Annotated in this window: 179 protein-coding genes and 1 riboswitch (1 of these 180 running past the window's edge); of the genes, 78 read left to right on the forward strand and 101 right to left on the reverse strand. The window is 72.3% G+C overall.

Annotated features, from left to right (window positions below):
• The first annotated feature begins 1 nt into the window (after window position 1).
• From ABT053_RS00485 to ABT053_RS00515, 7 genes are all read left to right on the forward strand, one after another.
• On the forward strand, window positions 2-1,441 hold the full coding sequence (locus ABT053_RS00485) for a beta-L-arabinofuranosidase domain-containing protein (protein ID WP_350966644.1): 1,440 nt from the start codon (window positions 2-4) through the stop codon (window positions 1,439-1,441).
• Window positions 1,438-2,730, forward strand: a complete 1,293-nt coding sequence (locus ABT053_RS00490) for an RICIN domain-containing protein (RefSeq protein WP_350966645.1) — start codon at window positions 1,438-1,440, stop codon at window positions 2,728-2,730. The genes ABT053_RS00485 and ABT053_RS00490 overlap by 4 nt, the downstream gene beginning before the upstream one ends.
• Entirely contained in the window at window positions 2,727-4,769 is a 2,043-nt protein-coding gene (locus tag ABT053_RS00495) for a family 43 glycosylhydrolase (RefSeq protein ID WP_350966646.1), read from the forward strand. Before ABT053_RS00490 ends, ABT053_RS00495 begins: the two co-directional genes overlap by 4 nt.
• 97 nt (window positions 4,770-4,866) lie before the next feature.
• Window positions 4,867-6,300, forward strand: a complete 1,434-nt coding sequence (locus ABT053_RS00500) for a glycoside hydrolase family 10 protein (protein ID WP_350966647.1) — start codon at window positions 4,867-4,869, stop codon at window positions 6,298-6,300.
• Between the two features lie 94 nt (window positions 6,301-6,394).
• Window positions 6,395-7,828, forward strand: coding sequence for a non-reducing end alpha-L-arabinofuranosidase family hydrolase (locus ABT053_RS00505; protein ID WP_350967093.1), 1,434 nt, complete (start codon window positions 6,395-6,397; stop codon window positions 7,826-7,828).
• A gap of 241 nt (window positions 7,829-8,069) precedes the next feature.
• Window positions 8,070-8,213 carry a hypothetical protein gene (locus ABT053_RS00510; protein ID WP_350966648.1) on the forward strand — a complete coding sequence of 48 codons (144 nt, stop codon included), beginning with the start codon at window positions 8,070-8,072 and terminating at the stop codon, window positions 8,211-8,213.
• Between the two features lie 54 nt (window positions 8,214-8,267).
• Complete coding sequence (locus ABT053_RS00515) at window positions 8,268-9,890, forward strand: glycoside hydrolase family 27 protein (protein ID WP_350966649.1); 1,623 nt, start codon at window positions 8,268-8,270, stop codon at window positions 9,888-9,890.
• Window positions 9,891-10,011: 121 nt separating this feature from the next.
• Here the strand turns inward: ABT053_RS00515 and ABT053_RS00520 are convergent, their stop codons facing one another.
• Window positions 10,012-10,518 (reverse strand): DUF6223 family protein, encoded by a 507-nt coding sequence (locus ABT053_RS00520; RefSeq protein WP_350966650.1) that lies wholly within the window; start codon window positions 10,516-10,518, stop codon window positions 10,012-10,014.
• A gap of 249 nt (window positions 10,519-10,767) precedes the next feature.
• On the opposite strand from ABT053_RS00520, the gene ABT053_RS00525 reads away from it, so the two are divergent.
• Complete coding sequence (locus ABT053_RS00525) at window positions 10,768-11,883, forward strand: sensor histidine kinase (protein ID WP_350966651.1); 1,116 nt, start codon at window positions 10,768-10,770, stop codon at window positions 11,881-11,883.
• Window positions 11,880-12,542: a response regulator gene (locus ABT053_RS00530; RefSeq protein ID WP_350966652.1), complete on the forward strand. Its 663-nt coding sequence runs from the start codon at window positions 11,880-11,882 to the stop codon at window positions 12,540-12,542. The genes ABT053_RS00525 and ABT053_RS00530 overlap by 4 nt, the downstream gene beginning before the upstream one ends.
• 172 nt (window positions 12,543-12,714) lie before the next feature.
• On the opposite strand, the gene ABT053_RS00535 is transcribed toward ABT053_RS00530, so the two are convergent.
• Window positions 12,715-13,095: a DoxX family protein gene (locus ABT053_RS00535; protein ID WP_350966653.1), complete on the reverse strand. Its 381-nt coding sequence runs from the start codon at window positions 13,093-13,095 to the stop codon at window positions 12,715-12,717.
• Between the two features lie 234 nt (window positions 13,096-13,329).
• The gene (locus tag ABT053_RS00540) at window positions 13,330-13,821 is read right to left on the reverse strand and encodes an Lrp/AsnC family transcriptional regulator (RefSeq protein WP_350966654.1); all 492 of its coding nucleotides are present in this window, start codon (window positions 13,819-13,821) and stop codon (window positions 13,330-13,332) included.
• A gap of 113 nt (window positions 13,822-13,934) precedes the next feature.
• On the opposite strand from ABT053_RS00540, the gene ABT053_RS00545 reads away from it, so the two are divergent.
• Complete coding sequence (locus ABT053_RS00545; RefSeq protein WP_350966655.1) at window positions 13,935-14,414, forward strand: DUF2000 domain-containing protein; 480 nt, start codon at window positions 13,935-13,937, stop codon at window positions 14,412-14,414.
• Between the two features lie 33 nt (window positions 14,415-14,447).
• Here the strand turns inward: ABT053_RS00545 and ABT053_RS00550 are convergent, their stop codons facing one another.
• From ABT053_RS00550 to ABT053_RS00580, 7 genes are all read right to left on the reverse strand, one after another.
• Window positions 14,448-15,395, reverse strand: a complete 948-nt coding sequence (locus ABT053_RS00550; RefSeq protein WP_350966656.1) for an ABC transporter ATP-binding protein — start codon at window positions 15,393-15,395, stop codon at window positions 14,448-14,450.
• Window positions 15,380-16,192: an ATP-binding cassette domain-containing protein gene (locus ABT053_RS00555; protein WP_350966657.1), complete on the reverse strand. Its 813-nt coding sequence runs from the start codon at window positions 16,190-16,192 to the stop codon at window positions 15,380-15,382. Before ABT053_RS00555 ends, ABT053_RS00550 begins: the two co-directional genes overlap by 16 nt.
• Window positions 16,189-17,070, reverse strand: coding sequence for an ABC transporter permease (locus ABT053_RS00560; protein ID WP_350966658.1), 882 nt, complete (start codon window positions 17,068-17,070; stop codon window positions 16,189-16,191). The genes ABT053_RS00555 and ABT053_RS00560 overlap by 4 nt, the downstream gene beginning before the upstream one ends.
• 8 nt (window positions 17,071-17,078) lie before the next feature.
• A complete protein-coding gene (locus tag ABT053_RS00565) occupies window positions 17,079-18,044 on the reverse strand; it encodes an ABC transporter permease (protein ID WP_350966659.1) in 966 nt (321 codons plus the stop codon).
• 328 nt (window positions 18,045-18,372) lie between these two features.
• Complete coding sequence (locus ABT053_RS00570; RefSeq protein WP_350966660.1) at window positions 18,373-19,929, reverse strand: ABC transporter substrate-binding protein; 1,557 nt, start codon at window positions 19,927-19,929, stop codon at window positions 18,373-18,375.
• A 290-nt stretch (window positions 19,930-20,219) separates the two neighbouring features.
• Window positions 20,220-20,924 carry a phosphonatase-like hydrolase gene (locus ABT053_RS00575; protein WP_350966661.1) on the reverse strand — a complete coding sequence of 235 codons (705 nt, stop codon included), beginning with the start codon at window positions 20,922-20,924 and terminating at the stop codon, window positions 20,220-20,222.
• A complete protein-coding gene (locus tag ABT053_RS00580; protein ID WP_350966662.1) occupies window positions 20,921-21,688 on the reverse strand; it encodes a GntR family transcriptional regulator in 768 nt (255 codons plus the stop codon). Before ABT053_RS00580 ends, ABT053_RS00575 begins: the two co-directional genes overlap by 4 nt.
• Window positions 21,689-21,831: 143 nt before the next feature.
• Here ABT053_RS00580 and ABT053_RS00585 point away from each other — a divergent pair, with 143 nt between their 5' ends.
• Window positions 21,832-23,070, forward strand: a complete 1,239-nt coding sequence (locus tag ABT053_RS00585) for a TIGR03364 family FAD-dependent oxidoreductase (RefSeq protein ID WP_350966663.1) — start codon at window positions 21,832-21,834, stop codon at window positions 23,068-23,070.
• 192 nt (window positions 23,071-23,262) lie between these two features.
• Here the strand turns inward: ABT053_RS00585 and ABT053_RS00590 are convergent, their stop codons facing one another.
• Window positions 23,263-23,715: an Lrp/AsnC family transcriptional regulator gene (locus tag ABT053_RS00590; protein ID WP_350966664.1), complete on the reverse strand. Its 453-nt coding sequence runs from the start codon at window positions 23,713-23,715 to the stop codon at window positions 23,263-23,265.
• Between the two features lie 110 nt (window positions 23,716-23,825).
• Here ABT053_RS00590 and ABT053_RS00595 point away from each other — a divergent pair, with 110 nt between their 5' ends.
• The gene (locus tag ABT053_RS00595) at window positions 23,826-27,404 is read left to right on the forward strand and encodes an indolepyruvate ferredoxin oxidoreductase family protein (RefSeq protein ID WP_350966665.1); all 3,579 of its coding nucleotides are present in this window, start codon (window positions 23,826-23,828) and stop codon (window positions 27,402-27,404) included.
• Window positions 27,405-27,659: 255 nt separating this feature from the next.
• Here ABT053_RS00595 and ABT053_RS00600 read toward each other — a convergent pair whose 3' ends face one another.
• The 3 genes from ABT053_RS00600 to ABT053_RS00610 all read right to left on the reverse strand — a co-directional run bounded on the left by ABT053_RS00600 (window position 27,660) and on the right by ABT053_RS00610 (window position 31,113).
• Complete coding sequence (locus ABT053_RS00600) at window positions 27,660-28,571, reverse strand: aminoglycoside phosphotransferase family protein (protein ID WP_350966666.1); 912 nt, start codon at window positions 28,569-28,571, stop codon at window positions 27,660-27,662.
• A 148-nt stretch (window positions 28,572-28,719) separates the two neighbouring features.
• Window positions 28,720-29,961, reverse strand: coding sequence for a carbohydrate kinase family protein (locus ABT053_RS00605; protein WP_350966667.1), 1,242 nt, complete (start codon window positions 29,959-29,961; stop codon window positions 28,720-28,722).
• Window positions 29,962-30,048: 87 nt separating this feature from the next.
• On the reverse strand, window positions 30,049-31,113 hold the full coding sequence (locus ABT053_RS00610; protein ID WP_350966668.1) for a LacI family DNA-binding transcriptional regulator: 1,065 nt from the start codon (window positions 31,111-31,113) through the stop codon (window positions 30,049-30,051).
• Between the two features lie 325 nt (window positions 31,114-31,438).
• Here ABT053_RS00610 and ABT053_RS00615 point away from each other — a divergent pair, with 325 nt between their 5' ends.
• Entirely contained in the window at window positions 31,439-32,728 is a 1,290-nt protein-coding gene (locus ABT053_RS00615) for an ABC transporter ATP-binding protein (protein WP_350966669.1), read from the forward strand.
• A 76-nt stretch (window positions 32,729-32,804) separates the two neighbouring features.
• Here ABT053_RS00615 and ABT053_RS00620 read toward each other — a convergent pair whose 3' ends face one another.
• The 13 genes from ABT053_RS00620 to ABT053_RS00680 form a co-directional block, all read right to left on the reverse strand.
• Window positions 32,805-33,587: a hypothetical protein gene (locus tag ABT053_RS00620; RefSeq protein ID WP_350966670.1), complete on the reverse strand. Its 783-nt coding sequence runs from the start codon at window positions 33,585-33,587 to the stop codon at window positions 32,805-32,807.
• Window positions 33,588-33,831: 244 nt separating this feature from the next.
• The gene (locus tag ABT053_RS00625) at window positions 33,832-34,470 is read right to left on the reverse strand and encodes an ACT domain-containing protein (RefSeq protein WP_350966671.1); all 639 of its coding nucleotides are present in this window, start codon (window positions 34,468-34,470) and stop codon (window positions 33,832-33,834) included.
• A gap of 94 nt (window positions 34,471-34,564) precedes the next feature.
• Window positions 34,565-35,839, reverse strand: a complete 1,275-nt coding sequence (locus ABT053_RS00630) for a right-handed parallel beta-helix repeat-containing protein (RefSeq protein WP_350966672.1) — start codon at window positions 35,837-35,839, stop codon at window positions 34,565-34,567.
• 157 nt (window positions 35,840-35,996) lie between these two features.
• Window positions 35,997-37,028, reverse strand: a complete 1,032-nt coding sequence (locus tag ABT053_RS00635) for a methyltransferase (RefSeq protein ID WP_350966673.1) — start codon at window positions 37,026-37,028, stop codon at window positions 35,997-35,999.
• A 173-nt stretch (window positions 37,029-37,201) separates the two neighbouring features.
• Window positions 37,202-38,518, reverse strand: a complete 1,317-nt coding sequence (locus tag ABT053_RS00640) for an MFS transporter (protein WP_350966674.1) — start codon at window positions 38,516-38,518, stop codon at window positions 37,202-37,204.
• Window positions 38,515-43,743, reverse strand: coding sequence for a non-ribosomal peptide synthetase (locus ABT053_RS00645; RefSeq protein ID WP_350966675.1), 5,229 nt, complete (start codon window positions 43,741-43,743; stop codon window positions 38,515-38,517). Before ABT053_RS00645 ends, ABT053_RS00640 begins: the two co-directional genes overlap by 4 nt.
• Window positions 43,740-44,411 carry a DUF6875 domain-containing protein gene (locus tag ABT053_RS00650; protein ID WP_350966676.1) on the reverse strand — a complete coding sequence of 224 codons (672 nt, stop codon included), beginning with the start codon at window positions 44,409-44,411 and terminating at the stop codon, window positions 43,740-43,742. The genes ABT053_RS00645 and ABT053_RS00650 overlap by 4 nt, the downstream gene beginning before the upstream one ends.
• Window positions 44,408-45,877: an FAD-dependent oxidoreductase gene (locus ABT053_RS00655; protein ID WP_350966677.1), complete on the reverse strand. Its 1,470-nt coding sequence runs from the start codon at window positions 45,875-45,877 to the stop codon at window positions 44,408-44,410. Before ABT053_RS00655 ends, ABT053_RS00650 begins: the two co-directional genes overlap by 4 nt.
• A 751-nt stretch (window positions 45,878-46,628) precedes the next feature.
• Complete coding sequence (locus ABT053_RS00660; protein WP_350966678.1) at window positions 46,629-47,702, reverse strand: LacI family DNA-binding transcriptional regulator; 1,074 nt, start codon at window positions 47,700-47,702, stop codon at window positions 46,629-46,631.
• Window positions 47,692-49,320 carry a glycoside hydrolase family 13 protein gene (locus ABT053_RS00665; protein ID WP_350966679.1) on the reverse strand — a complete coding sequence of 543 codons (1,629 nt, stop codon included), beginning with the start codon at window positions 49,318-49,320 and terminating at the stop codon, window positions 47,692-47,694. The genes ABT053_RS00660 and ABT053_RS00665 overlap by 11 nt, the downstream gene beginning before the upstream one ends.
• A 50-nt stretch (window positions 49,321-49,370) precedes the next feature.
• On the reverse strand, window positions 49,371-50,237 hold the full coding sequence (locus ABT053_RS00670; RefSeq protein WP_350966680.1) for a sugar ABC transporter permease: 867 nt from the start codon (window positions 50,235-50,237) through the stop codon (window positions 49,371-49,373).
• A complete protein-coding gene (locus tag ABT053_RS00675) occupies window positions 50,234-51,244 on the reverse strand; it encodes a carbohydrate ABC transporter permease (RefSeq protein WP_350966681.1) in 1,011 nt (336 codons plus the stop codon). The genes ABT053_RS00670 and ABT053_RS00675 overlap by 4 nt, the downstream gene beginning before the upstream one ends.
• A 3-nt stretch (window positions 51,245-51,247) precedes the next feature.
• Entirely contained in the window at window positions 51,248-52,540 is a 1,293-nt protein-coding gene (locus ABT053_RS00680; RefSeq protein WP_350966682.1) for an extracellular solute-binding protein, read from the reverse strand.
• A 366-nt stretch (window positions 52,541-52,906) separates the two neighbouring features.
• Between ABT053_RS00680 and pulA the strand changes: the two genes are divergently transcribed.
• The 5 genes from pulA (at window position 52,907) to ABT053_RS00705 (ending at window position 62,781) form a co-directional block, all read left to right on the forward strand.
• Complete coding sequence (pulA, locus tag ABT053_RS00685; protein ID WP_350966683.1) at window positions 52,907-58,759, forward strand: pullulanase-type alpha-1,6-glucosidase; 5,853 nt, start codon at window positions 52,907-52,909, stop codon at window positions 58,757-58,759.
• 183 nt (window positions 58,760-58,942) lie between these two features.
• Window positions 58,943-60,673 carry a carbohydrate-binding module family 20 domain-containing protein gene (locus ABT053_RS00690; RefSeq protein ID WP_350966684.1) on the forward strand — a complete coding sequence of 577 codons (1,731 nt, stop codon included), beginning with the start codon at window positions 58,943-58,945 and terminating at the stop codon, window positions 60,671-60,673.
• A gap of 250 nt (window positions 60,674-60,923) precedes the next feature.
• Window positions 60,924-61,778, forward strand: coding sequence for a helix-turn-helix transcriptional regulator (locus tag ABT053_RS00695; RefSeq protein ID WP_350966685.1), 855 nt, complete (start codon window positions 60,924-60,926; stop codon window positions 61,776-61,778).
• A complete protein-coding gene (locus tag ABT053_RS00700) occupies window positions 61,775-62,248 on the forward strand; it encodes an Atu4866 domain-containing protein (protein WP_350966686.1) in 474 nt (157 codons plus the stop codon). The genes ABT053_RS00695 and ABT053_RS00700 overlap by 4 nt, the downstream gene beginning before the upstream one ends.
• Entirely contained in the window at window positions 62,248-62,781 is a 534-nt protein-coding gene (locus ABT053_RS00705; protein WP_350966687.1) for a nuclear transport factor 2 family protein, read from the forward strand. The genes ABT053_RS00700 and ABT053_RS00705 overlap by 1 nt, the downstream gene beginning before the upstream one ends.
• 202 nt (window positions 62,782-62,983) lie before the next feature.
• Here ABT053_RS00705 and ABT053_RS00710 read toward each other — a convergent pair whose 3' ends face one another.
• The 3 genes from ABT053_RS00710 to ABT053_RS00720 all read right to left on the reverse strand — a co-directional run bounded on the left by ABT053_RS00710 (window position 62,984) and on the right by ABT053_RS00720 (window position 67,309).
• Window positions 62,984-63,484 (reverse strand): TetR/AcrR family transcriptional regulator C-terminal domain-containing protein, encoded by a 501-nt coding sequence (locus tag ABT053_RS00710; RefSeq protein ID WP_350967094.1) that lies wholly within the window; start codon window positions 63,482-63,484, stop codon window positions 62,984-62,986.
• A gap of 61 nt (window positions 63,485-63,545) precedes the next feature.
• A complete protein-coding gene (locus tag ABT053_RS00715; RefSeq protein ID WP_350966688.1) occupies window positions 63,546-65,942 on the reverse strand; it encodes a WD40 repeat domain-containing serine/threonine protein kinase in 2,397 nt (798 codons plus the stop codon).
• A 965-nt stretch (window positions 65,943-66,907) separates the two neighbouring features.
• Window positions 66,908-67,309, reverse strand: a complete 402-nt coding sequence (locus tag ABT053_RS00720; protein WP_350966689.1) for a winged helix-turn-helix transcriptional regulator — start codon at window positions 67,307-67,309, stop codon at window positions 66,908-66,910.
• A 129-nt stretch (window positions 67,310-67,438) separates the two neighbouring features.
• On the opposite strand from ABT053_RS00720, the gene ABT053_RS00725 reads away from it, so the two are divergent.
• On the forward strand, window positions 67,439-68,092 hold the full coding sequence (locus tag ABT053_RS00725) for an NAD(P)-dependent oxidoreductase (protein WP_350966690.1): 654 nt from the start codon (window positions 67,439-67,441) through the stop codon (window positions 68,090-68,092).
• Between the two features lie 127 nt (window positions 68,093-68,219).
• Here the strand turns inward: ABT053_RS00725 and ABT053_RS00730 are convergent, their stop codons facing one another.
• The 4 genes from ABT053_RS00730 to ABT053_RS00745 form a co-directional block, all read right to left on the reverse strand.
• Window positions 68,220-69,431, reverse strand: coding sequence for an MFS transporter (locus ABT053_RS00730; protein ID WP_350966691.1), 1,212 nt, complete (start codon window positions 69,429-69,431; stop codon window positions 68,220-68,222).
• Window positions 69,432-69,930: 499 nt separating this feature from the next.
• Entirely contained in the window at window positions 69,931-70,647 is a 717-nt protein-coding gene (locus ABT053_RS00735) for an MgtC/SapB family protein (RefSeq protein ID WP_350966692.1), read from the reverse strand.
• A gap of 174 nt (window positions 70,648-70,821) precedes the next feature.
• A complete protein-coding gene (locus ABT053_RS00740) occupies window positions 70,822-71,118 on the reverse strand; it encodes a hypothetical protein (protein WP_350966693.1) in 297 nt (98 codons plus the stop codon).
• Window positions 71,119-71,418: 300 nt separating this feature from the next.
• A complete protein-coding gene (locus ABT053_RS00745; protein ID WP_350966694.1) occupies window positions 71,419-74,937 on the reverse strand; it encodes an NIDO-like domain-containing protein in 3,519 nt (1,172 codons plus the stop codon).
• Window positions 74,938-75,222: 285 nt separating this feature from the next.
• Between ABT053_RS00745 and ABT053_RS00750 the strand changes: the two genes are divergently transcribed.
• The 4 genes from ABT053_RS00750 (at window position 75,223) to ABT053_RS00765 (ending at window position 80,985) form a co-directional block, all read left to right on the forward strand.
• On the forward strand, window positions 75,223-76,185 hold the full coding sequence (locus tag ABT053_RS00750; protein ID WP_350966695.1) for an alpha/beta hydrolase: 963 nt from the start codon (window positions 75,223-75,225) through the stop codon (window positions 76,183-76,185).
• A 459-nt stretch (window positions 76,186-76,644) separates the two neighbouring features.
• Window positions 76,645-78,702 carry an N-acetylneuraminate synthase family protein gene (locus ABT053_RS00755; RefSeq protein WP_350966696.1) on the forward strand — a complete coding sequence of 686 codons (2,058 nt, stop codon included), beginning with the start codon at window positions 76,645-76,647 and terminating at the stop codon, window positions 78,700-78,702.
• 70 nt (window positions 78,703-78,772) lie between these two features.
• On the forward strand, window positions 78,773-79,699 hold the full coding sequence (locus ABT053_RS00760; protein WP_350966697.1) for a glycosyltransferase family 2 protein: 927 nt from the start codon (window positions 78,773-78,775) through the stop codon (window positions 79,697-79,699).
• Entirely contained in the window at window positions 79,699-80,985 is a 1,287-nt protein-coding gene (locus ABT053_RS00765; RefSeq protein WP_350966698.1) for an alpha-2,8-polysialyltransferase family protein, read from the forward strand. Before ABT053_RS00760 ends, ABT053_RS00765 begins: the two co-directional genes overlap by 1 nt.
• 171 nt (window positions 80,986-81,156) lie before the next feature.
• Here the strand turns inward: ABT053_RS00765 and ABT053_RS00770 are convergent, their stop codons facing one another.
• Window positions 81,157-82,359 (reverse strand): DUF6716 putative glycosyltransferase, encoded by a 1,203-nt coding sequence (locus tag ABT053_RS00770; RefSeq protein WP_350966699.1) that lies wholly within the window; start codon window positions 82,357-82,359, stop codon window positions 81,157-81,159.
• Between the two features lie 106 nt (window positions 82,360-82,465).
• Complete coding sequence (locus ABT053_RS00775; RefSeq protein ID WP_350966700.1) at window positions 82,466-83,434, reverse strand: hypothetical protein; 969 nt, start codon at window positions 83,432-83,434, stop codon at window positions 82,466-82,468.
• 810 nt (window positions 83,435-84,244) lie between these two features.
• A riboswitch (cyclic di-AMP (ydaO/yuaA leader) is annotated at window positions 84,245-84,382 on the forward strand.
• Between the two features lie 18 nt (window positions 84,383-84,400).
• Here ABT053_RS00775 and ABT053_RS00780 point away from each other — a divergent pair.
• From ABT053_RS00780 to ABT053_RS00810, 7 genes are all read left to right on the forward strand, one after another.
• Window positions 84,401-85,093 carry a CHAP domain-containing protein gene (locus ABT053_RS00780; protein WP_350966701.1) on the forward strand — a complete coding sequence of 231 codons (693 nt, stop codon included), beginning with the start codon at window positions 84,401-84,403 and terminating at the stop codon, window positions 85,091-85,093.
• Between the two features lie 615 nt (window positions 85,094-85,708).
• Window positions 85,709-87,058, forward strand: coding sequence for an ABC transporter substrate-binding protein (locus ABT053_RS00785; protein ID WP_350966702.1), 1,350 nt, complete (start codon window positions 85,709-85,711; stop codon window positions 87,056-87,058).
• A gap of 82 nt (window positions 87,059-87,140) precedes the next feature.
• Window positions 87,141-88,118: a carbohydrate ABC transporter permease gene (locus tag ABT053_RS00790; RefSeq protein ID WP_350966703.1), complete on the forward strand. Its 978-nt coding sequence runs from the start codon at window positions 87,141-87,143 to the stop codon at window positions 88,116-88,118.
• A 92-nt stretch (window positions 88,119-88,210) separates the two neighbouring features.
• A complete protein-coding gene (locus tag ABT053_RS00795) occupies window positions 88,211-89,017 on the forward strand; it encodes a carbohydrate ABC transporter permease (RefSeq protein ID WP_350966704.1) in 807 nt (268 codons plus the stop codon).
• 35 nt (window positions 89,018-89,052) lie between these two features.
• Window positions 89,053-90,438 carry a GH1 family beta-glucosidase gene (locus ABT053_RS00800; RefSeq protein ID WP_350966705.1) on the forward strand — a complete coding sequence of 462 codons (1,386 nt, stop codon included), beginning with the start codon at window positions 89,053-89,055 and terminating at the stop codon, window positions 90,436-90,438.
• 34 nt (window positions 90,439-90,472) lie between these two features.
• Window positions 90,473-91,480, forward strand: coding sequence for a LacI family DNA-binding transcriptional regulator (locus ABT053_RS00805; RefSeq protein ID WP_350966706.1), 1,008 nt, complete (start codon window positions 90,473-90,475; stop codon window positions 91,478-91,480).
• Between the two features lie 86 nt (window positions 91,481-91,566).
• Complete coding sequence (locus ABT053_RS00810) at window positions 91,567-92,556, forward strand: phosphotransferase family protein (RefSeq protein WP_350966707.1); 990 nt, start codon at window positions 91,567-91,569, stop codon at window positions 92,554-92,556.
• A gap of 169 nt (window positions 92,557-92,725) precedes the next feature.
• On the opposite strand, the gene ABT053_RS00815 is transcribed toward ABT053_RS00810, so the two are convergent.
• The 4 genes from ABT053_RS00815 to sigK all read right to left on the reverse strand — a co-directional run bounded on the left by ABT053_RS00815 (window position 92,726) and on the right by sigK (window position 94,943).
• On the reverse strand, window positions 92,726-93,130 hold the full coding sequence (locus ABT053_RS00815) for a YkvA family protein (RefSeq protein WP_350966708.1): 405 nt from the start codon (window positions 93,128-93,130) through the stop codon (window positions 92,726-92,728).
• Window positions 93,131-93,135: 5 nt separating this feature from the next.
• The gene (locus ABT053_RS00820) at window positions 93,136-93,273 is read right to left on the reverse strand and encodes a hypothetical protein (protein WP_350966709.1); all 138 of its coding nucleotides are present in this window, start codon (window positions 93,271-93,273) and stop codon (window positions 93,136-93,138) included.
• Window positions 93,274-93,549: 276 nt separating this feature from the next.
• Window positions 93,550-94,356, reverse strand: coding sequence for an anti-sigma factor (locus ABT053_RS00825; protein WP_350966710.1), 807 nt, complete (start codon window positions 94,354-94,356; stop codon window positions 93,550-93,552).
• Window positions 94,353-94,943, reverse strand: a complete 591-nt coding sequence (sigK, locus tag ABT053_RS00830; protein WP_350966711.1) for an ECF RNA polymerase sigma factor SigK — start codon at window positions 94,941-94,943, stop codon at window positions 94,353-94,355. Before sigK ends, ABT053_RS00825 begins: the two co-directional genes overlap by 4 nt.
• A 94-nt stretch (window positions 94,944-95,037) precedes the next feature.
• On the opposite strand from sigK, the gene ABT053_RS00835 reads away from it, so the two are divergent.
• The gene (locus ABT053_RS00835) at window positions 95,038-96,255 is read left to right on the forward strand and encodes an FAD-dependent oxidoreductase (protein ID WP_350966712.1); all 1,218 of its coding nucleotides are present in this window, start codon (window positions 95,038-95,040) and stop codon (window positions 96,253-96,255) included.
• 65 nt (window positions 96,256-96,320) lie between these two features.
• Window positions 96,321-97,652, forward strand: a complete 1,332-nt coding sequence (locus ABT053_RS00840) for a class II 3-deoxy-7-phosphoheptulonate synthase (RefSeq protein WP_350966713.1) — start codon at window positions 96,321-96,323, stop codon at window positions 97,650-97,652.
• Window positions 97,653-97,898: 246 nt separating this feature from the next.
• On the opposite strand, the gene trxA is transcribed toward ABT053_RS00840, so the two are convergent.
• The gene (gene trxA, locus ABT053_RS00845; RefSeq protein WP_329083319.1) at window positions 97,899-98,270 is read right to left on the reverse strand and encodes a thioredoxin; all 372 of its coding nucleotides are present in this window, start codon (window positions 98,268-98,270) and stop codon (window positions 97,899-97,901) included.
• A gap of 429 nt (window positions 98,271-98,699) precedes the next feature.
• Here trxA and ABT053_RS00850 point away from each other — a divergent pair, with 429 nt between their 5' ends.
• Entirely contained in the window at window positions 98,700-100,907 is a 2,208-nt protein-coding gene (locus ABT053_RS00850; RefSeq protein ID WP_350966714.1) for a fibronectin type III domain-containing protein, read from the forward strand.
• Between the two features lie 239 nt (window positions 100,908-101,146).
• Here ABT053_RS00850 and ABT053_RS00855 read toward each other — a convergent pair whose 3' ends face one another.
• Entirely contained in the window at window positions 101,147-101,581 is a 435-nt protein-coding gene (locus ABT053_RS00855) for a MerR family transcriptional regulator (RefSeq protein WP_350966715.1), read from the reverse strand.
• 50 nt (window positions 101,582-101,631) lie between these two features.
• On the opposite strand from ABT053_RS00855, the gene ABT053_RS00860 reads away from it, so the two are divergent.
• Together ABT053_RS00860 and ABT053_RS00865 are read left to right on the forward strand one after the other, a co-directional pair.
• Window positions 101,632-102,429: an MBL fold metallo-hydrolase gene (locus ABT053_RS00860; RefSeq protein ID WP_350966716.1), complete on the forward strand. Its 798-nt coding sequence runs from the start codon at window positions 101,632-101,634 to the stop codon at window positions 102,427-102,429.
• Between the two features lie 285 nt (window positions 102,430-102,714).
• Window positions 102,715-103,776, forward strand: a complete 1,062-nt coding sequence (locus ABT053_RS00865; RefSeq protein ID WP_350966717.1) for a pentapeptide repeat-containing protein — start codon at window positions 102,715-102,717, stop codon at window positions 103,774-103,776.
• Between the two features lie 14 nt (window positions 103,777-103,790).
• Here ABT053_RS00865 and ABT053_RS00870 read toward each other — a convergent pair whose 3' ends face one another.
• Entirely contained in the window at window positions 103,791-104,636 is an 846-nt protein-coding gene (locus ABT053_RS00870; RefSeq protein ID WP_350966718.1) for an alpha/beta fold hydrolase, read from the reverse strand.
• A gap of 166 nt (window positions 104,637-104,802) precedes the next feature.
• On the opposite strand from ABT053_RS00870, the gene ABT053_RS00875 reads away from it, so the two are divergent.
• On the forward strand, window positions 104,803-105,495 hold the full coding sequence (locus ABT053_RS00875) for a permease prefix domain 1-containing protein (RefSeq protein ID WP_350966719.1): 693 nt from the start codon (window positions 104,803-104,805) through the stop codon (window positions 105,493-105,495).
• Window positions 105,496-105,648: 153 nt separating this feature from the next.
• Here the strand turns inward: ABT053_RS00875 and ABT053_RS00880 are convergent, their stop codons facing one another.
• Window positions 105,649-105,978: a PadR family transcriptional regulator gene (locus ABT053_RS00880; protein ID WP_350966720.1), complete on the reverse strand. Its 330-nt coding sequence runs from the start codon at window positions 105,976-105,978 to the stop codon at window positions 105,649-105,651.
• Window positions 105,979-106,144: 166 nt separating this feature from the next.
• Here ABT053_RS00880 and ABT053_RS00885 point away from each other — a divergent pair, with 166 nt between their 5' ends.
• From ABT053_RS00885 to cydC, 4 genes are all read left to right on the forward strand, one after another.
• Window positions 106,145-107,329 (forward strand): cytochrome ubiquinol oxidase subunit I, encoded by a 1,185-nt coding sequence (locus tag ABT053_RS00885; protein ID WP_350966721.1) that lies wholly within the window; start codon window positions 106,145-106,147, stop codon window positions 107,327-107,329.
• An 8-nt stretch (window positions 107,330-107,337) separates the two neighbouring features.
• Window positions 107,338-108,108 carry a cytochrome d ubiquinol oxidase subunit II gene (locus tag ABT053_RS00890; RefSeq protein WP_350966722.1) on the forward strand — a complete coding sequence of 257 codons (771 nt, stop codon included), beginning with the start codon at window positions 107,338-107,340 and terminating at the stop codon, window positions 108,106-108,108.
• Between the two features lie 16 nt (window positions 108,109-108,124).
• Window positions 108,125-109,921 carry a thiol reductant ABC exporter subunit CydD gene (cydD, locus tag ABT053_RS00895; protein ID WP_350966723.1) on the forward strand — a complete coding sequence of 599 codons (1,797 nt, stop codon included), beginning with the start codon at window positions 108,125-108,127 and terminating at the stop codon, window positions 109,919-109,921.
• A 107-nt stretch (window positions 109,922-110,028) separates the two neighbouring features.
• A complete protein-coding gene (cydC, locus tag ABT053_RS00900) occupies window positions 110,029-111,756 on the forward strand; it encodes a thiol reductant ABC exporter subunit CydC (RefSeq protein ID WP_350966724.1) in 1,728 nt (575 codons plus the stop codon).
• Between the two features lie 277 nt (window positions 111,757-112,033).
• Here cydC and ABT053_RS00905 read toward each other — a convergent pair whose 3' ends face one another.
• The 3 genes from ABT053_RS00905 to ABT053_RS00915 all read right to left on the reverse strand — a co-directional run bounded on the left by ABT053_RS00905 (window position 112,034) and on the right by ABT053_RS00915 (window position 115,861).
• Window positions 112,034-112,855, reverse strand: a complete 822-nt coding sequence (locus tag ABT053_RS00905; protein ID WP_350966725.1) for an APH(3'') family aminoglycoside O-phosphotransferase — start codon at window positions 112,853-112,855, stop codon at window positions 112,034-112,036.
• 313 nt (window positions 112,856-113,168) lie between these two features.
• On the reverse strand, window positions 113,169-114,566 hold the full coding sequence (locus ABT053_RS00910) for a S1C family serine protease (RefSeq protein WP_350966726.1): 1,398 nt from the start codon (window positions 114,564-114,566) through the stop codon (window positions 113,169-113,171).
• Between the two features lie 185 nt (window positions 114,567-114,751).
• Entirely contained in the window at window positions 114,752-115,861 is a 1,110-nt protein-coding gene (locus ABT053_RS00915; RefSeq protein WP_350966727.1) for an NAD(P)/FAD-dependent oxidoreductase, read from the reverse strand.
• Window positions 115,862-116,103: 242 nt separating this feature from the next.
• Between ABT053_RS00915 and ABT053_RS00920 the strand changes: the two genes are divergently transcribed.
• Window positions 116,104-116,568: a MarR family winged helix-turn-helix transcriptional regulator gene (locus ABT053_RS00920; RefSeq protein ID WP_350966728.1), complete on the forward strand. Its 465-nt coding sequence runs from the start codon at window positions 116,104-116,106 to the stop codon at window positions 116,566-116,568.
• A 66-nt stretch (window positions 116,569-116,634) separates the two neighbouring features.
• Here ABT053_RS00920 and ABT053_RS00925 read toward each other — a convergent pair whose 3' ends face one another.
• The 7 genes from ABT053_RS00925 to ABT053_RS00955 all read right to left on the reverse strand — a co-directional run bounded on the left by ABT053_RS00925 (window position 116,635) and on the right by ABT053_RS00955 (window position 125,679).
• Entirely contained in the window at window positions 116,635-118,176 is a 1,542-nt protein-coding gene (locus ABT053_RS00925) for an acyl-CoA synthetase (RefSeq protein WP_350966729.1), read from the reverse strand.
• Between the two features lie 343 nt (window positions 118,177-118,519).
• Complete coding sequence (locus tag ABT053_RS00930) at window positions 118,520-119,125, reverse strand: hypothetical protein (protein ID WP_350966730.1); 606 nt, start codon at window positions 119,123-119,125, stop codon at window positions 118,520-118,522.
• A gap of 169 nt (window positions 119,126-119,294) precedes the next feature.
• On the reverse strand, window positions 119,295-119,951 hold the full coding sequence (locus tag ABT053_RS00935) for a methionine ABC transporter permease (protein ID WP_350966731.1): 657 nt from the start codon (window positions 119,949-119,951) through the stop codon (window positions 119,295-119,297).
• The gene (locus ABT053_RS00940) at window positions 119,948-120,910 is read right to left on the reverse strand and encodes a methionine ABC transporter ATP-binding protein (RefSeq protein WP_350966732.1); all 963 of its coding nucleotides are present in this window, start codon (window positions 120,908-120,910) and stop codon (window positions 119,948-119,950) included. The genes ABT053_RS00935 and ABT053_RS00940 overlap by 4 nt, the downstream gene beginning before the upstream one ends.
• Window positions 120,911-121,000: 90 nt before the next feature.
• Entirely contained in the window at window positions 121,001-122,137 is a 1,137-nt protein-coding gene (locus tag ABT053_RS00945) for a Fic family protein (protein ID WP_350966733.1), read from the reverse strand.
• 132 nt (window positions 122,138-122,269) lie between these two features.
• The gene (gene lon / locus ABT053_RS00950) at window positions 122,270-124,639 is read right to left on the reverse strand and encodes an endopeptidase La (protein ID WP_350966734.1); all 2,370 of its coding nucleotides are present in this window, start codon (window positions 124,637-124,639) and stop codon (window positions 122,270-122,272) included.
• Window positions 124,640-124,869: 230 nt separating this feature from the next.
• Window positions 124,870-125,679: a cellulose binding domain-containing protein gene (locus ABT053_RS00955; RefSeq protein WP_350966735.1), complete on the reverse strand. Its 810-nt coding sequence runs from the start codon at window positions 125,677-125,679 to the stop codon at window positions 124,870-124,872.
• Window positions 125,680-126,129: 450 nt separating this feature from the next.
• On the opposite strand from ABT053_RS00955, the gene ABT053_RS00960 reads away from it, so the two are divergent.
• Together ABT053_RS00960 and ABT053_RS00965 are read left to right on the forward strand one after the other, a co-directional pair.
• Window positions 126,130-127,452 carry a sensor histidine kinase gene (locus tag ABT053_RS00960; RefSeq protein ID WP_350966736.1) on the forward strand — a complete coding sequence of 441 codons (1,323 nt, stop codon included), beginning with the start codon at window positions 126,130-126,132 and terminating at the stop codon, window positions 127,450-127,452.
• A gap of 19 nt (window positions 127,453-127,471) precedes the next feature.
• The gene (locus tag ABT053_RS00965) at window positions 127,472-128,128 is read left to right on the forward strand and encodes a response regulator (protein WP_350966737.1); all 657 of its coding nucleotides are present in this window, start codon (window positions 127,472-127,474) and stop codon (window positions 128,126-128,128) included.
• Between the two features lie 13 nt (window positions 128,129-128,141).
• Here the strand turns inward: ABT053_RS00965 and ABT053_RS00970 are convergent, their stop codons facing one another.
• Window positions 128,142-128,669, reverse strand: a complete 528-nt coding sequence (locus ABT053_RS00970) for a GNAT family N-acetyltransferase (protein WP_350966738.1) — start codon at window positions 128,667-128,669, stop codon at window positions 128,142-128,144.
• A 283-nt stretch (window positions 128,670-128,952) separates the two neighbouring features.
• Here ABT053_RS00970 and ABT053_RS00975 point away from each other — a divergent pair, with 283 nt between their 5' ends.
• From ABT053_RS00975 to ABT053_RS00985, 3 genes are read left to right on the forward strand one after another with little or no spacing between them, the layout of a single operon-like run.
• A complete protein-coding gene (locus tag ABT053_RS00975; RefSeq protein ID WP_350966739.1) occupies window positions 128,953-129,693 on the forward strand; it encodes an alpha/beta hydrolase in 741 nt (246 codons plus the stop codon).
• Window positions 129,686-130,999 (forward strand): acyltransferase family protein, encoded by a 1,314-nt coding sequence (locus tag ABT053_RS00980; RefSeq protein WP_350966740.1) that lies wholly within the window; start codon window positions 129,686-129,688, stop codon window positions 130,997-130,999. The genes ABT053_RS00975 and ABT053_RS00980 overlap by 8 nt, the downstream gene beginning before the upstream one ends.
• A 60-nt stretch (window positions 131,000-131,059) precedes the next feature.
• Window positions 131,060-131,713: a biliverdin-producing heme oxygenase gene (locus ABT053_RS00985; RefSeq protein ID WP_350966741.1), complete on the forward strand. Its 654-nt coding sequence runs from the start codon at window positions 131,060-131,062 to the stop codon at window positions 131,711-131,713.
• A 238-nt stretch (window positions 131,714-131,951) separates the two neighbouring features.
• Here the strand turns inward: ABT053_RS00985 and ABT053_RS00990 are convergent, their stop codons facing one another.
• On the reverse strand, window positions 131,952-132,323 hold the full coding sequence (locus ABT053_RS00990) for a DoxX family protein (RefSeq protein WP_350966742.1): 372 nt from the start codon (window positions 132,321-132,323) through the stop codon (window positions 131,952-131,954).
• Between the two features lie 94 nt (window positions 132,324-132,417).
• On the opposite strand from ABT053_RS00990, the gene ABT053_RS00995 reads away from it, so the two are divergent.
• The 3 genes from ABT053_RS00995 (at window position 132,418) to ABT053_RS01005 (ending at window position 134,997) form a co-directional block, all read left to right on the forward strand.
• Entirely contained in the window at window positions 132,418-133,074 is a 657-nt protein-coding gene (locus tag ABT053_RS00995) for a TetR/AcrR family transcriptional regulator (protein WP_350966743.1), read from the forward strand.
• 209 nt (window positions 133,075-133,283) lie between these two features.
• Complete coding sequence (locus tag ABT053_RS01000) at window positions 133,284-133,898, forward strand: TetR/AcrR family transcriptional regulator (RefSeq protein ID WP_350966744.1); 615 nt, start codon at window positions 133,284-133,286, stop codon at window positions 133,896-133,898.
• 166 nt (window positions 133,899-134,064) lie between these two features.
• Complete coding sequence (locus ABT053_RS01005) at window positions 134,065-134,997, forward strand: class I SAM-dependent methyltransferase (RefSeq protein ID WP_350966745.1); 933 nt, start codon at window positions 134,065-134,067, stop codon at window positions 134,995-134,997.
• Between the two features lie 242 nt (window positions 134,998-135,239).
• Here the strand turns inward: ABT053_RS01005 and ABT053_RS01010 are convergent, their stop codons facing one another.
• Complete coding sequence (locus ABT053_RS01010) at window positions 135,240-135,968, reverse strand: hypothetical protein (RefSeq protein WP_350966746.1); 729 nt, start codon at window positions 135,966-135,968, stop codon at window positions 135,240-135,242.
• A gap of 41 nt (window positions 135,969-136,009) precedes the next feature.
• On the opposite strand from ABT053_RS01010, the gene ABT053_RS01015 reads away from it, so the two are divergent.
• Window positions 136,010-136,636 carry a TetR/AcrR family transcriptional regulator gene (locus ABT053_RS01015; RefSeq protein WP_350966747.1) on the forward strand — a complete coding sequence of 209 codons (627 nt, stop codon included), beginning with the start codon at window positions 136,010-136,012 and terminating at the stop codon, window positions 136,634-136,636.
• 118 nt (window positions 136,637-136,754) lie between these two features.
• Here the strand turns inward: ABT053_RS01015 and ABT053_RS01020 are convergent, their stop codons facing one another.
• From ABT053_RS01020 to ABT053_RS01040, 5 genes are all read right to left on the reverse strand, one after another.
• Complete coding sequence (locus tag ABT053_RS01020; RefSeq protein WP_350967095.1) at window positions 136,755-137,657, reverse strand: STM4011 family radical SAM protein; 903 nt, start codon at window positions 137,655-137,657, stop codon at window positions 136,755-136,757.
• Between the two features lie 176 nt (window positions 137,658-137,833).
• Window positions 137,834-139,405: an STM4012 family radical SAM protein gene (locus tag ABT053_RS01025; RefSeq protein ID WP_350966748.1), complete on the reverse strand. Its 1,572-nt coding sequence runs from the start codon at window positions 139,403-139,405 to the stop codon at window positions 137,834-137,836.
• Window positions 139,396-140,202, reverse strand: coding sequence for an STM4013/SEN3800 family hydrolase (locus tag ABT053_RS01030; RefSeq protein ID WP_350967096.1), 807 nt, complete (start codon window positions 140,200-140,202; stop codon window positions 139,396-139,398). Before ABT053_RS01030 ends, ABT053_RS01025 begins: the two co-directional genes overlap by 10 nt.
• Before the next feature lies 1 nt (window position 140,203).
• On the reverse strand, window positions 140,204-141,475 hold the full coding sequence (locus ABT053_RS01035; RefSeq protein ID WP_350966749.1) for an STM4014 family protein: 1,272 nt from the start codon (window positions 141,473-141,475) through the stop codon (window positions 140,204-140,206).
• On the reverse strand, window positions 141,472-142,428 hold the full coding sequence (locus ABT053_RS01040; RefSeq protein WP_350966750.1) for an STM4015 family protein: 957 nt from the start codon (window positions 142,426-142,428) through the stop codon (window positions 141,472-141,474). Before ABT053_RS01040 ends, ABT053_RS01035 begins: the two co-directional genes overlap by 4 nt.
• Before the next feature lie 443 nt (window positions 142,429-142,871).
• Here ABT053_RS01040 and ABT053_RS01045 point away from each other — a divergent pair, with 443 nt between their 5' ends.
• Window positions 142,872-144,299, forward strand: a complete 1,428-nt coding sequence (locus ABT053_RS01045; RefSeq protein WP_350966751.1) for an MFS transporter — start codon at window positions 142,872-142,874, stop codon at window positions 144,297-144,299.
• Window positions 144,300-144,329: 30 nt separating this feature from the next.
• Here ABT053_RS01045 and ABT053_RS01050 read toward each other — a convergent pair whose 3' ends face one another.
• Entirely contained in the window at window positions 144,330-145,559 is a 1,230-nt protein-coding gene (locus ABT053_RS01050) for a cytochrome P450 (RefSeq protein WP_350966752.1), read from the reverse strand.
• 95 nt (window positions 145,560-145,654) lie between these two features.
• On the opposite strand from ABT053_RS01050, the gene ABT053_RS01055 reads away from it, so the two are divergent.
• Together ABT053_RS01055 and ABT053_RS01060 are read left to right on the forward strand one after the other, a co-directional pair.
• A complete protein-coding gene (locus ABT053_RS01055) occupies window positions 145,655-147,106 on the forward strand; it encodes an FG-GAP repeat protein (protein ID WP_350966753.1) in 1,452 nt (483 codons plus the stop codon).
• Between the two features lie 288 nt (window positions 147,107-147,394).
• Window positions 147,395-148,609: an ROK family transcriptional regulator gene (locus tag ABT053_RS01060; protein WP_350966754.1), complete on the forward strand. Its 1,215-nt coding sequence runs from the start codon at window positions 147,395-147,397 to the stop codon at window positions 148,607-148,609.
• Between the two features lie 147 nt (window positions 148,610-148,756).
• Here the strand turns inward: ABT053_RS01060 and ABT053_RS01065 are convergent, their stop codons facing one another.
• The 3 genes from ABT053_RS01065 to ABT053_RS01075 all read right to left on the reverse strand — a co-directional run bounded on the left by ABT053_RS01065 (window position 148,757) and on the right by ABT053_RS01075 (window position 152,258).
• Window positions 148,757-149,284: a hypothetical protein gene (locus ABT053_RS01065; RefSeq protein WP_350966755.1), complete on the reverse strand. Its 528-nt coding sequence runs from the start codon at window positions 149,282-149,284 to the stop codon at window positions 148,757-148,759.
• Window positions 149,285-149,529: 245 nt separating this feature from the next.
• On the reverse strand, window positions 149,530-151,068 hold the full coding sequence (locus tag ABT053_RS01070) for an alkaline phosphatase D family protein (protein ID WP_350966756.1): 1,539 nt from the start codon (window positions 151,066-151,068) through the stop codon (window positions 149,530-149,532).
• A gap of 356 nt (window positions 151,069-151,424) precedes the next feature.
• A complete protein-coding gene (locus ABT053_RS01075) occupies window positions 151,425-152,258 on the reverse strand; it encodes a hypothetical protein (RefSeq protein ID WP_350966757.1) in 834 nt (277 codons plus the stop codon).
• Window positions 152,259-152,518: 260 nt separating this feature from the next.
• Between ABT053_RS01075 and arfB the strand changes: the two genes are divergently transcribed.
• Window positions 152,519-152,941 (forward strand): alternative ribosome rescue aminoacyl-tRNA hydrolase ArfB, encoded by a 423-nt coding sequence (gene arfB / locus ABT053_RS01080; protein ID WP_350966758.1) that lies wholly within the window; start codon window positions 152,519-152,521, stop codon window positions 152,939-152,941.
• Window positions 152,942-153,151: 210 nt separating this feature from the next.
• Window positions 153,152-153,595, forward strand: a complete 444-nt coding sequence (locus ABT053_RS01085; protein WP_350966759.1) for an NUDIX hydrolase — start codon at window positions 153,152-153,154, stop codon at window positions 153,593-153,595.
• Between the two features lie 27 nt (window positions 153,596-153,622).
• Here the strand turns inward: ABT053_RS01085 and ABT053_RS01090 are convergent, their stop codons facing one another.
• From ABT053_RS01090 to ABT053_RS01100, 3 genes are all read right to left on the reverse strand, one after another.
• Entirely contained in the window at window positions 153,623-155,071 is a 1,449-nt protein-coding gene (locus tag ABT053_RS01090) for a glycosyltransferase family 39 protein (protein WP_350966760.1), read from the reverse strand.
• 58 nt (window positions 155,072-155,129) lie between these two features.
• Window positions 155,130-157,547, reverse strand: a complete 2,418-nt coding sequence (locus ABT053_RS01095; protein ID WP_350966761.1) for an FtsX-like permease family protein — start codon at window positions 157,545-157,547, stop codon at window positions 155,130-155,132.
• A 67-nt stretch (window positions 157,548-157,614) separates the two neighbouring features.
• Entirely contained in the window at window positions 157,615-158,376 is a 762-nt protein-coding gene (locus ABT053_RS01100) for an ABC transporter ATP-binding protein (RefSeq protein ID WP_350966763.1), read from the reverse strand.
• A 107-nt stretch (window positions 158,377-158,483) separates the two neighbouring features.
• On the opposite strand from ABT053_RS01100, the gene ABT053_RS01105 reads away from it, so the two are divergent.
• On the forward strand, window positions 158,484-159,686 hold the full coding sequence (locus tag ABT053_RS01105; RefSeq protein WP_350966764.1) for a sensor histidine kinase: 1,203 nt from the start codon (window positions 158,484-158,486) through the stop codon (window positions 159,684-159,686).
• The gene (locus tag ABT053_RS01110; protein ID WP_350966765.1) at window positions 159,677-160,318 is read left to right on the forward strand and encodes a response regulator; all 642 of its coding nucleotides are present in this window, start codon (window positions 159,677-159,679) and stop codon (window positions 160,316-160,318) included. Before ABT053_RS01105 ends, ABT053_RS01110 begins: the two co-directional genes overlap by 10 nt.
• A 158-nt stretch (window positions 160,319-160,476) precedes the next feature.
• Here ABT053_RS01110 and ABT053_RS01115 read toward each other — a convergent pair whose 3' ends face one another.
• From ABT053_RS01115 to ABT053_RS01125, 3 genes are all read right to left on the reverse strand, one after another.
• The gene (locus ABT053_RS01115; protein ID WP_350966766.1) at window positions 160,477-161,109 is read right to left on the reverse strand and encodes a hypothetical protein; all 633 of its coding nucleotides are present in this window, start codon (window positions 161,107-161,109) and stop codon (window positions 160,477-160,479) included.
• A 347-nt stretch (window positions 161,110-161,456) separates the two neighbouring features.
• Window positions 161,457-162,239, reverse strand: a complete 783-nt coding sequence (locus ABT053_RS01120) for an HAD-IIA family hydrolase (protein ID WP_350966767.1) — start codon at window positions 162,237-162,239, stop codon at window positions 161,457-161,459.
• A 449-nt stretch (window positions 162,240-162,688) separates the two neighbouring features.
• Entirely contained in the window at window positions 162,689-163,588 is a 900-nt protein-coding gene (locus tag ABT053_RS01125; RefSeq protein ID WP_350966768.1) for a TIGR03619 family F420-dependent LLM class oxidoreductase, read from the reverse strand.
• A gap of 57 nt (window positions 163,589-163,645) precedes the next feature.
• Here ABT053_RS01125 and ABT053_RS01130 point away from each other — a divergent pair, with 57 nt between their 5' ends.
• Both ABT053_RS01130 and ABT053_RS01135 read left to right on the forward strand, forming a co-directional pair.
• The gene (locus ABT053_RS01130; protein WP_350966769.1) at window positions 163,646-164,752 is read left to right on the forward strand and encodes a phosphotransferase family protein; all 1,107 of its coding nucleotides are present in this window, start codon (window positions 163,646-163,648) and stop codon (window positions 164,750-164,752) included.
• Between the two features lie 45 nt (window positions 164,753-164,797).
• The gene (locus ABT053_RS01135; protein WP_344745178.1) at window positions 164,798-165,085 is read left to right on the forward strand and encodes a TFIIB-type zinc ribbon-containing protein; all 288 of its coding nucleotides are present in this window, start codon (window positions 164,798-164,800) and stop codon (window positions 165,083-165,085) included.
• A 472-nt stretch (window positions 165,086-165,557) separates the two neighbouring features.
• On the opposite strand, the gene ABT053_RS01140 is transcribed toward ABT053_RS01135, so the two are convergent.
• The 15 genes from ABT053_RS01140 to ABT053_RS01210 all read right to left on the reverse strand — a co-directional run bounded on the left by ABT053_RS01140 (window position 165,558) and on the right by ABT053_RS01210 (window position 187,520).
• Window positions 165,558-166,535, reverse strand: a complete 978-nt coding sequence (locus ABT053_RS01140) for a hypothetical protein (RefSeq protein WP_350966771.1) — start codon at window positions 166,533-166,535, stop codon at window positions 165,558-165,560.
• Between the two features lie 92 nt (window positions 166,536-166,627).
• The gene (locus ABT053_RS01145) at window positions 166,628-168,079 is read right to left on the reverse strand and encodes a bifunctional phosphatase PAP2/diacylglycerol kinase family protein (protein WP_350966772.1); all 1,452 of its coding nucleotides are present in this window, start codon (window positions 168,077-168,079) and stop codon (window positions 166,628-166,630) included.
• 343 nt (window positions 168,080-168,422) lie between these two features.
• Complete coding sequence (locus tag ABT053_RS01150) at window positions 168,423-169,208, reverse strand: polyphosphate kinase 2 family protein (RefSeq protein WP_350966773.1); 786 nt, start codon at window positions 169,206-169,208, stop codon at window positions 168,423-168,425.
• A gap of 256 nt (window positions 169,209-169,464) precedes the next feature.
• Complete coding sequence (locus tag ABT053_RS01155; RefSeq protein WP_350966774.1) at window positions 169,465-171,483, reverse strand: CehA/McbA family metallohydrolase; 2,019 nt, start codon at window positions 171,481-171,483, stop codon at window positions 169,465-169,467.
• A 344-nt stretch (window positions 171,484-171,827) separates the two neighbouring features.
• Window positions 171,828-172,469: a GTP-binding protein gene (locus ABT053_RS01160; RefSeq protein ID WP_350966775.1), complete on the reverse strand. Its 642-nt coding sequence runs from the start codon at window positions 172,467-172,469 to the stop codon at window positions 171,828-171,830.
• Entirely contained in the window at window positions 172,450-172,836 is a 387-nt protein-coding gene (locus ABT053_RS01165) for a DUF742 domain-containing protein (protein WP_350966776.1), read from the reverse strand. Before ABT053_RS01165 ends, ABT053_RS01160 begins: the two co-directional genes overlap by 20 nt.
• On the reverse strand, window positions 172,833-173,336 hold the full coding sequence (locus ABT053_RS01170; RefSeq protein WP_350966777.1) for a roadblock/LC7 domain-containing protein: 504 nt from the start codon (window positions 173,334-173,336) through the stop codon (window positions 172,833-172,835). The genes ABT053_RS01165 and ABT053_RS01170 overlap by 4 nt, the downstream gene beginning before the upstream one ends.
• A 103-nt stretch (window positions 173,337-173,439) precedes the next feature.
• Window positions 173,440-176,166 carry a sensor histidine kinase gene (locus ABT053_RS01175; RefSeq protein ID WP_350966778.1) on the reverse strand — a complete coding sequence of 909 codons (2,727 nt, stop codon included), beginning with the start codon at window positions 176,164-176,166 and terminating at the stop codon, window positions 173,440-173,442.
• 212 nt (window positions 176,167-176,378) lie between these two features.
• The gene (locus tag ABT053_RS01180) at window positions 176,379-178,028 is read right to left on the reverse strand and encodes a prenyltransferase/squalene oxidase repeat-containing protein (protein WP_350966779.1); all 1,650 of its coding nucleotides are present in this window, start codon (window positions 178,026-178,028) and stop codon (window positions 176,379-176,381) included.
• On the reverse strand, window positions 178,025-178,912 hold the full coding sequence (locus tag ABT053_RS01185) for a terpene synthase family protein (RefSeq protein ID WP_350966780.1): 888 nt from the start codon (window positions 178,910-178,912) through the stop codon (window positions 178,025-178,027). The genes ABT053_RS01180 and ABT053_RS01185 overlap by 4 nt, the downstream gene beginning before the upstream one ends.
• The gene (locus tag ABT053_RS01190; protein ID WP_350966781.1) at window positions 178,909-180,249 is read right to left on the reverse strand and encodes a cytochrome P450; all 1,341 of its coding nucleotides are present in this window, start codon (window positions 180,247-180,249) and stop codon (window positions 178,909-178,911) included. Before ABT053_RS01190 ends, ABT053_RS01185 begins: the two co-directional genes overlap by 4 nt.
• 580 nt (window positions 180,250-180,829) lie before the next feature.
• Window positions 180,830-181,816, reverse strand: a complete 987-nt coding sequence (meaB, locus tag ABT053_RS01195) for a methylmalonyl Co-A mutase-associated GTPase MeaB (RefSeq protein WP_350966782.1) — start codon at window positions 181,814-181,816, stop codon at window positions 180,830-180,832.
• Window positions 181,800-184,334, reverse strand: a complete 2,535-nt coding sequence (scpA, locus tag ABT053_RS01200; protein ID WP_350966783.1) for a methylmalonyl-CoA mutase — start codon at window positions 184,332-184,334, stop codon at window positions 181,800-181,802. Before scpA ends, meaB begins: the two co-directional genes overlap by 17 nt.
• A complete protein-coding gene (locus ABT053_RS01205; RefSeq protein WP_350966784.1) occupies window positions 184,331-186,442 on the reverse strand; it encodes a methylmalonyl-CoA mutase family protein in 2,112 nt (703 codons plus the stop codon). The genes scpA and ABT053_RS01205 overlap by 4 nt, the downstream gene beginning before the upstream one ends.
• Before the next feature lie 310 nt (window positions 186,443-186,752).
• Window positions 186,753-187,520 (reverse strand): peptidoglycan recognition protein family protein, encoded by a 768-nt coding sequence (locus ABT053_RS01210; protein ID WP_350966786.1) that lies wholly within the window; start codon window positions 187,518-187,520, stop codon window positions 186,753-186,755.
• Window positions 187,521-187,743: 223 nt separating this feature from the next.
• Here ABT053_RS01210 and ABT053_RS01215 point away from each other — a divergent pair, with 223 nt between their 5' ends.
• The gene (locus ABT053_RS01215; RefSeq protein ID WP_350966787.1) at window positions 187,744-189,240 is read left to right on the forward strand and encodes a serine/threonine-protein kinase; all 1,497 of its coding nucleotides are present in this window, start codon (window positions 187,744-187,746) and stop codon (window positions 189,238-189,240) included.
• Here the strand turns inward: ABT053_RS01215 and ABT053_RS01220 are convergent.
• Window positions 189,206-190,183 (reverse strand): DMT family transporter, encoded by a 978-nt coding sequence (locus ABT053_RS01220; protein ID WP_350966788.1) that lies wholly within the window; start codon window positions 190,181-190,183, stop codon window positions 189,206-189,208. The two genes, ABT053_RS01215 and ABT053_RS01220, sit on opposite strands and share 35 nt — an antisense overlap.
• A 70-nt stretch (window positions 190,184-190,253) precedes the next feature.
• Between ABT053_RS01220 and ABT053_RS01225 the strand changes: the two genes are divergently transcribed.
• The 4 genes from ABT053_RS01225 (at window position 190,254) to ABT053_RS01240 (ending at window position 193,445) form a co-directional block, all read left to right on the forward strand.
• Window positions 190,254-191,165, forward strand: a complete 912-nt coding sequence (locus ABT053_RS01225; RefSeq protein ID WP_350966789.1) for a LysR family transcriptional regulator — start codon at window positions 190,254-190,256, stop codon at window positions 191,163-191,165.
• A 264-nt stretch (window positions 191,166-191,429) separates the two neighbouring features.
• A complete protein-coding gene (locus tag ABT053_RS01230; protein WP_350966790.1) occupies window positions 191,430-192,563 on the forward strand; it encodes a DUF5925 domain-containing protein in 1,134 nt (377 codons plus the stop codon).
• Between the two features lie 77 nt (window positions 192,564-192,640).
• Window positions 192,641-193,141 (forward strand): DUF1622 domain-containing protein, encoded by a 501-nt coding sequence (locus ABT053_RS01235; protein ID WP_350966791.1) that lies wholly within the window; start codon window positions 192,641-192,643, stop codon window positions 193,139-193,141.
• The gene (locus ABT053_RS01240) at window positions 193,134-193,445 is read left to right on the forward strand and encodes a hypothetical protein (RefSeq protein ID WP_350966792.1); all 312 of its coding nucleotides are present in this window, start codon (window positions 193,134-193,136) and stop codon (window positions 193,443-193,445) included. The genes ABT053_RS01235 and ABT053_RS01240 overlap by 8 nt, the downstream gene beginning before the upstream one ends.
• Here ABT053_RS01240 and ABT053_RS01245 read toward each other — a convergent pair.
• Both ABT053_RS01245 and ABT053_RS01250 read right to left on the reverse strand, forming a co-directional pair.
• Window positions 193,427-196,465: a DUF7824 domain-containing protein gene (locus ABT053_RS01245; protein WP_350966793.1), complete on the reverse strand. Its 3,039-nt coding sequence runs from the start codon at window positions 196,463-196,465 to the stop codon at window positions 193,427-193,429. The two genes, ABT053_RS01240 and ABT053_RS01245, sit on opposite strands and share 19 nt — an antisense overlap.
• Window positions 196,462-197,838, reverse strand: a complete 1,377-nt coding sequence (locus ABT053_RS01250; RefSeq protein WP_350966794.1) for an SWIM zinc finger family protein — start codon at window positions 197,836-197,838, stop codon at window positions 196,462-196,464. The genes ABT053_RS01245 and ABT053_RS01250 overlap by 4 nt, the downstream gene beginning before the upstream one ends.
• A 1,338-nt stretch (window positions 197,839-199,176) precedes the next feature.
• On the opposite strand from ABT053_RS01250, the gene ABT053_RS01255 reads away from it, so the two are divergent.
• From ABT053_RS01255 to ABT053_RS01285, 7 genes are all read left to right on the forward strand, one after another.
• Complete coding sequence (locus tag ABT053_RS01255) at window positions 199,177-199,557, forward strand: histone-like nucleoid-structuring protein Lsr2 (RefSeq protein ID WP_350966795.1); 381 nt, start codon at window positions 199,177-199,179, stop codon at window positions 199,555-199,557.
• A 180-nt stretch (window positions 199,558-199,737) separates the two neighbouring features.
• On the forward strand, window positions 199,738-201,042 hold the full coding sequence (locus tag ABT053_RS01260; RefSeq protein ID WP_350966796.1) for a M20/M25/M40 family metallo-hydrolase: 1,305 nt from the start codon (window positions 199,738-199,740) through the stop codon (window positions 201,040-201,042).
• A 629-nt stretch (window positions 201,043-201,671) separates the two neighbouring features.
• The gene (locus ABT053_RS01265; protein WP_350966797.1) at window positions 201,672-203,039 is read left to right on the forward strand and encodes a lipopolysaccharide biosynthesis protein; all 1,368 of its coding nucleotides are present in this window, start codon (window positions 201,672-201,674) and stop codon (window positions 203,037-203,039) included.
• A 75-nt stretch (window positions 203,040-203,114) separates the two neighbouring features.
• On the forward strand, window positions 203,115-204,269 hold the full coding sequence (locus tag ABT053_RS01270; protein ID WP_350966798.1) for a DegT/DnrJ/EryC1/StrS family aminotransferase: 1,155 nt from the start codon (window positions 203,115-203,117) through the stop codon (window positions 204,267-204,269).
• A gap of 370 nt (window positions 204,270-204,639) precedes the next feature.
• Window positions 204,640-205,668, forward strand: a complete 1,029-nt coding sequence (locus tag ABT053_RS01275) for a GNAT family N-acetyltransferase (RefSeq protein WP_350966799.1) — start codon at window positions 204,640-204,642, stop codon at window positions 205,666-205,668.
• Window positions 205,669-205,688: 20 nt separating this feature from the next.
• On the forward strand, window positions 205,689-207,077 hold the full coding sequence (locus ABT053_RS01280) for a DegT/DnrJ/EryC1/StrS family aminotransferase (RefSeq protein WP_350966800.1): 1,389 nt from the start codon (window positions 205,689-205,691) through the stop codon (window positions 207,075-207,077).
• A gap of 56 nt (window positions 207,078-207,133) precedes the next feature.
• Window positions 207,134-210,658: an AfsR/SARP family transcriptional regulator gene (locus ABT053_RS01285; RefSeq protein ID WP_350966802.1), complete on the forward strand. Its 3,525-nt coding sequence runs from the start codon at window positions 207,134-207,136 to the stop codon at window positions 210,656-210,658.
• Between the two features lie 244 nt (window positions 210,659-210,902).
• Here ABT053_RS01285 and ABT053_RS01290 read toward each other — a convergent pair whose 3' ends face one another.
• A complete protein-coding gene (locus ABT053_RS01290; protein WP_350966803.1) occupies window positions 210,903-211,712 on the reverse strand; it encodes an ABC transporter permease in 810 nt (269 codons plus the stop codon).
• On the reverse strand, window positions 211,709-212,659 hold the full coding sequence (locus tag ABT053_RS01295) for an ATP-binding cassette domain-containing protein (protein ID WP_350966804.1): 951 nt from the start codon (window positions 212,657-212,659) through the stop codon (window positions 211,709-211,711). Before ABT053_RS01295 ends, ABT053_RS01290 begins: the two co-directional genes overlap by 4 nt.
• Before the next feature lie 421 nt (window positions 212,660-213,080).
• Between ABT053_RS01295 and ABT053_RS01300 the strand changes: the two genes are divergently transcribed.
• Window positions 213,081-214,421, forward strand: coding sequence for a phytase (locus ABT053_RS01300; RefSeq protein ID WP_350966805.1), 1,341 nt, complete (start codon window positions 213,081-213,083; stop codon window positions 214,419-214,421).
• 229 nt (window positions 214,422-214,650) lie between these two features.
• On the opposite strand, the gene ABT053_RS01305 is transcribed toward ABT053_RS01300, so the two are convergent.
• From ABT053_RS01305 to ABT053_RS01320, 4 genes are all read right to left on the reverse strand, one after another.
• A complete protein-coding gene (locus ABT053_RS01305; protein ID WP_350966806.1) occupies window positions 214,651-215,091 on the reverse strand; it encodes an ATP-binding protein in 441 nt (146 codons plus the stop codon).
• 165 nt (window positions 215,092-215,256) lie between these two features.
• A complete protein-coding gene (locus ABT053_RS01310; RefSeq protein ID WP_350966807.1) occupies window positions 215,257-216,075 on the reverse strand; it encodes a DUF1206 domain-containing protein in 819 nt (272 codons plus the stop codon).
• Between the two features lie 37 nt (window positions 216,076-216,112).
• Window positions 216,113-217,045: a Ppx/GppA phosphatase family protein gene (locus ABT053_RS01315; RefSeq protein ID WP_350966808.1), complete on the reverse strand. Its 933-nt coding sequence runs from the start codon at window positions 217,043-217,045 to the stop codon at window positions 216,113-216,115.
• Window positions 217,046-217,075: 30 nt separating this feature from the next.
• Window positions 217,076-217,777, reverse strand: a complete 702-nt coding sequence (locus ABT053_RS01320; RefSeq protein ID WP_350966809.1) for a class I SAM-dependent methyltransferase — start codon at window positions 217,775-217,777, stop codon at window positions 217,076-217,078.
• A 198-nt stretch (window positions 217,778-217,975) separates the two neighbouring features.
• Between ABT053_RS01320 and ABT053_RS01325 the strand changes: the two genes are divergently transcribed.
• The gene (locus ABT053_RS01325; RefSeq protein ID WP_350967097.1) at window positions 217,976-218,929 is read left to right on the forward strand and encodes an NADP-dependent oxidoreductase; all 954 of its coding nucleotides are present in this window, start codon (window positions 217,976-217,978) and stop codon (window positions 218,927-218,929) included.
• Window positions 218,930-219,337: 408 nt separating this feature from the next.
• The gene (locus tag ABT053_RS01330; protein WP_350966810.1) at window positions 219,338-221,206 is read left to right on the forward strand and encodes a tetratricopeptide repeat protein; all 1,869 of its coding nucleotides are present in this window, start codon (window positions 219,338-219,340) and stop codon (window positions 221,204-221,206) included.
• Between the two features lie 382 nt (window positions 221,207-221,588).
• Here the strand turns inward: ABT053_RS01330 and ABT053_RS01335 are convergent, their stop codons facing one another.
• The gene (locus ABT053_RS01335) at window positions 221,589-222,590 is read right to left on the reverse strand and encodes a phosphotransferase enzyme family protein (RefSeq protein ID WP_350966811.1); all 1,002 of its coding nucleotides are present in this window, start codon (window positions 222,588-222,590) and stop codon (window positions 221,589-221,591) included.
• A gap of 294 nt (window positions 222,591-222,884) precedes the next feature.
• Window positions 222,885-223,814, reverse strand: coding sequence for a class I SAM-dependent DNA methyltransferase (locus ABT053_RS01340; RefSeq protein WP_350966812.1), 930 nt, complete (start codon window positions 223,812-223,814; stop codon window positions 222,885-222,887).
• A 280-nt stretch (window positions 223,815-224,094) separates the two neighbouring features.
• On the opposite strand from ABT053_RS01340, the gene ABT053_RS01345 reads away from it, so the two are divergent.
• Both ABT053_RS01345 and ABT053_RS01350 read left to right on the forward strand, forming a co-directional pair.
• Entirely contained in the window at window positions 224,095-224,538 is a 444-nt protein-coding gene (locus tag ABT053_RS01345) for a GlcG/HbpS family heme-binding protein (protein ID WP_350966813.1), read from the forward strand.
• Between the two features lie 144 nt (window positions 224,539-224,682).
• The gene (locus tag ABT053_RS01350) at window positions 224,683-224,826 is read left to right on the forward strand and encodes a hypothetical protein (RefSeq protein ID WP_329083413.1); all 144 of its coding nucleotides are present in this window, start codon (window positions 224,683-224,685) and stop codon (window positions 224,824-224,826) included.
• Between the two features lie 201 nt (window positions 224,827-225,027).
• Here ABT053_RS01350 and ABT053_RS01355 read toward each other — a convergent pair whose 3' ends face one another.
• The 3 genes from ABT053_RS01355 to ABT053_RS01365 form a co-directional block, all read right to left on the reverse strand.
• Window positions 225,028-225,960, reverse strand: a complete 933-nt coding sequence (locus ABT053_RS01355; protein WP_350966814.1) for a ribokinase — start codon at window positions 225,958-225,960, stop codon at window positions 225,028-225,030.
• A 115-nt stretch (window positions 225,961-226,075) separates the two neighbouring features.
• Window positions 226,076-226,723, reverse strand: a complete 648-nt coding sequence (locus ABT053_RS01360) for a response regulator transcription factor (RefSeq protein ID WP_350966815.1) — start codon at window positions 226,721-226,723, stop codon at window positions 226,076-226,078.
• Entirely contained in the window at window positions 226,714-227,964 is a 1,251-nt protein-coding gene (locus ABT053_RS01365) for a sensor histidine kinase (protein ID WP_350966816.1), read from the reverse strand. Before ABT053_RS01365 ends, ABT053_RS01360 begins: the two co-directional genes overlap by 10 nt.
• A 445-nt stretch (window positions 227,965-228,409) precedes the next feature.
• Here ABT053_RS01365 and ABT053_RS01370 point away from each other — a divergent pair, with 445 nt between their 5' ends.
• Together ABT053_RS01370 and ABT053_RS01375 are read left to right on the forward strand one after the other, a co-directional pair.
• Window positions 228,410-229,900: an acyltransferase family protein gene (locus tag ABT053_RS01370; protein ID WP_350967098.1), complete on the forward strand. Its 1,491-nt coding sequence runs from the start codon at window positions 228,410-228,412 to the stop codon at window positions 229,898-229,900.
• A gap of 96 nt (window positions 229,901-229,996) precedes the next feature.
• Window positions 229,997-230,686, forward strand: the 5' portion of a protein-coding gene (locus ABT053_RS01375) for an SDR family oxidoreductase (RefSeq protein ID WP_350966817.1). It continues 51 nt past the right edge of the window; 690 of the gene's 741 nt are visible here — the first part of the coding sequence; the start codon lies at window positions 229,997-229,999; its stop codon lies off the right edge, out of view.

Consider the following 230,686-nt stretch of genomic DNA (forward strand, 5'->3'; position numbering starts at 1 on the left):
CATGCCTCTGAGCCGTCGCCAGCTCTTCCGGGCCGCGGGCGCGACCGCCGCGCTCTCGGCCGTCGGCCAGGCGGTGGGCACGTCCCCCGCCCTGGCCGCGCTCCCCTGGGCCAGATCCGAGATCGGCGTCTCGGCCTACGAGTTCGACCTCGGCCAGGTCCGGCTGACCTCCGGCCGCTGGCTGGACAACCAGAACCGCACTCTCGGCTACCTGCGCTTCGTCGACGTCGACCGGCTGCTGTACGTCTTCCGCGCCAACCACCGCCTGTCCACCAACGGCGCGGCGGCCAACGGCGGCTGGGACGCCCCGAGCTTCCCGTTCCGGTCCCACATGCAGGGCCACTTCCTGACGGCCTGGGCGCAGGCCTACGCCGTGCTCGGGGACACCACCTGCCGGGACAAGGCCAACCAGATGGTCGCCGAGCTGGCCAGATGCCAGGCCAACAACGGCGCGGCCGGGTTCACCGCCGGCTACCTGTCGGGCTTCCCCGAGTCCGACATCACCGCGGTCGAGAACCGCACGCTGAGCAACGGCAACGTGCCGTACTACTGCGTCCACAAGACCCTCGCCGGGCTGCTGGACGTGTGGCGGCACATCGGCAACACCCAGGCCAGGACCGTGCTCCTGGCCCTCGCCGGCTGGGTGGACACCCGGACCGGCCGCCTGTCCCCCAGCCAGACGCAGGCCATGCTGGGCACCGAGTTCGGCGGCATGAACGCCGTGCTCACCGACCTGTACCAGATGACCGGGGACTCCCGCTGGCTGACGGTCGCGCAGCGCTTCGACCACGCCGCCGTGTTCGACCCGCTCGCCGCCAACCAGGACCGGCTCAACGGCCTGCACGCCAACACGCAGGTGCCCAAGTGGATCGGCGCCGCGCGGGAGTACAAGGCGACCGGGACCACCCGCTACCGCGACATCGCCGCCAACGCCTGGGCCTTCACGGTCAACGCCCACACCTACGTCAACGGCTCCAACAGCCAGGCCGAGCACTTCCGCGCCCCCGGCGCCATCGCCGCGTACCTGACCAGGGACACCGGCGAGGCCTGCAACACCTACAACATGCTCAAGCTCACCCGGGAGCTGTGGACGCTGTCGCCGGACCGGGCCGACTACTTCGACTACTACGAGAACGCCCTGATCAACCACCTGATCGGCCAGCAGAACCCGGCCGACGGCCGGGGCCACGTCACCTACTTCACCCCGCTCAACCCCGGTGGAAGGAGAGGCGTCGGCCCGGCCTGGGGCGGCGGCACGTGGAGTACCGACTACAACTCGATGTGGTGCTGCCAGGGCACCGGCATCGAGACCAACACCAAGCTGATGGACTCGATCTACTTCCACAACGGCACCACGCTGTTCGTGAACCTGTTCGCGCCCTCCACGCTCGACTGGTCGCAGCGCGGCTCACGGTCACCCAGACGACGTCGTACCCGGTGAGCGACACCACGTCGTTGCAGGTCACCGGTAACGTGAGCGGGTCGTGGACGATGCGGGTCCGCATCCCGGCCTGGACCCAGGGCGCGACGATCGGCGTCAACGGCGTCCGGCAGGACGTCGTCACCACCCCGGGTACCTACGCCTCGATCACCCGGTCGTGGACGTCGGGCGACACGGTGACCGTACGGCTCCCGATGCGGGTGGTCCTGAAGGCCGCCAACGACGACCCGAACCTGCGGGCCGTCACCTACGGCCCGGTCGTGCTGTCGGGCGACTACGGCAACACGGCCCTGTCGTCGGCGCCGGCGCTGATCCCCTCGACGATCACCCGGGCCAGCACCTCGGCGCTGGCGTTCACGGCCACGGCCAACGGGGCGCCGGTGAACCTGGGCCCGTTCCACGACGCCGCCAACCACAACTACGTCGTCTACTGGAACACCTCGGGGCAGGGCGGCGGGGGCGGCGGGGCGAGCTTCCGGCTGATCAACGCGGCCAGCGGGCTGGCGCTCGGCATCCAGAACATGTCGACCGCCGACGGCGGCCTGGCGCTGCAGTGGACCGACAACGGCACCGCCGACCACGACTGGGTGCCGGTCGTGGACGGCAACGCCCTGCGGTTCCGCAACGTCAACAGCGGCAAGGTGCTGGGCGTCGAGAACATGTCGACGGCCGACAACGCCCGGATCCTGCAGTGGGGCGACACCGGCACCGCCGACCACCGGTGGACGGTCGCCGACGCCGGCGACGGCTCGGTCAGGATCCGCAACGCCAACAGCTCGAAGGTGCTGGGCATCCTGAACGGCTCGACCGCCAACGGCGCCCAGGCGGTCCAGGACCCCGACAACGGCTCGGCCGACAACCGGTGGCGGTTCGTGCCCAACGGCGCGCGCCGCGTCCAGAACGTGGCGACCGGCATGGTGCTCGGGGTCACCGGCATGTCCACCGCCGACGGCGCGCTCGTCGTCCAGTGGGGCGACACCGGCACCGCCGACCACCTCTGGACGGCCGTCGTCGACACCGGCGGTTACCTGCGCCTGCGCAACTCCCACAGCCAGAAGGTGCTGGGGGTGGAGAACGCCGCCACCGCGGCGGGTTCCCGGGTCCTGCAGTGGGCCGACAACGGCACCGCCGACCACCGCTGGCGGCTGCGCTACGGGAGCGACGCCGCCTTCCGCGTCCAGTGCGCCAACGGCGGCCGGGTCCTCGGTCTGGCCGGGATCGCGCAGGGCGCGCAGATCGTGCTCGCCGACGACAACGGTTCGAACGACAACCTCTGGAGGTTCCTGTGAGACGTGTGCTCGCGGTTCTCTCAGCCCTGCTCCTGGTGGGCGTGTATCTCACGGCCCAGTCCGCGAACGCGGCGACCGTCGACACCAACGCCTGGTACGTCCTGGTCAACCGCACCAGCGGCAAGGCCCTGGACGTCTACAACCTCTCCACGGCCGACGGCGGCCGGATCACCCAGTGGACGCGTAACAACGGCAACCAGCAGCAGTGGCAGTTCGTCGATTCGGGCGGCGGCTACTACCGCGTCAAGTCCCGCCACTCGGGCAAGGTGCTGGACGTCAGCGGCTTCTCCACCGCCAACGGCGGCGCCGTCGTCCAATGGGCCGACCTCAACGGCACCAACCAGCAGTGGCGCCTGGCCGACTCGTCGGACGGCCACGTGCGCCTGATCAACCGCAACAGCAACAAGGCCCTCGAAGTACAGAACGCCTCCACCGCAGACGGCGCCAACATCGTCCAGTACGACGACTGGGGCGGCGCCAACCAGCAGTGGCAGTTCGTCCAGGTCGGCGGAACGAACCCGACGCCGACCCCGACGCCCGGTGGCGACTACACCAACCCGGTGGTCTGGCAGGACTTCGCCGACGGCGACATCATCCGGGTCGGCGACGCCTACTACTACTCGGCCTCGACGATGCACTACTCCCCCGGCGCGCCGATCCTGCGCTCCTACAACCTGGTCGACTGGGAGTACGCGGGCCACTCGGTGCCCCGGCTCGACTTCGGCTCGGGCGCCTACGACCTCAACGGCGGCCGGGCCTACGTGAAGGGCATCTGGGCCTCGACGCTGAACCACCGGGCGAGCAACAACACGTTCTACTGGATGGGCTGCGTCGAGTTCAACCGCACCTACGTCTACACCGCCTCCGCCGTGGACGGGAGCTGGACCAAGCGCTCCCAGATCAACAACTGCTACTACGACGCCGGCCTGCTCGTCGACGACAACGACACCATGTACGTCGCGTACGGCAACGGCACCATCAGCGTCGCCCAGCTCTCGGCCGACGGGCTCAGCCAGGTGCGGGCCCAGCAGGTGTTCCAGACGCCCTCCAGCGTCGGCACCCTTGAGGGCGCCCGCTTCTACAAGCGCGACGGCTACTACTACATCTGGCTCACCCGCCCGGCCAACGGCCAGTACGTCCTGCGCTCCACCAGCCCGTTCGGCCCGTACGAGATGCGCCAGGTCCTGCTGAACATGCCCGGGCCGATCTCCGGCGGCGGCGTGCCGCACCAGGGCGGCCTGGTCCGGACGCAGAACGGCGCCTGGTACTACATGTCGTTCGTCGACGCCTACCCCGGCGGCCGGGTCCCGGCGCTGGCGCCGATCAACTGGAGCGCCGACGGCTGGCCGACCGTCCAGACGGTCAACGGCGGCTGGGGCGTCAACTACCCGAAGCCGAACATCCAGACCTCCAGGACCGTCGCGTCGATGATCGGCCCGGACACGTTCACCTCGAGCGCCCTCGGCCACCGGTGGGAGTGGAACCACAACCCCGACACCAGCCGCTTCTCCACCGGCAACGGCCTGCGCCTGCAGACCGCGACCGTCACCGGCGACCTCTACAACGCCCGCAACACCCTGACCCACCGCATCCAGGGCCCGTCGTCGACCGCGACGATCGAGCTCGACTACTCGGCGATGGCCAACGGCGACCGGTCCGGGCTGGCGATGCTCCGAGATCAGTCGGCGTGGATCGGCGTCAAACGCGACAACGGCGTCAACCGGGTCGTGATGACCAACGGCCTGACCATGAACAGCGGCTGGGCCACCACGGGCACCGGCACCGAGGCGGCGAGCGCGAACATCTCGGGCGGCAAGGTCTGGTTGCGGGCGAACGCCGACATCCGGCCGGGTTCCGGCAGGCAGGCCCGGTTCTCCTACAGCACCGACGGCGTGAACTTCACCACGCTCGGACCGGCCTTCACGTTGAACAACGCCTGGCAGTTCTTCATGGGCTACCGCTTCGGCATCTTCAACTACGCCTCCCAGTCACTGGGCGGAGCGGTGACCGTGAACCGGTTCGACCTCACCACACCGTAAAACCGAAGGGTATTGCCTGATGAACCCCCCAAATCACTCATCTCGGTCTTCCGGCCGCACCCGGCTACGGAGATTCCTGTCCATCCTGAGCGCCGGTGTGGTCGCCGTCGGCGTGTCGGCGGCGATCTCCGCTCCGGCGGACGCCGCCGCCACGCTGGGCGCGTCGGCGGCCGAGAGAGGCGGCCGCTACTTCGGCGCCGCCGTCGCCGCCGGCCGGCTCGGCGACTCCACCTACGTCGGCATCCTGAACCGCGAGTTCAACTCGGTCACCGCCGAGAACGAGATGAAGTGGAGCTCCACCGAGCCCCAGCGGGGCAGCTTCGACTACACCGGCGCCAACCGGATCGTGAACCACGCCCTGGGACAGGGCATGAAGGTCCGCGGCCACACCCTGCTCTGGCACGGCCAGCAGCCCGGCTGGGCCCAGGGCCTGTCCGGTTCCGACCTGCGCAACGCCGCGATCAACCACGTCACCCAGGTCGCCACCTACTTCCGCGGCAAGATCCACTCCTGGGACGTCGTGAACGAGGCGTTCGCCGACGGCGGCTCCGGCGGCCGGCGCGACTCCAACCTCCAGCGGACCGGCAACGACTGGATCGAGGTCGCCTTCCGCACCGCGCGGGCCGCCGACCCGGGCGCCAAGCTCTGCTACAACGACTACAACACCGACGGGATCAACGCCAAGAGCACCGGCATTTACAACATGGTGCGCGACTTCAAGTCGCGCGGCGTGCCGATCGACTGCGTGGGCTTCCAGTCCCATCTGGGCGGCTCCGTCTCCGGCGACTACCAGGCCAACCTCCAGCGCTTCGCCGACCTCGGCGTCGACGTGCAGATCACCGAGCTCGACGTGGCCCAGGGGTCCAACCAGGCCAACGTCTACGCCACCGTGACCCGGGCGTGCCTGGCGGTGTCCCGGTGCACCGGCATCACCGTCTGGGGCATCCGCGACAGCGACTCCTGGCGCACCGGGGAGAACCCGCTGCTGTTCGACTCCTCCGGCAACAAGAAGGCCGCCTACACCAGCACGCTCAACGCCCTCAACGGCGGTTCCACCAACCCGACCCCGACCCCGACGCCGACCTCCGGCGGGCAGGTCGACACCAACGCCTGGTACGTCCTGGTCAACCGCACCAGCGGCAAGGCCCTGGACGTCTACAACCTCTCCACGGCCGACGGCGGCCGCATCACCCAGTGGGCCCGCAACAACGGCACCAACCAGCAGTGGCAGTTCGTCGACTCCGGCGGCGGCCACTACCGCGTCAAGTCCCGCCTGTCCGGCAAGGTCCTGGACGTCAGCGGCTTCTCCACCGCCAACGGCGGCGCCGTCGTCCAATGGGCCGACCTCAACGGCACCAACCAGCAGTGGCGCCTGGCGAACTCCGACGGCGGTTACCTCCGCCTGATCAACCGCAACAGCAACAAGGCCCTGGAGGTGCAGGGCGCCTCCACCGCCGACGGCGCCAACATCGTCCAGTACGACGACTGGGGCGGCGCCAACCAGCAGTGGCAGCTCTCCCGTGTCGGCTGACCGGTTCTCGAACAAGGAGCACATCTTGGAAATCACGCACACCCGGCGCCCGCGCCGGAACACGGTGGCGATCATCGCGGCCGTGACCACGCTCATGGCCGGTCTCCTGGTCGCGCTGGGCTCGACGAACACCGCGAACGCGGCGACCGTCGACACCAACGCCTGGTACGTCCTGGTCAACCGCACCAGCGGCAAGGCCCTGGACGTCTACAACCTGGCCACCAACGACGGCGCCCGCATCACCCAGTGGGCCCGCAACAACGGCAACCAGCAGCAGTGGCAGTTCGTCGACTCCGGCGGCGGCTACTACCGCGTCAAGTCCCGTCTGTCCGGCAAGGTCCTGGACGTCAGCGGCTTCTCCACCGCCAACGGCGGCGCCGTCGTCCAGTGGAGCGACCTCAACGGCACCAACCAGCAGTGGCGCCTGGCCGACTCCGACAGCGGCTACGTCCGCCTGATCAACCGCAACAGCAACAAGGCCCTCGAAGTGCAGGGCGCCTCCACCGCAGACGGCGCCAACATCGTCCAGTACGACGACTGGGGCGGCGCCAACCAGCAGTGGCAGTTCGTCCAGGTCGGCGGCACGAACCCGACGCCGACCCCGACGCCGACCGGTACGTGCAACCTTCCCTCGACCTACCGCTGGAGCTCGACCGGCGTGCTGGCCAACCCCAGGTCGGGATGGGTCTCGCTCAAGGACTTCACCGTCGCCCCCTACAACGGCAGGCAACTCGTCTACGCCACCACCCACGACTACGGCACCAGCTGGGGCTCGATGAACTTCAGCCTGTTCACCAACTGGTCGGAGATGGCCTCGGCCGGCCAGAACGCCATGTCCTCCGGCACGGTGGCACCTTCGCTGTTCTACTTCGCCCCGAGGAACATCTGGGTGCTCGCCTACCAGTGGGGCGGGCCCGCCTTCTCCTACCGCACCTCCAGCGACCCCACCAACCCCAACGGCTGGTCATCCCCCCAGACCCTCTTCTCCGGCAGCATCTCCGGATCGGGAACCGGACCCATCGACCAGGCCGTCATCGGCGACAGCTCGAACATGTACCTGTTCTTCGCCGGTGACAACGGCAAGATCTACCGGGCCGGCATGCCCATCGGCAACTTCCCCGGCAGCTTCGGCTCCACCTCGACGGTGGTCATGAGCGACACGACGAACAACCTCTTCGAAGCGGTCCAGGTCTACAAGCTGGCAAACCAGAACCGCTACCTCATGATCGTCGAAGCCATCGGCTCCCAGGGCCGCTACTTCCGCTCCTTCACCGCCACCAACCTCAACGGTTCGTGGACCCCGAACGCCACCACCGAGAGCAACCCCTTCGCCGGCAAGGCCAACAGCGGCGCCACCTGGACCAACGACATCAGCCACGGCGAGCTGCTGCGCACCAACGCCGACCAGACCATGACCGTCGACCCCTGCAACCTCCAGCTCCTCTACCAAGGACGCAACCCCAACTCCAACGGCGTCGACTACGGCCTCCTGCCCTACCGCCCCGGCCTGCTGACACTGCAGCGCTGACGGAGTGAGAGCCGGCCCGGCCCGGCTCCCCCCGCTGATCACCCCCTGAACCGGCCCCGGACGTGGCGAGCACTTCGGCCCGCCACCTCCGGGGCCGCCGGCACCCCCCGCCGATCATCCACCTGAGGGAGACGACAGGTGAGACCCGTACCTCGCACGGCCAGGAGGGGAACCCGCCACCCCGCGGGCGCCGACGGCCTCCACATCGACGACGCCTCCTTCCGGTGACAGGAGTCGCGCCGTGCCGGGACACCGATCACCACTGACCGCGACCACGATCGCCGCCTCCGGCACCGCGGCCACGACGGCCGGACGCGGCAGGACGCGGCAGGACGATTCCGGCCCGCTCTCCGGCCGGGTGACCACCGGTCCCGCGGTGCGGTGATCCCGCGGGCCCGATCCCCATCCCCCGATCCCCGTCCACCGAGGAGCGATGTCCATGAGAAGGAACCGAACGCGCGCGCTGATGGCCGCCGCGGTGCTGGCCATGGTGGCGGTCACCCCCGCCACCCAGGCGCAGGCACTGGAGAACGGCGTGGGCCGCACCCCGCCGATGGGGTGGAACACCTGGAACACCTTCGGCTGCAACATCAACGAGACCCTGATCAAGCAGACGGCCGACGCCATGGTCGGCAACGGCATGCGCGACCTGGGATACCAGTACGTCGTCGTCGACGACTGCTGGATGAACCCCACCCGCGACTCCGCCGGGAACCTCCAGCCCAACCTGTCGCGGTTCCCGAGCGGCATGAAGGCGCTCGGCGACTACCTGCACGCCAGAGGGCTGAAGTTCGGCATCTACCAGGCCCCCCTGGACAAGACCTGCGCCCAGTACTTCGGCTCCTACCCCGGCGCGACCGGCAGCCTCAACCACGAGGTCCAGGACGCCCGGCAGTTCGCCGCCTGGGGCGTCGACTACCTGAAGCACGACTGGTGCTCCCCCACCGGCACCATCGACGACCAGGTGCGCGTCTTCGCCAAGATGCGCGACGCCCTGGCGGCCACCGGGCGGCCGATCCTCTACAGCATCAACCCCAACAGCATCCACGAGAAGACCGGCCCGCAACGCGACTGGGGTGACGTCGCCAACATCTGGCGTACGACCGAGGACATCACCAACGCCTGGAACACCGGCCAGACCAACGGCTACCCGATGGGCATCCAGAACATCGTCGACGTCACCGTGCCGCTGGCGGGCTACGCCAGGCCGGGGGCGTTCAACGACCCGGACATGATGGAGGTCGGCCGGGGCGGCATGAACGACACCGAGATGCGCAGCCACTTCGCCCTCTGGGCGATGATGGCCTCCCCTCTCATCGCCGGCAACGACGTGCGGAACATGGACGCGGCGACGCAGACGATCATGAAGAACCAGAACCTGATCGCCATCAACCAGGACACGCTCGGCCTCCAGGCCACCCAGGTCGGCAACGACGGCACCCGCCGCGTCCTGGCCAAGCGGCTGAGCAACGGCGACGTCGCGGTCGCCCTGTTCAACCAGGGCGGCGCCACCACCACGATCGGCACCACCGCGTCCGCCATCGGCCTGTCCGGCGGCTCCTTCGGCCTGCGCGAGGCCTGGAGCAACGCCGTCACCTCGACCACCGGAAACATCTCGGCGAGCGTGCCGGCGCACGGCACCGTCGTGTACCGGGTCAGCGGCGGCACCCCCAACCCGGCGACCGCGATCCGGGGCGCGGGGTCGAACCGGTGCCTGGACGTGACCGGCGCCTCCCAGACCAACGGCACCCCGGTGGTGCTCTGGGACTGCAACGGCCAGAACAACCAGCGGTGGACCTCCACGGCCGCCGGTGAGCTGCGGGTCTACGGCGGCAAGTGCCTGGACGTCAACGACAACGGCACCGCCGACGGCACCGGCGTCATCATCTGGGACTGCAACGGCCAGAACAACCAGAAGTGGCGCCTCAACACCGACGGCACCATCACCGCCCTCGGCGCGAACAAATGCCTGGACGCCGCCGGCAACGCCACGGCCAACAACACCAGAATCCAGATCTGGACCTGCACCGGCGGCGCCAACCAGCGCTGGAACCGCGCCTGACCACGACGCGCCCACGATCTGGTTCCTCGTCCCGCGTGAACCGCCGGAGCCCGCTCACCGCCGACAAGCCGGTAATCGGCCCCGGGACACGGCGGTGGGCACCGGCGGTTCGCGTGGCCTCTCAACCGGCGCGGCGGGAGCGGGCCAGGGCCAGCCCGCCGAGGGCCGTGCCCGCCACCCCCACCACCAGGGCCGCGAAGCCTCCGACTATCCCGTAACCGGTGCCGGGGCCACCGTCGGCGGCGGCCACGACCAGCCCGCCGATGACCACGCCGACCAGCCCCGCCACCAGGGCCACGACGGCCCCCCTCCTCCCGGAGCCGAAGACGGAGCCGGAGCCAGGGCCGGAGCCGGAGCCAGCGCCAGGGCCAGAGCCAGCGCCAGCGCCAGGGCCGGGGCCGGGGCCGGGGCCGATCCGGCCGGTGGAGCGGGCCAGGGCCAGCCCGCCGGCGACCACGCCGACCAGCCCCGCCAGCACGGCCACCATGGACCAGACACGCCCGGCGGTCAGGGTGTAGGAACCGACGGGGGCCAGCTGGAGCGAGACGTGCGCGGCCGCCGGCACGGCGAGCCGGAAGGCTCCGCTCAGGGCGGCTCCGGCCACGGCGGACACATATCGGACTGACATGAGGAGCTCCTTTTCCTACGACCGGCTGCCACGACTTCTCCCGCGGTTCCCGCGATCGGACGTCGCCTGATCATGTCCGCCGGAACCGCCGCCGGTCGTCCACCGGGCGCGGACACCTCGCGCTGCCACCGATGCCGCAATCGGCTGCCGCGGGCGCCGCAGGAACCGCGGAGGTACCGCGTACGCGGTAGCCGGACGGTCATCCGCGCGCAGGAGTCGCCCGCGCGGGCATCCGGCTAGGGTGCGCGCATGGGTACAGGACGGGCCGATGTCCGGGACTGGGCGATCGCCGCCGGCGTCGCGGCGACGCTGCTGGTCACCGCGTCGTCCGGGCGGCACTCCGCCGCGGACCTCGCCCCGCTCGGCTACGCGCTGCTGGCGGCCGGCGGCCTGGCGCTGGCCGCGCGCCGCCGGGCCCCGGTCCTCGTCCTGGCCGTCACCGGGCTGTGCGCGGTGGGTTACCAGGCCGCCGGTTTCGACGTGCCCGCCGTCGCGTACCTGTTCGCCGTGTACGCGGCCGTACGGGCGGGACACCGCGCCGTCACGGTGGCGGCGAGCGTGGGCATGCTGGCCGCTCTCCCCCTCGCGGCCCTGGTCTCGGGCCCGCACGGCCTGGGCGAGGCGCTCGCGCAGGCCCGGGGCGCCCTCGAACTGGCCTGGCTGGTCGCGGCCGGTGCCGCGGGCGAGGCGCTGCGGCAGGCCGAGCGACGGGCGGAGGAGGCCGAGCGCACCCGGGAGGAGACCGCGCGGCACCGCGCCGACGAGGAGCGGCTGCACATCGCGCGGGAGCTGCACGATTCGCTCACCCACCAGATCTCGATCATCAAGGTGCAGGCCGAGGTCGCCGTCCACGTGGCCCGCAGGCGTGGCGAACGGGTGCCGGAGGCCCTGCTCGCGATCCAGGCGGCCGGACGTGAAGCGACCCGGGAGCTGCGCGCCACCCTGCAGGCGTTGCGCGACGACGACACGACCCCGCCGCGCGGGCTCGATCACATCCCGGAACTGCTGGAACGGGCCCGCGCCATCGGCCTGGACGCGACGCTGACGGTCGAAGGGCAGCGGCACGACGTGCCGGCCGCGGTGAGCCGGACCGTCTACCGGATCGTCCAGGAGTCGCTCACCAACATCTCCAGGCACGCCGCCGCCGCCACCGCGTCGGTCCGGATCGGCTACCGTCCGGACGGCCTCGAGATACGCGTCGACGACGACGGCGAGGCCACACCGGACGCCGCGCCGGTGCCCGGCGTCGGCCTTCTCGGGATGCGCGAACGGGTCACCGCCCTCGGTGGCCGCCTGCGCGCCGAGCCGCGCCGCGAGGGAGGCTTCACCGTGCGGGCCGAACTCCCCGTGGACCGGACGTCGTGATCCGTGTCCTGCTGGTCGACGACCAGCCGCTCCTGCGCAGCGGATTCCGCGCGCTCCTCGACCTCGAGGACGACATCGAGGTGGTGGCCGAGGCCGGCGACGGGATGGAGGGCCTCGCCCTGGTCAGGGAACACCTGCCCGACGTCGCCCTCGTCGACGTCCAGATGCCGGTCGTCGACGGCATCGAGACGACCCGGCGCATCGCCGCGGACCCGGCCCTGGCCGGGGTGCACGTCGTCATCCTGACCAACTACGGCCTCGACGAGTACGTCTTCGACGCCCTGCGCGCGGGCGCGGCCGGATTCCTCGTCAAGGACATCGTGCCCGAGGACTTCCTGCACGCCGTACGCGTCGCCGCGCGTGGCGACGCCCTGCTCGCCCCGTCGATCACCCGCAGGCTCATCGGCAGGTACGTCGCCCAGCCACTCGGCACCGGAACCGGCACCGGGCTGAAGGAACTGACCAACCGCGAACGCGAGGCCGTCACCCTGGTCGCCCAGGGCCTGTCCAACGACCAGATCGCCGACCGCATGGTGATCAGCCCCCTGACCGCGAAAACCCACATCAACCGGGCCATGACCAAGCTCCACGCCCGCGACCGCGCCCAGCTCGTGATCCTCGCCTACGAATCCGGCCTGGTGGTCCCGCGCACCTCCTGACGTCTCCCCTCGCCCCCCTCGCTCCCCTCACCACCCCGCGCCGCACCCGGCGAGCCCGAGGCGTCGAACCGGAGTAGCGCCAGGTGGTCCCGGGCGGTCCCGGAAGTCCGAAAACCCGAGGGGCCGGGGGCCAGGGGGCTGGGGGGCCGGGGTGGCCGGACGACGTGTCCGGTCAGACGAAGGACTCGGGGCCGAAGCGGCCCCACGCCACGAAACCGGCGAGGGCGAGGTAGAGCAGGTTCCCCGCGATCGCCGTGAGCTCGTTACGGCGGAAGTGCGTGACCATCGCGCCGATCATCAGCGCCACCAGGCCCACCGCGGCCAGCGGCACCAGGACCGGCGCGACGCCGAGCGCGGCGGGCAGGATCAGGCCCGCCGCGGCCAGGACCTCGAGAACCCCGATGGCCTTGACGGCGCCGGAGCCGACGTCCTGGGCCCACCCCTGGCCGGGGAGGGCGGCGAGCCTCTCCTTGGACAGGATCAGCTTGGCGGCACCGGAGGCCAGGAAGACGAGGGCCAGCAGTCCGGCGATGATCCACAGGGTGAGGTTCATAGGGTTTCTCCTCGCAGAGATGGGGGTGGCTCGGATTCGAGGACGAAGCGGCGACCGGGTCCCGCGCGAGAACGGGCGGGCCCGTCGGCCGGATGGTGTTCGTCTCAGCGGTCCGACGACACAGCCCCCCGGAATGTGAGGCGGCGCGTCGGCCCCGTGGTCCGGCGCGCTGTCTCGTCCATCCGGCGAGGGCGGATGGACGACGTTCCGGCGACGAGGGGCGCGGGCCCGTTCTCAGCGGCGGCGGGTCCGGGGCGGGCTCGGCCGCTCGGGGGGCAGCACCTCGACGGAGGTCTTGCGGATGTGGTCGTAGACCAGCGAGGTCCGTACGTCGGCGATGTTGCGGTGCCGGGAGACGTGGTCGAGGACGAAGTCGCGCAGGTGTCCGGTGTCGCGCACGGCCACCTGGACGATGAAGTCGTCGCCGCCGGACACCACGAAGATCGCGAGGGTCTCGGGGAGCGCGGCGACGTGGTCGCGGAAGCCCTCGACCACGTCCCTGATCTTCGGGTGCAGCCGGACGTGGATGAGCGCCTGGACCGGGCGGCCGATGGCGGCGAGGTTGACCTCGGCGTGGAAGCCCTCGATCACCTCCCTGCCCCGCAGGGACCGGACCCGCTCCAGGCAGGTCGAGGGCGCGATGCCGAGCCGCTCGGCCAGCTCGCGGTTGGTCTGGCGGCCGTCGCGCTGGAGCTCGGCGAGGATGGCCGTATCAAGTTCGTCCACGCACACATTCTCCCAGAGATCCCCGAACTTTCTTCGGAACGACCAGGATTGAGTTGTGATTCCTGCATTCCGGATGCGAATGTCCTCTCAGAAATTCGGAGAGAGGAACGCCGATGACCATGACGGCCGACTGGATCGACACCCTGGACCGCCGGACCGACCTGCCCACCCGGCGGCTTCCGGTGAAATGGGTGATCGTGATCGACCACGACCTGCCCCGGGGCCTGCAGGCCAACGCCGCCGCCTGCCTGGCCGCGTCCGTGGGCAACGCCGTGCCCGCGATCCTGGGCTCGGCGGGCACCGACGCCTCGGGCCACACCCACGCCGGGCTGCCCTGGACCGGGTGCACGGTGCTGGCCGCGCCCGCCGACGTCGTCCGCCGGATCAGGAACGAGGCCGCGGAGGAGGCGGCGGCGACGGGGCTGGTCGTCGCCGACATGGCGGCCATCGCGCAGCGGACCAACGTCTACGACGAGTATCTGGCCGGGCTGGCCCGCGCGGGTGACGAGGAGCTCTCCTACTACGCGGTGAGCCTGCTGGGCCCGCGCCGGACCGTGGAGCGCCTCACGGCCAAGCTCCCACTGCTGCGCTAACGCGGCGGGAAAGCGGGGGAAGCGGGGAAGCGGTCAGGTGACGGGGAGCCTCGGCATGCTGTCGATCAGGCGCCGGGTGTAGGGGTGGGCCGGGGAACCGAGCACGGTGGCGGTGTCGCCCTGCTCCACGATCCGGCCGCGTTCGAGGACCGCCGTGTGGTCGCAGAGCATCGCGACCACGGCGAGGTCGTGGGAGACCATCACGACGGTCAGCCCGTGGCTCTCGCGCAGCTCGGCCAGCAGGTCGATGACCCGTACGCGCGTGGAGACGTCCAGGGCGCTGACGGGTTCGTCGGCGAGCAGGACCCGGGGCTCGCACACGATGGCCCGCGCGATGGCGATCCGCTGGCGCTGCCCGCCGGAGAACTCGTGCGGGTAGCGGCGCGCGGCGTCGGCCGGCAGCCCGACGGCCTCGAGCGCGGCGGCGACGCGCAGGTCGGCGGCCGAGGAGTTCCACCGCGCCGCCGGTACCAGGCCGAGCGAGCGGAGCGGCTCGGCGACGATCCTGCTCACCCGCTGCCGTGGGTCGAGCGAGGAGTACGGGTCCTGGAACACGGTCTGCACGCCGCGGCGGAACGCGCGCATCCGCCCGCGGTCGCGCGGCGAGAGCGGCGTCCCGTCGAAGAGGATCCTTCCGGCGGTGGGCACGGCCAGGCCGAGCAGCAGGCGCAGCAGCGTCGTCTTGCCCGCCCCCGACTCCCCGACCAGGGCCGTGCTGCGCCCTGGCAGTACCTGGAAGGAGACGTCGGAGAGCACCGGGGCCGACGCGCCGCGGTAGGTGAAACCCACCTCGCGCGCCTCCAGGATGGGCTGGTCCGAGGTGGACTGGTTCGGGGTGGGCCGGTCCGGGGTGGGCCGGTCCGAGGTGGACCGGGCCGGGGCGGGCTGGTCCGAGGTGGGCCCGTCCTGGGTGGACTGGTCCGGGGTGGGCTGGTCCGAGGTGGACTGGTCCGGGGTGGGCCGGGTCAACGGTTCGTCCAATCCAGTGCGCTGTCGAGGTGCCGGGCGCCCGCCACCAGCGACCGGGTGTACGGGTGGCGCGGCGCGTCCACGATCTCCCTGACGGTTCCCGACTCGACGGCCTCGCCGTCCTTGAGGACGAGGACGCGGTCGGTGATCCCGGAGACGACCGCGAGGTCGTGGCCGATGAACAGCAGGGCCATGCCCCGGGCGGTGACCAACCCGCCGAGCAGGGCGAGCACCTCCGCCTGCACCGTCACGTCGAGGGCCGTGGTCGGCTCGTCGGCGATGAGCAGCGCGGGCTCGCAGGCCAGGGCCATCGCGATGGCGACGCGCTGGCGCTGGCCGCCGGAGATCTCGTGCGGGTACGCCCGCGCCACCCGGCCGGGTTCGGCGATCCGGACCTCCTGGAGCGCGGCGGCCACGGCGGCGCGCAGGGCGGCCCCGCGCAGCCTCCGCCTGCGCCTGATGGGCTCGGCGAGCTGGCGGCCGACCCTCATGAGCGGGTCGAGTGCCGTCAGGGGCTCCTGGAAGACGACCGACACCGCCCGGCCGCGCAGCCCGTTCAGGCGCCGCTCGGGGGCGCCGACGACCTCGGACGGGCCCGTTCCCGGCGCGTCCAGCACGACGCTGCCGGACGCGGTCATGCCGGACGGCAGCAGGCCCATCACCGCGAGGGCGGTGAGCGACTTGCCGGACCCGGACTCGCCGATCAGGCCGAGCCGCTCCCCCGGGCCGATCGTGAAGGACAGGTCCCTGACGAGGTCGCGGCCTCCGGCGGAGCGCACGCGCAGTCCCGTGACGTCGAGCAGGCTCATCGCGTCCTCCTCCGGGTCGGGTCGGCCACGTCCCTGAGGCCGTCGGCGATCAGGTTCACCCCGATGACGAGCACGACCAGCAGCACGCCGGGGGCGACGGCCCCGACCGGCGCGGTGAGGACGGTCGCCTGGGCCTCCTGCAGCATGCGCCCCCAGGAGGCGTTCGGCGGGGGCGGGCCGAGTCCCAGGTAGGACAGCGACGCCTCGGCCAGCACGGCGAGCCCGAGCTGGAGCGCGAGGTTGACCAGCAGCGTCGGCCAGATGTTGGGCAGGACGTGCTCGGTCACCACGCGCGGCCAGGAGGTCCCGGACGTGCGCGAGGCCGTGACGAAGTCCTGGGCCAGCACGCGCTTGACGAGCACCCGGGTCAGCCTCGCCACGATCGCGGACATGCCCAGCCCGATCGCCAGGATCGCCGAGCCGAGCGAGGCCGAGCGCACCGCGACGATGAGCATGGCCAGGAGCAGGGTGGGGAAGGCGATGAGGATGTCGAGCAGCGCCGAGACCGTGTCGTCGAGCCACCGGGTGGCGAACCCGGCCGCGAGACCGGCGAGCAGGCCGAGGACCCCGCCGAGCAGGACCGACCCGGCCCCGACCGTCAGCGCGATCCGGGCGCCGATCATCAGCTGGGTGAGCAGGTCCCGGCCGAGCTTGTCGGTGCCCAGGAGGTGCTCGGCCCCCGGGGGCATGAGCCGGTCCCCCGAGGTGTCGTCCGGGGCGTACGGGAGCCACAGGAGGGAGAGGGCCGCGACGGCGACGACCAGTCCGGCGAGCACGCATCCGGCCACGAGCGTCGCGGACCACCGCGACCGGGCGGGGGCGTCCGCTGCGGGGGCCTCGGGGACGGGGGCTTTCGGCGAGGAGGCCGCGACCCTCATCGCGGGCCTCATCGCGGGCCTCCGGAGACGGTGCCGCGCAGCCGGGGGTCGATGAGCCGCTGGGCGAGGTCGGCGGCGAAACCGATCAGCAGGACCGCGAAGGTGCTGACGAACAGGATGCCCTGGATCACCGGGTAGTCGTGCTGGGCGATCCCCTTGACCAGCATGCCGCCGAGACCAGGGAGGGCGAACACGCTCTCGACGACGACGGCCCCGAGGAAGGTCGTGGCGAGCTCGATCCCGAGGATGGAGACGACGGGCACGGCCGCGTTGCGCAGGCCGTGCCGCCACATCGCCCCGGTGAAGGAGGAGCCGAGCGCCCTGAAGGTCCGCAGGTGGTCGCTGCCGAGCACGTCCAGGGTGGCGGAGCGGACGTAGCGGATCAGCGAGGCCGACATGACGAGGGCGATCGTGACGACGGGCAGCGCCAGCGAGGTGAGGGCCGCGACCGGGTCCGCCCAGTCGTCCCTCGGGAAGCCACCGGCGGGGAACACCCTCAGCTTGAGCGCGAACACCGTGACCAGCAGCATCCCCACCCAGAAGGCCGGGACCGCGATGCCCAGCTGGGAGAGCCCGCTGAGCAGGGACCCGTACCAGGTGCCCGCGCGGTGGGCGGCGACGAAGCCGACCGGCACGGCGACGGCCACCGCGAGCAGGAAGGACAGCAGGGTCAGCGGGACGGTGACGACCAGGCGGGAGGCGATCTCCGGGCCGACCGGCAGGGTGCTGATGAACGACTCGCCCAGGTCGAGGGTGACGATCTGGCCGAGCCAGGTGGCGAACTGCTCGGGCAGCGGCCGGTCGGAGCCGATCTGGTGGCGGGCGGCCTCGATCTGCTCGGGGGTGGCCCCGGCCGACAGCAGCGCGTTGGCGGGGTCGCCGGGCAGCAGGCGCAGCAGCAGGAACAGCACGACGCAGGCCAGGAGGAACGAGACGAGGAGGAACGCCGCCCGCCGCAGCAGGTACGTGGTCACGGGAGGCCACCGGGCAGCGGGCGAGCGGTCACGGAGGGCCGGGCGGCGCACGTGACGCCGGGGGACCGGCCGGTGCGCGCCGGAACCCGGCCCGCCGCGCGAGGCGGCGGGCCGGGCCGGTGGGGTGTGGTGCCGGGCCAACGGGGTGCGGTGCCGGGCCGGTGGGCTGTGGTATCGGGCCGGTGGGCTGTGGTATCGGGCCGGTGGGATGCGGTACCGGGCCGGTGGGATGCGGTACCGGGCCGGTGGGGTGCGATGCCGGGCCAACGGAGTGCGGTGCCGGGCCGGTGGGGTGCGATGCCGGGCCGAGGGGAGGCGGTGCCGGGCATCAGCTCTTCTTGATGCCGTAGGCGTGGAACTGCGAGTTGAGGCCGTTGACCGGGTAGCCCGACAGCGACGACGAGGCCACCACGATCTGCGGGTAGAGGTAGAGCCAGTCGCTGGCGGCGTCCTCGGCGATCAGCCGGTTCGCCCGCTTGAGCAGCTCGGCCTGCTTCTCGACGGTGTCGGACCTCTCCGCGTCGTTGACCAGTTTGGTCACCTCGGGGTTGTCGTAGCCCCAGTAGAAGTCGGGGTTGCCGTACCAGACGACGTCGCGGTCGTTGACGTGCTCCTGCAGCGTGGCGGTGAAGTCGCGGTTCTTGAACACCTTGGTGTACCACTCGTCGGCGGTGATGACGTTGATCGTCACGTTGACGCCGATCTTGGCCAGCTCGCCCTTGATGAACGTGGCCGCGGTGGGGTGCGGGTCGTAGTTCGGGGTGTCGAGCGTGAAGTCGAACCCGTTCGGGAGACCCGCCTCGGCGAGCTGCTTCTTGGCGAGCTCCACGTCGTAGGGGTCGACCGAGGTGAGGTCCTCGTACCACGGGTCGGTGGGCGGGACCATCGAGCCGATCGGCGTCCCGTAGCCGCCCCAGACGGAGTCGAGCAGCTTGCGGTCGTCGATGGCGGAACTGACGGCCTTGCGGACGAGCTTGTTGTCGAACGGCTTGGCCTTGTCGTTGAAGGCCAGCAGGAGCTTGGTCGTCGACCGGCCGTCGTTGACCTTGTAGTTCGGGTTGTTCTTGAACTGCTCCAGCGCGTCCGGGCTCTGCTCGCTGGTCACGACGTCGACGGCGTCGGTCAGCAGCGCGTTGTTGAGCGCGGTCGCCGAGGTGAAGTAGTGGAAGACCACGCCCTTGTTCGTCGGGGCGGTGCCCCAGTAGCCGTCGAACGGCGTGAGGCTCAGCGTGGAGCCGCGCTTCCACTCGCCGAGCCGGTACGGGCCGGTGCCGTCCTCGGACTTCGTCAGGTCCTTGGCCGCGTCGTTGACGATCCAGATGTAGCTGAGGTTGTAGACGAAGGAGATCGACTTCTCCTTCAGCTTCACGACGACCGTGCGGTCGTCGGGCGTCTCGATGCTCTTGACGACGGCGAAGCTGCTCTTGCGCGCCGACTGCGACTTCTCCGCGGTGACCCGCTCGATGCTGCTCTTCACGTCGGCGGAGGTGAGGGGGTCGCCCGAGTGGAAGGTGACGCCGTCGCGCAGGGTGAAGGTGTAGGTGAGGCCGTCGGAGCCGACCTCGTCGCTCTCGGCGAGCAGGTTCTCTACCTTGCCCTCGTCGGTGAGCCTGAACAGCCCCTCGTAGACGTTGCCGTTGAACGCCTCCGTCGTGCCCTGCCCGCCGCCGCCGGTGTTGTCGAGGTTCTGCGGCTCGTAGAGCGAGCCGACCTCGATCGTCGCGGCCGGGTCGAAGGCGGCCGCCGACCCCGCGGGCGCGGCGCTCCCCCCGGAGCCGGAGCCCGATCCGGAGCCGGAGTCCGGGCCGGGGCCCGAGCCGCAGCCGGCGAGGACCAGCGCGGCCGCGATCACGGCTCCGATGAACGGCGTCGTCTTCCTGTTCACTGTCTCTCCCGATGGCCGTCCGCGCCATCGGGCCGCACGGACCGCACGAGAGGTGCGGGAGCCGCTGCGGGCATGGTTTCGGACAGCTGACTTCGTCACGGCCGGCGAGGACTCGCCGGAGGGGTTTGCTGCGGTACGCCACCGGCGACGGGCTGGGAACACGTCGTCAGCGGCTTCTCAGCTAATCCTACAGAAATAGTAGGCTTTTTCCAATTTCGGACAAAAATCCGCTTTACGGACACCCTTTACCGGCGAAGCGGCTGAGGACCGGGGAGACGGCGGCCGGGGTCCTACAGCAGCGACGGGAGGGCGGCCACGGACCGCAGCAGGTGAGTGTGGCGGTGGCCGCCGAGCTCGGCCACGGTGGCCGCGCCGGTGAGGACGCCGACGACGAAGCCCGCCCCCGCGTTGCGGCCGGCGGCGAGGTCGTTCGGGGTGTCGCCGGCGACGAGGACCCGTCCGACCTCGGTGACGCGCGCCAGTTCCATGGCCCGGAAGACGAGATAGGGCGCGGGACGGCTGAGCGGGACGTCGTCGTCGGCGACGAGGCCGTCGACGGTCTCCCCCACGGTCCAGCCCAGGGCGCCGAGGATGGACTCGGCGATGTCGCGGGAGTAGCCGGTCTGCAGGACGACCTTGACGCCCGCCGCGCGCAGCTCGCCGATGGCCTCGGCGGCACCGGGGATCGCCGTCGGCGGCGTCGCGGCGTAGGCGGCGGTCAGGCGTTCGACGAACCCGGCGTAGACCTCGGCCACCGCCTCCGCGGGGGCGGAGCCGTCGAGGTCGGTGAGCAGGCCCGCGATGGCCTCGTCCTTGCTCGTGCCGGTCCAGCGGTGCAGCGCGTCGCCGGGGACGGGCCGTCCCAGGCGCGCTTCGACGGCCTCGGCCACCGCCCGGTAGACGGCGCCGCCTTCCTGCACGGTGGTGCCGGCCATGTCGAGCGCCGCGAGCTCGAAGACGGGCGGACGCTCGCGCTTGGGGGGTTTTGTGGTCACGGCCATGGGTTTCCTCCGGGGTCGAACATGTCGCGGACGACGGCGAGCCGCCGCGTCCGGGCGTTGGCGATGGTGAAGGTCGCGCGGTCGGGGCGGTACCGGTCGTCGGCGTACTCCACGGGACGGCCCTCGCCGGTCGCGGTGGTGCGGCGCTCGCGCAGCAGCGGGCCGCCCGCCTCGATCTCCAGCAGGGCGGCGTCGGCGGCGGGCGCCGAGATGGCGTCGATCGTGTGGGTGGCCGTCGCGAGATCCGCGCCCCAGGCGGTCAGGCCCGCGTAGACGGACCCGGCGTCGAGGTCGAACTGGAACAGCAGCATGCCGAGGTCGAGGACGAACGAGCTGCGCTCCAGCATGACGGGCAGGCCGTCGATCAGGCGCAGGCGCAGCACGTCCACGACGTGGTCACCCGGCTCCAGGCCGAGCGCGGCGGCCGACGCCTCGGAGGCGCCACGGCGGGCGATCTCCAGGGTGCGCTGGCCGGGACGGTGGCCCAGCTGCTCGGCCCACGCGGTGAACGACAGGAAGGTCTCGAACGGCTGGCCCATCGGCGCGCGCCGGACCACCGGCGACCGGCCCTGACGGCCCTCGATGAGACCCTCGTCGCGCAGCGCCGCCAGCGCCTGCCGGACCGTGCCCCGGGAGGTGCCGAACTCCTCGACGAGCTGGGCCTCGGACGGCAGCGGCCCGCCGACGGACAGGGTGCCCGCGACGATCCGGCCGCGCAGGGCACCGGCGATCTTGGCATGCATGGACTCCGGCGACATGGGCTGACCATACAAGTACCGGCTCGGCGAGTGTCAACCGGCTGGGATTTCCACAAATCACCAGGTGAACAGCGTATTAATTTGTCTGTACAAGTCCCCTGCCCGATTGACGGACGGCACCCTCCGGGGAGAGCCTTCTCGCCGTGACCCGCCTCTCAGCGCCGCCGATGCTCCCTGTCTCCCCGGTCCCGGAGTCGCCGGTGCTTCCCGTCTCCCAGGCCTCGGAGTCGCCGGTTCTCCCCGTTTCCCCGGCCTCGGAGCCACCGGTGTTCCCCGTCTCCCCGGTCGACCTTCTCGTGGTCGGCGCGGGCGTCGTCGGTCTCGCCCACGCCGTCGAGGCGGTCCTGCGCGGCCTGTCGGTCGTCGTCGTGGAACGCGACGCGTTCGCGGTGGGTGCCTCGGTGCGCAACTTCGGGCACATCTGCACGACCGCACAGGACGGGCTCGCGCTCACCTACGCCCTCGCGGCCCGGGAACGCTGGCTGTGGCTCGCCGGGGAGGCCGGATTCACCGCGCTGGAGTGCGGGACCGTGGTGGTCGCCCGCCGGCCGGACGAGATGGCCGTCCTGGCGGAGTTCGCCGCCGCTCGCGGGCCGGAGCAGGTGGTACTGCTGAACCGCTCAGGCGTGGCCGCGCAGCTGCCCGCGCACGACCCCGAGATCGTGGGCGGCGCCCATCTGCCCCTCGACCTGCGGGTTGACCCGAGGCGGGCGATCCCGGCCCTGGCCGCCTGGCTGGCCGCGCGGGGCGTGCCGATCCTGTGGCGGACCAACGTGCTGTCGGTCGAGCCCGGCCTGGCCCGCACCGCCCGCGGCGACGTCCGCGCCGCCCGTACCGTCATCGCGGTCGGGCACGACGTCGACCGGCTCCTGCCGGAGGTCGCCGACGACGCCGGGCTGACCCGGTGCAGCCTGCAGATGCTGCAGGTCGCCGCGCCCGGTGGCGTGCGGGTGGGGCCGGGCGTGCTGACCGGGCTCTCCCTGCTGCGCTACGCCGGGTTCGCCTCCCTCCCGGCGGCCGGGCCCGTCCGCGATCGGATCGGGCGGGAGGCGCCGGAACTCGCCGACGCCGCCGTCAACCTGATGTTCACCCAGCGCCCCGACGGCGATCTCGTCCTCGGCGACACCCATCACTACGCGCCGACCCACGAACCGTTCGACGACGAGAGGCTCGCCGAGCTCGTCCTGCGCGAAGGGGCCCGGCTGCTCGGCGTCCCCGGACTGCGCGTGCGCAAGCGCTGGCGGGGCGTGTATGCCTCGGCAGGCACCGACTTCCTCGACCGGGAGGTGGCCGGCGGCGTCCGCGTCGTCTCCGTCACCTCCGGCATCGGGATGACGACGGCCCACGGACTGGCCGCCGCCGTCCTCGACTCCCTCACCTGACCTCCCCCAGCCTCCTCTCACCTTGAGAAGGGACCTCTCACGCGCCACCGGCCTCCGCGCCGGCGTGACCCCTGAATCGGCGACTCCCCCGCGAGGCGCAGGGAAGCACGGCACGGTTCCGGGAGGGGCGTTTTCGGCGAGGGCCTTTTTGGCGAGGCCTACCGGGAAGGGGTGGCTCCGGGAGGAGCCGGTTCACAGGGGGAGGACGCCGCCGGGCTTGAGGGCTTTCATCGCGATCTGCGAGGTGAGCTTGTCCAGGCCGGGCAGGCGGCCGAGCCGCTCCAGGCAGAGCTGGCTGTAGGCGTCCATGTCGGGCACCGCCACCCGCAGCACGTAGTCGGGGCGGCCGAACATGCGCAGGCACTCCACCACGTCGTCGATCTCCATGACGGCGGCCTCGAAGGCGGTGACCGTCTCGGCGTCCTGGCCCTCCAGCTCGACGTAGGCGACGACCTGGAAGCCCCGCCCCACGGCCGCCGGGTCGATCACGGCGCGGTAGCCGGTGATCACTCCGCTCTCCTCCAGGTTGCGGACCCGGCGCAGGCACGGCGAGGGGGTGAGCCGCACCCGCTCGGCCAGCTCCAGGTTGCTCAACCGCCCCTCCACCTGCAGGAGACCGAGAATTGCGCGATCCGTCACATCCATGACATCGGATGCTAACGAGGGGCTCCGGCCTTGGAAAGATTGACATCGAATTTTGTTCTACCTGGCATAACCTTGCGGCTACGCAGGAGCGCCGACGACGGGACGAAACAATGACGATCTTCGCAGACGCCCGGGAGATCTCCCCCGACGACCGCTACCTGCTCGACGAGGGCCGGGTCTTCATGACCGGCACCCAGGCCCTGGTCAGGGTGATCATCGACCAGATGCGCGCCGACAGGGCCGCGGGCCTGCGTACCGGCACGATGGTGTCCGGCTACCCCGGCTCCCCGCTCGGCGGCTTCGACCAGGAGCTGGCCCGCTCGCGCCACCACACCGAGCCGCTCGGCGTGGTGCATCACCCCGGGCAGAACGAGGAACTCGGCGCCACCTCCGTCTGGGGCAGCCAGCTCGTGCCCTCCCTCCCCCGCCCGCGCACCTCGGGCGTGCTGGGCGTCTGGTACGGCAAGGCGCCCGGCGTCGACCGCGCGGCCGACGCGTTCCGGCACGGCAACTTCGTCGGCGCCCACCCCGAGGGCGGCCTGATCGCGCTCTGCGGCGACGACCCGACCTGCAAGTCCTCCACCCTCCCCTCGGCGACCGAGGGCACGCTCGCCACGCTGGGCATGCCGATCATCCACCCCGGCAGCGTCCAGGAGCTGCTCGACCTGGGGCGCCACGCGATCGCGGCGTCCCGGGCCAGCGGCCTGTGGGTCGCGGTGAAGGCCGTCTCCAACGTCGTGGACGGCACCGGCACCGTGGACGTCGGGCATGACCGGGTCGTCCCGGTCATGCCCGTCGTCGAGTACCAGGGCAGGCCGTACCGGCACGTGCCCGACGCCACGCTGCTCACCCCGTGGTCGCTGGAGATGGAGCGCACGCTCGTCGGCCCGCGTCTCGACCTGGCCCGCGCCTACGCCCGCGAGAACGGGCTCAACCGCGTCACCGCCGACCCCCGCGACGCCTGGCTGGGCGTCGTCGCCTCCGGGACCGCCTACTACGACGTCCGCGAGGGCTTCCGCAAGCTCGGCGTCACGCCGGAGGAGGCCGGGGTCCGCCTCCTGAAGATCGGCATGCTCTGGCCGCTGGACCCGGAGATCGTCCGGACCTTCGCCCGGGGGCTGTCGGAGATCCTCGTCGTGGAGGAGAAGGCCCCGCTGCTGGAGACCTCGGTCAAGGACATCCTGTACGGGACCGCCGACGCCCCCCGCGTACTGGGCAAGCTCGACGAGAACGGCGCGCAGCTCATCCCCCGGCACGGAGCCGTCGACGCCGACCTCGCCGCCAAGGCCATCGCCTTCCGGCTGCGCCGCCGGGGCCTGACCGGCCCGGACGGACTGACCGGCCCGAATAATTTGATCAACCTGACCAGCCCGAACGGCTTGACCGACCTGACCGGCCTGAACGGTCTCGGTGAGCAGGTGGCGAAGGGGCTCTCCGTCATCTCGCGCCCGGCGCCGCTCACGCTGCTCACCCCCAAGCGCACCCCGTTCTTCTGCTCGGGCTGCCCGCACAACCGTTCCACCGCCGTCCCCGACAACGCGCCCGTCGGCGCCGGGATCGGCTGCCACACCATGGTGGTGCTCAACCGCGAGGGCAAGGGCACGCTCACCGGCCTCACCCAGATGGGCGGCGAGGGCGCGCAGTGGATCGGCCAGGCGCCGTTCACCGACACCCCGCACATCTTCCAGAACCTCGGCGACGGCACCTTCCACCACAGCGGCTCGCTCGCGGTGCGGGCCGCGGTAGGCGCGGGCGTCAACATCACCTACAAGCTGCTCTACAACAGCGCGGTCGCGATGACCGGGGGCCAGACGATCACCCCCGCGCTGTCGGTGCCCGACCTGACCCGCTGGCTGGAGACCGAGGGGGTGCGCAGGGTCGTCGTCACCACCGACGAGCCCGAGCGCTACCGGGGGGTCAGGCTCGCGGGCATCGCCGAGGTGCGTGACAGGACGGCGCTGGAGGACGCCCAGCGCGAGCTGGCCGCGATCCCCGGCGTGACCGTGCTCATCCACGACCAGCAGTGCGCGGCCGAGAAGCGGCGGCTGCGCAAGAAGGGCGACCTGCCCGACCCCGCCAGGCGGGTGGCGATCAACCAGCGGGTCTGCGAGGGCTGCGGCGACTGCGGGCAGAAGTCCGAGTGCCTGTCCGTGCTGCCGGTGGAGACCGAGTTCGGCCGCAAGACCGAGATCCACCAGTCGTCCTGCAACAAGGACTACTCGTGCGTGGAGGGCGACTGCCCGTCCTTCCTCACCGTCCTGCCCGCCCTGCCCTCGAAGGGGAAGGCCGCCTCGAAGAGGCGCGCCCCGCTGCCCGCGCCGCCGGACATGCCCCTTCCCGAGGCCCGCACCGGGGAGACCTCGATCAGGCTGGTCGGCATCGGCGGCACCGGCGTGGTGTCGGTCGCGCAGATCCTCGGCACCGCCGCGATGCTCGACGGCAGGCGCTCGCGGGGGCTCGACCAGACCGGCCTGGCCCAGAAGGGCGGCACGGTCGTCTCCGACATCCTCATCTTCGACGGTGACGGCGACCGCTCGGCGCGGGGCGGCGTGGCCAGCGTGGACGCCTACCTGGCGCTGGACCTGATCGGCGCCACCGACCCCGCCCACCTGGCCGCCGCCGACCGCGACCGTACGGTGGCGGTGGTCTCCACCAGCCTGGCGCCGACCGGTTCGATGGTGCTCGACCCGTCCACCCACCTGACCGACGCAGGCTCGCCGATCGGCGCGCTGGAGTCGCGGACCCGGCGCGAGCTGAACGTCTATCTCGACGCCGAGGAGATGGCCCAGGCGCTGTTCGGCGACCACATGCCCGCCAACACGATCATCGTCGGGGCCGCCTGGCAGCGCGGGCTCATCCCGCTCGGCCTGGAGTCGATCGAGCGGGCCATCCGCGCGGGCGGCGGCCGGGCCGCCGAGCGGACCGTCGCCGCCTTCCACTGGGGGCGCGCGGTGGTCGCCGCCCCCGAGGCCGTGGCCGCGGCGACCCGCCCCGCCGCCCCGGCCGCGCCGCTCCCCGCCCCGGAGTCGGTACGCCTGGTCGACGCGGTCGCCGAGCCCGACACCGAGCTGCACCGGATCCTCACGGTCCGGGTGCCCGACCTCGTCGCGTACCAGAACGCGCGCTACGCCGCCCGCTACGCCGACGCGGTCCGCGCGGTCCTCGTCAGGGAGCGGGAGGTCTCCCCCGGGAGCACCGCCGTCACCGAGGCCTACGCCCGGCAGCTGCACCGGCTGATGGCGTACAAGGACGAGTACGAGGTGGCGCGCCTGCACCTCGACCCGGCCGAGCGGGCGCGGATCGTCGCCGAGTTCGGCCCCGGCGCGAGGGTCTCCTACAACCTGCACCCGCCGTTCCTGCGCGCCCTGGGCATGAGGCGCAAGCTCCGCCTCGGCGCCTGGTTCGACCCGGCCTTCCGCCTGCTGTACGGCATGCGCGTGCTGCGCGGCACCCGCCTGGACCCGTTCGGCCTGGGCGGGGTGCGCGGGACCGAGCGGGAGCTCGCGGCCGAGTACAGCCGCGACGTGCACCGCGCGCTGGACCACCTGCGCCCCGAGACCGGGGAGCGGGTCCGCGAGCTGGCCGAGCTGCCGGACGCGGTCCGCGGCTACGAGCACGTGAAGCTGCGCAACGTGGCCGCCTACCGCGCCTCCGTCAGGGCCGCCCTCGACGAGCTGACCGGCGCCTGAGATCCGTGCCCCGCTGCCCGGACGGCGAGGTCCCGACCGGGAGCGACGGGGGCGGGGGTACGGGGGCGGGGTACCGGTGCGGGTCCGGGGGCGGAGCTGGACACAGACGAGCGCGCGGAGCCTCGGAGCGTCCACCGGCGACCCGCGCCCCTGACGTGAATCCGGCCGCCGGTGCGCGTGTCCGCGTCAGCACGGGCACCGGTGTCGGTGTCGGTGGGCGTCGGTGTCGGTGGGGGTCGGTGGGGGTCGGTGGGGTCAGCCCGCGCGATCGTGGTCGGCCAGAACTTCGTCGATGACGCGGCGGTTGACCGCGGCTCGCCTCTCGTCCCTGTCGATGTCCTCGACCAGGGTGATCAGGGCCTTCCACAGCGCCCAGCCGCGAGCCCGCGCCCACGTGGCGGGCTCCTGGCCGACGGCGCCGCGGAAGGCCTCCCGGCTCTCGCCGGAGAACATCGTCCACGCGATCACCAGGTCGCAGGCGGGATCGCCGACGCCTGACGTCCCGAAGTCGATGACGGCGGACAGTTTTCCGTCCCTGACCAGCAGGTTGCCGCTCGCGAGGTCGCCGTGGAACCACACCGGCGGCCCGGACCAGGTGGCGTCGAGGGCGGCGTCCCACACGGCCGATGCCCGGGCGGTGTCGATGCGGCCTTCCAGCGCGGCGAGAGAGCGGCGTGTCTGGTCGTCGTAGTGGGCCGGTGACGCGCCCCGGTAGAAGCTGTGCGCGCCCGCCCGCGGCCCGCCGGTCGCGTCGACGCGCTGCAGGGCGAGAACGAACTCGGCGACCGAGACCGCGAACCCGGACAGGTCGCCGATGCGGTCGAGGCTCGCGGTCTCGCCGTCCAGCCAGCCGCGGATCGACCAGCTGAACCGGTATCCCTCGCCCGGAACCCCCTTCGCCAGCGGCACGGGAATGGCGACCGGCAACGACGGGGCGAGGACCGACAGCCATCGGTCCTCCTTGTCGACCGCCGGGACATAGCCGGCGGCGGTGGGAAGGCGCACCGTCATCTCGTCACCGAGACGGTAGGTGCGGTTGTCCCACCCGTCGACCTCGACCGGGGTCACGGGAAGGGCGCTCCACTGCGGGAACTGGGCCGCGACCAGTCGCTTCACCAGCGCCGCGTCGATCCCGGCGCGACCGTCACTGTGCGGGCTCTCTACCACCCCGAGAGTGTGTCGGCCGTTCCCTCCGCCGTGCAAACGGTTTTCGGCGCCCCTCGGACGCGGACACGGACGCCGTCACGTGACAGGCGGGCGGGCGGGTGAGTCGGCGGGCTACGTGACGAGGGCTACGGGCTTACGGGCTTACGGGCTACGGGAGATGCGCGGCCGCCTCCCCGGCACTGCCGGTTCCTCCCGCCTGGACGGGTCCCGCTGCCGGGCGAGTCCCTCTCACGTGGCCGGGCCCTGCCGTCTGGGCGGGTCCCGCTGCCTGTCCGGGTCCCGCTGTCCGGGCGGGTCCCGTCGCTCCTCCGGCGCGGAGGAGGAGGTCCGCCTCGGCGATGGGGTTCTCGTGGGTGCCCGCCGACGTGCAGGCGTGGGCTCCGGCGACGGCTCCGAGGGGGATGGAGTCGTCGAGGGAACGCCCGGAGAGCAGCCCGTACAGGACCCCCGAGACGAACGCGTCGCCCGCGCCGTTGCTGTCGACCACCGGCCCCGGCAGGGGGGCGGCGGGGAAGCCGCGGAAGCCGTCCGCGTCCAGGACGCGGCAGCCCTCGGCGCCCTCCGTGCAGACCACGGCCCTCGCGCGGCCACGCTCCAGGATGTCGCGCATGACCTCGTCGCGGCGTGGGCCGAGTGCGGTGGCCGACAGGAAGATCAGGTCGGAGGAGTAGGCGAAGTCCCTGTGGTGGTCGTTCTCGCCGTCCCAGTCGTGCAGGTCGGTGGAAACGGACCCGCCCCCCAGGACGATCCCGGCCCCCGGAACGGTTCCGGTGGCCGGTTCGAGTCCGGTGCTCGGTTCGAGTCCGGTGCTCGGTTCGAGTCCGGTGCTCGGGTCGGGTCCGGTGCCGGGGCCGGGTTCGGTGCGCGAGTCGGAGCCGGTGCGCAGGTCGGAGTCGGCGCTCGGGTGAGAGCCGGTAGGCAGGTCGGAGCCGGTACGCAGGTCGGAGTAGACGTGCCGGGAGAAGTCGGTGATCGACACGTGGACGTGCCGGGCCGCGCGGACCGCGTCCAGGTAGAGCTCCCTGGGCAGCCGCTCGCCCGGCGCGGCGCGCGGATCGAACAGCGAGGTGCGCCGCCCGTCCGGGCCGACGAGCAGGATGCTGCGCCGGGTCCCCTGCGGTGCGAGCGCCCAGCCGGTGTCCACCCCCCTCTCCGCGAAGTGGGCCCGGACGAACCGGCCCTGCGGGTCGTCGCCGATCAGGTCGACCAGCTTGACCCTCAGCCCGAGCGCGTGGCAGCCGAGGGCGACCCCGCTGCCGGTGTTGCCGATCCGGTCGATCACCGGCGGGACCGCGTAGGTGTCGGCGTACGGCAGGGGGAGCGAGGGCACGTAGGCGGTGGTGTCGACTCCGGTGCCGCCGATGACGACGACGTCGTGACCAGTGTCCATCGGGCCATGGTCCCACCCGGCCGGGCACGTGTCCCGGCGGCAGGACACGTGCCCGGCAGCTGACCGGAGGGCCCGGACCGCTGTGGTCTAGCGGCTGACCAAGGGGCCGGAGCCGGTTGAGCGGCGGACGACGAGTTCGGGCTGGAACATCAGCTCGACGTGTTTGGCGCGGACCCCGTTGATCTCCTCAAGAAGGGTCGCCACCGCCGCAGAGGCCATCGAGCCGATGGGCTTGCGCACGGTGGTGAGCGGCGGGTCGGTGAACGCGATCAGCGGCGAGTCGTCGAACCCCACCACAGACACCTCCCCCGGCACCGACAGTCCCCGGTCGCGGCAGGCCCGGATCGCGCCCAGCGCCATCAGGTCGGACGCGCACACGATCCCCGTGCACCCCCGCGCCAGCAGCTGCGCCGCGGCGGCCTGCCCGCCCTCCACCGAGAACAGCGAGTGCGAGATCAGCTCGTCGGTGTCCGTGACGCCGAGCAGCTGGGACATCGCCTGCCGGTAGCCCTCGATCTTCCTGATCACCGGGACGAACCGGCGCGGCCCCACGGCCAGGCCGATGCGCTCGTGGCCGAGGTCGGCCAGGTGTTGCACGGCGAGCCGGGCCGCCGCCCGGTCGTCCGGGGAGATGAAGGGAGCCTCGACGCGCTCGCTGTAGCCGTCGAGCAGGACGATCGGCAGCCCGCGCTCGATCAGGCGCGTGTAACGGTCCATCTTCGCCGTGGTGTCGGCGTGCAGCCCGGAGACGAAGACGATGCCGCTCACCCCGCGGTCCATCAGGAGCTCGGTGAACTCGTCCTCGGGGGCGCCCCCGGGCAGCTGGGTGCAGAGCACCGGGGTGTAGCCGTGCTGGGTGAGCGCCTTCTCGATGGCCTGGGCGAAGGCCGGGAAGATCGGGTTGTCCAGCTCGGGGGTGACCAGGCCGACCAGGCCGTTGCTGCGCTGGCGCAATCGCTGCGGGCGCTCGTACCCCATCAGGTCCAGGGCCGTCAGCACCGCCTGCCGGGTCGACGGCGACACGCTGGGCTTGCCGTTGAGCACCCGGCTGACCGTGGCCTCGCTCACCCCGGCCTGCGCGGCGATGTCGGCCAGCCGGATCGCCGTCCCGTCGGAGCGGAGACGTGAGGTCTGCGCGAGCTCACCGTCCATCAAGCAGTCACCCCACCAAGCGGCTGAACACCATGCGACTGAACACCATGCGACTGGACCAGGCGCGAAACGATCGGCATCCGGCACCCTCTATGAAATTCGTTTCTGCAACTTTTCGCAAATTGTAACATTTCAACCCTCGCACTGGCGTTCCGGTAAAGGCCCTATGTCACGGCCGGATGTCACACCGGGGAACGGAGAAGTAACCATTAGATGAGCAATTTCTAACGACATCTATGGACACACGGGCAAGTGTCGCGATGTACTACCTCATCAATCACACGGCTGGGATCCGGGCGGGGGCGCCCGGGAGGAACGAGCGCGCATGAGTACCGTCGTCCTCGACAACGTGAGCAAGGTATACCCGGGCGGATACCTCGCGGTCGACCGCATGAGCCTGCGCGCGGAAAACGGGGAGTTTCTCGTACTCCTGGGCCCCTCGGGCTGCGGTAAGTCCACTCTGCTGCGGATGATCGCGGGGCTGGAGGAGGTCACCGACGGGGACCTGTGGCTGGGCGGCACGCTCGCCAACGAGCTCGCCCCCCGCGACCGCGACGTGGCCATGGTGTTCCAGAACGGCGCGCTCTACCCGCACCGGACGGTACGCGGCAACATCGCCTTCCCCCTGGAGATCGCGAAGGCCGACCCCGCGATGGTCAGGGAGCGTGTGACGGAGCTGTCGAAGGCGTTGCACATCGACGAGACCCTGGAGAGGCGCCCTGGAACGCTCTCCGGTGGCCAGCGCCAGCGCGTGGCGATGGGCCGCGCGATCGTCCGCCAGCCCTCGCTCTTCCTGATGGACGAGCCGCTCTCCAACCTGGACGCGGGCATGCGCACCGAACTCCGGATGGAGATCTCGTCGCTGGTCCGCTCCCTCGGGGTGACCACGATCTACGTGACGCACGACCAGGTCGAGGCCCTCACGCTGGCCGACCGGATCGCCATCATGAACCGCGGCGTCCTGCAGGACGTCGGCACCCCGGGCCAGGTCTACAACGACCCCGCGACCGCCTTCACCGCGGCCTTCCTCAGCTCCCAGCAGATCAACCTGCTCGCGGCCACCGTGCGCACCCCGCAGAACCAGTTCATCCTCCTGGACTTCGGCCCGCACCAGATCATGATCCCCTGGACCGATCCCAGGGCGTACGTCATCTCCCAGCACGTGGGCCACCAGATCATCGTCGGCCTGCGGCCGGACTGCCTGGCCCCGGTCCCCGACAGTTTCGACGGGCCGACCTTCCTCGGCCGCGTCCGCGCCCTGGAGTACCACGGCCACGAGTGGCTCGCCTACGTCGAGAGCGGGCTGACCTCCGTGGCCGTGCCCGAGCCTCCCGACCCCCGGCACAAGGCCAACGGCCTGGGCGTCCCCCTCGTCGGCGGGCGGATCCGCTCGGTCCTGCGGCGGCTGATGCCCGGAGGGGCGTTCGACGAGGACGCCGAGCCGCAGCAGGCGCAGGAGCAGGTCAGCGGCAACCACCGCCGGGCCGACCTCATCGTCCGCCTGGGGTCCCGCCCGGTCTGGCGGGCCGGGGAGTCCGCCCGGGTGGGGGTCGACGTCACCCGCCTGATGCTCTTCACCATGGACGGCGCCCGCATCGACCCGCCGCAGCGCTGACGCGGCCCCGCCCCGGAGCCACCCCGGAGCCGACGCGGAGCCACCTTGGAACCGACGCGGCGGCGAGGCGAGGCGGTCAGGCCGGCCTGATGGTCTCGCCGATCCGGTCGAACAGGTCCTGCTTGCCCCCGGTGTCGGTGCTGAGCGTGACGATGCAGGTCCTGTCCGCGACCGGCACGTAGTACTGGGTGCCCCGGACGTCGACGCCGTTGGTCTCGAACGAGTAGACGATCCGCGCCGCCTCCCTGGAGCCGATCCGCACCTTCTTCGTCTCGGCGACCTTGGCGTTGAGCTGTTCCAGCTGGGACCTGGTCTCCCTGAGCAGCTGTTCCGTCGAGATCTGCCGCCCGGCCTGGCAGAAGGCGTTGAGGTTGGTGGGGAAGCCGTTCTTGGAGGCCTTCGCCGATTTGGTGTCCGACGCCCAGATCCCGTTGTTGTCGACCAGGGTCTGCAGGCTCTTCTTCGCCTGTTCCAGCGTGGGTCCCGTCAGGCCGCTGTTCTTCAGCCCCTTGTCGAGGTCGTCCTTGGTCAGGTCGAGCGCCACCCACTCCTTCGGGACCGCGACGGTGACGCCGTTGGCGGGTCCCCCGATCCGCTTGAACCCCTCCGGCACGGGCGCGGCGCTCTCCGGCGAACCGGATCCGGAACCGGGGCCGGGACTCGGCGTGACGCTCGCGCCGGGCTCGGCGCTCTGCCCGGGGCCGGGACTTCGCGCGAGGTCGGGGCCTCGTACCGGGGCGGCGGGAGCGGCGCCCGTGACGGTCCCGATCCCACCCCCGCAGGCCGTACTCGCTCCCAGGCAGGGTCCCAGCAGGGCCCCCAGCAGGGTCATCGTCACGACGTGGTGGAGCTCGGACATCAGGCTGCCCTCCTCGCGGACCCGCGGGGGCCCGGTACCGATACGACCAGCGGCGTCTATCGGGGGAGATCCGATGCGGGTGTGCGCGACGGTCACCGTCCCGCCGGGCGGACCCGGCCGCCCTCCAGGAACCCTCCACGGGCGGGACCGGGCACGACGGACGGGAAGGCGCGGTCACGGAAGGTGGCGCCGAGCCACTCCTAGCCTTCCTACCCCATAACCGACATATCGGAAACGCGGGGAGTCAGGAGGCGCGGCTCATGATGGAGACGATCTCCAGGACGCGGATGGCACGGTCCAGCTCCGCGCGGTGGAAGGGGGGGCCGTCGGTCCTGGCCAGGACCAGGTGCCGGCTCGTCTCCGGCACCGGCAGGCTCATCAGCTGGTGCCGCCCGGAACCGAGGACGGCGGGACGCAGCGTGGCGAGGTCGGCCGCCTTGACACCGACGAGACCACCCGTCTCGTCGAGGGTCATCGGGGCCTGCCAGCTGCGGTGGACGAGATCCTCGCTCTCCGGCGACAGGATCACCGCCCACTCGGCGCTCACCAGGTCGGGCATGGCGTCCACGAGGGTGGCGAAGGCCCTGCCGGGATCGGCGGCGACGTGCTTCAGCAGGTCGTAGTCGGGCGCGGTGCCGGGTATCTCGCGGGTGGGCCAGACACCCTCGACCCGCATCCCCGGGACGCCCGAGAGGCGGTCCCTGACCGTCTCCGCGTCCACGGTGCCGGGCCAGGAGACGGTGAAGTCGTCCACCGCCCGGCCCACCTCGCGTTCCAGGACCGTCACCTGGAGGATGTCCGCACCCAGCGTGCCGAGCACCCGGGCCGCCTGGCCCAGAGCACCCGGCCTGTCGGGGAAGGAAACGCGTAGCCGCAACATCATGCCGATCACCTCGCTCTGCGCACCAGACTGTCCTAGCCAGGTTTCACGAAGGTTCCGGGGAGATGTCCAGAATAAAGCCTGAAGTACGTAAAAATCAGGACTGATAGGCCCCGGCGGCGGGGCTCGCGGACAGCGCGGCACCGGAGAGGTCACGGGCCAGGCCCGCGCCTCCGTACCAGGTGGGGCCGAGCTTGACGCCCCGGCCGAGCGCCGGGGAGCCCGGACGCAGGCGCAGGTCCGTCCGGCTCCTGAAGCGGGGGTCGGCCACGATCGACCGGGGGCCGAGCTTGAACTTCAGGGAGCGGCCCTTGTAGACGCCGGCGTCCTCGTCGGCCCCCTTGCCGTCCTCGAAGCCCACCTCGCCGCCGACCACGATGATGTTGTTGCGCAGCTTCAGGATCCCCGGGGAGCAGCCGTCGTGGCAGGCCCAGCCGAGGGTCTTGCGGGCGGGCAGGTAGACCGAGTTGTGCACCGCGACGGTGCCCTTCACCGGGCCGACCACGTGACCTGCGCCCCGGGTGACGAGGAAGGAGCCCCTGCGCGAGGAGGTGACCACGTTGTGGGCGAAGATGTTGCCCCCCGCGGTCTTGCCCTTCTGCGCGCCGAGCTCGACGAAGGTCTCGTTGTTCCTGGCGACGTTGTGGGTGATCCGGTTGCGGTCGCCGTTGAACACCTCGACGGCGGCGCCGTCGGTGCCGTAGTCCTCGCTGCTGGCGTAGCTGCCGGTGATCACGTTCCCGGTGACGAGGTTGTCGTCGCCGTTGAGCAGCACGCCGAACGCGCCGGAGTCGTCGTCGCCGCCCTCGTCGTTGACGCTCATCCGGTTGTTGTCGCTCAGGACGCTGTTCTTGACGACGTTGCGCGCGCCGATGAAGTGGACGCCGGTGATATTGCGGTCGGCGATGACGCGGTCGAGCTCGTTGCGGCTGCCGCCGACCTCGAAACCGGCCCACTGGCAGTTGCTCGCCCGCACCCCCACGACCCGCACGTAGGAGCCCGAGATCACCACGCAGGCGGCGTCCCTGCCGCTGATCCTCGGGGCCGCGCCCTTGCCGTACGGCTCGACCGAGATGGGGCTGGCGGCGGTGCCCCGGCCGGACAGCGTCAGCGCGCCCGGCCAGCTGCCGCCGCGCTTGAGGCGCACGACGTCGCCGGGGCCGAGGGTGGCGGCGTTGACGTTGTCCAGGCTGCGCCAGGCCGCCGCGGCCGAGGTGCCGGCGGCGGAGTCGTTCCCCGACTTCGAGTCGACGTAGTAGACGGTGCCCGCCGCGGCGGCTCCGGGCACGGCGACGAGCATGTTTCCCGCCACGAGAGCCCCTGCGACGGGAGCGGCCCACAGCCTCGTCGAGATCATTCTGGTACGCTCCATCGCCGTTCCCGCCAGTACGTCAGCGGAGATCTTCGCACACCCGGGGTTCACTCAGCGATCCGAGTGAAGGACGCACAGCTGGCCGTTACCTGCGCCCCACCCCGGCGGCCCGGGAGGCGGCCCGGGGCCGGGGTTGCCCGGCCGCCGTCCGCGCGGCTCACGCCCTGGTGGCGACGGTCAGAAGGTGGGCCGGGGAGCGCGTCAGGACGTACTCCTGCGGCCCGTGACACCCTGCTTCGGCGAGCCACCGGGTGATCGTCTCCGGGGAGTACAGCCGCCCGCCCTGGGTGTGGTGCAGGTTGAGCTCGAAGAGCGGGGTGAAGGCCCGCATCGCCGCGTCGCCCGGATGCCCGGGATCCCTGTCGAGGACGAGCACGACCCCGCCGGGGCGCAGCGTGCGCGCCGCGGCCCGCAGCAGGGCCGAGGCCTGCTCCTCGCCGAAGCCGTGCAGCAGGTTGAACAGCAGCACGGCGTCCTGGTCCCGGTACGGAAGATCGCCCAGGATGTCCCCGGGGAGGAGGATGACGCGGTCGTCCATCCCCGCCGAGGCCACCGCCGAGCGGCCCGCGTCGAGCCCCGAGGGCAGGTCGACGACGGTGGCGCCCAGCTCCGGCCGGTCCCGGCAGTAGGCGATGCTGTAGCGGGCGTGCCCGCCGCCCAGGTCGAGCAGCCGGGAGGCGCCGCGCGGCAGGGGGACGACGGCGGCGATCTCCTCCGCCAGCCACCCCGCCTGGTCCTGGAGCAACCGCTGGAAGCGGGCCAGCACCTCGGGGCGCCCGGCCAGCCAGGCGTAGAAGTCGGCGCCGCGCCTGCCGGAGCGCACCGACTCCTCCAGCCCGCCCCAGAGCCCGGCCAGGACCTCCTGCCAGAACAGCAGCGTGTTGCCGTACCCGCCGAGCAGCGGGCGGGACACGGCGGTCAGCGCGTACCCGCCGGGCTCGGAGGTCACGTACCCGGTCGCGGCGAGCGCGCCGAGCAGGACGCGCAGGCCGTCCCGGTCGGCGCCGAGCCCCGCGGCCAGCTCGGGCAGGTCCCTGGGCCCGTCCGCCAGGGCCTCGAACAGGCCGAGCCGGAGCCCCGCCGCGGCGGCGTGCGCCGACATGGCGCCGATCACGTCGAGATGGGGACCGGGCGCCTCTCCGCTCTCCAGGTAGCGGCGGGCGTCCTCGGGTGTCAGGTGGAGCGGCATCGGACCTCGTTCGTGTGGGTCGCGGTTTCGTGAGGGGCGCGGGTCGTGAGGGGCGCGGGTCGCGGGTCGCGGGTCGTGAGGGTCGCGGTTTCGTGAGGGGCGCGGTTCGTGTGGGTCGCGGGTCGCGAGGAGTCCGGTTCCCGAGGAGCGCGGGTCGTGCGGGGCGGGAGGGGTCAGGAGACGGGTGCGGGTGCGGGGTCCGCCTTGGGCGCGTCGGGGATCTCGCGCTCCAGGCGGCGGAGCCGGGGCAGGACGAACGTCGTGACCGCGAGGACGACGAGCAGGAACCCGTCGATCAGGTAGATCAGGGCGATGCCCCTGCCGGGGCCCGTCCCGATCAGTTCCCCGACGCTCCCGGCGAGCGTGCCGCCCGGCATCAGCAGGGGGCCGGTGAGGTGCTCGGCGGCGGGCGCGGCGGTCAGGTAGGCGATGGGCACCGCGCACTGCCCCAGGGTGCGCGCCGTGGCGAGGACCCGGCCGAGCGCCCCGGCCTCCGTCTTGAGCTGCAGGACCGTCATCACGGAGCCGTTGACCACCGGCAGGATGAACAGGAACGCGGGGGCGACCACCGCGATGAGCGCGACCGAGGGCGACAGGCCGTGCGCGGCCAGGGCGATCCCGCCGACCCCCATGAAGAGGCTCACCCCGGTGATCCTGCGGCGCGGTCCTCCCCACAGGCCCATGACCAGGCTGCCCGCGAACAGTCCCGCACCACCGGCGAACACCAGCACCCCGAGCGTGGCGGGCCCGGTGAACGACAGGATGAGCGGGCGGATCAGCACCCCCGCGACGGCGAACAGGAGATTGAACGCGGCGAAGACCGCCACCAGGGGGAACAGGCCGTGGGAGCGCAGGTGCCGCAGCCCGAAGAGCAGGTCGGAGCCGAGGGAGGGCGGGCTCGCGACGGACTCGGGCCGGGTGGCCGACCGGGGCAGCCGGGTCGCCAGGACCACGACCGTCGCGACGGCGAACGACAGCAGGTCCATCAGGAGCACCCCGCGCAGTCCGATCACCTCCAGCAGCGTCCCCGCCGCCACCGGGGCCGCGATCTGCAGCCCCCAGCTGGCCTGCATCAGCCCGTTGGCCCTGCCCAGGTGGCGTTCGGGGACCAGCAGCGGTGTCAGCGCCTGGTAGACGGTGAGGTGGAAGGTCCCGCAGATCGCGCCGATCGCGGTGGCGACGTAGACGTGCCACACGGCGAGGCTCTCCGTCTGGACGATCAGCAGCAGCGCGGCCGTCGACAGCGCCGCCCCGCAGTCGCTCAGCACGAGCACCCACTTCCTGTCGAAGCGGTCCACGATCACCCCCGAGAAGGGGGTGATGAGGATGCCGGGCAGCGTGGCGCAGAGCATGGTGAGGGCGAACTGGGTCTCGGATCCGGACTCCTGGTAGACCCAGACGCTGAGCACGAAGCCGGTGAGGCTGGAACCGATCACCGACACCAGCTCGGCGGACCAGATGCCGGCGAACCTGAGCGCGTCGGCTCTCAACGAAGCCCTCCTTCTGGGGAAATTTCGGCGGACGTCTCGTCAGGCGTCTCGATGGGTTTTTCGACGGGTTCCCCGGCGACGACCCCGGCGGGCGTCCGCGAGACCGTCCCGGTCCGCGGAACCGTCTCAGTCCGCGGAGCCAGCCCGGCCTGCGGAGCCGTCCCGGCCTGCGGAGCCGTCCCGATCTGGGAAGCCGTCCCGGTCTGGGGAGCCGTCCCGATCTGCGGAGCCGTCCCGGCCTGCGGAGCCGTCCCGGTCTGCGGAATTGTTCCGGTCGGCGGAGTTGTTCCGGTCGGCGAGGCCGTTCCGGGGAGAAGTCCGGGGCACGTTTCGAGGAACGCGAGATAGCGGCCGATCAAGGCGGAATCGGGCGGCGGGCAGGCGAACGAGGTGTCGAACCCCGGCCCGCGCGGCCCCGGCGGCTCCTCGCCCAGGTCGGCGGCGAACGGCCCCATCGCGACCGGCTCCCCGGCGGCGGAGCGCCGCAGGATCTCCGCCCGCCAGCGCTCCCAGGGGACCGGCTCGACGTCGTACCCGTGATCGAGCAGGGCCGCCGCCATCTGCCGGTAGGTGATCCCCTCGGCGTCGAAGTAGTGGAAGTCACGCCCAGCCGACGCCGGGTCCAGGAGTCTCGCCACGATGGCGGCGGCGAGGTGGTCGACGGGGATGACGTCCTCGGCGACCGGGATGTCGGGCACCATGCGGAGCTGGACGAACGTGGCGAGCAGCCGGTTGAGGTAGTCCGAGGGGTCGCCTCGGCCGGTGAGGCTGTGGCCACCGGCTCGCGCGGGCCGGTGGACCGTCACGGGCAGGCCGTGCTCGCGGGCCCGCCGCACCGCCGCGTCGGCGACCCACCTGGTCTGGTAGTACGGGGAGGCCAGCCCGGCGGGGTCGTCCGGGGCCTCGTCCTCGGCGATCGGGCGGTCCCTGCCCGCCCAGCCCAGATACACGCCGAGGGTGGAGACGGTGTGCAGCGGGGTCGGCCGCAGGTGGGCGGCGAGCCGGACCACCTCCACGGTCCCGCCGACGTTCACGGGGGCGAGCATCCGGTACGGCTGGACGAAGTTGACGATCCGCCCGGTGTGGCAGATCAGGTCGACACCCTCCGCCACGGCGTCGTAGCGGCCGGGCTCCAGCCCCAGCCGGGGTGCCGTCAGGTCCCCGGCCAGACCGGTGATCCTTTCCCGGTAGCCGGGCCTCCAGAGGCCGTGCCGGGTCAGGACGTCACGGACCCGGTCGGCGGCGGCCCGCTCGTCCTCCGCTCTGACCAGGCACATCACCTCGGGGACACCCCGGTCGAGCAGCTCGGCCAGCAGGTGCGCCCCGAGAAGACCCGTGGCCCCCGTCAGCAGCACCCGTCCGGGCCACCCCGCCGCCACCCCGCCCGGCGCAGAACCGACCGAGCTGACGGGGCCGACCGGGCCGACCGGGCCGACCGAGCCGACCGAGCTGACCGGGCCGACCGAGCTGACCGGGCCGACCGAGCTGACCGGGCCGACAGAGCTGGCCGAGCCGACAGAGCCGGAGACGTCGCGCGCACCGGGCACGCCACGCACGCCCCCCGGCACACCGGGAAGCTCAGCCCCGCCCCCCGGCACACCGGACACGGGGCCGGAAGCCCCACGCCCCTCCCCCGGTACCCCGGACGCCCCGGCCCCGTCCCCCGGTACGCCGCGCGCCGAGGCGAGGGCGTCGCGTACGTCGCCGGGCAGCACCGCCAGCGCCCGCAGGTCGTCGTCGCCGAGGACAGGTTCCGGCGTGGCCGCGGAGGCCGCGAACTCCGCCAGGTCGGCCGTCTCGAAGAGGCCGCCCAGGGAGAGCTCGACCCCGGCCTCCCTGCGGACCTCGCCGAGCACCCGGGCGGCGAGCAGCGAGGACCCGCCGAGGGCGAAGAAGTTGTCGTGGCGCCCCACCCGGGGAAGGTCGAGGATCCGGGCCCACACCCCGGCCAGCGCCGTCTCCACCGGGCCGCGCGGCGGGACGTATCCGGGCGCGTCCCGCGAGGCGTCCGGGAGCCGTCCGGTGTCGATCTTCCCGTGCGGTGTGCGCGGGATCTCGTCGAGCGGCACGAGCACGGCGGGCACCATGTGCCGGGGCAGCCGCTCGCGCAGGAAGTCCCGCAGTCTCTCGGGGTCGGTGGTGCGCGGTGCCACGTAGCCGATGAGCCGGTCCCCCTCGGGGGAGGCCACGACGGCCGCGTCCCGCACCCCCGGGTGCGCCGCGACGGCGGACTCGATCTCGGCGGGCTCGATCCGGTAGCCGTTGACCTTCAGCTGCCTGTCGGCCCGCCCGAGGAACTCCAGCGTCCCGTCGGGCAGGTATCTGGCCAGGTCCCCGGTCCGGTACATGCGGGCCCCCTCGCGCCCGGCGTGGGGGTCGGGGACGAACCGCGCCTCGGTCTCCTCGGGCCGGGCGACGTAGCCCCTGGCCAGGCAGTCGCCCCCCAGGTGCAGCTCGCCCGGCGTGCCGGTGGGTGCCAGGCCGCCCCTGCGGTCGAGGACGTACGCGCGGACGTGCGGCAGGGGGCGCCCGATCGGCAGGTGTTCCCGCCCGGCCGCCTCACCGCCGTCGCGGGTGCGGTGCACCGTGGCGCACACGGTCGCCTCGGTCGGGCCGTAGTGGTTGAACAGCTCGACCCGGCCGCCGGTGGCGGCGGCCCAGGCGCGGACCGCCCAGAGCGGTACCCGCTCCCCGCCGACCATCATCGTGGTGACCGGCCAGTCGGCGGGCACCGCTCCCGGCGCCAGCCCGGCCGCCCACCCGCGCCACAGGGAGGCCGCGGTGTCGACCGCGGTCACGCCGTGCCGCGCGCAGAAGCGCACCAGCTCCGGCCCGTCGAGCAGGGCGGGGTCGGGGTGCAGCACGACGGCGGCCCCCGAGCACAGGGCGGGGAACAGGTCCCCCACCGAGGCGTCGAAGGTCAGCGGCGGCAGCATCAGCACCCGCCCGCCGGGCCCGAACCCGTGCACGACGCGGAACGACTCGGTCAGCCGGGTGAGGGTCCCGTGGGTCACCATCACCCCCTTGGGCCGCCCGGTGGACCCCGACGTGTAGATCACGTACGCGAGGTCCCCCGGCTCCACGGTCGGCCCCTCACCGGGGCCACCGTTGCCACCGACGGCCCCGGGGTCGGCCGCGTCGTCGGGAGAGTCGGGAGCGTCCGCGAGACGCGCGAAGCCCTGTGCGGCCCCACGCTCCCCACCGCTCTCGGCGCTCTCGGCGCTCTCGGCGCTTTCGACATCGCCGAGGTCCCCGGCTTCTCCGGCCTTCCCGGCCTTCCCGGTTTCTCCCGCTTCCCCGGCTTCCCCGGTTTCCCCGGTTTCCCCGACGGTGAGGACCGTGCCGGGGTAGCCCGCGAGCGCGGCCCGGTGCTCGCCGGAGGTGACGGCGGCGACCGCTCCGGCCTCCAGGAGTATCCCGGCGATCCTGTCCGGCGGGTCGGCCGGGTTGAGCGGCAGGTAGGCGGCTCCCGCCCTCAGCGCGGCGAGCAGGGCGACGACGGCGTCCCCGCCGTTCGGCAGGACGACGGCGACGACGGATTCGCGTCCCGCCCCCGCCTCCCTCAGCCGCGCCGCCAGCCGCGCCGAGCGGCGTTCCAGCTCGCCGTAGCCGACCGTCCCCGCCTCCGAGACCAGCGCGGGAGCACCGGGGGTCTCGGCCGCCCACCGGGCGATGAGCTCGTGAACCGCCGTGAAGCCCCCGGCGGCCGGGGAGCCGCGCACCGCCGTGGACTCCCCGGCACCCAGGGGATCGCGGAGCACCGGACCGCCCCCGGTAGCCAGGGACCGCTCACCCCCTGGAAGGCCGCCGTACGAGGCGTCCGGCGTACCGGCGTGGATCCCGTCGTGGAGCGGGACCTGCCAGACCCGCAGGTCCGGGGTGGCGGTGAAGGCGGACAGGAAGACGACGACGTTGCGCAGGAACCGGTCGACGGTGCCCTCGTCGTAGAGGTCGGCGGAGTAGTCGGCGTGCAGCTCGATCCCCCTGTCGCCCGCGCTCACGACGAGGGTGAGGTCGAAACGGGCGCCGGGGGAGGACTCGTCGAGCTCCCAGGTCTCCGTGGTGACGTTCGCCGCCCGCTCGGCGGACCCGCTCCCCTCCCCCATGACGAGCAGCGTCTGGAAGACGGGGTTCCTGCGCAGGTCCCGGGGGGCTCCGGCGAGTTCGGCGATCTCCTCGAACGGCGTCGCCTGGTGGCCGAGCCCCCTGATGACCGAGCCGCGCACGGCGCGCAGGAGCTCGGCCAGGGTGGGGTCGGCCCGCAGGTCCGTCCGTACCGGGATGAGGTTGATGTAGCAGCCGACCGAGCCCTCCAGCTCGACCAGGTGCCGGTTGACCAGGGCGGTCCCGACGACCACGTCCTCCTCGTCGGAGTGCCTGGCCAGGGCGGCGGTCATCGCCGACATCGCGATGACGAACAGGGTGACGCGCCGCGCCCTGCCGAGGGCGTGCAGGTCCGAGACCAGGCCGTCGGGCAGGCGCAGGGACCGGCGGGCCCCGCCCAGTACGGGTTCGCGGGGCCGGGCCCGGTCCTGCGGGAGGGTGGTGACGGCGGGCGCGCCGGACAGGTGCTCGCGCCAGTGGGCCAGCCCGGCCTCGCGTCCCTCCACCCCCTGACCGGCGAGCCAGGCGGCGTAGTCGGGGAACTGGGCGGTCACCGGCCCCGGCGGCTCCGCGCCGTCGACCAGGACCCGGTAATGGGCCCAGAGGTCCTCCTCCAGGATCCCGAGCGAGGGCGCGTCGCACATGATGTGGTGCAGGCACCAGCTCAGGACGTGCTCCCCGGACGCGAGCCTGATCAGTACGGCCCGGTGCAGCGGGGCGCCGTCGAGGGTGAACCTGCGCGACAGCACGTCCCTGGCGACGACACGCGCCCCCTCTTCGTCGGGCGCGTCCACCACCAGCAGTTCCGGCCCGCTCTCCCGTACCACCTGGGCGGGTCCCTCGACTCCCTCGGCTCCCTCGCCTCCCTCGACGATGACCAGGCGCAGTGCCTCGTGCCGTTCCACGACGGCGGTGAAGGCCGCGCGCAGCGCGTCCGTGTCGAGCGGCCCGGTGAGTCGCTGGAAGGTCCAGCAGACATAGGACGCCCCGCCGCCGGCCCCGGCCCGGTCGAGGAACCACAGGCGCGCCTGGGCGGGGGTGAGCGGGATGGGCGCGGCGGGGTCGCGGCGCACGGGCGGCGTCGCGGACGGTGTCGCGGGCGGTGTCACGGGCGGTGTCACTCGACCCCCTCCATGACGGCCTCCATGACGATCTCCCGCAGGTGGGCGGGCACCCTGCCGCCGAACCTGGTCAGGTACGCGCGCCGGTGGGCCGGGTCCCCCCACAGGAAGGGCAGGTCCGTGGCGACCATGTGGCGGATCGCGAGCAGCGGCACCGGACCGGCCAGGGGCCGCAGCAACGGGTTCCACAACCCGGGCTTGTCGGGCGGCCCGTCGTGGAACTCCCCGATCATCAGGCCCTCCTCGACGAAGGCGTCCTTCAGCGCGTTCTGCGCGCCGTCAATGAGCGCCAGGCGGTCGCCGAGCCCGGGGAGGAGCAGCAGGATCGCGGTGAACACGGCCTCGGGCCCGTCCAGCGGCGCGAGCGCGGTGAACCAGGCCCGGTAGGGCTCCATCGCGGCGGCGACGTCCTCGACGGTCTCGACGGCCTCCCCGGCGCGGGGCACCGCGAGGTAGAACCTGTTCCGGCTCAGCGAGCCCTGGGCGTACGGGCAGACCGGGCCGTTGCGGCCCAGCTCGGGGTGCGGGCGGCACAGGTAGGTCCCCGCCCAGTCCACGACGGCCCGCATCGCGTCCCCGTGGGCGAGGACCTCGGGCGGCGGGGACGGGGCGTCGAGGTCGGCGACCTCGATCAGGCGGAGCGACGGGTCTCCGGGGTGCGTGATCACGGGGCCGTCCTCCGCGGGGAGGAGGCGATCCGGACGGCCGCGAGGGCGGCTCCCGCGGCCAGCCCCCCGGCCAGTGCCGCGCCCGACCAGCGCAGCACCCGGTCCTGCCGGTGGGCCCGGCGCAACGCCTCGCCGTACGGCATGTCGGTGTGCGAGACCATGGTGTAGAGCGGCCGCCACAGGGTCGGGAAGGCGCGGTTCAGCGCGAGGTCGGCCTGCCTGCGGGCCAGCCGCAGCGGTGACCGGGTGCCGTCGCGCAGGTCGGCGAAGTTCCGCTCGGACAGGTCGGCCAGGATGTCGGTGTGCGGTTTGCGCAGCCGTTGGTACTCCTCGAACGCGGCTTCGCGGTCGCGGGGGTGCCGGGCGAGGCAGCCGTCGAGCACCAGGCAGTCCTCCAGGGCAGAGTTCATGCCCTGGCCGTAGAACGGGTAGACCGCGTGGGCGGCGTCGCCCGCGAGGACCACCCGGTCCGCGTGCCGCCAGCGCGAGGTGCGGATGGTCACCAGGTTCCCGACCGGGTTGGCGGCGTACTGCTCGGCCAGGTCGGGCACGAGGTCCACCACGCCGGGGAAGACCCGCCGGAAGAAGCGGGTGACGTCCCGCCCCTCGGTGAGTTCGGCGAAGCCCGGGGCGCCGGAGTGCGGCAGGAAGAGGGTCGCGGTGAGCGAGCCGTCCACGTTGGGGTGGGCGACGATCAGGGCGTTCTCACCGGGCCAGACGTGCAGCGCCTCCAGCGGGACGCGGGAGCCTCCGCCGGGGGCGGCGGGGATGGTGAGCTCCTTGTACCCCCATTCGAGGAACTCCTGGCGGTAGTCGGCGGCGAGCCCCCGCTGCATCGCGGCGCGCACGGCGGAGAACGCTCCATCGGCGCCGACCACGAAGTCCGCGCGGGCGTCGCGCGTCTCGCCGGTGATCGTGTCGGCGAGGGTCAGCCGCCCGCTCTCGCGGTCGACTCCCGCGCAGCGGACGCCGAAGAGGTGCCTCACCCCCTCGTGAGCTGCGGCGTTCTCGACGAGGAGGGTGGTGAGCTCGTCCCTGCGGACCGAGTAGAGGATCTCCCCCGGGTCGGTGCCGTACGCCTGGAAGGCCGCGGGCCTGCCCGGACGGTGGATCATCCGTCCCCGCATGGGCACGAGCCTGTCCCCGAGAGCGTTCCACAGGCCGACGTGCCGCAGGGCGCGGATGCCGCGGGCCGACAGGCCCAGGTTGATCGAGCGCCCCTCGCCGTCGCCCTTGCCGTCGCGCGGGTCGGGGCGCATGTCGTAGACGTCGACCGGGTGGCCGCGGCGGGCGAGGAGGATGGCGAGCAGCGACCCCGCCGGACCCGCCCCGACGACCGCCGCCCTGTCCGCGGGAACGGACTCGGAGGCGGACTCGGAGGCGGACTCGGAGGCGGGCTCGGAGGCGGGCTCGGAGGCGGACTCGGAGGCGGAGGCGGGCTTGGGAACGGCCCCAGGGGTGGGCACGGAGCCGGGCTCAGGGGCGGACGCGGGGACGGCCGCGTGGGCGTGGCGGTGCGGGCCGCCGGACAAGCCGGATAAGTCAGGTAAGACAGATAAACCGGCTAAGCCGGGTAAGTGGGAAGCGTCCGTCACGGCGTCTCCTCCGGTCCCGCGGCGCGGTACGAGGGCGTGCCCGCGCGCTCGCGGATCGGAACGGCGAGCCGGAGAGGAACCGGAACGGTGGCCCGGGAAGGACCCGGGACGGCGAGCCGGAGAGGAACCGGGCCGGTGGGCCGGGAAGGACCCGGGACGGCGAGCCGGAGAGAAACCGGGCCGGTGGCCCGGGAAGGACCCGGGACAGTGAGCCGGAAAGGAACCGGGCCGGTGGGCCGGGAAGGGTCGGCGGTCATGGCGATCTGGGTGAGGTCGTGCACACTCAAAACCGGCCTCCTGGGGGGCGCGCGAGGTCGACGGGTCGAACGAGGGTGGGGTTCCGGGCCGGGGCGGCCCGGATGACGCTGATGACGCGGATGCCGAGCGGAAGGACCGGCGGCTGTGACGGTCTTCGCGATGTTCGAGGGGACCGGCGGCTCTGGCGGCCTTCGCACTGCCCGGGAGGACCGGCGGCTACGGTCTTCGCGGTGTTCCGGAGGACCGGCGGCTGCGGCGGTCTTCGCGGTGAGGATCTCGGAGTATAGAGATCGGCGGGCACACCGGGGAAGCCCGCGACGGTGGCAGGAATGGATCGTTGCGAAATGTCAGCGGGCGGGGGCGTTCAGCGGACGATCTTGGGTCCCGAGCCCGTCGAGCCCCGCACGATGAGTTCCGGCTGGAAGATCAGTTCGGAGTGCTGGCCGGGCGTCCCGGCGACGGCCTCCAGGAGGGTGTGCACGGCGGCGGTGACCATCGGCTGCACGGGCTGGCGCACGGTGGTGAGCGGCGGGTCGGTGAACGCGATCAGCGGCGAGTCGTCGAACCCCACCACCGAGACGTCCCCCGGCACCGAGAGCCCCCGGTCGCGGCAGGCCCGGATCGCGCCCAGCGCCATCAGGTCCGAGGCGCACACGATGCCCGTGCAGCCGCGTGCCAGCAGCTGCGCCGTCGCGGCCTGGCCGCCCTCCACGGAGAACAGCGAGTGCGAGATAAGCCCGTCGACGTCCGTGACGCCGAGCAGCTGGGACATCGCCTGCCGGTAGCCCTCGATCTTCCTGATCACCGGGACGAACCGGCCGGGGCCGACGGCGAGGCCGATGCGCTCGTGTCCCAGATCGGCCAGGTGCTGTACGGCGAGCCGGGCCGCCGCCCGGTCGTCCGGGGAGATGAACGGGGCGGGCACGTCGGCGGCGTGCCCGTTGAGCAGGACGATCGGCACGCCCTGCCCGATCAGCTGGATGTAGCGGTCCGAGCGGGCGGTGATGTCGGCGTGCAGCCCGGAGACGAAGATGATGCCGCTCACCCCGCGCTCCACGAGCAGCTCGGTGAACTCGTCCTCGACCGCTCCGCCGGGCAGCTGGGTGCAGAGGACGGGCGTGTAGCCGTGCTGGGTGAGCGTCTTCTCGAAGGCCTGCGCGAAGGCCGGGAAGATCGGGTTGTCCAGCTCCGGGGTGACCAGGCCGATCAGCCCGTTGCTGCGCTGGCGCAATCGCTGCGGGCGCTCGTACCCCATCAGGTCCAGGGCCGTCAGCACCGCCTGCCGGGTCAGCGCGGAGACCCCCGGCTTGCCGTTGAGCACCCGGCTGACCGTGGCCTCGCTCACCCCGGCCTGCGCGGCGATGTCGGTCAGCCTCGCGGTGCCGGTACCGCCGTGACCGGTGCCGGTACCGCCGTGGCCGAGGGTGCTATGCGGCATCGGTTCCCCACCAGACGGCGGAGTCGGGGGCGAGCCGTGCCACGCCGCCCTCGACGGCCGTCTCCGCGCTGGCCAGCAGGATCCGCCCGGGGGCGGGCAGCTCCACGGGCTCGCCGGTGAGGTTGACCGTGCAGGCGAACCCGTCGCCCCTGGTGAAGGCCAGGGTGCCCGCCGGGGAGTCGAGCCAGGTCAGCGGGGCGTCGTCGGGGGCGTCGTCGAAGGAGCGGCGCTCGCGCCTGATCCGCAGCGCCTCCCGGTAGAGGTTCAGCGTGGAGACCGGGTCGCCGAGCTGGGAGGCGACGCTGAGCGGCCCCCAGGAGGGCGGCATGGGCAGCCAGGTCCCCTCGGCGCCGGGCAGGCTGAAGCCGAAGTGCGGCTCGCCGTCGGCCCACGGGAGCGGCACCCGGCAGCCGTCGCGGCCGTCGTCGGGGTCGCGCAGGCGCTGCGGGTCGCGCAGGAACTCCTCGGGCAGGTCGAGGACCTCGGGCAGCCCGAGTTCCTCGCCCTGGTAGACGTAGGCGGAGCCGGGCAGGGAGAGCGTGAGCAGGGCGGCGGCGCGGGCGCGGCGCAGGCCGACCTCGCCGCCGCCGTACCGGGTGAGGTGGCGCTTGACGTCGTGGTTGGAAAGGACCCAGGTGCAGGGCGCGCCGACCAGCCCGGCCGTCGTCAGCGACTCCTGGATGACCGCGCGGAACGCGGCGGCCTCCCAGGGGGCGACGAGGAACTGGAAGTTGAACGCCTGGTGCATCTCGTCGGGGCGGACGTAGTTGGCCAGCCGCAGCGAGGACGGCGCCCACGCCTCGGCGACGCCGATCCGCTCGCCGGGGTAGGAGTCGAGCAGCCTGCGCCAGGCCCGGTGGATCTCGTGCACGCCGTCCTGGTCGAAGAACGGCACCACCTCGGTGCCGATCATCCCGACCTGGTCGGGGTGGCCGACGTCGGGCAGGCCGTCGGCCTTGACCATGCCGTGGGCGACGTCGACGCGGAAGCCGTCGACCCCCATGTCGAGCCAGAACCGCAGGATCGACTCGAACTCCGCGTGGACCTCGGGGTTCTCCCAGTTCAGGTCGGGCTGCTGGGGGGCGAACAGGTGGAGGTACCACTCGCCGTCGGGCAGCCGGGTCCACGCGGGACCGCCGAAGACCGACTCCCAGTCGTTGGGCGGCAGCTCCCCCGCGACGCCCCGGCCCTCGCGGAAGAGGTAGCGCTCCCGCGCGGGGTCCCCGGGGGGCGCGGCGAGGGCCTCCAGGAACCAGGCGTGCCGGTCGGAGGTGTGGTTGGGCACCACGTCCACGATGACCCGCAGGCCGTGCCGGTGCGCGTCGTCGATCAGCGCCCCGGCGTCGGCCAGCGACCCGAAGATCGGGTCCACGTCCCGGTAGTCGGCCACGTCGTAGCCGAAGTCGGCCATCGGCGAGGTGAAGAACGGGGTGAGCCAGACCGCGTCGACCCCGAGGTCCGCGAGGTAGGGGAGCCTGCCGCGCGCGCCGAGCAGGTCACCCACGCCGTCGCCGTTGCCGTCGGCGAAGCTGCGCACGTAGACCTGGTAGATCACCGCGTCGCGCCACCATCGGGTGGCGGTCCCGGTACCCCGGTCCGTCCGGGCAAGCTCGGTCATATTAAATCCCCCGATCGGATGACATATCAGGACGTAGTACCACAGTGGTGTTACGACTTCGTGGCACCGGCGGTGAGCCCGGTGACCAGGTGCCGCTGGACGAGCAGGAAGACGACCGCCGCCGGGACCGCGATCAGCACCGCCGCCGCGGTGAGCAGGCCCCAGTCCGACCAGTGCTGGCCGACGAACTGCTGGAGCCCGATGCCGAGCGTGCGCTTCTCCTCCTGCGACATGAACACGGTGGCGTACGCCACCTCGCCCCAGGCGGTCATGAACGAGTAGAACGCGGTGACCGCGAGGCTCGGCCTGGCCAGCGGCAGGATGACCCGCCAGAACGCGCCGAACGGCGTGAGGCCGTCGACGAGTCCCGCCTGGTCGATCTCGCGCGGGATGGAGTCGAAGTAGCTCTTCATCATCCACGCGCAGAACGGCACCGCCACCGTCATGTAGGCGATGACCAGCCCGGGGATCTGGTTGAGCAGCCCGAGGCCCGCCATCAGGTTGTAGAGGGGCACGATCAGGATCGCCACCGGGAACATCTGGGTGACGAGCAGCATCCACATCACCCCCCGGTAGCCGGGGAAGCGGAAGCGGCTGATGGCGTACCCGGTCGTGGAGGCGAGGAAGACGCCGATGACCGTGGTCAGCCCGGCGACGATCACCGAGTTGAGCAGCCAGGTCGGGAACCGCGTCTCGGTGAGCACCCGCACGTAGTTGTCCAGCGAGGGCTGGTTGAAGATCTCCAGCTCGCTGGAGAGCCAGCCGTCGCGCGGCTTGAGCGAGGTCAGGACCAGCCAGACGATCGGGAACACCGAGGTGACGACCGCGGCGAGCAGGGTCGCGTGCAGCAGGATCGACTTGCCGACACCGCGCTCCCCTCGTCCGCGGACACGCCCGGTGGTGGTGGCGGTGCTCACCAGACCTCCCCTTGCTTGCGCAGCGAGCGCCGGTAGACCACGGCCAGCACGACGAGGAGCAGGAGGATGATCACTCCCCACGCCGCGGAGTTGGAGTAGTTGCGGACGCCGGTGAAGGCCTCGCGGAAGGCGTAGGTGACCAGGATCTCGGTGGAGCTGCCCGGCCCTCCCCCGCTGATCAGGTAGATCACCGGGAACATGTTGAACGTCCAGATCGTGCCCAGCAGGACGACCGTGCTCGACACGGTACGCAGGCCGGGAATCGTGATGAAGCGGAAGCGCTGCCACGGCGTGGCGCCGTCGACCTCGGCCGCCTCGTACAGCTCACCGGGGATCGACTGGAGCCCGCCCAGCACGGCGACCATCATGAACGGCACGCCCATCCAGACGTTGACCGCGATGACCGCGATCTTCGCCGTGGTCGGGTCGTCGAGCCAGCCGACCGCGCCCAGCCCGGCGGCCCGCAGCATCGCGTTGATCACGCCGAAGTCGCTGTTGTAGAGGTAGCGCCAGATGAACGCCGAGACGAAGCCCGGGATCGCCCACGGCAGGATGAGCAGCAGCCGGTAGGCCGAGCGGAACCTCAGCTTGCGGTTGAGCAGCATGGCCAGGCCGAGGCCGAGGCCGTAGTGGAACGCCACGCAGGCGACGGTCCACACCACCGTCCAGGTCAGCTTCTCCCAGAACAGCCCGCTGGTCAGGATCGCGACGTAGTTGTCGAACCAGGTGAACTCGTACGTCGAGGGGATGACGTTGACGCCGATCGTCCGGCCGATGTTGGCCTCGGTGGCGTCGGTGAGCGAGAGGTAGACGCCCCTGGCCAGCGGCCAGCCGACCAGCAGGCCGGTGACCAGGATCACCGGGGCGACCATGGCCCAGGCGTACCAGTGCGTGCCCATCGCCCGCCGGAACGGGCCGCCCGGCGGGCGGCCCCGGCCGCGGGCGCCGTCGGCGCCCGCGGCCCGGTCCCTGGCCGTGCCGTTCACACGCCCAGTCGAGAGCGCCACGGGTCAGCTCCAGTCCTTGAAGATGCCTCGGTACTGGCCGTCGACCTTCTTGAGCATGTCCTCGGGGGTCGCGGTGCCGCCGACGAGCGACTGGTAGCCCTCGAGAAGCGGCTGGAAGAGCTGGCCGCCCTCGGGGATCCACGGCCGGGCGGTCGCGGTGTCCATGATGGGCTTGAAGACGGCGACGTCCTTGTTGGCCTGCACGTCGGGGTTGTCGTACGCCGAGACGCGGGTCGGCAGGAGGCTGATCTCCTTGGCCACCTTCGCCTGGGACTCGGGGGTGCTCATGAAGCGGACGAACTCGTAGGAGGCGTCCAGGTTCTTGGAACCGGCGTAGATGGCGAGGTTCCAGCCGCCGGTGGGGGCTCCGGCCTTGACCGAGCCCGCCGGGACGGGGGCGATGCCCAGGTTCTCCTTGTCCTTGAACTCCTTGCCCTGGTAGATCTCCGACAGCGCCCACGGGCCGTTGTAGATCATCGCGGCCTTGCCGTCCTTGAGGGCGGTCATCGCGTTGGCGTAGCTGTCCTGGATCGCGGGCTTGGGCGCGGCGCCGGAGGTGATCAGGTCGGCGACGGTGGCCATCGCCTTCACGTTCGCCGGGGAGTTGACGGTGATCTTCTTGTTCTGCACGTCGAGGAGGTCGCCGCCCTCGCCGTACATGAAGGGCAGCAGGAAGTAGGAGTCGACGTTGAGCGCGAGGCCGTTCGCGCCGGTCTTCTCCTTGACGTCGAGCGCTGCCTGCTTGAGCTCCTCGACCGTGGCGGGGGCCTTCTCGTGCCCGGCCTCCTTGAGCAGCCTCTTGTTGTAGAGGAGCGCGAGGGTGTCGGTGACCTGCGGGACGGCGTACGTCTTGCCGTCGTACTCGGTGCTGCTCAGCGGCCCCGGCAGGAAGTCCTGCTCGTTCTCCACGGCGCGCGTGCCCTCCAGCGGCTGGAGGTAGCCGAGGGAGGCGAACTGGGAGGTCCAGGCGACCTCGGAGCGGATCACGTCCGGCGCCCCCGCGCCCGCCTGCGCCGCGGTCTGGAACTGGTTCTGCGCCTGGTCGGAGGGGACGTTGACGTACTTGACCTTGATGCCCGGGTACTTCGCCTGGAAGTCCTTGATGAGCGCCTGGAACGTCGGGCCCTCGCTGTCCGGCCTGACGGTGTCCCACCAGGTGATCTCACCGCTGATCTTCGACGGGTCCGTCGCCGCGGGCTGGGTGGGAGCCGCCGTACCGGCGTCACCGCCACCACAGGCGGAGACCGCCAGGGCGAGGGCCGCGACAATCGCCGCGGCCGGGAAGGCTCGCCGCATGTTCTTCTCCTCGTGTTCGGGGGGCGGCCGGGACCGATGAGCCGTCCGGCCGGGTCTGGAGTACGCCGGACGTTACGCCGACGTGAACCTCATTGGAAGAAGTTTCTGCAAGAGTCTGCAAAGTCGTTACAAAGCCCCCTAAAGCCAAGGAGTCACCCCACTTTCCCACTCGACCGGCGAGCCGCTATATCACCCTCTTAGTCACGAAAAATCACCGTTTGTACGTTTTGGGCAACCGATTGGGCCCCCTTCCGGGCGGGCAGGAATTGCCGGGATTCAGAAAATTGCCGCAAGGGATTGCACAGACCATTCCCAGTGAGTAACTTCCGGGCAATACCCCCGAAACAACTCCCGTGGAGGCCCTCCGTGGTCTGGCCGCTCCCCCCACGGCGCGCGAGAACGACCTTCCTGACGGGGGCCGCGCTCGCGGTCACCCTGGTCGCCACCCCCCTCGCCGCCGCCCCGCTCCCCGCCGCCGCGTCCACCTCCCCCGCGCCCCTTTCCGCACCGGCCCAGGTCTCGGTCTCCGCGCCGGCCCCGGCCCCCGCGAGCCCCGTGGTGTCCGCGCTCAGCCGTACCGCCGAGCCCTCCGACCGGGACCTCGCCCGCGACGCGCTCCGCGCCGACCTGAGCCGCGAGCGCTTCTACTTCGCGATGACCGACCGGTTCGCCAACGGCGACCCCGGCAACGACCGGGGCGGCCTGTCCGGCGACCGGCTCGCCACCGGCTTCGACCCCACGCACAAGGGCTTCTACCAGGGCGGCGACCTCAAGGGCCTGCTCGGCAAGCTCGACTACGTCAAGAACCTGGGCAGCACCGCGATCTGGATCACCCCGGCGTTCGTGAACCGTCCCGTGCAGGGCACCGGCGCGAACACCTCGGCCGGGTACCACGGCTACTGGATCACCGACTTCACCAGGATCGACCCGCACCTGGGGACGAACGCCCAGATGAAGGAGCTGGTGCGCGAGGCCCACCGGCGCGGGATGAAGGTCTTCTTCGACATCATCACCAACCACACGGCCGACGTGGTCGACTACACGGAGAAGACGTACTCCTATCGTTCCAAGGGCGCCTACCCCTACGTCGACACCCGTGGCGTGCCGTTCGACGACCGCGACTTCGCGGGCAGGGACACCTTCCCGAAGGTCGACACCGGCTCGTTCCCGTACACCCCGGTCGCGCCGAGGAACGCGAAGACCCCGTCCTGGCTGAACGACCCGACGATGTACCACAACCGGGGCGACTCCACCTTCAGCGGCGGCGAGAACGACGAGTACGGCGACTTCTTCGGCCTCGACGACCTGTGGACCGAGCGCCCCGAGGTCGTCAGGGGCATGACCGACATTTACAAGACGTGGGTGCGCGACACCGGCCTCGACGGGTTCCGCATCGACACCGCCAAGCACGTGAACATGGAGTTCTGGGAGAAGTTCTCCCCGGCGCTGCGCGGCTACGCGGCCCAGCAGGGCAACAGGCGGTTCTTCATGTTCGGCGAGGTCTACTCCGGCGAGCCGTCCTTCACCAGCCGCTACTCCACCCGGGGCGGCATGAACGCCACCCTGGACTTCCCGTTCCAGGAGGCCGCCCGCTCCTTCGTCGGCGGCACGGCGGACGCCTCCCGGCTCGCCCGGCTGTACGCGGGCGACGACTACCACACCGACGCCGACGGCAACGCGTCGTCGCTGCCGACCTTCCTCGGCAACCACGACATGGGCCGCATCGGCCGGTTCGTCGCCCAGGACAACCCCGGCGCCCCCGATTCGGAGCTGCTGCGCAGGGACCTGCTCGCCCACGAGCTGATGTACCTCACCCGGGGCCAGCCGGTCGTCTACTACGGCGACGAGCAGGGCTTCACCGGCAAGGGCGGCGACCAGGACGCCCGCGCGTCCATGTTCGCCTCCAGGACGGAGAGCTACCTGAGCGACGACCTGATCGGCACCGACTCCACCCACGCCGGGGACAACTTCGTCCCCGCCCACCCCCTCTACCGGGGCATCTCCGCCCTCGCCGCGCTGCGCGACGCCCACCCGGCCCTCGCCGACGGCGCCCAGATCGAGCGGCTCGTCTCCGGCGGCGTCTACGCCTTCTCCAGGATCGACGCCACCCGGCAGGTCGAGTACCTGGTCGCGGTCAACAACGCCGAACAGCCCGCGACCGCGAGCGTGCCCACCTTCTCCGCGGGCGCGGCCTTCACGAAGGTGTACGGCGAGGGCGCCGCCACCCTCACCACCGGCGCGGACACCAAGCTGGCGCTCACCGTCCCCGCCCTGTCGGCGGTGGTCTACAAGGCGCCCGCGAAGCTCAAGGCCCCGGCCACGGCCCCGGCCGTCTCGATCGCCCTGCCCGGGGCCGAGATCAGGGGCACCGCCGAGGACGGCCGGATCCCGGTCGTCGCGACCGTGCCCGGCACCGGCTTCGACCAGGTCACCTTCGCCGCCAAGGTCGGCGAAGGCCCCTGGAAGGCGATCGGCACCGACGACACCCCCTCGGGCTCCGTTTCGAGGACGTTCAGGGTCTTCCACGACCTGCGCGGCATCGCGGCGGGCACGCGGATCTCGTACAAGGCCGTGGTGAAGGACTCCGCGGGCCGGTTCGCCTCGGCGGTCGCGCAGGCGACCGTCGGCGCCGAGCCCGCCCCCGAGGAGCCCGGCGCGGTCAAACGCGACTGGCTCGTCGTGCACTACCAGCGCCAGGACGCCGCCGACTACGACGGCTGGGGCCTGCACGTCTGGGGCGACGTGGAGAACCCGACCGAGTGGGGCACCCCGGTCCCGCTGACCGGCGAGGACTCCTACGGCCGCTTCGCCTGGATCAAGCTCAAGCCGGGCGCCACCAACGTCGGGATCATCGCCCACAGGGGCGACGAGAAGGACGGCGGCGACCGGATCGTGAACCCCGCCAGGAACGGCGAGGTCTGGCTGGCGAAGGGGAAACCGGACACCCACCTGTCCCGCGCGGCGGCCCAGGGGTACGCGACCGTCCACTACAACCGGCCCGACAAGAACTACGACGGCTGGGGGCTGCACCTGTGGGGCGACGGGCTCGCCGACGGGGTGCCCACCGACTGGGCCGCGCCGCGCCCGCCGGACGGCGTCGACTCCTACGGCGCGTTCTGGAGGGTGCCGCTGAAGGACGCCTCCCTTCCGGCGAACTTCATCGTGCACAAGGGCGACACCAAGGACCCCGGGCCCGACCAGTCGTTCACCCCGGCGGCACAACCGGACGCGTACGTCGCCTCGGGCGTGGCGAAGGCCCACCCGACCCGGGCGGCGGCCGAGAACGTCGCGATCCTGCATTACCACCGGCCGGACGGGAACTACGAGGGCTGGGGACTTCATCTGTGGGGCGACGTGGCGAATCCCACCGAGTGGGGCGCGCCGCTCCAGCCCGCGGGCGAGGACGGGTTCGGCGTTCACTTCCGCGTCCCCCTGACCGAGGGGGCCAAGACCGTGAACTACATCATCCACAAGGGTGACACCAAGGACCTGCCGGACAACCAGTCGCTGGACCTGACGTCGACCGGCCACGAGGCGTGGCGGGTCGCGGCGACCGAGGGCTACCTGCTGCCCCAGCCCTCGGCGCGCGGGGCCGCCGCCGACCTGTCGAAGTCGGCGGCGCACTGGATCGACCGCTCCACCGTCGCCTGGAAGATCGACCCCTCCACCGCGAACCGCTACTCCCTCGCCTTCTCCGCCAAGGGCGGCATCACTTACTCCGGAGGTGACCTCACCGGTGACCTCAGGCTGATCCGTCTCGTGCCCGGCGCGCTGACCGAGGCGCAGAAGGCGAAGTGGCCGCACCTGGCCGGGCACGCCGCGTTCACCGTCGACCCGCGCGACGCCGACCTGGTGCGGGAGGCCACCCGCGGCCAGATCGTGGCCGTCGAGCGCGACGCCTCGGGCGCGCTGCTCGCCGCCACCGGCGTGCAGTTCCCCGGCCTGCTCGACGACCTGTACCCCAAGGCGGCGACCGCCGGGCTCGGGCCCTCCTGGAGCGGCGGCACACCCGGGCTGTCGGTCTGGGCGCCGACCGCGGGCAAGGTCGAGCTCGCCCTCTACCGGAACTCCTCCGGCGGGAACCGTACCGTCCACCCCATGCGCCGCGACGACGAGACCGGCGTCTGGTCGGTGCGGGGACAGCGGGACTGGAAGGACCGCTACTACACCTTCCTGGTCACGGTCTACGTGCCGAGCGAGGGCAAGGTGGTCGTCAACGAGGTGACCGACCCGTACAGCCTGTCGCTGTCGGCGGGTTCGGGACGCAGCCAGCTCGCCGACCTGTCCGACCGGGCGCTGCGGCCCGACGGCTGGTCGTCCCTGGCCAAGCCCAAGGCCGTACCCCAGCAGAAGGCGTCGATCTACGAGCTGCACGTGCGCGACTTCTCCGCCTCCGACACGACCGTCCCGGCGGCGAGGCGCGGCACGTACGGCGCGTTCACCGGCGACTCGGCGGGGATGAGGGAGCTGCGCGGGCTGGCCGAGGACGGGCTGACCCACGTGCACCTGCTGCCCGTCTTCGACATGGCGACCGTCCCCGAGAGGAGGGCCGACCGGACCGAGCCCGCCTGCGACCTGGCCTCGATGCCCCCCGACTCCGAGGAGCAGCAGGCCTGCGTCGCGAAGACCGCGGCCACGGACTCCTTCAACTGGGGCTACGACCCGCTGCACTACACCGTGCCCGAGGGCTCCTACGCCTCCGAGCCGGACGGGTCGTCGCGGATCAGGGAGTTCCGGAGCATGGTCGGCGGGCTGAACGGGGCCGGGCTGCGGGTGGTGATGGACGTGGTCTACAACCACACCCACGCCGCGGGCCAGGACCCCACCTCGGTGCTCGACCGCCTCGTGCCCGGCTACTACCACCGGCTGCTCGACGACGGCACGATCGCCACCTCCACCTGCTGCGCCAACACCGCGCCCGAGCACGCCATGATGGGCAGACTCGTCGTCGACTCCATCGTCACCTGGGCCCGCGAGTACAAGGTGGACGGCTTCAGGTTCGACCTGATGGGCCACCACCCGAAGGCGAACATGGTCGCGGTCCGCGCGGCTCTGGACAAGCTCACCGTCGCCCGCGACGGCGTCGACGGAAAGTCGATCATCCTGTACGGGGAGGGCTGGAACTTCGGCGAGGTGGCCGACGACGCCCGCTTCGAGCAGGCCACCCAGGCCAACATGGCGGGCACCGGGATCGGCACCTTCAGCGACCGGCTGCGCGACGCGGTGCGCGGCGGCGGCCCGTTCGACGCCGACCCCCGCGTGCAGGGCTTCGGCTCGGGGCTCGCCGGGGCGCCCAACGGCTCACCGGCGAACGGCGACGCGGCGCAGCAGCGGGCCCGGCTGCTGAACTACCACGACCTGATCAAGGTCGGGCTCGCCGGGAACCTCCGCGACTACACCTTCACCGCCTCCGACGGCAGGCAGGTCAAGGGCTCGGAGGTGAGCTACAACGGCTCCCCCGCCGGGTACGCCGCCGCCCCGGGCGAGATCGTCACCTACGTGGACGCCCACGACAACGAGACGCTGTTCGACGCGCTGGCGTACAAGCTGCCACCGGCGACCGCGATGGCCGACCGGGTGCGGATGCAGTCGCTCTCGCTGGCCACGGCCGTGCTCGGGCAGGGCACCTCGTTCGTGCACGCGGGCAGCGAGCGGCTGCGGTCCAAGTCGCTCGACCGCAACTCCTACGACTCGGGCGACTGGTTCAACCGGCTGCTGTGGGACTGCTCGGCGGGCAACGGCTTCGGCGCCGGGCTCCCCCCGAGGCCCGACAACGAGGACAAGTGGCAGTACGCCAGGCCGCTGCTCGGCGACCCGGCGCTGAAGCCGGACTGCGCGGCGATCGGCGCGTCCCGCGCCCGGTACGGGGAGCTGCTCAAAATCCGCTCCTCCTCGCCGGTCTTCGGCCTCGCCACCCTGGCCGAGGTGCAGAGGCGCGTCACCTTCCCGGCCGGCGGCACCTCGGAGACCCCGGGTGTCGTGACCATGCACCTGGACGCCACCGGGATCGACCCGCGCTGGAAGTCGGTCACCGTCGTCTTCAACGCGACCCCCGAGGCCCGGCCGCAGACCGTCCCCGCGCTGAAGGGCGCCCAGGTGACGCTCCACCCCGTCCAGACGTCCGGCGACGACGCGGTCGTGAAGCGGTCGGCGTTCGACTCCGCCACGGGCACCCTGACGGTCCCGGCCCGCACGGTCGCCGTCTTCGTCCAGCCCTGACGGAACCTGTTCTCGTCCACTCCCGAGAGATTCGTCCACCCTCGACAGAACCGCACAGAGCTCCCCGGAACTCCCCGGAACCCCCGGGAGCTCCCGTACAAGCCCCGCGAGACCGCCGGGCCGGGTGTTGCAGCACCCGGCCCGGCCAGGGAACCCGTCCATCGATCCTGGAGGCCCCCACCCATGAAACCCTACAGAGTCGTCGTCGCCACGGCGTTGAGCGCTCTGGTGAGCGCCGCCGTGCTGGTGCCCGGCGTGCTGAGCGCCCCGGCCCAGGCGGCGCCGCCCACCCCCGGCCCGATCGTCAAGCTGTGGAACTGGAACTGGAACTCCGTCGCCAGGGAGTGCACCGACGTGCTCGGCCCGGCCGGGTACGCCGCCGTGCAGGTCTCCCCGCCGAGCGACTCGATGTCCCGGGGCGGCGCGGTCTGGTGGGACATCTACCAGCCCGCCCGCTACACCCTCACCAGCAAGTTCGGCGACGAGAACGCGTTCAGGAACATGGTGAACGCCTGCCACTCCGCCGGGCTCAAGGTCCACGCGGACGCCGTCGTCAACCACATGACGGGCCAGGGCAGCACCAGCTACGGCGGCTACGCCTTCGGCAAGTACAACTACCCCGGCCTCTACTCCGCGGCCGACTTCCACTCCCCCACCTGCGGGATCAACGGCTCCGACTACGTCAACGACGGCTGGCGGGTGCAGAACTGCGAGCTGGTCGGCCTGTCCGACCTCAACACCGGCTCCGAGTACGTCCGCAACCAGATCGCGGGCTACCTCAACAGGCTGACCTCCCTGGGCGTGGACGGCTTCCGCGTCGACGCGGCCAAGCACATCAACCCCGGTGACCTCGCCGCGATCAAGGGCAAGCTCACCGGCTCGCCGTACATCCACCAGGAGGTCATCCAGGGCGACGGCGAGGCGATCACCCCGAGCCAGTACACCGGGATCGGCGACGTGCACGAGTTCGTGTACGGGCGCAAGCTCAAGGAGCAGTTCAACGGCGGCCAGATCAGAAACCTGCAGTCCTTCGGGCAGAGCTGGGGCCTGTCGGTGCCCAGCGACAAGGCCGTGGTGTTCGTCGACAACCACGACACCGAGCGCAACGGCTCGACCCTGAACTACAAGTACGGCGACGCCTACCGGCTGGCCAACGTCTTCATGCTCGCCTGGCCGTACGGCACCCCGAGGGTCTACTCCGGGTTCACCTGGAGCGACGGCGAGGCCGGGCCGCCCTCGGCAGGCGGCGGCTTCGCCACCGACGCCAACTGCGGCAACGGCCAGTGGACCTGCTTCCACCGCCAGATGAACGGCATGGTTCGCTTCAACCGCGTCGTCCAGGGCACCTCGGTCGGCAACTGGTACGACAACGGCAACAACGTGATCGCCTTCAGCCGGGGCGCGAAGGGCTGGGTCGCGATCAACAACGAGGGCGGCGCCGTCACCCGCACCTTCTCCACCGGCCTGCCCGCCGGGACCTACGCCAACGTCGCGGGCGGCGGCTCGGTGACCGTCGGCGCGGGCGGCTCGGCCTCGGTGACCGTCCCGGCCAGGGGCGCGGTCGCCATCCACACCGGCGCCTCCGGCCCCGGCCCCAGCCCGACCCCGACGGTCAACCCCGGCCAGGTCGCCACCACGTTCAACGCCACCGTGACCACGAACTGGGGCCAGAACGTCTTCGTCGTCGGCAACGTCGCCGCGCTGGGCTCCTGGAACCCGGCGAACGCCGTCGCCCTCTCGTCGGCCGCGTACCCGGTCTGGAGGGCCACGGTGAACCTGCCGCCCGGCACGGCGATCCAGTACAAGTACATCAAGAAGAACTCCGACGGCTCGGTGACCTGGGAAAGCGACCCCAACCGCTCCTTCACCACCCCCTCGGGCGGCACCGCGACCCGCACCGACTCCTGGCGCTGACCTCCACCCGGCACCGGCTCCGGCCGGTGCCGGGTCTCGACCGACGCCGGCCTCACCGGACCGGCCCTCCGCGCGTCCGCCGGGAGATTCGCGACGGCATCCACGAAGCCCGCATGGTTCCGGCCTCGGCTCTCCTCCGCCGGCGACGCCTGGACCGATGACCGCATCCCGGCAGAGGTCCTTGGGCCGTGTCCTGACTGGGAGCACTGGGACCAGGCTTCCAGCGGGTGGGGAACCTAGCCTGGTCGACATGACGATTTCAAGGCTGGGTGACTACCTGCGAGGCCGGCGCGCGCAGGTGATGCCGCCTGACGTCGGTCTGCCCGAGGACGGGAGGCGACGCGTCCCCGGTCTGCGTCGCGAGGAGGTCGCGATGTTGGCGCGCATCAGCGTCGACTACTACCTGCGGCTGGAGCAGGGGCGTGAGCGGCGACCGTCGCCGCAGGTCCTGGACGCCCTGAGCGACGCATTGCTGCTGGACGACGACGGCCGGCTGCACCTGTACCGGGTCGCGGGGATGAGCCCGCTGCCGCGCCGCGGGGGCGGTGCCGAGCGTACCGACCCCCGGTTGCTGGCGTTGGCCGAGCTGTGGGACCGCACGCCGGCGGTGATCCTGGGGCGGGCCTACGACGTCCTGGCCGCGAACACGTTGGGGCGCGCGGTCTTCCGTCACCTCGAACCCGGCACGAACCTGCTGCTGGCGATGTTCCTCGACCTGTCGGTCCGTTCGTTCTACAGGGACTGGGAGACGTCCGCGGCCAACGTGGTCGCGGGATTCCGTTTCCTGGAAGGCGCACGGCCGCACGATCCACGGATCCAGGAGGTGCTGCGGACGGCCCTGAAGGACAGCCGCGAGTTCGCGGACCTGTGGCGGCGGCGCGACGCGCGGGGCAAGTCCGACGCGGCGAAGGTCCTGCTGCATCCGGACGTCGGCGAGCTCACCCTTCGCATGGAGACCTTCGACGTGCGCTCCGCCCCGGGGCAGCAGTTGATCGTCTACCACGCCCAGGAGGGCACCCGGACCGCGGACGCGCTGCGCCTGCTCGGCTCGCTGACGGCGCCCCGGCCCCGACACGGCGACGACTCGCGCGAGGGGGTCTCATGAGGGCCCGCTCCTGGACCGTGGCCGGTGGCACGGGCGTCGTCGCGGTGCTTCTCGTCGTACTCTCGGTGCGGCCGGGCGGCGGGGGGCCCGCGTCTCCCGACGACGCCGCTCAGCGAGGGCAGGGGGTTTCCCCGTCGTCCGCGACGGAGACACCGCCCAGGCGCACACCTGGGACGCCGCCGGCCGAGGGCGCGGAGAGGTCGCCGCACCCGTACGTCGGGATGTGGGTGACGGCCGACGGGCACATCCGTCAGATGCTCCTCGCGAACGGCCGCTACGACGAGGCCCGCGGGGAGCGGGAGAGCGCCTACACGGGTGCGTACCGGATTGCCGGGACCCGCATCGAGTACGTCGACGACACCGGATTCGGCGCGGACGGGACGTTCGACGGAGACGTGCTGCACCACGGGGGCTATGTCTTCTACCGCGAGGGCAGCGACGCACACCAACAGGCCAGAGAGGGACGATGATGGCAGACAGCACTTCGCACCAGGGCCGGCGCGTGTTCATGACAGCAGCGGTCGCCGGAGGACTGACGATCCTGTCCGGGTCCGCCACCGCCTCGGCGGCATCTCGCGAGGCCGCCGGCGGGCCACCCCCGGACCGGCTGACCCGGGAAGGCCGCAACAAGGCGGCGGTGATCCGCGCCTTCGAGCGGCAGAACGCGGGCGGCGACCTCTACGAGATCCTCCACGACGACGTGGAGTGGAAGATCGTCAACGGACGCACCTACACGTCCAAGGCCGAGTTCCTGACGGAGGGGTCGGCACCGGTCCTGGACCGGCTGGCGTCGGTGCTCGTGATGACGATCCGAGACCTCTGGACCGAGGGCGACACGGTGGTCGTACGCTTCGACGGCCGCGCGACGGCGGTCGACGGCGTCGAGTACCGCAACGAGTACTGCTGGGTCTGGCAGCTGCGCGGAGGCCGCGTTGTGCGCTGCCACGCCTTCCTGGACATGATCGCCGTACGGGAGCTCGTCGAACGCATCGAGCTGAACTGATCCGCGCCCGACCCGCCACGGGGTTCCGCAACGTCGCACCCCGGGGACCGCGCCGCGGAGCGAAGCCGGGGTGTCTGGAGTATCGCACTCAGGACTTCCACCAGGATGCGGTCATCGGTTCAGGCGTCGCCGGCGGATGGGAGCCGAGGCCGGGGCCATGAAGGCTTCGTGGATCTGGGAGCCGCCCGAGCCGGGGGCGAGACTAAGGCCGCGTCCGCTCCAGCAGGGCGGCGAAACCGTCGAGATGGCGCGCGAGGCCGTACTCGAACAGTCCGTCAACGTCCGGCACCTCCTCCCCGGTGAGCGTGGCCAGCAGCGGGAACCGGCCGGAGTCGAGGAGCTCGTCGGCCCGATCCCGCTGGGCCGGCCACCACCGGTCGAGCGTCACCCCGGTCTCCTGCTCGGCCTCGACCTCGTCCGCCATGGACAGCGCGACGCCGAGGACCAGCGCGGGCAGCGTGAGCGCCTCGCGGATCCGGGTCGTCATGGGCAGCCCGAGCCCGTCGAGCGCGCGCAGCGTCCACTCGGTGTGCTCCATCACGTTGGGCGCCAGCGACGGGCGGACGAGCGAGACGGCCCCGGGCAGCCAGGGGTGCCTCCGGCACAGCTCCCACTGCAGGCGGGAGACGAGTTCGAGCTTGGCCCGCCGGCCGTCCGGCCCCGGGACGGGCAGCTCGGGCTCGCCGAAGACCTCGTCGGTCATCTGCGTCACCAGCCCCTCCTTGCTGGAGACGTGGGCGGGGCTCCGGAGGCCCGTGGGCCGCTCAGCGCAGGCGCCAGACGCGGACGGTGTCGTCGCCGCCTCCGGTGACCGCGACGGGGCTCCCGCCGAGTTCGGCCACCGCGGCGGCGAACACGTTGTGGTCGTGGGCCTTGAACGGCCGCCCCGCCCGCTTTCCGGTGTCGAGGTCGTGGACCTGCGCGGTGGCGTCGTTGCTGCCGGAGACGACTACGGTGAGCGACCCCACCCGGCCGACGGCCAGGGAGTAGACCCAGCCGCTGTGGTCCCGGATGGGCGGGCGGGCCTCACCGGCGCCCGCGGCGTCGTCGATGTGGATGTCCTGCGCGCCCCCGGCGGACAGCACCACGAGCCTGCCGTCCAGCTCGGCCGTGGTGACGGCGGTGACCTGGCCGCGCTGGGTGAGGATCGTCTCGCCGGGCCCGGAGCGGAGCGGCCAGCGGCGTACCGTACCGTCACCGCCGCCGGTGAACACGACGGGCTCGCCGTCGAGGGTGGCGACGGCCAGTCCGAACACGGCGCCCTCGGAGGCACGGCGGGCCTTGCCGATCGCCTTGCCCGTCCTCAGGTCCCACACGCGCAGGCTCCCGTCGCGGCCTCCGGTCACCACGACGGGCTCGCCGTCGAGGGTGGCGAGGGCGAGGGAGAAGACGGGCACGGCGGCGTCGACGGCCCTGCCGACCGGCTTGCGGGTGGCGAGGTCCCAGCGGCGTACGGTGCCGTCGTCGCCGCCCGACACCGCGATCGTCCTGCCGTCCAGGTCGGTGACCGCGACGGAGCGCACCCAGTTGGTGTGCCCGGTGAGCGTGGCCAGCGGCCTGCGGGTGGCCAGGTCCCACAGGCGGACGGTGCGGTCGTTGGCGCCGGAGACGATCACGGACCTGCCGCCGACCCGGGCGATCGCCACCGTCTGGAGGTCGTCGCGATGGCCGCGCAGCGGGCCGCCGACCGGCGCGCTCTTCCAGTCCCCGGTGACGGAGGTGGGCGTGGCCGCGGGAGACGGCGAGGCGGTGGGCGGTGTGGACGATTCGCCGGGTGAGGGGAATCCGCTGGAGACCGGAGAGGTCGGAGAGGCCGGAGAGGCCGGAGGGGATCCGGTCAGCGCGGCGGGGGTGGGGTCCGCGGGCTCCTCCCCCGTACCCGCCAGCAGCGGCGGGAGCACGAAGACGCCCGCGGAGGCCGCGACGGCGGAGACGGCGACGGCGGCCCCGATCCACCACCGGCGCGATCGTCCGGACCTGCCCGGCACGGTCTCGTCGGCGGATGTCTTCCGCCCGTCACCGGGAAAGACCGGTTCCCCGGGCTCCTCCGGGCGCCACTGCTCCGGCGTGGTGCCCGGACCGATCGACGACCACCCGGCGGAGGACGGCCGCGGGGGCGCGGTGCTCCGACCGGGTGGCGACAACAACGGGAAGGGGGACGGGGAGAGCGGCTCCTGGGACGGCTGCCCGGACTCGCCGTCCCACGCGGAGGACGGCTGGGACGGCGCCGGCCGCTCGGCCCGCGTGGGCTGCCGGGACGGCGATGTCCGGTCCCGTACCGGCTGCTCGGCCTGCGTCGGTGACGGGGACGGGGACGGGGACGGGGACGGGGACGGGGGCGCGACGGCGCCCGCCGACGGCTGGCGGATCAGCCGGAACAGCAGGTCGGGGGCGGCCGGCCGGTCGGCGGGAGTCTTGGCCAGGCAGGCGCGCAGCAGCGGCCGCAACCCCTCGGGCACCCCCGACAGGTCGGGCTCGGCGGTGAGGATGCGGTGGAGCACGGCCGGGATGGTGTCCCGGCCGAACGCGGGGCTGCCGGTGGCGGCGAACACCATCGTCACCGCCCAGCTGAACACGTCCGAGGGGGCGGCGGCGGGCCGGCCGTGGATCTGCTCGGGTGACATGTAGGTCGGGGTGCCGAAGGCGCCGCTGGTCTGGGCGAGCCCGGCGTCGAGCGCCTTGGAGACGCCGAAGTCGATGACGCGCGGGCCGTCGAAGCCGAGGAGCACGTTCGCCGGTTTGAAGTCGCGGTGCGCGATCCCCGCCTGGTGGATGGCGACGAGCGCGGTGGCCGTGCTGATCGCGATGCGCTGCAGGGCGGCGCCGTCGCGCGGCCCCTCGTTCTCGACGGCCTGCTGCAGCGACGGCCCGTCGATGAACTCGCTCACCACGTAGAGGTGGTCGCCGCTCTCCCCCGCGTCGAGCACCCGGGCGGTGCAGAACTCGGCGATCTGCCGGGCGACGGCGATCTCCCGTTCGAAACGCGCCCTCGCGACCTGGTCGGCGGTGAACCTCGGGTGCAGCACCTTGACCGCGACGCGCTCACCGGCCGGGTCGCGGCCGAGGTAGACCGTGCCCTGCCCGCCCTCACCGAGCCTGGCCTCGATCGTGTAGGGGCCGAGGCTCGCGGGGTCACCGGGCCGCGGCGCCGTGACAGCCATCGTGCTCCTCCCAGGTACGGACCCGCCCGGCCCCGCTCCCCGCCGTACGAGGGGCGGTGCGGGCGCCGGACCGTGGGAGGCCGAGTCCCGGGAAAGAGCATGCCATCACCGACAAATTAGACCAAACGCCCAGCGGGTCCCCGCACGCAACAAGGCGACCTCCCCACCGCTTCGATGACCGCCACCCGAGGACGACCGGACGGAACGCCCAAAAGCCCGCAGCCGGAAACAAACGCATGGAACTCCCACAAGCCCATACACGGGAACAGCCGGACGGAACGCCCGCGAGCCGACATCCGTGGACAGCCGGACAGGATGCTCGCGATACGGCTCCGGGGACAACCGGGCGGGATGCCCGCGAGCCGGCCCCCGCCAGGCTCGCGGCTTTCCCGGCGGCCGGTACGACACCCGCGAGGAGCGGCACCGGCGTCGTCGAAACGACGACAAGGACGGATCCAGCCTTTCCCCCCCTCCCCCCGTGGATCGGTCAGGGCGGGTCTTTCCGAACGTTAGGCAGGGACGCGGCGGAAAGCATGAGTATCCCCTACTCATCCCACCGGATCTCCGTCGAACAGGGCTCGACGCCCTTCCCGGGGTACGGACGCTCGACCGCGGCCCGAAGCTGAGCGCTATCGTCACCTTCGCCGTCCAGGGCCGGCGGCCGCAGCCGTTCAAGGCGGCGATGGACGCGCGGCGCGTCGACTCGGCGCTCAGCTTCCGCGAGTTCGCGCGGTTCGACTTCGGCGACAAGGACGTCGACCGGTGCCTGCGGCTGTCGCCGCACTACTGCAAGGGTCGTCGCCGCGGTCGCGGAGCTGAGCCGCACCGGCGAACGCTCTCCGGGAGAACGCTGACGCCCCCCCGGACACGGGCGGGGAACGGCGGCCACGGATCGCCCGTCATCCGGCGGTCATCGGACGGACAGGCTTCGCGGGCGGGGCGAGGCGGCGATCACCGGCGGGTCCTCAGGAGCCGCCGGGCCGGTCCTCCCCCGCCGGGACGGTCACGCGGTCCTCGTAGGCGTCGCGGGCACTGAGCACCTCGGGCAGGTGCGCCTGGCTCCAGTGGCAGCAGGCGTTCATCGGCTCGAGGAGCGTGTGCCCGAGCGAGGTCAAGGCGTACTCGACCCTGGGCGGGATCTCGGGGTAGGCCGAGCGGGCGACCAGCCCGTCGCGCTCCATCGCCCGCAGGGTCTCGGTGAGCACCTTCGGGGTGATGCCGCGCAGCGGCACCCGCAGCTCGGAGAAGCGCCGGGGGCCGTCCTGCAGGCATCTGATGATCTTCGGGGTCCACTTGCCGCCGATCTGGAACGGCGGGGTGCCGGGTGCGCACCCGGTGAACATGTCGGGATCGAGGGGCTCAATCACCCTCCCAGGGTACGCGCGGCCGTCGCGCCGCACACGGGGTCACTATCGTTGCGGGAACCGAGGGGGTACGGGCTACCGTCCGCGTCAGAGACCGGTGATCACGCCGGTCCCGTCGATCGGAGGCCCAGGATGAGCAGGATCGTTGTCTTCGGAGCGGGAGGGCGGGCGGGCCGCCGTACGGTCGCGGAGGCCGCCGCCCGCGGCCATCGGGTCACCGCGGTCGTCCGCGAACCGGCCCGGCACCCGGACCTGGCCGGTGACGGTGTGACCGTGGTCCCCGGCGACGTCACCGTCGCGGACAGCGTCGCGGCGGTCGCCGCCGGGCACGACGCGGCCGTCAACGCCGCCGCCCGGCTCGACGTGTCCGCGACGGAGTTCTACCGGGCCTCTACCGCCGCCCTGCTGGACGGTCTGGCGCGGGCCGGCGTCGGCAGGCTGGTGGCGATCGGCATCGGCACCACCCTGGAGACCGCGCCCGGGGTGCCGCTCCACAGCACGCCCGGTTTCCCGGCGGAGGCACGCGACTTCTCGCTGGGACACGCGGCGGAGCTGGACGCCCTGCGCGCGGCGGGCACCGCGGTCGACTGGGTGGTGCTCGCCCCGCCGGCGGTCCTCCTCGACGAGAGGGCCGCGCGCACCGGCCGGTACCGGACCGGCGACACCCGGCTGCTGCCCTCCGACGAGGGCGCGCCCCCGTTCTCCTTCGCCGACCTCGCGGTCGCGGTCGTCGACGAGATCGAGACCCCGAAGCACCACCGGGCACTGGTCGCCGTGGCGTACTGAACCGTGGCGTACCGAACCAGCGGTCTCCCGGCGCTGGACCGGCCGCCCCGGGCCGGTGGTTCGTCAAGGTCCCCGGGGGTCACGGTCGGCTTGACCGTGGCCCCCGGGGGCTCGATCCCGGTCGATCTCAGGATCTTCCGTAGACGATGAGCATGACGGCCGCGAGGACGCTGGAGACGGCCACCGAGAGCATCACGACGGGATAGCCCATGCTCTGGCCGAGGAAGGCCGCGCCCAGGGGGCCGAGCGCCTTGGCGAGCATGATCGGAAGGGCCTGGGCTCCGGCGATGGTCGCATAGGCCGCGGCCCCGTACCTCTCCGCGACCAGTACGGGACGCGCGAGGGTGCCCACCCCGAACCCGATCCCGAAGGCGATCACGCAGGTGACGGCACCGGCCCCGCTCCCGCCGAGCAGCGGCAGGGACGCCGCGGCGACGGCCTGCAGGAGGAAGACGGCGGCGGTGACCGCGGCGGCCGGGAAGCGCCGGTGGAGACCGGTGGTGACGAGCCTGCCGGTGACCGACAGGACGCCGAGCAGGCCGGTGACGAGGGCGGCGAACGTCGGGGGATGTCCCAGCTCGGTGAGGTAGGCGAGCAGGTGGACGGCGACGATCGCGACGGCCGCGGTGTGCGCGACGAACGCGACGGCCAGCAGCCAGAAGGCCCGCCCGCGCATCGCCGGGCGAAGACCGGTGCCACCCGGCCGCTCCTCCCCCTCCGCCCGGCCGGGGCTCCCGGCGCCGGGGGGCCTGCGTACGAAGAATGCGTGCAGCGGGATGGTGGTCACGGCGTGGATGACGGTGAGCACGACCAGGGCCGTACGCCAGCCGTGGCGATCGACCAGCAGCCCGGTGAGGGGCAGGAAGACGCTGGAGGCGAACCCGGCCACCAGGGTGACGGCCAGCAGGGCGCTGGAGCGGCGGCCGGGATCGAACCAGGAGACGACGATCGCCAGCGCCGGTTCGTAGAGCGTCATCGCCGAGGCCAGGCCGATGACGGCGAGGACCGCGTACAGGCCGGGCAGGCTGTCGACCCGCGACCAGGCGAACGTCGCCAGCGTGCCCGCGACCGAGCCCAGCGTCATGAGGCCGCGCCCGCCGTGGCGGTCCAGGCGGCGGCCGACCAGCGGGGCTGCCAGTCCGGTGATCAGCACGGCGAGGGTGAAGGCACCGGTGACCTGGCCTGCGGAGGCGTTCAGATCGCGCCGCATGGGGCCGAGGAAGACGGCGAACGCGTAGTAAAGAATGCCGTAGCCGACGGTCTGCGTTATGGCCAGGGCGATGACGAGACGCCATCCCGGGGAGATCCGAGGCTGTTCACGCTGTTGTCGGGCGGTCACACGCGGTGCTCACCTCCACGCTTTCGTGTCCCGGCCGGTACGCGCGAATTCGCGCTCGCGCCTGCACGGGAAAACCTGTTCACGTCTCGTTCATCGGCGAATCCCGGACGGAGGACCGATTCGCGGGGACCCTCGCGAAAGCGGGCTGAAACCCCTGGTGAAACGGCCTATCACATGATCACCGATATGCGCCGCCCGCCACCGGACGCGCACCTCGCGGGGGCGGCTAAACACCCCGCCCAACGCGAAATCAATGACGAGCATATTGTTCGCCGGGCAATTGCCGGAGTCAATGAATCGTCAAAACAATGTGACAGAAATCACATCTTGCTTTTCGGCCCACCGAGGCCGGTAATTACAATTGTTCGCTTTTCTCGCCGATGCCGATGCCGATGCCGATGCCGATGCCGGTGTACGGTGAGCGTCGTGGTACGACCCGTCTCTTGTCTCTCACGGGACTCGACCGGGCGGCGACGGCACCCGGGGCGCGATCCCGCGCTCAGTGCACCACCGCGTTGGCGTCCCGGCTCACCACGGCGAGCACCCCGTCGATCTCGGAGAGCGCCGTGGTGAGCTCCGCTGTCGAGCCGACGCCGTGCACGGTGAGCCAGAGCGAGACGGTCTCCGGGCTCTGCCCCTCGGTGCGCTGGCCGACGGACAGCTCGTCCACGCCGAATCCCCGGCGCGTGCATTCGGCCAGTGCGAGCCGCAGCACGCCCCGCCCGTCGAGATAGGTCAGATTGAGCCGCGAGGGCGCGTACTTGGACCGGGGGAGCACGTCGGCCAGCGGCGTGAGGACGAACACCGTCACGAAGTATCCCGCGGTCACGACGATCGCGAGCAGCCACAGCCCGGCCCCCGCCGCCATGCCCACCCCGGCGGTGAGCCAGACCGCCGCGGCGGTGGTGAGGCCCCGGACCGCGTCACCCCGGACGAATATCAGGCCCGCCCCGATGAAGCCGATGCCGGACACGATCTGGGCGGCCACCCGGGACGGGTCGAGGGTGACGTGCTCCCCCAGGACATCGTAGAAACCGTATTTCGAGACCAGCATCATCAGGGCGGCGGCGAAGCCGACCAGGGTGTAAGTGCGCAGGCCCGCGCTCTTCAGGCGGACCTCCCGCTCGAGACCGATCACGGCCGAGAGCACGAAGGCGAGGACCAGCGCCCCCACCTGCGCCCAGCCCTGTCCGGCGAGCTCACCGAGAGGTGCCATCACCACCACCCCCGGCCCGGGTTCCGGCCCCGGCCTCTGTCCCAGTCCCAGTCCGGGTTCGGGTTCCGGTCACAGTCCGGGTCCGGGTCCGGGCTCCGGTCGCAGTCCCGGTTCGGGTCCAGGTTCCGGTCCGGGCCCACGTTTCGGGCCGGGTGAAGGCGTGCCCGTACCCGGTTACGCCGCCTCGGCGGCCTGGCCGGCCTGCCGCAGGGCGGGAGATCGCGGCTGTTCCGACAGGTAGTGGCCGACTCCGACGACGAGCGCGACGGGCCATTCGATGACTCCCAACGCTCCCAGCGCGCCCAGCACCCCGTAGAAGACCAGCCGGTTCGGCGGCGGCAGGGTCAACGTGCCGATCACCGGCACGGTGATGTGCGGCGACGGCCGTTCCCCGTTCGCGCGGGCACGTGTCTCCCCGTCCGCCCGGGCACGCGTCCTGCCGTTCGAAGCGGTGCTGGTTGTCCTGGCCATGGCAGCCTCCGTGAATCACGACACATCCCGCCAATCCCCGGCATCGAACGACCCGTAACACCGTTTGACCAGGACTTTGCCGCTCCGGCCGGGCCCAGGCCACCGGCGGTCACCGAAAGAACAAGCACGGCCCGGCATACCGCGAATTGCCGGTTCCCGGCCCGCCGGACCGGATCGCGAACCATCGGCCCATGACCCACGGCCCACGCCCATCGGACCGGTACGCAAAAGGCCACCGGAAGAACGAGCACGGCCCGTCCCGCGGGGAAGGCGGGACGGGCCGTCTGGGAGTTCAGGCCGCTACGGGGTGGCCTTGTCGGGGCGCTCGGAGACGCGGATGCTGTTGAGCACGGTGTCGCCGGTCCGCTTGGCGAACCGCACGTTGAGCTGGCCGTCGGTGACCTTCACCGTGTACTGCCGGGTGGTGGCGACGTACGCGCCGGTCTCCAGGGCGAGGTCCAGCGCGGGGATCGCCAGCTGGCCCTCGACGATGACGTCGAAGACGCGCTGGCCCTCACGCTTGCCCCGGGTCTCGGCGAAGCCCAGCTCGACGGCGTAGGTGCCGTTGGGCACCTGGTCGAACCGGTACTCCAGCATCCCCTCGCGGACGCTCCTGAACAGCGCCTGCTCGGTGGTGCCGGTGATCGTCCTGGTCGTCGTGTTCGTCTTGGTGCTGGTGCCGACGTAGCCGTGACCGCCGGTGCTGTGCTTGCGGTCGGCGGTCCAGCGGTCGCCCGCGGTGTCGACGACGTCCCTGGTGCCGCCCACCTCCACGGCGACCTGGTGCTTGGGCACCACGACCGTCACGGCGATCTCGATCTGCGGGTCGCGGCCGCTCGCCGAGCGGACCAGCAGCTTGCCGGTGCGTACGGTGCCCGGCGGGACGCCCGCGCTGGAGGCGGTCACCCTCAGCGTCACCGACGCGCCCTTGGCGAGCTGGCCGGTGGCGGGGGTCACGCTCAGCCAGCCCTGGGCGGGGTCGGTCACCACGGTGTAGGCCGTGGAGACCCCCAGGTTGGACAGTTCGACCGTGCCCGTCCTGGTGGTCTCCGCCGGTTGCACCAGGGTCAGCTCGGCGACCGAGGCCGTCACCCGGCCGGTGGCGAGCGCGGTGTCGGCCCGGGTCACGCCCCCGGCGGTGACGGTGACCTCCTGGGTGAAGGTGCCGTAGTTCTCCTTGGAGACCTCGACCTGGTAGTCGCCCAGCAGGATCTGCCCGAGGAACCTGCCGTCCGCGCCGGTGGTGAAGGTCGCCACGTCGCCGACCTTCACCGTCGCGCCCGCCAGCGGCTCGCCGTCGTTGGCGTCGGTGACGACGCCGGTCAGCAGCCCGTGCCGGCTCGCGGTGAAGGTCAGGCTCTGGCCGTCGCCGATCGCGGCGCTGTTGAAGGAGTACTGCAGCGCGTCGGTGCCGTCGGCGTTCTCGATGCCCACCGTGGCGCCGATCCCGGCGTCGCGCTCGCTGTCGACGCTGTCGTAGCGGTACCCGACCGACCCGTTCTCGCCGAGCAGGGCCGAGAACGAGACGCGCTGGGTGGCGTCGGCGTAGAAGCGGGCGTTGCGCCACTCGACGACGAAGGTCCGGTTCGGCGCGGTCCCGAGGGTGGCGGTGTAGATCCCGGACTGGTCGTCCAGCACGAGGTCGTCCCAGAAGGCGTAGACGGCCGCGTTGGGCGCGGCGGAGGCGGGCAGGGTCACGTTGCCCGCCAGGGCGGCGCTGTCCTTGAAGGCGAGGAACCCGTTGGTGCTCACCCAGGCGCCGGTGTAGCCGGTGCCGTAGAACGGGAAGGTGAACGGCAGCGTGATCTGCTGGACCGCGTCGTCGCCGGTGAGCGTGCTCTTGGCGGTGCCCGCGACGTACGCCTCGGCGGCGCTGTCACAGGTGTAGCCGAAGGAGTCGGTACGGCGCGGCAGGTCGACGTCCTTGGCCAGGTCGCCGGCCACCGTGATCGGCACGGTGAGCTCTCCCGCGCACCGGGAGCCGGGGGTGACCTTCAGCTGGTAGTCGCCGGTCGGCAGCGTGAGCCGATAGCGGCCCGCCGCGTCGGCGACCGCGGTGACCGGGGTGCCCACCGCGGTGAGCGTGGCGCCCGGCTCGGGGGCGCCCGCGGCGGTGACCGTGCCGGAGACCGTGCCCGAGGACAGCTGCGTCAGCGACACGTCCTCGGTGGCCGTCTGGTCGGACACGACGGTGACGGCCGCGGCGGCGTCGGCGTACCCGAACTTCTTCACGGTGAGCTGGTAGTCGCCCGCGAGCAGGCGGGGCAGCTCGTACGTCCCGTCCTGGGCGGTGGTGGTCGTGCGGTTCAGCGGGCCGGTGACGGTGACGGTCGCCGCGGCGAGCGGCGCGCCGCCGGAGGTGACGGTGCCGCCCAGCCCGCCGAGCGCGGCGGAGGGGGTGGCCTGGACCGCCGCGAACGTGTCGAGCCTGCCCTCGCCCCAGATGTTGTTGTCCGCGGCGGTGCCGCCGCAGCGCGTGTCGTCGACGTCGATCGCGGTCCGGTCGAGCAGGTCCCGCGTGGTGGCGATGTCGCCCAGCAGGGCGGGGGAGGCCGACCACATCAGCGCGACGGTGGCCGCCAGGTGCGGCGCGGCCATCGACGTGCCGGAGTTGGACCCGTAGCCGCCGCCGGTCACGGACGAGCGCACGTTCACGCCGGGGGCCGCGAGGTTGGGCTTGATCTCGCCGTTCTCGCCGGTGCCCCGGGTGGAGAAGGTCGCGATCGCGTTGTTGACGTCGAACGCGCCCGCGCTGTAGCTGGCGACGTACTGGCCGGGCGAGCCGCTGGAGTTGCAGCCCGCGTTCGTGACGTTGCCGTTGGAGAAGACGGGGAAGATGCCCGCCGCGACCCACGCGTCGACGGTCTCCTTGTACCAGGGGTTGAAGCCGCCGCCGCCCCAGGAGTTGTTGACGACGTGCGGTGCCAGGTCGGGACGCGGGTTGTCGCCGTCCAGGTCGGTGGGCGCGAGCACCCACTGGCCGGCGGCGAGCAGCGAGGCGTCCGAGCAGGTGCTGGACTCGCAGCCCTTGACGGCGATCCACTTCGCGGCGGGGGCGACGCCGATCGTGTTGGCGCCGCCGTCGTCACCCACCATCGTGCCCATGGTGTGGGTGCCGTGGCCGTTGTTGTCGCACGGCGCGGTGCCCGAGCAGATGCCCGCCGGGTCGAACCAGTTGTAGTCGTGGTCGACACCGCCGTCGGCGCTCCTGCCTCGGTACTTGGCGGCGAGCGCGGGGTGGTCGAACTGCACGCCGGTGTCGATGTTGGCCACGACGATGCCCTCGCCGCGGACGCCGAGCTCGTTCCAGACCCGGGGGGCGTTGACGCGGTCGATGTTCCACTCGATCGCGTCGACCTTCGCCACCTCCTTGCCGGGCAGCGGCTCGGGCACCTTGGTGACCTGGCTGGGTTCGATCCGCTCCACCTCGGGCCGCTTGGCGATCTCCTCGGCCAGCTTGGCGTCGCCGGTCACCTGGATGGCGTTCGCGATCCAGAAGGGGGTGAAGTCGACGCTCTCGGCGGTGAGGAACCTGCGCAGGCCCGCCTGCGAGGAGGCGGCGAGCTCGGTCTTGGCCCGGAAGACCTGCGCGGCCTTCTCGGTCTTGGTCTTCGCCCTGCGAGCCGCGCCGAGGTCGGCGTCGCTGTTCAGGCGTACCCAGAAAGTGGCCTTGTCGTCGGCGGCCAGATCCGCCAGGACGGTCTTGTCGATCTTGTCGGGGGCGGGCGCGGCCTGGGCCACTCCCTGAGGGAGCACGAGCATCAGGGCGGTGGCGATCCCGAGCAGGACCGATCGCCGGTGTCGAGGGGTGTTTGACACACGATCTCCTTCACTCCGGGCGGGAGTCTCCCGCCGGGCAGAGCGCCGTGGGATGCACACGATCTTTACAACCCACGTGGAGAATCCTGAATAGATCATGTGTAATTTTCAAGCTTTCGGGTTACTAAAAGGCCATATGTCATCAGAATTAACACGAAGGGAACGGCCTAAATAGCGAGCCGCGCCCACCGCCGCCGCACCGGATCGCACCGCCAAGGGGCCTCCACGGGGCCGGTACGGCATGTGGGCTTCACGCGATCAACCAGACGCGGGAGGATTGGCGGCGTGAACCGCACCGCTGCACGTATAGGAGTGCTCCTGCTCGCCGCCGTCGCGGTCGTGGCGGTGCTGCTCGCCCTGATGCCCCCGTCCTCCACCGGCACGTACGGCGAGGAGGACGCCCGGGCCTCCGGCGTCGCGGTGAAGAAGCTGGGCCCGCGCGACCACGAGCTCACCGTCACCTCCGCCGCGCTCGGCCGCGAGGGCAGGGTCAGGGTCCTGCTGCCCGAGAAGTGGACGCCGGACTCGGGCCCGTGGCCGGTGCTGTACCTGCTGAACGGCTGCTGCCAGTCCGACTACGACACCTGGGTGACCAAGGGAGGCGCCGCGGAGCTCACCTCGGGCTACCCCGCGCTCGTGGTCATCCCCGAGAGCGGCCCCGTCGGTTTCTACTCCGACTGGCGCGATGGTCCCGGCTGGGAGACCTTCCACCTCACCGAGGTGCGTGCCGTCCTGGAGCGCGACTACGGCGCCGGGGACCGGCGGGCGGTGGCGGGGCTGTCCATGGGCGGGTTCGGGGCGATGTCGTACGCGGCCCGCCACCCCGGCATGTTCCAGGCGGCGGCCTCCTACTCCGGGGTGCTGCACACCCGCGACGGCAACGGCGGCGTCGACTGGCTGCTCGGGCAGTACGGCGAGGAGTCCGTGAGGCTCTGGGGCCCTCCGCAGGACCCGGAGTGGGCCGCCCACAACCCGGCCGACCTCACCGGCGCGCTGCGCGGGACGCGCCTCTTCGTCTCCAGCGGCGACGGCTCCCCCGGCCCGCTGGACGACGCCTCCGAGGCGCGCGACGAGGGCGAGGCCTCCCTGCTCCTGCAGTCCGTGACCTTCGCCGAGCGGGCCAAGGCGAACGGCGCCGACGTGTCGGTCGACTTCTACGGCCCCGGCACCCACTCCTGGCCCTACTGGCGCCGCGGCCTCGAACGCTCGCTCCCCATGCTCATGGACTCCATCGGCGCGGCCGTCTGAGAACCGGCGTCACCCCCAGCCACCCCCCCCCCAAACGCCCGGCCCCGAAACGGCGCGCGCTCGAACCAGCGCACCCGAGCCGACACGTGTCCGAACCCGCGCCCCCGAACCGGCGCGCTCAAACCGGCGCGCTCGAAGCCGCGCACTCAAACCGGCGCGCCCGAACCAGCGGCCCCGCGGCCCCGAACCGACGCGTATCCGAACCGGCGCCCGCCAACCGACGCCCGCAAACCGACGCCCGCAAACCGGTGCACCTCATCTGAAGCACTAACAAACCAACGCGCTTCAGTTGGTGTATGGACAAACCAAAGCACCCAAGCTGGCGCTCCCGGTCGCGCGGAAAGTTAAGACGGGCGACTCTGGACGTTCAACTCAGACACCCCTTTCCGGTCACCCTCGTGGCTAGGTTCCAATGACACCCCAGCTCAGGGGCGTTCGCCGTATGTCTGAGGAGCCACCTTGCGAGTCCTGGCCGTTGTCCCCGCCCGTGGAGGTTCGGTGGGGGTCCCCCTGAAGAACCTGGCCGCGGTGGGCGGCAGTCCCCTGGTCGCCCGTGCGGTACGGGCCTGCGTGCGCGCCGAGCTGGTCGACGAGGTCGTGGTCAGCACCGACCACGAGGGCATCGCCGAAGTGGCCCGCGCCGCGGGCGCCACCGTGATCGACCGGCCGGGAGAGCTGAGCGGCGCGACCGCCTCCAGCGAGTCCGCCGTGCTGCACGCGCTCGACCACGTGTCCGAGGACCCCGAGGTGGTCATCCTGGTGCAGTGCACCAGCGCGTTCATCGACCCCGCCGACCTGGACAGCGCGATCTCCAAGGTCCTGGACGGCAGCGCCGACGTGGTGTTCTCCGGGCTGGAGACGCACGAGTTCCTGTGGAGCGCGAGCGGCGCGGGCGTCAACCACGACCCCTCCTACCGCCCCCGCCGCCAGGACCGCGAGCCGAACTTCCGCGAGACCGGCGCGTTCTACGTGATGCGCACCGAGGGCCTGCGCGAGCACGGCCACCGCTTCTTCGGCGCCGTCGCCGTGCAGCAGGTGCCCTCGCGCCACGCCATCGAGGTCGACACCCCCGAGGACCTGGAGATCGTCCGGGCGCTCGCGCCCTTCGTCGACGAGCCCGAGCCGATCGACGTGGACGCGGTGATCACCGACTTCGACGGCGTGCACACCGACGACCGCGCCTACGTCGACCAGGACGGCCGCGAGATGGTCGCGGTCAGCCGCTCCGACGGCATGGGCATCGCGCTGCTGCGCCGCTCCGGCGTCAAGCTGATGATCATGTCCACCGAGCACAACCCGGTGGTCGCGGCCCGCGCCCGCAAGCTCGGCGTGCCCGTCCTGCAGGGCCTGACCGACAAGCGGACCGTGCTGCGCGACTGGCTCGCCATCGAGGGGATCGACCCGGCCCGCGTCGCGTACGTCGGCAACGACGTCAACGACCTGGGCCCGATGAGCGACGTCGGCTGGCCCGTCACGGTCCCCGACGCCCACCCCAAGGTCCGCGCCGCCGCCAGGACCGTGCTGACCCGGGCCGGAGGGGCCGGGGCCGTACGGGAGCTGTGTGACAGGGTCCTCGCGGCCCGCCCGCTGGAGGAGGTCGCCGCCGCTCCCGCGCCCCGCGCCGAGCTGCGGCTCACCCCGGTCGCCAAGCCCGTCCAGATCGGCGAGTCGCTGGTCGGCTCCGGCCAGCCGGTCTACATGATCGCCGAGATCGGCATCAACCACAACGGCGACCTGGACATCGCGCGCAAGCTGATCGACGTGGCCGCCGAGGCGGGCTGCCAGGCGGTCAAGTTCCAGAAGCGCACGCCGGAGATCTGCGTGCCGCTGGAGCAGCGCGGCCAGATCCGGCAGACGCCGTGGGGCGAGATGACCTACATGGAGTACAAGATCAGGACCGAGTTCGGCCTGAAGGAGTACACCGAGATCGCCAAGCACTGCCAGGAGCGCGGCCTGGACTGGTTCGCCTCCCCGTGGGACGTGCCGTCGGTGGAGTTCCTGGAGTCGATGGACGTGGTCACCCACAAGATCGCCTCGGCCAGCGTGACCGACCTGGAGCTGCTGCGCGCGCTCGCCTCCACCGGCAAGCCGCTCATCCTGTCCACCGGCATGTCCACGCTGGAGGAGATCGACCAGGCGGTGGAGATCCTCGGCACCTCCAGGCTGGTGATGATGCACGCCACCTCCACCTACCCCCTCCCCCCGGAGGAGGCCAACCTCCGCGCGATCGTCACCCTCCAGGAGCGGTACGGCGTGCCGGTCGGCTACTCCGGCCACGAGCGCGGCCTGCAGATCTCGCTCGCGGCGGTGACCCTGGGCGCGGTGACCGTGGAGCGGCACATCACGCTCGACCGCACCATGTGGGGCTCCGACCACGCGGCCTCGCTGGAGCCGGCCGGGCTGGAGCACCTGGTCCGCGACATCCGGATCATCGAGACCGCGCTGGGCGACGGCGTCAAGCGGGTCTTCCCCGGCGAGGAGGCGCCCAAGTCGCGCCTGCGCCGCGTCACCGTGTGACCTTCGGCCCGCTCCTCCGATCGGGAAGCCACGTCGTACGAACATCCGAACCGGGAATGGGAAGAACAACTTGATCAAGCTGTCCGTCGTCGTCCCGGTGCGGGACGCGGAGGCCTACATCGGTGACGCGCTGACCTCGCTGGTCAGGAACGCGCGCCGGGACTTCGAGTTCATCGTGGTGGACGACGGATCCGCGGACGCGACCGGGCAGATCGTCGAGGACTTCCGCGACGACCTGCCCGGCCTGGTCGTGCTGCACAACGACGCGCCGGTCGGGCTCGCCGACGCGCGCAACCTCGGGGTCTCGCTGGCCTCCGGCCGCTACCTGACGTTCATGGACGGCGACGACTGGCTCGCGCCCGGCTACCTGGGGGACCTGGTCGGGGCGATCGAGCGGCTCGGCTGCGACTTCGTCCGGGTCGACCACGTCCAGGCCGAGGGCAGGAAACGGGTGATCCACCGGGCGCCGCTCGCCACCCGGGAGGTGGTGCTGAAGCCGCGCGACCACATCCTGCCCGCCCGGTCGAAGACCATGGTCGACTACCCGTACGCCTGGGCGGGGATCTACCGCCGCGACCTCGGCGAGCTGCTGACCTTCCCCGGGCACCTGCACACCGCCGAGGACAGGCCGTGGATCTGGCGGCTGCACCGCGCCGCGGCCTCGTTCGCGGTGGTGTCGCTGGCCGGGCTGTTCTACCGGCGGATGGTGGCGGGCTCGCTGACGCAGATCGGCGACGCCAGGCAGCTGCACTTCTTCGACGCCTTCGACCTGGTCTTCGAGGGCCTGGAGGAGGAGTTCGCGCCCAAGGCCGTGCGGATGTTCCGCGCGCTCCTCGCCCACCACCTGGAGATGGGCGAGCGGTTCTCCCCCGAGCTGCGCGCCCGCTTCGAGGAGCGCGGCGCCGCGACCCTGAGGCGGTTCCCCGAGGACCTGCTCGCCGAGACCCGCCTGGATCCGGAACGCGACCAGATCCTGCAGAGACTCCTGGAGCGCTGATGACGCAGCTGTTCTACGCCTCGACCCTGTTCGGCGCGATGACGCTCGCGGCGGCGATCGACGACGGCCGCTTCGGCCCCCGCGAGGGGCGCCGGATCCTGCTGGTCTCCAACAACGCGGCCATCCCGGAGATCACCCCGTCCCTGGACGAGACCCCCGGGTTCGCCGCGCTGCGCCCGCGCTTCGACGAGATCCACTCGTGGAACGAGATCGTGGCCCCGCTGCACCCCTCCGACTGGAAGGCCCGCGTCATCGAGGTGCCGATGCTGAGCCGCCTGGTCGGCTCGTATCTGTCCCTGGGCGCCGGGCCCGCCGAGCTGATCCTGGAGTCCATCGCGGTCCCCCCGGCCAGGACCCTGGGAGGGCTGGTCAAGGACTGCCCGATCTCGGTGTACTCCGACGGCCTGATGAGCTACGGCCCGACCCGCGACCCGCTGCCGCTGGAGATCTCCGGCCGGATCACCCGCCTGCTCCACCTCGACCTGGTCCCCGGCCTGACGCCGCTGCTGCTGTCGGAGTACGGGGTCCCCGCCGAGACCGTCCCCGACCGGGCCTTCCTCGACGTGATCGGGAAGGTCGGCGGGGAGACCGGCGACGCGCCCTCGGGCCGGGCGATGATCCTCGGGCAGTACCTGTCCGCCCTCGACCTCGTCACCCCCGAGGAGGAGGCGGGGCTGCACGCCGACATGCTGCGCGGCCTCGCCGCCCGGGGGTTTCGCGAGGTGCTGTTCAAGCCCCACCCGGCCGCGGGCCGCGAGCACGCCCGGCGGCTGCGCGAGACGGCCGCCGAGCTGGGCGTCGGGCTGGACGTGGTGGCGGAGACCGTACCCGCGGAGTCGTGTTTCGCCGAGCTGCGGCCCGAGCTCGTGGTCGGCTGCTTCTCCACCGCCCTGATCACCGCGAGCCGCTACTTCGGGCTCCCGGTGGCGACGGTGGGCGGCGAGCTGGTCCTGGAGCGGCTCACCCCGTACGAGAACAGCAACCGGATCCCGGCCACCGTCACCGACGCCCTGCTGCCGCGCCTGTCGCCGGACGGCTCGCTGGAGGAACCGCCGCCGGTGGACCTTCCCGCCCTGGTTGGCGCGGTCGGCTACTGCATGCAGTCCGAGGTGCATCCGGGGCTGCGCGAGAGCGCCGCGGCCTATCTGGAGGAGCACGGCCCGGCCCGCTACTTCAAGCGCCAGCGCCTCGGCGCCCTGGACCTGATCACCCCCCGGGCCGCCGCGGCCCAGGAGCGGAGCACCCTGAGCAGGCTCCGCCGCCGCCTGTCGAAGGCGTTCCCCTAACCCCCGGCCAACCCCCGGCCCGCTCCCGGCACCGGCGCGCGCTCGTGCCGGCCGCCCGTGCCCCCCGCCCGTGGCGCCGGCTTCGGGGAGGATCGCCCCCCTCCCGAAGCCGGCGGCCACCCTTCCCGGCCGGGCGCCTCGAAAGTCCCCGGCCGAACGCCTTGGGAGTTCCTAGCCGAGCGCCTTGAGGTAGCGGCGCATCCGGCGTTTGGCTCGGTAGCCGACGCGCAGCACGTTCGGCGGGACCTCCACGCGCATGCGGGCGCGACGGCGGGCGGCGGCGAACTCGGGACCTTCGAGCAGGGACCTCGCCGGGACGAGACGCCCGGAGCGGGCCTGCCCGACCAGGGAGACCATCCGCGAGACCCAGTCGCTCTCGCCGCCGGGATGGAAGTAGTTGACCTTGCACCAGCCGTCGTCCGGGTCCAGGAAGCGCCCGGCCGTGAGGTCGTCGAGGGTGCCGAGCAGCCCGCTGTCCTCGAAGACCAGGTTGATCATCTCGGCGCCCACCCCGAAGTCCGACAGCACCAGGAGCGGCACCTCCTGGGCGATCGCCTCCAGCGCGGCGGTCGAGCTGACGGTGACGAACCCGGCCGCGTGGGCCAGGTGCTCGTGCATGGGACCCACCGCGAAGCGCACGGCCGCGGCGCGCACCCGGCCCTCCTCGGCGAGCGACTGCCACAGGCGCTGGTAGTGGTAGCGCTCGTTGTGGGTCTGGCGCTCGGTGTCCAGGGCGCGGAGCTTGACGACGATGTCAAGGTCCGGGCGGCGTCCGGCCAGCTCGGCCAGGGAGAGCAGGACGCGCTCGCGCTCCTCCCTGCGCCTGGGCACCTTGGCCTGGGTGGCGAACACCACCCGGTCGCGCGGCCCGGTGGCGGGGACCTCCGCGTCACCGCGCAGGAACGGCAGCCGGGCGAGCCCGATCTGGCCGCCCCCGCCCAGCCGGGCGCCGATCTCGGAGAACTCCTCGACCTCCCGGCCGCTGTGCAGCACGAACAGGTCGCACCCGCTGCGGAACAGCCACGCCTTCTCGGTGGCGGGGACGGAGATGCCCGGCAACCCCGAGACGAACACCGGCCTGGGTCGCAGCCCGGCCAGCACGTCCCCGGCCAGCACGTCCACCACGGGCCCCGTACAGGCGACGAGCACCACGTCGGGCCTGAAGCGCTCCGCGGCCCGGCGCAGCGCGCGGGCCGACAGCACGGGCGGGTCGGCCGCCGAACCGTCGACGGCGGCGTGGATCTGCGCCGTCGACGGGGTGATGGGGGTACGGATGACCGCCAGCTCCGTCTCGCAGCCCGAGGGCAGGTCCCTCAGCAGGCAGGCCGCCCACTTCAGGTAGGAGTCGGAGTCGGCCACGGCCAGGACCTTCAAAGAGAACCTCCGGCGGGGAATCCCCGGTTTCGTACGGTTTTCACGCGGTTTCGTGAGTGGAGAGGCGTCCCACGAGCGGCGAGCCCGCCGGGCGTCGGCCACGGGGTCATGGCCCGCTGACTCCCGTGTCGTGATGGGCGAACCGCGACAGGTGGGAGCGGAGTGAGGGGGCCGCCTCGGCCGTCCACCACTCGTCGGGGACGTCCACCGTCTCCACGGCGACGCCCCGGGCCGAGAGCAGGACCCGCAGGGAGGTGACCGCGGTGGACGGCAGGCTGAGCACCCGCTGCTCGGCGGCGAGCCCGCGCAGGGTCATCTCGGCGGGGGTCCCGCCGTCGTAGACGGTGATCCCCGGCTGCTCCCCGACCCGGACGAGGTCGTCGGGATCCTCGCGGCGGTGCGGGAAGTAGGCCACCGGACCGTCCGAGCCGAGCCCGGCGAGCCAGGTGAAGTAGGGATCGCGGTGGATCAGGCCGTTGCGGACCAGCGAGGTGCCGAGGACGACGGTGCGCTCCTCGGGACGGGGCCCGCGCAGCGGCTGGGACCGCAGCCAGGCGAAGTCGTGGGTGACCAGCTCGGTTCCCCCGGCGCGTACGGCCTTCGCCAGGTCGGGGGGCACGGGCAGCGCGGTGAAGATCGACAGCCGTCCCGAGCGGGCGGCGGCGCGCAGCCTGAGCCCGGCCGCAGCGCCGAGGGCGGTCCTCAGCCTGCCGACCTTCGCCCGCGCCCGCAGCAGGGGCGTTCCCAGCCTGCCGGTGAGCAGTTCCAGGAGCCTGATGGTGGCGAGACCGTCGTCGACGATCACGATCCGGCCGGGGAGCGCGGTGAGCCAGCGGAACTGGACCTTGCCGGAGAAGGCGTCGCCCACCACCCAGGTCTCGCCCCGGCGCGGCCGGGGCATGTCCGGCCTGGCCGCGGTGAGCTCCAGCCCGCTGGGCAGGGTGAGACGGCCCAGCTCGCGCCCCGTCACGGCGAGCGGGCGCAGCTTCGCCCTGGGCACGAGATGGCTGCGGGCACCGAGCAGCCCGGCATGGTGGGCCTCCACCGCGCAGAGCATCTGCAGCGGTGACTCCACCCAGGCAACGGCCGAACCCTGATCCCGCGCGTGGTCTCGGCCGTCCTCCACGCCGGGCGATGACCCGTTCACGACTGCCACAACCTAACCCGGTGTCCTTAAGCGCCCGGGAACTGCGGGTGAACAGCCGACCACGCGCACCTGTTGATGATCATTCGGGCTTTACCTCCGCACGCGGCGGGGCCTGAGGGAAAGCGTGTTCCTTTACGTGACACCTTTACCTTCAGGAGGTCGTAGGGCCCTGCCGGGCGCATCTCTTTACCTTCCGGGCGAAGAGGCCCTTGCGCCCCCCTTCGCCAGCGGCCTGAGCTGCGAAAACCCCCTGAACACGGGCTTGGAGCGACCGGATCCGGCACGCCGGCTCCGCCCCTCCCATGGGAGAACCCCTACCATCCGAATACTTTTTACTATCGAAAACATGTTCGACATCTGACCGGGTGTGCCGCTTTTGGCCAGGACCTCACTCGCGCGTCATAGCACCCTCCGGCCGGCGGCTCGCGGGCGGGTCGGGAAAACCCGGATCGCCGCGCAGGCAGGGGATCCCGGCACCGGCGGGCCGTCTCCCCGCCCGCCGGGAAGAGCCGCGACGAGGGCCGCCCGACCCCACCCCTCCGGCCGGACGGCACCGTGCAACACCTCCCCCGTTCACACGTATTCCCAAGTCAGGGCAATATGTCCTACTTGTAATCGTCTGTCCCCCTGACGTACCTTCGTCCTGTTCATGGCAATTGCCTAGGTCTATCCAGGTCTGTGCATTGCCGTCACATTGCCCGACCGTGTTCCACCCGGCGGAGAACCTTCCGCCACCGGTGAGCACGGCCGCCGAATCCGCGAGGTCTGCGGAACCGGGGAACCACGTTCCTGGGGTGAATCAGCGCACTGTGCGCCGTAGGGCACTTCCCAGCCCGAACCCGTCAGCTAACCCGGTAGGCGGAATGGAAGCGAAGCAAGGAGTCGAACCCCCGTATGACCCATCGCCTCATCTCCACTCCCCGCGCGGCATGCGCCATCATGGGCGCGTGCGTCGCCCTGGCGACCGGCACCACCGGCACCGCGCTGGCCGACGGCCACGGCGTCGTGAACGCTCCGCCCGTCGACACCCAGGCACAGGCCGCCAAGACCGCGAAGACCCCCCTCCAGATCGTGGCCGAGAGGCTCCCCAAGGTCTCCGCCGCGAAGGTCCTGGACATCGCCTCCAAGCAGATCGGCGTCCGCGAGAACGCCCAGGGCGGCGGCACCAAGTTCCACTCCTGGTACATGTCGAGCCCCCGCGCCAAGGAGACCCTCGCCCGCGACGGCGGCCGTACCGTGTACGACTACGCCAACGCCCCCTGGTGCGCGATGTTCGTCTCCTGGGTCGGCGAGATGGCCGGCATCCGCCCCACGATGGGCTGGGACGCCTACACCGTGGCCCACGCCAGGTGGTTCAAGAACAACGGGCACTGGGGCACCATCCCCACCCCCGGCGCCGTCGTCTACTTCGACTGGGCCGGTGGCAAGACCATCGACGGCATCGACCACGTCGGCTTCGTGAAGAAGGACAACGGGGACGGCACGATCACCACGATCGAGGGCAACACCGGCAACGGCGACGTCGAGCAGCGCGTCCGGCCCGTCTCCGAGGTCGTCGGCTACGGCTACCCCGTCTACTCCAACTAGACCCTCGCACGCGAGGAGCCACGTCCCGGAAACGGCCACCCCGTCTCCTGCGACTAACCCCGCCCCCGCGAGGGCACCGCGCACGCGAGAAGTCATGTCCCGAAAACGGCTACCCCGTCCCATCCGGCCGACGACGGATCCTCTCCCGGCCCCCGCCGTCTAACGGCGGCCCCGCCGGTGAACGTCGACCCGGTCCACACACTCCCGGGGCGGTGCTCGATCGAGCACCGCCCCGGGAGCGTTTCACGTCCGTCCCCTCCGCCTTGACACCCCTTGACAGCCCTTCGCCGAGGGTGTGCCCCCCGGCCCCGAGCGACGGCCCCGCCCCGCGCGGACACGAAATGCCCCGACTGTATGTCCGTGAGATGGGAGCGCTCCCAATCACCCTGATGAGACGTTTGTGCTGGTTTCGCGCTGATAGTCCTGCCTAAAACGGCCGGATGTAACGGTTGAGTTTCGGCATATTGACGTCCTGGTTGCCCATCGTCCACTCTTCGTGGGAGCGCTCCCAAAGCACATTGAGGAACGACCTCGTCACGAGGACCGCGTTTGTCGGGGACTGGTCCGCGATGTCGCCTCCCAATGATTCGGGCGACCACCTGAGAGGGGTCCGGAATGTTGAACAACAAGCGGCACGGCAAGCTCGCCGCCGTCGCGGTCATGGCGGCCACCGCCCTGGCCATCACGTCGTGCAGCTCCAGCGAGCCAGCCGCGCCCGCCGCGAACGGCGGCTCCGCCGCGGCAGCCGAGCCGGTGACCATCACCGTGCACACCTTCGGCGGCGGCGAGAACTTCGGCTACGACAAGGCCGTGGAGACGTGGAACGCGGCGCACCCGAACATCCAGGTCAAGTACCAGAACCTGACCGACCGGTTCGAGGACGTCTACCTCCCGCAGCTGCTCCAGCGCCTGCAGGCCAACAGCGGCGCGGCCGACATCATCGCCCTGGACGAGGGCGCGATGGGCCTCATGAAGGCCCGCCCGCAGTTCTTCACCGACCTGGCCGAGTACGGGCTGGACAGCCGCAAAGCCGACTTCCCCGCGGCGAAGTGGGAGAACGGCGTCAACGCCGACAACAAGCTCTTCGCCCTGGGCACCGACATCGGCGGCATGACCATGTGCTACCGCAAGGACCTGTTCGAGAAGGCGGGCCTGCCCACCGAGCGCGAGGAGGTCGGCAAGCTCTGGCCGGACTGGAACGCCTTCAAGGCGATCGGCGAGAAGTTCAAGGCCGCCAACCCCGGCAAGACCGACCCCAAGTTCATCGACGGCCCCAACACGCTCTACAACGTGATCCTGTCGCAGGAGGCGCCGAAGAACGGCAACGTCAACTACTTCGACAAGAACAACCAGCTCATCATCGAGACCAACCCGGCCGTCAAGACCTCCTTCGACACGGTGAAGAGCTTCAGCGAGGCGGGCCTGACCGCCAAGCTCGCCTCGTTCACCCCGCCGTGGAACGCCGCGATCAAGAAGGGCGCCTTCGCGACCATGGGCTGCCCGGCCTGGATGCTCGGCGTGGTCTCCGGCGCGGCCGGTGACGACAACAAGGGCAAGTGGGACGTCGCGTCCGTGCCCGGCGGCGCGGGCAACTGGGGCGGCTCCTACCTGGCCATCCCCAAGCAGAGCAAGCACCCCAAGGAGGCCGCCGAGGTCCTGAACTACCTCACCGGCAAGGAGGGCCACGTCATGGCCTTCCAGGAGGCCGCGGCCTTCCCGAGCTCCCTCACCGCGCAGCAGGACCCGGCGGTCGCCGACCTGAAGAACCCGTTCTTCAACGACGCGCCGACCGGCCAGATCTTCGGCGCCTCGGTCAAGGACCTGCTGCCCGTCTTCCTCGGCGAGAAGCACGCCCAGGTCAAGTCCTCGGTGGAGAAGGTGCTCGAGGGCATGGACCAGGGCTCGGTCCCCTACGACCAGGCCTGGACCAAGTTCCTCGAGGCCGGCGTCAAGGCAGCGGGCTGATCCCCGTACCGACCCGCATCGGCCCGGCTGCGGTGATCCCGCGGCCGGGCCGGTCGCCTGCCCCCGCTGAAAGGTTCCGCCGATGACACTGCACGTCGACTCCCCGGCCGCCCCTCCACGACCTGGCCCCGGCCGGTCGCCGGGGCGCCGCAGACCGGAGCGGGGCGGTGGATGGGCCCGGTTCGACCTCCGGGCGACCCCCTACTTCCTCGTCTCCCCGTACTTCCTGCTCTTCGCCGTCTTCGGCATCTTCCCGCTCGGCTACACCCTCTGGGTCTCGCTGCACGAGTGGGAGCTCGCCGGGGACAAGACCCTCGTCGGCCTCGACAACTACGTCGAGCTGATCACCGACGAGGCCTTCTGGAACGCGGTGATCAACACCCTCGGCATGTTCGTCATGTCGACGGTCCCGCAGCTCGTGCTCGCCCTGCTGCTGGCCAACGCGCTCAACAAGCGCATCCGGGGACGGCTCTTCTTCCGCCTCGGCGTGCTGCTGCCGCTGATCACCTCCGTGGTCGCCGTCGCGGTGGTCTTCACCCAGCTCTACGGGCGCGACTACGGCATGATCAACTGGTTCCTGAGCCTCTTCGGGGTCGACGCGATCAACTGGCAGAACGAGAAGTGGTCCTCGTGGATCGCGATCTCCACGATGATCGACTGGCGCTGGACCGGCTACAACGCGATCATCCTGCTCGCCGCCATGCAGACCATCCCCAAGGATCTCTACGAGGCCGCCTCCATCGACGGCGCCTCGCCCAGGCGGCAGTTCTGGCAGATCACCATCCCGATGCTGCGCCCGACGATCGTCTTCGTCGTGTTCATCTCCACCATCGGCGGCCTGACGCTGTTCACCGAGCCGGTCATGTTCGACGGCAACCCGACGATGAGCGGCGGCTCCACCGGCCAGTACCAGACCGTGGCGATGTTCATCGTCAAGGAGGCGTTCCGCGACTTCGACTTCGGCTACGCGGCGGCCGCCTCGTGGCTGCTGTTCGCGCTGATCCTCATCGGGACGCTCGTCAACTACTCCTTCACCCGCCGTATCGGGGGTTCCAAGTGACGGTCACCCAGCTCCGGCGACCTCCCGCGCAGCACTCCCGGCGCCCCTCGGGCCCGCAGGCCGCGCGGAACCACATCTGGGACGCCGGCCCCATGACGAAGGTCGTGCTGGCCTTCGCCCTCGTGCTGTCGGCGTTCCCCATCTACTACATGTTCATCATGGCCACCCGGACCAACGAGGAGGCCATCGACGTACCGCCGCCGCTGCTCCCCGGCGGCCACCTCGGCGAGAACATCGCGCGGCTGCTGTCCACCGAGGACGCCTACTTCATGACGGGCCTGATCAACTCGGCCATCGTCTCGGTCACCGTGACCGTCTCGGTCGTGCTGATCTCCACGCTGGCCGGGTTCGCCTTCGCCAAGCTCCGCTTCCGGGGCAGCAGGATCCTGCTGGGCCTGATCCTGGTGACGATGATGGTCCCGCTCCAGCAGATGGGCGTCGTGCCGTTGTACGAGCTGATGGTCACGCTCGGCTGGACCGGCCAGCTGAAGGCGGTCATCCTGCCCTTCCTGGTCAACGGCTTCGGGGTCTTCATGATGACCCAGTACGCCACCCAGGCGGTGCCGGACGAGCTGGTCGAGGCGGCCCGCGTCGACGGCGCCTCCACCATGCGCATCTACGTGAACGTCATCCTCCCCGCGCTCCGGCCGGGCATGGCGGTGCTCACCCTCCTGGTCTTCATGCAGACCTGGAACGAGTTCATGTGGCCGCTGATCGTGCTGAACCCGGACAACCCGGTGGTTCAGACGTCGATCGCCGCGCTCAACCAGGCCCACGGCACCGACTACGTGATGCTGTTCACCGGCACCGCGGCGTCGGTCCTGCCGCTGTTCATCGTTTTCATCGCGTTCGGCCGCCAGATCGTCGGCGGACTCATGGAAGGTGCGGTCAAGGCGTGACCACGCAAGAGACGAGGATTCAGACCCCGGATCTGATGTTTCCGACGAACTTCGTCTGGGGCGCGGCCACCTCCGCCTACCAGATCGAGGGCGCTGTCGCGGAGGACGGCCGAGGCCGTTCCATCTGGGACACCTTCGTCAAGCAGCCGGGACGGGTGGTGAACGGCGAGCACGCCGACACCGCCATCGACCACTACAACCGCTACCGGGACGACGTGCGGGTGATGGCCGAGCTCGGCCTCAGCGCGTACCGCTTCTCCGTCTCCTGGCCCCGGATCCAGCCCGACGGGCGCGGCGCCGTCAACCCGGGGGGCATCGACTTCTACAGCCGCCTGGTCGACGAGCTCCTCTCCCGGGGCGTCGACCCGTGGGTGACGCTCTACCACTGGGACCTGCCCCAGTCCCTGGAGGACGCGGGCGGCTGGCCGGCACGGGACACGTCGAAGCGCTTCGCCGACTACGCGGCGGCCGTGCACGACGCGCTGGGCGACCGGGTCCGCAACTGGAGCACGGTCAACGAGCCCTGGTGCTCGGCGTTCCTCGGGTACGCCTCGGGCGAGCACGCCCCCGGCCGGCGCGAGCCCGACAAGGCCGTGTACGCCGCCCACCACCTCCTGCTCGCGCACGGCCTGGCCGCGCAGGCGATCCGGGCCCAGCGGCCCGAGACCGTCATCGGCGGCTGCGTCAACCTGTACGCGATCTCGGCCCAGACCTCCTCCGAGGCCGACCAGGACGCCGCCCGCCGCATCGACGGGCTGCAGAACCGCTTCTTCCTGGACGCCCTGCTCAAGGGCGAGTACCCGGCCGACGTCCTGGAGGACCTCGGCCGGCCCGCGGGTCTCGTCCACGACGGGGACATGGAGGTCATCTCGACGCCGCTGGACAAGCTGCTGATCAACTACTACAGCCGCTTCACCGTCTCGGGCACCCCGGGCGGCGCCGCGTCGGCCGCGGCGGCGCCCACCGACTCCGGGTCGCCCTGGGTCGGCAGCGAGCACGTGTCGTTCGTCGGGGGCGGGCGGCCCGTGACCGCGATGGGCTGGGAGATCGACCACGCGGGACTGCTGGAGATCCTGCACCGGCTGGCCGCCGAGTACCCGCGCGTCCCGCTGGTCATCTCCGAGAACGGCGCGGCCTTCGACGACGTCGTGGGCCCCGACGGTGTCGTCCACGACCGCGACCGGGTGGACTACTTCGACGCCCACCTGCGCACCTGCCACGCCGCGATCGAGGCGGGGATCCCGCTGGAGGGCTACTTCGCCTGGTCGCTGATGGACAACTTCGAGTGGGCGTGGGGGTACGGCAAGCGGTTCGGGCTGGTCCACGTCGACTACGAGACCCAGGTCAGAGTTCCCAAAGAGAGCGCTCTCTGGTATGCCGGGACCATCAGGCGTGGAGGCCTGAGCGGTCCGGCAGAATAGGGGCCGGGAAATTCACCACTGGGGGCACAGACACATGAACGGCGACCGTCGTCCGACGCTCGAGGCGGTCGCGGCCCTGGCCGGTGTCGGCCGGGGCACGGTGTCGCGGGTCATCAACGGCTCGCCGAAGGTGAGCGAGAAGGCCCGCGACGCCGTGCTACGGGCGATCCAGGAGCTGGGATACGTCCCCAACCGGGCGGCCCGCGCGCTGGTCACCCGGCGCACCGACACCGTGGCGCTGGTCGTGTCGGAGTCGGAGCTGCGGGTCTTCGACGAGCCGTACTTCGCCGGGACCATCCGCGGCATCGGCTCGGCGCTGTCCGAGACCGGCCTGCAGCTGATCCTCGCGATGGCGCAGTCGGAGCAGGAGCACGAGCGCCTGGAGCACTACCTGACCGGGCAGCACGTCGACGGGGTGCTGCTGATCTCCCTGCACGGCGCCGACCCGCTGCCGGGACGGCTGGAGGCGATGGGCGTGCCGACCGTCATCGGCGGCCGGCCCGTCGGCCTCACCCCCTACAGCTACGTCGACGTCGACAACCGGGCCGGGGCCAGGCAGGCGGTCAAATACCTGCTGGGCAGGGGCCGCCGCCGGATCGCCACCATCGCGGGCCCCCAGGACATGGGCGTGGGCGTCGACCGGCTCGCGGGCTACCGCGACGCGCTGCTCGCGACCGGCGTGAGCGAGATGGTGACGTACGGCGACTTCAGCGAGGAGAGCGGCATGGAGGGGATGCGCAGGCTCCTCGCCGAGCACCGCGACCTGGACGCCGTCTTCACCGCCTCCGACCCGATGGCGCTGGGCGCGATGCGGGTGCTGCGCGAGGAGGGCAGGTCGATCCCCGGCGACGTCGCGGTGATCGGCTTCGACGACTCCCCCGCCGGGGCGCACTCCTCCCCCGCCCTCACCAGCGTGCACCAGCCCACCGAGTCGATGGGCAGGCAGATGGCCCACCTGCTCGTCGCCCGCATCAACGGCGAGCAGCTGGAGCAGCCGGTGGTGATACTGGACACCCACCTGATCGAGCGCGGCTCCGCCTGATCCGGTCCGCCCTCCGCCCCTGCCTCGCCGCGCTACCGTTCCCTCAGGCAACACCGAGGCAGGACAAAGGTAGGACAAGGCAGGAAATGGACAGCAGGACGAAGCGCCCCCTCACCCCCGCCGAGCTCGACGCGCTGGTGCGCCGGGCCCTGGACGCCGGAGTCTCCTCGGCCACCGAGATGACCGACGGCTTCGCCAACGCCGTGTGGCGGCTCGTCCTGCTGGACGGGCACGAGGTGGTCCTGAAGCTGTCGCCGCCGCCCGAGCTGGAGCAGCTGAGCTACGAGCGCGACCTGCTGCGCACCGAGGCGATGGTCTACGGCCTGGCCGGCCCGGCGGGGGTGCCGATCCCCGAGCTGCTGCGCGCCGGGTTCGACGACCCGGTGCTGGGCGGCGACTACCTCGTCCTGTCCGCCCTCGACGGGGTGCCGTGGAACCAGGCGAAGCCGTCGGAGGCGGACCGGCGGGCCCTGCGCCGGGAGCTCGGCGGCCATCTGGCCCGGCTGAACGCGATCACCGGCGACGTCTACGGCTACCCGTACGCGGGCCTGACCGGCGGCACCTGGCGGGAGGCGTTCCTGACGATGACCGGCGCGCTCCTGGCCGACGCGGGCCGCTACGCCACCCCGCTGCCGAGGCCGGTGCCCGAGATCGCGGCGGCGATCGCGTCGGGCGCGGGCGCGCTGGACGAGGTCGAGACCCCCTGCCTGGTCCACTTCGACGTCTGGCCGGGCAACGTCTTCCTGACCCGCGGCGAGACGCCGCGCATCCAGGCGATCATCGACCACGAGCGGGCCTTCTGGGGCGACCCGCTCGCCGACTTCGTCACCCCGACGATCTTCGGCGAGCTGGACGAGTCGGACCCGATCGTCGCCGGATACCGCGACGCGGGCGGCGTCGTGGAGTTCACCGGCCCCGCCCGCACCCGGATGGCCCTCTACCGCCTCTACCTCTCCCTGATCCTCCTGGTCGAGAACGGCCCCCGCCAGTACCCGGAGAAGGAGTACGCCTCCCTCCGCGACCGCTCCTTCGCTGCGGCGCTCAGGGCCCTCGACGTCCTCTCGACGACACCGTGACCGGAGCGGCTCACATGGCCGGAGCGGCTCGCATGACCGAGGCCACTCACACGACCGAGGCCACCCGCGTGACCGGGCCGACTCGTCACGGGACCGGAGCCGCCCGTCACGCCTGCGGCGCTGGGAAACGCGGCTTCCGGCCGTCAAGCCCCGTCGTCAAACCTTGCCTTCAAGCCCCGCCGACGAGGCGACGGACGACGGCCAGTCCCTCCGGGGTGCCGGGCCAGTGCCCGGCCAGCGCCTCGGGTCCGGCACGCCTGACGACCGAGCGCAGGACGAAGGCGACGATGATCGCGTCGTCGGCGTAGCCGAGCACCGGGATGACGTCGGGGATCAGGTCGATGGGCAGCGCGAGGTAGCCCAGCAGCAGCCAGAGCCGCACCCGTACCCCGCGCGGCAGGCTGCCGTCGCGCGCGAGCCTGGCGACCAGGCGGAGCAGGTCGGGCAGCAGGCGCAGCGTCTCGCTCAGCGCGGTGCCCCTGGGGCGCGCCACCACCAGGAAGGCGGCCAGGGCCAGCCAGAGCAGCAACAGGCCGCCCGCGACCCCCGCCACCATCCTCCAGAACTCGGACATCTGGGTCAGGCCGCCCAGGCCCGCAGCACCGTCAGGGCCGTCAGTGCCGCGTCCGGCGCGGCGCGCGGCGGCGTGATCGACCGCGTCGTCCGGGTCGTCCGGGTCGTCAACAGGCCCCCCTGAAGGGCCACGAAGATCGCCAAGGTCGGCTCCCCGGGATCGGCATGCCGACAGCATAATCTCCTGGATCGTACGGTCCGCCACAGGAGCGGTGACGTCATGGCAGCCTCGGCGGACCGGTCACCTGGCGCGGACGATCACGCCGGAACACACCGCGCCCCTCCCCCGCGTCCCCTCAGAGCGGTTCGCGGCCTCGGAGCGGTCCGCGACCTCCGCCGCGCGGCGTGGCGGGCCCGGCCCCGGCCGGGGCCCGGCGAGGGGGCCGCCCCTCGCCGCGCGTCCGGGTGCCGGGATCCCGCTCAGGTGGAGGGGAGGTCGGCGATCATGATGGGGGTCGTGGTGGGCTGGTCGGAGCCCCCGGCGGGTTCGACGGTGAGGCCGACCCGCTCGTCGCCGCGCAGGGGGGTGGCGAGGACCGGGACGACGCTGCCGTCGGCGGCCCGTTCCAGCAGCCCCGCCGGGCGGACGCCGTCTCCGCCCATCATCCACAGCTCGTAGACCCGGGAGCCGGGCAGCGGCGGCAGGCCGCTCGCGGTGAAGAGCATCCTGCCCTGGGAGGGCGCCATCACGACGACGCCGGTGCCCCCGGAGGAGACGCGCTGCCTGACGGTCTCGGCGTCGGGGGCCGCGATCACGGCGACGACCTGCCGGAGCTGCTCGCGTTCCCTGGCGGCGTCGACCGCGGTGACGCCGAGGATCACCGCCGCCGCGGTCGACACCGCGGCGAGGCCGGCCAGGATCCGCCCGCGCCAGGGGGAGGCCGGGCGCAGCGGCACCACGTTGTCCCCCCGCCCGGCTGGTTCGGGCTGTTCGGGCCGCTCGGGAGCGACGGAAGGCGTGGGAGGCACGGGAGGCGCGGCCCGGCGCTCCAGGATCGGCGGTTCCTGCCGCACCTCGGCGATCCGCCTCATGACCCGGGCCTTCATCGCCCGGGGAGGGGGTTCGGTGGCGCCCAGGGCGAGCCGGGCGGCGGTCTCGGACAGGCCGCGCACCTCGACGGCGCAGGCCTCGCACCGGGACATGTGCTCCTCGAAGAGCGCCGCGTCCTGTTCGGGCAGCGCGTGCAGCGCGTACGCGCCGGAGAGGGTGTGGAGGTCGTCGTTCATTTCTCCACCCCCATGCAGTCGCGGAGCCGCACCAGGCCGTCGCGCATCCTCGTCTTGATCGTACCCAGCGGCACCCTGAGGAGCCCGGCCACCTCCGGGTAGCTGTAGCCGCCGTAGTAGGCCAGGGTGACGGCCTGTTTCTGCAGGTCGGTCAGGCCGCCGAGGCAGCGGCGCACCCGCTCGCCCTCCAGCCGGGTGGTCACCGTCTCGGAGACCTGGTCGTAGGGGATCTCCCCGGACATCCTGGAGACCCGTTCCTCCCTGTCGGTGGAGGCCTGGGCGGAACGGACCCGGTCGACGGAGCGGCGGTGGGCCATCGTCATCACCCACGCCAGGGCGCTGCCCCGGGTCCTGTCGTACCGGGAGGCGGTGCGCCAGACCTCGACCAGGACCTCCTGCGCCACCTCCTCGGCCTGCGCGCGGTCGCGCACGACCCGGCGCGCGAGACCGAAGACCGGGCCGGCCAGCAGGTCGTAGAGCCGCTCGAAGGCCTGCTCCTGCCCGAGGGCGACCTGGGCCAGCAGGTCCTCCAGGCCGGGGGGATCGTCGGGATCCGGCGTTCCCGCGGGGTCGCGTTCTGTCCTCACAGTTCGCAATTCGACACTGGATGAGGGGTGGATTGCCAGCGAACCTGTTTTCTTCCGGCGGATCCTGTGTCAGAATTTCACTAGGTGATGAATTATGAGACGAAACACATGTGTGATCGCCGGGGGTGGCCCGGCGGGCGCGATGCTCGCACTGCTGCTCGCCAGGGCCGGCGTCGAGGTGACGCTCCTGGAGAAGCACGACGACTTCCTGCGCGACTTCAGGGGTGACACCATCCATCCCTCGACGCTGCAGATCCTCGACGAGCTGGGCCTGGCCGAGGATTTCCATCGGCTCCCGCACCGCAAGGCGTACGGGATGGAGATCCACACCGACGACACCACGGTGCCGGTCGCCAATCTGAGGAGGCTTAAAGGCAAATATCAGTACATAGCCTTCGTGCCGCAGTGGGAGTTCCTCGACCTGCTGACCACCGCCGCCAAGCGCTACCCCAACTTCCGCCTCCTCATGGAGACCGAGGTGCTCGGGGTGATCCGCGAGGGCGACGCGGTGCGCGGGGTCCGCTACCGGGACGCCTCGGGCGAGCACGAGCTGCGCGCGACGCTCACCGTGGCCGCCGACGGCCGCCACTCCGACGTACGCCGGTCCGCCGGGCTCGTCCCCGCGGAGCACAGCGCCCCCATGGACGTGGTCTGGTTCCGGCTGCCGCGCGAGCCCGGCGATCCCGGCGTGACGTTCCTGAGGGTGTCCAGCGGCCACATGATGGTGTCGATCAACCGCGAGACCTACTGGCAGATCGCCTACCTGATCCCCAAGGGAGGCTTCGAGGCCCTGCGTTCCCGGGGGATCGAGGCGATCCGCGAGCCGGTCGCCAGGCTCCTGCCCTTCCTGGCGGACCGGGTCGGGCAGCTGCGGGACTTCGAGGCGGTCAGCGTGCTGTCGGTCGCGCTCAACCGGCTGCGCCGCTGGCACCGCCCCGGCCTGCTGGTCATCGGCGACGCCGCGCACGCCATGTCGCCGATCTTCGGGGTCGGGATCAACCTGGCCGTACAGGACGCGGTCGCCGCCGCGAACCTGCTGGCCGGGCCGCTCGCCGCCGGGGCGGAGATCCCGGAGTCGCTGCTCGCGAGGGTCCAGCGGCGGCGCACCCCGCCCACCGCCGTCACCCAGCTCGCCCAGCGCGTCGTCCAGGCCCGGCTGATCCGGCCGACGCTGAGCGGGCGCCCCCGGCAGGTACGGCTGCCGCGCGACATCTCCCGCCTGCCCCTGATCGGCTTCCTGGCCAGGCGTTTCGTCGGGGTTGGGATCCTTCCGGAGCATATTTCCAGCCCGGTAAAATCTCACCAGGTATAAAGACCTTCTCACTCCGTGGACATTCGGGTCTGTTCGAAGAGCCGGTTGCAATAGCCTGGTATGTCGTGAGCATCAACCTCGATTCCTGGCGGCGGCTGCCTGCGGCGCAGCAGCCCGAGTGGCCCGACCGCGGCGAGCTGGACAAGGTCGTCACCGAGCTGAAGGGCCTGCCGCCCCTCGTCTTCGCGGGCGAGTGCGACAACCTCAAGGCGGACCTGGCCGCGGTGACGCGGGGCGAGGCCTTCGTCCTCCAGGGCGGAGACTGCGCCGAGACCTTCGGCGGCGCCACCGCCGACGACGTGCGCAACAAGCTCAAGACGCTGCTCCAGATGGCCATCGTGCTGACCTACGCCGCGAAGGTCCCCGTGGTGAAGATCGGCAGGATGGCCGGGCAGTACGCCAAGCCGCGTTCGAAGAACTTCGAGACCCGCGACGGCGTCGAGCTGCCCGCCTACCGGGGCGACATGGTCAACGGCTTCGACTTCACCGCCGACTCCCGCGTCCCCGACCCGTGGCGGCTGCTGCGGGCCTACCACTCCTCGGCGGTGACGCTCAACCTGATCCGCGCCTTCACCAAGGGCGGCTACGCCGACCTGCGCCAGGTCCACGCCTGGAACCAGGACTTCGTGATCGAGTCCCCGGCCGGCAAGCGCTACGAGCAGCTCGCCCGCGAGATCGACCAGGCCCTCGCCTTCATGCGCGCCTGTGGCGCGGAGCCCGAGGAGTTCCACACCGTCGAGTTCTACTCCTCGCACGAGGCGCTGATCCTCGACTACGACCAGGCGCTCACCCGGATCGACTCGCGGACCGGCCGCCCGTACGACGTCTCGGCGCACATGGTCTGGATCGGCGAGCGCACCCGCCAGCTCGACGGCGCCCACGTGGAGTTCTTCGCCAGCGTCCGCAACCCGATCGGCGTGAAGCTCGGCCCGACGACCAGCGCCGAGGACGCCCTCGCGCTGATCGAGAAGCTCAACCCGGACAACGAGGCCGGGCGCCTCACCTTCATCACCCGGATGGGCGCGTCGAAGATCCGCGAGCACCTCCCCGAGCTGGTGGAGAAGGTGACCGCGAGCGGCGCCCAGGTGGCGTGGATCTGCGACCCCATGCACGGCAACACCTTCGAGGCGCCCAGCGGCCACAAGACCCGCCGCCTGGACGACGTCCTGAACGAGGTGGCGGGCTTCTTCGAGGTGCACCGCGCGCTCGGCACCCACCCGGGCGGCGTCCACATCGAGTTCACCGGCGACGACGTCACCGAGTGCGTGGGCGGCGGCGCCGAGATCGTCGAGGACGACCTGGCCAGGCGCTACGAGACGGCCTGCGACCCGCGCCTCAACCGTGGCCAGTCGCTCGACCTGGCCTTCCGGGTGGCCGAACTATACCGTTCCGTCTGACCCTCCCGGCCTCGGGGCCGTCCCGGCGACCGCCGGGGCGGCCCGCTCAGGGCCTCCCGGGACGGGATCCGCGGGAGCGCTCCGGCGATCCCCCCGGCCTCCTGGAGAGGCCCCCGGAGAGGCCCGGCCTGACCGCTCAGAGAGGGACCCGGGAGACGCCTTCGAGCGCTCAGGCCCCGGTCATGCGAAAGCCCCGCGCCGCCGGAGGAAGAGATCCGGGGGCGCGGGGCTTTCGCGATCCGGGCATCAGCCCTTCTGGGCGCCCAGCTCGTTGGCGAGCTCGGCGCGGATCGCCTCCATGTCGAGCGCGCGAACCTGGCCGATGAGGTCCTCAAGGGCCGGCTCGGGCAGCGCGCCCGGCTGGGCGAAGACGACGATGCCATCGCGAATGGCCATGATCGTCGGAATCGAGGTGATCTCGAATCCCTGCGCGAGCGCCTGCTCGGCCTCGGTGTCGATCTTGCCGAACTTGATGTCGGTGTGCTTCGCCGACGACTTCTCGAAAATCGGTCCGAAGGTGCGGCACGGTCCGCACCAGGCCGCCCAGAAGTCCAGCAGGACGATCCCCTCATCGGCGATGTCGTTGAAGTTCTTCTCGGTTACCTCGATGGTGGCCACCGGTGGCTCCTCCTGTCGTTCACGTCTGTATGGCTGGCATAACCACTTCCCCTCCCCGCGCATTCCATCCCGCCACCCCGCCACCCCACCGGGTCGCGGGAACCCGCCGGGCCGATGACCGCGACCGGGAGCGATGAGCCAGGACGCCCGCTCCCGTAACCGATCCGGCCGCCGGACGCCCCCCGGATACGACGCACGACCCCCGGGCGCGGCGCACACCTCCGAAACTTTCCGGGCGGCGGGCCTCCAAGGGGAAAGACGTCTTACTTTCAGCTAGTTTCCGAAAGTTTTAACAGCAGCGCAAACCCTCTTCCAGCTCAGAGGCTCGGAAAAAAATCGATCTTCGAAATGTTTCGGTGTCCGTGTTGACGCCTTTCGGCCGCATTCCCAGACTGATCGCCAACACCCCACCCGGAAGGGAGAGCCCCAGTGATCATCGGCTTGACCCGCTTCAAGATCCCTTCGAGGGTCGTCGCGCTGGCGGTGGCGGCGATGCTCTCGGTCACCGGCGTGGTGGCTGTGACGACCCCCACGGAGGCCACCGCCACCTCCTCAGCCGCGGCCTCAGCCGCAGCCGCCGGAGTCGAGAACGAGGGTGCCGACTGCGCGGTGACCGGCCTGCCGGACGCGGGATCGCTGCCCACCAACTCCAGGCTCCCCGACCCCTTCAGGAAACTGAACGGCACGCGCATCTCCGCCAAGTCCGAATGGCGGTGCCGCCGCGAGGAGATCAAGAAGCTGGCGGAGAAGTTCGTCTACGGCGAGAAGCCCGTCAAGCCGGCCACCGTCACCGGGACGGTCTCCAGCACCGGCATCACCGTGAACGCGTCCAGCAACGGCAGGAGCTCCAGCTTCTCCGCGAGCGTCCAGCTGCCGAGCGGCACCGGCCCCTTCCCCGCGGTCGTCGTCCTGGGAGGATTCGGGGCGGACACGGCCGCCATCAGGGCGGCCGGTGCCGCGGTCATCAACTACGACCCCTACGCCGTCGGGCGTGAGGGCACGCCGCGCAACAACAAGCAGGGTGCCTTCTACAGCATCTACGGCTCCTCCAGCAGCACGGGACTGCTCATGGCCTGGGCCTGGGGGGTGAGCCGGATCATCGACGTCATCGAGCAGTCGAACGGCACCGTCCTGCGGGCCGACGCCACCGGCGTCACCGGATGCTCGCGGTTCGGCAAGGGCGCCTTCGTGGTCGGCGCGTTCGACCAGCGCATCGCCCTGACCATGCCGATCGAGTCCGGCAGCGCCGGTGTGCCCATCTTCCGCGGGATTCCCGGGGAGGGCGCCCAGAGCCTCAGCAGCGCCTACGGGGAGCAGCCGTGGCTGGGCGACGCGTTCGGCTCCTTCACCGGCAGCCCGGCCAGGCTTCCGGTGGACACCCACCAGATGGTGGCCATGGTCGCGCCGCGAGGCCTGTTCGTCATGGACAACCCGCACATCGCCAACCTCGGCCCCCGTTCGGCCAGTGTGGCGGCCCTGGGCGGAGCGGAGGTCTACAAGGCGCTCGGCGCGGGAGAGAACATCACCTACTGGTCCGACGTCCAGGACGGCAGCCACTGCGCCAACCGGTCCGAGTGGCGGACCCCGTTGCAGCAGAACATCCAGAAGTTCCTCCTGAAGACGGGCAACGCCCCCGGCGCGATCAGGATCTCGTCCAGGGCGTCCGGCAACCTGGCCGAGTGGCGTGACTGGCAGACCCCGGTCCTCGGCGACTCCGGCGACACCACCCCGCCGAGCACCCCGGGCACCCCGGCCGCGTCCGGCGTGACCGCCACGGGCGCCACCCTGACCTGGGCCGCGTCCACCGACCAGGGCGGTTCCGGCCTGGCCGGCTACGACGTCCACCGCGAGCAGGGCGACACCGACCCGCGGCTCGGGCAGTCCACCACCGCCTCGATCACCCTCACCGGGCTGACCGCGAACACCCGGTACCAGGTGTACGTACGGGCACGCGACGGCGCGGGCAACCTGTCCGGCGCCTCGCAGCCGGTCACGTTCACCACGGCCACCGGCGGCGGTGGCGACACCTCGCCGCCGACGGCACCGGCCGGCCTGGCGGCCTCGGGAACCACGTCCACGGGCACGACCCTGAGCTGGACGGCCTCCACGGACGACACCGGCGTCGCCGGCTACGACATCCTGCGCGCCCCGGGCGCGAGCGGCGGCACGTTCACCCAGGCCGGCACCTCGGCCACGACCTCGTTCGGCGACACGGGCCTGACCCCGAGCACCACCTACCGCTACCAGGTCAGGGCGCGGGACGCGGCGGGCAACACCTCGCCGGTCTCCAACACCGCGGAGGTCACCACCCAGCCCGGCACGTCCACCGGAGCCTGCGCGGCCGTTCCGACCGTGCAGACCCAGTGGAGCACCGGGTACGTCGTCCAGCCGCTCACCGTCACCAACACCGGCACCTCGGCGATCACCGGATGGACGGTCACCTTCACGCTGCCGTCCGGGCACACGCTGACCGGCTCGTGGAACGGCACCGCCACCGTGAGCGGGCAGACGGTGACCATCGGGAACGTCGGCCACAACGGCGCCCTCGCCCCCGGGGCGAGCACCGGCGGCGTCGGCTTCCAGGTGAGCCGCCCGAACGGCAACACCGCGCTCCCGTCCGGATACACCTGCGCCTGACACGGCGGGACCTCCGCGGGGCCACCGGCCGCGCGGAGGTCCCACGGAGAGCCCACGGAGATCTCACGGAGGCCCCACGGAGACCCCACGGAGGCCCGGCGAAGGTCCCACGGAGGTCCGGCGGAGGTCTGGCGAAGGTCCGGCGAAGGTCCGGCGAAGGTCCGGCGAAGGTCCGGCGAAGGTCCGGCGAAGGTCCGCGTCAACGCCTCGCGACCCGGGTCAGCGCCTCGCGGCCCGGGTCAACGCCTGCCGCCCCCCGGAGGCGTACGCGGGTTCGGCCGCGAAACTCGCGGGCTTTCGAAGCTGCGCTTGAAGTCGGGGCACGCCACGAGCGGTTCGTGCGTGCACGTCGAGGCGTGGTGGAGACCGTTGCGCATCCGGGTGAGCCGCGCGATGTCCTCCTCCAGCTCCCGCGCCTTGTCCGCCATCCGCGCGCGCAACTCGGTGTCGCCGGGCGTGGCGCGCAGCAGCCTGGCGATCTCGGCGATCGTGAACCCGGCGCCGCGGGCGCAGGCGATGAGGGCGAGGCGCTCAAGGACGTCGGGCCGGTAGACGCGGCGCAGGCCGTTGCGGCCCGACGAGGCGATGAGGCCCCTGTTCTCGTAGAACCGCAGCGCGGAAGGCGCCAGCCCGGAACGCTCGGCCACCTCGGCGATGTCCAGCGACGTCTCCATCTCCACACCTCCTTGACTTGAAGCACGCTTCAAGTCGCATGCTATCCGCCATGAACATCCACCACCTCAACTGCGGGTCGGTACGGCAGATCGAGGCCACCTACGAAGGCCCGTCCCCCGCGCACGCCGTCAACCACTGCCTGCTGGTCGAGACCGACTCCGACGGGCTCGTCCTCGTCGAGACCGGCCTCGGCCTCGACGACGTCCGCGACCCGGGCCACACCCTCGACGCCGACTGGGTCGAGATGGTCCAGCCCGTACTGGCCGAGGAGGAGACCGCCGTACGCCAGGTCGCCCGGCTGGGACACTCACCCGACGACGTACGCCACATCATCGTGACCCACCTCGACGTCGACCACTGCGGCGGCCTGCCCGACTTCCCGGAGGCCCGGGTCCACGTCCTCGCCGCCGAGCTGGAGGCGGCGACCGCCGAGGCGCCCGGCTCCCGCTACCGCCCGGCCCACTGGGCGCACGACCCGAAGTGGGTTACTTACACCCCCGAACCGGGCGAGGAGTGGTTCGGGTTCACCTCCGTCCAGCCGAAGGGCCTGCCACCGGAGATCCGGCTGGTCCCGCTCGGCGGTCACACCGCCGGCCACACCGGAGTCGCCGTACGTGAGGGCGATCGCTGGCTCCTGCACTGCGGTGACGCCTACTACTACCACCGGGAACTGGAGGACGATCCGCACCCGCACCCCCTGCTCGACATCGTGCAGACCCGCTCGGAGGTCCACCGCGACCTGCGGCTCGGCACCCAGGCCCGGCTGCGCGAGCTCGTCCGCGACCACGGCGACGAGGTCTCGGTCTTCAGCGCCCACGACCCGTGGGAGCTGGACCGCTACCGCTGACCCCGGACATGGCGCGGACGGCCGGGGGCACGCGGGGCCGCCCGCACCGCGCGCCTCCGGGATGTCGTCCGGGTTCTTCGTGACGTCGAACACCGGCGTCTCCCGAAGCGAGGATCGGGTCCACCACCGCATGCGGCGAGGCTGATCGGCGTTCGCCATCTGGGCCGTGACCCCTGCCGAGAGAAATCACAAACACTGACACTTCAGAACTATTCGTCGTGGCCAGATATGACTTTCCTTGACCTGGAAGTCGCTTGCCCCTCCGTCTGCGGGTATCACTGGAACATGAGAACTCTGGACGTGGGTTGGGTCACCTGCGCCGCCTCCCCGGAGTGCGCCGGATCCGCTCGGCAGCCGTACGGCCGGTGCCTCGCCCACCTGGAGGCCGCCGAGCTCGACGAGGTCGTCCGCGGCCTCTCCCCCGGTTCCGCCGTCGACCTGCGGGCCACCGTCGTCGGGAGGGACCTGCTGGAGCGGATCCTCGGCGCGACCCGGGGACGCCTGGGCCGGGCCCGGTTCGACTGGGCGACCTTTCCCGAGAGCGTGCGGTTCGGTGACATCGCGTTCGGCGGGGACGTCTCGTTCGACCACGCGCACTTCCGTCGCCTCGCCTCGTTCTTCAACGCCCGTTTCGCGCGCAACGCCTCTTTCAGGGAGGCCAGGTTCGACCGGGGGCTGTCCCTGCACGGGGTCGCCGTCGCCGGGCACGCGGCCTTCGACCGGGTCTCCATCGACGGCGACGCCCTGTTCGGAGGCGCTCTCTTCAGCCGGACCGCGTCGTTCGAATGCGCGGATTTCCATGGATTCGTCACCTTCGACGGCACCGGCTTCGCGGGCGACGCGACCCTGAGGGGGTGCAGGTTCCGCCGTACGGTGTCCTTCCGCAAGACGAGCTTCGGCGGGCTGGCCGGGTTCGACGGGGCGCGTTTCTCGGCGGGCGGCTACCTGGCCCCGATCTCGGTCGGCCGCCACCTCACCCTCGCCGGGGCGTGGGCGGGCAAGGGCCTCGACGTGACCACGGGCGGGTGCTCGGTGGACCTGCGGCGCCTGGAGGTGGGCGGGCGGCTGAACGTCCGGCTCGACGACGCCGAGGCCGACCTTGAGGGGGCGACCCTGCACGGCCCGGCCACGGTGCGGGGCAGGGAAGGCGCCCGGGTGACCTCGCTGCACGAGGTGGACGCGGAGGAGCTGGAGCTCGCCGACCTCGACCTCAGCACCTGCCTCTTCACCGGCATCCGCCATCCCGAGGGGCTCAGGATGAGCGGCTGCGCGCTCGCCGTCGTCCCGCGCGGCACCCGGTTCGGGCTGCGCTGGTGGTCCCTGTGGCGCACCCCCGACCACGGGTGAGTCCGTGAGCGAGGCTAGGGGGTCGTACGGGCGGTCTTCCCCGGTCCCCCCGGGCCGGTTCCGGCCAGGAAGGCCGTGACGTCGGCGGCGAACCGGCCGCTGCGGAACGTCCCCAGGTGGCCGAGGCCGGGATAGGTGATCAGGCGGCTGCCGCGGATCCCCTCGGCGGTCTCCCGGAAGAGCTCGACCGGATAGTCGAGGTCCCGCTCCCCGCCGAGGACCAGGGTGGGGGCGACGACGTCGGCGAGGCGGCCGGTCAGGTCGAACCCGTCCTCCGCGCGGGCGAAGGCGAGCATGTCGCGGGGGTCGCCGGGCCGTACCAGCGGGTCCAGCAGCCACAGCAGCGCCCCGGCCAGGGCCCGTCCGGCGGGCGAGGCGGCGGCGGTGACCGCCTGGTGCTGCAGGCCGCGCCGCCCGGCGGCGACCGCCTCGGTGTAGCGGCGCTGGATCCGCCTGACGCTCGGCGTGAGCCGGTGCGCCGCCCCGGCCACGACCAGCGCGCGCACCACGTCCGGATGGTCGGCCGCCAGCTGCAGCGCCACCGAGCCTCCCGACGACATGCCCATCACGTCGACCGGCCCGCCGAACTCCGCGCGGAGCGCCTCGGCGTGCCGGGCGGCGATGTCGGCCATGGTGGTGCCCTGGGCCATGCCGGGGGCGCGGCCCACGGCGTACAGCCGGAAGTGGCGGGCCAGCGGGGCCAGCACCCGCAGCTCCGCGCCGCGCGCCAGCCCGGCCGGGTTCGCGTGGGCGGGGGTGAACCAGCGCAGCACGACGAGCGGCGCGCCGGTGCCGAAGGCGTAGTACGGCAGGCCGTTGGCGAGCGTGCCCTCCCGCACCTCCCGGCCCCTGATCACCACGCCGAACCCCTCCCTGCCGCCGGTATCGCTGGATTAGAGAGTATTCGCAGGTGAGCGCTGGTCGACTCCGGGTCTTCTCAGGGTGGTCCCCGATGCGCGCCTCCCGGCCGGGAGACCAGGATGGGAAACGCATACCCTGGATGGAAATCGGGCGACTGGAGAGCATATGGCAGGCACCGGGGTCATCGAGGACTACGTGACCGGGCTCAGCCGTACTCTCAGGGGTCCCCGGAGACCGAAGCTCGACATGATCACCGAGGCGCGCGACAGCCTGCTCGACAGCGCCGAGGCGCTGGAAAGTGACGGCCTGAGGCGTGAGGAGGCCGAGCGGGCCGCGGTCCAGGAGTTCGGGACGATCCGCGAGATCGCGCCCGGCTACCAGGAGGAGCTGTCCAAGTCGGCGGGCCGGAGGCTGGCCGCCCTGCTGTTCGTCACCGTGCCGCTCACCGCGATCATGTGGAACGTGATCTGGAAGGTCTTTCCCAGCGCCCCGACGGCGTACCAGGACATGCCCGACTGGTTCATCGTGGTCGCCCGCGGCGTGGACATGCTCCAGATGTTCATCGGCCTGGTCGGCGGGCTCGCGTTGCTCGCGCTGGGCCGGGGTCTGCGCAGGATCAGGCGGCCTCGGCTCGTCACCCGGTTCCTGGGCGTGTTCGTCTGGGCGATGCTGCCGGTCATGCTCGTGTCGTGCGGGGCGCTGATGTTCGGCTCGCAGGGGTCCGCCGGATTCAGCGACTTCCCGCCTGGGGCCGTCGCGTCGCTGGTGAGCTATGGGATCTGGGTCATGCAGCTGTACTGCGCCTTCCGCTGTTTGAGCATCACCCGTCGCGCGCCCGCCCCCGTCGTGACCGCCTGAGCCTCACGACCGCCCGAACCCGCGACCGGCCGAGGCCGACGGCGTCCGGACCCCGCGACCGGCCGGGTCGTACGACCACCTGAGCCCCCGCGACCGCCCGAAGCCGGTGGCGTCCGGGCCCCGCGACCGCCCGGACCGGCGGCTCCGAAGGCGTCAGCGGGTGGTGCGCGGCTCCAGGACGCTGCCGATGACCCCGGCGAACTCCCGCCAGGCGGAGCGCTCGCCGGCGAGGGCCGTGCGTCCCGAGGAGGTCAGCCGGTAGGTGCGCCGCTTGCGCCCGCTCACCGTGGCCCACTCGCTGGCCAGGTATCCCGCCTGCTCCAGCCGTCGCAGCGCCGGGTAGACCGTGCCCGTCGGCACGTTCAGCGTGCCGCCGCTGCGCGCCTGGAGCGCCTCGATGATCGCGTAGCCGTGCAGCGGCTCGTGCTCCAGGACGGAGAGCAGCAGGGCGTCCATGTGCCCGCGGAGCGCGTCGGCGTTCACGCGGCCACCTCCGCCCGCCGGTCGGATCCCGTGTCACCGCACCCGGCGGTTCGTTCGCTTCGCTCGCTCACGTCGTCAGCCTACCTCTCGTATAGCCATGCTACATGTAGCCGTTCTACATGTAGAGTGCCTATAGGTAGACAGACATAACAACGGAGGTGAGACAGTGGACGTGCTCGACCTGGCCCGGACACAGTTCGCCGTGACGGGAAGCCTCCACTTCCTGTTCGTCGTGCTGACCCTGGGCCTGGCCCCCCTGATCGCGATCATGCACACCCGCTACGCCGTCACCGGCAGGCCGGTCCACGAACGGGCGACCCGCTTCTGGGGCCAGATCTACGTGATCAACTACGCGCTCGGCATCCTCACCGGGCTGGTGATGGAGTTCCAGTTCGGCATGAACTGGAGCGGCCTCTCGCACTACGCCGGGGACATCTTCGGCGCGCCGCTCGCGATCGAGACGCTCGGCGCGTTCTTCCTGGAGTCCACCTTCCTGGGCCTGTGGATCTTCGGCTGGCACCGGCTGCCCAAGTGGCTCCACGTGGCGTGCATCTGGGTGGTGACGCTCACCGCCTACGTCTCCGCCTTCTGGATCATGGCGGCCAACTCGTTCCTGCAGAACCCGGCCGGAGCCGTGGAGCGCGACGGCCACCTGGTCCTGACCGACTTCGGCGCGCTGCTCACCAACCCGACGCTGACCATGGCGCTGCCGCACGTGCTCGGCGCGGGCCTGTGGACCGGCGGTTTCGTGATGATGGGGGCGAGCGCGTACCAGCTGTTCCGGCGCACCGCCGAGAAGGAGTTCTTCACGAGCTCGCTCCGCACGGGAGTGATCACCTCGATGATCGGCTCGCTGATCACGGTCGGCTTCGGTTTCGCCCAGTTCAGCGTGATCGGCGACGTACAGCCGGGCAAGTTCGACGGCGGGGGCCTCGCCGGGGTGGGGCTCGGCTTCATGATCCTGATCGGCGAGCTGCTCAACATCCTCCTCGTGCTCGTGCTGGTGCCGACCGTGTACTGGCTGCCGCGCTGGCGCCGGATGCACCCCCTGCTGATGGCGATCACCCCGCTGCCGTTCGTGGCGGCGATCCTCGGCTGGCTGGCCAGGGAGTCCGGCAGGCAGCCCTGGATGATCAACGGAAAGCTGACCGTCGCCGACGCCATGTCCCCCGGGCTCACCTCCGGGATGGTCACCGTCTCGCTCATCGCCTTCGGCGGCGTGCTCGCCCTGCTCGCGGTGATCGACTACGTGCTGATCGCCCGTACCGTGCGGCGCGGGCCCGCCGCCGTCACCCTCGGCGCGGACGCGCCGGCCGACCCCCCCGAGCGCGCGCACGCGCTCAGCCACTAGGAGAGATCGTGGACATCCTCTGGCTCGGTGTGTTCGCACTCCTGCTGATCGGCTACTTCGCCCTGGAGGGCTTCGACATCGGCGTGGGCATGCTGCTGCCCGTACTCGGCAGGACACGCAAGGACCGGGACGGGATCGTCGCCGCCATGGCGCCGTTCGTCCTGGCCAACGAGGTGTGGCTGGTGGCCGTCGCGGGCGTGCTGTTCGGCGTCTTCCCCTCGATCGAGGGGGACGTGCTGTTCGGCCTCTACCCGCTGGTGGTCTCCCTGCTGGTGTCGTGGATCGTCCGCGACGCCGGGCTCTGGTTCCGCCGCCGCGCCGACGGGAGCGCGTGGCGGGCGACCTGGGACTGGGCGATCGTCGTCGGCTCGTACGGCCTGGCGCTGAGCTGGGGCATGGCCCTGGTCGCGGTGGCCGGCGGCCTGACGGGGTCCGCGATCAGCCTGCCGGGACTGGCGGGCGGGCTGGTGGTGGCCGCGCTGCTCGCCTTCCACGGCTGGACGTTCCTCGCGTGGCGGCTGGCCGGGCAGGTGACCCGCGCGCGCCGCACCGGCCGGGCGTTCCTGCTCTCCGCGTGCGCCGCCGCCGCGCCCGTCACGGTCCTGCTCGCCGTACTCGCCCCCTGGCTGCTCGACCGTACGGCGCCCGCCGGGACGCTAAGTGTGCTCAGTGTCATGATTCTGCCCTTCGCGCCGGTCATGGTGGGTGGGCAAGTATGGGTATGGCGGACGTTCGGTCCCGGGCGCGCCGCCTTTGATCGGGTTCCGTCGTTCTTCTGAGTTCTCTAGGGTTGGCATGCACAAGGATCTTGTACGGCTGGCACTGGGCGAGCGGGCCGTCCGCCGCCATCTGGCCGTGTGCCTGGCCGCCGCCGTCCTGACCGGGCTGCTCGTCCTCGTCCAGGCGGAGCTGCTCGCCGGGGTGCTGTCCGGGCGGTTCGCGGCCACGGCCCTGATCCCGCTGGCGCTGGTCGTCGGGGTCCGGGCGCTGCTCACCCTGGCGCAGGGAACCGCCGCCGGGCGGATGACCACCGGGGTGAAGTCCGCCCTGCGGCACCGCCTGCTGGCCCGGGTGCGGGACCTGGGTCCCGTCCGGCCGGCCTCCCAGCGCTCGGGCGAGCTGGTGACGCTGACCGGCCGGGGGCTGGACGCCCTCGACCCCTACCTGTCGGGCTACCTGCCCGCGGTGGCGGTCGCGGGCGTCGTGCCGATCGCGGTGCTCGTCCGGCTGTTCGCCGCCGACCTGGCCAGCGCGGTGATCGTGCTGGTCACGCTGCCGCTCATCCCGATCTTCGGGGCGCTGGTCGGCATGCACACCAAGGCCGTGACGGAACGCCAGTGGAGAGCCCTTTCCCGGCTCGGCGGGCACTTCCTGGACGTGGTGAGGGGCCTTCCCACGCTGCGCGCCTTCGGCAGGGCCCGCTACCAGGCCGAGGTGATCCGGCGGGTGGCCGACGCCCACCGGGTCGCGACGATGCGCACGCTGCGGGTGGCGTTCCTGTCCTCGCTGGTGCTGGAGCTGGCCGCGTCGCTGTCGCTCGCCCTGGTCGCCGTGCCGGTGGGCCTGCGGCTGCTGTCCGGCTCCCTGGACCTGTCGGCCGCGCTGCTGGTGCTGCTCCTGGCACCGGAGGCGTATCTGCCGCTGCGCAACATGGGCGGCAGGTTCCACGCGGCGATGGAGGGCGTCGCCGCGGCCGACGAGGCGTTCGGCGTCCTCGACGGCCAGGCGGGGGCGGGGACTCCTGCGCGCGACGAGCGGGCGGGCACGCGTACGGCCGCCGTGGCAGGCGCGGCAGGCGCGCCGGACCCGGGACCGAGCCGGGGACCAGGGCCGAGGCCGGGACCTGGACCGGAGTTGGCACAGGGGTCGGAACCAGAGGCAGGACCGGGCAGGGCGCCGGAGATACGGCTGGAGCACGTCACGGTGCGTTACCCGGACCGTGAGGAGGCCGCGCTGGAGGACGTGTCGCTGGTGATCGCGCCCGGTGAGCGGGTGGCGCTGGTCGGCGAGAGCGGGGCGGGCAAGAGCACCCTGCTCCACCTGCTGCTCGGCTTCGTCACCCCCTCGGAGGGCAGGGTGCTGGTCGACGGCGCCGAGATCGACGATCACGACTCCTGGCGCGCCCGGCTGGCGTTCGTACCGCAGCGCCCGCACCTCTTCGCCACCTCGGTGGCCGACAACATCGGGCTCGGCGCCCCCGGCGCGACGATCGGCGAGATCAGGGCCGCGGCGCGGGCCGCGCAGGCCGACGAGTTCGTCACGGCGCTGCCCGGGGGCTACGACACCGTGCTCGGCGAGCGGGGCACGAACCTGTCCGCCGGGCAGCGGCAGCGGGTCGCGCTGGCCCGCGCGTTCTGCCGCCCGGACGCCGGGCTGCTCCTGCTGGACGAGCCGACCGCGCGGCTCGACGGCCGCAGCGAGGGCGCGATCGTGAGCGCGACCCGCGACCTCGCCGAGGGCCGCACCGCCGTGATCGTCGCCCACCGGCCCGCGATGATCGACCTGGCCGACCGGGTGATCCGGCTCGCCGACGGCCGCGTGGTCGCCGGGGACACGGCACCGGCGGGGACGCGAGAGGAGATCACCTCATGACCGACGTCAGCGGGATCCCGGCGGGCCGGACGGACGAGCGACCGACAGGCCACACAGGCCGTACAGGCCACGCAGGCCACGCAGGCCACGCGGCCCCTTTGGACCCTATGGACCTTAGGGAGCGGCGGCAGGCAGGTCGGGCGGACGCGCGACCGGCCCGCCGGACCGGGGGGCGGCTGGTCCTCGCGGCGGCGGGGGCCGCGGCGGCCGAGCTGGCCGGGCTCGGGCTGATCGGCTCCGCCGCGTGGCTCATCACCAGGGCGGCCGAGCAGCCGCCGCTGGCGGCGCTGAGCGTGGCGATCGTCGGGGTGCGGGCGTTCGCGACGACCAAGGGCGTCTTCCGCTACGGGGAGCGTCTGGCCGGTCACGACGTGGCGCTGCGGGCCCAGGCGACGACCAGGGAACGGCTCTACCAGGCCCTCATTCCCACGGGATCGGCGGACAGGCGCGGGGCCGACCTGCTCAGCCGCATGGTCGACGACACCGACGCGGTACAGGACCTCCTCGTACGCTGCCTGCTCCTGGCGGTCGCGGCGCTGGTCACCGGCGTGGCCGCGATGGTGATCGGGCTGTTCCTGCTCCCGGCGGCGGCGCTGGTGCTTCTGGCCGGGCTGCTGGTGGCCGGGGTGCTGATCCCGGCGGGCACGGCCGCCGCCGCGCGCCGCTGGTCGGCGCGGATCGCCCCCGCGCGGGCGGACCTGGCGGCCCGGGTCGCCGACCTGGTGCACGGCGCGGCCGACCTGGCCGCCTACGGGGCTGACGGGCGGGCACTGGCCGCCGCCGCCGAGACCGACGCCCGGCTGGCCGCGCTGGAGCGCAGGCAGGCGCGGGCGAACGCGATCGCCTCGGCCCTGGGCCTGCTCACCCAGGGGCTCACCGTGGCGGCCGTCGTCCTGCTGGCGATGAGCTCCGGGGCCGGTGCCGTGACCACCGCGGTGCTCGCGCTGGTCTCGCTGGTGTCCTTCGAGCCGATACTGCCGATGGCCGCGGCCGGGGAGCGGCTGACCGGGGTGCTCGCCGCCCTGCGCCGCCTGCGGGAGGTGGGCGCGACCCCACCCGCGGTGACCGAACCGGCCGTTCCCGTCGCGGTCCCCGCCGGACCGCCCACCGTCGAGATCGAGGACCTGGTGGTACGGCACGGCGCCGGGCTTCCCCCCGCCCTGGACGGCGTCAGCCTCACCCTCACCCCCGGCAGGCGCGTCGCCCTCGTCGGCCCCAGCGGCGCGGGCAAGAGCACCCTGCTGTCGGCCCTGATGCGCCTCGTCGAGCCCGAGTCGGGGACGATCCGGGTCGGCGGGGTGGACGTCCGGGAGCTGGCGGCCGACGACACCCGGCGGGTGATGACCGGGCTGACGCAGGATCCGTACGTGTTCCAGACCTCGCTGCGGGACAACCTGCGGCTCGCGGGTCCGGAGGCCGGTGACGAGGAACTGGCCGAGGCGGTGCGGCGGGCGCGCCTGGACCGGTGGGTGGAGCGGACCGGCTGGGACGCGGTGCTCGGGGAGGACGGGCGCACGGTGTCCGGGGGCCAGCTGCAGCGGCTGGCCCTGGCGCGGGCGCTGCTGCACGACCCGCCGGTGCTGCTGCTGGACGAGCCCGCCGAAGCCCTGGACGAGACGACGGCGGACGCGCTCATGGCCGACCTCCTCGACGCCACCCACGGCCGCACGACGCTGCTCGTCACGCACCGCCTGCGCGGGCTGGAGCGGATGGACGAGATCGTCGTGCTGGAGAACGGCTCGGTGACGCAGCGGGGCACCCACCGGGAGCTGGTGTCCGCTCCCGGCTACTACCGCGACCTGTGGCGCTCGGAGGCCCTGACCGCCGGGCGGTGAGCGCTTCCGAGGCGCTCCCCGACCTCGTTCGGGGAGCCGCGTCCAGAGCTGCCCGGGTGGGGCGACAACCCGCCTCGGGCTGGGCCTACGACCCACGGTGATCCACCGTCGCCCGGCCTCGTCCAGGGTGGTCGCCACCCGGCCGGCCACCGGGCGGTTTCGTTCGGATCAGCCGGTCGTCGGTCCGGGTGTGCCATTGCCCGAGGCGTACTCCTCCCGCGCGATCCGTGGGCACCCGCGCGGACGCGGCGTCCGGGCGGTGATCCCCGAAAATCGATCAGCCCCAGGTGAGCGGGTCGAGATGGAGGTAGAAGCGCAGGCGCTCGTGGTCCAGGGCGATGCCGTACCTCTCGGCGAACGCCGTGTCCGCGGCCCGCCCCCGCTCCTCGTCTTTCCAGGTCTCTCGCGCGTTGGCGAGCAGCAGCGCCAGGTCCACGTAGCGGTCGGCCTGCCCGAGGCGGCCCAGGTCGATGAAGCCCGACACGTCCAGGGTCCGCGGATCGAGGATGATGTTGGGCAGGCACAGGTCACCGTGGCAGACGACCGTGTCGGCGGCCTCCTGCTCCCGTCGCCGTGGCACCTGCCGGGTGAGGCGCTCCAGCAGCTCCCCGGGGGGCGTGTGCCGCTGCTCGACGGGGAGGAACTCCGGGTTGACGGCGTCACGGGCCACGACGCCGCGCGCCACGGCGACCATAGCCTCCAGGTCCCGGCGGAACGGGCACCGCGCCACCGGCACCTCGTGCAGTCGGCGGACCGCGTCCGCGATGCTTTCCCAGGCGGCCCACAGGCTCTCGGCGGGCACCTGATCGGCGGATACGCCGGGAACGGCACTGGTCACCAGGCAGGCGCCCACGTCGCCGGAGTGCCAGTCGAGCACCCGGGGACCGGGCACACCCTGACCGTTCAGCCATGCGACCCGGTCACGCTCGGCCCTCAGGTCGGCCGCGTCCGCGGCGGGCACGCACTTGGCGTACCGGGTGGCGTCCGCGCTGCGAAAGACAGCGGCTCCCGACTCGCCCGCGGTGACGGGCGACCAGTCGCCACCCCACACGCTGAGCAGCACCGGCGGTATCGCCCGAGGTCCGCGCGGATCACTCATGGCGACCACTGTAGCCAGCTCGGCGTATCGGCCCGGGACCGCAGGACCTCTGCCGTCACCATGTACCCGGCGTGCGGCAAAGCGTGATCCGAACGAAACGACCTGGGTGATTCGCCCGTCCGAGCGGCTGGAGCACGCTCTTGGGCTACGCGGAAGCAAGGAGCCTTCCGGTTCTCATTCGGGGCCGCTCAGTTCTCGCGGATGACGGTGTCATCCGGTGGCAGTCAGCGCTCCGGCTTCGACGGAGGTGCTGAACGCGCCGCCGGGGCCGGGGACAGGTCCCCGGCCCCGGCGGCGCGCCCGCCCCTGAGGCTTACTCGCCGGTCTTCTCGGCGAGAGTGACGGTGACGGTCTGGGGCTGCCCGTCGCGGACGTAGGCGATGGTCACCTGCTGGCCGGGCTTGAAGCCGCGGACGGCTCCGACCACGGTGGCCGCCTCGTCCACGGCCGTGTTGTTGATCTTGGTGATCAGGTCGCCCTGCTCGATGCCCGCCTTGGCCGCGGGGCTGCCCTCGGTGACCTGGCCGACCAGGGCGCCGCCCGCGTCCCCGGTGGCGTCGGTCACGCTCACGCCCAGGAAGGCGTGGGAGACCTTGCCGCTCTCGATGAGCTGCTGGGCGACCTGGTTCGCGGTGGTGATGGGGATGGCGAAGCCGACCCCGATGCTGCCCTCGCCGCCGTTGGTGGCGATGGCGGTGTTGATGCCCACCACCTCCCCGGCCGCGTTGACCAGCGCCCCTCCCGAGTTGCCGGGGTTGATCGCCGCGTCGGTCTGGATGGCGCCGCCGATGGTGGTGGCCCCGCCGCCCTGCGGCTGCTGCCTGCCCCAGCCGGGCGGGAGCTGCTGCTGGCCCTGGTCGCCGCCGACGGTCAGGGTGCGGTTCAGCGCGCTGACGATCCCGGCGGTGACCGAGCCGGACAGGCCGAGCGGGCTGCCGATGGCGAGGACGGAGTCGCCGACCTTCAGCCGGTCGCTGTCGCCGATCGTGGCCTTGGTGAGACCGGAGACGCCCTCCGCCTTGATGACCGCGAGATCGGTGGCCGGGTCGGTTCCGATGATCTTCGCGGTGGCGGACTTCCCGTCGCTGAACTTGACCGTCACCTGGCTGCCCGGACCCCCCTGGCCCCCGGCCTCCACCACGTGGTTGTTGGTGAGGATCAGGCCGTCGGCCGACAGCACCACCCCGGACCCCTCGCCCCCGCCGGCGGCGGTCCTGATCTCGATCGACACCACGGAGGGCTGGACGGCCTGGGCGATGTCGGCGACCGTGGTCGCGTTGCCGACCGGGCTCACCACGGGGCTGGACGACGAGACCTGGGCGGTGGCGCCGCTGTTGAGACTCGTCGCGACGAAGGCCCCCGCGACCCCGCCACCGACGGCCATGGCCGCCAGCGCGAGACCGGCACCTACCTTCTGCCCGGCGCTGAGCCGTCCTCGCGGCGGGGGGACCGCCCCCGGTCCCCCGTATCCCCCGGGCCCCCCGGATCCCCCGATCCCTCCGGGCCCCCCGGCCCTTCCGGGCGCCTCGGCGGCGAGCTGCTCCGGCACCGGGTGGATCAGCGTCGGCCGCGTCCCGGTGTCGGCACCGGCGCGGTAGGCGCCCGCGCGGGGCGGCACCCTGCCGAACTGGGTCCAGCCGTCGTTCCCGGGGGTCGCCTCGGCCGGTGTGTTCTGCTGCTCATTCCTGTTCGGGTCCATGTCTTCCCCCACGTCCTACACCCCCCGATCAGACGGGGGAGACCGGTACTCACCGGCTATGGAAAACAATGCCCGACGACGTGTAAGCGCAGGTTAAGAGCCTGATCGCGGTGATCGGGATCCTCTGACAACGGCTTTATCAGCCGTGCTCAGCGAAGGTCCCGACCACTCGAAATCACCGGGCGAAAACTTCGCGGTCACCCCTCGCGGACCCCGAAGACCGCCGTCTGGTGCTCGACCAGCAGGCTGCCGCCCTTGATCTGCGCGACGCCGGGCCCGTCGAGGACGCCGTCCTGGCCGGGGAGCTGGCCCGAGCCGCGCTCGGGGCCGAGCGGCACCACGATGACGGGCGGCATCGGCTCGTACACTCCCAGCTCCCCCTCGCCGGTGATCAGGGCGCGGATGTTCGCGGCGACGACCTCGGCCTGCATGCCCGCGTGCCCCGCCATCGGCGGGCCGAGGGTGGTGATGTCGCCGAGCGCGAAGACGCTGTCCTGCCCGGTCACCCGCAGCTCGGGGGTCACCTCGACGAGCCGCCGCGCCGTGAGGGCGGGGGCCAGGTCGTCGGCGAGGTAGCCGGTGAGGGGGGTGACGCCGTGGCAGCGGTACCAGATGTCGGCGGTGATTTCGGTGCCCGCCTCGGTCGTCACGGTGAAGGGCTCGGCGGTGCCGGGCTCGGTCGGCGGAGCCTCGCGCAGCGGGCTGCCCAGCAGCAGCTCGATGCCGAGCTCGTCCAGCTGGCGGCGGAGCTCGGCGCGCAGCTCGGGCTTGTACGGGCCGGGGAGGATGTCGTCGCCGATGTCGGTGACGGTGACGCGCTTGCCGGGCCAGACGGCCCTGATCTCCCCGGCGAGCTCCAGTCCCACCGGGCCCGCGCCCAGCAGCAGCACCCCGTCGGCCGCGGCGAGGGCGCGGTGCGAGGCCCGGTAGCGCTCGTGCGCGACCTCGGTGTCGACGGCGTCGCTCTTGCCGGGGAACGGGTAGGAGGAGCCGGTCGCGAGCACGATGTAGTCGGCGGCGATCTCCTCGCCGGAACCGAGGACGACCCGCTTGGAGTCGACGCTGACGGCCCGGTCGCGGACCACCCGGCCCCGGGCGAGCAGGGTGTCGTACGGGAAGTAGATGTTCGGCAGCCACGTCGGGTCCACCAGGGCCCGCAGCGCGGCGACGTTGTGCACGAAGGCGTCCTTGGGGTCGACGAGCACGACGTCGGCCACGTCGTCGAGCGCCTTGGCGACGCGGACGCCTCCGTAGCCTCCGCCGACCACGGCGACGGTGGGCTGCCATGCGGGTGCGGTATCGCTCATCACAGGTTCCCGATCTCTTTCTCGTACGGGATCTCGTACGGGATCACGTTGGTGCGGCACGGGCGGCCGTCGGTTCGGTCCGGCCGCCCCTCGGCGGACACGTCGGCCGGGGGCCCGAAAAAACGCCTGACCAGGCCGTACGTGCCGACAGGGCGTCCGGCATGTCGTTGACACTAACATATCGTTGATGAGCATCAACTATTGGAACTCATCGATCATTTGATCCGTGTTACGGTACGGGCATGGGAGCCGAGGACATCCGCGCGCCGAGGGCCGCCGATCGCCTCGGCATGCTCCTCGCCCGCCACGGCACCGTCACGAACGTCCGCATGCGCCAGGCGCTCGGCGTGACCGGCCTGACCCCCAGGCACGCCGTCGCGCTGATGAACCTCCAGGAGAGCGGCCCCATGGGCCAGCAGGCCCTCATCGAGGCGCTCGCGGTCGACCCCAGCGTGCTGGTGGCGATCCTCAACGACCTGGAGCGCGACGGGCTCGCCGAGCGCCGCCGCGATCCCGCCGACCGGCGCCGTCACATCGTGGAGATGACCGGCGCGGGAGCGGACGCGCTCACCAAGGTGCAGGAGGCGCTCACGGCGCTGGAGCGGGAGCTGTGCTCCGGCCTCGACGAGGAGGAGATCGCCCAGCTCCACGGGCTGCTCAGCCGCATCAACACCTCGGCCGACGACCCGGCCTGCACCGAGGACTGACCGCCCGGGTTCCGGACGGCTGCCGTACACCCCCGGCCGTCGAGCCCGCCGATCGGCCCGGACGGCTCAGGCGGGCCAGTACTGGTCGCGCAGGAGGCGCTTGTAGAGCTTTCCCGTGGGGTGCCGGGGCAGTTCCTCGCGGAAGTCGACCGACCGGGGGCACTTGTAGGGCGCGAGCTGGGACCGGCAGTACTCGATCAGCTCGGCCTCCAGCCCCGGGCCCGCCAGGTCCATGGAGAGCGGCTGGACGACGGCCTTGACCTGCTCGCCCATCTCCTCGTCGGGGACGCCGAAGACCGCCACGTCCGCCACCTTCGGATGGACCGACAGGACGTTCTCGGCCTCCTGCGGGTAGACGTTCACCCCGCCAGAGATGATCATGTAGGAGCGGCGGTCGGTGAGGTAGAGGAACCCCTCCTCGTCGAGGTAGCCGATGTCCCCGAGGGTGGTCCAGCCCCGGCCCAGGGGGTCGCGCGAGGCCCGCGTCTTGTCCTCGTCGCCGTGGTAGACGAACTGGGGGCCGTCGGAGAAGTAGACCGTGCCGTGCTCGCGCGGCGGCAGCTCGTTGCCGTCCTCGTCGCACACGTGGGTGACGCCGAGCAGCGGGCGGCCGACCGTCCCCTTGTGGGCGAGCCAGTCCTGGGAGCCGACGTACAGGAAGCAGTTGCCCTCGGTCCCCGCGTAGTACTCGTGGACGATCGGGCCCCACCAGTCGATCATCCGTTCCTTGATGGGGACGGGGCAGGGGGCGGCGGCGTGGATCGCGCAGGTCAGGGACGACAGGTCGTACCGCGCGCGGGTCTCGTCGGGCAGCTTGAGCATCTTGATGAACATGGTCGGCACCCACTGCGAGTGGGTGACGCGGTACCTCTCGACGAGCGCGAGCGCCTGCTCGGGGTCGAACCTCTCCATGACGACGAGCGTGGCGCCCAGGCGCTGGAAGGTCATGCAGTAGCGCAGCGGGGCGGCGTGGTAGAGCGGCGCCGGGGAGAGGTAGACGCTGTCGGGGGAGGGCGCGAACAGGAACTGGACCAGCTGCAGCAACGGCCCGGGGGTGTCCAGCGCGGCCCGGGAGAGAGGGGGCTTGACGCCCTTGGGCCGTCCGGTGGTGCCCGAGGAGTAGAGCATGTCCACGCCCTGGCACTCGTCCTCGACCGGGGTGGCGGGGTGGGCCGCGACGGCCTTCTCGTACGAGTCGAAGCCGGGGGCCACGCCGTCCAGCATGAGCCTCAGCCCGACACCCGGGGTGCGGTCCGCGATGGAGACGGCCACCTCCGCGAGGGCGGCCGAGGAGACGAAGACCCGGGCCTCGCAGTTGTCGACGATGTAGGCGAGCTCGTCGGTCTTCAGCCGCGGGCTGATCGCGGTGTAGTACAGGCCGGAGCGGTGCGCGGCCCACGCGACCACCAGGAACAGCGGGTGGTTCTCCAGCATGAAGGCGATGTGGTCACCCGGCCGCAGCCCCGCCGCCCGGAAGAGGTGGGCGAGGCGGTTGGACTCCTCGTCCAGCTCGCGGTAGGTGACGACCCGTCCGGAGCCCGCCATGATCACAGCGGGTTTGTCGGGCGAGACTGCTGCGATCGCTCCCGGATGCATGAAACCGAACATTACTCGGTGAGCAGTTCGGTGAGAAGTGCCCGCACCACGCGACTGGGCCGCGACCTCGTGCGAGGTCGCGGCCCAGCGGGTGGTCAGGTCTCGGGAGCGCCCTGACCGTGCCGGATCGGCGTGCCGTGCCCGGGAGCGTCCCGGCCGTGCGGATCGGCGTGCCGTACCGGGAATGCCCCGCCCGTGCGGATCAGGAGTGGCCGCGCCCCGAAGAGCCCTGGCCGTACGGATCGGGTCCCGTGTCCGGGAATGTCCCGGCCGTGCGGATCAGGAATGGCCGCGCCCCGAAGAGCCCTGGCCGTGCGGATCGGCGTGCCGGGCTCGGGAGAGCCCGGACGGACGATCAGGCGTGGCTGTAGACGTGCTCCCAGCCACTCTGGTAACCGTTCGGGTGACCGTGGTTGCCCCGGCTCACCTTGACGTAGATGTGCTCGGCGTTCGTGCCGGAGAAGGAGTAGAAGCCGGGCTTCTTGGAGCAGTTCTTGAAGCTCTTGAAAGTGGTCGAGCCGTCGAAGCCGACGACCTTGAAGGTCTCCCACGCGCAGAAGTGCTTGGGCTTGCTCCACCACTTGTGGTTGGTGAGCTTGCTACCGACCGTGTAGTGGTATTCGTGCTCCCACTTCCACGCGCGCTTCTTGAACCACTGCTTCACCCACTTGCACTTCTTTTCACCCTTGTACCAGGTGCACTTCTTGACGATCTTCGAGTACTTCTTCCAGTACCAGTGCCGCTCTGACTTCTTCTCCACGGCGACCTTGCCTTCGGCCTCCGCCTTCTTGTCACCGGAGTAGTAAGGTCCCCAGCTGTCGGCGAAGTAGGGGGCCGCGGAGGTGGTCGTGGCGACGGTCTGGACGGGGGTCACGGTCTCGGCGCTGGCCATCGCCGGAGCGGCCGTGGTGAGCAGGGCGGCGACACCGGCGCCCAGGAGGATTCGGCTGGCGAATCGCATTTCGAGGGGTTCCTCTCGGGAGTGAGGATTCTGACACCCCTTGTTGTACGGTGCGCCGATTGCCCGTCACTTTCACTTCACTTAAAACCCGAGGCCACGCCAATGATCAAATCATATTTCTTACCGGATAAGTCACGAAATATCACTAAATGATCAGCGCACAATCCGGTCAGTTACGCGCGAGACGACGGGCGACGGTGTCGCCCAGCGTTTGCACGAGTTGCACGACGACGACCAGTACCACGACGGTGACAATCATGAGCGTGGTCTCGAAACGCTGGTAGCCGTAACGGATCGCCAGGTCCCCGAGCCCTCCCCCGCCGATCGCCCCGGCCATCGCCGAGTACGAGATCAGCGCGACCACGGTCACCGTGAGCCCCGCGACCAGGCCGGGCATCGCCTCGGGCAGCAGGACCTTGCCGACGATGGTCCCGCGCCCGGCCCCCATGGCCTGGGCGGCCTGCACCTTGTCCCTGCCGACCTCGCGCAGCGCGGTCTCCACCAGCCGGGCGAAGAACGGCGCCGCGCCGAGCGTCAGCGGGACCACCGAGGCGATGGTGCCGATGGTCGTGCCGACGATCAGCCTGGTCAGCGGGAGAATCGCGATCATCAGCACGATGAAGGGCAGCGAGCGGCCGATGTTGACGACCAGCCCGAGCACCCGGTTGAGCGCGGGCGAGGGGAACAGCCCGCCCCGGTCGGTGGCGACCAGCGCCACCCCGAGCGGGAGGCCGAGGATCACCGTGAACAGGGTCGACCACAGGACCATCTGGACGGTCTGGCCGGTCGACTCCATCAGCAGCGGGAACATCTCTTCCCAGGTCATCGGGCCTCCTCGACGAGCAGGCCGCGTTCGGCCAGGTAGGTGAGCGCGGCGGCGCGCTCGTCACCGGTGACGAGCAGGCGCAGCCGTCCCGTCGAGACGCCCGCCACCTCCTCCAGGGCTCCGCCGAGGATGTTGACGTCCACGTCGAACTTGCGGACCACCTGCGACACCACCGGCTCCCCGGCCTGCCCGGTGAAGGTGATCGTGACGTGGCCGGGCTCCGGCTCGGGCAGCGGGAACAGCTCCGCGGCGAGCCTGGAGCCCGGCCTGGAGAGCAGTTCGGCGATGGTCCCCGACTCCTCGACCAGGCCGTCCCGCATGATGGCGACCGAGTCGCAGATCGACTTCACGACCTGCATCTCGTGGGTGATCAGCAGGATCGTCAGGCCGAGCTCGCGGTTGAGGCGCTTGAGCAGGGCCAGGATCGACTGCGTGGTACCGGGGTCGAGCGCCGAGGTGGCCTCGTCCGACAGCAGCACCGGGGGGCTTCCGGCCAGCGCGCGGGCGATGCCGACCCGCTGCTTCTGCCCTCCCGACAGCTGCGCGGGGTGCGCCCCCGCCTTGTCGGCCAGCCCGACCAGCTCCAGCAGCTCGGCCGTGCGCTTGGCGCGCTCGGCCTTGGCCACCCCCATGACCTCCAGCGGGAAGGCGACGTTCCCGGCGACCGTACGGGAGGAGAGCAGCGCGAAGTGCTGGTGGATCATCCCGATCCGCTGCCGGGCCCTGCGCAGGTCGCCCTCGCGCAGGCCGGTCAGCTCCTGGCCGGCCACCGAGACGGTGCCCGAGGTGGGCCGCTCCAGCAGGTTCACGCAGCGCAGCAGGGTGCTCTTGCCGGCGCCGCTCTGCCCGAGCACGCCGAATATCTCACCCTCGCGGACGTGGAGGTCCACCCCGTCAACGGCGACCACCTCGCGGCCCCGATCCTGATAGACCTTCCGCAGGCCCGACACATCGATCACAGCTGTTTCCCAACGCTGCCCTTATTTGCCCTCATTCCCGACATGTTATGTGAAACCGATCACCCGTCACGAACAGCCGCACTCCGGCCATCAGCGGTACGGGTCCCGCAGCGGGACGATCCGCTGCGCGAAGTCCTCCTTGATCGCCCGCATCCTCTCCCCGGGCGCGTAGAAGCGGCCCTTGGTCTCCCCGTACGGCGTGAGCCACCCCTTGGCCGCCAGGTCGCGCAGGTCCCTCGCCGCCTGCCCCTGGCTGAGCGACTCGTCCAGCTGGTATCTGCTCCGGCGCAGCCGCCGGTTGACGAACACCTCGTAGAGCGCGGAGACGGTGCGGGCGTTGAGCCCGTCGGCGTCGACCCGCTCCTCCAGGAGCATCCACACCTCCCCCGCCTCGGCGAGCCTGCGCCCGACCCGCTGGGCCTGGAGGTGGTGGGCACGCAGGCAGAAACGCACCCAGTGCAGCGTGTCTTTGTGGGGGCTCCAGTTTCGCGTCTGCCTCCCGGCCAGGGCGTCGTAGTAGTCGTAGGTGTTCCTGTCCTGCCCCAGCCACTCCTCGATGGAGGAGAACTCCGGGGTGGTGATCCGCTCCCTGCCGAGCACGAGCGTCTGGAGCGCCCGCGACATGCGGCCGTTGCCGTCGCGCCACGGGTGGATGCTCACCAGGTTGAAGTGGGCCATCGCCGCCCGCACGTAGCTCGGCGCCTCCAAGTCGCCCTCGTTGAGCCAGGAGACCAGCTCGGCCATGAGCTCCGGCACCCGCTCCGCGTCCGGCCCCTCGTAGACGACCTCCCCGGTGGCGGAGTCACGGACGTAGACGCCGCCGGGCCGTACCGTGCCCGGCGTCTTGTCGAGGTGATGGCCGATCATCATGAAGTTGAGCGCGTGGAGCAGCCCGGCGTCGAACGCGAACACCGGTGCCCGGGAGAGCACCTGGATGTAGGTCAGCGCCCGCTGGTAGCCGGAGATCTCCCTGGCGACCGCGGCGGAGGTGTCCAGGGGCTCCTCACCGGCCATGATGGACTCGATGTCCTCGACGCTGGCCCGGTAGCCCTCGATCGAGTTGGAGCCCTGGATGGCCCGCGCCTGGAGCTGGCGCCGGAGCTGGCCGTCCCAGCGGTGGGTCTCCGCGAGGCGGTATTTCAGGTCGCGGCGCATCTCCTCGATCTCGCCGAGCACCGCTTCGTCGACGGCCTCCAGGGGAGGCGTTCCGTAGAGCATGAAGCCCATGCCACCATGACCAGATCATTCGGTCAATCGACTTGATGATTCGTCCATTTATATTCGTTAGGCCCGTTCCGTACAGGAAAAACGTCGGCCCGCCCCTCTTTGGAGAGGGCGGGCCGACGCGGGGAGCGCGGGTCAGGCGGCGGTGTGCTGGGCCACCTTGGCCGGGGTGAGGGCGATCTCCAGGACCTCGCGCACGTCGCTCACCGTGTGCACGGTGAGCTCGTCGCGGACGGCCTGCGGGACGTCGTCGAGGTCGGGCTCGTTGCGCGCCGGGATGAGCACGGTCGTGATGCCCGCCCGGTGGGCGGCGAGCAGCTTCTGCTTGACCCCGCCGATCGGGAGCACCCGGCCGGTGAGGGAGACCTCGCCGGTCATGGCCACGTCACCGCGGACCTGGCGGCCGGAGAGCAGCGAGGCCAGGGCCGTGATCAGGGTGACGCCCGCGGACGGGCCGTCCTTGGGAACGGCTCCGGCCGGGAAGTGGACGTGCACCGAGCGGTCCTTGAGGGAGGCGACCGGCAGCTCCAGCTCCGCGCCGCGCGAGCGCAGGTAGGAGAGCGCGATCCTGGCCGACTCCTTCATGACGTCGCCGAGCTGGCCGGTCAGGGTGAGGCCGGTGTCGCCGGTCTCGGGGTCGGCCAGGGACGCCTCCACGTAGAGGACGTCGCCGCCCGCCCCGGTGACCGCCAGGCCGGTCGCCACGCCGGGCACCGACGTGCGCTGGCTGGACTCGGGCAGCGAGGACTCCGGCACGTTGCGCGGACGGCCCAGGTAGGGGACGAGGTCCCCGACCGTCACGGGCAGCTCGCTCTCGCCGAGCGCGACGTTGGCCGTGACCTTGCGCAGGATCCTCGCGATCGAGCGCTCCAGGGACCGGACCCCGGCCTCCCGGGTGTACTCGCCGGCGAGCTTGCGCAGCGCCTCCTCGCCGACGGTGACGTCCTCGGCGGTGAGACCGGCCTTGTCGAGCTGGCGCGGGAGCAGGTGGTCGCGGGCGATGGCGACCTTCTCGTCCTCGGTGTAGCCGTCGAGCGTCACGATCTCCATGCGGTCGAGCAGCGGGCCGGGGACGGCCTCCAGCACGTTGGCGGTCGCGAGGAAGAGCACGTCGCTGAGGTCGAGCTCCACCTCCAGGTAGTGGTCGCGGAACGTGTGGTTCTGCGCCGGGTCGAGCACCTCCAGCAGCGCGGCCGTCGGGTCGCCCCGGTAGTCGGAGCCGACCTTGTCGACCTCGTCGAGCAGCACGACCGGGTTCATCGAGCCGGCCTCGCGGATGGCCCGGACGATCCGGCCGGACTGGGCGCCGACGTAGGTGCGCCGGTGGCCGCGGATCTCGGCCTCGTCGCGCACGCCGCCGAGGGCGACGCGGACGAACTTGCGGCCCATCGCGCGGGCCACGGACTCGCCGAGGGAGGTCTTGCCGACCCCGGGGGGACCGGCGAGGGCCAGCACGGCGCCGCTGCGGCGCCCGCCGACCACGCCGAGGCCCTTCTCGGCCCTGCGCCCGCGGACGGCGAGGTATTCGATGATGCGGTCCTTGACGTCGTCGAGGCCGGTGTGGTCGGCGTCGAGGACGGCGCGGGCCGCGGCGATGTCGTACGAGTCCTCGGTCCGGTCGTTCCACGGGATGTCGAGGACGGTGTCGAGCCAGGTGCGGATCCAGCCGGTCTCGGGGGACTGGTCGGAGGTCCGCTCCAGCTTGTCGACCTCCTTGAGTGCGGCCTCGCGCACCTTCGCGGGCAGGTCGGCGGCCTCGACGCGGGAGCGGTAGTCCTCCTCCTCGGAGGCGGAGGTGTCACCGTTCAGCTCGGCGAGCTCCTTGCGGACCGCGGCGAGCTGCTGGCGGAGCAGGAACTCGCGCTGCTGCTTCTCCATGCCCTCCTGGACGTCCTTGCGGATCGTCTCGGCCACGTCGAGCTCGGCCAGGTGCTCGCGGGACCAGTCGACCAGCATCGTAAGGCGGTCGGCGGGGTCGGCGGTCTCGAGGATCTCGGCCTTGCGCGGGGTGCTCAGCCAGGGGGCGTACCCGGAGTTGTCGGCGAGGACCGAGGGGTCGTCCATCTGGTTGACCGCGTCGACGACCTGCCACGCGCCCCGCTTCTGCAGGATCGTGGTGGCCAGCGCCTTGTACTCCTTGGCGAGCTCGTGGGCGCGCTCACCGGCCGCGACGGCGGGGATGCGGGTGGCCTGCACCCACAGGGCCGCGCCGGGGCCGGTCGTGCCGGTGCCCACCCGGACCCGGTCGACACCGCGCACCACGGCCGCGGGCTCGCCTCCGGGGAGCCTGCCCACCTGCTCGACGATCGCCCTCACACCGACCGAGCCGTATCTGCCGTCGATCCGGGGAACGAGAAGGACCTCGGGCTTGTTGTCAGCGAGAGCCTGCGCCGCGTCGATCGCGGCCCGGACTTCGGTCTCCGACAGGTCAAGCGGGACCACCATGCCCGGCAGCACGACCTCGTCGTCGAGCGGCAGGACCGGGAGGATCAAGCTCTCACTCATGTGAACTCCAAGGGTTGAGTTATACACACTCAATTAATGGGAGCCGGAGAATGTTCCCGAGCTTGAGCGAGTTCGCTGTGAGCGATCGTAATTGTGTAATCATCGCTGTTCGGACGCCGTGAACCTCCGGGAGGGCACGTGTCTCAGGCCCGTCCGGGCGAGGTGCGCACATCGCCCGGACGGGCCTCCGGTCTCGTCAGCGGGGGCGTGCCACCGGGCCGGCCCCTCCCTCAGGACTGAGCACACACGATCCCGTTGAACCGGAAGGCCGCCGGAGGGGGGTTGGCGCCCGTGTGGGTGCCCTGGAAGCCGATGAGCAGCGACTGTCCGGGAGCGAGATCCCTGTTCCAGGGCTGGTTCACGGCCGTCACCGCGCTCGCGGTCTGCGACCAGGTGGCCGACCAGCCGGAGGTCACCCGCTGGCCGGGGTCGGCGAAGGCGAACGTGAGCCGCCAGTCGGTGAAGGTCGCGGAGCCGGTGTTGGAGATCCTGATGTTCGTGCTCATCCCGGTGCCCCACGGCCAGGAGGTGTACTTCACCTCGCAACCGCCGGGCACCGGGGGGCGGTCGTTGTGGATCGTGACGGCCACCGTCCCGGACGGGGAGCTCACCTCGCCCGTCGAGTCGACGGCCACGACGTACAGGTGGTGGACCTCCGACTCGACGTTGATCGGGGGAAACGGAAGAAGGACCGTCCCCTCGGTGACCGCGGGCTGGAAGGTGGCCACCCGGGCGGCCGTGCCGTTCCTGTCCTCGTACACGTAGTAGCAGGCGATTCCCGACTGGTCGGTGGAGGCGGCCCAGCTCAGGCGTACCGAATTGAGCGTGACGTTCAGGATCTCGGGCGTTCCCGGCGTGGTCGGCGGGCTGCTGGAGGGCGCGAGGGTCCGCGGTACCGTACGGCACGGGAGGGCACCGGACGGAGAGGGCGACGGTGCCGGTGACGGTGCGGCCGTGGCGTTCCCGGCCGCCAGGATGACGAGGGCGGCGGCCGTCACTCCCCCGCCGATCCAACCGGCCAGCCATGTCGTTACCCGCATCGATGTGCCCCTTCACTGATCGGCTCTTTCAAGGAAGGTCACACCACGGAAGGAGCCGGTCAACATCGCGCCACCGCCACGACAGGGTGACCTGGTGGACAGTGCCGGCCGATGAAACGTTCAGCGACGGCGGGCGCGTGAGAACCGTCCGAAGTCCGAGGGAGGCGAGGGGGAGCCGTTCCCCCGCCCTCCTCCGAAGGGTTCCGTCCGGAAGGCGCTCCGGCCGTGTGGTGCGGACGACGCTCCCGGCGTGTGGTGCCGAGGCCCCGGCCTGTGGTCCGACGGCCCCGGCCTGTGATCCGACGGCGACCCGGGCCGGGGCACGGCCCGGGCCCACCGGACGGCACGGGTCCCCTCCCCGGTCGTGTCCCGCATCCCACCGGGGGGTGACACCGAAGGTCACCCCCCGGCGGGATGCGGGTGACGACCGCGCCGCCTACGCTGATCCGGGTGATCCCCGGCCCCGCTCGGCAGTTCCTCGTGCAGCGTGCGCAGCGGGTGCGGAAAACCGCCGTACGGCTGGCCCGCCCGCTCACCGAGGCGCTGGTGACCGGCGCGCCCGACCCGGCCCGTCCCCGATCGCGCCGCCTCACCCCCCGTGTGCCGCGCGCGCTGGGGCTGCTGCCGTTCCGGACGATCGACCTGGTCCTGCTGGGCGACCTGGCGCTGACCCTCATCCTGTTCGGCGGCGGCCTGTCCTACCTCCAGACCCAGGCGGCCGCGGCCGGCTCCCTCCTCGACCAGGAGGGGCTCATGTTCGCGGCCTTGACCTTCTCCCTGCCGCTCGCGCTGCGCGGCCGGTGGCCGCTGGCCGCCTGGCGGTCGGCCGTCCTGCTCATCCCCCTGGGGTTGGTCGTCTCGCGGCAGCTCCTCGGCGGCATCCCCTACACCGGATCCGTCCCGATCATGTACACGCTCGTGGTCTACGCGGTCGCGGTCCGCTGCGAGCGGCACATCACCGTGGGCGTGTGGATCGTCTCGGTCCTCGGCGCCTGGATGATCCACCCCGACTCGACGGCCTTCGTCACCGGCATGGTCACGGCGAGCGTCCTGTTCGGCTACAACGTGCGGGCGCGGCGGCTCGCCGCCGGGCTGCTGGCCCAGGAGGAACGGCGCAGCGAGCGGGCCCTGGCCGCCCAGGCCGCGCTGGAGGAACGGGCCAGGATCGCCAGGGAGCTGCACGACGTCGTCGCCCACCACATGTCGGTGATCGCCATCCAGGCCGAGGCCGTACCGCTGCAGGCGTCCGGGGACGCGCGGCGCCTGGAGGACGGGCTGAGGGAGATCCGCGCGCTGTCCCTCTCGGCCATGAACGAGATGCGCCGCGTGCTGGGCGTCCTCAGGGAGGGGGACGGGCACATCGACACCGCGCCGCAGCCGGGTCTCGGCCGCCTGGAGGAGCTCGTCGACACCGCGCGCTCGGCCGGGCTCGACGTGACGCTCAAACTCATCGGCGACCTGGCCGGGCTTCCCACCGCGGTGAGCCTGTCCGCCTACCGGATCACCCAGGAGTCGCTCAGCAACGCCATGCGGCACGCCCCGGGCTCCACCGTCTCACTGAAGATCGCCCGGTACGGCGCCGAGCTGCACGTCCAGGTGACGAACAGCGCAGGGCACCGCTCCTCCGGGACTCCCGGGGAGGCCGGGCACATGGGGCACGGCCTGATCGGGATGCGGGAACGGGTGTCCGTGCTCGGCGGGAAACTCTGGGTCGGCCCGACCGGGACGGGCTTCGCGGTCACCGCCATACTGCCGATCATCGAGGACGCGTGACCCCGCTCAAGGAGATTCGATGACGATCCGGGTGCTCATCGCCGACGACCAGGGCATGGTACGGACCGGTTTCACGGTGTTCCTGAGCACGCAGCCCGACATCGAGGTCGTCGGCGAGGCCGCCAACGGACGCGAGGCCGTGACGCGGGTGGCCGAGCTGCGGCCCGACGTGGTGCTGATGGACGTGCGGATGCCGGTGATGGACGGCCTCGCCGCGACACGGGAGATCACGAGGTCCGTCGACCCCCCGCCGAAGATCCTGATCCTGACGACGTTCGACCTCGACGACTACGTGTACGAGGCGCTGCGGGCCGGGGCGAGCGGGTTCCTGCTCAAGGACGCCTCCGCGCAGCAGCTCGCCGAGGCGGTCCGGGTGGTGGCGGCCGGGGAGGCGCTGCTGGCGCCCTCGGTGACCAGGCGGCTGATCGCGGAGTTCGCCCGCATCGGCCCGAGCCGCCCGCGCGGGCGGCTGGACGACATCACCGAGCGGGAGACGGAGGTGCTCGCGCTCATCGCGCGGGGCAGGTCCAACCAGGAGATCGCCGAGGAGCTCGTCCTGTCGGAGCAGACCGTCAAGACCCACGTGAGCCGCATCCTCGCGAAGCTGAACCTGCGCGACCGCGCCCAGGCGATCGTCCACGCGTACGAGACGGGCCTGGTCCGTCCGGGCGAGTGACTCCCGCTGGCGGTCAGGGGCGCCCGAGCCGGTACAGGACGTGGGAGCGCACCGGGTGGCCTCCGGGCACCGCCGGGTGGTCGAAGTCGTCGGCCGGGTCGCGGGTCATGCCCAGCCGTTCCATCACCGCGCGCGAGCGCGTGTTGAGCACGGCCGTCATGGAGACGATCTCGTCCACCCCGGCCACCGCGAAGCCCTCGGCGACGGCCCGCCTGGCCGACTCTATGGCGTATCCGTACCCCCAGGCGTGCCTGGCCAGCCGCCAGCCGACCTCCAGGGCGGGGGTGAAGGGCGCCTCGAACCGCTGCCACATCAGGCCGGTGAAGCCGATGAACCGGCCCGTCTCCCTGACCTCCAGCGCCCAGAGGCCGTAGCCCTGCTCGTCGAAGGCCCGCTCGATCTTGTCGACCATGGTGTCGCTCTCCGGCCTGCTCAGCGGGGCCGGGAAGTGCTCCATCACCTCGGGGTCGGCGTTCAGCGCCGCGAACGGTTCCCGGTCCTCGTCCCGCCACCTGCGCATGATCAACCGTTCCGTCTCCATCCGGCCGAGTTTATCGCCGGGTCCGTCCACGGCGAGTCCACGGTCCGGAAGCGGCACAGGTCGGTCCCGGGTGGTCGGGTCGGTCTCGGGCGGTCAGGGGCGGTCTGAGGCGGTCGGGTCGGAGCGGGTCGGTCCGAGGTGGTCTGGGGTGGTCCGGGGTGGTCCGGGTCGGCTTCCTCGCTCCCCAGGGGGACGGGGAAGGTGAACGCCTCGGGGTGACGCGGGTTACGGGCCGCGATTCCTAGCGTTCTGTCCGGTTCTTCAGATCGGACAGGAGGCTCGCATGTTCCGCCGCACGCTCGCCGTCGCCGTCGCCGCGGCGCTCACCTACGTGACGGTCCCGCCGCCCGCGGGTGACCGGGTGGTGCGGATCTACGGCGACCTCGGCACGGCCGAGTACGTCGCGGTCGTCGTCCCCGGCGCCGACACCACGGCCGCCACCTTCGACGGCGGCAGGGCCAAGCCGTACAGCACGCCGGGGGGCGGGGCGCGGGCGCTGCTCGCCGAGGCGCGGGCGCTGGATCCGGGGGCGAGGGTGGCGGTGGTCGCCTGGCTCGGCTACGACAGCCCGGCGACGCTCAGCCTCGGCGTGATGACCGGCGGGGCCGCGGAACGGGGCGCGGCGGAGTTGCGGCGGTACGTCACCGAGACGCTCGGGGGGAAACGGGTCAGCCTGCTGTGCCACAGCTACGGCTCGGTGGTGTGCGCCGGGGCCGTGCCCGGTTCCGGGGTCGCGGACACGGCCGTGTTCGGCAGCCCGGGGCTGGGCGTCTCGTCGGCCGCCGAACTGGGCGGCACCCGGTTGTGGGCCGGCAGCGGCGCCCGCGACTGGATGCGCCGGGTGCCCAAGCTCAGGATCGGGCCGCTCGGCTTCGGCCCCGACCCCGCCGCCCCTGCCTTCGGCGCCCGCCCGTTCGGTACCGGCTCCGCCGGGCACAGCGACTATCTCGAACCGGGCGGCGAGTCCCTGCGCAACCTGACCCTGATCGCGCTCGGCCGTGGCGGCGAGGTGTCCCGTGGCTAGTCTCGCGGCCGGGATCGAGGCGGCCACCCCGGAGAGCAGGGACCGCGGGGTGGACGCGCTGCGGGCGCTGGCGATCCTGGGGGTGGTGCTGGGGCACTGGCTGGTGACGGCCTGGGCACCGGGCGCGGCGGGGGCGGTTCACCTGTCCAGCCCGCTCGCCCACCTGCCGGAGTTCACGCCGCTGTCCTGGGTGTTCCAGACGCTGGCGGTGTTCTTCTTCGTCGGCGGCTACGCGGCGGCACGCGGCCTCCGCTCGGCGGCGACGCGCGCCTCGGAGACCCGCGAATCCTCGCAGGTTCGCGAAACCTCGAAGGTCCGCGAATCCGCGACAGCCCGCGAACTCTCGAAGGTTCGCGAACCGGGCCCCACGGCCCCTTCCACCCCGTCGCGCGGTACGGACCCCGTGGCGCCACCCGGTTCGCGTCATCCTCGCCGGGAGACCGGGGGCGGCGCGTACCCGGCCGGGACCTGGGTGCGGGCCAGGATGGGAAGGCTGCTGGGGCCGGTGCTGCCGCTGGTCCTGGTCTGGGCGGGGATCGCGGCGGGGATGGCGCTGCGCGGGACCTCGGCGGGGACGATCAGGGTGATGGTGGTCCCGGCGATCGGGCCGCTGTGGTTCCTGGCCGTCTTCGCCGCGCTGACGGCGGCCGCTCCCCTCCTCCTGCGCGCGCATCCGGTCGTCATGGCGGCCGTGGCATTCGCGGTCGTGCTCGGGGTGGACGCGGCCAGGTTCGGGCTCGGCGCCCCCGCCTGGGTAGGGTGGGCGAACCTGGTGGCCGGATGGCTGGTCCCGTACGCGCTGGGGATCGCCTGGGCGGGCGGGATGCTCGCCTCGCGCCGGGTGGCGGCGGGCCTGCTGGCCGGTGGCGCGGCCGGGACGGTGCTGCTGGTCCGCGGGTTCGGGTATCCGGCGAGCATGGTGGGCGTGACCGGGGACCCGCTCTCCAACCTCAGCCCGCCCAGCCTGGCCGTGGTCTGCTTCGGGCTCGCCCAGGTGGGGCTGGCGCTGCTCGTACGAGCGCCGCTGGCCCGGTTGATGCGGCGTCCCCGGCTGTGGGCGGTGGTCGCGCTGGCCAACCTGTCGGCGATGACGCTCTTCCTGTGGCACCAGAGCGCGGTGGCCGTGCTCGCCGTCGCCGCCCTGCGCTTCGGCGACGTGCCCGGCCTGCTGGCGGTGCCCGACGAGCCGGTCTGGCTGCTGCACCGGCTGGCCTGGTTCCCGGTTTTCGTGGCCGTTCTCGCGCTCGTGTGGCTTCCGGGATCAAGGCGCAGGAGATTTAATGACAGGGTGTCGTCATCAGCTTGACGGGGTGGCACGAGTTTTGTGACACTGCGTCATAAAAGGTTCCCTCGTCGCGGAGTGATCATGAGCGAGTCGCCCTTCTCCGAAGTCCTCAGGAACGCCACCTGGGGTGACCACGAGTCCGCCGAGGACGAGAGCTACCTCAAGGCGCTGATGGCGGGCAGCCTCAGCACCGAGGCCTACGGCGAGATGGTCGCCCAGCACTATTTCGCCTACGTGGCGCTGGAGAGCGCCTCCCGGTCGCTGGCCACGGATCCCGTCGCGGCGCCGTTCGTCATTCCCGAGCTCTATCGGGAGGAGGCGCTGGTCCGCGACCTGGAGACGATCTACGGGTCCGGCTGGAGGTCCAGGATCGAGCCCTCCAAGCCGACCCTCACCCTGGTCGCCCGCATCAACCAGGTGGCCACCTGGCCGGGCGGTTACATCGCCCACCATTACACCCGCTACATGGGCGACCTGTCCGGCGGGCAGTTCATCCGGATGGAGCTGCAGAAGATCTACGGCTACCAGCCGGGCGGCGGCGTCGACTTCTACCTCTTCGACGGGATCGGCAGCCTGCCCCGCTTCAAGAACGAGTACCGGGCCCGGCTGGACGCCCTCCCCCTGAACGAGGCGGAGAAGGGGCGGCTGATCCGCGAGACCAGGCTCGCGTACCTGCTCAACACCGAGGTCCTGGGCGAGCTCGGCCGGGTGGCCCGATCCGAGTTCGCCGCCTGACCCGCCCGGTCCACCTTCCGGGACGCCTCCAGGGACGCCTTCGGGGACGTCTTCGGAAACATCGCCAGGAGACGGGGACGCTCCGGTACGGAATTCCGTACCGGAGCGTTTCCACGTTCGACGACCTCGCAGGCCGGAGCGCCCGGAGGGCGCGCCCCTCCCGGAAGAGCCTCCCGGAAGGCGGAGACCCGAGGCCCGGGGCCCCGGGGAGCCAAGGGGTGCTCCCGGAAAGAGTCCCTTAGAAGGAGTAGGGGCCGAAGCGGCCCCAGGCCACGAAGGCGGACAGCAGGAGGATCACCACGTTGACCGCGATCCCCGGGTACTCCTTGCGCCGGAGGTGCACGGCGATGGCGCCGACCATCGTGATCACCAGGCCGACGGCGGCGATCGGGACCAGGACGGGCAGGATGCCGGTGACGGCGGGCAGGATGAGGCCGAGCCCGGCGAGCACCTCAAGGATCCCGATGATCCTGATCTGCCCGTCCGAGAAGTCCTCCACCCACGGCAGCCTGGCGGCCAGTCCCTCGCGGCTCTGGGTGGCCTTGGTGAAGCCGGCGAGGAGGAAGAGCCCGGCGAGCAGGCTCTGCGCGATCCAGAGGACGACGTTCATGATGCGCTCCGAGAGAATAAGTGAAGGGAGCCCTTCGCTTGGGGGGCCACCGTAGCATAACCGCAGGAGGGCCTTCACTTTGTAGAATCGGCTCATGGACGCGTGCAAAGGGCGGGGACTGCGCAAGGACGCCGAGATCAACCGGGGGCGGATCGTGGCGGCGGCGCGGATCGCGTTCCGTGAGGGCGGGCTCGACGTGCCCCTGGAGGAGATCGCCCGCCGGGCGGAGGTGAACATCGCCACGCTCTACCGGCGGTTCCCCGACCGCGAGGCGCTCATCGACGCGATCCTGGCCGACCGCATGGCCGAGTTCGTCGAGGTCGCCGAGGCCGCGGAGCTCGCCGACGACCCGTGGGAGGGGTTCGCCGGGCTGGTCGGGCACATCTGCGGCATGCAGGCCGCCGACCAGGGGGTGACCGAGGGCTTCACCTCCTGCTTCCCCGGGGCGGCGCTGGAGGCGCCGAGGGCGCGGGCGCTGACCGCGGTCGACCGGGTGATCGAGCGGGCCCGTCGCGCCGGGACGCTGCGCGCCGACTTCACCGGCCAGGACCTGATGCTGATCATGATGGCCAACGCCGGGGTGCTCGGCTCCACGCGCTGCGCCGCCCCGGAGGCGTGGCGGCGGCTGGTCGGCCTGATCCTCGACGCGTGCCGCACCGGCCGCGCCGACCGGATCGCTTCGCCCCTCCCCCCGGCCCCCAGCGCCGAGGACATGCGCAACGCGATGCTCACGGCCCGCCCGCACCGCTGACCCCGCCACGGCAACGTCACGGCACCACCGTCACAGTCCCGTCATGGCACCCCGCCACGGCACTGTCACAGCACCGTCGTGGCACCCCGCCACCGGCACCCCGTCACCGCACCCCGCCATGGCACCGCCATGGCACCGTCACAGCACCGCCACCGCACCCCGCCACGGCACCGCCTGACGGGGTGCCGGTGCTGTGCGACCATGGGGCCATGCCCCGGATTTCGGCCGCGACCATCGGCGAGCACCGCGTACAGACGCAGGATCGCATCCTGCGGGCGGTCTCGCGGCTCTCCCGGGACCAGGGCATCGACGCCATCTCCATGACCGACGTGGCGAACGAGGCCGAGATCACCCGCACCGTCCTGTACAACTACTTCCCCGACAAGGCCGCGCTGCTGCTCGCCTTCACCGAGCGGGTGACGCACTACTTCATCGACAGCTACGAGCGGGAGCTGCCCGACCGGGCCTCCCCCGCCGAGCGGTTGCGGGTCTTCGTCAGGCTCCAGCTCGACGGGCTGCTCGCCCACCCCCACCCCGGCCCGGCCGACCTGTCGGCGGCGCTGGGCCCGGACGCCTACCAGCGCCTGGCCGACCACGTCGAGCCGATGCAGCGCATCCTGACAGGCATCATCGACAGCGGCGTGTCGTCGGGCGACTTCCAGGCCCCCGACGTGGCCGCCGCCGCCCGGATGATCCTCGCCGTCATCGGCGCCGAGCGGGTACCGCTGCTCGGCGGCGAGGTGACGCCCGAGGAGGCCGAGAAGATCGTCTCCGGCTTCGTGCTGCGCGGCCTGGGCTCCCGGAGCGTCCCGGACGGGATCTGAGCGCGAGAGCGGACGCGGGCCGTTGAGAACGGGCCCGGATCGTTGAGAGCGGTCGCGGGCAGTTGGGTGAGCGGCGGTCGACGGCCACGTGTCGTGCCGGTACACCGTGGGCGACCATCAGGCCAACACCCGCCGGACCGCCGTTCCCGGCTGCTACGGTCCGCCCATGTCAGCAGTGAAGGCAGAGATCACCCCGAAGTCGCTCGACCGGATCCCCGGCTGGTTCTGGGGCACCGACCAGCGGCTCTTCGAATGGATCCTGTCCGGGCAGGCCACCGAGAACTCCCCCGGCGACCTGCTGGAGCTGGGAACGTACCTCGGCAAGAGCGCGGTCATGATCGGGGCCCACGCGCGGCCCGGTGAGGTGTTCACGGTCTGCGACCTGTTCGAGTCCGAGGCGCCCGAGGCGGCCAACGACGCCGAGACGAGCCGGTCCTACTCCGCGCTCACCCGGGACAGGTTCGAGGAGAACTACCTCACCTTCCACGACGCGCTCCCGCGGATCGTGCACGGCCCGACCTCGATCATCCTCGACCACGTCGCGGACCAGTCGTGCAGGTTCGTCCATGTGGACGCCTCGCACCTGTACGTCCACGTACGGCAGGACGTCATGTCGGCCAGGAAGGTCCTGCGCCCCGACGGGATCGTCGTCTTCGACGACTACCGGAGCGTCCACACTCCCGGGGTGGCGATGGCCGTCTGGGAGGCGGTGTCGAACCTGGGCCTGGCGCCGATATGCGTCAGCACGCAGAAGCTCTACGCGACCTGGGGGGACGCGGTCCCGGTCCGGGAGCGCCTGCTGCGCTGGCTGGAGTCCCGCGAGGACCTGTGGCACACCACGGACGCGTTCGACGGCTGGGACCTCGTCCGGGTCAACCAGATCAAGAAGCCCGCGCCTCCCGCGAGTGACGCCGCCACGCTGAAGAAGCTCGGCGACGACCTCCAGCGCACCACGGCGGAGCTGAAGAAGGCGATGGCGGAGTCACGGGCCGCGACCCAGGCGCTGAAGAAGGCCACCTCGGAGATCAGCCTGGCCGGTCCCGTGGTGCGGCGTGCCGTGCGGTGGACCCGCAGGGTCACCCGGCGCGGACGCGCCTGACCGGCCCGGCAGGGCGGCCACGGCTCACACGACTCACACCGCTCGCGACCGGCCTGGCCGGGTGGCCGCGGTCCGCACCACCCGCGACCGCCCGCCCCGTTCGCGACCGGCCCCGTCGAATGGCCGCAGTCCGCACCACCCGCGACCGCCCGCCCCGTTCATGACCGGCCCCGCCGGGTGACCGCGGTTCGCACCGCCCGCGACCGCCCGGCTTTCCGCGGAGACGCCTCCGCACGGCGGCGCTATTCCGGCCGGTCGGCGCCCGGGACATCCGCCGCGGGACCGTGAGCCCGGTTCAGGCGGATCAGGGTGACGCCGTACGCGACGATCCAGACGACCCACATCAGCCAGCCGGCGAGGCCCAGGAGGCCGAGCGGGCCGGCGCGGTCGATGACCAGCGGGGTGAGGGTGGCCGAGCCGAACAGCAGCGCGGCCGAGACCAGCCCCACGGTGCCGTGCCACGGCCGGATGAGACCCGCGCGCAGGCCGGCGACGGAGAGCCCGAGCAGCGCGAGGGCCAGGAAGGTGCCGTTGAGGGTGAACAGCGCGTCGTGCAGAACCCACAGTCCCCCGGTCGCGGTGTCATGACGCTCGGCCGTCGAGGTGAGCGCGAGACGGGTCGCGATGACCGCGGCGAAGGTGACGTTCTGCAGTGCCAGGCCGGTGAAACCGAGCAGTGACCAGGCTTCGTCCCTGCCGCGTTCGGAGCGCCGCAGCGCGGAGACCGCGCCCGCGCCGAACAGCGTGGCCAGCAGCCAGGCGGCGGGCGTGAGCGCGGACGCGACGGCGACGACCTCGCCCTCGGTGCCGAAGAACGCGTTGACCTCGTCGATCCCGGCACCGGTGAGCGGCAGACCGGCGGGCGTCATGATCACGTTGGCGAGGACGATCGTGAAGGCGAAACCAAGAGCGGCGATGCCGGTGATCCGGGAGAAGCCCATGGTGGCCCTCGGATACGATTGACGTAACATGTATTCATTATAAGCAGCGTAAAGCCATTGGGGGGAGACCGGTGAGCGCAGAGCCGGAACGGCGCCGTTACGACTCGTTGCGCCGGGAGACACAGGCGCGGGAGACCCGGGTGGAGATCGCCCGCGCAGCCCGCCGGTTGTTCGTCTCCCAGGGGTGGGCGGCGACGACCGTGCGAGAGGTCGCCCGCGAGGCGGGAGTCTCGGTGCCGACGGTCTACGCGGCGTACGGGAACAAGGCGGGGCTCACCCGGGCCCTGGCGGACGCCGCGGACCTGTCGGCCGACGCCCCGCGGATGCTGGAGAGGCTGGAGGCCGCGGCGGCGGATCCCGGGCGGCAGCTCGCGGCGATGGCCGCCTACGACCGGCGGCTGTTCGAACGCGCCGGTGACGTCATCGCGCTGGTCCGCGAAGCGGCCCGGACCGAGCCCGAGCTGGCGGCGGCCTACCGCGAGGGCCGCGGGCAGGGTGACAGGACCCGCGAGCTGGTGTTCTCGTCCTGGCCGGAGGGCGTCCTGCGACGCGGCCTGGACGTGCGCTCCGCCGTCGACGTCTACGCGGCCCTGTGCAACATCGACGTCTACACCACGCTCACCGTCGAACGCGGCTGGTCACCCGATCGCGTCGAGCACTGGTGGAGCGAGGCGCTGGCCCGCGAACTCCTGGGCTGACGTCCCGCTCCCCTTTGTCCTCTCGGTACGTCCTGTGAGAGGGCGCGCGATTCGGAAGCGGCTACGTCCGAGCCGGATAGCTAGGAGAGTCCGGTAGCCCGGAGTGCTTCCTCGCCCGTCACCCCGTCGAAGCCGACGGCGACACCTCCGCGACGACCCGGTGGGCGGGGATCCGTTCCAGGACTCCCCCGGCGAAGACGTCGTAGAGGCCGGTCGTCTCCAGGTGCACGTAGCCGATGTGGCAGTCGCACATCGCCGCCGGACACGCCGTCGCCCTCGGGCCGAACGTGCCGTCGTAGAGGTTGCCGAGCACGGCCGGGACGAAGTGGCAGCGCCGCACGGTGCCGTCGCCGTCGACGGAGATCACGCTGTCCCCCGTACGGCACGGCAGGCCCGCGCTCCGGTGCGGCGTCCTGCTGTGGTGGAACAGCGGGTCGATCGCCGTCCAGGCGTCCGCCTCGTCGTCGGTGTAGAGGGCACCCTCCGCGGCGTTCACCCAGACGTACACCTCCCCGGGCAGGTCGGCCCGAAGGCGGCGGGCCTGGCCGAGGTGCTCGGGCAGGCCGACGACACCGACGCTGAAGCGGACCCCGCGCGCGACGAGGTCACGGCAACGGCCGAGGAAGCGCTCGTACGGGACCTGGCCGGGGTGGTAGGTCACCCAGAGGGCGAGCGTGTCCAGGTCGGCCTCGGCCAGCCAGCCCGGCCGGCAGCTGAAGTTGGTCTGGATGGCGACCCGCCGCACGTGCGGGAGGTGGCTCAGCTCGACCATCGCCCGGCGGTACCACGAGCGGACGAGACCCTCGCCCCAGGGGGTGAACAGCACCGAGACCGGATGGTCGCGCCCGGCCACCCACGCGGTGAACCGCTCCAGCGCCGCCCTGTCCCTGCGCAGTTGCCCGGTGTCGTCGCGCCGCTTGGCGAACGGGCAGTAGGGGCAGTCGTAGTCGCAGCTCGCCAGCGGCCCCCGGTAGAGGATCGTGAGCTCGCCCGACGACGTCCTCGCCTGCCCTCGCATCATCGGCTCGCCCGACGACGTCCTCACCGCTCCTCGCATCGTCGGCTCGCCCACCGCTGTCGTCACCGGTCCCCGTATCGTCGACTCGTCCACCGCTGTCGTCACCGGTCCCCGCATCGTCGACTCGTCCACCGTTGTCATCACCGGTCCCCGCATCGTCGGCTCGCCCACCGCCGTCGTCACCGGTCCTCGTATCGGGCCATCAGGGCGCGGACCCGACCGGAGAACAGCGCGGGGCCGATCGCGTCGGAGCGGGCCAGGCCCTCGGCGGTGAGCCGAAGCCATCCGTCCCCGCCGCTCCCGCCTCCAGCGCTCCCATCCCCGCCACTCCTGCCCCCGGCGCTTCCGCCCCCGGTGCTCTCGTCCCCAGTGCTCCCAGCCTCGCCACTCTCGCCTCCGGCGCTTCCGCCCCCGGGCGGCGGGGCGGCGCGCTCCAGCAGGCCCCGCGCCGCCAGACGCTCCAGCTCCGCGCCGAAGTGGGCCTCGGGACCGGCTCCGAAGCGGTCGCGGTAGGCGACGGGATCGAGGCCGTCGGCCTGGAGCAGCGACTGGATGAGATGGCGGCGGCGCCGGTCGTCGTCGTCCAGCCGGAACCCCACGTTGGCGACCGCGAACTCCCCGGGAGCGAGGCGCACGTAGTCGTCGATAATCGCGCGCACCTGACCGGCGCCGACCGCGTACTCGTAGGAGTAGTGCAGGCCGGAGGTGTAGGAGCGGGCGCCGCAGCCGAGGCCGACCATGCCGTCGCTCTGGCAAGTGTACTCGGCCGGGCTCTCGCGCCCGGGAAGCCGGAACATCCGCATCGAGACCTGGTCGTACCCGGCGGCGAGCAGGTGGTCGCGGCCCTGCCGGTAGAGGGTGAGGCGGTGGTCGTCCCAGTCGCGGGCGCGGCGTCCGAGGCCGGTGAGCGGGCGGACGTACAGGGGGTAGAGGTAGATCTCCTCGGGTTTCCAGGCGAGCGCGGCGTCCAGCGAGTGACGCCAGGAGGCCTCCGTCTGCCCGTCGATGCCGTAGATCAGGTCGAGGTTGAGCGCCTCGAACCCGGCCTCGCGGATCCGGCCGAGCGCCGCCTCGACCTCCCGCCGCCGCTGCGGCCTGACCGCCGCGCGGGCCTCGGCGTCGACGAAGCTCTGCACGCCGATCGAGACACGGGTCGCGCCCCGCTCGGCGAGGACGGCGAGCCGGTCGGCCGTCGCGGTCGCCGGGGAGGTCTCCACCGACATCGGCACGGCCCGCAGGTCGGCGCCCGTGATCCGCTCGGTGAGGTCGAACATCCGGGTGAGCTCGGCGGCGCTCAGGTACGTCGGCGTGCCCCCGCCGACGGCCGCCGCCGTGAAACGGGGATCGCCCAGGGCGTCCCGTACGGCACCAGCCTGGCGTTCCAGCGCGTCGAGATAGGCGGTGACGAGCTCCTCGGGGGCGCCGGTCCTGGTGAACAGGTTGCAGAATCCGCAGCGCATCTCGCAGAACGGGATGTGCAGGTAGAGGAAGAGCCGTTCGACGGGCTCCTCCGCCCACACCTCCGCCAGCGACGGCCGGGGATCCAACGGCCTATAGGCCGTCTTGTGCGGGTACGCGTAGACGTAGCCCTGGTACGGGCTCGCCTCCGCCAGGGCGTCACCGGCCAGGGACGCCGCCTGGGCGTCAACGACCGGGGACGGGGGCGACGTGGGGAGGGGGAGCACGGGAAGGATGGGCCGCCCGACGTCCGCCACCCACGGCACCCCGCCCGAACCCGTGCTCATCGCCATCGCCCCCGCTCCATCGTGAACTCCCCGTAGGGCACGGTCCAGACGACCTCGTGACCGATCCTGTGCCCGATATATCCGTCTTCACCGTAAGCGGTGCCGTGATCGGAGCAGACGATCGCGAATCCCGGCCGCCGGGCGCTCATCAGCGCGAACAGCCTGCCGATGTGCCGGTCGACGTATTCGAGCGCGGCGGCCTGGCTCCGGCGGCTGTCGCCGTGCTCGCGGGTGGCACCGGGCAGGTGGAACCAGTTGGGCTGGTGCAGCGCCGAGACGTTGACGAACAGGAAGACCGGCCTGTCGGTTCCGGCCACCGCCCGCTCCGCACAGGCGATCTGCGCCTCGAACGAGGCGGGCGCGGTCACCCCGAACCCCGGCTCCCAGTGGCTCTCGGCGAACAACCCCGGCAGCGCGGACCCGAGCGGGGTCAGCTTGTTGAAGAACCCGACCCCCCCGACGCAGATCGTGTGGTAACCCGCTCCCGCCAGCCCCGAGGGCAGGTCGGGGGCGTCGAACACCCAGGTCCCCGGGGCCGTGGTCTCGCTGCCGGGGAACGCGGCGGCGAACGGCCGGTGATGCGGTCCCGGCGCGGCGGGGGTCGGCAGGAAACCGGCGAGGATCGCGGCGTGCGCGGCGTAGGTGAAGCTTCCCGGGCTGTGCCGGCGCTCCCAGCGCCCGCCGGGCAGCGCCCGCGCCAGGGTGGGCAGCCGCCCGGCCGCCATCAGCTCCTCCGCCACGTCGTATCGGAGGGTGTCGAGCGTCACCAGCAACAGGTCGTGGCTGCCCACCACCTCGTTCATGTCACGCACCGGAGCTCCCGCCCTCCCGCCGGGGCGTCCGGTCTCCCACAGAGGCGTGCCGTTCTTTCGCCAGGGGGTGCCGGTCTCCCGCCGAAACACGCTGATCCCTCACCGGAACGTGCCGCTCTCTCGTCGAGGCGGGCCGCTCCGTCACCGGGGCGTACCGGTCTCTCACCGGCACGTGCCGGTCTCTCACCGGGGCGTGCCGGGCGAGGATCGCGCGGACCTGGGCGCCGTAGGTGTCGAGGCCCTCGGCCCCGCCGCCGGGCAGGCCCTCCAGCCGGGGAAGCAGGTCTCCGAACGCGTTGACCTCGGCCACCGCGAACTCCCGCCAGTCGACCCCGATCATCAGGTCGACCCCGACGGCCAGGCTCCCGGGGAAGCGGGCCGCCGCCCGCGCGCAGACCTCCAGTGCCCGCTCCCACCCCTGCGGGCCGAGACCGGTCCTGACGGCGTCCAGGTCACCCCGTACGCCGCCGAGGTGGAGGTTGGTCATCGGCCCTCGGGCCGCGCGGACGACCGCGTGGGTGGGCGTGCCGTCCACGACGACCACCCGCAGGTCGATCGCGCGCCCGCCGAGGCTCGCCTTGGGGAACCAGCGCTCGACGTGGAGACCGTCCGCGGCCAGCAGGTCGACGATCGTCGCCAGGTCGGGCTCGTGCTCGTAACACCTGATCCGCAGGGAGTTGTGCAGCTCGCCGGAGGCCAGCTCCGCCGAGGTCACCGCCCTGACGCGGCGGCCCGACGCGTGCAGGGCGATGATCCCGGAAGCCGACGAGCCGTGGGCCGGTTTGACGAACACCCGGCCCCAGCGGGCCTCACCCATCCGCTCGCGCAGCTCGGCGTAGCCGCCGACCGGCCCGGCGAGGGCCGGTGGCACCGGCACCCCGGCCGCCGACAGCCTGGCGTGACAGTGCCGCTTGTCGAACATCACCGAGACGTCCTCGACGTCGGCGAGCAGCACGGCCCCCGGCGTCGCGGCCACGGCCCGGCCGACCCTGGCGGCCCCGGCGACGAACCCGGCGTGCCAGCGGGCGCCGCCACCGATCCTGGACGGCTCGCCGGGGCCGCGCAGCAGCGCGTCAGCCTCGGCGTCCTCCCCCGGCGAGTCGATCCGTACGAGCGCCCCCGGCTCGATCCCGATCTCCTCGCCGCGCAGCACGGACGTCCACGGCACCACCGCGGGCTCGTCCAGCCCCTGACGGGCGCAGGCGTCGGCGAACATGGTCACCCGCCGGTCGCCCGGCGTGCCGACGACGGCGATCGTGGTCACTCGGCGACCGCGACGTAACGCCACTCGCCGTCGGGCTCCTTCTGGTCGGAGAGATCGAGCTGGACGCCGGATCCGGAGAAGGCCGTCGTGACGCGCTCGACCATGGCGTCGGTCAGGTAGTGGTGGTGCAGGTCCAGGCGTTTGAGGTGGGTCAGGGACTGCCCCGACAGCAGGGCCTCGGCGCCCTCGTCGGTGAGCACGCCCATCGACTGGGAGAGCGACTCCAGGCGGGCCACGACCGGGGCGGCGGCGACGAGACCGGCGACCTCGTCCTGGATCTCGCTGTTCTGCAGCCCCAGGTGCTTGAGCGCGGGCAGCCGCTCGCCGGACAGGATGTTCTCCAGGTCGGCCGCGGTGGTCTCGCCGCCGTACTCGCTCGTGCCGAGCCAGGCCTCCAGGTGCTCGAGGGCGGGAAGATCGCTCATGCCGACCCCCCTGACCACGGAGGCGGGCAGCCCGCCCGCCTCGAAGCGCAGCACTTTAAGGTGCTCGTGCCTGACCGGCCGCAGCTCCAGCCCCGTCCCGCCCCTGACCTCCAGCCGCTCCAGCAGCGGGAAGGACTCCAGCAGCGGCGTGACGTCGCTCTGCTGGATCCAGGAGATCTCGCACTCCTCCTGCGGCATCGCGGCGAAGAAGAGCGAGCGCAGGGCGGGGAGGCGCGCCGCGCTCTCCGCCAGCAGCCGGATGGGACCCGACGAGTCCTTCTCGTAGGCCTCGACCCAGCCTCCGACGATGAGCGCTCGGACCTCGGTGGTGTCGATGGTCTCGACGAAGCGCGCGAAGTGCTCCTCGAAGGTCTCCTTGGCGTTGTAGACGTGCACCGAGACACGCCACGCCGCCTCACCCGCCGGGGGATGAGGGGCACCGGGGGGACGCAGGCTCACGATGGGCAGGCCCGCGTAGTCTCCCCGGTAAAGGCCGTCGACGTCGTCGTTGAACTCGGTGTGGTCCATCGGAGGCTCCCCGTCAGGCTCGACTGTCACTGGACCGTCCTACCAGAGGTACGCGACACTTCCGGCCGCACTCCCGGGATCACTCCCCGATCCTTCCGGGGCTCTTCCCGGATCTTCCGTGACCATTTATGAAAACGCTTACGAAATCGCTCGCGGGATCCTTCCCCGGCCGCCTGTGTGATCGTTTCCAAAACCGCTCACGGGATCCTCCCGGGAGCCCTTGCGCGACCGCTCACGGGATCCTCCCGTGAGCGCTTGTGTGATCGCCCACGGGGATCCTCCCGTGATCGCTCGCGAGATCCTCCCCCGGCCGCGTCCCTGCCGCGTCCCCGACGGCGTCCCCGGCCGCGCCCCCTGACCGTGTCCCTGATCGCGTCCGGAAGCCCCTGCGGGAGCACCGACGCTGGTCAGACCGGTGTCCGGGGTCGGCGATGATGAACGGCATGGACAATGGTCACATCCGGTTCGCCTCGGCGAAGGGGCGGTGGGTTCTCCTCACCACCGTGCTCGGTTCCGGCATCGCCCTGCTGGACGGCACGGTCGTCAACGTGGCCCTGCCCGCGCTCGGCGAGGATCTCGGCGCCGACATGGCCGGTCTGCAGTGGACGGTCAACGCCTACACCCTCACCCTGGCGGGCCTGATCCTGCTCGGCGGATCGCTCGGTGACCGGTACGGCAGGCGCAGGATCTTCCTGATCGGCGTCGTCTGGTTCGCCCTCGCGTCGGCCCTGTGCGGCCTGGCGCCCAACGTGGAGACGCTGATCGCGGCCCGCGCCCTCCAGGGCGTCGGCGGCGCGCTGCTCACCCCCGGATCCCTCGCCATCATCCAGGCGTCCTTCGACAGCGAGGACCGGCCCAGGGCGATCGGGGCGTGGTCGGGCCTGGGCGGGGTGGCCGCGGCCGTCGGCCCGCTGCTCGGCGGGTGGCTGGTGGAGACGGCCGGATGGCGCTGGGTGTTCCTGATCAACCTGCCCCTCGCGGCGCTCGTCGTGGCGGTCGCCGTACGGCACGTCCCGGAGAGCAGGAACCCCGAGGCCACCGGCCGGTTCGACGTCCTGGGCGCGGCGCTGGCGGCGCTGGCGCTGGCCGGGATCACCTACGGCCTGATCGACCTGGCGATCGTCCCGGTCGCGGCGGGCGTGCTGCTGGGCGCCGCGTTCGTCTGGCTGGAGATCAGGCGCTCGCCCCGGGCGCTCGTACCGGTCGAGGTCTTCTCGTCGAGGGTGTTCACCGCGGTCAACGTCGTCACCTTCATCATGTACGCCGCGATGGGCGTGGTGTTCTTCCTCCTGGTCGTCCAGCTGCAGGTGTCGGCGGGCTTCTCCCCGCTGGTGGCCGGGACCTCGATGATCCCGGTGACGATCCTGATGCTGCTGCTGTCGTCACGGGCGGGCGAGCTGGCCAAGCGCTTCGGGCCCCGGCTGCCGATGACGGGCGGCATCCTGGTCTGCGCCGGGGCCCTGCTGCTGATGTCGCGGATCGGCCCCGGCTCGTCGTACGTGGCGGACGTGCTGCTTCCGGCGACGCTGTTCGGGCTGGGCCTGTCGGCGGCGGTCGCGCCGCTCACCGCGACGGTGCTGGCCACCGCCGCCGAGCGTCACGCGGGGGTGGCCAGCGGTGTCAACAACGCCGTCGCCAGGACCGGCGGGCTGCTCGCGGTGGCCGCGATCCCCCCGCTGGCCGGGCTGACCGGCGACGCCTACGACTCCCCCGTGACCTTCACCGCCGGGTTCCACACGACGATGCTGATCAGCGCGGCGATGCTGGTCGTCGCGGCGCTGATCACCTTCCTCACCATCCGGGAGAACGTGCTGATCCCGTCGGAGCCGAAGCTGGGCTGCCCGGTGACGGCCCCCCAGCCGGGCAGGTGACCGCCAGAAGGATCAGAAAGATCAGAAGGATCAGAAGGTGAACGCCTGGCTGCGGACGCTGTTGTCGAAGTTGGACACCAGCAGCTCGGGCTCGCCGACCGAGCGGATCTCCGGCAGCCGGGTGAACAGCGCCCGGAACATCGCCCTGATCTCCTGCCTGGCGAGGTTGGCGCCCAGGCAGAAGTGCGGCCCGGGGCCGCCGAAGCCCACGTGGGGCTTGGTGTCGCGGGTGATGTCGAACCGGTCGGCGTCGGGGAAGACCGTCTCGTCGCGGTTGGCCGAGCCGTAGAAGAGCACGACCTTGTCGCCCGCCTTCAGGCGCAGGCCGCGCAGGTCGTAGTCCTCGGTGACGGTCCGGCGGAACTGCATGATGGGCGAGACGTGGCGGACCATCTCCTCGATCGCGCCGCCGATGTGCGCGTCGAAGTCCTCGGTGAGCAGGCGCCGCTGCTCGGGGTTGTCGGTCAGCAGCTTGATGCCGTGCGCCATGGTGTTGCGGGCCGTCTCGTTGCCCGCCACGAGCAGCAGCGTGAAGAAGGACCCCAGCTCGCGGTCGGTCAGCCTCTCGCCGTCGACGTTGGCGGTGACGAGCGCGGAGACGAGGTCGTTGCGCGGCGTCTGCGCGCGCTCCTTGCCCAGGTTGATCACCAGGCGCTGCAGGGCGAGCAGCGCGAGCGTGTTCTGGGCGGCCATCCTGACGGTGTGGGCCAGGCTGGGCCGTACGCCGGAGTAGGCGGTGGAGATGTCGACGTGCTGGTGGACCTTGGCCCGCACGTCGTCGGGGACGCCCATCATGTCGCAGATGACGTGGATGGGCAGCTTGGCGGCCACCTGGCCGACGAAGTCGCCGGGCCCCGAGGCCGTCACGTCGTCGACGATCCGCGCGCACGCGGCGTCGATGTCGCCCTGCAGGTTGCCCAGCATCTTCGGGCTGAACGCGCGGGAGACGATGCGGCGGAGCCGGGCGTGCCGGGGGTCGTCCATGTTGACCATGGACTCGCCGAACACGTGCTTGACCCAGCCGGGCGGCTCGGGGCTGGTCACGCCCGGCTCGCTGGAGAACACCTTGGCGTTGCGGCTGGCCTCCACCACGTCGGCGTGCCGGACCAGCGCGTAGAAACCCTTGCCCGAGCGGAGCAGCGGGACGCGCTTCTCCTCGAAGAACACCGGCTTGTCGAGATCCCGAAGCCGCGCGAACGCCTCATGCCGCTCCTTGAGCGGCCGCCGCCAGAACCCCAGGTCGGCCAGGTCGATTTCCATGCCGCCAATCCTGGCATGTTCTTTACGCGTACCGGCCACTTGGACTTCATGTCCCGGTGGGCCGCGTGTCCGAATCACCGGAAACCATCACAGGTATGAGAGCCGCGCTCCTCGCCTCCGCAGTCCTCGCCTCCCTGCTGGTCCCCGCCGCCCCTTTCCCGGCCCACGCCCCTTTCCCGGCCCACGCCTCGGTGTCGGCCGGTGCCTGCTCCGGTGTGCCCTCCGACTTCGACGGCGACGGGCGGGCCGATCTCGCGGTCGCCGCGCCCTACACCCGCACCGGCGGCCACGCCCGCGCGGGGTCGGTCACCGTGCTGTACGGCATGCGTACCGCCGCCGAGGAGAAGCTGACCCAGGACACGTCCGGGGTGCCCGACGAGGCCGAGACGGGGGACTCGTTCGGCTCGGCGCTGGCGACCGGCGACTTCGACGGCGACCGCTGCGCCGACCTGGCCGTGGGCGTCTCCGAGGAGGACCGCTCCCGGCCGGGAGAGGACGGCGACGGCGCCGTGCAGCTGTTCCACGGCTCGTCCGGCGGCCTGCGGCCCGGCAGGCTGATCGACGCCGGGGACCTGGGCCGCAAGCGCGAGCCGGGCCGGTTCGGTGCCGCGCTCGCCGCGGGAGACCTGGACGGCGACGGCGACGACGAGCTGGTGATCGGCGCCCCCGGGCTGGGCGGCGGCGCGGTCGGGGTGTACGGGCTCAAGGGGCGCAAGCCGTACATGGTCACGCAGGAGACCGGCTGGCTGGGGCAGCGCGAGCGCGAGACCGACCAGTTCGGCGCGGTGCTCGCCACCGGCGACTTCGACGGGAACGGCCGGGCCGAGATCGCGGTGGGCGCGCCCGCGGACACGCTGCTGAAGAACGGCCAGGGGTCGGTCACCGTCCTCGACGTCCGGCATCGCAGGGCGACCACGCTCACCCAGGACAGCCCCGGGATCACCGGCCTCGCCGAGGTCTGGGACTTCTTCGGCAACGCCCTGGCCACCGGCGACTTCGACGCCGACGGCCGCGACGACCTGGCGATCGGCGTGCCGGGCGAGGGGCTCACCGACAACCAGCGGGCGATGGACTACGGCGACGGCACCGTGCACGTCGTCTACGGCTCCCGCTCGGGGCTGCGTACGGCGGACTCCGAGGCCTGGTCGCAGCGCTCCCTGAAGGGGGAGCCGCGCTACTTCGACCGCTTCGGCGCCGCCCTCGCCGCCGGGGACCTCAACGGCGACGGCGACGACGAGCTGGCGATCGGCGTGCCGGGCGAGAACGCCGTCCAGGTGCTCGCGGGAACCCGCTCCGGCGGCCTCACCAAGAACCACAACCTGCTGGTCACCGGGAAGGGCGGCGACTTCGGCGGGGCCCTGGCCACGGTCGCGGGCCGCGGCCTGGTCGTCGCCGCCCCGGGCGACGGCAGGCTCACCCTGCTGCGCGGGACCGTGCGGAAGGGCTCCTACCCGGGCATCCGACCCTCGTCGGCGAGGCCTCTGGCCGACGCTCCCGGCGAGACCCTGTTCGGCTACGCCTTCGCGAGCGCGTCCTCCCGGCGGTAGCGGGGCGGTGCGGGCCCGCGCCTCCCGGCGGTAGGGGGACGGCGCGGGCCCGCGACGGGGCGGCGCCTCCCGTCGGCGGACATGTCGGCCTTCGATCGGCGGCCCTCGATCGGTGGCCTTCGATTCACGACTTTCGATCAGGGCTCGTATCGGCCCGCACCGGCCTGGCCCGGTTCGACACGTTTCGGCCTGGTTCGGCCTGGTTCGGCCTGACCGATATGGGCCGCCACCACCGGTGGGAGCAGAATATCGGCCGCTTAATTCACGTCGTTATCTAAGATGATGAGCATGTTCGACGTACAGCAGAGGACCGTTCGCGATCTACGCCGGGGCAACCGGGCGATCGTGCTTCGCGCCCTCTACTTCGAGGGACCCGCCAGCCGCCAGGAGCTCAGCGAGACCATCGGGCTCAGCCCCGCCACCGTGAGCAACGTGACCGGAGACCTGCTCGCGAGCGGGATCATCGTCGAGGCCGGTCTGGCGGACTCCGACGGGGGCAGGCCCCGGGTGCTGCTGCGGGTCAACACCACCCACGGCTACACCGTCGGCGTCGACGTCGGCGAGACGCACGTGCGCGTCGAGCTCTTCGACCTGGACATGAACCGGCAGGCCAAGGCCGAGTACGCCCTGCGCCCCACCGGGCACGACGTCGACCAGGTCGTCCGCCACATCCTCGCGGGCATCGACGTGGTCCTCGGCGAGAGCGGCGTGCCCAGGGAGCGGGTGCTCGGCGTGGGGGTGGGCGTTCCGGGGATCGTCGAGACGGGGCCCGACGCCCTGATCCACGCCCCGACCTTCGGGTGGGACGCGGTCCCGCTCGGCAGGCTGCTGCGGGCGGGCACCGACCTGCCGCTCTTCGTGGACAACGGCGCCAAGTCGATGGGGCAGGCCGAGCTGTGGTTCGGCGTCGGGCGCAGGGCCAGGCACGCCGTGGTGGTGCTGATCGGCTCGGGGGTCGGGGCGAGCATCATCACCGACGGGGCCACCTACCTGGGGGCCAACAGCAGCGCCGGAGAGTGGGGCCACACGAAGATCATGGTCGGCGGGCACCGGTGCCGCTGCGGCGGTGAGGGCTGCCTGGAGGCGTACGTGGGGGCCAGGGGCATCCTGGAACGCGCCGGGGTCTGGACGGAGACCGTCGACGAGCAGGCCGAGATGGCCGCGCTGGTGGCCGCGGGCTCCCCGGTCATCGACGAGACCGTCACCTACCTGGGCGTCGGGCTGGCCAACCTGATCAACCTGTTCAACCCCGAGCGGATCATCATCGGCGGCTGGGCCGGGGTGCTGCTCGGCGAGCACCTGCTGACGAGGATCAGGAAGGTCGTCGCGGACAACTGCCTGGCGCAGCCGTACAAGACGGTCTCCATCGGCCTGGGCCGCCTCGGCGTCGACTCGGTGGCGCTGGGCGCCGCCACCCTCGTGATCGAGGACCTCCTGCAGGCGAACCCGGCCGCGAAACCGAACGGCGTCTCCCCGCGCTCCCGCAACCGGGCCGGGATCTGATCCCCGGGGTTCTGATCCCCGGGCCCCGTCCCCGCTCCTGTCCCCGTGTCCGCGTCTGTCCCTGTGTCTGCGCTTGTCCCGACGTGTCTGCGCTTGTCCCGACGCCCCCTGGCCCGGCTCCCGGGACAGGGGGCGTCGGGGCCGGGGTCAGCGGATGCGCGTGCTCGCCTTGACCTTGCGCTTGATCTCCTTGCGGAGCTTGCGGATGTCGGCGTCCGCGTCGGACGTGGCGATCACACCGAACGTGGCGGTGGCGGTGCCCCGGCGCGAACCGGCCCAGGCCCGGATCCGCACGGTCGTCGAGTCGCCCCTGTCGAGGGAGGTGATCCAGCACGACAGGCTGCGGCCCTTGACGGAGCATTTGACGCTACGCGGCTTGGAGACCACCCGGATCTTGCGGAAGCGTTTCGAGAAGTCCCCGACGAGCGCCACGTAGTGCTGGCCGCGGGCCTTCCTGTTGCGGACCTTGACGGAGTAGACGAGGGATCCGCCCCGCTGGACGTGCTTGGGGAAAGTGATCACGTACCCGAAGTCGGAGGGCGCCGCGGCGGGCGCGACCGCGGGTGCGGCGGATAAGGCGGATCCGGCGGCTGTGGCAGGGGTCGGGGAAAGGAGGGTGACGCCCAGCGCCGCGGCGAGAGCCGCAGCGGTGAGCCTCGTGGCGAGGGGACTCATAAGCGGCATCATCCAATAAATTTTCCGGAATTCCTCTCACGTTTCAGGTCAGTGCCGCCTGTCCTGACGGCACGTGTCGTCAGCGCCACTCGGCCTGACGGCACGTGCCAGGTCAGAGCCGCTCAGCCTGACGACACGCCTCAAGCAGGCTGCGCCGCCCGCCCTGACGACACGCCTCAGATCAGCGCCGCCCGGCCCAATGACACGCCTCAAGCAGCCTGCGCCGCCTGCCTCGACGGCACGTCTCAGGTCAGTGCCGCCTGTCCTGACGGCACGGTGAAGCGGGCGCCGGTCTTGGCGGGGGCGCCGCGTTTGCTGATGTAGTCGAGCGTGCGGAAGTCCGCGTGCAGTTCGTCCTGGGTGACCCGGCAGACGATGTAGCCGCGCCGCTGGTCGAGGTAGGAGATGTGCGGGTTCTCCGCGACCGTCTCGGCGATCCGGCCCTCGTCCCGGTAGCCGTCGCCGTCGCTGGCGATCGAGGAGGTGACGAGTTCCACCGCCACGCGGGGCGAGTCGGGGTCGTCGAAGTCGAGCTTGAGGTCCGCCGCGTGGTGCATGTGCGCGTCGCCGGTGAGCACGACCGGGTTGGACGCGCCCGAGTCGCGGAAACCGGTCAGCAGGCGGGTGCGCTCGGCGGCGTAGCCGTCCCAGGAGTCCATGTTGACCTCGGTGCCCGGCCCGACCTTGGAGTCGCGCTGGGCCATCAGGATCTGCTGGCCGACCAGGTTCCAGCGGGCGTCCGAGCTCGCGAGGCCGTCCAGCAGCCAGCGCCGCTGGTCCTCGCCGAGCAGGGTACGGCCGGTCGCGAGCCGGTCGTCGCAGCCGGACCTGAGCCCGTCCTCGCACGCCTGGTCGTCGCGGAACTGCCGGGTGTCGAGCAGGTGGAACCGGGCCAGCGGCCCCCAGTCGACCCGGCGGTGGACCCGCATCGCCGCCCCGCCGGGCACGCTCGTCCTGCGCAGCGGCATGTTCTCGTAGTACGCCTGGAAGGCGTTGGCCCTGCGCCGGGCGAACGCCGGGGCGCCGGAGCTGGAGACGTCCCCCGCCCAGTTGTTCTCGATCTCGTGGTCGTCGAAGGCCACCAGCCACGGCGCGACCGCGTGCGCCGCCTGCAGGTCGGGGTCGCTCTTGTACTGCGCGTGGCGCATCCGGTAGTCGGCCAGCGTGGCGCACTTGCCCCAGGTGTGCTGCCGGACGCTCCCGCCCAGCGCCGTGTACCCCCGGGGGGCGTACTCGTACATGTAGTCGCCCAGGTGCACGACCAGCTCGGGGTCCTGCTCGGCCAGTCTCCGGTACGCCGTGTAGAAGCCGTGCTCGTAGTGGGCGCAGGCGGCGACGGCGAAGGTCAGCGGGGACGCCAGGGACGTGGCGGACGGGGCCGTACGGGTGCGGCCGACCGGCGACAGGTGCCCGTCGGCGCGGAAGCGGTAGAAGTACTCCCGGCCGGGCTCCAGGCCGTCGACCTCGGCGTGGACGCTGTGCGCCCGCTTCCAGCGCGCGGTCTCGGTGCCCTCGCGGACCACCTTGGAGAACCGCTCGTCGGTGGCGAGCTGCCATTTGACGTCCACGTCCCTGACCGGCATGCCACCCCGGCCGTTCAGGCCGAGCGGGTCGAGGGCGAGCCTGGTCCACAGCACGACGCCGTCCTTGGACGGGTCGCCGGAGGCGATGCCGAGGGTGAACGGGTCGCGGGCGAGGGTCCGGGAGGACATCTGGGAGGGGCCGAGCCCCGCCCCGGTCAGCAACAGGCCGCCCGCACCCGCGGCGGCGACGGAAAGGAACACTCTGCGTGACGGCTTCTGCTCCACGTCATCAGTGCACCCGTTCCAGCTTTCCCGGCCGTGGCCTGCGAATCAAGGCGAGGTGAACAGCCGCCGCACAGAAGAGTCGCCTACCCACGGTGATTGAACAACGGCCGACCTCCGGGCGACATCACGGCGAAGGACCGGCCTCCCGCCGGTGGCCGCGCGGCACCGGGAGCGATGACGATCCGCGACGATGAACGGGAAAGGAACGGGCAGGGCCCCGGGAGGTCGTCTCAAGAGAGCGTCTCAAGAGAGCGTCTCAAGGGAGCGAGGAAGGTCGGCGCGGGCGAAGCCTGAGAGGTCGGCCCGGAACGCTCGGAACAGAGCGTGGAAGGTCAGCGCAGGTAGGGCTTGAGGTGCGGGGTGAGGGCGCCGCAGCCCAGGTATTTCTCCACGGTGTGGAAGTCGATCCAGTCGAGGTTGACCATGGACTCCTGGTCGACCCCGGTGAAGCAGGCCCTCAGCCCCGGCGGGATCGCCGCGATGTCGTCCTTGTCGGCGATGTTGACCCACCGCTTGACCTTGCGGGGACGCTCGCCCCAGCCGTTCACCGGGGCGGGCATCAGACGCTCGAAGATCACGTTGCGCATGCCGAGCGGGCTGCCGAGGGTGATCAGCAGGTCGACCTCCAGGTCCGGGTTGGCCCAGAGCGTCTCGTACGTCACCACGCTGCCCAGCGAGTGCGCGATCACCACCTTGGGGCGGTTACGCCTGATCACCTCGGCCACCGCCGCCCGGCACTTCGCGCGCGTCTGACCCCCGGCGGCCATGTAGGCGGCGACCTCGGGGCAGAAGAACGTGGCGAAGTCGGCGGCGTTGACCTCCAGCCGGTCCAGCAGCCAGCCGGTCATCCGGTGCAGGGCGCCGGTCAGCCCCTCCCCCACCGTGTCGAGCTGCTTGGCCCAGGCGACGAAGACCTCCTGGGCGCCGACGTCCATGGTCCGTACCGCGCGTACGGAGTCGTTCTTGCTCTCGCCCAGCAGGTGGGCGTAGTAGGCGATCTCGGTGACGTAGCGCTCCTTGGCGTGCGGTTTGCCGCCGGTGAGGCCCTTGTGCAGGTAGCGGTCCCACTTGTCGCGCATCGCGAGGGCGGCGCCGCCGACCGAGTTACCCGCGTCGCGGTAGTAGCGGTACTTGCCGATACCGTGTACGCCGACGATCGTGTCCATGCGCCCCCGCCTCCTGCTTCGGATGCCCTTGTTTCCCACGGATGTTTGACCACATGCGCCTTCGGGCAATGTGTGTCCCCCGGGCAACTGTGGCGGAAGGGAACCCCGCGCCACAAGGCCGATACGACTCCAGCCGCGACTCGAAAATCATCAACAATTGTCAACAGGGATCAAACTGGGCATAAAACCATTTGATCCACGCTTATGGCTCCTCGGTACGCTGGAAACCCGCACACCCCCGTGAGAAGGAAGTCACCGCCATGCCCGGTCCGCTCCAGATCAGCGGTTCGGTCTCGGTCCCCGAGGCCGAGCTCGGCTGGCGGTTCTCCCGTTCCTCGGGCCCCGGCGGCCAGGGGGTCAACACCACCGACAGCCGGGTCGAGCTCAGCTTCGACCTGGCCGCCACCGAGGCACTGGGCCCGGTCTTCAAGGCCCGCGCCCTCGAACGCCTCGGCCCCCGCCTGGTGAACGGTGTGATCACCATCGCGGCCTCGGAGTTCCGCTCCCAGTTGCGCAATCGTGAGGCCGCCGAGATGCGCCTCGCCCAGCTCCTGCGCGAGGCGATCGCCCCGCCTCCCAAGAAGCGCCGCCCGACCAAGCCGAGCAGGGGCGCGGTCGAGCGTCGGATCGCCGCCAAGAAGCAGCGCTCCGACCTCAAGCGCCTGCGCAGGGACCACCACTAGGACCTTCCAGGGCCGCCCGTGCCGCACGAAGATCCCGGATCGCCCTGGTCTGGCCACCCCCGCTGCGCGACCGCCCGTGCCGTACGGAGATCCCGGATCGCCCTGGTCCGCACCGCCCGCGCCGCCCATGTCGTACGGAGATCCCGGATCTCGGCCCCAGACGCGGGTCGTGCCGTCGGCGCGGTGACACGGCGGTGACACAATGGCCCCATGTCTGTCGTGCCGAGTGTCCGCGCCGTCCTCCTCGACGACGACCGGCTGGTGCTGTTCCGGCGCACGGTCCCCGGCAAGGAGCTCTACTGGTCCATTCCCGGCGGCCACGTCGAGCCCGAGGACGCCTCGCTGGAGCACACCCTGCACCGCGAGGTCATGGAGGAGCTGGGCGCCGTCGTCTCCGGCGTCACCCCGCTGACCACCCTGGAGTGCCGGCGCGACGAGGGGGTCAAGACCCAGCACGTCTACGGCTGCCGCCTGGTCTCCATGGACCCCGCGCTGCGCTGCGGCCCGGAGTTCGACGACCCCGCCCGCGGCGAGTACGAGGTGGTGCGGCTCCCGCTCGACCCGGCCGAGATCTCCGCCATCAACCTCGTCCCCCCGGAGCTCGGCGCCTACCTCGCCGGCACCGTCACCCGCCTGCCCGTCCTGATCGCCTGACCTCCCGCTCCCGAAGCCCCCGAAGGGTCAGCGCTTCTTGCGGACGTAGAGGCCGAACCACGAGTAGCCGAAGTCGTCGGTGGACTTCAGGGTGAAGTCGCGGTTCGCCATCAGGGCCAGATAGCGCTCGTCGTCCTCCACGAAGGCCCTGTTCTTGTGCTTCCTGCCACCGGTGACCAGCCAGACGCGCTCGACACCGTCCAGGGCGGCCGTGAACTGCGCGGCGGTCCTCGGCGTGCGCCGGTCGGGGGCGTGGGTGAGGTCGCGCAGGTTCCGGTACGCGTCCTCGTACACGGCGGCGAACAGGCGCCTGTTCTCCCCCACGTAGAGCACGGCGTCACCGGGACGCTGCCTGGCCAGCAGCGTGGCCGCCATGTCACGCAGGTTGTCCGGCCGCCTGTCCGGCTCGCGGATCGTCAGGTGCGCCGGAACGGTCAGCGCCGCGACGAGGACCAGCCCGATCCAGCCCAGGGCCCGGGGCCGCACGGCGTTCAGGCCCGCTCCCGCCAGCAGCGCCACGGCGGGGACGGCGAAGAGCACGTACCTCGGGTTGAAGACGGGATAGACGGTGGAGATCGCCATGGACACGAACGGCAGCAGCGCCCAGGGCAGCGCGACCGCCGCCGTCCTCCTCCCGGCGAACACCCCGGCGAGCATGAGGGCGACCAGGAGCAGCGCCACCCACGCGTTGCCCGCCAGCTCCTCCCCGAACCAGACGACGTCGGTGAGCTTCGACGGCTTCAGCCACGACAGCTGCGCCTCGCGCTGACCGGCCGCCAGGAGCGCCAGCGGGGCGATCCCGGCCACGGCCACGGCGAGCCCCCCGGCGAACCACCTGACATCGGGCCGGGACGGCGACGAGGATGGCCACACCCGCCACCACAGCACCGTCACCACGTGCGCGACGACCAGGAGCAGCGCGTAGACGTGGAACCAGCCGAGCAGCACCAGGCAGGCCCCGTAGGCCAGATACCACCGGGGGCTCGATCGCCGCGTCGCCTCGACCAGCACCCAGGTGGCCAGGACGGCCACCGCCGCCACGATCGCGTAGCTACGCGCCTCCTGGGCGTACCGGCTCACCATCGGCAGCGCGGCGTAGAGCAGCCCGGCGAGGAGGCCCGCCCCGGGGGTGGCGAGCCTCCTGCCCAGGACCGTGACGCCGTACGCGGCGGCGGCCGTGGCGACGACCGAGGGCAGACGCATGGCCAGCTCGCCGGTCGAGAACGCGGCGAACGGCCGGAGCAGGAGGTAGTAGAGCGCGTGCACCCGGTCGATGCTGTCGAGCAGGTGCCACAGGTCGTCGAGGGGCATCGCGGCGGCCAGCGCGCTGACCGACTCGTCGCGCCAGAACGAGGGCGTGGTGACGCCCCAGAGCCCGATCAGCATCGCCGCCACCGCCGGGATCACCTCCGGCAGACGAGACCGGGCCCTGTCCTTTTCGACGTCCTTCTCCAGGTCCTTTTCCACGACACCCATCACATCGCGTTATTTCACACTATGGGGGTGACCGATGCGACGGTCCGGCGGAATCGTCCTAGGCGTTTCTCGTCCGGGTGGCCAGCATGCTCGTGACGGTCGCCAGGAGGAGGCAGGCCGCCACCACCGCGAGGACGACGGGCCACGGCACGACGAGGGGCACCGGGGCGCCGATCGACGTGGACAGCCCCGCGCGCATCCTGAGCAGGGCGGGAATGGCGACCGTCGTGCCGAGTACGGTCCCGATGGCGACCACCAGCGCCGATTCGGCCGCCATCACGCCCAGCACCTGCCGGTTCGTCGCACCCGCCAGCCGCAGGACGGCGAGGTCGCGTGCCCGGCTCGCCGTGGCCATCATCAGCGTGTTCGCGATGGCGACGGCGGTGTACCCCGCCGACACGGCGACGAGCAGCAGCGTGAAGATCCACACCAGCCGGTCCTCCTCCGCGTCGGCCTCCACGGCGTAGGTGGCGAGGTCGACGACGCGCGCGCCGAGCTCGCCCGCCATCGGTACCGGGCCCGGAAGGCCCGGACGTTCCGGAAGGCTCGGGAGGCCCGGACGTCCCGGAAGGCTCGGGAGATAGGCCTCGTCGGCGAGTGCCGAGGGGTCGTGCGCCCGTACCAGTTCCCGGGGCAGCAGCATGCCGAACGGCGCCTCGGCCATCACGCCCACCACCCTCAGCGCCACGGTGCGCCCGTCCTCGAAGGTGACGTCGGCGACGTCACCGGGCCGCCAGCCGGTCTTCTCGGCCAGCCACTCCTCGACGACCATGGTTTCGCCGCGCAGGCCGCCGAGGGAGCCGGAGATCATCTTCGGTGTCCCCGACCTGGCGAGCACCTCGGGGGTGACACCCGCCGCCGGGACGGTGACGTTCTCGCCGTACACCGCGGTGGGCAGCGCCGACGCTCCGCCCACGGCGTCGGAGAGGCCGGGGGTGCCCGAGGGCAGCACGACCGCGCCGGCCCGGACCGTGGCGGTCCTGCCCGCTCCGTAGGCGGCCGCCGTCGTCTGCACCATGCCGGTGACCAGCACCGCGAAGCCGACCGTGGCCAGGACGGGGGCGGCCGTGGAGGCGGTACGGCGGACCGCCGCCAGGGAGCTCTCCCTGACGAGCATGCCGGTGGCCCCGCGCAGGCGGGTGAGCGGCCAGGTGGCCGCCCGGATGACCGGGGGGACGAGCGCGGGGGCCAGCAGGGTGAGGCCCACGATCAGGGCCATCGCTGTGTAGATCACGTAGGGGACCATCTCGGCGGCGCTCGTGGTGAGACCGGCGACGGCCGCCGCCAGGCCGCCGAGCGTGCACACCAGGCCGGCGATCCACCGGCCGCGCGGCATGGGCCGCTCGTCCACCTCGGCGTCGCGCAGGGCTTCGAGCGGGCGCACCCCCGCCGCGCGGCGGGAGGCCGACCAGACGCCGAGCAGGGCCACGACCAGCCCGCCCGCGAACGCCGCCACCGGCGGCCACGCCTGGATCCGTACCGTGAAGGTCGCCGGTTGGAATCCCACCCCGACGAGCAGGTCACCGAGTACCGGCGCGAGCGCGACGCCGAGCGCGACGCCGGTCAGCGCCGCGACCGCACCGACCGCCAGTGCCTCGCCGTACATCATCCGCCGTATCTGGCGCGGTGTCGCGCCCACGGCGCGCAGCAGGCCGAGCTCGCGACGCCGCCGCGCCACGTCGAAGGCGAAGGTCGAGGCCACCACGAAGACGGAGACGAAGCCTGCCAGGACGACCATCGCGGTCAGGACCTGCGCGCCGATCCACCGGATCCGCGCGTCGTCCAGGGGTTCGAGCGCGGCGCGCGCCTCGCCGGAGAGGACCTCGCCCCGGTCCCCGGTCACCTCCCTCGCGGCCCGCTCGACCATCGCGGGGTCCGCGCCCGGCTCGGTGACCAGCCCGATCGTCCGCACCCCGCCCGCCAGGCGTGCCGCCGCCGCGTCGGACAGGTACGGGCCGGCCTCGTCGACGGTTCCCGTCACCGTGTACGGCACCGGCCCCGCCGAGGTGAGCAGCGTCACCCGTGTCCCCGGCCCGGCCCCGAGGGCGCGGTCGAGCACCACCTCCCCGTCGCGCTCGGGGGCCCTGCCCGAAGTCAGCGGGTAGGGCGCCAGCGCGGCCGCCGACCAGGCGTGGCCCCGCCCGTCCCCGCCCGGCCTCCCGCCGACGACGGGCTGGGCGTAGAAGACGTGGTCGGGTACGGCCGCCGCCACGCCGGGGACGGCCGCCAGCCGCCCGGCCAGGGAGGTGACCGTCTCCGGCGACCAGGGCCGGTCGGGGGTGAAGTTTCCGTCGGCCCTGACCGCGGCCGGTGCCCGGACCAGCACCGGAGCCCCGGCGAGCCGCTCGGGGACCTGGGGTCCGGCCGACGCGTACGCCAGCGCGCTCATGGACGTGATCGCGCTCCCCAGGCAGAGCGCGACGAACGTGCCGGCGAACCCGCTCCGGCGTTCGCGCGGGGTGACCGGGATCAGCATGCCGGGACCTCCCGCTCGCGCCCGCTCCGGAATGATCGACCAGGACGACGGTCTCGCATGGCCAGGATCAGCATGCCAGGGCCTCCAGGCTCGTCATCCGGGTCGCGACCGACTCGGCGGTGATCTCGCGGGTCATCTCCTGGACCACCCTGCCGTCGGCGAGGAAGATCACCCGGTCGGCGCGGGCCGCCGCGACCGGATCGTGGGTGACCATGATCACGGTCTGGTTCCGGTGGTCGGCGAGATCGCGGAGCAAGTCCAGCACGGCACGCGAGTTCCCGGTGTCCAGCGCCCCGGTCGGCTCGTCGGCGAACACCACGGCGGGCCTGGTGATCAGTGCACGCGCTATCGCCACCCGCTGCCGCTCCCCGCCCGAGAGACCACCGGGCCGGTGATCACCCCTGCCCGCCAGGCCCACCTCCGCCAGTGCCGCCCGCGTCTCCGCCGGGTTCACCCTGCGGCCTGCCAGGCGCAGCGGCAGCGAGACGTTCTGCTCCGCGGTCAACGCGGAGACCAGATTGAAGGACTGGAAAACAAAACCGATCCGCTCGCGCCGCAACACCGTCAGCGCGGTCTCGTCCAGCGCGCCCAGGTCGGTGCCGCCGATGACGACGCCGCCCTCCGTCGGGCGGTCGAGCCCCGCGGCGCAGTGCAGCAGCGTGCTCTTCCCCGAGCCCGACGGGCCCATGACGGCGGTGAACGTACCGGCGTCGAACACGGCGGACACCCCGTCCAACGCGAGCACCGGCAGCGTGGCCGAGCCGTACACCTTGCGTACCGACGAGAGCCGGACGGTCTCTTCGCCCCCTGGGGCGTGTTCGGAGTTCATGCGCCAAGCCAAACGGCGCCCCGCCTCCGGCACACTGGCACGGGAACGAGGACAGGGCTATCCCCAGCACTACTGCCGGCGCCGAACGGGTCGGATACCTTCTGGGAATGCCCTCCCCCACCGCGCTGGACGCCATGTCCAGACGACCGCTGCGCTACCTCGGGTCGGCCTGGCCGTGGCGGGCCCTCGCCTACCTGCTGATCAGCGCGGGCATGGGACCGGTGGCGGCGGGCCTGGTCCACCTGGCGTACGTGCGGGGCGTGGCGGTCGCCGTACCGGCCGCGGTGGCGCTGGTGGTGGTCTTCGCGCCGTGGCTGGCCCGGTTCGAGAGGTGGCGGCTGCGGCTGGTCGACCGCATGCCCGCCCGCGACCCGCGCGGGCCCGTGCGCCCCGGGCCGCCGGGCCGGTTCCGCGCCCGGCTGCGGGAGCAGGCAAGCTGGCGGGAGCTGGGCTTCGCGGCGGTCTCCGTGCTCGCGCTGTGGTGGATCGACCTGGGGCTCGTCGCCCTCGGCCTGTGGCTGCCCCTCGCGCTGATGAGCGCGCCGCTGCAGCCGGGTGTCGAGCTGCTGCCCAGCGTGCCCATCGCGGTGGCGGGCCTGGTGACGCTGCCGATCGCCGCGTACCCGATCACCGCCTGGGCGGCGGCGCGCGCCACCGTCGTCCGCGCGGTGCTCGCCCCGCGCGAGGCGGAGGTCGTCCGGTCCCGGGCCCGGCTGGTCGACGCCTTCGAGAACGAGCGCCGCCGGATCGAGCGCGACCTGCACGACGGCGCCCAGCAGCGGCTCGTCGCGCTCACCATGAAGCTCGGCCTGGCCGAACTCGACCTGCCGCCGGGCTCCGCCGCCGCCATACAGGTCCGGGAGGCGTACGAGGAGGCGCACAGGGCTCTGGCCGAGTTGCGCGAGCTGATCCGCGGGGTGCATCCGCAGGTGCTCGCCGACCGGGGCCTGCCGGCCGCCGTGCTCGACGTGGCGGGCCGCTCACAGGTCCCGGTGGACGTCGACATCGTCCTGCGGGAGGGGCGGCGGCTGCCGCCCGCCGTCGAGGTGACCGCCTACTACGTCGTCTCCGAGGCGCTCACCAACGTGGCCAAGCACAGCGGCGCCTCCCGCTGCCGGGTCCGCGGGCGGCTGGTGAGGGACGTGCTCGTGCTGGAGGTACGGGACGACGGGGTGGGCGGCGCGGACCGGGGCGGCGGAAGCGGGCTGGAGGGGCTGGCCGACCGGCTCGCCGTCGTCGACGGCACGATGTCCCTGCACAGCCCGGCGGGCGGGCCGACCGTGCTCGGCGCGGAGATCCCGTGCGGGTAGTCATCGCCGAGGACGCGGTCCTGCTCCGCGAGGGCCTGGCCGGGCTGCTCGAACGTTTCGGGCACGAGGTCACCGCCTCCGTCGGGGACGCCGGCGCGCTTCTGGCCGCCGTCGCCGGGGACGAGCCCGACATCATTGTCACCGACGTCAGGATGCCGCCCGGTTTCACCGACGAGGGACTGCGCGCTGCGCTGGAGCTGCGGGCCCGCCGGCCGTCGCTCCCCGTGCTCGTGCTGAGCCAGTACGTCGAGCAGACCTACGCCGCGGAGCTTCTCGACTCCGGCACCGGCGCCGGGATCGGCTACCTGCTCAAGGACAGGATCAGCGCCGTCAAGGAGTTCGTCGACGCGCTCGAGAGGGTCGCGGGCGGCCACACCGTGGTGGATCCCGAGGTCGTCAGGCAACTCCTGCGACGCCGCCGCGACCCGCTGACCCGCCTGACGCCGCGCGAGCTCGAAGTGCTCGGCCTCGTGGCGGAGGGCCGCTCCAACGTCGCCGTCGCCCGCGCCCTGGTGGTCACCGAGGCCGCCGTCGCCAAGCACATCGCGAACATCCTGAGCAAGCTCGACCTGCCGCCCGCCCAGGACGACCACCGCCGCGTCCTGGCCGTCCTCGCCTATCTGCGAGGGTGATCGTCCGGCCCGCCGCCACGGGCCTCTTCCCTTCCTGGTCGCTGAGCAGGCGGTCGCCGGGGCAGGCGGTTGCTGAGCAGGTGACCGCCGGGCAGGTGGTCGCCGGGCAGGTGGTTGCTGAGCAGGGGGCCGCCGGGCAGATAGTCGCCGGGCAGGTCTCAGGAGCGGCGGTCCTCCATCTCCCACAGGTGGTCGACGACGTGCCAGGCGATGCGGCGGGCGGCGTAGCGGACGGGCCAGCCGCCGGGGACCGGTGGAGAGCCGTCGGAGGGCCGGGACAGCACCTCGACGAGATCCGCGCGCATCGCCACCAGGGCCGAGGGCTCGTGGATGGGCTTGTGGCGGACACCGATCTTGCGAGCGTACGCGCGCTCGGCGTTGACGACGTGGGCGGCCATCTTGTCGCGGTCCCTGCCACCGCCGCGCGGGCCCTTGCGCAACTCCTCGGGCGAGGTGGCGGTGGTCTCGCCGAAGAGCTCCCAGGCCGCCCCGAGCAGCGTGACGGTCCGGCTCGCCTCGGTCTCGTCCACCGGCTCGGAGTCGAGCGAGGGGATCGCCTCGATGGCCCCGAAGTCCGTGGTGGTGCCGCCCTTCGCCCGCTCCACCACCACCGGGTCCCCCGGCTCGAAGGCGAGCCCGGCCCGCTCCGCGACCACCCGGTAGCGCGGCACGTACGTCATCAGCGCCTCGAGCGCCTCTTCCTCGGACCGACCGATCCGGCACCACCCCGGCCACTCCACCGAGCAGGCGAAGACCTTCTTCGGGCCGATCTCCAGGTAAACACGCGTCATGGGCGACAGCATGGCACCCGTACCTGACAGCCCACGGCAGGATTGTTCCGGTCGGCGAGAAACCGGGAACGGGGGACGACCGAGAGCGGGAACGGCCTGGAGCAAGAAACGACCGGGGCGTACGGGAACAGCCGGGGAGTGGGGAACGACCGGGGAGTGCGAGAACAGCCGGGGAGTGAGGAAAGGCCAAGATCAGCCGAAACCGGCCGTGGACCGGTCGCGGGCCAGCCGTGGACCGGTCGCGGGCCGGTCGTGGCCCGGTCGCGAGCCTGCCGTGGACCGGCCGTGGACCGATTTTGGTCGCCCTTGCGCCGATCTCCCGCTTCGCCGATCGGCCGGGTGAGGTCCTAGTCGATCAGGTCGATCAGGTCGGCGACCGATTCGACCACCATGGACGGGCGGAACGGGTAGCGATCGACCTGGTCCCTGCTCACGACCCCGCTGAGCACCAGGATCGTGTGCAGCCCGGCCTCCATTCCGGAGACGATGTCGGTGTCCATCCGGTCACCGATCATGGCGGTGCTCTCGCTGTGGCCGTCGATGGCCCGCAGCGCGCTGCGCATCATCATCGGGTTGGGCTTGCCCACGAAGTAGGGTTCCACCCCGGTCGCCTTGGTGATCATCGCGGCGACCGCGCCGCAGGCGGGCAGCGACCCCTCGTTCGACGGGCCGACCGGGTCGGGGTTGGTGGCGATGAACCGGGCGCCGCCCTCGATCAGCCGGATCGCCCGGGTGATCTGGGTGAAGCTGTACGTGCGGGTCTCGCCGAGGACCACGTAGTCGGGGGCGATGTCGGTCAGGACGTAGCCGATCTCGTGCAGGGCGGTGGTGAGCCCCGCCTCCCCCACCACGTACGCCGAGCCGCCGGGGCGCTGGCCGTCCAGGAATCTGGCCGTGGCCAGCGCGGAGGTCCAGATCGACTCCGGCGGGATCTCCAGACCGGCCGCGCGCAGCCGTACGGCCAGGTCGCGCGGGGTGTATATCGAGTTGTTGGTCAGCACCAGGAACCGCTTGCCCGACTCGCGCAGGCGTCGGATGAACTCGTCGGCACCGGGCACCGGATGTCCCTCGTGGACGAGGACCCCGTCCATGTCCGACAGCCAGCACTCGATCGGCTTGCGCTCGTCCACCGCTATCCCCTGTTCCCGCTGGGTACGTACCGGAACAAGGATGGCAGGACCGGTCCGGTCACGCGTCATCAGACCCGTACATGCGGGGGAAGGGCTGGTCAGGCCGGGCCTCCGGCACATCGCGCGGCCCGCCGGACCCGTTCGCCTTCCTGTCCGTTAGCCGGGGCCGTCCGTCCCTCTGGTCGTTCGCCGGGTCCGTTCGCCGCCCGGCCTCCGGTGCGTCGTCGAGCCGCACCGGAGGCCGGGCGCGAATCCGCGTGCCCGGTCGAAGCGCGTCCACGTGCCTGACCAGGGCACAAGGGCACAGATAGTCACAGACCTTGATCAGACATGGGTGCTCCCAGCCCGATCAGGGCGCGGGGCCACGAGCCCGATCAAGGCGCGGGCCGCCGAGCCCGATCAAGGCGCGGGCCGCCGAGCCCGATCAAGGCGCGGGCCGCCGAGCCCGATCAGGGCGCGAGTGCCTCCAGGGCCGCCTCCGCCCTGCGCATCGACTCCTCGGGGTCGGCGTCGGGCGACCCGATCTCCGGGTCGAAGTTGAGGTCGTGGAAGACGTCGGTGACCCCCTTGGCCTCGAGTTCGCCGACGTCGCGGCGGATCTCCTCGAACGAGCCGGTCAGTGGTTCGCGCCCGGCCGCTCCCGGGGCCCGGACGCGGGTGACGCCCCGCGTGACGAAGCGCAGAGCCTCGGGGTCGCGCCCGGCGGCACGGGCCGCCTCCTTGACGACGGCGATCTTCTCGCCGATCCCGTCGAGGTCCTCCCGGCTCGAACTGATCCAGCCGTCCGCCAGCCGCCCCGCGCGCCTCAGCGCCACCTCGGCGGAACCGCCCAGCAGGATCGGCGGCGCGACGGAAGGCCTGGGCTCCTGGTGCACCGGGGGCAGCTCGTAGAACTCCCCCTTGTGCTCCACGGTCTCCTCCGTCCACAGGCGCCGCAGCAGCGGGACGTACTCCTCCGCGCGCCGCCCGCGCCGCTCGAACGACACCCCGGAGGCGACGAACTCCTCGGGCAGCCACCCCAGGCCGAGCCCCGCGTCCAGCCGCCCGCCGGAGACGGCCTGCAGGCTCGCCAGCTGCTTGGCCATCAGCGCGGGCGAGGCGAACGGCAGGTTGAGCACCGCCACCCCGAGCCGGACGCGGCTCGTCAGGCCCGCCAGGTAGGCGAGCGTGACCACCGGGTCGTGCACGCTGCGGTAACTCGGGCCCATGGCGTGGCCCTGCGGGTGGAGCAGGCGCTGGAAGGTCCACAACTCGTGGTAGCCGAGCTCCTCGGCCCCCCGGGCGACCCGCGCCATGTTCTCCGGCGTCGCCCAGGACCCCGACACCGGCACCGCGAAACCGATCCTCATACCTCGCACTTTATGCCGCCGGTCGGCGGGACCCGCGACCGGTGGTTCACTTGCCGGATGGACAGCGAGGACCTGATCGACGAACTGCGCCGGATCGGCGCCCGATACGGCGGCGTGCCCGGCACGGTGCTGCCGACCAGGCCGGACGTGATCATCGTGCGGGCCGGTTCCGTCGTGGTCAAGGCGCACGCGCCGGGGGCGGAGCGGGAACCGCTGGTGGAGCGGATGCGGGCCACCGCGCACCCGGCGCTGCGCGGGATCATGCTCGAACCGGTGACCGAGGAGGTCATGACCGCCGGGGACCGGCTGGTCACCGTCTGGCCCGCCGGTACGCCGGTGGACCACGCGGACCCGGACGCGGCGCCCTGGGAGGCCGCCGCCCGGCTCCTGGCACGGCTGCACGCCGTACCGGCGCGGGCGCTGCCCCCGCTGCGGGCCGCTGGGGGACCCGCGCGGGTGGCCGCGACCGTCGCCCGCCTGGGCGACCGCTACGCCGCCGAGCTGGCGGTGCGCCGGGCCTTCACCTGCCTGCCCTCCCTCTCCCCATCCGGTACGAACCCACCGGGCACGAACCCGCCAGGCACGAACCCGCCAGGTACGAACCCACCCGGTGCGAATCCCGGCGGCTCTCCCGGTACGGCCCCGGACGGCCCATCCGGCACGAACCCCGGCGGCCCCGCGGGGACGGCTCCCCACGGCTCCTCGGGGACGGCTCCCGGTGGTCCTCACGGCACGCCTCCCGGTGGCTTCTACGGCACGGCTCCCGGTGGCCTGACCCACGGTGACTGGCACATGGGCCAGATGGTCCGGGCTCCAGGCGAGTGGATCCTCATCGACATCGACGACCTGGGCGTCGGCGACCAGGCCTGGGACCTGTCCAGGCCCGCCGCCTGGTTCGCGGCCGGGCTGCTGGAACCCGAGGTGTGGCACCGTTTCCTGGGGGCCTACCGCGCCGCGGGCGGGATCGCCGTCCCGCCGGACGGCGACCCGTGGGAACGGCTGGAGATCCCGGCCCAGGCGATGACCGTGCAGCTCGCGGCGGCCGCGGTGGCCGCGGCCAGACGGGAGGGGCGTCCACTGGACGGGGTGGAGGAGGTGCTCGTCGAGTCCTGCCTCAGGATTGTCCGGCATCGAAGCGCCTGCCATAGTGTGCCCACGCAGTAGGTTGTGGTTACTCGGTTACCACGCCAGAACAAGGAGACCAGCCAGATGCAGTGCCCCAAGTGTCGGGGCGCCATGCGCACCTATGAGCGCAACGGCGTCCACATCGACCAGTGCGAGAGCTGTCGCGGAATCTTCCTGGACTACGGCGAGCTCGAGACGCTGACCCGCATGGAGAGCCAGTGGTCGCAGCAGTCCCACGCAGCTCCGCCGCCGCCCCCGCCGCCCGTGCACGGCGCTCCCGGCTACGGCGCTCCCGCCTGGGGTGCACAGCACCACGGCCACTACGGCCACCACCGCCAGCGCAGCTGGGTCGGGATGCTCTTCTCGACCTGATAGGCCGAGACGACACCGGGACCGCGACCTCGTCACGAGGTCGCGGTCTTCGCGTTCCCGGCGCCTCCCGGCCTTCGGCGTCCCCTGGTCCGTGACGCCCCTCCGGCAGGGCCGCCCCCTTCGGGAGGACACCTCGCGAAAGCCGACGGCCCGGGGAGGGACGAACGTGTCAGGGCGAGGTGAGACGCCCCGCGAGGGGAGTTTGACACGCGGGGCTACTGCCCCACCCGATCGCCCACGCGTCCGTCACAGGTCACCAGCCGCAGCCCCCTCGGCACCACACCACGTCTCACACCCCGCGAGGCCACGAACACGCTTCGCGCTCTCCACCGGCCACAACCGGCCGGCTCCGACTCGCGGACCGAGGACGCGGCCCCCGCGAGGCCCCCGGAGGCCGTGAGAGGCCCCCGTCGGGGAAAACGCCTCCGGGAGAGACGGTTCCAGGAAAAGCGCCCCCGGGAGAGACGGCGCGTCAGGTGGGGAAGTCGCCCGGCTTGACCTTCTTCGGCTTCACGGTGCCGCCGGTCACGGCGTGCAGGGTGATCGTCCAGTCGGTCCAGCGGATCTGGGTCGCGGTGTGGACGGTCCTGAACCGCACGGACTTGCCGAACTGCTCGAAGGCGCACGACCGGGTGAAGGTGCGCGCCTTCGCGTCCCAGTCCTGGCCGAGGGTGTAGTAGATCTTGTAGCTGCCGTCCCGGACACCGCGGATCTTGAAGTTGGACTTCCTGCGGACGTACACGGTGACGGCCTTCTTCTTGCCGCGCACCAGGACGACGACGGCGTCCTGCTTGGTGCCGTTGCGCAGCTCGAGGTAGGCGCGGCCCGTGCGTCCCTCGGAGGCGATGAACCTGCCGTTGGACAGCCTGCGGTCGCGCTTCTTGGCCGCCTTGACCGGGATGACGCTCGCCGGATACCCGCTCAGCGTCTTGGCGACGTCTTCCACGTCGGACAGCTGGTCCGCCTCCGCCATGCCGGTCAGCACGGCCGGGCCGGTGCACACCCGCTGCTCCTCGGCGTCCTGGCGGGCGGTGTCGAAGGAGGTCCGCAGCCGGCCCAGAGCCTCGACGTAGCTGTCGTGCTGGGTCTTCACCTCGGCGGGAGGCGCCAGCGCGGACAGCCGGGTCACCGCGCCCTCCACCGCGCCGGAGGTCTTCTGCAGCTGCTTGCCGAGGGTCTTCAGGCCGCCGGTCGTGGCCAGCTTCTTCACCGCGGCGCGCACCGGCTCGCGCGCCTCCTCCAGCTCTGCCCGGTACTCGTCGGACGTCAGCGTCACGGCGGCGGGCGGCCCGGTGGGAGACGAGGAGCCTCCGCCCTCCGATCCCTGTCCGGCGCCCACCGTGCCGCCCGCGGTGGCCGGGCCGACCACGGGCTCGCTCGGAGACGGGGTGCAGGCGGTGAGGGCCACCAGGGTGACCACGGCACAGGCGAGCAAACGGGGGGGAGTCACCTGCACAACTATCGCCGGATCGATCACTGGGCGTCAAACAGTGCCCGGGAATCGGCAATCTCTGACAGTACGGCCGAGACGCCGCCCGGAACTCAGCCGGCCGGCCGGATCACGAGGAGCGACCGCGGGCGTTTGGTGAACTCCACCTCGCCCGTGACCGTGAACGTCTCGCCGTCGCGTGCCAGCGACAACCTTCCCGAGGGCGCGGAGACACGCAGCGTGTCGGCCTGCCACTGCTGGTAGTGGCGTGACAGCTTCACCCGTCCGGCCAGGAGGCTGAGGAACACCCTCAGCCGGGGCAGCCGGTCGGCCGCGGCGAGCACGCGGATGTCCAGCAGGCCGTCCTCCAGGCGTTGCCTCCTGGCGGGGGCCCCGCCGCGCGCCCCGTAGCGGCAGTTGCCCACGAACACCATCCAGACGCGCCGGGGCACCCCGTCCACGACGAGGTCGACGGGTTGCGCGCCCCCCGGGCCGAGCACCTCGGCCATCGCCCAGAACAGCGCGGGCAGCTTGCCGATCCGGCCCTGCCGCCGCTCCCTGCGCTCCACCAGCGCCGGGTAGAAGCCCACGCTGGCGGTGTTGACGAACGTCCGGCCCGCGACCTCGCCGACGTCGACGGCCACGAGGTCGCCGCTGCGGTACGCCGTCACGGCCTCCTCCGGGGTCTCCACCCCGAGCGCGCGGGCGAACTGGCCGCGTACGCTCGCGGGAACGACCAGCAGCGGGGTCGCCCCGCCCGCCGTCTCCTGGGCCGCCAGGTTGACCACGGCGTCTCCCCCGGCCACCGCGAGCACCTTGGCCCGCGAGGCGGCCTCCCGCACGGCGGCCCCGAGGTCGGCGCCCGGCGCCACCTCGACGACCTCGGCCCGGGGCAGGGCCTCGCGCAGCGCCTCGGCCGTCCCCGCGACGGCGTCGGCGGAACCGTCGACCACGGCGACCGTCCCCTCGCCCTCCTGGTCGAGCCGCGCGGACGGCGCCGTGAGGGCGGCGCGCGCCTGCCCCGCCTCACCGGCGTCGGGCCAGATGCGACGGGTGATCAGCCCCGCCGCCACGCCGATCCCGGCCCCGGCGAGCACGTCGCCGGGATAGTGCACGCCGGTGTAGACGCGGGAGAAGCAGACGGCCGCCGCGAGGAGCGCGACGGGCACCGCGACCGCGCGGGGCGCCTCCAGCGCCACGGCCGCGGCGAAGGCTCCGGCCGAGGCGGAGTGGCCCGAGGGGAACGACGCCGACGCGGGCATCTTGATCAACCGGGCGAGCGGGAGCCCCTCGGCCGACGGCCTGCTCCTGCGGAAGGCCTGTTTGCCGACCAGGTTGACCAGCGGGCTGGCGAGGCTGACCGCGAGCAGCCCCCTGGTCGCGGCCCGACGCAGCGGCCGCCGCCCGCTGACCGCCAGCGCCCCCGCCACCCCGGCCCACAGGAGCGAGTTGTCGGCCGCGCGCGACAGCGCGGGTACGACGCGTTCGAGACCGGGCAACCTCGCGCCCGCCACCATGGCGAACACCCGCCGGTCCAGCCTGCTCAGCCGCGACCCCAACCGCATGCGCCGCACCCTCCTGCGATGAAGAAAAGCAATGACGAGCCGCGACGGCCGAGCGCCACGACGAACCGCCCACGACGAACGGCGATGACGAACGAACGGGCAGCCATTCGATTCTGCCGCGCGTCCCGGGGTCCGGGGCGTTTCCGCCGCTCCCATACTTCTCACCGGAACGGCGCGAAACGACACCGACACCGACACCGAGACCGACGCGGACACCGAAGGCACCGGCACCGGCGTTGTCACAAACGCAAGCACTGGTACTGGTACTGGTACTGGTACTGGTACTGACAGCAGCGATGCCGATGCCCACTACGCCTGCGCCTGCGCCTGCGACACGGCCTCGCTACTCGTCGGCGGCGGCGCCCGCCGGGGAGGAGGTCACCGGCTCGTGGCCCCTGGCGGCGAGTTCGGCCTCGATCGCGGCGCAGACGGTCTCCGCGACCGTGACACGGGCCAGGCGCTTGTCGTCGCCGGGGACCACGTGCCAGGGCGCCTTCGGGTGGTCGGTGCGGTCGAGCATCTCCTCCACCGCGACCTCGTACTGCGGGCGCTTCTCACGGTTGCGCCAGTCCTCGTCGGTGAGCTTCCAGGCCCGCAGCGGGTCGTCGGCCCGATCCTGGAAGCGCTTGAGCTGCTCCTCCTCGGAGACGTGCATCCAGAACTTGACCATGATCATGCCCTCGGCGGCGAGGGTCTGTTCGAACTCCACGATCTCCCCGTACGCGCGGGACCACTGCTCCTCGGTGGCGAAGCCCTCGACCCGCTCCACCAGCACCCGGCCGTACCAGGAGCGGTCGAGCACGGCCATCCCGCCCCAGCCGGGCAGGACCGGCCAGAACCGCCACAGGAAGTGGTGGCGCTTCTCGTCGTAGGTCGGCGCGGCGAACTGGGCGACGCGGACGTGACGCGGGTCGAGCGGACGCACCAGCCGCTTGATGGCCCCTCCCTTGCCCGAGGCGTCCCAGCCCTCGAAGACCACGCACAGCGGCGGGCCGATGCGCTGCTCGCCGACCTGGCCGCCGAGCGTGAGCCGCAGGCGGAGCAGGCGGTCCAGAGCGGCGTCGAGGCGCTCGGAGGCGTCCTTCTTGGAGAGCTTCTGCGACAGGTCGACCTTGGAGAGGCGGTTCATGCCGACAAGCCTCGCATGTCCCGGCCCGCGAGCGGTCCGGGCATGCGGTCCAAGCGTGCGGTCCAGGGCACGCGGTCCGGGCATGCGGTCCGATCGCACGGTCCAGGGCGCGCGGCCCAAGCGCGGTCCAGATACGCGATCCAGGTACGCGATCCAGGTACGCGGTCCGGGCAAGCAGCCCAAGCGCGCGATCCGGGCACGCGGTCCCGGTGAGCGGCCCGTGGCACGTAACCCGTGGCCCCGCCGTCGTGTGCCGTCAGGTCAGGCGGTCCCGGTAGACCTGCCTGGCGCGGCCGATCAGGGCGAGGTGGTCGGCGAGCTGCCGGGGGGTCTCGAAGGTGCCCTCCTCCCGCAGCAGCTCCTCCAGGGCGTCCAGCCATTCCAGGCACCAGCCGACGTCCTCGGCCCTGGCCACGTGACGGCCGCCCACGTCGAGGTAGACCGGGCTGGTGTGGGCGTACACCTCGCCGGTGAAGGACCGCTCGTGCGGGCCGCCGGTGGCGAGGGCGACGACGTAGGTGGGGGCGCCGACGGCCAGTTCGGCGGTGAGCTCGCCGGGCGGCCCCTCGGCCAGCACGCCGTCGGCGGTGCGGATCTCCAGCCGTTCCACCTCCGGGCCGACCGACCGCGCGGTGACCGTGACCCGCTCCCCCGGTGACAGGTCCAGGGTGGCGCCCGGGCCGTGGCCCGCGACCGACAGCTCCAGCCAGGGTCCCGTGGTGCCGAAGGTGCGGCCCCGCCTGACCGCCTCGGCGAACGAGGCGGCGGTGAGCGGCCCGTCCACCCGGGCGTAGACGCGCGCCCAGCCGGGCGGGTTGGACTGGTTCCCCCGCCGGGCGAAGGAGACCATCGCGTCGGTGCCCGCGGTGACCGCGATGCGGTTGCCCGCCCCGATCAGGCGCCGGTAGACGGCGGCGGTCGCGGTGATCGAGGTCTGGCTGAGCACGTCCAGGGTGTCGACGAGGCCGAGCGCCGCGTCGGCGACGATCTCCCGGGAGGAGCAGTTACGCCCCCACTGCAGCGCCTTGTCGGGTCCGTCCGTGTCGGTGAAAGGGTTGTGGAAGGGGTGGCTGTAGCCGGTGACGGCCCCCAGGCCGCGGAGCTCCTCGCAGGCGACGCTGTTGGGCGGCCAGTCGGCGGTGCCGAGGAAGCCGGTGTGGAAGCGCGAGGGCGGGGCCGAGACCCCGAAGGCGTAGAGGTGGCCGAGCAGGTCGTTGCGGTACTCGACGCCGATCCTGGCCACGTGGGAGGCGTCGGACCAGGGCAGGTCCTTCCCGGCCCAGTGTTCGAGCGCCTCGGAGTCGTAGACCCGCTCGGAGGAGACGTTCCCGGCGACCAGGTTGAGGACGTGCAGGTCCTCGCCGTGCTGCATGATCCCCGCGAGCCCGGGCGTGCCGACCATGTCGCCCGCCCAGTTGAGGTGGACGTGCATGTCCCCGCCGTACCAGCCGAGGGCCGCCGCGTCGTAGAGCCGCTCGGGGGTCAGCTCGACGAGGGTCTCCCCGTCCGGCGCGGGGGTGACCGTGACCTGGGCGGAGCCGTACTCCATGCCCCTGGACACCCGTACGGTGAGCGTCTCGGCCGGGACGTCCAGGACGAGGTCGTCGCCGTGGAAGTAGGGCAGCACGTGGTAGTCGTGCCGGTCGGGGGCGCCTTCGGGGTACCAGCCCTGGCCGTGCTCGCCGTACACGCTCCACTTGCAGGGGAAGCCCGCGCGCACCCGGAGGCGGGCGGCGGGGGCGGGGCGGGTCAGGGGCGACAGGTCTACCGGCACGCCGTCGGCGACCACCTCGCTCCGGCTCGTGATCTTGATGAGCCGGGCGCCGCCGGGGCCGACCACGTGCGCCCGCCCGTCCACCAGCACGGTGGCGGGTCCTGACCTGGTGGAGTCGACCAGCAGCGTCGTGCGCAGGGGCCTGCCGTCGAGCACGGCCTGCGCCCGCGCGCGCAGCGCGGTCCCCCCGTCGGTGAGGCGGAGCGCGGCGAGGTTGTCGAGCACCCTGCCCGCGAGGACGCCGCGCACGACCTCGTCCATGTCCAGCTCGTCTAGGCGGTCCCTGAGCTCCTCGAACGGCGCCCCGGGATAGCGGGCGCCGAGCATGCCGTAGCAGACTTCCCAGAAGCTCGTCGTGCCCATCAGGTAGGCGTCGGTCGCCATGGACTTGACGTAGAAGATGGGGTCCTCGCCCCAGGTGACCCCGTGCTCGTCCAGCAGCGCCCGGTACTCCCCGAGGGCCCGCGCGACGGTGAGAGGAATGTTCGGATCGTCACACATAGGTTTCCCCGCAGGGTAGGACGCCAGGTGATCGCCGCTATCGTGGCACGCCGGATACGGGGTGCCGCGCCAGGGCGTTCGGTGGTGAGGGATTCATCCCTACCGGAGGGGTAAAAGCGCTCCCGGAGCGGTGATGATCCTCCCCGGAAGGCCCCACCGGGCCGACGGGCCACCGCCTGCCCTGGGGAAACGCGCCGCCTGCCCCGAGCTACCTGCTCTGCGGGAACGCGCCGCCCATCCCGGACTGCCTGCTCCGGGAAACGCTGTCTATCCCCGGCTGCCCGCCCTGGGGAACGCGCCGCCTACCCCGGGCCGCCCGCCCCGGGGGACGGGCCGGCGAGGGGTCAGCGGGCGGCGGTCTGTCCCGTTGGGGGTTCGGCGCCCGACGGCCGGGACGTCGTGCCCAGCCGCATCCGCATCGCGTGCTCGACGAGGGTGATGAGCACCTCCTTGCCCGACTCCCGCTGCCTGGCGTCGCACAGCACGATCGGGATGTCCTCGTGCAGGGTCAGCCCGAGCCTGACCTCGTCGAGCTCGTAGCGGCGGGCCCCGTCGAAGCAGTTGACCGCGACGATGAAGGGCGTCTCGCGCCGCTCGAAGTAGTCGAGCGAGGGGAAGCAGTCGGCCAGCCTGCGGGTGTCGGCGAGGACCACCGCGCCCAGCGCGCCCAGCGCCAGCTCGTCCCAGAGGAACCAGAAACGCTCCTGTCCCGGCGTGCCGAACAGGTAGAGGCGGTAGTCGTCGCCGATGGTGATGCGGCCGAAGTCCATGGCGACCGTAGTGGTCTGCTTGGTCTCCACGCCGGAGAGGTCGTCGACGCCGATACCCCGGTCGCTCAGGGTCTCCTCGGTGCGCAGCGGCTCTATCTCGGAGACCGCGCCGACCAGTGTGGTCTTGCCCGCGCCGAACCCGCCCGCGACCAGGATCTTGATCGCCTTGGGCAGCTTCACGCGCCCGGCGTCGCGACTAGAGCGCACGGAGTCCATCGAGCACCGCCCTGTACAGCCTCTCGTCGTGCATGTCCGTCTCCGAATGCGGTTCTTGCATGGCGATGAACCCCTGGTCGAGCAGGTCGCTGAGCAGGACACGGACCGTGCCTGCCGGAAGGTTCGTGTGGGCCGCGATCTCCGCGACCGACTGGGCCTGCAGGCACAGCCGCACGATGGCCAGGCACTCCGGGTCCAGCCCCGGTTCCCTCGACGAGACCTGCCGGATGGTCACCACCAGGGTGATGAGGTCGAACCGGCCGCGGCTCGGTTCGGTCCGGCCCCGCGTCAGGACGTACGGCCTGACGATCGGCCCCGCCTCGTCGCCGACCCACTGGGACTCGGGCTGCTCGTCGAAGATGCTCATCGTGTGCCGTCGCCCCTGCGGGAGTCGCCCCTGGGGGAATCTCCTCTGAGGGAGTCGGCCCTGTGGGCGTCACCCTTGGGAGGGTCGCCCCTGAAGGAGGATTCGGCCGTCCTGGTGGGCGAGGTGAGGTACTGCCCCACCCGGGTGACGAGCATGGCCATCTCGTAGGCCACCAGGCCGACGTCGGCCTCGGCGCCGCAGAACACCGCGAGGCACGCTCCCTGCCCGGCGGCGGTGACGATCAAGTACGCCGTCCGCATCTCGATGATGGTCTGGCGCATCGGCCCGCCGCCCACCCGGTCGCTGACCCCGCGGCCCAGGCTCTGGATCGCCGATCCGACGGCGGCCAGATGCTCGGCGTCGGCCGGGGAGAACCCCGCCGACGCGGCCAGCAGCAGGCCGTCTGTGGAGAACACGATTCCGTGCTGAGCTTCCTCCACCCGCGAGACCAGGTCGTCCAGCAACCAGGCCAGGTCCGTGAAGGATCCTGTTCCCTGCACCACTCGTTGTCCTCTCCTTCTGCCTGCCGACTGTCACGTCGCCGGTTCCCGGCGGCTCGTCGGCGCCTGCCTGGCACGCGCGTCTTGGGGTCGTCCACGGGGATCACACGGCGGGCCCGCCCTCGTCCACCGGCTCGCCCTCGTGGTCGAGCAGCTGGGCGGCCTCGTCGCGGCCTCGGCGCGTACCGGCCTGGAAGGACGACATGGCCGCGCGGATCATCTCCGGCGAGCGCTCCTCGGCGTCGCCGGGCGGGGGCGGGGCCACGGGCTCGTCCTCCTGCAGCGGGGCGGCGAGGTGGGTCTGCGGGACGCGCCTCGGCAGGCCACCCGGGGTGTGGCTGCTGTCGGGCGGGGGCAGCACGGGCGGCAGCGACGTACCGGAGCCGCCCGGACGTGTGTGGGCGCCGGAGTCGTCGAGGCCCCCGCCGGGAGCGACCGGCGTGACGGGAGATCCGGGGCTCGTGAAATCGGGCAGCCGGCCGGGAGGCCCGGTCTCGGGCATCTGCCTGAGCGCCGAGGGGTCGGCGAAGCGGCCGGGGAACGTCGGGTCGGTGAAACCCTCCGCGGGCGCGGGCCCGGCGGAATGCCGCCCGGAGGGCGCCTGGTCCGCGAGACCGGCGAGCGGGCCGGGGTCCGGGGTACGGCCGGAGTGCGCGGGGGGGACGAGAAGGCCGGGGTCGGCGAACCCGCCGGAGGGCGCGGGGCCCGCCGGACGCGGCCTGCCGTTGGCGGGCGACGCGGGCTCCCGCGCTTCGGGCCCGGCGCCGGGAACGTGCTCGGCGACGACCTCCCCCTCCGCCCCCGGGGGCCGCCCGGGGCCGCCGGTGACGCCGATCGGGTCGCCCACCCTGCCGCGGACCGCGGTGACCGCGGAGGTGGTGCCGTTCATCTCCGAGCTGCTCGCCGGGCGTGCCTGCGGCACGCCGACCCCGACGGCGGGGTCCGGCTCCTCGCTGATCAGCTCCTGCGGGATGAGGACGACGACGGTCGTGCCCCCGTACGGGGAGGACTTGAAGGTCACCCGGATGTCGTGCCGTTCGGCCAGGCGGCTGACGACGTACAGGCCGAGGCGGGCGTTGCCGGAGAGCTTGAGCTCCGGGGGGTTGGCGATCCGCTCGTTGGCGTCCGCGATGTCCGCGGGACTCATGCCCAGGCCCCGGTCCTCGATCTCCAGCGCGTAGCCGTGGGCCACCAGGTATCCGCCGACCTGCACCGTCGTGTAGGGCGGGGAGAAGGAGGCGGCGTTCTCGACGAGCTCGGCGACCAGGTGGATGACGTCGCTCACCGCCCGGCCGTCCAGCGAGACCTCTCCCAGGGGCATCACGTCGACCCGGGTGTAGTCCTCGATCTCGGCGAGGGAGCCGCGGACCACGTCGATCATCGGGACCGCGTCGCGCCAGGCGCGGCCCGGCGCCGCGCCGGAGAGCACGAGGAGGTTCTCCGCGTAGCGCCGCATGCGGGTCGCCAGGTGGTCGAGCCTGAACAGGTCGCGCAGCTCCTGCGGGTCGTTCTCGCGCCGTTCCATGACGTCGAGCACGCTCAGCTGGCGGTGCACGAGCGACTGGGTGCGGCGGGCGAGGTTGCGCAGGATGTCGGCGATGTCGCGGCGCAGCTGGGCCTGCTCCACCGCGACCTTGATGGCGGTCCGCTGCACGGCGTTGAACGCCTGGCCGACCTGCCCGATCTGGTCGTCCCCGAACTTGAGGGGAGGCGCCTCCGTCGCGATGTCCACCACCTGCCCGTGGCCGATCCGCTCGACCACGGCGGGCAGCCGCTCGTTGGCGAGCTCCCAGGCGGCGGCCCGCAGCTTCTCCAGCTGCTGGACCAGGGCGCGGGCGGTGGTGATGGCCAGGACGACCGAGGCGATGACGGCCACGAGACCCAGGCCGCCGGCGAGCGCGAGCCGCACGATGACGCCGACGGCGACCGGGCCCGACCGCTCGACCACTCCGCTGCCGGCCGTGAGCACGGTCTCCTTGAACTTGGTCTGCGCGAACTGGGCGTCGGAGCTCCACCCCGCGACGTCGATCACTCCGGCCGACACCGCGTTCTGGTCCTCGATCAGCTGGTTCTCCATGACGCGCAGCCGGGTGAACTGCTCGCCGGCGGTCATCCGCCGGTAGGCCTCCTGGTCGGCGAGGGGCAGCTCGGCCACCGCCCGTTCGATGAGGAAGCCCCGCATGCCGACCAGCTGCGTGAACCTGACCTGCTCCCCGTCGGCGAACCGGCCCGCCGTCAGGGCGCCCATCACCAGGGCGTCCTCCTGGGACAGGATGTCCCGGGCCCGGTTCATCGTGATGAGCGTACGGGTGTCCTTGGCGAGCTCATCGTCGTCCAGCGTCGCCAGCGAGTCGTAGAGGCGGAAGATCGAGTCGATGATGGCGGCGAACTCCGCCGCCGCCCAGGTCCGGTTGACCCGGCCGGCGTCGATCGCCTTGCGCGCGGCGGACAGGTCGGCCGTCAACTGGTTGGTCTCGCCGATCCGCTGCTCCAGGGAGGGGCTTCCCAGCAGTGCCACCCCGCTGCCGCCGGTGAGCTTCCGGAAGTTCGCGTCGGCGGCGTCGGTGCGCTTCCGCTGGGAGGCCATCGCCTCGCGCCGCTGGCGTTCCCCGCCGACCGAGCTCAGGGTGATCGCGGTCAGCCGTCGCTCGGCCTGCAGCTCGACGAGGAGCCGCTCGGTCGGATCGGCCACCTCGGTGTTGAGGGTCGCCACGCCCAGCATGTTCAGACCGTCACGAACCGTCACCCATGCCGTGAACGCCCAGAGCGCGGCGAGCGACACCAGAAGTGCCGTGACCTTGATCCGCAAGCTCGCGTTACGCAAGCGCATGGTATCCACCCCGGGAAGCAGAAAGAAAATAGACGGCATTTTTCGTGGCGGTTGACACAAACTGGTCAAACAAGTCAAACGTTCGCCACGTCGCTGAGATCAGCGGGACGCCCCACATCACACCCGCCGAACCTTAGCAATGTCACTAAAAACCCTCAAGGCGGACAGAGTAGATGCGCCCTGGTGTCCTGTTTTGAATTCACGGTCAATTCTCAATACGAGTCGTCCCCCGTAATGGCGAGCGCGCGTCGTGCCAGGTGGAGCGCGCCCAGAACGGCCGCCCTGACGATCGCAACCGGTAGATACAGGTCCTTGTCCACCCAAAGCGATGGCGTCTCACCGTCACGGGCGGCCAGCAGGTGGCGGTATCCGCGCTCCACGGCCTCCCGCCACCGCCCGTCCCGCGCCGCGCCGGCCAGCAACAGGGTCTGCAGCGCGTAGGCGGTCTCCTCCGCGGTGCCCTCCCAGAGACCCCACGACCCGTTCCCGCGCTGGGTGCCGAGCACCCAGTCCACGGCACCGCCCACCGCGCCCGCCGACTCCCCGCCGCCGAACTCGCGCAGCGCGATCGCGCAGCAGGCCGTGGCGTAGTACGGCGAGACGTGCCAGCGGTCCGTCCAGCTGCCGTCCGCCTCCTGGCGGTCGCGCAACCAGGCCCCCAGCTTGGCGACGACGGCCTCGTGGCGGGGCTCTCCCCCGCACCGGCGCCGGTACTCGCCGAAGGCGTCGAGCACGTGCGCGTTGGTCGTCGGGGACATCCCCTCCTCCCCGCGCCAGGTGCAGAAGTGGGTCTCCAGCTCGAACGGCCACAGCCCCTCCGGCTCGCGCGGCTCGCCGAGCAGCGCCAGCGCGTACAGGGTGACGGAGGTGGTGTCGGCGTCGGCGGGCAGGCCGGGACCCGTCGCGATCCCGCCGGGGCCGAGCCCGTCCCGCAGGCTCGCGACCAGCTCCGGCGGCGCGTCCACCGGGACTCCCGCGCGCCGCAGCCAGCTCAGCGTCCAGCCGCGCTCGAACACGGTGATCGGAAGGGTGCACGGCACCGGACCGCCGGAGGAGGCCACGACGGCCTCCAGGTACCGCCGTACGGCCGCCTCGTCCCCGGCCCTGCACGCGGCGCGCTCCCCGGCCCCGGCTCCGGGTCCCGGCTCGGGCGGCGCGGCCAGCCAGGCGGCGCTCGCCCCGGGCGAGGCCCCGACGGCCGCCATCCCGCCGGGCATCGGCGTGGGGAGGATCCCGGAGACGGCCGTCGCCTCCGGGCCCGCCACCTCGAGGGCGTGGACCAGCTTCTGCGGGATCGCCGCGCCCGACGCGAGCCGCGCCCTGACGATCGCCAGCTTGGCGCCGCCCATGCCCGGGGACGGTTCCGGTCCCTCCTCGTCGATCAGGGCGAGCAGGGACGCCACGATGAGCTCGACCGCGGGCGTGTCCGGCAGCCAGGCGGCCCGGAAGTGCCAGTTCCGGATGGCCTCCAGCCCGCGGCCGACGGCCTTGACGAGGAGCCCGCGGCTGGAGGAGGTGTCGCGCCCGAGCTCGGCCAGGAGCGCCTCGACCGCGCTCAGGGTGGGGACGAGGGTGTGCTCACCGGAGGGCGACCAGCCGCCGTCCGGCCGCTGGGTGGCGAGCAGGTACTCGACGCGCTCGGCGTGCCCGGCCAGCCACGGCGCCAGGCTCACCACCCGGCCGGTCTCGTACGGAGAGGCGGACACCTGGCCCCAGGGCTCGGCCAGCAGCCCGGCGATCAGCGCGCGCGCCTCGGCGACCGCGTCGATCCCGGCGTCGATCCCCGGGCGGCCCTCCGTACGGACGCCGGCGCCGGTCTCCGCGCCGAACTCCGTGAAGGTGGACAGGCCGTCGACGCTCACAACGTCCCCCAGTAGTCGCCTACCTGGTAGAAGCCGGCGCAGAAGTCCATCTGCCGTTCCATGTAGCCCGCCAGCTCGGGGTGAGCGGCCCGCAGCGGGGCGATCAGCTCCCGGCTCCGGGCCGCGAGCCCGGTGATCCGCCGCTCCACCTCGGCGCGGCCGACGCCGAGCAGCAGGACGTTGAGGTCTCCCCAGGCGACGTCGCGTTCGTAGGTGCCCAGGTCGTTGAGCAGGCGGATGACCCGCTGCACGGCCCAGCCCGCCTCGCGCAGGGGGCCGACGTCCGCGACCGGGCCCGAGCCCGTGACGTGGATCCAGTGGGCGGCGAACACGTAGGAGAAGCCGAGGTTGCCGGCGTTGCCGAGATACTCCTCGAAGGCCGGGACGACCTTGTCGGTCTTCCAGCGCCACTCCGTGAGCATCCCGTCGAGCATGCGCTCCAGCTCGTCGCGCCAGACCGGCCCGAGTTCGGGGAACGCGGGCGAGGAGGCGAGCTCGTCGCGGATGTCGCCGAGCATGCGGGTGAGGTCGTCACCGGGAACCGGCGCGGCTCCCCCCGCCACGTCCAGGCACCGCCGGGCGATGTCCTCCACCTCGGACGACGAGGTGGCGACGTAGTCGACGAGCCAGTCCAGGCCGAACGCCCAGAGGGAGGTCTTGTTCGCCACCCGCAGCTGCTCGGCGCTGAACCACGGCCCGCCGAACGCCATGGCGAGCGAGAGCGTGCTGTACAGGGCCGCGTCGAACGGTTTCGCGGAGAACAGGCCGGGATAGGTCTCCGCCCACCCGCGCATGTCCCGCTGGGACCGTCCGGCACGGGCGCAGATCGCCCCGGCCTCGGCGGCCTCCGGCCGTGCACCGGGACCGGGTTGTGCCACGGTCACAGGACCCCGCTCCGATCGCGCCCGGCGCAGGACATGCTCAGCTCGACCTTCTGCCGGGGACGCAGCGAGGCGGTCCACCCCGTGGTGAACGGCCCGGGAGTGCGAACCGACAGACGGAAGCGGCCGAGGATGCTCGCGACGATGAGCGGCGCCACGACGTTGAACAGATGCTCCCCCAGGCATCTGTGCGGGCCGCCGCCGAAGGGGAAGTAGGCGTATCTGTGCCGGCGTCCTTCGCTCTCGGACCTGCCGGGCGCGAACCGCTCGGGGTCGAACTCGTCCGGGCGCTCCCAGAACTCCTCCAGCCGCTGCGTGGCGTAAGGACTGATCACCAGCGTCGAACCGCTCCTGATCCGCACACCGCCGATCTCCGCGTCCTCCACGGCCACGCGGGGGAGGAGCCAGCCCGCCGGGTACATGCGCAGGGTCTCCTGGAGGACCATGCGGGTGTAGCGGAGGTCCGGGAGGTGCCCGGGACGCACCGGCCCCGCGCCGACGACGTCGTCGATCTCCGCCTGAAGCCTGGCCGCGACGTCCGGGTGCCGGTCCAGCAGCGGCCACAGCCAGGTGAGGATCGTGGCGGTGGTCTCCGACGACGCGGCGTACACGCTGACCAGGGCGTCGCGGATCTGCTTGGCGTCGAGCCGTTCGCCGTTCTCGTCGACGGAGCGGCAGAGCACGGAGATGACGTCGGCACCGTCGTCGGGAGTGGCCATCGCCTTGCGGACGACCGGGGAGACCACGTCGTCGATCGCCTTGACCGCCTTCAGGAAGGCCCGGTCGCCGGGGATGCGCACGAAATACGGTACGAACGGCATGAGGATGCGGTAGACGAGCGAGCGGGAGGCCGTCTCCAGGGCGGGGTTGATGCGCTCCCCGTCGTGCCTGTTCAGCTTGTCGCCGAACAGCGTGCGGTTGACGATGTAGCCGAGGATGTCCGACATCTCCGCGCCACCATCGATTTTCCGACCGGCCCGGACGTGCTCGTCCCACTCCTCGACGCGCCCCGCGACACGATCGGCCATCTCGTCGGCGATCGTGGCGATGTACTGCGGGGTGAACAGGGGCTGCAGAATCTTCCGGCTGTTCCGCCAGTGCTCGCCGTCCGTCAGAATGCTGTCTCCGAACAGCCTCTCCAGGGGGCGCCAGAACATCCCCTGACGCTGGTAATTCGTCCATTCGGTGCGTACCACCTGCTGGACGTGATCGGGGTGGGTGACCAGGTACGGGCGGAACGGCCCCAGTTCCAGCCGTACCACCTCTCCGTCGGCCTGTTGTGCGAATCCCGCGAGCGCCGCCGCAGGTTCGCGCAGGAACTCCGGCAGGGCCCGGCGCATCGGAACGGATCTCGCCCGGCGACCGGTATGGACGTGCGCGTCCATGGACATAGGCAAACGTCTCCCACCTCGTGTGACGTGAATTCACGCAGCACGAGACAACCGCTCGCACGAGTGGGTGCGGCGGTCTTCGGAAACGGGACATCCCACATGTCCTGTTCCCACCCGGTGCGTGGATAAGGACTGGTCAACCGACGGATCAGGGGCCGATCGGCCGACAATCCCGGGGCGCTCCGGGTCCTCCTCGCCTGTCTCATTCTGCGTTTTACACGCTAAAGCGCATCACATCACAACTTTAGTTAATCTTCGCACGAAGTATCACATGACCTGCTAGAAGTGATCAAGGTCGTATAGAATATAAATCTTGCCACTTTCGGACACGAGCCTCGTTAACATCCGCTTAACATCGGCGTTTTAATGGTGGATCAGGCGCCAATCGCGCGATGACCTGGCGTAGCCCAAAGTGACGGCGGGCCCGGAGCCGTCGGCCCTCCTCGATGAAGGCCGCCCGGGACCGACGGCCCTCCTCGGTGAAGACCGTCTGGGGCCGACCGTCCTCGGCGAAGAGCGCCCAGGGCCGTCAGCCCTCCTTGGTGAAGGCCGCGAGGATGCGGTCGGCGGCCAGCGACGGGGTGAGGGTGCCCTCCTGGACCTCGCGTTCCACCCCGGCGACGATCGCCGCGACCTCGGGGTGCTCGCGCAGCCGGGTGAGCAGCCTGTCGGTGATCAGGGCCCAGGTCCAGCGGACCTGCTGGCGGCGGCGGCGCTCGGCGAGCTCCCCCGAGGCCTCCAGGGCGTCGCGGTGCCGGACGACCCGCTCCCAGAGCTCGTCCAGCCCGTTGCCGGTGAGCCCGCTGCAGGTGAGCACCGGGGGCGTCCGCTCCGCGCCCAGCAGGCGGAGCGCCCCGGCGAGCTCCCTGGCGGCCTTGCGCGCGTCCAGCTCGTGGGGGCTGCCCTCGGACCCGTCGGCCTTGTTGATCGCGATCACGTCGGCGAGCTCCAGCACCCCCTTCTTGATGCCCTGGAGCTGGTCGCCCGTCCTGGCCAGGGTGAGCAGCAGGAAGGTGTCGACCATGTCGGCCACCGCGGTCTCGGACTGGCCGACGCCGACGGTCTCCACGAGGACGACGTCGTATCCGGCCGCCTCCACCACGACCATCGCCTCGCGGGTCGCCCTGGTGACCCCGCCCAGGGTGCCGGAGGTGGGCGAGGGGCGGATGAAGGCGTCCGGATCGACCGCCAGGCGGGACATCCTGGTCTTGTCGCCCAGGATGCTCCCGCCCGTACGCGTCGAGGACGGGTCGACGGCGAGCACCGCCACCCGGTGGCCCCGCCCGGTCAGCCGGGTGCCGAGCGCGTCGATGAACGTGGACTTGCCGACGCCGGGCACGCCGGTGATGCCGACCCTGCGCGCCGCGCCGCCGAGGGGGGTCAGCTCCGCCAGCAGCCGCTGGGCCAGGTCCCGGTGGTCGGCCCGGGAGGACTCCACCAGCGTGATCGCCCGCGCGATCCACGCCACGGACCCCTCCTTCACCCCCTGGACGTAGTCCTCAAGCGTCCGCGTCATGGCCCGGCCGGGTGAGAACGTCCGCGTCGTGGCCCGTCCCGGTGAGGGCGTCCGTGTCATGGCCCGGCCGGGTGAGAGCGTCCGTGTCATGGCCCGGCCGGGTGAGAGCGTCCGCGTCGTGGCCCAGCCGGGTGAGAGCGTCCGCGTCGTGGCCCAGCCGGGTGAGCAGGTCCGCCAGCAGGCCCCGGGCGGCGTCGGCGATCACGGTACCGGGCGGGAAGATCGCGCTCGCGCCCGCCACGCGCAGCGCGTCGAAGTCGCCCGGCGGGATGACCCCGCCGACCACGATCATGATGTCGTCGGCGCCCAGCGCGGTGAGCGCCTCGCGGAGCGCGGGCACGAGCGTGAGGTGCCCGGCGGCGAGCGAGTTCACGCCCACCACGTGCACGTCGGCCTCGACCGCCTGGCGGGCGACCTCGTCGGGCGTCTGGAACAGCGGGCCGACGTCCACGTCGAAGCCGAGGTCGGCGAAGGCCGTGGCGATCACCTTCTGGCCCCGGTCGTGGCCGTCCTGGCCCATCTTCGCCACCAGGATGCGGGGACGGCGGCCCTCCAGGCGCTCGAACTCGGCGCAGGCCGCGCGGACTCCGTCCACGCCCGATCCCACCTCCTCGCGATAGACCCCGGTGATCGTACGGATCTGCGCCGCGTGCCGCCCGAACACCCGCTCCAGCGCGTCGGAGATCTCCCCGACCGTGGCCATCGCGCGGGCCGCCTCGATCGACAGCGCGAGGAGGTTGCCGTCGCCCGCGGCACCCTTCGTGAGCGCGGTGAGCGCCTCCTCCACCCGGTCGGGGTCGCGCTCCTCGCGCAGGCGGCGCAGCTTCTCCAGCTGCTGGGCGCGTACCGAGGTGTTGTCGACCTTCAGCACCTCGATGGGCTCGTCGACGTCGAGCCGGTACTTGTTGATCCCGATGACCGGCTGGCGCCCGGAGTCGATGCGCGCCTGGGTGCGGGCGGCGGCCTCCTCGATGCGCAGCTTCGGCAGGCCCTGGTCGATCGCCCTGGCCATGCCCCCGGCGGCCTCGACCTCCTCGATGTGGCCCCACGCCCTGGTGGCCAGCTCGTGGGTGAGCCGCTCGACGTAGTAGGAGCCGCCCCAGGGGTCGATCACCCGGCAGGTGCCCGACTCCTGCTGGAGCAGCAGCTGGGTGTTGCGGGCGATCCGCGCGGAGAAGTCGGTGGGCAGGGCGAGCGCCTCGTCGAGGGCGTTGGTGTGCAGCGACTGGGTGTGGCCCTGGGTGGCGGCCATCGCCTCGACGCAGGTGCGGACGACGTTGTTGTAGACGTCCTGGGCGGTGAGCGACCAGCCGGAGGTCTGCGAGTGGGTCCGCAGCGAGAGCGACTTGGGGTTCTTCGCCCCGAACCCGGCCACCAGCCGCGCCCAGAGCAGCCGCGCCGCCCGCAGCTTGGCGACCTCCATGAAGAAGTTCATGCCGATGCACCAGAAGAACGACAGGCGCGGCGCGAAGGCGTCGATGTCCAGGCCCGTCCCGACGCCCGCCCGCAGGTACTCCACCCCGTCGGCGAGGGTGTAGGCCAGCTCCAGGTCGCACGTGGCCCCGGCCTCCTGGATGTGGTACCCGGAGATCGAGATCGAGTTGAACTTCGGCATCCTCTCGCTGGTGTACGCGAAGATGTCGGAGATGATCCGCATCGAGGGGCCCGGCGGGTAGATGTAGGTGTTGCGGACCATGAACTCCTTGAGGATGTCGTTCTGGATGGTCCCGGCGAGCTGCTCGGGGGCCACCCCCTGTTCCTCGGCGGCGACGACGTAGAGCGCGAGCACCGGGAGCACCGCGCCGTTCATGGTCATCGACACGCTCATCCTGTCGAGGGGGATCCCGTCGAACAGCTGCCGCATGTCGTAGATGGAGTCGATGGCCACGCCCGCCATGCCGACGTCCCCGGCCACCCTCGGGTGGTCGGAGTCGTAGCCCCGGTGGGTGGCCAGGTCGAAGGCGACCGACAGGCCCTTCTGCCCGGCGGCCAGGTTGCGCCGGTAGAAGGCGTTGGACTCGGCCGCGGTGGAGAACCCGGCGTACTGGCGGATGGTCCAGGGCTGGTTGACGTACATGGTCGGGTACGGGCCGCGCAGGAAGGGGGCCGCCCCGGGGTAGGTGTCGAGGGAGCCGAGCCCGGCCAGGTCGGCGGCGGTGTAGAGCGGCTTGACGCCGATCCCCTCGGGCGTCTCCCACACCAGGTCCCCGGGGTCGCTCCCGGTGGTCTCCCGCACGGACCGCGCCCAGGCCTCCAGTGCCTCCGGGCCGGGGGCCGGGGTTTCCGCACCGGGCCGGGCCTTCGTGTCGTGATCCGGAGCCTGGTCCGGGGCTTCCGCGCCGAGTCGGGCCGCCGGATCGGGATCCCGGGCCTGGTCCGGGGTCCCCGCGCCGGGCCGGGCCGTCAGGTCAGAAGCAGGGCCCTGGTCCGGGGTTCCCGCGTCGGGCCGGGCCCCCGGGCCGGGGGCCGGGGCAGCCGGGCGGGGGCCGAGTTCGATGCCGGAGAAGTCGGGAATCATCGAGCCACCCCCAGGTCGTCGAAGGTCGTCCGGAGCACGCCGAGCGCGTCGCACCCCGCGTAGAGGTTGGCGTCCACGCCCTCGAACTCTCCCTTCCCCGCCAGCCAGACCTTTACCGCCCCCGCGTCCCGCAGCGCGGCGGCCACCGCCTCGGCGTGCCCGGCGTACAGCCGGTCGCTGGAGCACAGGCACGCTATCTTCGCGCCTTCGGCGGTGAACGCGGCGGCGATCTCGCCGGGGTCCGTGACGGCGCCGCCGGTCACGGTGGCGATGCCGCCCGCCTGGAACAGGTTGGCCGCGAACGACGCCCTCGCGGTGTGCGCGGCCACCGGGCCGATGGTCGCCAGGAAGACCTTCGGGCGGGTCTCCTGGGCGTCGGCCAGGTCGCGCAGCGCCTCGAACTCCTGCGCGTAGTGCACCCCTGGGACCCCTGGGACCCCTGGGCTCCCTGAGTCCCCTGCGCTTCCGGCAGCCTCGGCGGGCCTGGGCCGCCTGTTGAGCGGTTTCTCGGCCAGATCGGGGAACTCGCTGACGCCGGTGATCGGGTCGCGGCGCCTGGCGATCGCGGCCGCGTGCCGCTCCCAGGTGGCGGCGAGCCGTTCCGCGACGAACCCGGAGGCGAGGGCGTCGGCCATGCCCCCGGCGCGCTCGATCTCCTGAAACCACGTCCAGGCCCGGCCCGCCAGGTCCTCGGTGAGCCGCTCCACGTAGAAGGAGCCCCCGGCCGGGTCGATCACCCGGGCCACCCCGGCCTCCTCCACGAGCAGCGACTGGGTGTTGCGGGCGATGCGGCGGGCGAAGGCGTCCGGCAGGCCGAGCCGGGCGTCGAAGGGCTGCACGGTCACCGCGTCGGCCCCGCCGGTCCCGGCCGCGAAGCAGGCGAGCGTGGTACGGAGCATGTTCACCCACGGGTCGCGGGCGGTCATCATGGCCGAGCTGGTCACCGCGTGCTGCCGCTGCGCCGCGCCGGAAACACCGGGAACACCGGAGACACCAGGGACGCCGGAGACACCGGGGGTTTCGGAGACCCCGCACACCTCGGCGACGCGGGCCCAGAGCCTGCGGGCGGCCCGGAGCTTGGCGATGGTGAGGAACTGGTCGGCGGTGGCGGCGTACCGGAACTCCAGCTGCCCAAACGCCTGCTCCATCGTCAGGCCGGCGCCCACCAGGGCCCGCAGCGCGGCGACCCCGGCGGCGACGGAGCAGCCGAGCTCCTCCGCGTCGCCGCCGCCCGCCTCGTGGTACGGGGTGGCGTCCACGACGACCGCCCTGAGCCCCGGGTGATCCTTGACGCAGCGGCGGGCCAGCTCGACCGCGGTCCGCGCGTCGGCGAGGACGTCGGCGCCGAGGTTCCCGGTGAGCACCACCGGTCCACCGCCGGGCGCGCGGCCGGGGCCGCCGTGAACCGCTCCCGGCCCGCCACCGGGAGCACCGGAACCGGAGGCAGTCCCGGGCTCACCGCCGGGACCACTGGGACCACCGGGACCACCGGGACCACCGGGACCACCGGGACCACCGGGACCACCGGGACCACCGGAGCCGGAGATCGTCCCAGGGCCACCGGACGCCGCCGTGCCCGATACCGCCGTGCCCGTGCCGCCGCCGGGCGTTCCGGCCGTGTCGCCGGAGGGCGGCCGGGCTCCCCGTTCCGCGGCGAGTGCGAAGAGCGCCTCGGCCGCCTCGCGGGTCCGCTTGCCCGCGTCGAGCGTGATCGAGACCAGGTCCAGGTAGACGGGCGCCAGGGCGCGGGGCAGGTCCTCGGGGGCGAGGGCGAGCCACAGCGAGGTGACGCCGTTCTCCAGGTCCGCCAGGATCGCCTCGGGATCGGGCTCCTCGTGGCGCTGCCGCACCTCCCAGCCGCCCGCGGGGCGGGAGCCGCGGACGTAGGGGGCGGCTCCGGGAAGGCCCGGGTCGCCGGGCAGGTCGGACGCGTCGTAGATCGGCGCGATCGTCACCCCGTCGTGGGTGGTGGAGGCCAGCGCCTCCTCGGGGGAGCCGGTCTCGACCCCGGACTTGCGCAACACCCCGAGCGCCAGCTCTCGCCACCGGTCACGGGTGACCGGTGGGAACTCGGCGGCCGATCGAGGGTCCTCAGGCGGCACCGTCATGCACCGGATACTAAGCGCCACCCCGCCGGAAACTCTCCCCGGGTTCGGGACGGATACCAACAGTGGGGTCAATAGGGGGTGTCCGCGGATCGTTCCGAAAGGGGGTCGTTAGGGGGTGAGGGGTCGCCGGGCGAGGCCGGGGGTCCTTGCGGAGCAGCCTGAGGTACCCGTACGAGCCGGCGGATCTCCATCGCGCGGGCGCCCCACCGGGGGTCCTGACAGGGGCTACGGGGAGGGTCCCGGAGCCCGGCCGAGGTCTTGCCGGGAAGCCTTCCGACAGAGGTCAGCGGGAGGCGTCCCGGGACAGGGATCAGCTGACGGGCTCCTGCCAGGTGGCGTCCCAGGTGGCGCGGTCGACGGCGCCGGTGACGGGCAGGTCCTTCTCCTTCTGGAACCTCCTGCAGACCTCGCTGGAGTCGGGGCCGTACAGGCCGTCGACGTCGATCGCCCAGCCCCGGTCGCTCATCTGCCGCTGCCAGGTGCGGACGTCCTCGCCCTTCATCACCGGCGGCTGCTTGAGGGTGCGGCCGGGGAAGGAGGGGTGCGGCTCCGGCGGGTTGGGGGCCCCGCCGGGACGGGGAGCGCCCCGCTTGACCCAGGCGTACAGGGGCTCGCCGGGGCAGCTGGTCGAGTAGCCGTCGCGGTGCCCCTTGATCTCCCTGCCCGCGCCGCCCTTGTCCCTGAGGTATTCGATGGCGTCCAGGATGCCGTGCAGGACGCCGTCGGTCGGCTTGGTGAACCCCGAGGAGCCGACCAGGCCGAGCACCGCGTAGTGGCCGCTGTTGAGCCCGGAGCCGTTGGCGGCCGGGACGTGGTGCGGGCCGCGGCCCTCGAAGACCTTCCGGTGCGGGCAGACCAGCATCGAGTAGCCGACGTCGATCCAGCCGTTGCCGTCCATGTGGTGGTTCTGGATGGATTTCACCAGCGCGACGCACTTGGCGTGGTCGTTCACGATGTCCGGGCTGACCTGGCCACCCGTGTAGTGGACCTTCACTCCCTTGGTGGAGGTGAGCCTGCTGTAGGAACCGCGCGGCTGGCGGGCGCCCCACTCACGGCGAGTAACGAGATCGATGGCCACGTACGTCTCCACTGTCTGAGTGATATTGCCCTACCGGAGCGTAATGGTTGGCACGACACCGTATGAGCCGTTAAACCATGATTCCCTGGCACGGTGTGGTGGGAAGGCGCTCCTGATGATCGTCGGGCAGCGAAACAGCCGTCCCTCTAACCTCGGCCGGACGCCCTAAACCGTTCGTCCATGACACCTCTCATCCCATAACAAGACGGATAGCCTTGCCTCCATGGTCACGACCCCCCTCACCCCTGGCGACCCGGCCAGGCTCGGCGCGTTCCAGCTGGCCGGGAGACTCGGTGAGGGCGGCCAGGGCGTCGTCTACCTCGCGCACGCGCCCAGCGGCGAGCGGGTGGCGGTGAAGGTGCTGTTCCGCGGCGACACCGCCTCACGGGCGCGGCTCGCCCGCGAGCTGTCCGCCCTGGAGAGCGTCGCCCCCTTCTGCACGGCGCGCGTGCTGACCGCCTCCGTGGACGGCCCTCTCCCGTACGTGGTCAGCGAGTTCGTCGACGGCCCCTCGCTGGAGGAGAGGATCCGCGAGCGGGGCCCGCTGCGCGGCGGCGAGCTGGAGCGCCTGGTGGTCGGTACGGCGACCGCGCTGGCGGCCATCCACGCCGCCGGGGTGGTGCACCGCGACTTCAAGCCCGGCAACGTGCTGCTCGGCCCCGACGGCCCCCGGGTGGTCGACTTCGGCATCGCCAGGGCGGAGAGCGCGGCCACCACCGCCTCCGGCCTGATCGGGACCCCCGCCTACCTGTCCCCCGAGCAGATCAACGGGGCTCCCGCCTCGCCCGCCTCCGACGTGTTCGGCTGGGCGGCCACCATGCTCTGCGCGGCGAGCGGCAGGTCCCCCTTCGGGGCCGACACCGTTCCGGCCGTGCTGAACCGGATCGTCAACCACCACCCGGACCTGTCGTCCCTGCCTCCCGCGTTCGCGGGGCTGATCGCCTCCTGCCTGGACAAGGATCCCGCCCGGCGGCCGACGGCCCGCGCGCTGATGGTCGGCCTCGTCGCCCCGGACGCGGCCTTCGGCCCGGGTGCGGCCGACCCCTCCGCCGAGTCCGTCGAGAACCTGGCCAGGATCGGCAGCCGGATCGCCGCCCCTCCGGGACGGTCGGCGGTCACCACCCAGGAGCCCCGTCGCGGTTCCCGGGGGATCGTCGTCGGCGCGGTCCTCGTCACGGTGTCCCTGCTGGTGGCCGCGGGGATCGCCGGCTGGTTCGTGCTGAACGCCCCCGAGACCGTCGTCGGGGGCACCGGCCGGGCGACGCCGTCCCCCTCCACCCCGTCACCCTCGACACCGTCGTCCTCCCCGTCCCCGTCTCCGTCCTCGTCCTCGTCCGGGAGCGACGCCCCGTCCACTCCTGAGCCCTCCGAAACGGAGGGAGGCGAAGGTGAGATCCCCGCCCCCTTCGCCGGAACGTGGGCCGGCGACGGCGTCACCTCCAGCAGCCCGTTGTCCTCCGGCACGAAACGGATCGAGGTCACGCTCAAGGAGGGCGACGACGGGGCCGAGTGGGCGGAGCCGGGCAGCGGCTGCAAGGGGCGGATCGCCCTGGCCAAGGTCACCGCCGACGAGCTGACCTTCACCCTCGGCTCCGGCACCGGTTGCGTCCCCGGCACCGTGTGGCTCAAGCGCAAGGGCGAGGCCCTGACCTACACCTGGAAGGACGTCCCCGGCCCCGAGCTGGTCACCGAGACCGGCGACCTGACCAGGAACCGATGACGCCCTGGCCGGTCATGATGCCGACGACGACGATCACCGCCCCCACGGGCTGGTTCCACGCCAACGTCTCGCCCAGGACGACCACCCCGAGGACGACGCCCACCAGCGGGGTCAGGTACGTCACCGTCGAGGCGGTCGCCGCCCCCCAGCGGGCGATGACCGAGGTGTTCCACACGTAGGCGAGCCCCGTGCCGAAGACGCCCAGGGCGGCCATGCTCGCCACGACGGGGAGGTCCAGGCGTACGGGGCCGGTGGCCAGCAGCGGGCCCATCGCGAGCATGGCCAGGGCTGCCACGGTGACCTGGGCAGCGGCGATCGTGGGGGCGTCGTGGCCGTACGCCAGGACGAAGCGCCGCGTGTAGGCGAAGGAGAGCCCGTAGCAGAACGTCGCGCCCAGGCAGGCGGCCTGCGCCCACCAGGGACCGGTCGCCGCGCCCAGGTTCCACGGGGCCAGCACGACGACGACACCGGCGGCGCCGAGCAGCAGACCGAGCACCCCGGCCGCGCCGAGGCGTTCCTGCCGCAGCGCGGCCAGGGTCACGAGCATCGTCATCAGGGGCGTCGTGGCGTTGTAGATGCTGGACAGCCCCGAGGGGATGTACTGCCCGGCCCAGGCGAACAGCAGGAACGGCACCACGCACAGGATCAGGGCGATCACCCCCATGTGCGCCCAGAACACCGGCTGTCGCGGCCACCTCCGGCGGGTGACCAGCATGATCACGTTGAGGGCGAGCGCCCCCAGCGCGAGGCGCCCCAGCACCGTCTGGGCGGGCGAGAGGCCGGTGAGCGCCATCTTGATGAACAGGAAGCTGGCCCCCCAGGTCAGGGCCAGGGCGAGGTACTGGGCGAGGACGGACCGGCCCGCGGAGGACGGCGCGGCGCCGGTCACCGACGGGGACGGGGACGGGGACGGGGAGATGGTTCCTGCACGGGCACGGGTCACGGGGACAGTCTCGCCACCGCCCGGATCATGCGTCCAATGAGTTGCCCACCAGGTGTGATGAGATGTCCTCATGGGTGTGACGGTCGCGCAGCTCCGGGTCTTCACCGCCGTGATCGCGAACGGCGGCTTCGGCGTGGCCGCGGAGGAGCTGGGCATGTCCCAGTCGGCGGTCTCCCACGCGCTCGCCGCCCTGGAGCGCGCCCTGGGCGCCCCGCTGGTGCTGCGGCACGGGAGCGCGCGCCCCACCGCGCTGGGCGCGGCGATCCTGCCGCACGCCCAGGCCGCGCTCGCCTCGGTCACCGCCATCGACGAGGTCGTCTCCTCGCACCTGGGGCAGCACACGGGGACCGTCCGGGTCGCCGCCCCGCCCACGGTCTGCTGCGGGCTGCTGCCCCAGCTCATGCGGACGTGGCGCGCGGAGCTCCCCGGCGTCGAGGTGCAGGTCTTCGAGGGCGACGACGACGAGTTGGCACCCTGGCTGGAGACCGGGGTCGTCGACGCCGCGATCCTCGTCGACCCGGTGCCCCCGCCCCCGGCGCACGTGGTGGTGGGCCGCGACGCCTTCCACGCGGTGGTCCGCGCCGACCACCCGCTGGCCGGGCAGGAGCACATAACGATGGCCGAGCTGGTGGAGGACCCGCTCCTGGTCTCCAAGGGTGGCTGCGAGCCCCAGACCCGCGCCCTGTGCTCCATGGCGGGAGTCCCCTACGCGCCCGCCCAGCACGTACGCGAGCTCGGCACGCTCATCGGCATGATCGCCGCGGGCATCGGCGTCTCGCCGGTTCCCGACCTCGGCCGCGGCCTGCTGCCTCCCGGGCTCGTCATGGTCCCGCTGAGGCCGTCCCTGGAACGCGCCCTCGTCCTCACCGGCCCGCTCACCCGCCCGCCGAGCCCCCTGGTCGACGCCCTGCTCCGCACCGCCCCGGAAGCCCCCGCGGTCTCCGCCGTCACCGAGGCTCCCGCGCCGGTCCCGCTCCCTTGAGCCCTTGAGTCCCTGAGCCCCTGAGCCCCCTGAGCTCCTGAGTCCTGAGTTCCTGGCCTGGCGGCCCCGGAGTCCCGGGCCCGCCGACCCCGGACCCGCGGACCCCGGACCAGCTGGCCCCGGACCCGCTGGCCCCGGGCCCGCCGACCCCGGGCCCACCGACCTCGGGCCCACCGACCTCGGACCCGCCGATCCCGGACCGTGCCGGTCGCGCCGGGCTAAAACCCTTCGACCGGCGGGCGCCCCGCGAGGATCATTGGCGCCATGTCCGTACTCAAGGAGGTCGACTTCCAGCCGGAGCCGCGCCCGGTGGAGCTGCCGATGAAGATCTGGCTCGACGACGGCGACGCGGCGGTGGACGTGATCGACGCGCTCGCGCTGTCGCCGTTCGCCACCGGGGCCCAGCCGTGGTCGCGCACCGCGAGCCTGGAGCGGGTCCGCCCCGACGCCCCCCTCGCCCCCGCCTCCGGGAGGCTCGTCCGGGCGGCCTCGGAGAAGGACGGCCGCGACTCGCGGCTGCTGTGCGGGGAGGGCTGGACGCTGCGCGTGGTCCGCTACCGCAACCGCGCCGCCACGGTCAGCGTGACCGCGGTCGACGAGGAGCTGGCCCGCTCGGTGATCGAGGAGGCCGTCAAGGACGCCGAGGAGCCCGCCCCCGAGAGCGACCACGTCGAGATGGGCTTCTGGTGGCAGAGCCCCCGGGGCAGCCGCCGCTCGGAGAAGCCGATCACCGCCTCCCCCTGGGCGGAGATCTCCGGCAACTACGCCAGGTCGGTCAGCGAGCCGCTGTCGCGGCTGATGTCCGTCACCCCCTCCGAGGCGCACGGCCGGCTGATCCTGCTGCACGGCCCGCCGGGCACCGGCAAGACGACGCTGCTGCGCACGCTCGCCCACGAGTGGCGGTCGTGGTGCCAGGTCGACTGCGTGCTCGACCCGGAGCAGCTGTTCCAGTCCCCCGGCTACCTCATGGAGGTCGCGGTCGGCTCCGACGACCACGACCACGACCACGACGGCGAGGGAGGCGGCGACCGCTGGCGGCTCCTGGTGCTGGAGGACTGCGACGAGCTGATCAGGGCCGGTGCCAAGGAGGCCACCGGTCAGGGCCTGTCGCGCCTGCTCAACCTGACCGACGGGCTCCTCGGCCAGGGCCGCGACGTCCTGGTGGCCATCACCACCAACGAGGACCTCGCCCACCTCCACCCCGCCGTCACCCGCCCCGGCCGCTGCCTCGCCCAGATCGAGGTCGGCGCCTTCCCCTACGACGAGGCCGCCCGCTGGCTCGGTGGCGGCGAGGGGATCTCCCCCTCCGGCGCGACCCTCGCCGAGCTCTTCGCCCTTCGCGAGGGCGTCCTCAACCGCACTCCGGCCGCCCCCGAGACCACCGGCCTCTACCTCTGAGCGCCCCCTTCCACCCCTTTAGGACGGGTCCGCGATCGCGGGCGCATGGCCGGGGGGACACCGGGTAACAGCAGCGCATGCTCGATCTTCTACCGGAGGAGACCCTCCGGCAGCTCGTCAACCTGCTGGTCCGCCTCGTCGAGGCGGCGGGGGCGGGCGTCATCTTCGTCGGCGCCGCGATCGCGTTCGTGCGGTTCGTGCTGGTGGCCGTACGGCGGCACGACGACGGGTTCATCGCGGTACGGCTGTTCCTGGGACGCTTCCTCGCCCTCGGCCTGGAGTTCCAGCTGGCCAGCGACGTGCTGCGCACGGCCATCGCGCCGAGTTTCACGCAGATCGGGCAGCTCGCGGCGATCGCGGCCATCCGCACCGCGCTGAACTTCTTCCTGAACAGGGAGATCGAGCGGGAGGGACGCACGGTGAACGACGCGCGCGGACGCGGCTCGCTGGACGCCCCCGGCGGGCACGGCACATCGGACGACTCCGGCGGGCGGCACGGCGCATCGGACGATCCAGGTGAGCGCGGCACACCCGACGACCCCGGCGGGCGCGTCCCGCCCGGTGCCGGGAATGGCTGACCTCGTCCGGACGCTCGTCCCCCTGATCGTGGTCATGGGGCTGGTCGCCGGGCTCGCCGTGCTGCTCTCCGGCGGCGGTCCCGGCGGCGCGCTCGCGGTGCTGCTCGACTTCCTCCTCGCGGCCGGGCTCCTGCGCCTCTCCCAGGCCCAGACCTGGGCGGCGATCGCCACGGCGGCGCTCACGGTGGTGGTCCGCAAGCTCGCCGTCGCCGGGTTCTCCGCGCACGCGGCGGGACGGCGCCCGCCCGGCCGCCGCCCCGCCGTCCCCGCTCCGAGCGGGCGGGATCAGGGTCGTACGAGATAGTCGTGCAGGCGGCGGCACTGGCGGCCGAACTCCGACGAGGAGCGGCGCAACGGCGGGGCGAGGCCGGGGATCTCCCCGCGCGCCCCGGCCCAGCGGGCCACCTCGACGCCCAGGGTGACGAGGTCGGTCGCGCCCGAGCGCGGTCGTTCCCCCTCCCCCGGCAGCACGTGCGGCAGTGCCGCCCGGATCACCTCCCAGACCTCCCGGTGGGCGCCCTGCCCGGCCGCCTGCCCGAGCCCGGCCACCGCGTGCGGCAGCTTCACCCGGGCCCGGTTCGTGAGGAGGGCGAGCTGCGCGCCGAGCGCCTCGGCCGGCAGGTCCCCCCGCGCCGCCATCCGCAGCACCAGCCGTACCCCGTGGTCCGGGTCCCGCTGGGCCAGGAAGAAGGCGAGCAGCAGCGCGGTGGGCTCGCCGACCGGCCCGTCGCAGGCGGCGAGCGCCTCGACGTGGTCCGGCTGGACCTGGGGCCGGTAGTAGGAGTGGAGCAGGTACGGGAGATAGCGGGCGGCGACCACGTCGCGGTGCGAGGGCAGCACGGCCGGCCACCAGTCCATGTACCGGCCGTGCTGCTCCCAGTCGCGGTGGGACACCTCGCCGAGCAGCTCGTCGACGAGGGGCAGGCCGGTCGGGCCGGTCCGCACCCAGGGGGCCGGGCTCAGGTGGGCGTCCGGGGGCGGTGCGTGCTCGTCGGTGTGGCGTGCGTTCCCGTTCTCGGTGAACGTCCAGCGGACCCGCGTCTCCGGCTCGACCGGCCCCTCCGCCAGCCATCGCGCCGCCCGGCGCCCGGCCTCGGAGGTGAGCCGCCCGGCGCGGGCGGCCGTCTCGGGATCGGTGCTTCCCGGCAACCGCAGCAGCGCCTGCTGGAAGTCGGCGGGCAGCGGCTCGGCCCCGGCGGCCTCGACCGCCTCCAGGCGGGTGAGGAACACGGCCGGATCGAGGTGGCCGGTGGCGCGGGTCGGGGTCGCGAGCAGGACCGGCGGCAGCGTGCCCGTCCTGAGCGCGGCGAGCACCTCCGCGCACCGCCGGAGCACGAACCGGTGCGGCGCGGAGACGCTGTCCTCTCCGGGGAGCCGATCGGGCCAGTCGGTCCGGGCGGTCCGGGCGGTCCGGTCAGGCCAGCCGTGCCGGTCAGACCGGTCGGGCCGGATCTCCTCGGGAGCGCGGTGCCCGGTGACGGCGTCGTGGCCGGACGACCCCGCGAAGATCGCTTCCCCCGTCTCCGGGGTCGTCACGATCTCCCCGCCCTCGCCCGCGGGCCTGTTCCAGATCCGGAGCGACGAGTAGAAGTCTTCGAAGTCGGTGGCGTCGGATCGGCCTCCCGGCGACACGGTCCGGGAAAGGTCGTGTCGCTCCCCCGGCCCGGCCGCCCCGCCGTCGCCTCCGGTGAGGAACCGCATGATGTGGTCGCGCGCCCCGGTGAGAAGGTCTCCGAGGGACGTCTCCCCGCCGTCCCGCGTGCCGATCCTGACGCTCCCGAGGGTCCACCCCTCCGCGACGCCCGAGACCTCCGGAGCCTCATGGACCGCCGGTCCGGGGTCGGCGCCCGGGGAGACGAGTTCCGCGGCGATCGCGGTGAACCAGTCGTGGGGCGCGTACCAGCTCTCGCTCCGGTAGAGGTCGTGGATCTCGTGGACGCCTCCGGTGAGCGCGGCGCGCAGCGCCTCGCGGTCCTCCCCCGCGAACCTGACGAAGCCCGCGAGCCACCGCTCGGCCTCCCGCCAGTCAGGGGACGAGCGTACGCGGACCAGCTCGGCGATCGTCCCCGGCGGTTCGGGGAAGGCTCCCGCGGGATCGGGCGGGGTGAGCGGCGGCGGGACGAAGACCTCCGGCTCCTCCCACTCGGGCCCGGCCTCCCCGCCGACCGCCCCCGCCAGGAGCAGCCCCAGGTCCGGCGGGAGCGCGCCCAGCGCCGCGCGCAACGTCTCGGCGCCGAGCGGGGTGAGGTGCGCCGCGTGCTTGACCGCGAGACGCGTGGCACGCTCCCGCACCGCGTACGCCTCGTGGCCGAACGCGGACGCGAGGGCCGGGGCCAGCTCGTCGGCCCGTTCCGGCGACCGCCGCAGGGTCTGGTCGAGCCAGGTCAGTCCGGTACGCACCAGCCCGCTCTCGGCGCGAAACAGCAGGCCCTCCAGCGCCTCCGTCACGTCGGCCGGGTCGAGGTCGCCGAGGCGGCGCAGGTGCCTGAGCGCCAGCTCCGCGACCGGTCCCGGCGCGGCCGGCAGCAGGCGCAGGTAGTCGCGGGCACGGACCTCCACCTCCTCGTACGTGGGTTCGAGCAGCTCGTGGAGGCGGACGAAGAACCGCAGGTCGGTGGCGTCCCCTCCGCGCAGGAACCGGCTCACGCAGCCGTTCACGAGCGTCTCGCGGCTCACCCTCCCCTCGCGGCTCAGCACGGACAGGGCCCTGAGCCAGGTCCCGCCGCGCGGCGGGTCGCTCCGCTCCTCGCGCAGGGCGCGGCCCACGCCCTGCGCCTCGAAGATCCTCGGCAGCAGGGTGTCGAGGAGCGGGTCCCGGCGGAGCTCGCCGAGGCGGGGCGGCGTGGCGAGCCAGCCCAGCACGAGCGGGTCGTGCTCGGGCGGGGTAACGCCGGTACCGCGGAGCAGGGCGAGCACCAGCGGCAGCCCGGGTGAGGTCGCGGTGCGGATCCGGAGCACGAGCCGGGCGACCAGGTCGGCCTGCCACGCGGGCTCCCGCGCGGAGATCACCCTGACGAGGGCGCCGGTGTCGCCCGGCGTCTCCCACTCGAAGACCGTGAGCTCGCGGCGGTTCAGCCAGGTGGCCACGGCCGCGGCGCCGCCGAGCGAGCCCGCGCCCGCCACCCGCAAGTGTTCTCCCCGCCCGTTCCGCCTTCTCGCCCACGGGTCGAAGGCCCTCGCCTCGCGCCCCGCCGACTTGAGGTAACCGGGCAGTTCCCTGGCGACCTCCCTGCGCTCCGCGTCGCCGAGCTCCACCATCCGGGCCGCGAGCGCGTCGAGGCCACCGCGCTCGACGAGGTCGCGGACCTCGTCCCAGGTCGTCATCGGGAGTCCTCCCGGGCGAGGGAGGCCGGGGCCGCCGGGGAACCGGCGGGGGCGTCGGCGGTGCCGGCGGCCATCCGGGCGGCGAGCACGTGCTTGCAGGGACCGCGCGAGCCCAGGTGGTCGTACCACCACGGGCAGGTGCACGACCCCTCCGCCATCCGCACCAGGCGGACGCCGCCGCCGGTGGTCACCTCGGCCGAATCGGGGCCGGTCAGCCGTACGGCGCCCGAGGCGATCAGGGAGCGGGCGGAGCCGAGCCTAGGGTTGAGCGCCGCGACGTGGTCGCGGTCGTAGGGCAGCTCGCGGTGGAAGTGCGCGGCCTCGAAGAGGTCGTAGCCGACCCGGCCCGCCGTGCCCAGCTGGGTGAGCGAGGCCCGGACCCGCTCCGGCGCGAGCCCGGAGCGCTCGGCGAGCACGCCCAGCTCCAGGGTGGGCTCGAAGTCGAGCAGGATGCCGACCAGGTCGGCGTCACCGGCCACCACGTCCGAGGAGAGGTCGTCCAGGACGGCCCCCTCCCCGGAGAAACCGCGCCAGGCCTGCGGGGACAGCACCAGCGTGTAGCGCATGCCCGGCAGCTCCAGCTCCCAGGCGCTCGACCCCGAGCCGTCCGCCGGGCCGTACAGGCGCAGGGCCTTGGCGAAGCGCAGCAGCGGCGTCATCGTCGCCAGCCTGCCGGTCCCGGCCAGGTGGACCCCGCCCGGTACGGCCCGCTCCGAGAGCCGCAGCTCCCGGCCAGACGGGACCGCCCACACCTCGGCCGTCGCCCGCTTCGGCAGGCCGCGCAGGAACCTGACGGCCTGCGGCCCGGCGAGCTCGGCGCGCAGGTCGAACCCGGAGGCGATCACCTGGACCTCCGCGAACCCGCGCAGCCACCGGTCGGGCAGCGGCACCTTCTTCTCCACGACCGCGCCGTCCAGGGTGGTCACGGTGAGCTCGTCGGGACCGACCCCGACGTGCAGCGGGTCACGGCCGCCGACCCTGGCCAGCGCCTCGCGCAGCGGGTTGTTGACGTCCACGTTGGTGGTGCCCCGGTCGAAGACCTCGCCGTCGAGGGCGGGGCCCAGCACGTCCAGCCGGGCGTAGACGCCACCGCAGGCGGAGAACGACTCGAACCTGAGACGGTCGCCGCCGCAGGTCACCACCGGATCGCGGGTGAACCCCGGCTGCGGCCGGTGGTAGCGGGCCAGTGCCACGTCGGCGACCGCGAGCAGGCCGGTCGCGGCGGGCGCGGCCTGGGTGAGCAGCCCGCTGAAGAATCGGGGGTGGTCGAGGAAGCCCGTCGTCGTCCGGCCTCCGGACGTCGACAGTCCCAGGTGCCCGTCGGAGAGCGTGGAGGGACCGGCGTAGGAGTAAGCCTGCACTGCACTTGTCATGGGCCGGACGGTAGAGATCACGACCGACAAATCCGCTCACGACCGGGCGACCGGCGTACGACCACCGGCCTCCGGAGCCTCCGGAGCCTTTGAAGGCCGCGAAGGCTGCGAAGGCTCGGGAGGCTTCCCGAAGGCTTCAAGGCCCCGAGGCCTTCGGAGGTCGGCGGCCGAGGGCCGGGGACGTCCGGGCCCGGGGTGGCGGGGGGCGGGGGGGCGGGGATGGCCGGGACCCGGGCGGCCCGGGGACCGGTGCCGGGCCGGGTGTCCGGCCCGAAGGCGCGGGGACCGGTCCCGGGGCGGATGTGCGGCCCGCAGGCGCGAGAGCGGGGACCCGGGGGGCAGAGGGCCCGGGGACGCCGGATCCGGTCAATGTCCCTATCCGATCCCCGGCCCGCCCGCGAACAATTCGGGGGAACGCCGGTTGATTGACCCGGGCCGCCCGTGGAACGGGCCAATGACCGTCAAGGGCCAAACGAAGCCCGCCGTCCACGCTCTCTCACAATGCGAGACGCCCGGAATCAGGCGTTCCGCAAGGCGAGTCTTGCCTTACCTCAGAGTGTCGAGACCACACCCCAATGTGATCGGCCCCGTGCCTCCGGGCACCTTCGAAGACACCCGGCGCGGACACCGGCAAACCCGTGGACCGGCTGCACGCATTCCGGACGCGGGGAAGTCATTTGTCCACCAGAATCCCGGAACGCGTTCGGTTACGAACATCCGGCGTGCGTGAATTGTCGCCGGGCGCCCGGGACGGCGCACGCGGAACCCCTCCTCCCCGCCCCTTCCGGCCCCGGCCCGTCCCCCCGTTCCCTCTCCACGCCCCCGGCCCGACAGGTACCGTGAGCAGCTGAAAAGGGACGAAGGACGCGTACGGCGACCGGGAGGGAGGTCGCCGCGCCCAGGGGCGGCGGCGTCCGGGAAACGAACGGCAGTGGAACGACGGACCGGAGTGGCCCCAAGTGGCGGAAGTCGATTTTTTTCCGGGCGACGAGGCCGGAAACCACCCGGAGGTCATGAAACTCCAAAGCGCCCCGATGCCCCCTTCCGGAAAACCCTCCGAGGGCAACCGACAGATCTCGGCATACAAGACGCCAGGGAACCCAGGCGCCGCCGTCGTTTTTAATCCCTCGTGAGCGGGAAGCATTTCCCAATGACGTGGAGACGTCGGAGTTCGGCCTTGAGTAATTAACCGAAGGGTGGATCTCCGACAGGCAGGGGTTTCCCGAGCGCGACGACGAAAGGAGGGACTAGAGTTTTGCGCGCGGGGAAGAGACGCGGGAACCATCGTCGGCCGGTTCACGACCGCACGCTCCGGCGCCGAGATTAAGGAGTCACACAATGGCACGTCAGCAAGTCGTCACGTTCACCGACGACATCACCGGCAAGAAGGCGGACGAGACCGTCTCGTTCGGTCTCGACGGCACCACCTACGAGATCGACCTGAGCTCGAAGAACGCCACGAAACTTCGCGAGGCCCTCAAACCGTTCCAGTCCGCGGCCCGCAAGGCGAGCACCTCCCTGGGCCGCAAGGGCAGGGGGAAGGGGTCCGGCGGCAACCGTGAGCGGAGCGCCGAGATCCGGGCGTGGGCGAAGTCCCACGGGATCGAGGTGAGCGAGCGCGGGCGCATCGGAGGAAAGGTCGCCGAGGCGTTCGCCGCCGGCGACCCCAGCGTGGCCAAGGGCTCGACCAAAAAGCCGGAGGCCGCGCTCAGCGAGTGAGACAAGCTCCCGGACCCTTGGAGGGGTAGCGGCGTCGCAGCCGGCCGGGAGTGCTCGGAACGACCACCCGAGGCGCCGTTTTCGACCTTCGGCACGACGACCCCAGGTGCTATTTCCAACCCGGAGGGGTATGCACCTTTGATCCATGTTTGGGTCTTTTCTCCGGGGGGCGTTTCGTCGATGAGCGAGGTCGCGCAGATCTGCTCGAACCTGATCAGGTTCGACACCACCAATCCCGGCCCCGGCGAGCGTCCGGCGGCCGAGCACGTCGCCGCCCTGCTGTCCGAGGCCGGGATCGAGCCGGTGGTGTTCGAGTCGGCCAGCCGCAGGACCAGCGTGGTCGCCAGGATCCCCGGCGACTCCCCCGAGGCCCTGCTGATCCACGGCCACCTCGACGTGGTCCCCGCCCGGCCCGCCGACTGGCGGATCCACCCGTTCTCCGGCGAGATCTCCGGCGGGTGCGTCTGGGGCCGGGGCGCGGTCGACATGAAGGGCACCCTCGCCATGACGCTCGCCCTGGTCCGCGACTGGGCCCGGCGCGGGGTGCGGCCAGACCGTGACGTCGTGCTGGCCTTCCTCGCCGACGAGGAGGCCACCGGCGAGTACGGTGCCCGCCACGCGGTGCGCCACCACCGCGAGCTGTTCGACGGCTGCACCGACGCGATCAGCGAGTCCGGCGGCTACAGCGTCGAGGCGCCGGGCGCGCGGATCTACCCGGTCGCGGTGGGCGAGCGCGGCACCGCCTGGATGCGGCTCACCGCGACCGGCGTCGCGGCGCACGGCTCCCGCCCTCCGGTGGACAACGCGGTCGCCGAGCTCTGCCACGCCATGTCCAGGATCGCCGCCCACCCATGGCCGGTACGGCTGACGCCCGGTGTGGCGGCGCTGATCGAGAGCCTGTCGGCCGTCCTCGGCGAGCGCGTCGATCTCGACCGGCTGGACGAGGAGGCGAGGCGGCTCGGCCGGATCGGCGACCTGTTCGGCGCGCAGATCCGCAACTCGGCGAACCCGACGATGCTCCAGGCCGGCTACAAGGTCAACGTGGTCCCCGGCACCGCCGAGGGCCACGTGGACGGGCGGTTCCTGCCGGGGTACCGGGAGGAGTTCCTGGAGACGATCGACCGCCTGCTCGGCCCCCGGGTGACCCGGGAGTTCGTCAACGTCGAGGACGCCCCCTCCGCCCCGATGGACTCGCCGTTCTTCGACCGGCTCGGCGCCGCCCTGGTGGCCGAGGACCCGGCGGCGCGGCCGGTGCCGTACGTGATGTCGGGCGGCACGGACGCGAAGTCCTTCGCGGGGCTCGGCATCAGGGGCTACGGCTTCGCCCCGCTGATGCTCACCCCGGACCTCGACTACTTCGGCATGTTCCACGGCGTGGACGAGCGCGTCCCCGTCGAGGGCCTGGAGTTCGGCGTCCGCGTCCTGAACCGGCTCCTCACCTCTCGGGGCTCCGAACCCCCGGCCCCTGAGGCACCGAGGCCCTGAAACCGTAAGACCCTGAACCCCTGAAGCCATAAAGACGCCGGGAAGGCCGGGAAGGCCGGGAAGGCGCCGTCCCCGGTGAACCATGAAGCCCCCGAAAGCTCCCGAACCGTACACGGAGATCCTCCGCGCGCCCCGGCCCGCCCGCGGTGACCTCCACCACTCTCACCGCCCGCCCCCACCCCACGAAAGCGGGGCAGGCTCCATCACAATCGGGCCTTGCCAGGGACTTCCGGATACATGCCGGACACGGCTCGCGTGAAACTGGGGCATCATGACTCACGTGCCGATTCTCATGTACCCCTCGGTGACCGGCAGGTCTCGTGACGAGACGCGAACACCGGCGACGTGCCCCCCGGGGCCCGCCGGCGGGGCCACCGATCCGTCCCGCCCGAGCGATCCGGGGCACTCCCGCGGAGGTTCCGGGAACACCGTCTCCGGAAGCGCCGCGAACCGGGAGCACCGGGGTGAGTGAGCACGGCACCGGGCGAGGCCGGCACGCCAGGCCCGGTGGCGGCGTTCCCGCGCCGGGGGCCCGGCCGGAGGGCCCCGAGCCACCGGCGAGCGCGTTCACCGGTCTCCGTACAGCGGGCGGCAAGGCCGGTGCAAGCGGCCCGGCCGACGATGGCGGCGTGACCCGCGACGGGAGCGACCAGGCGGCGGGCCCGGCGGCGGCCGAGGGGCGCGGGGCCGGGCTGATGGACCGCCTGCGCAAGGACCTGCGGAACCCCCTGTTCCTGCAGGGCTACGCGCTGATGATCAATACCGGGATCACCGCCGTGCTGGGCCTCGGCTACTGGTTCCTCGCGACACACCTCTACACCGCCGCCGCGTTCGGCGAGGGTCAGGCACAGATCAGCGCGATGCGGCTGTTCTCCTCCCTGACCGGGCTCGCCTTCGCGGGCGCCCTGGCCAGGTTCATCCCGGTGGCCGGGCGCCGCACCGCCGAGTTCGTCCTGCGCGGCTACGCGATCGCCGGGGCCGCCGGACTGGTGGCGGCGCTGGGGTTCCTGCTGACGCTGCCGATCTGGGGATCGGTCTACGCCGACCTCGGCGGGCTCGGCCCGGGGTTGTTCTTCCTCGCCTCGGTGCTCGTGTGGACCATCTTCACCCTCCAGGACGTGACGCTGGCCGGGCTGCGCAACGCCGTCTGGGTGCCGGTCAACAGCCTGGCGTTCGGCCTGGTCAAGATGGGCCTGCTCGTCGCGCTGGCGTACGCGCTGCCGCAGGGCGGCGTCTTCGGCGGGATCTTCGTCTCGTGGATCGTGCCGACGGCCATCGCGCTGGTCCCGATCAGCTGGCTCATCTTCGGCGTGATCATCCCCAAGCACGTCAAGAACACCGAGGTGAGCGCCGCGAACCCGCCGCGCCTGCGCGAGGTGGGCCGCTTCCTCGCCGGAGACTTCCCCGGCGCGTTCTCCATCCTGCTGATCCTCTACCTCGTCCCGGTCATCGTCGCGGGCTGGCTCGACGACGCGCCGACGTTCGGCTACTTCTCGATAGCCCACACGCTGGGCTCCATGGTCGGGCTGCTCGCGGCCAACATGGCGGTCTCGCTCACCGTCGAGGGGTCCTTCAACGCCGCCCAGCTGGCGCAGAGCGTGCGCAACGCGCTGCGGCGCACCTTCCTGATCGTCGGCCCGGTCATCGCGGTGGTCGTGATCGGCGCGCCGCTGATCCTGAGCGTGTTCGGCCCCGGGTTCGCCGAGGCGGGCTCGCCGCTGCTGCGCCTGATGGCGATCGCCGTGCTCCCCCAGACGGTGATCGAGATCTGCCTCAGCATGCTGCGCGCCCAGAGCGAGGCGCGCAAGCTCGCCCTCGTCCAGATCGGGATGGCCGTCCTGGTCCTCACCTCAATAGCGGTGCTCTTCCCCCACTTCGGCATCGCCGCGGTGGGCTACGCCATGCTCGGCAGCCAGCTCCTGGTGGCGCTGCTGATCTTCCCGAACATGCGCAGGGTGATGAATCATGGCAAAACATCCCAGGTGAGCACTGGTTAGCACGACACGCGCTTCCCGGTTTGCGGTCTTAATGTCGTACGTGATAGACGGTCTCCAGTGACTCCTGAGCACATTGTGGCGAAGCGGACACATCGCCTCTGCCTCCCACTGCCCTCCAACCGCCTGGGCCTGTATCTGGCCCTGCGGCACTGGTGCCGTCCCGGCCAGCGGCTGCTGATGTCACCCCTGTCCGCGGACGAGATCCTCTTCCTCGTGCTCGCGGCGGGGCTGCGCCCGGTCATCGCCCCGCTCTCCCTCGACGACGGCAACATCGACGTCGACCGCGTCGACCTCGACACGGTCGACGCGGTGCTCACCACCAACCTGTACGGCCTGCCCGACCGGGTCGCCGCGTTCGGCGGCAAGATCCTGATCGAGGACGTCGCGCACGCGATCGAGACGAGCGTGAACGGCAGGCCGATCGGCACCTTCGGGGTGGCCGGCGTGTTCAGCCTGTCCAAGCACGCGGGGGCGGGCTCCGGCGGGGTGATCGCGGTCGAGCACCTCTCGGACCTGCGCGCCCTGGAGCGCGACCGCGACCGGCTGCTGCAGCCGGGCGCCTTCAGGAACGAGATCCACAGCGTGCTCACCTCCGCGGGCCGGCACGCCGCGCTGCGCCTGAACATGGTCCGCCCGGCCCTGCGGGCGATGCGCGCGCTCGGCATGGAGGAGGAGCGCGACGGATACCGCATCGCCCCTCGCCCGGCGGAGCTGCTCAGGGCGCTGGAGTACGCCCCGCAGCAGCTGCCCGCGTTCGACTCCTGGGTCCAGGCCGACCTGCACGACTACCGGGCCAGGCGAGGGCACCTCTCGCGCTGGTACCAGTCGAGGCGCCTGCACGCGCTGCCCCGGCAGCGGTCGCGGCGGATCGCGGGCGTCTCGGCGCTGGCCGCGCTGCCCACCGTGGCACCGGCCGTCCGCCGCCACCTGGACCAGCCGCTGTTCCGGGTCCCGCTGCTGGTCTACGGCCGCGACGGGGCCATCGCCGAGCTGGAGCGGCACGGGGTCGCCACCGGATACCTCTACGACCCGCCGTACGACGGCTACCTGCCGGAGTTCACCGACCCCTCCCCCGAGCCCGAGGTGGCGCGCTGGTGGGGCCGGCACGTGCTGCCGATCGACCCGCTGTACGCCCACCGCGCCCTGCCGGTCATCGAGCGGCTCGTCCCCGCGGTCCCCCCGATGCCACCCAGGGTTCCCCCGGGCCCGGCCTCCTTCGGTGTCGCGTAGTGAATCCGTCGCTTGGCGAATCCGTCGCCTGGCGAATCTGTCACGTAGCGGACCTGTCGCGTAACTAAGCGAATAGGGCCATACCTCGCTAGATTTGGCTTACTGATTACCGGCCGGCGGTACGGGGGATCGCCTCCTGGTTCCGGGACGGTCTCCGCATGCCGTGGCGCACACCTCACGTGCCCGCACCGGCTGGATCCCGTCCTTCGCTCCGACGCTGGGACCAGGCTTCGAGAAAGGACCACCGCCTCGTGAACGGTAGGTTTGCGTGCCCCGCTGGTCGTCCCCGCCCGGCGGGGGGCGGCGCATGAGGATCAGCGTCGTCCGACCCGCAGAGCTCGGCCCGTCCGAGATCGCGGCATGGCGGGGAATGCAACGTTCCAGTCCGCACCTCGACAACCCCTTCCTCAGCCCCGACTTCGCGATCGCGATGGGCGAGGTGAGCACGGAGGCGCGGGTGGCGGTGATCACCGAGTCGGACGGGCCGGTGGGGTTCTTCCCCTTCGAGCGGCACGGCGGCGGGGTGGGCGCCGCGCTGGGCTGGTGGGTCTCGCTCTCCCAGGGGGTCGTCCACCGGCCGGGCGCGGAGTTCGACTCCGACGCCCTGCTCAAGGCGTGCGGGCTGAGCGTGTGGGAGTTCGGCTGCATGGTCGACCGCCAGCCGTGGTTCCAGCCGTTCGAGACGCTCAGGCAGGAGGCCGTGGTCCTCGACTTCGGCGGCGGCTACTCCGCCTTCCTCGACGAGCTGCGCGAGCGCTCCCCGAAGTTCCTCAAGACCACCCTGTACAAGGAGCGGAAGCTGGGCCGCGACGCGGGCGAGGTGACCGCCGAGTTCGCGGTGCGCGACCCCGGGCAGTTCCGGCTGCTGCGCGAGTGGAAGTCCGCCCAGTACCAGCGGATGGGCCGCCCCGACCGCTTCGGCAAGGCGTGGGTCGTGGAGCTGGCCGAGCGGCTGCACGCCGTCGACACCGGCGACTTCGCCGGGCCGCTGTCGATGCTGTACGCCGGGGGCAGGCCCGTCGCGGGCCACTTCGGGCTGCGCACCGGCACGACGATGATCGGCTGGTTCCCCGCGTACGACCCCGAGTACGCCAGGTACTCCCCCGGCCTGATCCAGCACCTGCGCATGGTCGAGTCCGCCGCGAAGCTCGGGGTCACCTCGCTGGACCTGGGCATCAGCAACGGCTCGGAGTACAAGGACGCGCTGTGCAGCCGGACCGTTCCAGTCACCGAGGGCATCGTGCGGCGCCGGTCGGCGGGCGCGGCGGCGCACTGGCTGCGCACCGAGCCGGTCCGCCGGGTGCGGCGGTTCATCCTCGACAGCCCGGCCCTGTACGGCGCCGCCGACAGGGCGATGAAGCGGTACGGTCGGCTGCGCACCCGCAGGAAGACCGGGTGAGCCGCCCGAAGGAGGGCCCGATGAGCGATCGCCCCGCCGTTCCCGGCATTCCCGGTGCTTCCGGCGTTTCCGGTGCTTCTGGCGTTTCCGGCCGCGCGAACGGCCGTTCCGATGGTCGTTCCGGCAGCGGTACCGAAAGCGGTGCCGCTGACCGCGCCGATGGCCACGCTGACGGCCTCACCGACGGCCACGCTGACGGCCTCACCGATGGCCGCGCTGATGGCCGCGCCGACGGCCGTCGCGCGCTTGAGGCGGCCATGCGCGACCGGATCGGCCAGGAGTGCCTCCACGTGCCGTCCGCCAGGTTCGGCCTGCTGCTGGCGCTGCGCCACTGGTTCAGGCGCGGCGACAGGGTGCTGATCTCCCCGACCAACTGCGAGACGGTGCTGTTCGTCGTGCTGGCCGCCGGGCTGGAGCCGGTGATGGCGCCGGTCTCCTGGCGCGACGGCAACATCGACGTCCCCGCCGTCGACTGGACCGGCCTCGCCGGTGTCGTCACCACCCACCTGTACGGCCAGCCCGACCGGGTGACCGAGCTGCGGGCCGAGTGCGACCGGCGCGGCGTGCTCCTTCTCGACGACGCGGCGCACGCCATGCAGACGATCGTGGACGGCCGCCCGGCGGGCACGTTCGGCACCGCCGGGGTGTTCAGCCTCGCCAAGCACGGGCGGGCGATGTCCGGCGGGTTCCTCACCGCGGAGGACCCGGCCGCGCTGCCCGAGCTGGCGCGGGCCAGGGACGAGCTGCTGCTCCCCGGAGGGGCACGGGCCCAGCTGCTCGGCACGCTGCGGCCGGTGCTGCGCGAGACGATCTACCGGACCGGGCTGGTCAGGCCGATGTGGCACGCCCTCAAGGCGCTCGGGCTCGTGCGGTGGACCGGCCACCGCTGCCCGCCCCGCGAGGAGGAGCTGCGCGCGATCGTCGCCGCCGATCCGGTCGACCCGCGCGCGATGGACCACTGGCTGCGGATCGACCTCGACGACTGGCGGATGCGCCAGGGCCCGCTGCTGCGCGGCTACCACCGCTCCCGGTTCCGGGTGATCGACCGCGAGCGGGAGCGCCGGGTGGCCGGGGTCGAGCTGCTGCGCACCCTGCCGTGGGCGGCCGAGGGCGTCCGCGACGCGGCGCCGCAGCCGCTGCTGCGGGTGCCCCTGCTGGTCGAGGACCGCGACGAGGTCGTCGCCCGGCTGGAGAGCAGGGGCGTGGTGCCCGGTTTCATCTACGATCCTCCGCTGGACGACTACCTGGACCTGGTTCCCCCGGGGCCGACCCCGGAGATCGCCCGCTGGTGGACCGGCCACGTCCTGCCCGTCGACCCGCTCCGCGCCGCCCGCATGGCCGGGCTGCTGGCCGAGCTGGACGTCCGCCCGGCCACCCGGCCCTCCACGGCGTCACGGCAGCCTGGCTGAGGGGGTAGGCGCGTTCCCCGTGCCCGGATATGCCGGGCAGGTGGCAGAGTGGCTGGGTGCGCGTGAGCATTCTGGGGCCGCTACGGGTCGTGGCCGCCGGTGAGATCGTCGAGATCGGGGGAACGCGGCTTCGCGTGCTGCTGGTCAGGCTGGCCCTCGCTGCCGGGCGCGTCGTCACGGTCGAGGAGCTGTCGGACGCGCTCTGGCCCGGCGACAGGCCCGGGGATCCGGCGAACGCGGTCCAGTCGCTGGTGTCCCGGCTGCGCCGGATCCTGCCCGACGCGTCGGCGCTGCGCTCCGACCACGGGGGCTACCTGCTCGACGTGCCGCCGGACGCCGTCGACGCCCACCGGTTCGAGCGGCTGGCGCGCGAGGGACGGCGGGCCCTGGGGAACGGAGACGCGCTGGCCGCCACGCGCCTGCTGGGCGATGCACTCGGGCTCTGGCGGGGACCCGCCCTGGGCGAGGTCGCCACGGCCCCGTTCGCCGTGGCGTACGCGGCCGGGCTGGAGGAGGCCCGGCTCGCCGCGACCGAGGACCGGGTGGAGGCGGAGCTGGGCCTCGGCCGGCACTCTGCGCTGGTGGCCGGGCTCCAGGAGCTCACGGCCCGCCACCCGCTGCGGGAGCGGCTGCACGGCCTGCGGGTCAGGGCCCTGTACGCCGCCGGGCGCCAGGCGGAGGCGCTGGCCGCGTACGAGGAGTTCCGGCGGGGGCTCGCCGAGGAGCTGGGGGCCGACCCGGGGCCCGAGCTGCGGGAGATCCACCTCGCCGTGCTCCGCGCCGACCCGGCCCTGCGCGCCGCCCGTAACGAGGCGCCACCGGCCCGTACCGGCGCGCGCGGCAACCTGAGGGCCGCGCTGACCACCTTCGTCGGCCGGACCGCGGAGATCGGGATGATCGGCGCGCGGCTGGGCGAGGGGCGGCTGGTCACGCTGGTCGGCCCCGGGGGCGTGGGCAAGACGCGGATCGCGACGACCGTCGCCGCCGAGGTCTCCGGCCGGATGCCCGGCGGGGCGTGGCTGGTGGAGCTCGCGCCCGTGACCGACCCCGCCGACGTGGCGCAGGCCGTGCTCGGGGCGCTCGGCTTCCCGGCCCCGGTTCCGGCCGACGCGCGGGCCGGGGCGCCCGACACGACGGCCCGCCTGGCGGAGCTGCTGTCGTCCGCCGAGACGCTGGTGGTGCTCGACAACTGCGAGCACCTGGTCGACGCCGCCGCGCGCCTGGCCGACGATCTCCTGGGGCGCTGCCCGGGGCTGCGGATCCTCGCCACGAGCAGGGAGCCGCTCGGGATCGCCGGGGAGGCCCTGTGCCCGGTGCCCCCGCTCGGCCTGCCCGAGCCGGGCGCCACGGCCGAGGAGGCTCTGACCGGCTCCGCGGTGCGGCTCTTCGCCGACCGGGTGGCCGCCGTACGCCCGGGGTTCGCCGTCACCGACGGCAACGTGGACCTGGTGACGGAGATCTGCCGGAGGCTGGACGGGCTGCCGCTCGCGATCGAGCTCGCCGCGGCCCGGCTGCGTTCCCTCACCGTCGAGCAGCTCGCCGCACGGCTGGACGACCGCTTCCGCCTGCTCACCGGGGGGAGCAGGGCCGCGCTGCCCCGGCACAGGACGCTGCGCGCGGTCGTCGCCTGGAGCTGGGACCTGCTCGACGACGAGGAGCGCCGGTTCGCGGAGCGGCTCGCGGTGTTCCCCGCGGGCGTCACCCCCGAGGCCGCCGAACGGGTGTGCGCTCCCCCGGAGCCGTCCGCCGGACCTGGATCCACGGCCCCGCGACCGGCCGCCACCCCGAAACCCGGCACGGCTCCGGAACCCGGCACCGTTCTCAAACCCGGCACCGCCCCGGAGCCAGACACCGCCCCGGGATCCGGTACCACCTCCGAACCCGGCACCCTCCCGGAGCCCGGCACCGCCTCCAAGCCCGGCACCACTCCAGGGCCCGGTGCCGCTCCCGGACTCGGGACCGCCGCCGGAGGCGACATCGCCTCCAAGTCCGGCACCACTCCGGAGTCCGGTATCCCTCCCGGACTCGGGACCGCCTCGAAGCCCGGCACCGCTTCCGGACCCGGCGCCGAGAGGGCGCGGGCGCGGCAGGAGCTGGTCCTGGACCGGCTCGCGGCCCTTCTGGACAAGTCCCTGTTGCAGTTCGCCGAGGGGCCCCGCTACCGCATGCTGGAGACGATCAGGGAGTACGCGCTGGAGCGCCTGACCGAGGCCGGAGAGGTCACCCGGCTCAGGAAGGCGCACGCCGCCTACTTCCTGGAGCTCGCCGAGACGGCCGAACCCCACCTCAGGGGTCCCGACCAGCTGCCCTGGATCGGCAGGCTCGTGGCGGAGCGGGACAACATCCTCGCCGCGCTCCACTTCGCCGCCGGTTCGGGGGACGCCGACACCGCGATGCGGCTCGCCGCCGCCATGAGCGTCTTCTGGACGATCATCGGCAGCGGCGCGGAGTCCATCGGATGGCTGCGCCTCGCGCTCGACGTCCCCGGCGAGTCACCGGAGGTGGCGCGGGGGGTCGTGTCGGCCCTGTACCTGCTCAACCGGGCCACCACCGGCGGCTACGCCAAGCTGGAGGACGGCCTCGAGCAGCTGGAGGAGATCTCCCGCGCGACCGCGGACAACGCCGGGCACCCGCTGCTCGCGCTCCTCGAACCCGCCCTGGCGCTCTTCACCGACGACACCGAGGCGGGCCTGGCCGCGATCGAGCGGCGCCTGTCGCACCCCGACCCGTGGACGCGGGCGATGCTGCGGTCGATCCGCGCCTTCATCCGGGAGAACGACGGCGACATGGCCGGCATGCACGAGGATCTCGCGGTCGCGGTCGCCGCGTTCCGGGAGATCGGCGACCGGTGGGGGCTGGCGACCGCGCTGAGCCCGCTGGCGGAGGCGAACATGGCCTTCGGGGATTTCGACGGTGCCGTGGCGGCGCTGGAGGAGTCGATCCGGCTGCTGCGCGAGCTGAACCCCCACGACGACGCCGGCCACCAGCGGGTCTGGCTCGCCATGGCGCGCATGAGGCAGGGCGACACGGAACGGGCACGGGCCGAGCTGTGGGAGATGACCAAGACGGGATCCTACGACTGGTCCGAGCGTAATGTCGCGTTCGCCCGGATCGGCCTGGGCGACATGGCGCGCCACGAGGGTGACCCGGAGGAGGCGGCGCGGCAGTACGAGGCGGCCAGGACCGCCCTTGGAAAGATGCCGTTCGTCGCGCCGCAGTTCCGTGCCCTCTTCCTCACCGCGATGGCGTACCTCGCGATCGAGCTGGGCGATCCCGCGACCGCCGGGCAGCGGATACGGCAGGCGTTCGTCGAGGCGCTCGAGGCGAGGGACATGCCGGTCGTGGCCAGGGTCGGGGTCGCCTCCGCCACCCTGCGCGCCCACCTCGGCGACGCTGCGGGGGCCGCGGAGTCCCTCGGCGCCGCCGAGGTCCTGCGCGGAGCCCCGGACCACCACCCCGATGCCACCCGGCTCGCCCTGCGGTTACGCGAGGAGCTGGGCGACGCCGGGTACGAGGCCCGCCACGGCCACGGCCACGGGCTGGACCGCGAGGCCGCCCTCGACCGCGTACGCCTCCACTAGGCGACGGGCACGGGCCGTCAGGCGCGGGCCACGAGACACGCGCCCCCGGCCCAGCGGGCGACAGACCCCGGCCACCGGTCCCGCACCACGGGCCGTCAGGCACGGCGGCGGACCCAGGCCACGCGAGGCGCGGCCGAGCGCCAGACCCCGGCCACCGGGTCCGCAGCGCGGGCCGTCAGGCACGGGCCACGAGACGCGGGCGGCCGAGCGGCAGACCCGGCCGTCGGGCCCGGAACGCGAACCGTCAGGCGCGGCGGCGGTAAGCGCGGACGGCCAGGGGCGCGAGCACCGCGAGGATGCCGGCCGACCACAGCAGCGTCTTGAGGACCGGTCCCGCCACCGGCCCGCCCAGCATCAGGCCGCGGGCCGCGTCCATCATGCCCGCGACGGGGTTGATCCGCACCCACGCCTGCAGCCAGCCGGGCAGCGTCTCCAGCGGCGTGATCATGCTGGTGCCGAAGGTGAGCGGGAACAGCACGAGGAACGAGGCGCCCTGCACCGCCCCCGGGCTCCGCATGAGCATGCCGATCAGCACGAACCCCCAGCTCGCGCAGAAGGCGAACACGATCGTGAGCAGGCACGCGGCCAGTGCCGACAGCGGGTCGGTCTGGATGCGGAAGCCCAGCAGGTAGCCGAACCCGAGCAGGACGGCGATCGCCAGCACGTAGCGGATGAGGTCGCCGAGCACCGAGCCGATCAGCGGGGCGGAGCGGCCGATCGGCAGGCTGCGGAACCGGTCGAAGACGCCCTTGTCTATGTCGGTGTTGAGGTTGACGCCGGTGGCCATCCCCGCGAACATCACCGTCTGCACCAGGATCGCCGGGAGCAGGAACTGCAGGTAGTCATGGGTGGATCCGGCCACCGCGCCGCCGAGCAGATAGACGTACACCACGACGAAGATGACCGGCTGGAGTGTCACGTCGAGGAGTTGCTCCGGGGTGCGGAGCGTCTTGACCACGCTTCTCCTGGCCAGGGCGAGGCTGTGCCGCAGCAGGGCGAAGGGCCGTTCGGCGGTGCGCGCGGGGGTCCGGGCGGGGGTGTCGGTGAGGGTCATGCCGCGCTCTCCTCGGTGGTGTGGTGGCCGGTCAGGGTGACGAAGACCTCGTCGAGGCTGGGCAGGCGCAGGGAGAGCTCGGTCACGCCGATGCCCTCGCGGTCCAGCCGCCGCACCACCTCGGTGAAGGCCGCGTCGCCGTCGACCGGCACGGTCAGCACGCCGCGGGCGGGTGACTCCGGGACGCGCCCGGCGACCGCGCCGACGATGGCGGCCGCGTCGGCGAGCCGGGCCGGGTCCGCGGGTCTCACCGTGATCGTCTGCCCGCCCACGACCCGCTTCAGCTCGGCCGGGGTGCCGTGCGCGATGACCCGGCCGTGGTCGACGACCGAGATGTCGTCGGCGAGGGCGTCGGCCTCCTCCAGGTACTGCGTGGTGAGCAGTACGGTGACACCGCCCGCGACGAGGGAGCGGACGATGTTCCACACGTCGTCGCGCTTGGCCGGGTCGAGCCCGGTCGTCGGCTCGTCGAGGTAGATGACGTCGGGGCGCCCGACGAGGCTGGCGGCCAGGTCGAGGCGGCGGCGCATCCCTCCCGAGTACGTCTTGGCCGGGCGCCCCGCGGCCTCCGCGAGGCCGAACTCCTCCAGCAGCCGCGCCGCGCGGACCCCGGCCTCGGCCCTGCGCAGGTCGAGCAGCTGCCCGATCAGGACGAGGTTCTCGGTGCCGGTGAGGTCCTCGTCGACCGAGGCGTACTGGCCGGTGAGCCCGATCAGCCGGCGGACCTTGGCGGCGTCCCGCACGACGTCGAGCCCGCCGACGCGGGCGCTGCCCTCGTCCGGTCTCAGCAGCGTGGCCAGCACACGCACGGCGGTCGTCTTTCCCGCCCCGTTGGGCCCGAGGACCCCGAGCACGGTGCCCGGCCGGGCGGCCAGGTCGATCCCGGCGAGCGCCGTGGTCCTGCCGAAACGTTTGACGAGCCCCTCGGCCTCGAAAGCGTGAAGCACTGGTTCCCCCTCGATGGTGGTGAATCCGTGCACCCTCCCCCGCGCCGCTGTCAGACGGCGCACATATCGCTGTCACCCGCGCCGCCCCGGTCCGCCTCACGCCACTCACCCCGGTCGGCCTCACGCCACCCATCCCGGCGCCTCACGCCACTCGCTTCGGTCCGCCTCACGTCACCCGCCCCGGTCGGCTTCACGCCACCCATCCCGGTCCGCCTCATGCCACCCGTCCCGGCGCCTCACGTCACTCGCCCCGATCGCCCTGGTCGCCCTGGTCGGCCCGGCACCCGCGACGTGGCGGCCCGTACACGCCCCCTTCACGGCACGCGGCCGTCGCGTTCTTCTCCCGTCAACTTCCTGTTGCGCCGATTCCACAATGATCAAATGGACATTCCTCCACATATCTCACATACGGAGAGTGCCCATGCGTTCACCTGCTCGCCTCTGCCTGGCGGCGCTCGCGCTCTGCCTGACCGGACCGGCGCTCGCGCCCGCCGCGCTGGCCGACGGGATCCCCACGGTCGAGCCCCGGGTCGAGACCCCCGCGCTGTTCGACGACGCCGCCGGGGGCAACGCCAACGGCGACGACCCCGCGATCTGGGTGCATCCCACCAGGCCGGGGAAGAGCCTGGTGATGACCACCGCCAAGGAGGGCGGCCTGTACGCCTACGACCTGGACGGCAGGCGACTCCAGCACGTGCCAGCCCCCGCCGCCCCAGGCGAGGACGACGAGCCCGGCCGGTTCAACAACGTCGACCTGGTGTACGGCCTGCGCCTGTCCGGCGGCGTCAAGGCCGACCTGGCCGTCGTCTCCGACCGGGGCCGGGACCAGATCCGCTTCTACGCCGTCGACAAGGACGCCGTCGGCAAGGGCGGGGCGGGGCGCGGCCGGGCACCGCTCACCGACGTGACCGACCCCGCCGTGCCGTTCGTGTTCAACACCGGCCAGGAGCAGGTCAACGACGCGCGGACCGCGTACGGCCTGGCCACCTGGCAGGACGGGACCGGCACCTACGTCCTGGTCAGCCAGCGGCACAGGACGCGCGTCGCGCTGCTGAGGCTGACCGCCACCGCGCGCGGGAAGGTCGGCTACCGGCTCGTCCGCACCCTGGACCTGCCCGGCTCGTTCCGGCTGCCGGACCGGACGACCTGGACACCGTGCCTGGAGCCCGGCGAGCTGCCCCAGGTCGAGGGCATGGTCGTCGACGGGGAGCGGGACGTGCTCTACGCCGCCCAGGAGGACGTGGGCATCTGGCGGATGCGGGCCGACCTCACCGGCACCCCGGCGCTGGTCGACAGGGTCCGCGAGTACGGCAGGCCGGGCGTCTACGATCCCGAGACCGAGGAATGCGCACCGGGCGCCGACCCCGGGTACGGCGGCAGACACCTGTCGGCCGACGCCGAGGGGCTGACGATCTACCACGGTGACGGCGGCGACGGCTACCTGCTCGCCTCCGGCCAGGGCGACAACACCTTCACCGTCTACGACCGGGAACGCAACCGCTACGTCGGCCAGTTCAGAATCGGCGCGGGCAACGGGCTGGACGGCGTCGAGCACAGCGACGGCTCGATGGTGGTCAACGTCCCGCTGGGCCGGTTCGACAGGGGCCTGCTCGTGGCGCACGACGGCGAGAACACCCCGGGGGCGGTCGACGAGAACGGCGAGGCCAGGGAGAACACGAACTTCAAGTTCGTCGGGTGGGGCGACGTCGCCGACAGGCTCGACCTCGACGTGGACACCGACGGCTGGAACCCTCGGGACTGACGCCCCCGTCCCCTCGCTCCCGGCCCCCGCCCCCGCCCGTTCCCGCTCCCGCCACCGCACGCTCCCGCCCCTCCCGCTCCCGGAAGCGCCTCGTGTTCGTCCGCGAGGGCCATGGGAACAGCCGGTCGGCGCGTTCTCCGCGCACCGTTACCGGACGCGAGGGGCGGCTTCACCGGATGCGAGGGGCGGCGGCGGGCCCATCGGCCCATCGGGCCCATCGGGCCACGGGCTATCGGGCGCCGGCCAGGCTGCCCGCGCGCAGCCCGGTCATCTCCAGCACCAGTTCGAACCACACCTTGTTGGACCCGGCCTCCCTGACCACGCCCCAGCGGTGGGCGAGCGCCTCCAGCAGGGGCAGGCCCCGGCCCCCCGTCGCGTCGGCCGGGGCGCGGTTCGCGGCGGGGGTCTCGGAGGAGCCCTCGTCCTGGACCGAGACGCGTACCCCCGTCGCCGAGCAGGCCACCGTGACGGTGAACGCCCCGCCCTCCCCCGACCGGGAGTGGATCACCGCGTTGGTGGCGATCTCACTGGTCAGCAGGACGCAGTCGTCGTGGAGGGGATGGTCTCGCCCCAGGGTCATCGAGACCAGGCGGCGGGCTCTGACCACCTGGTCCGGGGAACCCGCCAGGCGGAGAACCCATTCACTGCCGTCGTACTCCGACGAGTCCATACCGCCCCCTCCGATACCGTTTCACTGATGGGAAGACGCGGAGCTCGGCGGAGAAGATGTCGCGGAAAAGTAGGAATGCGATCACTTACCGGATAGACAGGTGAGGCTTGCCAGAGGCCGCCTCACCTGCGTGTCCGCACCTGGCGCACCGTGCGGCTCCATCCGTCACACGCGGTGCCAGCGAGCCTCGAAGAAACAGTAGACCGCGAACAGGAGCAGACCGATCGCGACGACGCCGAGCAGCCACGGGCCGACCGGGGTCTCGGCCAACGAGCGCAGCGTCGAGTCGATGCCCTTGGCCTTGTCGGGGTCGTAGGTGACCGCGGCCTGGATGACGAAGACACCGGCGACCGCGGCGATCACGCCACGGGCGATGTAACCGGCCATGCCGAACTTCTCGGCGAGGTTTCGCGCCCTCGCGGGCATCTCGCCGGTGCGCAGCTCCTTGAGGAACTCCTTCTTCCAGCCCTGGCGGATCCAGTAGGCGCCCAGGCCGATCAGGCCGAGGCCCACCAGGCCCACGATGAACTGTCCGAGGGGCAGGTCCATCAGCATGGCCGTGATGTCCTTCGACTGGCTGTCCATCGAGGCGCCGGGGTCTCCGCGCAGCAGCACGCCGAGCAGCGTGGCCACGATCAGCGAGTAGACCGCCACCCGCGCGCCCGACTCCACCCGGTCCTTGGTCTGCCCGCGGCCCATGATGGCCTCAAACAGCTGCCAGAGGACCAGCGCGACGAAACCGACGACCATGAGCCAGAGCAGGAACGTGCCGAACGGCTGTTCGGCCACCGTCTCGATGGCGCCTGTCTTGTCGGCCTCCTTGCCGCCGCTTCCGCCGCCGAAGGCGATCTGCAGGGCGAGGAAACCGATCAAACCGTAGAGGACACCCCGGCAGGCCAAACCAACCCGCGCCAGCCTGTCGAGCGTCTGACTGTTGGCCGCTTTGCGAGCGGCACCTTCCACGTGAGCCTGAGGGCTGTTCATAACTATCCGCTCTTACCTGCGAACGCCCTGGTAAACCTCACGGTTCCGGCATCGCGTCCAGCCGCCGCAGGATCACTCCCTCGCGCAGCGCCCAGGGGCAGACCTCCAGCTGGGGCACCCCGAACAGGTCCATCGCGGCGTCGGCGACGATCGCCCCGGCCGGCAACTGCGGCGCCCGCGCCTCGGAGACCCCGGGCAGCTCGGCCCGCTCTCTCGTGCTCATCCTGATCAGCCGGTCGGTCCACCCGACCAGGTCCGCGTGCCTGAGCACCCGGCGCACGGCCGGCCCCTCGTTCGAGGGCGCCGCCCCGGCGATCCTGGCGAGCTGCCTGAACGTCTTGGACGTCGCCACCGCGTGGTCGGCCCGGCCGTACCGGGACACGTTTCCCACCGTGCGGGCGATCTCGGTCCGTACGTGCCTGCGCAGCGCCCGTACCTCGTCGGCGGGCGGCGGGTCGGCGGTGAAGCAGTCGCGGGTGAGCCGGCCGGCCCCCAGCGGGATCGAGACCGCCGCGTCGGGCTGCTCGTCGATGCCCGAGGCGATCTCCAGCGACCCGCCCCCTATGTCCAGCACCAGCAGCCGCCCGGACGACCACCCGAACCAGCGGCGCACGGCCAGGAACGTCAGCCTCGCCTCGTCCTGGCCCGACAGCACCTCGATGTCGACCTGCGTGTCGGCCTTGATCCCGGCGAGGACCTCCTCGCCGTTCACCGACTCCCTGACCGCGGACGTCGCGAAGGCCATGAGGTCCTCGACGCCCTTGTCCTCGGCGAGCCGCAGCGCCTCCTCGACGAACTCCCGCAGCCGCGCGGCCCCCCGCGCGGAGAGGCGGTTGCCGTCGTCCATGTGCTCGGAGAGCCTCAGGTCCACCTTGTGGGAGTACGCCGGCAGCGGCCGGGCACCACGGTGCGCGTCCATCACCAGCAGATGGACCGTGTTGGAACCGATGTCGAGAACGCCCAGTCGCATGGGATGAAGTTACTACTCCCGCGAGGCCCGTCAGCCCGCGATGCGCGTGTGGACGCTCACCGCGTATCCGCCGCCGTCGTAGGGGATGCCGTCCCAGGTCGCCAGGCGTCGCAGCGGGGTGAGCCCCGACGCCCGGCACCAGCCGTCGTAGTCCGCCAGGGTGACCGTCGCCGAGGCGAGCGGGAGGTGCGCGGCGTCCAGCCCGAACCCGCTCACCAGCAGCCCGCCGGGCCGCAGCAGCGCCGCGAGCCCCGCGACGGCCCGCGCCTCGGTGCCGGGGGCGAGCAGCGGGATGACGTTGCCCGCCGCGACGACCATGTCGAAGGACCCGCCCTCCCGTACGGCGCGGTCCCCGAGGTCCCCGAGGTCCCCGGGATCACCCGGCTCATCGAGATCACCGAGGTCACGGAGATCGCCAAGGCCGCGAAGGTCGCTGAGGTCGGCGAGGATCCAGGGCAGTCGCGGCGCGGCCCGCCGGGCGACGTCGAGCATGGACGCGTCGAGATCGACGCCCACGCAGTCGTACCCCAGCTCGGCCAGCCGGATCGCCACCCGCCCGGTGCCGCACCCGGCGTCCAGCACCCGCGCGCCCGGCGGCAGCAGCTCCGCGCACAACCGCGCCTCGCCGTGCGTGTCCGCCCCGGACTCGGCCAGCCGGGCGAACCTCTCGGCGTACCGCTTCCCGGCGTCGTCCCCCGCTATGTCCGCCCAGCGGCTCCTCGGTTCCGTCACCGCCCCAGGGTCTCACCCCCGGCGGGAGCCACCCGCGCCGGCCTGGGCGCGGGGTGTCCGGCGCGGCTCGCGTCCCGGCGGACGGCAGGGCGACCGGGTCCCCGGCCCCCGGAGGGGTAGCGTGATCCGCACCGCCCTCACGGGCGGCACCACCTGCGGAAAGAACGGCGAGAGATCGGGAGAGCCATCGTGACCCTTATGCGGGCGATCAGCCAGGACACCTTCGGCGGCCCCGAGGTGCTGCGTCCGGTCCGCGTGGAGCGCCCGGAGCCGCTGCCCACCGAGGTGCTGGTACGGGTCGTCTCGGCGGGGGTGAACCCGGTGGACCTCAAGACCAGGGCGGGCGCGGGCATGGCCGGGGTCGTGGGGGACCCGCCCTTCGTGCTGGGCTGGGACGTCTCCGGTGTCGTCGAGGAGACCGGCTTCGGGGTGAGCACCCTGGAGGCCGGGGACGAGGTGTACGGCATGCCGTGGTTCCCGCGCCGGGCCGGTGCCTACGCCGAGTTCGTGACCGCGCCGTCGCGGCAGTTCACCCGCAAGCCGCGCTCCCTGGACCACGACCAGGCCGGCGCCATGCCGCTGGCCTCGCTGACCGCCTGGCAGGTCCTGGTGGACACCGCGAGGGTCGCCCCGGGACAGCGCGTCCTCGTCCACGCCGCCGCGGGCGGCGTCGGGCACCTCGCCGTCCAGATCGCCAAGCACCTCGGCGCGTACGTGATCGGCACCGCCCGCGCGGAGAAGCACGACTGGCTGCGCGGGCTGGGGGCCGACGAGCTCGTCGACTACACGGCCGTCCGCTTCGAGGACGTGGTGGGCGACGTGGACGTCGTCGTCGACCTGGTCGGGGACGAACACGACGCGACGAGCACCCGCTCCCTCGACGTCCTCCGCCCCGGCGGGCTGCTCGTCCCGGTGCCCTCGGGCGCCTCCCCCGACCTGCTGCGCGCCGCCGGGGCGCGGGGGCTTCGCGCCCGCGCGTTCCTGGTGGAGCCGGACGGAGCCGCCCTGGCCCAGCTCACCGAGCTGATCGACGGCGGGCTGATCGCCCCCGAGGTCGAGGAGGTGTTCCCGCTCGACGAGGCCGCCGCGGCCCACGAGCGGCTCGGCAGAGGCCGGGCCAAGGGCAAGATCGTCCTGCGGGTCGCCCCCTGACACCGCCCCGGTGTCCGCCATGACGCGGGCGGGAGGAACGGCACGCGGTGGGCGCGTGACGGCGACGGCTCCAGGCGGGCGCGGATCCCGCGCGGGCCGCGCCGTTAGCGCCAACACCACCGCGCGGCCCCTGTCCAGAGGGCTGTCCGGAACCGGCCACGATAAGTAATAGATCTTGTCAGTATGGGCGATTACTGCGAATACTTGCAATTTGTTCTTATTCGCGAGGAAGGCCGATAATGAAGCGCGTCATTGTTCACAAGCCCGGCACCATCGCACTCAGCGGCACCGCCAGTCCTAAGCACGTCGGCTGAGACACAATCGCAGAACCGGCGTCCAGGGATGGGCGCCGGCTCCTGGCGAAGCCATATATCATCAAATATCAGCTAATCGAGTTAAAGGAGTCCGGTGAGTCGGGGACCGTACCCGCAGGGCAACCCGTCTCTTCCCGCACCGCCGCCCCTCGCGGTGGACGCGGACCGGCGCCTGCGCGGACCGTACACCGCCGGGGGCGCGATCGTCGCCGCCCTGCTGCCCGCCGCCCGGCCCGAGCTCGTCGCCCGCTACGACATCGAGCTGCGCGCCGTCGCACCCGACCTGCGCGATCTGATCCCCGCCCGGCGCCGCTCCGTGGCCGCGACCCTGCCCGGCGCGGAGCGGATCCTGGTGCACGCGCCGCGCCGCACGCTGCGCCTGGCCAACGGCCTGGCCGAGTTCGTCCGCGAGCACCTGTCCGAGACCGGCCCCCGCACGCTCGTCGTCGAGAACATCGGCCTGGCCGACCCCACAGACCTGGAGCTCCTGACGGTGCTGCGGCGCCGTGTCCCCGGGGAGCTGCTCACCGTGGTGACCCGCGAGGGTGCCGCCCCGGAGGAGCAGCCCGGTGCGGAACGACACGATGCGGAACGACACGATGCGGAACGGCACGACGCCCTCGCCGACGAGCTGGAGCGGGAGGGGACGATCGGCGCGCGGCTCGGCGCGATCCCGTACCACCGCGAGCGCGGCGGCGACCCGTCGCGGGCGGTGGAGGCGTTCCTGTTCGCGGTGCAGTGGTGCCTGGACGAGGGCTACCACGACGCCGTGGTGGACCTCGGCGAGCGCGCCCTGCGTCTCACCGGCCCCGAGGACGATCCCGCGACCTGGTGGCGGATCCTGCACAGCACCGCGACCGCGCTGGCCGCGCTGGGCCGCGAGGACGAGTCGGAGGCGCTGTTCGACCTGGCCAGGCGGGAGAGCCTCTCCCCCACGGTCCACGCCTCGGCCGCCTACGCCACCGGGATGCTGAAGGTACGCCACCGCGACCTGGCCCGGCGCGACCCCGGCGCCGCGCTGGCGCTGGTGAACCAGGCGATCGCCATCTCCTCGCTGCTGCCCGACCCGCGCGAGCGGGCGTTCAAGATGGGGTTCGACCTCAACGGCCGGGCGCTGGTGGAGGTACGGCGCGGCCGTCCCGCCAGGGCCCTTGAGCTGGTCGAGGAGGCCGTCGCCCTGGCCGATCGCGACCTGCGGCCCGGCGAGCACCCGATACACCGGCTGGTGCTGCTGGCCAACCGGGCGCAGCTCGCCGTGATGCTGGGCCGCCCCGAGGAGGCGCTGGAGGACCTGGACGCGGTGATCGCGGCCGACCCCGGCTACCCCGACTACTACATCGACCGGGGCAACCTGCTGCACCGGCTGGGCCGGATGGACGCGGCCGTCGCCGACTACGAGACGGCCATGCGGGTCGGCCCGCCCTTCCCCGAGCCCTACTACAACCGAGCCGAGATCCGCTTCTCGGCGGGTGACCACCGGGGCGCGCTCGCCGACCTGGACCACGCGCTGGAGCTGGACCCGGAGTTCGTGGACGGCCTGGCCAACCGGGCGGGGCTGCGGGCCGCGCTCGGCGAGTACGCGGCGGCGAGGGCGGACGCGGAGACCGGGCTCGCGATCGATCCCGGCAACCCGTACCTGCTGTGCGCGCTGGGCCAGGTGGAGACCGCGGAGGGCCGTCACGACAGGGCGCGCGCCGCCTTCGACCGGGCCCTGGAGCTCGCGCCCTCGCTCGCGGCGGCCTGGGCGAACCGGGGGCTGCTGTCGTTCGAGACCGGCGATCCCGAGGGTGCCGTCGCGGACTTCACCCGGGCCCTCGACGCCGGGGACGACCCCGCCCTGCTGTTCAACCGGGCGATGGCGCTGCGCGCCGCCGGGCGCGACGCGGAGGCGGTCGCCGACCTCACCCGCGCGCTGGAGCTCGCTCCGGACGACGACGACATCAGGCGCGAGCTCAAGTCCTGACCCCGCACGGCCCCCGGCCGGGAGCGGGGACGAGGACGCCGGAAAACATTCCGGATTCGCAACGGCGGCCCGGAAAATCACACCGGTAAGGCGGTGACCCCGCCCGGGAAAATCCCGATATCCGAATATCCGCTATACACACGGTGATGCGCGCGACGTCTCGTATTCGCCCTCCCGTATCCCCGGGACCGGAGGTGGATAGGAGCGATTTCCCGATGCGCGGTCACCGTACGCCACGCCGCCGGACGCCCCGTACGCGAATGTCACACCCGCGCGGGACGGACGTAGACAGGCGGAGACGAACGAGAACAGGCGGCGGGTGACGGGTGGAGGGTGACGGCAGGCGGCGACGAGCGGGAACGAGCACGGGAGAGAAGGGTCGTCAGCCGAGTGAGCCGCCGAGATAGCGTTCGGCCAGCTCGCAGGTGCCCTCGGTGTAGCCGGAGCCGAGTTCCGCGGCGATGTCCGCGCCGGTGTGGGTGCCGATCCAGGCGACCAGCAGCAGGCGGCGGAACAGGACGAATGTCCAGATCTCGGCCTCGTCCTCGGCCGGGAGGTCCAGGACGGTCCGATAGCCCCGCACCCACGCGTCGAGCAGCTCGGGAACCTCGGGGCGGTGCTCGACGAAGCTGACCGCCGCGGCCAGGTCGTAGAGGTACCAGCCGAAGCCGCAGTCGTCGAAGTCGATGACGGCGGGCGGGTTCTCCCCCTCCACGAGCAGGTTGGCGGCGCGCAGGTCGGCGTGGATCAGGCCATAGCGCTCCCGGCCCCGGCCGAACCGGTGCAGCCGCTCGCGCAGCTCCTTGTCCAGCCGTCCCAACAAGGTCCGCGCCTCGGCCCCCACCCCCAGGCCGTCCTGCCAGCGGCCCCAGCGCGACTCGGCGCCGAGAGCGGCCTCGTGGTCCCAGTGGAAACGGGTGAACCCCTCGGGCCGGGACCATCCGCGCGCGTGCCGGTGCATCCGTGCCGTGAGGGCGCCGAGCCGTTCGAAGCCGGGCACCGGGTCGTCCTGGGACGGCTCGGCACCGGGCAGGAACTCGAACATCACGCAGTCGCGCGGCTCGGGACCGGGAACGGTCAGCACCCGGGAGCCGCCGGGGGCCGGGATCACCCTGGGGGTGCGGATCCCGGCCTGCTCGCGGAGCGCCTCCAGCCAGGCCAGCTCGGACAGGATCGCCGGGGTGGAGTGGTAGCCGAGCCGGTGCACCCGCAGGACGGACCGCGTCCCCGTGGCCGGGTCGTCCACCCGGTAGGTGGCGTTCTCGGACACGTTGAGCAGGGTGACCTCGGCGTCGGCCAGGCCGTGGATCCGGGTCGCCTCGCGGGCCACGTCGTGCACGCGGGCCAGCACGTCGCCCCCGGCGGACAGGTCGTGGGCCCGCATCGTCTCCTCCAACTCGGCCGCGCGAGTTCTCCTCCCGCCCGGCCGCGCGAGTTCTACCCCGGCCCGGCCGCGCGAGATTCCCTCCGGCTCGGTCGCGTGAACAGGTCGGTCACGCGAGGCGCCAGATCATATCCGAGATTCCGCCCCGAGCCCCCGAGCCCCCGAGCCCCCGAATCCCCGAATCCCCGAACCCCGGCCCCCGAGGAACCCCGAGCCCCGACGCCGCCCGGCCTAACGTCCCGGGCGCCCCCGCCGTCCCGCTCCGGCCCGCATCCGGTCTCCCCAGCCCCCGAACTAGCCCCCGAAGACGGCCCGGTCTCTTTCGTCCCCGGAAAGGACGCGGTCCCGCTCGATCCCGGACGGGTGACGGTCCCGCGCGGCATCATCGGGCCGCCCGCCATCGAGCACGCCCTCCGCCTGCCGCCCGAGGCCCTCCACAGCCTGATCCTCGGAGGACTCCGGCGCCGGGAAGGTAATACGGATCTTGGACTGCCGGTGCGGAAGCCGCTCCCAGTCGTCCATGAGGGTCGCCCGGAGCCCGCACTCGGCGGCCAGGTCGAGCAGGGTCTCGGCGCGGTAGTAGAAGTCCTCGCGCAGGACGTGGTGCTCCCTGCCCTCGGTACGGTCGAAGGTGAAGTCGAACCAGCCCCCCGGCCGCACGATCCGGCCGACGCTGCGGAAGCACTCCTCGATCACGTGGAGCGGGGAGTGGGAGAAGACGCTGTGGGCGTGGACGACGTCGAACGCCCGGTCGGGCAGGGCGGTGAAGCGCAGATCTCTCACCGGCAGGAGATGCGGGAACCTGTCGCGCAGGTCGTACGTGACGAGGGTCTCCTGGGCGGCGATCAGGATGTCCGGGGAGATGTCGACGCCGTAGTAGTTTCCGGGGTCGAGATAGCCGATGAACAGGCGCCCGGCCCGCAGGTTGCCGCAGCCGATCTCCAGCATGCGGTGCTCGGGCCTCAGCCCGTGCCGTACGAGATAGTCGAACTGCGCCTTCCCCAGGGCCACCCAGCGCCGGTACGACCTGCTGCCCACGGCCGCGTGGGGACTGCGCGCGGTGTCGGACCTCATGACGGCCCGGTAGTAGGAGACGTGGTCGCGGTTGCCCAGGCGCAGCCACGTGTTCCTGGCCAGCCGTCTCAGGTGCCTGGGCACCCGCCCCGGATGGCCGAGGGCGTACCTGAGCTGGTGGACGACGCTCGCGCGGTTGTGACTGTGCATGCCTCTCCCCACGTCCGGACGACACCTCGACGATCCCGCCAGTGACGAGATCGTAACTCGAAGCAAGAGGAACATCACTCTTGGTGAGCGTCGTCGGAATGTCGCCTCAGGGTGCCACTTCCCTCGCGGGACGACGCTCCCGGTTCGTGCCGGTCCTCCGGATGGCCCGCGCGGGCGTCCCATCGTTATGACATCTCGCACCACCCGGACGGCGGCGCACGCGCACCCGGCCGTCCACGCCGAAGACCGCCGAAACGGTTTCGAGACGGTGAGGAGATCGGTGAACCTGGAACTCGCGCTGCGCATGTGCGAGGCCGCGGTGCGGCAGGCCGGGCGGGAGGGCGCGCTCATCTCGGTCGCCGTGGTCGACGCGGGCGGCCACCTGGTCGCGTTCCAGCGGATGGACGGCGCGCGGATCACCGGGCCCGTCCTCGCCCCCGGCAAGGCCTACACCGCGGTGGCCCACCGCATGCCCACCGCCGACCTCGCGCCGCTGGTCCTGCCCGGGGGCGAGCTGTACGGCCTCGCCGGTGACCGGTACGTGTGCTTCGGCGGCGGCGTCCCGCTCGGGGAGCTCGGGGAGCCCGGTGACGGGCGCGGGACGGGCGAGATGGCGGGCGCGGTGGCAGGCGAGGTGGCGGGCGCGGTCGGGGTCAGCGGCGGCACCGTTTCCCAGGACGTCGCCTGCGCCGAGGCCGCCGCGGCCCTCTGGGAAGGGGCATAGGCGGATATATCGGCAAAAAGCGGGTCGGTGGAAATCATCCCTCCGATGAAACAGGAGTGCGGCGTGTTACCTCCGATGGTCAAGGGGCAGTGAGGGCTTGCCCCAGACGATGATCGTCTGGGGGTGACCCTTTGGAGGATTCTCGTGGACGTTCTCGTGCTGCTCGCCCTGGTCTGTTTCCTGGCCGCCACGATCTGGTCCGCCATCAGCCGTTCCTGGCCGATCGCGCTGCTCGCCGCCGGGGCCTTCCTGCTCACGCTGTCGGAGACGTCGCTGATCAACGGCTAGACGACCCCCGTCCCCCGGCGCGCCGATGCCCCTGGGCGAGGGGCATCGCGGCCGCCCGCGAAGAATTCGCCGGACCACCGGCGCGCGCCGAGGTCTCCGGTCACCTGGAACGCGGCCGGAAAGAGACCGGAACCGCGGGGGACCACCGGGGACCCGGGCGCGACGAGGACGACGAGAAAGCGGCCGGAGAGACAGGCCAGGTCAGGTCCCGGCTTCGCTTCCGGCCCCGGCTTCGGTTCCGGTTCCGGTTTCGGAAAGGCTCCGGTCGATCTCGGCGCGGGTGGGCATCGAGGTGCTGGCCCCCGCGCGCTGCACGGACAGGCCCGCCGCCGCGGTGGCGAAGCGAACGGCCAGGTCGGCGGGCTGCCGCTCGACACGGGCCACGGCGAGGGCACCCACGAAGGTGTCGCCCGCGGCCGTGGTGTCCACCACGGTAACCCTGGGGGCCTCGACGCGCACGGCGGGCCCGTCGCCCGAGGCGGTGAGCGCGCCGCGCGACCCCAGGGTGATGATCACCCATCCGACCGTGCCCCTCAGCTCCTCCAGGGCGCGCTCGTGGTCGTCCTGACCGGTGATCGCGGCGGCCTCGTGCTCGTTGGCCACCAGGACGTCCACGGCCTCCAGCAACTCGGCCGGGAGCGGCTGGACCGGCGCGGGGGTGAGCACCACGATGGTCCCGGCCGCGCGGGCGGCCCTGGCCGCGGCGGTGACGGCCTCGACGGGAAGCTCCAGCTGGAGCAGAAGCATGTCGGACCGGGAGATGACCTCGATCTCGGCCTCGGAGGGGGCGGTCACGGTCCCGTTCGCGCCGGGGACCACGATGATCGAGTTGCCGCCGTCGCCGTCCACCACGATCTGGGCGATGCCCGAGGGGCCGCGAACCGTGCGCAGGTGCGTCACGTCGACCCCCGCCCCGGCCAGCGTACGCCGCAGCTCGGCGCCGAAGGCGTCGTCGCCCACCGCCCCGAGGAAGGCCACCTCGGCGCCCGCCCGCGCGGCGGCGACGGCCTGGTTGGCCCCCTTGCCCCCGGGAACCGTGCCGAAGGAGCGGCCGGTCACGGTCTCGCCGAGCGCGGGGGCGACGTCGACGTAGGCCACGAGATCCATGTTGGCACTGCCGAAGACCGAGATCACTGTTCCTCCTCGCGGCCGGGAAGGCGGGGGTGGGAGCGCGGGCGCGGGCGCGGGAACGCCCGTACGGAAACGCGGGTGCTGGAGCGCGGACACGAGGACGTGAGCGCGAGAACGGTCAGGAACGCAGGTAGGCCAGGACCGCGAGGACGCGGCGGTGCTGGTCGCCGTCCTCGGCGTACAGGCCGAGCTTGGCGAAGATGCTGCGGATGTGCTTCTCCACGGCCCCGTCGCTAACCACCAGCTGGCGGCCGATGGCCGGGTTGGACCTGCCCTCGGCCATCAGGCCGAGCACCTCGCGCTCTCGCGGGGTGAGCTGGGCGAGGGGGTCGTCGCGGCGGCGTCGCACCATCAGCTGTGCCACCACCTGCGGGTCGAAGACCGTGCCCCCGGCCGCGACCGTGCGCAGGCCGCCCATGAAGTCGTCCACGTCCACGACGCGGTCCTTGAGCAGGTAACCCACCGCGCCCCTGGCGTCGGCGAGCAGGTCGTCGGCATAGGACACCTCCACGTACTGGGACAGGATCAGCACCGGCGTGCCCGGAACCCTCCGGCGCGCCTCCACCGCCGCCCGCAACCCCTCGTCGGTGAAACCGGGCGGCATCCGCACGTCCACCACCGAGACGTCGGGACGGTGCTCGGCGACGGCCTCCACCAGCCCGTCGCCGTCGCCCACCGCCGCGACCACCTGGCAGCCGAACTCCTCCAGGAGCCTGATCAGGCCTTCCCTGATGAGCACCGCGTCATCGGCCACAACTACCCGCACGGAACCTCCGCCACTATGACCGTCGGCCCTCCGGTGGGTGAGTCGACCACCAGCTCACCGTCGACCGCCTTCAGGCGATCACCCAGGCCCGACAGGCCGTGCCCCTTGGCGACATGGGCGCCGCCGACCCCATCATCCCCGATCGTCAGCATGAGGAAGTCACCCGTCCTGCTCAGCGTCACGGTACAGACCGTGGCGTGGCTGTGCTTGGCGGCGTTGGTGAGCGACTCGGCGACGACGAAGTAGACGGTGTTCTCCACGGCGGCGGGGAAACGGCCCTCGACCTGGACGTCCAGCTCGACGGGGATGGTGCAGCGCCCGGCGAGCGCGGCGAGGGCGGGAGCCAGGCCGCGGTCGCTGAGGATCGGCGGGGCGATGCCGCGCGAGAGGGCGCGCAGCTCGTCCAGGGTCTCGCGGGTGGAGGTGATCGCCTCGCCGAGCATCTGCTCGACGCCCGCCGGGTCGCGCCTGAGCTGGCGCTGGGCCCGCGACAGGTCCATGGCGAGGGAGACCAGGCGCTGCTGCGGCCCGTCGTGGATGTCGCGCTCCAGCCGGCGCAGCGCGTTGGCCTCGGCCGAGACCGCGGCGGCCCGGCCCTCGGCCAGGTCGTCGATGCGGTCGTGCAGCTCGGCGACCCCGGTCAGCATGGCCCTGCCGAGCCCGGCCTGGACGAGCGCGGCGCCCCGCACGATCACCGGGAGGGTGAGGGCGAAGAGCACGCCGATGGTGGTGTTGATGATCACTTCGACCCACAGGCCGCCGCCCAGGCCGAGGAGCATGCCGAGTCCCCCGTCGTTGCCGGGGATGGCGTAGACGATCCACCCGTAGAGCGGGTAGGCGAGCCCGGCGATCGATCCGGCCCACCAGACCACCGCCAGCACGAAGGTGACGATGGAGATCGGGAAGGCCACGATGCCGTAGAGCAGGTCGAGCCACGACTGGCCGTTGGTGAACGGGTTGATCATCCTGCGGAACCATCCGGCGTTCTCCGGGGCGGGCCGGTACCTCGGCCGGGCGACGGGACGGCCGAGCACCTCGGGCAGCCAGCGCCGCTCGACGTCGGCGAAACCCCGGGCGACCAGGAGGGTCGTCGCGAGGATGGGCAGCCCCACGAACGCGACGGCCGAGCCGGCCCCCGCTGCGAAACCGGCCACCATCAGGACGAACCAGATGATGGACAGCGGGAAGCCCACGACCAGGTAGCGGGTGTCGGCGCCGATGCGGCGGAGGAGGGTTCTCATGCCGCCCACGCTACGAGGACCGGCACCCTCGATCGACCCTGCGCGCCCGCTTACGGGGGTGGGGCCAGCACTACCCGGGACGGTGGGGGGATCGGGCGAGAAGACTGCTGCGCGCGTCACTGCGCCGCCGGGCTCCCGGCGAGAGGCTTCTTCCATCGCGATTCCTTCGCGACCCGCTTCCCGATCCGGGAGGCGACCGCTTCCCGATCCGCCTCTCGACCCTGGAGGCGACCGCTTCCCGATCCACTTCGCGACTCCCTTCGCGGTCCGGGAGGCGACCGCTTCCCGACCCCCTTCGCGGCCCGCTTCCCGATCCGGGAGGCGACCGCCTCCCGAGCCCCTTCCCACCCCCCTTCCCGATCCCCTTCGCGATTCCTCCGTCATCCCTTCGCGATCCCGGGATCTCCTCTCCCCCTCCCCGAGAATCGAGCTCCCCTTGACCGCCGTGATCCCCGGCCCGGCAGTGCGACCGGCAGCGACCCCGACAGACCTCCCGGCGACGATCCCCGCCCCCCGCGCGGCGCGTACGGCGCCCCGCACCGCACCGGCGACCGCCGGACGCGACCCCTTCATCGACGTGCTCCGGGTGTTCGGCATGGTCCTGGTGGTGCTGCAGCACTGGAGCATCCCGCTGCTCTCCTTCGCCGACGGGCGGATCTCCACCGGCAACGCGCTGGCCGCGGGGAACGCATGGATGATCACGTGGATCAGCCAGGTGATGCCGCTGGTGTTCTTCGCGGGCGGCGCGGCCAACGCGATCAGCCGGCGGAACGCGGCCCGGCGCGGCGACGCGTCCCCCGCCTGGCTCGCGGGACGCCTGCGCCGCCTCGCCTGGCCGGTCGTCCCGCTGGCGGCGGTCTGGCTGCCCCTCCCCCACCTGCTCCTCGCGCTCGGCGTGCCGGAGCAGCCGGTCCTGACCGCCTCGCGGCTGGCCGGGCAGCTGCTCTGGTTCCTGGCGATCTACCTCGTCGCGGTCGCGGCGACCACGCCGATGCTCAGGCTCAACATGGTGTACGGCTGGCGGGTGCCGGCCGCGCTGGCGGCGGGAGCCGTGGCGGTGGACGTCCTGCGCTTCACCAGCGGCCTCGACGTCGCCGGTCTCCCCAACATCGCGCTGGTCTGGCTGGCGGTGCACCAGCTCGGCTTCCTGTACGCCGACGGCAGGCTGGGCCGCCCCTGGGTCCTGGCGCTGGGCGGGTACGGCCTGGGCGCGGCGCTGGTGGCCTTCGGCCCCTACCCGCTCAGCATGATCGGGATGCCGGGGGCCGTCTCCAACATGGCGCCGCCCACGGTCGCGCTGCTCGCGGTCGGGGTGGGCCAGATCGGGCTGGCGCTCGCGCTGCGCCGGTCGATCGTCTCCTTCGCGGGGTGGCCGGGGGTCTCGCGGGCGCTGGGCTGGGCCGGCGACCGGATGATGACCCTCTACCTGTGGCACATGAGCGCGCTGTTCGTCATCGTCTCGGTGGTCGTGGTGGGCCTGGGCATCTCCACCCCCGAGCCGGGCACCCCGGCCTGGCTGTCCGGCTGGCCGCACTGGCTGCTCATGCTCGCCCTGGCGATGTGGCCGCTGCTGCGGGGGTTCGCCCGCTTTGAGGCGCCCCCCACGGCCGGGCCGTACACCGGCGGGGCGGTCAGGGTCCTGGTGGCCGCCGCGCTGGTGGGGCTGGGCCTGCTCACGCTCACGGTGGTCGGTTTCGTCCCGGGGGTGGCACCGGTGGCCGGGGCGGGCGCGATCGTGGTGGGCCTGGCCCTCACCCGCTCCTCCCGCTCCTCCCGCGACACCTCACCAGGCTCGCCGCACCCATCTGTCCAGGGCTCATCCGACCCGCGTTCGTCCGACCCGCGCTCGTCCGACCCGCGCCCATCCGACCCGCGCTCGTCCGTCCCGCAGCCGGGCGAGCGCACCGGGCGGCTCCACGCCCCGTCTCCCCGGTGACGGATGCCCCGCCTCCCTCCGGGCACACATGGACAGTATGCTCATATACGTGTATATGTACATAGTGTACATAAACCTGCAGAGGGAGTACCGATCATGAGCACCGCACCGGCTCGCGTCGCCGTCGTCACCGGAGGTTCCCGAGGCATCGGCCGCCAGGTCGTGGAGCGGCTCGCCTCCGAGGGTTACGCCGTCGTGGTCAACTACGCGAGCAACGACGCCGAGGGGCAGGCGGCGGCCAAGGAGGCGTCCGCGGCCGGGGGCCGGGGCCTCGCCGTGCGGGCCGACGTCAGCGACCCCGCCGCGGTCTCCGCGCTCTTCGACACGGCCGAGGAGACCTTCGGCGGCGTCGACGTCGTCGTCAACGCCGCCGGGATCATGGGCCCGCCCGTCCAGCTCGTCGACCTCGACTTCGAGACGCTGGACCGCATCCTGAACGTCAACGTCCGCGGCACCTTCGCCGTCGCCCAGCAGGCCGCCAGGAGGCTGCGCCGGGGTGGCGCGCTGATCACCTTCTCCACCTCGGTCGTCGGGCTGGCCTTCCCCGGCTACGGCGCCTACGTCGCCTCCAAGAGCGCCGTCGAGGGCCTCACCCTCATCCTCGCCCGCGAGCTGCGCGGCAGGGACGTCACCGTCAACACCGTCGCCCCCGGCCCCACCGCCACCGCGCTCTTCCTGGACGGCAAGGACGAGGAGACCGTCGCCAGGCTGGCCGCCCAGCCGCCGCTCGAACGGCTGGGCCAGCCCTCGGACATCGCCGAGACCGTGGCGTTCCTCGCCGGTCCC

The sequence above is a fragment of the Streptosporangium sp. NPDC002524 genome, from assembly GCF_040295985.1.
GTDB lineage: Bacteria > Actinomycetota > Actinomycetes > Streptosporangiales > Streptosporangiaceae > Streptosporangium.

Excerpts from the sequence above, each read along its gene's own strand:
- ABT053_RS00485 (WP_350966644.1), top strand. The coding sequence starts at position 2 with ATGCCTCTGAGCCGTCGCCAGCTCTTCCGGGCCGCGGGCGCGACCGCC.
- ABT053_RS00505 (WP_350967093.1), top strand. The coding sequence starts at position 6,395 with ATGGCCGGTCTCCTGGTCGCGCTGGGCTCGACGAACACCGCGAACGCG.
- ABT053_RS00515 (WP_350966649.1), top strand. The coding sequence starts at position 8,268 with ATGAGAAGGAACCGAACGCGCGCGCTGATGGCCGCCGCGGTGCTGGCC.
- ABT053_RS00520 (WP_350966650.1), bottom strand. The coding sequence starts at position 10,518 with ATGTCAGTCCGATATGTGTCCGCCGTGGCCGGAGCCGCCCTGAGCGGA.
- ABT053_RS00525 (WP_350966651.1), top strand. The coding sequence starts at position 10,768 with ATGGGTACAGGACGGGCCGATGTCCGGGACTGGGCGATCGCCGCCGGC.
- ABT053_RS00535 (WP_350966653.1), bottom strand. The coding sequence starts at position 13,095 with ATGAACCTCACCCTGTGGATCATCGCCGGACTGCTGGCCCTCGTCTTC.
- ABT053_RS00545 (WP_350966655.1), top strand. The coding sequence starts at position 13,935 with ATGACCATGACGGCCGACTGGATCGACACCCTGGACCGCCGGACCGAC.
- ABT053_RS00555 (WP_350966657.1), bottom strand. The coding sequence starts at position 16,192 with ATGAGCCTGCTCGACGTCACGGGACTGCGCGTGCGCTCCGCCGGAGGC.
- ABT053_RS00560 (WP_350966658.1), bottom strand. The coding sequence starts at position 17,070 with ATGAGGGTCGCGGCCTCCTCGCCGAAAGCCCCCGTCCCCGAGGCCCCC.
- ABT053_RS00580 (WP_350966662.1), bottom strand. The coding sequence starts at position 21,688 with ATGTCGCCGGAGTCCATGCATGCCAAGATCGCCGGTGCCCTGCGCGGC.
- ABT053_RS00590 (WP_350966664.1), bottom strand. The coding sequence starts at position 23,715 with ATGGATGTGACGGATCGCGCAATTCTCGGTCTCCTGCAGGTGGAGGGG.
- ABT053_RS00595 (WP_350966665.1), top strand. The coding sequence starts at position 23,826 with ATGACGATCTTCGCAGACGCCCGGGAGATCTCCCCCGACGACCGCTAC.
- ABT053_RS00605 (WP_350966667.1), bottom strand. The coding sequence starts at position 29,961 with ATGGACACTGGTCACGACGTCGTCGTCATCGGCGGCACCGGAGTCGAC.
- ABT053_RS00610 (WP_350966668.1), bottom strand. The coding sequence starts at position 31,113 with ATGGACGGTGAGCTCGCGCAGACCTCACGTCTCCGCTCCGACGGGACG.
- ABT053_RS00615 (WP_350966669.1), top strand. The coding sequence starts at position 31,439 with ATGAGTACCGTCGTCCTCGACAACGTGAGCAAGGTATACCCGGGCGGA.
- ABT053_RS00620 (WP_350966670.1), bottom strand. The coding sequence starts at position 33,587 with ATGTCCGAGCTCCACCACGTCGTGACGATGACCCTGCTGGGGGCCCTG.
- ABT053_RS00625 (WP_350966671.1), bottom strand. The coding sequence starts at position 34,470 with ATGATGTTGCGGCTACGCGTTTCCTTCCCCGACAGGCCGGGTGCTCTG.
- ABT053_RS00630 (WP_350966672.1), bottom strand. The coding sequence starts at position 35,839 with ATGGAGCGTACCAGAATGATCTCGACGAGGCTGTGGGCCGCTCCCGTC.
- ABT053_RS00635 (WP_350966673.1), bottom strand. The coding sequence starts at position 37,028 with ATGCCGCTCCACCTGACACCCGAGGACGCCCGCCGCTACCTGGAGAGC.
- ABT053_RS00660 (WP_350966678.1), bottom strand. The coding sequence starts at position 47,702 with ATGCCGCATAGCACCCTCGGCCACGGCGGTACCGGCACCGGTCACGGC.
- ABT053_RS00665 (WP_350966679.1), bottom strand. The coding sequence starts at position 49,320 with ATGACCGAGCTTGCCCGGACGGACCGGGGTACCGGGACCGCCACCCGA.
- ABT053_RS00680 (WP_350966682.1), bottom strand. The coding sequence starts at position 52,540 with ATGCGGCGAGCCTTCCCGGCCGCGGCGATTGTCGCGGCCCTCGCCCTG.
- ABT053_RS00690 (WP_350966684.1), top strand. The coding sequence starts at position 58,943 with ATGAAACCCTACAGAGTCGTCGTCGCCACGGCGTTGAGCGCTCTGGTG.
- ABT053_RS00695 (WP_350966685.1), top strand. The coding sequence starts at position 60,924 with ATGACGATTTCAAGGCTGGGTGACTACCTGCGAGGCCGGCGCGCGCAG.
- ABT053_RS00700 (WP_350966686.1), top strand. The coding sequence starts at position 61,775 with ATGAGGGCCCGCTCCTGGACCGTGGCCGGTGGCACGGGCGTCGTCGCG.
- ABT053_RS00705 (WP_350966687.1), top strand. The coding sequence starts at position 62,248 with ATGGCAGACAGCACTTCGCACCAGGGCCGGCGCGTGTTCATGACAGCA.
- ABT053_RS00710 (WP_350967094.1), bottom strand. The coding sequence starts at position 63,484 with ATGACCGACGAGGTCTTCGGCGAGCCCGAGCTGCCCGTCCCGGGGCCG.
- ABT053_RS00715 (WP_350966688.1), bottom strand. The coding sequence starts at position 65,942 with ATGGCTGTCACGGCGCCGCGGCCCGGTGACCCCGCGAGCCTCGGCCCC.
- ABT053_RS00725 (WP_350966690.1), top strand. The coding sequence starts at position 67,439 with ATGAGCAGGATCGTTGTCTTCGGAGCGGGAGGGCGGGCGGGCCGCCGT.
- ABT053_RS00735 (WP_350966692.1), bottom strand. The coding sequence starts at position 70,647 with ATGGCACCTCTCGGTGAGCTCGCCGGACAGGGCTGGGCGCAGGTGGGG.
- ABT053_RS00740 (WP_350966693.1), bottom strand. The coding sequence starts at position 71,118 with ATGGCCAGGACAACCAGCACCGCTTCGAACGGCAGGACGCGTGCCCGG.
- ABT053_RS00765 (WP_350966698.1), top strand. The coding sequence starts at position 79,699 with ATGACGCAGCTGTTCTACGCCTCGACCCTGTTCGGCGCGATGACGCTC.
- ABT053_RS00780 (WP_350966701.1), top strand. The coding sequence starts at position 84,401 with ATGACCCATCGCCTCATCTCCACTCCCCGCGCGGCATGCGCCATCATG.
- ABT053_RS00785 (WP_350966702.1), top strand. The coding sequence starts at position 85,709 with ATGTTGAACAACAAGCGGCACGGCAAGCTCGCCGCCGTCGCGGTCATG.
- ABT053_RS00790 (WP_350966703.1), top strand. The coding sequence starts at position 87,141 with ATGACACTGCACGTCGACTCCCCGGCCGCCCCTCCACGACCTGGCCCC.
- ABT053_RS00795 (WP_350966704.1), top strand. The coding sequence starts at position 88,211 with ATGACGAAGGTCGTGCTGGCCTTCGCCCTCGTGCTGTCGGCGTTCCCC.
- ABT053_RS00800 (WP_350966705.1), top strand. The coding sequence starts at position 89,053 with ATGTTTCCGACGAACTTCGTCTGGGGCGCGGCCACCTCCGCCTACCAG.
- ABT053_RS00805 (WP_350966706.1), top strand. The coding sequence starts at position 90,473 with ATGAACGGCGACCGTCGTCCGACGCTCGAGGCGGTCGCGGCCCTGGCC.
- ABT053_RS00810 (WP_350966707.1), top strand. The coding sequence starts at position 91,567 with ATGGACAGCAGGACGAAGCGCCCCCTCACCCCCGCCGAGCTCGACGCG.
- ABT053_RS00815 (WP_350966708.1), bottom strand. The coding sequence starts at position 93,130 with ATGTCCGAGTTCTGGAGGATGGTGGCGGGGGTCGCGGGCGGCCTGTTG.
- ABT053_RS00825 (WP_350966710.1), bottom strand. The coding sequence starts at position 94,356 with ATGAACGACGACCTCCACACCCTCTCCGGCGCGTACGCGCTGCACGCG.
- ABT053_RS00835 (WP_350966712.1), top strand. The coding sequence starts at position 95,038 with ATGAGACGAAACACATGTGTGATCGCCGGGGGTGGCCCGGCGGGCGCG.
- ABT053_RS00855 (WP_350966715.1), bottom strand. The coding sequence starts at position 101,581 with ATGGAGACGTCGCTGGACATCGCCGAGGTGGCCGAGCGTTCCGGGCTG.
- ABT053_RS00860 (WP_350966716.1), top strand. The coding sequence starts at position 101,632 with ATGAACATCCACCACCTCAACTGCGGGTCGGTACGGCAGATCGAGGCC.
- ABT053_RS00865 (WP_350966717.1), top strand. The coding sequence starts at position 102,715 with ATGAGAACTCTGGACGTGGGTTGGGTCACCTGCGCCGCCTCCCCGGAG.
- ABT053_RS00875 (WP_350966719.1), top strand. The coding sequence starts at position 104,803 with ATGGCAGGCACCGGGGTCATCGAGGACTACGTGACCGGGCTCAGCCGT.
- cydD (WP_350966723.1), top strand. The coding sequence starts at position 108,125 with ATGCACAAGGATCTTGTACGGCTGGCACTGGGCGAGCGGGCCGTCCGC.
- cydC (WP_350966724.1), top strand. The coding sequence starts at position 110,029 with ATGGACCTTAGGGAGCGGCGGCAGGCAGGTCGGGCGGACGCGCGACCG.
- ABT053_RS00905 (WP_350966725.1), bottom strand. The coding sequence starts at position 112,855 with ATGAGTGATCCGCGCGGACCTCGGGCGATACCGCCGGTGCTGCTCAGC.
- ABT053_RS00915 (WP_350966727.1), bottom strand. The coding sequence starts at position 115,861 with ATGAGCGATACCGCACCCGCATGGCAGCCCACCGTCGCCGTGGTCGGC.
- ABT053_RS00920 (WP_350966728.1), top strand. The coding sequence starts at position 116,104 with ATGGGAGCCGAGGACATCCGCGCGCCGAGGGCCGCCGATCGCCTCGGC.
- ABT053_RS00925 (WP_350966729.1), bottom strand. The coding sequence starts at position 118,176 with ATGTTCGGTTTCATGCATCCGGGAGCGATCGCAGCAGTCTCGCCCGAC.
- ABT053_RS00930 (WP_350966730.1), bottom strand. The coding sequence starts at position 119,125 with ATGCGATTCGCCAGCCGAATCCTCCTGGGCGCCGGTGTCGCCGCCCTG.
- ABT053_RS00935 (WP_350966731.1), bottom strand. The coding sequence starts at position 119,951 with ATGACCTGGGAAGAGATGTTCCCGCTGCTGATGGAGTCGACCGGCCAG.
- ABT053_RS00945 (WP_350966733.1), bottom strand. The coding sequence starts at position 122,137 with ATGGGCTTCATGCTCTACGGAACGCCTCCCCTGGAGGCCGTCGACGAA.
- lon (WP_350966734.1), bottom strand. The coding sequence starts at position 124,639 with ATGAGTGAGAGCTTGATCCTCCCGGTCCTGCCGCTCGACGACGAGGTC.
- ABT053_RS00955 (WP_350966735.1), bottom strand. The coding sequence starts at position 125,679 with ATGCGGGTAACGACATGGCTGGCCGGTTGGATCGGCGGGGGAGTGACG.
- ABT053_RS00965 (WP_350966737.1), top strand. The coding sequence starts at position 127,472 with ATGACGATCCGGGTGCTCATCGCCGACGACCAGGGCATGGTACGGACC.
- ABT053_RS00970 (WP_350966738.1), bottom strand. The coding sequence starts at position 128,669 with ATGGAGACGGAACGGTTGATCATGCGCAGGTGGCGGGACGAGGACCGG.
- ABT053_RS00975 (WP_350966739.1), top strand. The coding sequence starts at position 128,953 with ATGTTCCGCCGCACGCTCGCCGTCGCCGTCGCCGCGGCGCTCACCTAC.
- ABT053_RS00985 (WP_350966741.1), top strand. The coding sequence starts at position 131,060 with ATGAGCGAGTCGCCCTTCTCCGAAGTCCTCAGGAACGCCACCTGGGGT.
- ABT053_RS00990 (WP_350966742.1), bottom strand. The coding sequence starts at position 132,323 with ATGAACGTCGTCCTCTGGATCGCGCAGAGCCTGCTCGCCGGGCTCTTC.
- ABT053_RS00995 (WP_350966743.1), top strand. The coding sequence starts at position 132,418 with ATGGACGCGTGCAAAGGGCGGGGACTGCGCAAGGACGCCGAGATCAAC.
- ABT053_RS01000 (WP_350966744.1), top strand. The coding sequence starts at position 133,284 with ATGCCCCGGATTTCGGCCGCGACCATCGGCGAGCACCGCGTACAGACG.
- ABT053_RS01005 (WP_350966745.1), top strand. The coding sequence starts at position 134,065 with ATGTCAGCAGTGAAGGCAGAGATCACCCCGAAGTCGCTCGACCGGATC.
- ABT053_RS01010 (WP_350966746.1), bottom strand. The coding sequence starts at position 135,968 with ATGTTACGTCAATCGTATCCGAGGGCCACCATGGGCTTCTCCCGGATC.
- ABT053_RS01020 (WP_350967095.1), bottom strand. The coding sequence starts at position 137,657 with ATGATGCGAGGGCAGGCGAGGACGTCGTCGGGCGAGCTCACGATCCTC.
- ABT053_RS01025 (WP_350966748.1), bottom strand. The coding sequence starts at position 139,405 with ATGGCGATGAGCACGGGTTCGGGCGGGGTGCCGTGGGTGGCGGACGTC.
- ABT053_RS01030 (WP_350967096.1), bottom strand. The coding sequence starts at position 140,202 with ATGAACGAGGTGGTGGGCAGCCACGACCTGTTGCTGGTGACGCTCGAC.
- ABT053_RS01040 (WP_350966750.1), bottom strand. The coding sequence starts at position 142,428 with ATGGACCACACCGAGTTCAACGACGACGTCGACGGCCTTTACCGGGGA.
- ABT053_RS01045 (WP_350966751.1), top strand. The coding sequence starts at position 142,872 with ATGGACAATGGTCACATCCGGTTCGCCTCGGCGAAGGGGCGGTGGGTT.
- ABT053_RS01050 (WP_350966752.1), bottom strand. The coding sequence starts at position 145,559 with ATGGAAATCGACCTGGCCGACCTGGGGTTCTGGCGGCGGCCGCTCAAG.
- ABT053_RS01055 (WP_350966753.1), top strand. The coding sequence starts at position 145,655 with ATGAGAGCCGCGCTCCTCGCCTCCGCAGTCCTCGCCTCCCTGCTGGTC.
- ABT053_RS01060 (WP_350966754.1), top strand. The coding sequence starts at position 147,395 with ATGTTCGACGTACAGCAGAGGACCGTTCGCGATCTACGCCGGGGCAAC.
- ABT053_RS01065 (WP_350966755.1), bottom strand. The coding sequence starts at position 149,284 with ATGAGTCCCCTCGCCACGAGGCTCACCGCTGCGGCTCTCGCCGCGGCG.
- ABT053_RS01075 (WP_350966757.1), bottom strand. The coding sequence starts at position 152,258 with ATGGACACGATCGTCGGCGTACACGGTATCGGCAAGTACCGCTACTAC.
- arfB (WP_350966758.1), top strand. The coding sequence starts at position 152,519 with ATGCCCGGTCCGCTCCAGATCAGCGGTTCGGTCTCGGTCCCCGAGGCC.
- ABT053_RS01085 (WP_350966759.1), top strand. The coding sequence starts at position 153,152 with ATGTCTGTCGTGCCGAGTGTCCGCGCCGTCCTCCTCGACGACGACCGG.
- ABT053_RS01090 (WP_350966760.1), bottom strand. The coding sequence starts at position 155,071 with ATGGGTGTCGTGGAAAAGGACCTGGAGAAGGACGTCGAAAAGGACAGG.
- ABT053_RS01095 (WP_350966761.1), bottom strand. The coding sequence starts at position 157,547 with ATGCTGATCCCGGTCACCCCGCGCGAACGCCGGAGCGGGTTCGCCGGC.
- ABT053_RS01100 (WP_350966763.1), bottom strand. The coding sequence starts at position 158,376 with ATGAACTCCGAACACGCCCCAGGGGGCGAAGAGACCGTCCGGCTCTCG.
- ABT053_RS01105 (WP_350966764.1), top strand. The coding sequence starts at position 158,484 with ATGCCCTCCCCCACCGCGCTGGACGCCATGTCCAGACGACCGCTGCGC.
- ABT053_RS01115 (WP_350966766.1), bottom strand. The coding sequence starts at position 161,109 with ATGACGCGTGTTTACCTGGAGATCGGCCCGAAGAAGGTCTTCGCCTGC.
- ABT053_RS01125 (WP_350966768.1), bottom strand. The coding sequence starts at position 163,588 with ATGAGGATCGGTTTCGCGGTGCCGGTGTCGGGGTCCTGGGCGACGCCG.
- ABT053_RS01130 (WP_350966769.1), top strand. The coding sequence starts at position 163,646 with ATGGACAGCGAGGACCTGATCGACGAACTGCGCCGGATCGGCGCCCGA.
- ABT053_RS01135 (WP_344745178.1), top strand. The coding sequence starts at position 164,798 with ATGCAGTGCCCCAAGTGTCGGGGCGCCATGCGCACCTATGAGCGCAAC.
- ABT053_RS01145 (WP_350966772.1), bottom strand. The coding sequence starts at position 168,079 with ATGCGGTTGGGGTCGCGGCTGAGCAGGCTGGACCGGCGGGTGTTCGCC.
- ABT053_RS01150 (WP_350966773.1), bottom strand. The coding sequence starts at position 169,208 with ATGAACCGCCTCTCCAAGGTCGACCTGTCGCAGAAGCTCTCCAAGAAG.
- ABT053_RS01155 (WP_350966774.1), bottom strand. The coding sequence starts at position 171,483 with ATGTGTGACGATCCGAACATTCCTCTCACCGTCGCGCGGGCCCTCGGG.
- ABT053_RS01160 (WP_350966775.1), bottom strand. The coding sequence starts at position 172,469 with ATGGACTCCGTGCGCTCTAGTCGCGACGCCGGGCGCGTGAAGCTGCCC.
- ABT053_RS01165 (WP_350966776.1), bottom strand. The coding sequence starts at position 172,836 with ATGAGCATCTTCGACGAGCAGCCCGAGTCCCAGTGGGTCGGCGACGAG.
- ABT053_RS01175 (WP_350966778.1), bottom strand. The coding sequence starts at position 176,166 with ATGCGCTTGCGTAACGCGAGCTTGCGGATCAAGGTCACGGCACTTCTG.
- ABT053_RS01190 (WP_350966781.1), bottom strand. The coding sequence starts at position 180,249 with ATGCGCCGGGCCCTGCCGGAGTTCCTGCGCGAACCTGCGGCGGCGCTC.
- meaB (WP_350966782.1), bottom strand. The coding sequence starts at position 181,816 with ATGACGCGGACGCTTGAGGACTACGTCCAGGGGGTGAAGGAGGGGTCC.
- scpA (WP_350966783.1), bottom strand. The coding sequence starts at position 184,334 with ATGATTCCCGACTTCTCCGGCATCGAACTCGGCCCCCGCCCGGCTGCC.
- ABT053_RS01205 (WP_350966784.1), bottom strand. The coding sequence starts at position 186,442 with ATGACGGTGCCGCCTGAGGACCCTCGATCGGCCGCCGAGTTCCCACCG.
- ABT053_RS01215 (WP_350966787.1), top strand. The coding sequence starts at position 187,744 with ATGGTCACGACCCCCCTCACCCCTGGCGACCCGGCCAGGCTCGGCGCG.
- ABT053_RS01225 (WP_350966789.1), top strand. The coding sequence starts at position 190,254 with ATGGGTGTGACGGTCGCGCAGCTCCGGGTCTTCACCGCCGTGATCGCG.
- ABT053_RS01230 (WP_350966790.1), top strand. The coding sequence starts at position 191,430 with ATGTCCGTACTCAAGGAGGTCGACTTCCAGCCGGAGCCGCGCCCGGTG.
- ABT053_RS01235 (WP_350966791.1), top strand. The coding sequence starts at position 192,641 with ATGCTCGATCTTCTACCGGAGGAGACCCTCCGGCAGCTCGTCAACCTG.
- ABT053_RS01240 (WP_350966792.1), top strand. The coding sequence starts at position 193,134 with ATGGCTGACCTCGTCCGGACGCTCGTCCCCCTGATCGTGGTCATGGGG.
- ABT053_RS01245 (WP_350966793.1), bottom strand. The coding sequence starts at position 196,465 with ATGACGACCTGGGACGAGGTCCGCGACCTCGTCGAGCGCGGTGGCCTC.
- ABT053_RS01250 (WP_350966794.1), bottom strand. The coding sequence starts at position 197,838 with ATGACAAGTGCAGTGCAGGCTTACTCCTACGCCGGTCCCTCCACGCTC.
- ABT053_RS01255 (WP_350966795.1), top strand. The coding sequence starts at position 199,177 with ATGGCACGTCAGCAAGTCGTCACGTTCACCGACGACATCACCGGCAAG.
- ABT053_RS01260 (WP_350966796.1), top strand. The coding sequence starts at position 199,738 with ATGAGCGAGGTCGCGCAGATCTGCTCGAACCTGATCAGGTTCGACACC.
- ABT053_RS01275 (WP_350966799.1), top strand. The coding sequence starts at position 204,640 with ATGCAACGTTCCAGTCCGCACCTCGACAACCCCTTCCTCAGCCCCGAC.
- ABT053_RS01280 (WP_350966800.1), top strand. The coding sequence starts at position 205,689 with ATGAGCGATCGCCCCGCCGTTCCCGGCATTCCCGGTGCTTCCGGCGTT.
- ABT053_RS01290 (WP_350966803.1), bottom strand. The coding sequence starts at position 211,712 with ATGACCCTCACCGACACCCCCGCCCGGACCCCCGCGCGCACCGCCGAA.
- ABT053_RS01300 (WP_350966805.1), top strand. The coding sequence starts at position 213,081 with ATGCGTTCACCTGCTCGCCTCTGCCTGGCGGCGCTCGCGCTCTGCCTG.
- ABT053_RS01305 (WP_350966806.1), bottom strand. The coding sequence starts at position 215,091 with ATGGACTCGTCGGAGTACGACGGCAGTGAATGGGTTCTCCGCCTGGCG.
- ABT053_RS01310 (WP_350966807.1), bottom strand. The coding sequence starts at position 216,075 with ATGAACAGCCCTCAGGCTCACGTGGAAGGTGCCGCTCGCAAAGCGGCC.
- ABT053_RS01315 (WP_350966808.1), bottom strand. The coding sequence starts at position 217,045 with ATGCGACTGGGCGTTCTCGACATCGGTTCCAACACGGTCCATCTGCTG.
- ABT053_RS01325 (WP_350967097.1), top strand. The coding sequence starts at position 217,976 with ATGCGGGCGATCAGCCAGGACACCTTCGGCGGCCCCGAGGTGCTGCGT.
- ABT053_RS01335 (WP_350966811.1), bottom strand. The coding sequence starts at position 222,590 with ATGCGGGCCCACGACCTGTCCGCCGGGGGCGACGTGCTGGCCCGCGTG.
- ABT053_RS01340 (WP_350966812.1), bottom strand. The coding sequence starts at position 223,814 with ATGCACAGTCACAACCGCGCGAGCGTCGTCCACCAGCTCAGGTACGCC.
- ABT053_RS01365 (WP_350966816.1), bottom strand. The coding sequence starts at position 227,964 with ATGAGAACCCTCCTCCGCCGCATCGGCGCCGACACCCGCTACCTGGTC.